Source organism: Belliella alkalica (assembly GCF_022549785.1).
Classification (GTDB): Bacteria; Bacteroidota; Bacteroidia; order Cytophagales; family Cyclobacteriaceae; genus Belliella; species Belliella alkalica.
The window spans coordinates 1-230686 of the sequence record NZ_JAKZGO010000007.1; the positions used below are offsets into that span (position 1 = coordinate 1).

The 230686-nt window shown below is 36.5% G+C and carries 188 protein-coding genes and 1 riboswitch (1 of these 189 cut by a window edge); of the genes, 100 read left to right on the plus strand and 88 right to left on the minus strand.

The window, feature by feature from the left end:
* Positions 1 to 270 precede the first annotated feature (270 nt).
* The 3 genes from MM213_RS09775 to MM213_RS09785 are packed head-to-tail and all read left to right on the plus strand — an operon-like array spanning position 271 to position 2208.
* The gene (locus tag MM213_RS09775) at positions 271 to 1308 is read left to right on the plus strand and encodes a hypothetical protein (RefSeq protein ID WP_241411806.1); all 1038 of its coding nucleotides are present in this window, start codon (positions 271 to 273) and stop codon (positions 1306 to 1308) included.
* A complete protein-coding gene (locus tag MM213_RS09780) occupies positions 1298 to 1630 on the plus strand; it encodes a hypothetical protein (protein WP_241411808.1) in 333 nt (110 codons plus the stop codon). Before MM213_RS09775 ends, MM213_RS09780 begins: the two co-directional genes overlap by 11 nt.
* Positions 1627 to 2208: a hypothetical protein gene (locus MM213_RS09785; protein ID WP_241411810.1), complete on the plus strand. Its 582-nt coding sequence runs from the start codon at positions 1627 to 1629 to the stop codon at positions 2206 to 2208. The genes MM213_RS09780 and MM213_RS09785 overlap by 4 nt, the downstream gene beginning before the upstream one ends.
* 121 nt (positions 2209 to 2329) lie before the next feature.
* Here MM213_RS09785 and MM213_RS09790 read toward each other — a convergent pair whose 3' ends face one another.
* The 3 genes from MM213_RS09790 to MM213_RS09800 form a co-directional block, all read right to left on the minus strand.
* Positions 2330 to 2635 carry a group II intron maturase-specific domain-containing protein gene (locus MM213_RS09790; RefSeq protein ID WP_241411812.1) on the minus strand — a complete coding sequence of 102 codons (306 nt, stop codon included), beginning with the start codon at positions 2633 to 2635 and terminating at the stop codon, positions 2330 to 2332.
* Between the two features lie 11 nt (positions 2636 to 2646).
* Positions 2647 to 2958 carry a reverse transcriptase domain-containing protein gene (locus MM213_RS09795; protein ID WP_241411814.1) on the minus strand — a complete coding sequence of 104 codons (312 nt, stop codon included), beginning with the start codon at positions 2956 to 2958 and terminating at the stop codon, positions 2647 to 2649.
* A gap of 669 nt (positions 2959 to 3627) precedes the next feature.
* Positions 3628 to 3816 (minus strand): hypothetical protein, encoded by a 189-nt coding sequence (locus tag MM213_RS09800; RefSeq protein ID WP_241411816.1) that lies wholly within the window; start codon positions 3814 to 3816, stop codon positions 3628 to 3630.
* 717 nt (positions 3817 to 4533) lie between these two features.
* Here MM213_RS09800 and MM213_RS09805 point away from each other — a divergent pair.
* From MM213_RS09805 to MM213_RS09815, 3 genes are all read left to right on the plus strand, one after another.
* Complete coding sequence (locus tag MM213_RS09805) at positions 4534 to 5502, plus strand: AAA family ATPase (RefSeq protein ID WP_241411818.1); 969 nt, start codon at positions 4534 to 4536, stop codon at positions 5500 to 5502.
* Positions 5503 to 5511: 9 nt separating this feature from the next.
* On the plus strand, positions 5512 to 7968 hold the full coding sequence (locus MM213_RS09810; RefSeq protein ID WP_241411820.1) for a S8 family peptidase: 2457 nt from the start codon (positions 5512 to 5514) through the stop codon (positions 7966 to 7968).
* 309 nt (positions 7969 to 8277) lie between these two features.
* Positions 8278 to 8862, plus strand: a complete 585-nt coding sequence (locus MM213_RS09815) for a hypothetical protein (RefSeq protein WP_241411821.1) — start codon at positions 8278 to 8280, stop codon at positions 8860 to 8862.
* Here MM213_RS09815 and MM213_RS09820 read toward each other — a convergent pair.
* The 6 genes from MM213_RS09820 to hsdR are packed head-to-tail and all read right to left on the minus strand — an operon-like array spanning position 8845 to position 18110.
* The gene (locus tag MM213_RS09820) at positions 8845 to 9741 is read right to left on the minus strand and encodes an HNH endonuclease (RefSeq protein WP_241411822.1); all 897 of its coding nucleotides are present in this window, start codon (positions 9739 to 9741) and stop codon (positions 8845 to 8847) included. The genes MM213_RS09815 and MM213_RS09820 overlap by 18 nt on opposite strands.
* A 10-nt stretch (positions 9742 to 9751) precedes the next feature.
* Entirely contained in the window at positions 9752 to 10540 is a 789-nt protein-coding gene (locus MM213_RS09825; RefSeq protein ID WP_241411824.1) for an HNH endonuclease family protein, read from the minus strand.
* A complete protein-coding gene (locus tag MM213_RS09830) occupies positions 10537 to 12147 on the minus strand; it encodes an AAA family ATPase (RefSeq protein WP_241411826.1) in 1611 nt (536 codons plus the stop codon). The genes MM213_RS09825 and MM213_RS09830 overlap by 4 nt, the downstream gene beginning before the upstream one ends.
* Positions 12148 to 12162: 15 nt before the next feature.
* On the minus strand, positions 12163 to 13407 hold the full coding sequence (locus MM213_RS09835; RefSeq protein WP_241411828.1) for a restriction endonuclease subunit S: 1245 nt from the start codon (positions 13405 to 13407) through the stop codon (positions 12163 to 12165).
* Positions 13404 to 14867: a class I SAM-dependent DNA methyltransferase gene (locus MM213_RS09840; protein ID WP_241411829.1), complete on the minus strand. Its 1464-nt coding sequence runs from the start codon at positions 14865 to 14867 to the stop codon at positions 13404 to 13406. Before MM213_RS09840 ends, MM213_RS09835 begins: the two co-directional genes overlap by 4 nt.
* Before the next feature lie 9 nt (positions 14868 to 14876).
* Positions 14877 to 18110, minus strand: a complete 3234-nt coding sequence (gene hsdR / locus MM213_RS09845; protein WP_241411831.1) for a type I restriction-modification system endonuclease — start codon at positions 18108 to 18110, stop codon at positions 14877 to 14879.
* A gap of 339 nt (positions 18111 to 18449) precedes the next feature.
* Between hsdR and MM213_RS09850 the strand changes: the two genes are divergently transcribed.
* From MM213_RS09850 to MM213_RS09885, 8 genes are all read left to right on the plus strand, one after another.
* The gene (locus tag MM213_RS09850; protein WP_241411833.1) at positions 18450 to 19172 is read left to right on the plus strand and encodes a DUF6088 family protein; all 723 of its coding nucleotides are present in this window, start codon (positions 18450 to 18452) and stop codon (positions 19170 to 19172) included.
* Positions 19169 to 19384: a hypothetical protein gene (locus tag MM213_RS09855; RefSeq protein ID WP_241411835.1), complete on the plus strand. Its 216-nt coding sequence runs from the start codon at positions 19169 to 19171 to the stop codon at positions 19382 to 19384. Before MM213_RS09850 ends, MM213_RS09855 begins: the two co-directional genes overlap by 4 nt.
* Positions 19385 to 19787: 403 nt before the next feature.
* Positions 19788 to 19976, plus strand: coding sequence for a hypothetical protein (locus tag MM213_RS09860; protein ID WP_241411837.1), 189 nt, complete (start codon positions 19788 to 19790; stop codon positions 19974 to 19976).
* A 190-nt stretch (positions 19977 to 20166) separates the two neighbouring features.
* Positions 20167 to 20319: a RhuM family protein gene (rhuM, locus tag MM213_RS09865; RefSeq protein ID WP_369413897.1), complete on the plus strand. Its 153-nt coding sequence runs from the start codon at positions 20167 to 20169 to the stop codon at positions 20317 to 20319.
* Between the two features lie 45 nt (positions 20320 to 20364).
* On the plus strand, positions 20365 to 20937 hold the full coding sequence (locus tag MM213_RS09870; RefSeq protein ID WP_241411839.1) for a type II toxin-antitoxin system death-on-curing family toxin: 573 nt from the start codon (positions 20365 to 20367) through the stop codon (positions 20935 to 20937).
* Between the two features lie 462 nt (positions 20938 to 21399).
* On the plus strand, positions 21400 to 21966 hold the full coding sequence (locus tag MM213_RS09875) for a Crp/Fnr family transcriptional regulator (protein ID WP_241411841.1): 567 nt from the start codon (positions 21400 to 21402) through the stop codon (positions 21964 to 21966).
* 77 nt (positions 21967 to 22043) lie between these two features.
* Complete coding sequence (locus MM213_RS09880; RefSeq protein ID WP_241411843.1) at positions 22044 to 22904, plus strand: alpha/beta fold hydrolase; 861 nt, start codon at positions 22044 to 22046, stop codon at positions 22902 to 22904.
* 69 nt (positions 22905 to 22973) lie between these two features.
* Complete coding sequence (locus MM213_RS09885; protein WP_241411845.1) at positions 22974 to 23378, plus strand: response regulator transcription factor; 405 nt, start codon at positions 22974 to 22976, stop codon at positions 23376 to 23378.
* A gap of 364 nt (positions 23379 to 23742) precedes the next feature.
* Here the strand turns inward: MM213_RS09885 and MM213_RS09890 are convergent, their stop codons facing one another.
* Entirely contained in the window at positions 23743 to 24303 is a 561-nt protein-coding gene (locus MM213_RS09890; protein WP_241411847.1) for a type 1 glutamine amidotransferase domain-containing protein, read from the minus strand.
* A gap of 134 nt (positions 24304 to 24437) precedes the next feature.
* On the minus strand, positions 24438 to 25016 hold the full coding sequence (locus MM213_RS09895; protein ID WP_241411849.1) for a nitroreductase family protein: 579 nt from the start codon (positions 25014 to 25016) through the stop codon (positions 24438 to 24440).
* A 332-nt stretch (positions 25017 to 25348) separates the two neighbouring features.
* On the opposite strand from MM213_RS09895, the gene MM213_RS09900 reads away from it, so the two are divergent.
* On the plus strand, positions 25349 to 25579 hold the full coding sequence (locus tag MM213_RS09900; RefSeq protein ID WP_241411851.1) for a hypothetical protein: 231 nt from the start codon (positions 25349 to 25351) through the stop codon (positions 25577 to 25579).
* A 352-nt stretch (positions 25580 to 25931) separates the two neighbouring features.
* Here MM213_RS09900 and egtD read toward each other — a convergent pair whose 3' ends face one another.
* Together egtD and egtB are read right to left on the minus strand one after the other, a co-directional pair.
* Positions 25932 to 26858 carry an L-histidine N(alpha)-methyltransferase gene (egtD, locus tag MM213_RS09905; RefSeq protein ID WP_241411853.1) on the minus strand — a complete coding sequence of 309 codons (927 nt, stop codon included), beginning with the start codon at positions 26856 to 26858 and terminating at the stop codon, positions 25932 to 25934.
* Between the two features lie 4 nt (positions 26859 to 26862).
* On the minus strand, positions 26863 to 28017 hold the full coding sequence (gene egtB / locus MM213_RS09910; RefSeq protein ID WP_241411855.1) for an ergothioneine biosynthesis protein EgtB: 1155 nt from the start codon (positions 28015 to 28017) through the stop codon (positions 26863 to 26865).
* A 686-nt stretch (positions 28018 to 28703) separates the two neighbouring features.
* Between egtB and MM213_RS09915 the strand changes: the two genes are divergently transcribed.
* Together MM213_RS09915 and MM213_RS09920 are read left to right on the plus strand one after the other, a co-directional pair.
* Entirely contained in the window at positions 28704 to 28940 is a 237-nt protein-coding gene (locus MM213_RS09915) for a hypothetical protein (protein WP_241411857.1), read from the plus strand.
* 98 nt (positions 28941 to 29038) lie between these two features.
* Positions 29039 to 29467 carry a hypothetical protein gene (locus MM213_RS09920; protein ID WP_241411859.1) on the plus strand — a complete coding sequence of 143 codons (429 nt, stop codon included), beginning with the start codon at positions 29039 to 29041 and terminating at the stop codon, positions 29465 to 29467.
* A gap of 271 nt (positions 29468 to 29738) precedes the next feature.
* Here MM213_RS09920 and MM213_RS09925 read toward each other — a convergent pair whose 3' ends face one another.
* From MM213_RS09925 to MM213_RS09955, 8 genes are read right to left on the minus strand one after another with little or no spacing between them, the layout of a single operon-like run.
* On the minus strand, positions 29739 to 31550 hold the full coding sequence (locus MM213_RS09925) for an ATP-binding protein (protein ID WP_241411861.1): 1812 nt from the start codon (positions 31548 to 31550) through the stop codon (positions 29739 to 29741).
* Between the two features lie 12 nt (positions 31551 to 31562).
* Positions 31563 to 32756 (minus strand): sensor protein KdpD, encoded by a 1194-nt coding sequence (locus tag MM213_RS09930; RefSeq protein WP_241411863.1) that lies wholly within the window; start codon positions 32754 to 32756, stop codon positions 31563 to 31565.
* Positions 32757 to 32812: 56 nt separating this feature from the next.
* Entirely contained in the window at positions 32813 to 33907 is a 1095-nt protein-coding gene (locus tag MM213_RS09935) for a porin (protein WP_241411865.1), read from the minus strand.
* A gap of 13 nt (positions 33908 to 33920) precedes the next feature.
* Entirely contained in the window at positions 33921 to 34496 is a 576-nt protein-coding gene (gene kdpC / locus MM213_RS09940; RefSeq protein WP_241411867.1) for a potassium-transporting ATPase subunit KdpC, read from the minus strand.
* A 13-nt stretch (positions 34497 to 34509) separates the two neighbouring features.
* On the minus strand, positions 34510 to 36531 hold the full coding sequence (kdpB, locus tag MM213_RS09945) for a potassium-transporting ATPase subunit KdpB (RefSeq protein WP_241411869.1): 2022 nt from the start codon (positions 36529 to 36531) through the stop codon (positions 34510 to 34512).
* 11 nt (positions 36532 to 36542) lie between these two features.
* A complete protein-coding gene (gene kdpA, locus MM213_RS09950) occupies positions 36543 to 38240 on the minus strand; it encodes a potassium-transporting ATPase subunit KdpA (RefSeq protein WP_241411871.1) in 1698 nt (565 codons plus the stop codon).
* Positions 38241 to 38243: 3 nt separating this feature from the next.
* Positions 38244 to 38321, minus strand: a complete 78-nt coding sequence (locus tag MM213_RS20970) for a potassium-transporting ATPase subunit F (RefSeq protein WP_369413898.1) — start codon at positions 38319 to 38321, stop codon at positions 38244 to 38246.
* Positions 38318 to 38686: a DUF7674 family protein gene (locus MM213_RS09955; RefSeq protein WP_241411873.1), complete on the minus strand. Its 369-nt coding sequence runs from the start codon at positions 38684 to 38686 to the stop codon at positions 38318 to 38320. The genes MM213_RS20970 and MM213_RS09955 overlap by 4 nt, the downstream gene beginning before the upstream one ends.
* Before the next feature lie 24 nt (positions 38687 to 38710).
* On the opposite strand from MM213_RS09955, the gene MM213_RS09960 reads away from it, so the two are divergent.
* Positions 38711 to 38848 (plus strand): hypothetical protein, encoded by a 138-nt coding sequence (locus MM213_RS09960; RefSeq protein WP_241411875.1) that lies wholly within the window; start codon positions 38711 to 38713, stop codon positions 38846 to 38848.
* 138 nt (positions 38849 to 38986) lie between these two features.
* On the opposite strand, the gene MM213_RS09965 is transcribed toward MM213_RS09960, so the two are convergent.
* From MM213_RS09965 to MM213_RS09980, 4 genes are all read right to left on the minus strand, one after another.
* Positions 38987 to 40318, minus strand: coding sequence for a sigma-54-dependent transcriptional regulator (locus tag MM213_RS09965; RefSeq protein WP_241411877.1), 1332 nt, complete (start codon positions 40316 to 40318; stop codon positions 38987 to 38989).
* An 11-nt stretch (positions 40319 to 40329) separates the two neighbouring features.
* Entirely contained in the window at positions 40330 to 41019 is a 690-nt protein-coding gene (locus tag MM213_RS09970; protein ID WP_241411879.1) for a potassium channel family protein, read from the minus strand.
* 284 nt (positions 41020 to 41303) lie between these two features.
* Positions 41304 to 43109 (minus strand): TrkH family potassium uptake protein, encoded by a 1806-nt coding sequence (locus tag MM213_RS09975; RefSeq protein ID WP_241411881.1) that lies wholly within the window; start codon positions 43107 to 43109, stop codon positions 41304 to 41306.
* A 199-nt stretch (positions 43110 to 43308) separates the two neighbouring features.
* Positions 43309 to 44124 carry a hypothetical protein gene (locus MM213_RS09980; protein ID WP_241411883.1) on the minus strand — a complete coding sequence of 272 codons (816 nt, stop codon included), beginning with the start codon at positions 44122 to 44124 and terminating at the stop codon, positions 43309 to 43311.
* A 181-nt stretch (positions 44125 to 44305) separates the two neighbouring features.
* Between MM213_RS09980 and MM213_RS09985 the strand changes: the two genes are divergently transcribed.
* From MM213_RS09985 to MM213_RS10020, 8 genes are all read left to right on the plus strand, one after another.
* Positions 44306 to 45559: a hypothetical protein gene (locus MM213_RS09985; RefSeq protein ID WP_241411885.1), complete on the plus strand. Its 1254-nt coding sequence runs from the start codon at positions 44306 to 44308 to the stop codon at positions 45557 to 45559.
* A 268-nt stretch (positions 45560 to 45827) separates the two neighbouring features.
* Positions 45828 to 46478 (plus strand): inorganic diphosphatase, encoded by a 651-nt coding sequence (locus MM213_RS09990; protein WP_241411887.1) that lies wholly within the window; start codon positions 45828 to 45830, stop codon positions 46476 to 46478.
* Between the two features lie 68 nt (positions 46479 to 46546).
* Positions 46547 to 46897, plus strand: a complete 351-nt coding sequence (locus MM213_RS09995) for a hypothetical protein (protein ID WP_241411888.1) — start codon at positions 46547 to 46549, stop codon at positions 46895 to 46897.
* Positions 46898 to 46984: 87 nt separating this feature from the next.
* The gene (locus tag MM213_RS10000) at positions 46985 to 48667 is read left to right on the plus strand and encodes a sodium-dependent transporter (protein WP_241411889.1); all 1683 of its coding nucleotides are present in this window, start codon (positions 46985 to 46987) and stop codon (positions 48665 to 48667) included.
* A 166-nt stretch (positions 48668 to 48833) separates the two neighbouring features.
* Positions 48834 to 49196 (plus strand): hypothetical protein, encoded by a 363-nt coding sequence (locus tag MM213_RS10005; protein ID WP_241411891.1) that lies wholly within the window; start codon positions 48834 to 48836, stop codon positions 49194 to 49196.
* Positions 49197 to 49319: 123 nt separating this feature from the next.
* Entirely contained in the window at positions 49320 to 49838 is a 519-nt protein-coding gene (locus MM213_RS10010; RefSeq protein WP_241411893.1) for a hypothetical protein, read from the plus strand.
* Entirely contained in the window at positions 49835 to 50116 is a 282-nt protein-coding gene (locus tag MM213_RS10015; RefSeq protein WP_241411895.1) for a hypothetical protein, read from the plus strand. The genes MM213_RS10010 and MM213_RS10015 overlap by 4 nt, the downstream gene beginning before the upstream one ends.
* 73 nt (positions 50117 to 50189) lie before the next feature.
* Positions 50190 to 50936: a TerC family protein gene (locus MM213_RS10020; protein ID WP_241411897.1), complete on the plus strand. Its 747-nt coding sequence runs from the start codon at positions 50190 to 50192 to the stop codon at positions 50934 to 50936.
* Between the two features lie 79 nt (positions 50937 to 51015).
* Here MM213_RS10020 and MM213_RS10025 read toward each other — a convergent pair whose 3' ends face one another.
* Together MM213_RS10025 and MM213_RS10030 are read right to left on the minus strand one after the other, a co-directional pair.
* The gene (locus MM213_RS10025; RefSeq protein WP_241411899.1) at positions 51016 to 51420 is read right to left on the minus strand and encodes a GNAT family N-acetyltransferase; all 405 of its coding nucleotides are present in this window, start codon (positions 51418 to 51420) and stop codon (positions 51016 to 51018) included.
* Positions 51421 to 51472: 52 nt separating this feature from the next.
* Positions 51473 to 52927 (minus strand): protein adenylyltransferase SelO, encoded by a 1455-nt coding sequence (locus tag MM213_RS10030; RefSeq protein ID WP_241411901.1) that lies wholly within the window; start codon positions 52925 to 52927, stop codon positions 51473 to 51475.
* Between the two features lie 373 nt (positions 52928 to 53300).
* Here MM213_RS10030 and MM213_RS10035 point away from each other — a divergent pair, with 373 nt between their 5' ends.
* The 7 genes from MM213_RS10035 (at position 53301) to MM213_RS10065 (ending at position 64780) form a co-directional block, all read left to right on the plus strand.
* A complete protein-coding gene (locus tag MM213_RS10035; RefSeq protein WP_241411903.1) occupies positions 53301 to 53828 on the plus strand; it encodes an RNA polymerase sigma-70 factor in 528 nt (175 codons plus the stop codon).
* Positions 53829 to 53933: 105 nt separating this feature from the next.
* A complete protein-coding gene (locus tag MM213_RS10040) occupies positions 53934 to 54899 on the plus strand; it encodes a FecR family protein (protein WP_241411905.1) in 966 nt (321 codons plus the stop codon).
* A 124-nt stretch (positions 54900 to 55023) separates the two neighbouring features.
* A complete protein-coding gene (locus MM213_RS10045) occupies positions 55024 to 58476 on the plus strand; it encodes a SusC/RagA family TonB-linked outer membrane protein (protein ID WP_241411907.1) in 3453 nt (1150 codons plus the stop codon).
* Positions 58477 to 58489: 13 nt separating this feature from the next.
* Complete coding sequence (locus tag MM213_RS10050) at positions 58490 to 59953, plus strand: SusD/RagB family nutrient-binding outer membrane lipoprotein (RefSeq protein WP_241411909.1); 1464 nt, start codon at positions 58490 to 58492, stop codon at positions 59951 to 59953.
* Between the two features lie 269 nt (positions 59954 to 60222).
* Entirely contained in the window at positions 60223 to 61494 is a 1272-nt protein-coding gene (locus tag MM213_RS10055; RefSeq protein WP_241411911.1) for a DUF5689 domain-containing protein, read from the plus strand.
* Between the two features lie 15 nt (positions 61495 to 61509).
* Positions 61510 to 63075 carry a calcineurin-like phosphoesterase C-terminal domain-containing protein gene (locus MM213_RS10060; protein WP_241411913.1) on the plus strand — a complete coding sequence of 522 codons (1566 nt, stop codon included), beginning with the start codon at positions 61510 to 61512 and terminating at the stop codon, positions 63073 to 63075.
* A 1054-nt stretch (positions 63076 to 64129) separates the two neighbouring features.
* Positions 64130 to 64780 carry an ROK family protein gene (locus MM213_RS10065; RefSeq protein WP_241411915.1) on the plus strand — a complete coding sequence of 217 codons (651 nt, stop codon included), beginning with the start codon at positions 64130 to 64132 and terminating at the stop codon, positions 64778 to 64780.
* A 368-nt stretch (positions 64781 to 65148) separates the two neighbouring features.
* Here the strand turns inward: MM213_RS10065 and MM213_RS10070 are convergent, their stop codons facing one another.
* The 7 genes from MM213_RS10070 to arfB form a co-directional block, all read right to left on the minus strand.
* Complete coding sequence (locus MM213_RS10070; RefSeq protein WP_241411917.1) at positions 65149 to 66273, minus strand: cytochrome-c peroxidase; 1125 nt, start codon at positions 66271 to 66273, stop codon at positions 65149 to 65151.
* 29 nt (positions 66274 to 66302) lie between these two features.
* Complete coding sequence (locus MM213_RS10075) at positions 66303 to 67826, minus strand: DUF6850 family outer membrane beta-barrel protein (RefSeq protein ID WP_241411919.1); 1524 nt, start codon at positions 67824 to 67826, stop codon at positions 66303 to 66305.
* 79 nt (positions 67827 to 67905) lie between these two features.
* The gene (locus MM213_RS10080) at positions 67906 to 69216 is read right to left on the minus strand and encodes a DUF4876 domain-containing protein (RefSeq protein WP_241411921.1); all 1311 of its coding nucleotides are present in this window, start codon (positions 69214 to 69216) and stop codon (positions 67906 to 67908) included.
* A 14-nt stretch (positions 69217 to 69230) separates the two neighbouring features.
* Positions 69231 to 71975: a TonB-dependent receptor gene (locus MM213_RS10085; protein ID WP_241411923.1), complete on the minus strand. Its 2745-nt coding sequence runs from the start codon at positions 71973 to 71975 to the stop codon at positions 69231 to 69233.
* A gap of 136 nt (positions 71976 to 72111) precedes the next feature.
* On the minus strand, positions 72112 to 73407 hold the full coding sequence (locus MM213_RS10090; RefSeq protein WP_241411925.1) for a sensor histidine kinase: 1296 nt from the start codon (positions 73405 to 73407) through the stop codon (positions 72112 to 72114).
* 13 nt (positions 73408 to 73420) lie between these two features.
* The gene (locus MM213_RS10095) at positions 73421 to 74098 is read right to left on the minus strand and encodes a response regulator transcription factor (protein WP_241411927.1); all 678 of its coding nucleotides are present in this window, start codon (positions 74096 to 74098) and stop codon (positions 73421 to 73423) included.
* 90 nt (positions 74099 to 74188) lie between these two features.
* Complete coding sequence (gene arfB / locus MM213_RS10100; protein WP_241411929.1) at positions 74189 to 74608, minus strand: alternative ribosome rescue aminoacyl-tRNA hydrolase ArfB; 420 nt, start codon at positions 74606 to 74608, stop codon at positions 74189 to 74191.
* A 157-nt stretch (positions 74609 to 74765) separates the two neighbouring features.
* Here arfB and MM213_RS10105 point away from each other — a divergent pair, with 157 nt between their 5' ends.
* Both MM213_RS10105 and MM213_RS10110 read left to right on the plus strand, forming a co-directional pair.
* Positions 74766 to 75266, plus strand: coding sequence for a GNAT family N-acetyltransferase (locus MM213_RS10105; protein ID WP_241411930.1), 501 nt, complete (start codon positions 74766 to 74768; stop codon positions 75264 to 75266).
* Positions 75267 to 75547: 281 nt separating this feature from the next.
* On the plus strand, positions 75548 to 75982 hold the full coding sequence (locus MM213_RS10110; protein WP_241411932.1) for a DUF6526 family protein: 435 nt from the start codon (positions 75548 to 75550) through the stop codon (positions 75980 to 75982).
* Positions 75983 to 76047: 65 nt separating this feature from the next.
* Here the strand turns inward: MM213_RS10110 and MM213_RS10115 are convergent, their stop codons facing one another.
* Positions 76048 to 76893 carry an SDR family oxidoreductase gene (locus MM213_RS10115; RefSeq protein WP_241411934.1) on the minus strand — a complete coding sequence of 282 codons (846 nt, stop codon included), beginning with the start codon at positions 76891 to 76893 and terminating at the stop codon, positions 76048 to 76050.
* A gap of 223 nt (positions 76894 to 77116) precedes the next feature.
* On the opposite strand from MM213_RS10115, the gene MM213_RS10120 reads away from it, so the two are divergent.
* A complete protein-coding gene (locus MM213_RS10120) occupies positions 77117 to 78505 on the plus strand; it encodes a 3-keto-disaccharide hydrolase (RefSeq protein ID WP_241411936.1) in 1389 nt (462 codons plus the stop codon).
* Positions 78506 to 78516: 11 nt separating this feature from the next.
* The gene (locus MM213_RS10125) at positions 78517 to 79866 is read left to right on the plus strand and encodes a Gfo/Idh/MocA family protein (protein ID WP_241411938.1); all 1350 of its coding nucleotides are present in this window, start codon (positions 78517 to 78519) and stop codon (positions 79864 to 79866) included.
* 162 nt (positions 79867 to 80028) lie between these two features.
* Here MM213_RS10125 and MM213_RS10130 read toward each other — a convergent pair whose 3' ends face one another.
* Positions 80029 to 81042 (minus strand): LacI family DNA-binding transcriptional regulator, encoded by a 1014-nt coding sequence (locus tag MM213_RS10130; RefSeq protein ID WP_241411940.1) that lies wholly within the window; start codon positions 81040 to 81042, stop codon positions 80029 to 80031.
* Positions 81043 to 81192: 150 nt separating this feature from the next.
* On the opposite strand from MM213_RS10130, the gene uxuA reads away from it, so the two are divergent.
* Positions 81193 to 82374 (plus strand): mannonate dehydratase, encoded by a 1182-nt coding sequence (gene uxuA / locus MM213_RS10135; RefSeq protein ID WP_241411942.1) that lies wholly within the window; start codon positions 81193 to 81195, stop codon positions 82372 to 82374.
* Positions 82375 to 82461: 87 nt separating this feature from the next.
* Positions 82462 to 83646, plus strand: coding sequence for a Gfo/Idh/MocA family protein (locus tag MM213_RS10140; protein WP_241411944.1), 1185 nt, complete (start codon positions 82462 to 82464; stop codon positions 83644 to 83646).
* Between the two features lie 66 nt (positions 83647 to 83712).
* On the opposite strand, the gene MM213_RS10145 is transcribed toward MM213_RS10140, so the two are convergent.
* The 7 genes from MM213_RS10145 to MM213_RS10175 form a co-directional block, all read right to left on the minus strand.
* On the minus strand, positions 83713 to 85089 hold the full coding sequence (locus tag MM213_RS10145; protein WP_241411946.1) for a RagB/SusD family nutrient uptake outer membrane protein: 1377 nt from the start codon (positions 85087 to 85089) through the stop codon (positions 83713 to 83715).
* 18 nt (positions 85090 to 85107) lie between these two features.
* The gene (locus MM213_RS10150; RefSeq protein WP_241411948.1) at positions 85108 to 88077 is read right to left on the minus strand and encodes a SusC/RagA family TonB-linked outer membrane protein; all 2970 of its coding nucleotides are present in this window, start codon (positions 88075 to 88077) and stop codon (positions 85108 to 85110) included.
* 726 nt (positions 88078 to 88803) lie between these two features.
* Positions 88804 to 90819 carry an alpha amylase C-terminal domain-containing protein gene (locus MM213_RS10155; RefSeq protein ID WP_241411950.1) on the minus strand — a complete coding sequence of 672 codons (2016 nt, stop codon included), beginning with the start codon at positions 90817 to 90819 and terminating at the stop codon, positions 88804 to 88806.
* A 226-nt stretch (positions 90820 to 91045) separates the two neighbouring features.
* Positions 91046 to 91258 (minus strand): hypothetical protein, encoded by a 213-nt coding sequence (locus MM213_RS10160; protein WP_241275703.1) that lies wholly within the window; start codon positions 91256 to 91258, stop codon positions 91046 to 91048.
* Positions 91259 to 91654: 396 nt separating this feature from the next.
* Positions 91655 to 92185, minus strand: a complete 531-nt coding sequence (locus tag MM213_RS10165) for a PDDEXK nuclease domain-containing protein (protein WP_241411951.1) — start codon at positions 92183 to 92185, stop codon at positions 91655 to 91657.
* Between the two features lie 114 nt (positions 92186 to 92299).
* Entirely contained in the window at positions 92300 to 92749 is a 450-nt protein-coding gene (locus MM213_RS10170) for a DUF1016 N-terminal domain-containing protein (RefSeq protein ID WP_241411953.1), read from the minus strand.
* 119 nt (positions 92750 to 92868) lie between these two features.
* Positions 92869 to 93900 carry a LacI family DNA-binding transcriptional regulator gene (locus MM213_RS10175; RefSeq protein WP_241411955.1) on the minus strand — a complete coding sequence of 344 codons (1032 nt, stop codon included), beginning with the start codon at positions 93898 to 93900 and terminating at the stop codon, positions 92869 to 92871.
* A gap of 602 nt (positions 93901 to 94502) precedes the next feature.
* Here MM213_RS10175 and MM213_RS10180 point away from each other — a divergent pair.
* The 7 genes from MM213_RS10180 (at position 94503) to MM213_RS10210 (ending at position 102250) form a co-directional block, all read left to right on the plus strand.
* A complete protein-coding gene (locus MM213_RS10180; RefSeq protein ID WP_241411957.1) occupies positions 94503 to 96092 on the plus strand; it encodes a sodium:solute symporter in 1590 nt (529 codons plus the stop codon).
* Positions 96077 to 97249, plus strand: a complete 1173-nt coding sequence (locus MM213_RS10185; protein ID WP_241411959.1) for an amylo-alpha-1,6-glucosidase — start codon at positions 96077 to 96079, stop codon at positions 97247 to 97249. The genes MM213_RS10180 and MM213_RS10185 overlap by 16 nt, the downstream gene beginning before the upstream one ends.
* 2 nt (positions 97250 to 97251) lie before the next feature.
* A complete protein-coding gene (locus MM213_RS10190; protein WP_241411961.1) occupies positions 97252 to 98169 on the plus strand; it encodes a carbohydrate kinase family protein in 918 nt (305 codons plus the stop codon).
* Positions 98170 to 98204: 35 nt separating this feature from the next.
* Positions 98205 to 98933 (plus strand): 5-oxoprolinase subunit PxpA, encoded by a 729-nt coding sequence (gene pxpA / locus MM213_RS10195; RefSeq protein WP_241411962.1) that lies wholly within the window; start codon positions 98205 to 98207, stop codon positions 98931 to 98933.
* Positions 98934 to 98937: 4 nt separating this feature from the next.
* Positions 98938 to 99648: a 5-oxoprolinase subunit PxpB gene (pxpB, locus tag MM213_RS10200; protein WP_241411964.1), complete on the plus strand. Its 711-nt coding sequence runs from the start codon at positions 98938 to 98940 to the stop codon at positions 99646 to 99648.
* Entirely contained in the window at positions 99641 to 100504 is an 864-nt protein-coding gene (locus MM213_RS10205) for a 5-oxoprolinase subunit C family protein (protein ID WP_241411966.1), read from the plus strand. Before pxpB ends, MM213_RS10205 begins: the two co-directional genes overlap by 8 nt.
* A gap of 234 nt (positions 100505 to 100738) precedes the next feature.
* Positions 100739 to 102250 carry a DUF4301 family protein gene (locus MM213_RS10210; protein WP_241411968.1) on the plus strand — a complete coding sequence of 504 codons (1512 nt, stop codon included), beginning with the start codon at positions 100739 to 100741 and terminating at the stop codon, positions 102248 to 102250.
* Positions 102251 to 102411: 161 nt separating this feature from the next.
* Here the strand turns inward: MM213_RS10210 and MM213_RS10215 are convergent, their stop codons facing one another.
* Positions 102412 to 103548: a hypothetical protein gene (locus tag MM213_RS10215; RefSeq protein ID WP_241411970.1), complete on the minus strand. Its 1137-nt coding sequence runs from the start codon at positions 103546 to 103548 to the stop codon at positions 102412 to 102414.
* A gap of 763 nt (positions 103549 to 104311) precedes the next feature.
* Between MM213_RS10215 and MM213_RS10220 the strand changes: the two genes are divergently transcribed.
* From MM213_RS10220 to MM213_RS10300, 17 genes are all read left to right on the plus strand, one after another.
* Positions 104312 to 105607, plus strand: coding sequence for an ATP-binding protein (locus MM213_RS10220; protein ID WP_241411972.1), 1296 nt, complete (start codon positions 104312 to 104314; stop codon positions 105605 to 105607).
* A gap of 12 nt (positions 105608 to 105619) precedes the next feature.
* A complete protein-coding gene (locus tag MM213_RS10225; protein ID WP_241411974.1) occupies positions 105620 to 106192 on the plus strand; it encodes a Pvc16 family protein in 573 nt (190 codons plus the stop codon).
* Between the two features lie 12 nt (positions 106193 to 106204).
* The gene (locus MM213_RS10230) at positions 106205 to 107020 is read left to right on the plus strand and encodes a hypothetical protein (protein ID WP_241411976.1); all 816 of its coding nucleotides are present in this window, start codon (positions 106205 to 106207) and stop codon (positions 107018 to 107020) included.
* A gap of 15 nt (positions 107021 to 107035) precedes the next feature.
* Positions 107036 to 109021, plus strand: a complete 1986-nt coding sequence (locus MM213_RS10235) for a phage tail sheath family protein (protein ID WP_241411978.1) — start codon at positions 107036 to 107038, stop codon at positions 109019 to 109021.
* Between the two features lie 28 nt (positions 109022 to 109049).
* Positions 109050 to 109478: a phage tail protein gene (locus MM213_RS10240; RefSeq protein ID WP_241275690.1), complete on the plus strand. Its 429-nt coding sequence runs from the start codon at positions 109050 to 109052 to the stop codon at positions 109476 to 109478.
* Positions 109479 to 109480: 2 nt separating this feature from the next.
* A complete protein-coding gene (locus MM213_RS10245; protein WP_241411980.1) occupies positions 109481 to 109921 on the plus strand; it encodes a phage tail protein in 441 nt (146 codons plus the stop codon).
* Positions 109922 to 109924: 3 nt separating this feature from the next.
* Positions 109925 to 110077, plus strand: a complete 153-nt coding sequence (locus MM213_RS10250; protein ID WP_241275688.1) for a DUF5908 family protein — start codon at positions 109925 to 109927, stop codon at positions 110075 to 110077.
* 26 nt (positions 110078 to 110103) lie between these two features.
* Positions 110104 to 110769 (plus strand): CIS tube protein, encoded by a 666-nt coding sequence (locus MM213_RS10255; RefSeq protein ID WP_241411982.1) that lies wholly within the window; start codon positions 110104 to 110106, stop codon positions 110767 to 110769.
* On the plus strand, positions 110766 to 112508 hold the full coding sequence (vgrG, locus tag MM213_RS10260; protein WP_241411984.1) for a type VI secretion system tip protein VgrG: 1743 nt from the start codon (positions 110766 to 110768) through the stop codon (positions 112506 to 112508). Before MM213_RS10255 ends, vgrG begins: the two co-directional genes overlap by 4 nt.
* Before the next feature lie 11 nt (positions 112509 to 112519).
* A complete protein-coding gene (locus MM213_RS10265) occupies positions 112520 to 112810 on the plus strand; it encodes a PAAR domain-containing protein (RefSeq protein ID WP_241411986.1) in 291 nt (96 codons plus the stop codon).
* 2 nt (positions 112811 to 112812) lie between these two features.
* A complete protein-coding gene (locus tag MM213_RS10270) occupies positions 112813 to 113223 on the plus strand; it encodes a GPW/gp25 family protein (RefSeq protein WP_241411988.1) in 411 nt (136 codons plus the stop codon).
* A 7-nt stretch (positions 113224 to 113230) separates the two neighbouring features.
* Positions 113231 to 116386: a baseplate J/gp47 family protein gene (locus MM213_RS10275; RefSeq protein ID WP_241411990.1), complete on the plus strand. Its 3156-nt coding sequence runs from the start codon at positions 113231 to 113233 to the stop codon at positions 116384 to 116386.
* A gap of 4 nt (positions 116387 to 116390) precedes the next feature.
* The gene (locus MM213_RS10280; protein WP_241411992.1) at positions 116391 to 119036 is read left to right on the plus strand and encodes a baseplate wedge protein; all 2646 of its coding nucleotides are present in this window, start codon (positions 116391 to 116393) and stop codon (positions 119034 to 119036) included.
* Between the two features lie 18 nt (positions 119037 to 119054).
* Positions 119055 to 123041, plus strand: a complete 3987-nt coding sequence (locus MM213_RS10285) for a hypothetical protein (RefSeq protein ID WP_241411994.1) — start codon at positions 119055 to 119057, stop codon at positions 123039 to 123041.
* Positions 123038 to 124501, plus strand: a complete 1464-nt coding sequence (locus MM213_RS10290; RefSeq protein WP_241411996.1) for a contractile injection system tape measure protein — start codon at positions 123038 to 123040, stop codon at positions 124499 to 124501. The genes MM213_RS10285 and MM213_RS10290 overlap by 4 nt, the downstream gene beginning before the upstream one ends.
* Positions 124502 to 124508: 7 nt before the next feature.
* On the plus strand, positions 124509 to 128423 hold the full coding sequence (locus MM213_RS10295; RefSeq protein ID WP_241411997.1) for a phage tail protein: 3915 nt from the start codon (positions 124509 to 124511) through the stop codon (positions 128421 to 128423).
* Between the two features lie 314 nt (positions 128424 to 128737).
* The gene (locus tag MM213_RS10300; RefSeq protein WP_241411999.1) at positions 128738 to 129115 is read left to right on the plus strand and encodes a GxxExxY protein; all 378 of its coding nucleotides are present in this window, start codon (positions 128738 to 128740) and stop codon (positions 129113 to 129115) included.
* Positions 129116 to 129936: 821 nt separating this feature from the next.
* Here MM213_RS10300 and MM213_RS10305 read toward each other — a convergent pair.
* The 5 genes from MM213_RS10305 to MM213_RS10325 form a co-directional block, all read right to left on the minus strand.
* Entirely contained in the window at positions 129937 to 130854 is a 918-nt protein-coding gene (locus MM213_RS10305; RefSeq protein WP_241412001.1) for a helix-turn-helix transcriptional regulator, read from the minus strand.
* 301 nt (positions 130855 to 131155) lie between these two features.
* Positions 131156 to 132019: a DUF5777 family beta-barrel protein gene (locus MM213_RS10310; protein ID WP_241412003.1), complete on the minus strand. Its 864-nt coding sequence runs from the start codon at positions 132017 to 132019 to the stop codon at positions 131156 to 131158.
* A 3-nt stretch (positions 132020 to 132022) separates the two neighbouring features.
* Positions 132023 to 132571: a YceI family protein gene (locus MM213_RS10315; RefSeq protein ID WP_241412005.1), complete on the minus strand. Its 549-nt coding sequence runs from the start codon at positions 132569 to 132571 to the stop codon at positions 132023 to 132025.
* Complete coding sequence (locus MM213_RS10320) at positions 132571 to 133071, minus strand: QcrA and Rieske domain-containing protein (protein ID WP_241412007.1); 501 nt, start codon at positions 133069 to 133071, stop codon at positions 132571 to 132573. Before MM213_RS10320 ends, MM213_RS10315 begins: the two co-directional genes overlap by 1 nt.
* Before the next feature lie 95 nt (positions 133072 to 133166).
* Positions 133167 to 133724, minus strand: a complete 558-nt coding sequence (locus MM213_RS10325) for a hypothetical protein (RefSeq protein WP_241412009.1) — start codon at positions 133722 to 133724, stop codon at positions 133167 to 133169.
* Between the two features lie 70 nt (positions 133725 to 133794).
* Here MM213_RS10325 and smc point away from each other — a divergent pair, with 70 nt between their 5' ends.
* From smc to MM213_RS10350, 5 genes are all read left to right on the plus strand, one after another.
* Positions 133795 to 137334 (plus strand): chromosome segregation protein SMC, encoded by a 3540-nt coding sequence (gene smc, locus MM213_RS10330; RefSeq protein ID WP_241412011.1) that lies wholly within the window; start codon positions 133795 to 133797, stop codon positions 137332 to 137334.
* Positions 137335 to 137588: 254 nt separating this feature from the next.
* On the plus strand, positions 137589 to 138998 hold the full coding sequence (locus tag MM213_RS10335; protein WP_241412013.1) for a TlpA family protein disulfide reductase: 1410 nt from the start codon (positions 137589 to 137591) through the stop codon (positions 138996 to 138998).
* 127 nt (positions 138999 to 139125) lie between these two features.
* Positions 139126 to 139743, plus strand: coding sequence for a hypothetical protein (locus tag MM213_RS10340; RefSeq protein WP_241412014.1), 618 nt, complete (start codon positions 139126 to 139128; stop codon positions 139741 to 139743).
* A 62-nt stretch (positions 139744 to 139805) separates the two neighbouring features.
* On the plus strand, positions 139806 to 140702 hold the full coding sequence (locus tag MM213_RS10345) for a bile acid:sodium symporter family protein (RefSeq protein ID WP_241412176.1): 897 nt from the start codon (positions 139806 to 139808) through the stop codon (positions 140700 to 140702).
* Positions 140703 to 140731: 29 nt separating this feature from the next.
* Complete coding sequence (locus tag MM213_RS10350; RefSeq protein WP_241412016.1) at positions 140732 to 141742, plus strand: 1-acyl-sn-glycerol-3-phosphate acyltransferase; 1011 nt, start codon at positions 140732 to 140734, stop codon at positions 141740 to 141742.
* Positions 141743 to 141751: 9 nt separating this feature from the next.
* Here the strand turns inward: MM213_RS10350 and MM213_RS10355 are convergent, their stop codons facing one another.
* On the minus strand, positions 141752 to 142714 hold the full coding sequence (locus MM213_RS10355; protein WP_241412018.1) for a YheT family hydrolase: 963 nt from the start codon (positions 142712 to 142714) through the stop codon (positions 141752 to 141754).
* 233 nt (positions 142715 to 142947) lie between these two features.
* Between MM213_RS10355 and MM213_RS10360 the strand changes: the two genes are divergently transcribed.
* Both MM213_RS10360 and MM213_RS10365 read left to right on the plus strand, forming a co-directional pair.
* A complete protein-coding gene (locus tag MM213_RS10360) occupies positions 142948 to 144294 on the plus strand; it encodes an amidohydrolase (protein WP_241412020.1) in 1347 nt (448 codons plus the stop codon).
* A 323-nt stretch (positions 144295 to 144617) separates the two neighbouring features.
* Positions 144618 to 144968 carry a hypothetical protein gene (locus MM213_RS10365; protein ID WP_241412022.1) on the plus strand — a complete coding sequence of 117 codons (351 nt, stop codon included), beginning with the start codon at positions 144618 to 144620 and terminating at the stop codon, positions 144966 to 144968.
* 43 nt (positions 144969 to 145011) lie between these two features.
* Here the strand turns inward: MM213_RS10365 and MM213_RS10370 are convergent, their stop codons facing one another.
* From MM213_RS10370 to MM213_RS10430, 13 genes are all read right to left on the minus strand, one after another.
* On the minus strand, positions 145012 to 146388 hold the full coding sequence (locus MM213_RS10370; protein WP_241412024.1) for a pectate lyase family protein: 1377 nt from the start codon (positions 146386 to 146388) through the stop codon (positions 145012 to 145014).
* Positions 146389 to 146427: 39 nt separating this feature from the next.
* On the minus strand, positions 146428 to 146817 hold the full coding sequence (locus MM213_RS10375) for a VOC family protein (protein WP_241412026.1): 390 nt from the start codon (positions 146815 to 146817) through the stop codon (positions 146428 to 146430).
* A gap of 14 nt (positions 146818 to 146831) precedes the next feature.
* Positions 146832 to 148298, minus strand: coding sequence for a pectate lyase (locus tag MM213_RS10380; RefSeq protein WP_241412027.1), 1467 nt, complete (start codon positions 148296 to 148298; stop codon positions 146832 to 146834).
* A 692-nt stretch (positions 148299 to 148990) separates the two neighbouring features.
* The gene (locus MM213_RS10385) at positions 148991 to 150679 is read right to left on the minus strand and encodes a DUF4957 domain-containing protein (RefSeq protein ID WP_241412028.1); all 1689 of its coding nucleotides are present in this window, start codon (positions 150677 to 150679) and stop codon (positions 148991 to 148993) included.
* Complete coding sequence (locus MM213_RS10390; RefSeq protein WP_241412029.1) at positions 150669 to 152426, minus strand: RagB/SusD family nutrient uptake outer membrane protein; 1758 nt, start codon at positions 152424 to 152426, stop codon at positions 150669 to 150671. The genes MM213_RS10385 and MM213_RS10390 overlap by 11 nt, the downstream gene beginning before the upstream one ends.
* 19 nt (positions 152427 to 152445) lie before the next feature.
* Entirely contained in the window at positions 152446 to 155664 is a 3219-nt protein-coding gene (locus MM213_RS10395; protein ID WP_241412031.1) for a SusC/RagA family TonB-linked outer membrane protein, read from the minus strand.
* A 414-nt stretch (positions 155665 to 156078) separates the two neighbouring features.
* Positions 156079 to 157989 carry a pectinesterase family protein gene (locus MM213_RS10400; protein ID WP_241412033.1) on the minus strand — a complete coding sequence of 637 codons (1911 nt, stop codon included), beginning with the start codon at positions 157987 to 157989 and terminating at the stop codon, positions 156079 to 156081.
* A gap of 135 nt (positions 157990 to 158124) precedes the next feature.
* On the minus strand, positions 158125 to 158883 hold the full coding sequence (locus MM213_RS10405; RefSeq protein ID WP_241412035.1) for a rhamnogalacturonan acetylesterase: 759 nt from the start codon (positions 158881 to 158883) through the stop codon (positions 158125 to 158127).
* 6 nt (positions 158884 to 158889) lie between these two features.
* Positions 158890 to 160602, minus strand: a complete 1713-nt coding sequence (locus MM213_RS10410) for a glycoside hydrolase family 28 protein (protein ID WP_241412037.1) — start codon at positions 160600 to 160602, stop codon at positions 158890 to 158892.
* A 350-nt stretch (positions 160603 to 160952) separates the two neighbouring features.
* Positions 160953 to 162584, minus strand: a complete 1632-nt coding sequence (locus MM213_RS10415; protein ID WP_241412178.1) for a glycoside hydrolase family 43 protein — start codon at positions 162582 to 162584, stop codon at positions 160953 to 160955.
* A gap of 9 nt (positions 162585 to 162593) precedes the next feature.
* Positions 162594 to 163607 carry a pectinesterase family protein gene (locus tag MM213_RS10420; protein ID WP_241412039.1) on the minus strand — a complete coding sequence of 338 codons (1014 nt, stop codon included), beginning with the start codon at positions 163605 to 163607 and terminating at the stop codon, positions 162594 to 162596.
* Positions 163604 to 164809, minus strand: a complete 1206-nt coding sequence (locus tag MM213_RS10425) for a glycoside hydrolase family 88/105 protein (RefSeq protein WP_241412041.1) — start codon at positions 164807 to 164809, stop codon at positions 163604 to 163606. Before MM213_RS10425 ends, MM213_RS10420 begins: the two co-directional genes overlap by 4 nt.
* 102 nt (positions 164810 to 164911) lie before the next feature.
* Positions 164912 to 166165 carry a DUF4861 domain-containing protein gene (locus MM213_RS10430; protein ID WP_241412043.1) on the minus strand — a complete coding sequence of 418 codons (1254 nt, stop codon included), beginning with the start codon at positions 166163 to 166165 and terminating at the stop codon, positions 164912 to 164914.
* A gap of 305 nt (positions 166166 to 166470) precedes the next feature.
* Between MM213_RS10430 and kduI the strand changes: the two genes are divergently transcribed.
* The 6 genes from kduI (at position 166471) to MM213_RS10460 (ending at position 172664) form a co-directional block, all read left to right on the plus strand.
* Positions 166471 to 167310: a 5-dehydro-4-deoxy-D-glucuronate isomerase gene (gene kduI / locus MM213_RS10435; protein ID WP_241412045.1), complete on the plus strand. Its 840-nt coding sequence runs from the start codon at positions 166471 to 166473 to the stop codon at positions 167308 to 167310.
* Positions 167307 to 168089, plus strand: coding sequence for a gluconate 5-dehydrogenase (locus tag MM213_RS10440; RefSeq protein ID WP_241412047.1), 783 nt, complete (start codon positions 167307 to 167309; stop codon positions 168087 to 168089). Before kduI ends, MM213_RS10440 begins: the two co-directional genes overlap by 4 nt.
* 3 nt (positions 168090 to 168092) lie before the next feature.
* Positions 168093 to 169118 (plus strand): LacI family DNA-binding transcriptional regulator, encoded by a 1026-nt coding sequence (locus tag MM213_RS10445; protein ID WP_241412050.1) that lies wholly within the window; start codon positions 168093 to 168095, stop codon positions 169116 to 169118.
* A gap of 25 nt (positions 169119 to 169143) precedes the next feature.
* Complete coding sequence (uxaC, locus tag MM213_RS10450) at positions 169144 to 170565, plus strand: glucuronate isomerase (RefSeq protein WP_241412052.1); 1422 nt, start codon at positions 169144 to 169146, stop codon at positions 170563 to 170565.
* A gap of 15 nt (positions 170566 to 170580) precedes the next feature.
* Positions 170581 to 171987, plus strand: a complete 1407-nt coding sequence (locus tag MM213_RS10455) for a tagaturonate reductase (RefSeq protein ID WP_241412054.1) — start codon at positions 170581 to 170583, stop codon at positions 171985 to 171987.
* Between the two features lie 215 nt (positions 171988 to 172202).
* Positions 172203 to 172664: a hypothetical protein gene (locus MM213_RS10460; protein ID WP_241412056.1), complete on the plus strand. Its 462-nt coding sequence runs from the start codon at positions 172203 to 172205 to the stop codon at positions 172662 to 172664.
* Between the two features lie 144 nt (positions 172665 to 172808).
* Here the strand turns inward: MM213_RS10460 and MM213_RS10465 are convergent, their stop codons facing one another.
* From MM213_RS10465 to dnaB, 3 genes are all read right to left on the minus strand, one after another.
* Entirely contained in the window at positions 172809 to 173492 is a 684-nt protein-coding gene (locus MM213_RS10465; protein WP_241412058.1) for a DUF2490 domain-containing protein, read from the minus strand.
* 107 nt (positions 173493 to 173599) lie between these two features.
* Entirely contained in the window at positions 173600 to 174214 is a 615-nt protein-coding gene (gene pncA / locus MM213_RS10470; RefSeq protein ID WP_241412060.1) for a bifunctional nicotinamidase/pyrazinamidase, read from the minus strand.
* A gap of 109 nt (positions 174215 to 174323) precedes the next feature.
* A complete protein-coding gene (gene dnaB / locus MM213_RS10475) occupies positions 174324 to 175910 on the minus strand; it encodes a replicative DNA helicase (protein ID WP_241412062.1) in 1587 nt (528 codons plus the stop codon).
* A 190-nt stretch (positions 175911 to 176100) separates the two neighbouring features.
* Here dnaB and MM213_RS10480 point away from each other — a divergent pair, with 190 nt between their 5' ends.
* The 4 genes from MM213_RS10480 (at position 176101) to MM213_RS10495 (ending at position 180831) form a co-directional block, all read left to right on the plus strand.
* The gene (locus tag MM213_RS10480) at positions 176101 to 177402 is read left to right on the plus strand and encodes a cytochrome ubiquinol oxidase subunit I (protein WP_241412064.1); all 1302 of its coding nucleotides are present in this window, start codon (positions 176101 to 176103) and stop codon (positions 177400 to 177402) included.
* 2 nt (positions 177403 to 177404) lie between these two features.
* Complete coding sequence (locus MM213_RS10485; protein ID WP_241412066.1) at positions 177405 to 178427, plus strand: cytochrome d ubiquinol oxidase subunit II; 1023 nt, start codon at positions 177405 to 177407, stop codon at positions 178425 to 178427.
* A 225-nt stretch (positions 178428 to 178652) separates the two neighbouring features.
* Positions 178653 to 180023, plus strand: a complete 1371-nt coding sequence (locus MM213_RS10490) for a UDP-N-acetylmuramate--L-alanine ligase (RefSeq protein WP_241412068.1) — start codon at positions 178653 to 178655, stop codon at positions 180021 to 180023.
* 1 nt (position 180024) lies between these two features.
* Positions 180025 to 180831 carry a 3'-5' exonuclease gene (locus tag MM213_RS10495; protein WP_241412070.1) on the plus strand — a complete coding sequence of 269 codons (807 nt, stop codon included), beginning with the start codon at positions 180025 to 180027 and terminating at the stop codon, positions 180829 to 180831.
* A gap of 72 nt (positions 180832 to 180903) precedes the next feature.
* On the opposite strand, the gene MM213_RS10500 is transcribed toward MM213_RS10495, so the two are convergent.
* Positions 180904 to 181113 carry a hypothetical protein gene (locus MM213_RS10500; RefSeq protein WP_241412072.1) on the minus strand — a complete coding sequence of 70 codons (210 nt, stop codon included), beginning with the start codon at positions 181111 to 181113 and terminating at the stop codon, positions 180904 to 180906.
* Positions 181114 to 181375: 262 nt separating this feature from the next.
* On the opposite strand from MM213_RS10500, the gene MM213_RS10505 reads away from it, so the two are divergent.
* The gene (locus tag MM213_RS10505) at positions 181376 to 182302 is read left to right on the plus strand and encodes an IS256 family transposase, variant Zn-binding type (protein WP_439647566.1); all 927 of its coding nucleotides are present in this window, start codon (positions 181376 to 181378) and stop codon (positions 182300 to 182302) included.
* 305 nt (positions 182303 to 182607) lie between these two features.
* On the opposite strand, the gene MM213_RS10510 is transcribed toward MM213_RS10505, so the two are convergent.
* Positions 182608 to 183414: a M48 family metallopeptidase gene (locus MM213_RS10510; RefSeq protein WP_241412076.1), complete on the minus strand. Its 807-nt coding sequence runs from the start codon at positions 183412 to 183414 to the stop codon at positions 182608 to 182610.
* Between the two features lie 106 nt (positions 183415 to 183520).
* Here MM213_RS10510 and MM213_RS10515 point away from each other — a divergent pair, with 106 nt between their 5' ends.
* Positions 183521 to 183997 carry a DUF4442 domain-containing protein gene (locus tag MM213_RS10515; RefSeq protein ID WP_241412078.1) on the plus strand — a complete coding sequence of 159 codons (477 nt, stop codon included), beginning with the start codon at positions 183521 to 183523 and terminating at the stop codon, positions 183995 to 183997.
* Between the two features lie 8 nt (positions 183998 to 184005).
* Here the strand turns inward: MM213_RS10515 and MM213_RS10520 are convergent, their stop codons facing one another.
* A complete protein-coding gene (locus MM213_RS10520) occupies positions 184006 to 184749 on the minus strand; it encodes a hypothetical protein (protein ID WP_241412080.1) in 744 nt (247 codons plus the stop codon).
* 101 nt (positions 184750 to 184850) lie between these two features.
* Between MM213_RS10520 and MM213_RS10525 the strand changes: the two genes are divergently transcribed.
* A complete protein-coding gene (locus MM213_RS10525) occupies positions 184851 to 185711 on the plus strand; it encodes a glutamate--tRNA ligase family protein (RefSeq protein WP_241412081.1) in 861 nt (286 codons plus the stop codon).
* A 113-nt stretch (positions 185712 to 185824) separates the two neighbouring features.
* Here MM213_RS10525 and MM213_RS10530 read toward each other — a convergent pair whose 3' ends face one another.
* Both MM213_RS10530 and MM213_RS10535 read right to left on the minus strand, forming a co-directional pair.
* The gene (locus tag MM213_RS10530; RefSeq protein WP_241412180.1) at positions 185825 to 187306 is read right to left on the minus strand and encodes a S10 family peptidase; all 1482 of its coding nucleotides are present in this window, start codon (positions 187304 to 187306) and stop codon (positions 185825 to 185827) included.
* Positions 187307 to 187759: 453 nt separating this feature from the next.
* Positions 187760 to 188434 carry a potassium channel family protein gene (locus MM213_RS10535; RefSeq protein WP_241412083.1) on the minus strand — a complete coding sequence of 225 codons (675 nt, stop codon included), beginning with the start codon at positions 188432 to 188434 and terminating at the stop codon, positions 187760 to 187762.
* A 432-nt stretch (positions 188435 to 188866) separates the two neighbouring features.
* Here MM213_RS10535 and MM213_RS10540 point away from each other — a divergent pair, with 432 nt between their 5' ends.
* The gene (locus MM213_RS10540) at positions 188867 to 190348 is read left to right on the plus strand and encodes a potassium/proton antiporter (RefSeq protein WP_241412085.1); all 1482 of its coding nucleotides are present in this window, start codon (positions 188867 to 188869) and stop codon (positions 190346 to 190348) included.
* Positions 190349 to 190393: 45 nt separating this feature from the next.
* Here the strand turns inward: MM213_RS10540 and MM213_RS10545 are convergent, their stop codons facing one another.
* Positions 190394 to 192949: a phosphoenolpyruvate carboxylase gene (locus MM213_RS10545; protein ID WP_241412087.1), complete on the minus strand. Its 2556-nt coding sequence runs from the start codon at positions 192947 to 192949 to the stop codon at positions 190394 to 190396.
* Between the two features lie 245 nt (positions 192950 to 193194).
* On the opposite strand from MM213_RS10545, the gene MM213_RS10550 reads away from it, so the two are divergent.
* From MM213_RS10550 to MM213_RS10595, 10 genes are all read left to right on the plus strand, one after another.
* The gene (locus MM213_RS10550) at positions 193195 to 195501 is read left to right on the plus strand and encodes a putative monovalent cation/H+ antiporter subunit A (protein ID WP_241412089.1); all 2307 of its coding nucleotides are present in this window, start codon (positions 193195 to 193197) and stop codon (positions 195499 to 195501) included.
* A 1-nt stretch (position 195502) separates the two neighbouring features.
* The gene (locus MM213_RS10555; protein ID WP_241412091.1) at positions 195503 to 195913 is read left to right on the plus strand and encodes a Na+/H+ antiporter subunit B; all 411 of its coding nucleotides are present in this window, start codon (positions 195503 to 195505) and stop codon (positions 195911 to 195913) included.
* A gap of 2 nt (positions 195914 to 195915) precedes the next feature.
* On the plus strand, positions 195916 to 196272 hold the full coding sequence (locus tag MM213_RS10560) for a Na+/H+ antiporter subunit C (protein ID WP_241273535.1): 357 nt from the start codon (positions 195916 to 195918) through the stop codon (positions 196270 to 196272).
* On the plus strand, positions 196265 to 197788 hold the full coding sequence (locus tag MM213_RS10565; RefSeq protein WP_241412093.1) for a proton-conducting transporter transmembrane domain-containing protein: 1524 nt from the start codon (positions 196265 to 196267) through the stop codon (positions 197786 to 197788). Before MM213_RS10560 ends, MM213_RS10565 begins: the two co-directional genes overlap by 8 nt.
* The gene (locus MM213_RS10570; RefSeq protein WP_241273537.1) at positions 197785 to 198264 is read left to right on the plus strand and encodes a Na+/H+ antiporter subunit E; all 480 of its coding nucleotides are present in this window, start codon (positions 197785 to 197787) and stop codon (positions 198262 to 198264) included. The genes MM213_RS10565 and MM213_RS10570 overlap by 4 nt, the downstream gene beginning before the upstream one ends.
* Complete coding sequence (locus MM213_RS10575) at positions 198261 to 198536, plus strand: cation:proton antiporter (protein WP_241412094.1); 276 nt, start codon at positions 198261 to 198263, stop codon at positions 198534 to 198536. The genes MM213_RS10570 and MM213_RS10575 overlap by 4 nt, the downstream gene beginning before the upstream one ends.
* Positions 198529 to 198936 (plus strand): monovalent cation/H(+) antiporter subunit G, encoded by a 408-nt coding sequence (gene mnhG / locus MM213_RS10580; protein ID WP_241412095.1) that lies wholly within the window; start codon positions 198529 to 198531, stop codon positions 198934 to 198936. The genes MM213_RS10575 and mnhG overlap by 8 nt, the downstream gene beginning before the upstream one ends.
* Positions 198936 to 200087 carry a lactonase family protein gene (locus tag MM213_RS10585; RefSeq protein ID WP_241412097.1) on the plus strand — a complete coding sequence of 384 codons (1152 nt, stop codon included), beginning with the start codon at positions 198936 to 198938 and terminating at the stop codon, positions 200085 to 200087. Before mnhG ends, MM213_RS10585 begins: the two co-directional genes overlap by 1 nt.
* Positions 200088 to 200195: 108 nt before the next feature.
* Positions 200196 to 201230 (plus strand): aspartate--ammonia ligase, encoded by a 1035-nt coding sequence (gene asnA, locus MM213_RS10590; RefSeq protein ID WP_241412099.1) that lies wholly within the window; start codon positions 200196 to 200198, stop codon positions 201228 to 201230.
* A 108-nt stretch (positions 201231 to 201338) separates the two neighbouring features.
* A complete protein-coding gene (locus tag MM213_RS10595) occupies positions 201339 to 201530 on the plus strand; it encodes a cold-shock protein (RefSeq protein ID WP_014773567.1) in 192 nt (63 codons plus the stop codon).
* Positions 201531 to 201693: 163 nt separating this feature from the next.
* Here the strand turns inward: MM213_RS10595 and MM213_RS10600 are convergent, their stop codons facing one another.
* Positions 201694 to 202530, minus strand: a complete 837-nt coding sequence (locus tag MM213_RS10600) for a mechanosensitive ion channel family protein (protein ID WP_241412101.1) — start codon at positions 202528 to 202530, stop codon at positions 201694 to 201696.
* A 36-nt stretch (positions 202531 to 202566) separates the two neighbouring features.
* Positions 202567 to 203652 (minus strand): o-succinylbenzoate synthase, encoded by a 1086-nt coding sequence (locus MM213_RS10605; RefSeq protein WP_241412103.1) that lies wholly within the window; start codon positions 203650 to 203652, stop codon positions 202567 to 202569.
* Positions 203653 to 203766: 114 nt separating this feature from the next.
* Here MM213_RS10605 and MM213_RS10610 point away from each other — a divergent pair, with 114 nt between their 5' ends.
* Positions 203767 to 204990: an S-adenosylmethionine:tRNA ribosyltransferase-isomerase gene (locus MM213_RS10610; protein ID WP_241412105.1), complete on the plus strand. Its 1224-nt coding sequence runs from the start codon at positions 203767 to 203769 to the stop codon at positions 204988 to 204990.
* 3 nt (positions 204991 to 204993) lie between these two features.
* On the opposite strand, the gene MM213_RS10615 is transcribed toward MM213_RS10610, so the two are convergent.
* From MM213_RS10615 to MM213_RS10625, 3 genes are all read right to left on the minus strand, one after another.
* On the minus strand, positions 204994 to 205410 hold the full coding sequence (locus tag MM213_RS10615) for a LytR/AlgR family response regulator transcription factor (protein ID WP_241412107.1): 417 nt from the start codon (positions 205408 to 205410) through the stop codon (positions 204994 to 204996).
* Between the two features lie 180 nt (positions 205411 to 205590).
* Complete coding sequence (locus tag MM213_RS10620; RefSeq protein WP_241412109.1) at positions 205591 to 205926, minus strand: zinc ribbon domain-containing protein YjdM; 336 nt, start codon at positions 205924 to 205926, stop codon at positions 205591 to 205593.
* A 59-nt stretch (positions 205927 to 205985) separates the two neighbouring features.
* Positions 205986 to 207314, minus strand: a complete 1329-nt coding sequence (locus tag MM213_RS10625) for a Gfo/Idh/MocA family protein (RefSeq protein ID WP_241412111.1) — start codon at positions 207312 to 207314, stop codon at positions 205986 to 205988.
* A gap of 236 nt (positions 207315 to 207550) precedes the next feature.
* Between MM213_RS10625 and MM213_RS10630 the strand changes: the two genes are divergently transcribed.
* Positions 207551 to 208714: a hypothetical protein gene (locus MM213_RS10630; RefSeq protein WP_241412113.1), complete on the plus strand. Its 1164-nt coding sequence runs from the start codon at positions 207551 to 207553 to the stop codon at positions 208712 to 208714.
* Between the two features lie 31 nt (positions 208715 to 208745).
* Here the strand turns inward: MM213_RS10630 and tenA are convergent, their stop codons facing one another.
* From tenA to thiM, 4 genes are read right to left on the minus strand one after another with little or no spacing between them, the layout of a single operon-like run.
* Positions 208746 to 209402 carry a thiaminase II gene (gene tenA / locus MM213_RS10635; RefSeq protein ID WP_241412115.1) on the minus strand — a complete coding sequence of 219 codons (657 nt, stop codon included), beginning with the start codon at positions 209400 to 209402 and terminating at the stop codon, positions 208746 to 208748.
* Entirely contained in the window at positions 209389 to 210216 is an 828-nt protein-coding gene (thiD, locus tag MM213_RS10640) for a bifunctional hydroxymethylpyrimidine kinase/phosphomethylpyrimidine kinase (RefSeq protein ID WP_241412117.1), read from the minus strand. The genes tenA and thiD overlap by 14 nt, the downstream gene beginning before the upstream one ends.
* A gap of 2 nt (positions 210217 to 210218) precedes the next feature.
* Positions 210219 to 210863: a thiamine phosphate synthase gene (gene thiE / locus MM213_RS10645; RefSeq protein WP_241412119.1), complete on the minus strand. Its 645-nt coding sequence runs from the start codon at positions 210861 to 210863 to the stop codon at positions 210219 to 210221.
* Positions 210863 to 211654: a hydroxyethylthiazole kinase gene (thiM, locus tag MM213_RS10650; RefSeq protein ID WP_241412121.1), complete on the minus strand. Its 792-nt coding sequence runs from the start codon at positions 211652 to 211654 to the stop codon at positions 210863 to 210865. Before thiM ends, thiE begins: the two co-directional genes overlap by 1 nt.
* Positions 211655 to 211733: 79 nt before the next feature.
* Positions 211734 to 211826, minus strand: a riboswitch (TPP riboswitch).
* Positions 211827 to 211998: 172 nt separating this feature from the next.
* On the opposite strand from thiM, the gene MM213_RS10655 reads away from it, so the two are divergent.
* Entirely contained in the window at positions 211999 to 216744 is a 4746-nt protein-coding gene (locus MM213_RS10655) for a chitobiase/beta-hexosaminidase C-terminal domain-containing protein (RefSeq protein ID WP_241412123.1), read from the plus strand.
* Positions 216745 to 216921: 177 nt separating this feature from the next.
* A complete protein-coding gene (locus tag MM213_RS10660) occupies positions 216922 to 218046 on the plus strand; it encodes a 1-acyl-sn-glycerol-3-phosphate acyltransferase (RefSeq protein ID WP_241412125.1) in 1125 nt (374 codons plus the stop codon).
* 43 nt (positions 218047 to 218089) lie between these two features.
* Here the strand turns inward: MM213_RS10660 and MM213_RS10665 are convergent, their stop codons facing one another.
* From MM213_RS10665 to MM213_RS10685, 5 genes are all read right to left on the minus strand, one after another.
* Positions 218090 to 219307: a sensor histidine kinase gene (locus MM213_RS10665; protein ID WP_241412127.1), complete on the minus strand. Its 1218-nt coding sequence runs from the start codon at positions 219305 to 219307 to the stop codon at positions 218090 to 218092.
* Between the two features lie 385 nt (positions 219308 to 219692).
* Positions 219693 to 220838, minus strand: coding sequence for a geranylgeranyl reductase family protein (locus tag MM213_RS10670; protein ID WP_241412129.1), 1146 nt, complete (start codon positions 220836 to 220838; stop codon positions 219693 to 219695).
* 227 nt (positions 220839 to 221065) lie between these two features.
* A complete protein-coding gene (locus MM213_RS10675) occupies positions 221066 to 222484 on the minus strand; it encodes a SusD/RagB family nutrient-binding outer membrane lipoprotein (RefSeq protein ID WP_241412131.1) in 1419 nt (472 codons plus the stop codon).
* Between the two features lie 2 nt (positions 222485 to 222486).
* Positions 222487 to 225636, minus strand: coding sequence for a SusC/RagA family TonB-linked outer membrane protein (locus MM213_RS10680; RefSeq protein ID WP_241412133.1), 3150 nt, complete (start codon positions 225634 to 225636; stop codon positions 222487 to 222489).
* A 549-nt stretch (positions 225637 to 226185) separates the two neighbouring features.
* A complete protein-coding gene (locus MM213_RS10685; protein ID WP_241412135.1) occupies positions 226186 to 228411 on the minus strand; it encodes a sodium-translocating pyrophosphatase in 2226 nt (741 codons plus the stop codon).
* Positions 228412 to 228723: 312 nt separating this feature from the next.
* Between MM213_RS10685 and MM213_RS10690 the strand changes: the two genes are divergently transcribed.
* Positions 228724 to 229302 (plus strand): Crp/Fnr family transcriptional regulator, encoded by a 579-nt coding sequence (locus MM213_RS10690; protein WP_241412137.1) that lies wholly within the window; start codon positions 228724 to 228726, stop codon positions 229300 to 229302.
* 61 nt (positions 229303 to 229363) lie between these two features.
* On the plus strand, positions 229364 to 229720 hold the full coding sequence (locus tag MM213_RS10695) for a DUF4260 domain-containing protein (protein ID WP_241412139.1): 357 nt from the start codon (positions 229364 to 229366) through the stop codon (positions 229718 to 229720).
* 167 nt (positions 229721 to 229887) lie between these two features.
* Here MM213_RS10695 and MM213_RS10700 read toward each other — a convergent pair whose 3' ends face one another.
* Together MM213_RS10700 and greA are read right to left on the minus strand one after the other, a co-directional pair.
* Positions 229888 to 230280 (minus strand): HIT family protein, encoded by a 393-nt coding sequence (locus MM213_RS10700; RefSeq protein WP_241412141.1) that lies wholly within the window; start codon positions 230278 to 230280, stop codon positions 229888 to 229890.
* A 48-nt stretch (positions 230281 to 230328) separates the two neighbouring features.
* A protein-coding gene (gene greA, locus MM213_RS10705) for a transcription elongation factor GreA (protein ID WP_241412143.1) crosses the window boundary here: on the minus strand, positions 230329 to 230686 show its 3' portion. 116 nt of this gene lie beyond the right edge of the window; the window shows 358 of its 474 coding nt (coding positions 117-474); the start codon falls outside the window, past its right edge; its stop codon occupies positions 230329 to 230331.

The window sequence follows — 230686 nt, forward strand, 5'->3', positions numbered from 1 at the left end:
TTAAACAGGGATTCTGTCAAAGGGATTGGTATGTCTTGTTGAAAAAGAAAAATGTTATAAATGATGAATATCAGAGCCAATTTATTGATTAAGTACGACCTAAAAATCAGAATCCTCGAAAACAAAGATTTTAAATACCCATAGGGATAGCCCAGCTTAGTCCAACTATGTTTTAAACGCAATCTTGATATATCTATTTATTATAGTTATTTTTTTGGGTAGATTGCGTCTAAAACACTTTACGTTAGTCCTAATGCTAAAAAAAACACTATGAAGAAACTGTACACGACTAGTAAGTTCAAAAAACTTAATTCTCAACGTTCAAAAAAACGACTGAGAAATCGTGTCCGGAGAAAGAACAAAAAATATAACCCGACTATACGTAAAACCGAGAATGAAAGTGTTAGACCCGTTGAAAGAAAACCGACACAAAATATTGAAGCACCAAAAAAATTCAGTTTGATTGAAAATACTGAAGAAGTTTTAGCCTATTTCAAGACAGCAAGAACATATTTAAGTGAAGGTTATCCAATAAGATTTGACATTTCTGAAATAGACGCACTAACTACTGATGCAATAGCACTTCAAATAGCAAGGATAAAAGACGCAAACTTTCATAAAAACAAAGGAATATTAGGTAATGCTCCAAATAATCCAAAACTCAAAGAGCTTTTTTTACAATCAGGTTTTTACAATTATGTTCAAACACAAGGTCCTAAACCACAAATTAAAGACACAACTTTAATTCATAAAATAACAGACAACAAAGTTGAACCTCTTATTGCAAAAGAAGCTTGTTTAAGTGGTTTAAGACACACTTTCAATAGTGAAGAAATTTTTGACCCATTGTATGACATAATTATTGAAATTATGCAGAATACAAATAACCACGCAGGTGAAGAACGCGGGAAGTACGATTGGTGGATACACATATACAATGACCCTATCTCTAAAACTTCCAAGTATACATTTTTAGACCTTGGAGTAGGAATATTTGAAAGTCTACCAGCAAGAACTTTTAAAGAAAAAACGTTAGCTGAAAAATTGGGCTTTTCTCATAATGTAGATTTAATCGAGCCACTATTCAATGGGGAAATAAAATCTAGGACAGGTAGACCAGAAAGGGGAAATGGTATTCCACAAGTTTATGACTCAAGTAAGGATAAAGCTTTTTCAAAATTTGTCCTTATAACGAATGACGTATTTGTGAACTTAAAGACTTTAGAAACAAAAAAATTAAAAAATAATTTCAGTGGAACTTTGTTCTATTGGGAACTTAAACAAGATAATGATGGAAATGGAAATTAAAGACACATTGATTATCGCAAAGGAATTTGGCGATACAGCAGGTGCAAGAGACTATGATGATGGAGACTTCTCAGGAAAAGAATTTTACGACAACTTTTTACTTCAAAGGTTCAATAAAGCCGTTGAAGGAAATTACTTATTGTTAATTGACATTGATGGCTTTTGGGGTTGGCCTTCGTCTTTTGTGTCAGGTTCATTTGGCCTTCTTTCAATGGAACTAGGCTCGGAATTAGTTTTGAAGCACTTACGATTTAAATCTGATAAGAATCCATTAAAGATTGATAAAGCTATTCACGTTATTAAAAATCCAACTAAGAAATGAAAATACTTAAGTTTTTTTTGTTGCCCTTAGTTACGCTTGTAGGTGGCATTATTCTAGGAATTGTAATTCGTGATTTTCCGCTTTTTACTTTGAACTATAATTTAAAAGTGACAGAAGTTTTAAGTGTACTTCTAACTTTTGGTATAGGAATTTTTATACCTCTAATAGTAAAAAAGTTAATTGATGATAAAAGGTCATTCAAAAACACACTGATTGAAGAAGCCGGCTCGTTTGTTAAAACTGCAAGTCGGATTAATGAACGTATAACGACTATTTATGAATCGACTAAAATAACTCAAAGGGACAAAGACGATTTGAATTTGCTGTTTGAGATTGCAGACGAAGAATTTAATTCGTTATTTTCATTTATAGAGACTTATTGTCAAGACGGTACCAAAAAAGAATTAGCCAATTTGAAAGCAAAATGGATTGACTATTGGAAAATTTTAACAGGTACAGAAGTTACAAAAAGCGAAGTAAAAAGACTTGACGAGACTACATATAAAAAAGCGGTAAAGACGTTTAATGAACTTAAAGGCATTGTGAGAAATATAAAAACTCAACTGAATGAATTATAAAAGCACTAGGGCTAGTCGAGTAGGCAAAGGGGAATTCCACCCCTAAGCCTCTCACAGAACCGTACGTGAACCTCTCGATTCATACGTCTCTTATCATGCAGTCGGTTAATTGCCCGTTATGTCAGACTAATTTGTAGCCCAGTTCCCAATGATAGAACAGGTTTGGATAAGAGACTGTAACTTGCCTAAGCCATTTTACTGCTTTGACCTTGCTTCCTTTGAATCGCTTGTACTTGTTCAGAATCCACCTGATCAGTCGGTGATGTAGGTAATAAAACACAGGTTTTAAACTTCTACGGCTTATTTTCCCATAGTATTGAATCCATCCTCGTATCTTTGGATTTAGCAATATTGCTAGATCCTGAATACCTCTTTGGGTTTTGTTATGGAAATTGAGTTTTCGAAGTTCTTCGTTGATACGCACCATAGATTTTCGGCTCATCTTACAATCAAACTGCAGATAACTTCCCCACTCCTTAATTTGTTTCTAATAGGCTGAAAACTGAAGCCCAGAAAATCAAACTGAACAGGATAGCCTTCCAGGTTTCTGCCATCTTTCTTGCAATACACAATTTTGGTCTTTTCAGGATGGACTTTTAAACCACAATTTTCAAGACGTCTTTTCAGATCTGCAAGGGTTTCTACAGCTTTCTGATAGCTACTGCAATGGATAATTAGGTCATCAGCGTACCGAATCATAATGACTGATGGATGTAATTTCTCCAACCACTTATCAACACAGTAATGCATATAGAGGTTGGCGAGGATCGGGATGATTACTCCTCCTTGAGCGGTTTACTGGATTGTAGGTTGCGCCCGCCCGGATGGCCCAGTCGGACGGGATTTGATGTAGTAGGAAAGCATAGATTCATACCTTTTTCCTCTCAATCGTGACAGAGTTATAGTAGTAATAAGTATAGGACTTTGATCCGCCTCGGCGGACCAATCCCCTCTCCTACCTCCCCTAAGGTTTGGCTCCTCCGCTAAAAATGTCCTTTGGGACAATTTTCTTGACGCTCGGCCCTTCAATGCATGGGCATGTTCTTGATCCACCCCTAGTCTGAGCAGGTTTTTACGTTTCTGCTCAAATTTCTTCTCCGTTGCCTTGTACAATTGGTTGACTTTGTCCCACTTGAAGCGCTTGAACTTGTTCAAAACTAACATGATTGGTTATTTTGGTCTGACTATGATCAACATTTTCCAAATTAAAAGTACTCCTAGCCACAGCCCAGCCTAGTCCAACTATGTTTTAAACGCAATCTTTAAATATCTTTTATTGAAGTTATTTATTTTTGGTACTTACCTCCTGATTGAAAGTTTAACTATAAGAAAAAAAATAACCCTCGCGATTTTGCGAGGGTTTACATTATCTATTTTTCTGCCGACTTAAGTCAATTATCTATTTAAATTTTAGGGAATTTACTTTGCATTTACAAGATACCATTCCTTCTTTTCTGTATTTTGTTGAAATAGTAAACTGTAATCATTTCCTTCATAGGTGATTTCTATTTTAACAACTCCCTTTTTTAAATCTGTTCCCCATGCGTATGGTACGATATGTAGTCCATGGGATTCTAATTTTTTTAAAAGTAATTTATCTTTTACCATAAAAATTGGTCTCGCATTTTTTAGCTAAATGCCTGCAGAACAACACGTACTGCTATTAGCATCTCATCTTGTGCGAGATTTATTTATTACATTAATATCTCAATTTTAGTTCCATACACTCAATCTTATTACAAAAGAATCTTCAACACTTTTAAAATCAACAGAATGAACAAAAAATTTCTTTTTTAAGCTACGTGAATGGTGAAGAGTTGAAATTCCAAATATCCGAAATATACTAATTTAGCATAATAAGAAAATTGTTAAAAGGCCTGTAAATAACTTGTTTACTCCTGGAAGGAAAAGTACTAAAAGACGTAGATTTTAGTCATAAAAATTCAATGGAAATAAATAAATCTGATACATTAGATTGAGACCTAATCCCATACTGTATCTTTTACGATTTAGCTCTGTAAAACCAAGCTTTAAGATCATGTTGTTTTGTAACTGGAGTATTTACCTACTATAATTGAAGATAAAACGTAAACTATTAATCAAGCAAACGGATTTGATACGGAAATCTATGGGTTTTATTGGTTTTGAAAGGATTGATTAGGAGCAAAAACAATTGCTTTGGTTGACAAATTATGTTTTTTATCGAAATCTGTCAATCAGCGTTCTAGATTAAAAAAAGAAACTAAGATATTTCATGGGATATTGAGGCATATTGTATTATTTTACGTTTATATCTTAAAGAGTAGATTTTTGGTAATTCCAACCATGGCAGCTGCAGAACAAATAAAAACGTTAATCAAATCATTTGGAGAAGGGGATGAATCCCGCTTCTATGCTACTGCTATGCAAATTGCTGCATCTGAAGCTAGAAAAGGGCATCTTGCACTGGCTGAGGAATTGAAAAAATTGATTGATAAGAGTAAATCTTCCAAAGCTGTTGTCAAAAGATTACCTGTAAATGCTGCCCAAAAAGAACTGAATGACCTCTTGGAACTGGTCAGTCCCAGCATAAGATTGAAAGACATGGTGCTTTCCAAGGATATTCAGGAGACCTTGGCTAAAGTCATCCACGAACAAAGGCATTTGGATAAGTTATTAAGCCATAATCTTCAACCTAGAAGGAAACTCCTTCTTGTTGGTCCTCCGGGATCAGGAAAGACCATGACTGCCCATGCGTTAGCTGGAGAATTAGGGCTTCCCTTATTTGTCATTCGTTTGGATGGTCTTATCAGTAGATACCTTGGTGAATCCATAGCGAAGCTTAGATTGATTTTTGATGCCATGATGGACTTTAGAGCTGTTTATTTGTTTGATGAATTTGACAGCATTGGTAGCACTAGAACCCAGACTCAAGATGTGGGTGAAATCAAAAGAGTATTGAATAGTTTTTTGTTACAGATTGAAAAAGATAAGTCCAATAGTTTGATAGTTGCTGCTACCAATTTGCCAGAAAGTTTGGATACTGCCCTTTTCCGAAGGTTTGACGATATCATCAATTATACTAACCCTTCAGAAGTACAGATCAAACAAATTTTTGCTTCAAGATTAGAGGAAATAGGAATTCAAAAAAACCTGGACTTAGATCACCTATCTAAGAGCTCAATGGGTTTGAGCTATGCGGAAGTGCATAAAATATGTGAAGATACCTGGAAAGATTATTTGCTGTATGGAGAAAATCGTGTAACCGAAGAAAAAATAATTCAGTATATAATGGCAAGAAAGAGAACATACTAATCAAAACACATGGATGGATTTTTTAAGCATATATTTTTAGAGAACAAAGCGAGTTCTATAAGCTTTACTCCCCTAGGAACTGGTAGGTTTAAAACAAACAAAAACATCGATCAAACCAAACAAGGGAGTAAACTCAAGAATGAATTTGATGCTGCTTTCCAAGGTTTTTGGCAAGGAGAACCTGGTGATTTCGTGTATGTGGAATTTGAAACATTTCCTGGTTTTGAACTTGATATCAACAAATTTGAAGTGAAATCGGGTGATATAAGAATTGCTTCTTTAAGACAAGTAATAGAGGAAGATGGTTCTGAAAAGACCACGAGTTCGATCTATCTTTCTAAGAAAGGAGTTAAAGTTTTTCTCGAAAAAATATCCGCCTATTCTCAACCAGAAAGAAATACAGAAATAGGAAACCCTAAAAACGCAAGCCTATTATCCAACCTTGAATCCATACATCAAGCTACTCTAAAGTCCTTTTGGCAAGAACCTGAAATCCCCTTCCCTGATAATGAACAGGAAGTATGGTGGGAGGTTTGGTTAGATATAACGACCACGTCAGCGGAGGCTGTCCGTACGGAGATCACTGACCGATTACAAGCATTCGGTGTACAGATATCCTCTCGATTTTTGGTTTTTCCAGAACATCTTGTGATTCTGGTAAAGGGAGGTGCTAAACAACTGGCTGAACCACTGTTATATTCTCAATACCTGGATGAATTAAGAAAACCAGTGGAGTTGTCTGATGCTTTTACTTCCATGGATATTCCTGAACAAAAAGACTGGATAGCCAACTTGGCGGAGCAATTAGAAATTCAGGAAAATTCAAACTTGTCAATATGCCTTTTGGATTCTGGGATCAATGAAAGCCATCCCTTATTGGCACATTTGTCATCAATTATCCATGTGGATACGGTTGACCCTTCATGGGGGACTAATGATTCTTGGCGTTTCCCTGGTCACGGAACAGCTATGTCAGGAATCATCTTTTTTGGGGATTTATCGGAAGCCTTAGTATCTAGGGAAAGCATTAGGATTTTCCACCAATTGGAAAGCATAAAGTTGATCCAGCAATCAAAGCCAATAGATCCAGATCAATATGGTGCGGTTACAGAAGAAGCCATTGCTAGAGCAGAGACAAATCCTATTGAACAAAGAGTATTCTGCATGGCCATAACTGCTGATGGAGATACCAACTTTGGTAGACCTAGCGCTTGGTCTGCGGCAGTAGACAAATCAGCCTTTGGAGAAGAAGATTGGAAACGGTTAGTATTGGTTTCCGCAGGAAATATTCCCAATCATAGATGGCTGGAATATCCTTTATCCAATAAGGATTACAGCATACATGACCCTGCCCAAGCTTTCAATGCCCTGACAGTTGGAGCATATACCTTGAAAGATAGAATTGATTTATCCAAATATCCAGGAGCAACTCTTTTGGCTCAAAGAGGGCAGTTAGCTCCTTCAAGCAGTACAAGCATAACTTGGGGAAAAGAATGGACAATTAAACCAGAAGTTGTTTTTGAGGGAGGAAATGCTGCAGAATGGAATCGCGGACTTTGTGATCCTGATTCCTTGATGCCATTAAGTATTTCCAAAGGAGGAATGGCAAGCTCTCTATTCTCCACTTTTGGAGAAACCTCCTCAGCAACGGCATTTGCTAGTAAGTTTGCCGCAAGTATTTTAGAAAATTATCCAAAAATTTGGCCAGAAACAGTAAGGGCACTTATGATCCATGCTGCCCAATGGACAGATCAAATGTTGGGTGACAGGAAAATTGAAGATCTTTCCACAGTTGAAAAAATGCAATTATTAAGGACAGTAGGTTATGGAGTGCCTTTTTTGCCTGCTGCCTTATACACTTTACAAAATTCCGTTTCCTTAGTTGTTCAAGAAACCATTACACCTTATAAATTTGAAAGTAGTCGGGTTCAGGCCAATGAATGCCATGTATTCACCCTTCCTTGGCCACAGCAACAATTGTTGGAAATGGGAAATACACAGGTCAGGTTGAATGTAACGCTCTCGTATTTCATTGAACCCAACCCAGGCAATAAGAGGTATGCCAAGGCTAACAATTATGCTTCATTTGGTCTTCGGTTTAAATTAAAGGATACCAATGAAACTTCCACTACTTTTTTGGCAAGGATCAATAAAGAGGCTAGAAATGCATTAGAGGAGGACTATCAACAAGAAGGTAGTGAAAATTGGGTAATCGGTCAAAAAATACGAGACAAAGGATCCATCCATAGAGATATCTGGATAGGCAATTCAGCTGATTTGGCTACCAAGAACGAACTGGCCATCATTCCAACTGGGGGTTGGTGGAAGACAAGACCCATCCATAAACGCTACAAACAATCCGTCCGATACAGCCTGATCATCAGCATAGAAACAGATACGGAGGATTTACTGACTCCGATTTTGAATGAATTGAAGTTAGGTGTTGAAGTCTTAAATATTCCCTAATGATATGCTAAACTGGCGAGACATAAATTCCGAAAAACCTGAAATTGGACAAGTTGTAATCCTATTGGATGAAAAGATCACAGATTTTAGAAGTGGACTTTAGGCCAGTTTTTAGAAAATGAAAATAACACTGACCATGGATACTTAATTCAATCAAATAAAATAATTAAGCCTGATAGCTATGCTTTTTGGACACCATTTTTAATAAAAGATCAAAGGATTCCGGGAGACTATAAAGAAAAAGAGTTGCCACAGTTTCTATGTGCCTTCAAAGAAATTTTAAAAAGCTATGAAAATAGAATACTACTTATGGCTAAAACAAGTCAGTTATCCAGTGGAAAAACCTTCCATTTGGATTTCTATTTGAATGGTACCTATTCCAGAGCACTATCATTAATTGAGGGTTTTAGAGTTCTGTTAGATTCGAAAAATTACATGGCTGCATCTCATATTATAAGACCTTATCTGGACAATTTCCTTCGCTTATTTGCATCTCATTTGGTCAAGAATCCAAATGGATTTGGCAACGAAGTGATGAAAGGAAAAAAAATGGAGGAGTTCTTTGATAAAGAAAATCCAAAAAAAACGCTTAAGGATTGGTATTTAAGGGAAAAAGCCTCTGAATCACACCCTTGGATCAACGAAGTCTATAAAAAAACCTCAGGATATATCCATTTTAGCTCCAAACATATTTTCAATCCAATTAGCAAAGTAAATAAAGAAGATGGAACTATTGGACCTTATCTAACTAATTACGACTCTGAAACAGTTACTGACCTCAACCGAATTGAAGCAGTCCTAGTAATAATTGAAATTTCAAACTGTATTTTGGAATATGCTTATGGTTGGACTAGAACGAAAAATCAGGACTACTTATCATTTTGTAAAGTGTAATCTATCGAATTCTATTCCATTTTTCAGGTTATGTTCACCTTCAATATAAGTGACAATTTCCCCGTTTTTTTCTTTGTTTACAATCTTCACTCCATATCTTTCAAGAAACGGACTTATATTTCCGTGCTGCTGAAGCCACTCTTCATAGCCTTTAATTGATGGCCCTCCAGTGTTAATTACGAACTCTACACCATGATAAACAAAAACAAAAAAAGTCTCCTTTCTGCTAGTAATTAGTAAATCATTTCCTATTCCAGCTGTCACCCAATCTCCACTTTGAGGATCACGCATTAAGGCATCCATGGGATAGATTGTTCGCTGTGAGAATGGCCAAACACTTACTCCTTTGTTATACCGAGCATAATTCCGAATCGAGTCATAATGCGGTTCTTCTGCCAATATCTTACACCAATCTGAATCGTATAAGTTTTGATAAACCAAAAACTCCAAAGCCATCTTCGCTAGTAATCGAGACATTAGGTCTTTTGGTGGATTGATACTAATTGGAAATAAAAAATGATTGGCTTCAAGACTGATATTTTTATGAACATTAAATTTTGTGGAATTTTCTAAACTTATTGTAAGATTACCCTTCTCATTAAGTTTCAAGTTAATCTTTGTTTCCGTTCCAGCTATTTCACCTAGAACAGAAGGATGATTCCCTTTTTTATTGGGTACTTGATACCAACCCCTCATATTTCTAAATGAAGGATGCTCAAGTATCGGCTTTTCCACCTTTCTAGCAAAATAGTTATTGCAAGAATCACAGACTATACCTTTCGGAAGTACCAGTTTGTAGCTACCAAGAGACTCTGGAACAACATGTTCTCTACTTGTAGATTCTGATGTATCCTTTTTACAAAATAGGCACTGTTTCATAATTAAAATCTTATAAAAATATTAAGTATTGACTAAAATTACTTTTAAACATATTTGAATATTCACCACCTTCAGAAACATAGTTTCTTAATCTATCAAAAAAAATTTCTTTACATTTTTGCTCATTTGGGTGTCCTATGGAGGTGATATAGCAATCCTCTAAAGCACTAAGGTCATCGAGCCTCTCTTCTCTAAAATTGTCTAGAAAACTTCTATCTAGCCCTAGTTGGGTAATAGTTACTTGTCCTCTAGTTGTTTTGGCTTTTATATATTGATCGATAAATTCAATATGATCTTCAGGATCATCGTTTTCAGGATGAATAAAAGTTGGCAACTCACTATTTACGTCTGAATGATGATTTAATGCCCTTACAGAATTACTTTCAATTGGAAATACATCTTGCTTTTCTCGCTGATTGCATTTTTGACACGCTAAAAACAAATTATCCCAATCATAGGATTTCCAATAATATCCCGGATAAACAATTGGTGTCCCATTCGCCTGCTTCCATCGACCCTTTGGTCTAAAATGTTCAATATCACCGTCCGAAACATGCCTCATTTTTGATTCGCAAAAACAGCATTTGCCATTTTGAATATCTGTTAATGCCTCCTTCACCTCATCGCCTCCATATATTTCTTTTTTAAAATTGAACTGAGAAACTGGTTTATTTGGGGATAATGCAAGATATCCACTTGGATTTGAATCAAAATCAGTTTGAAATTTCGATTTTTCAAGTAATCCATCTGAGGCCAATATAGATGGTACAGATACTCCAGATTTATCAATTCTTATCATTTTTGCTGACTTTTTATTCTTATTGCTTCGTTTCTTAAAATTATCTTATCTTCAACTTCTTCAATTGTTTCTCCAGTTGGTAAATACCCTAGTTTGTTTTTGTATAATTCCAAAAGCCTTTTATCTTCTTCGCTCAAATTACCTTTTGAAATTATTTGCTTTCTCTTTTCTGCAAAGTCATCTGTTGATAAGGTTCTAGAACTATTTAAATTAAAATATTTACTCAATAAAACATGATCAATTCTCCAGTTTGGTAATTCAAATACTTTATAATCAACCTCTATCGTATTTTCTATTCCTTCTTTAAATAAAAAAATATCGCATCCTTTTGCTTCCTGAACAATTAAAGGACTATGCGTTGCTACTATAATATGACTGTTATCATCATTCAAATTGAAATAATGTAGCAATTCCACAAATCTTCTTTGCCAAGCTGGGTTTAAATGTGTGTCTGGTTCATCTAGTAGAAACAGGCAATCTTGCCTCCCAGAAATAAGTATCAATCCCAAAACGGTTATCAGTTGTTGTTCTCCTTCACTAAGAGAATGAAATTGAAACATTGTATCTCTTAATTCGGACCTGACACTTAATTGAATTTCATAAATCGAATCAATTACATAAAGAGCATCGAGGGCATCTAAAAAATCTGCTGGGTGTAAAAATTCTTTGTTAACTTTAGTTGCAACTTTATTTTTATCTAGTTTAATAATTAAATGTTCTAGCCCATCCTCGTCGTCAAAATACGATGTGGGAATATCAGGACTGTTTAAGTATAAAAATGAAATTAGCTTATGTGCTTTTCCTTTTGTCCCCCAAAAAGGATATTCAATTTCTTCTTCTTCTGTTTTTTTTGGTAAAAGGTTTTCTACAATAAATTCTATACTAACTGGATTCAAAGATTTTTCAGAACCACGTTTATACCAGTTTGGCTGTTTCAAATGTATAGTAAATTCTTCTAGATTGGAAAATGAAGTGAACTCTTTTATTAAGTAATCTAGTCTTTCTTTGAATTTAGCAGAAGGTGGATCAAATCGAAATAGCAATATAGTCAATAGTACTAGTTGCGAATGGTGATTTTCTGCAAAAAACATATCCCGAAACCCCTGATCTAAAACGTTGTTTTTCTTAAGATCTTCCCATACTGTTTCTTCATATGGCCGAATTATTTCTCTTATCCTTTTGTTTTCCCCTGAATAATAACCAATTATATAATCTGGCAAATATTCTTGTTTTCGCTTACTTTTAAATTCAGAAAATTTTAATGTATGGAATTCTAGATCAGATGTGCCTTTTTGTTTGCGCTTAATATAAAAAACATTTTCTCCATCATTATTAAAGCATTCAATAATCAACTCTGAATTCTTACACTCATATCGAATTTTGTATTCAAAAAAATTATACGGCCATTCTAAAAACGCTTTCCTAGTCCGCAGTAAACCTAGGTCTCTAAAGATTAAACCCAATATCTCTATTAAATTAGACTTGCCAAGTCCATTCCTACCTACTAATAGTGAAATTAGATCAGAATTAAATTCTAGATGCAAATTTTTGAAATTTTTATATTTGGAAATCCAAAGAGACTTTATCTTCATATTATTTTTTTTCATGAAGTAGTTTAAAACTTAATCGACATTAACCAACTCCCCCCGAAATGCCTTCGCCAATATCGCCTGAGGCAATTGGTCAATCTTGGCTTTTAAGGAGTCATATTGGGATTCGATTTTGTCTGCCATAGAGAATAGAGCATCGACCTGAGATACGATTTCTTTTTGTTCTTCTAAAGGCGGCATAGAAATATCCCAGTTTTTGACTTTACTTAGATTCAAATTAGGCTGATTTCCTCCTTCTGCTTTTGCTCTAATGTCATTGTATTGGCTTAAGCAGTAATAGAATACATAGGTTCTAGTAATCGTAGGCATTGTTTCATTTACTAATGCTGCAATTGCTTGATTGGTTGTAGCCTCTATTTTTAGCCATCCAACTTGACCTCTAGTTTTACCTTCACCATACATGGCAACCAAAAGTGTATCTACTGGGAAAATTTTAACATTTGAGTCCCTGATAGCTATTTCTGTTATAAGTTCATCAGCTTCAAATATTAACTCATTTTTGACCAGTCCAGATTTTACCCAAGGGATGGTTCCCCCTTCATAATATTCTTTCACACCTCTTCTCGGGGTACCACCGGTTTTGACCTCAAATAAACTTCCAATTGTAGTCTCCTCCCACTCCTCCAATCCTTTCCCCTCTCTCCATTCCCTCGTCAACTCCCCAGTAACCGCCTGGGTCAAAACCTGCTGACGGAAGTTTTTTAGCAAGGTAGGTATCCCGTCCAACTTCTCCCTTAAACTATCCAAATGTCCAAACAATGCATCCAATTTGGCTACTATGCGCTGTTGCTCGAGAAGGGGAGGGAGTAAAAACTCTAATTCCTCAATCATTTTTGCAGAAATATTTGGTTGGGCTGCTCCGTAAGCCACGTCCTCAATTTCTTTCTTTAAGTTTCCAAGCAGGTAGAAAATGAATTTCTTGGATACTTTATCTGTGTTTGGTTTTAAGTTACCGACACGCTGATTTTGGAGTGCAATTTCACTTTCGTTGTAAATCCCATATTTTCCTGTTGTTGCGCCAGACATAGCAACCAAGATATCCCCCCTTTCAACAACAAAATTTTTCTTGAAAAGCTCTTCAGGAACCATTGCTGAATTTTGAATAAGTACTTGTCCATCTTGGATATTAGATATCCTGATAACTGGAATTCCGTAATCTTTAAAATCCTGTGATTTAAATGCATATCCGTTTTTCACAGATAAAACTTCTTTTAGCTTGGTTTGAGTCCACCCCATTGGTAATTTCTCCTCCATCATCCCAACAAAGCAATTATCTGGTCCAACTCTTTTTTAATGGCATCCAATTCAGATGCTGCCTGCTTGGCGATATCCAAGGGCTGACCCAGGTCGGCATTTTTGCTGATGTTCTCATTCTCAATCAGACCGATATCCAAGGAATCGTTTTTGGCGGCGATCTGCTCACGGGTAAAGACCTGCCATCTTGGGTCCTGAATGGCTTGACGTTTGGCATCATCCACCGTCCCATCATAGCTGTCCTTCACTTCCTCCAAGCCCAAGCCTCCTGTATAAGCTTTTACAAAATCCGCAAAGGCTTCCCGGGTAAAGGGAGTTCGCTTACCATAGCTAGGGGCATTGGTTCGCATATCGTAAAACCATACCCGTTTGGTATTGCCTGTTTCTTTTTTGCCCCGAGTAAAAAACAGCACATTGGTCTTCACACCTGCAGCATAGAAAATTCCCGTTGGCAAGCGAAGCACTGTATGTAGGTCGCATTTATCCATTAAGTCACGACGGATTTTTTGTCCATCATTATCTTCGAAAAGCACATTATCGGGAAGCACCACTGCAGCCCTTGCTGTACCCGTATCCCTTCTTAGGGAACGGTAGATGTGCATCAGGAAATTCAGCTGCTTATTTGAGGTTTGGATGGTAAAATCATCCCGAGTAGGCCTTTCTCCTCCCTGCTTGGTTCCGAAAGGTGGATTGGCAAGCACGCCGTCATAGTTTTTGAAACTTTTACCTTGTTCTGTCAAGGTGTCTCCCATAAAGATTGGGCTTTCCAGGCCATGCAGCTTGGCATTCATCAGAGCGAGTCTATGGGCATCCTGTACCAGTTCACAACCTGAAAAAGCCTCGTTGACTTGAAAAGCTCTTTCTTTGCTGTCTAAGGCATAGTAGTCCATTGTCTTTCGCTTCAGATACTCATCCGCCGCAATCATAAAGCCAAAAGTTCCTGCTGCTGGGTCATTCCAGCGCTCACCAATTTTGGGAGCGAGCAACTCCACCATCACATTTATCAGTGGTCTAGGTGTAAAGTACTGCCCTGCCCCACTCTTTTTCTCTCCCGCATTCTTTTCCAGTAGTTCTTCATAAATACTGGCAATCTTATCCTGCTCCTCGTCCTCATACCAATCGATTTGATCAATATTGGTAATCAACGTGCGGAGGTTGACAGGCTTGCGCAGGGTACTAGAGGCATTTGTATAGATTTCCGTGATTGCAGCATTGGTGGACATCGTACCCAAGTTAGCCAGCAAGTCACGGTAAGTATCAAAGAGTTCTTTGTTGTCTTTGATCCCTTTGAGTTTAGACCAGCGATATTGTTCGGGAATGTCTTGGTCGAATTTCTTCACCTCGGACAATCTTAAAAAAAGTATATATGTAAGTTCGTTCAAATACTGATGATATGTAACTCCGTCATCACGAAGTACGTTACAAAGTTCCCACAGTTTCTTTGCAATCTGTTCTGCACTCATGTTTTTCGTTTAGGCGTATAAATTTTGATTGATCTGAGTGATCATTTCTTCCAGTTGCTCCTCAAAAATCCTGTTTAGCCGCTCAAATCCTCCGGCTTCATCGAAAGGATCTTCATCCAGATCTTCTTTTCTCAGAACTGTTTCTTTGAGCAGTTGTTTTTCAAAGCGGTCTATCCATTTTAGTTGGGTTTTGTTCCAAACTTTCATCTCCCGAATGCTGTTGACTGCTTTTTTGACACGTTCTTCGTGACTGATAAGCGAACTGCCCAAGGATAGTGTACGGATATATGAAATGATATCTGCTGCAATATCTTCATTTTTTGTTGCTTTCCATGCAGCATGCAATGAAGTGGTATTATAACCTTCTTGGTCAAGGGCTAGCATCAGATCCTTCAAAGACTTGCGGTCCAGTTCGGTAGGGCGACTACAGACGATTTTTAGGGCTTCGATTTTGTTTTGATTATCTTGAATAAATCTAGCAAAGTTATCTAGATAGTCTTCAGGCTTTTTGGCTTTGCCATATCCCCGTTCTATTCCAAGAAACATATCATCATGTTCTGATACTAAAGTTGGATTTATCTCAGGTCGTAATTTGTCCAGAAAAACCCATAAGCCCGTTAGCTCAACAATTTTCTTTAAAGCTTCAGATGTATCTAAACCTTTTAATTGCTCCAAAAACTCCTCTGGATCTGATCCATTGGCATTATAAGCAAATTGATTAGCATGATCTCCTTTAAGGTATCTCTTCTTGCGCTGAATTTTAGCCACCAATTGTTCCACCTGCTTTTTGGCCTTTTCTCCTTGGTCAATTTCTTTCAGCTCTTCTACCAAGAGTTGGAAGCTGACTTTGGGGTTGGCTACAACTGGTTTCATTTGAGTGAAATCTTCTAATGTTTCGTAAATTTTCACTGCATCGTAAATTTTAAAAACTTCCTTGCCGATTTCATCACAACGACGGGTAGCTCTCCCTAACATTTGTTCATAGAGAATTCTTGATTTAATTCGACGCATAAAGACCAAGTTACAAATAGCTGGCACATCAATGCCAGTGGTCAAAAGATCTACCGTCACCGCAATATTTGGGTATTTTTCATTTTTGAAGCGACGAAATTGCTCTTTTGGGTTATAAGATTTTCCAGTGATTTTCTGAATGGCATCATCTTCTACTTCAACACCAATCGTTGCAAACTCTTCTTTCAGGTAAGACACCACCATATCAGCATGTTCATCAGTTGCTGCAAAAACCAAGGTCTTTTCCTCCCCATCAGGATCAAGTTCCTTAACCAATTGTTGGATGACCGTTCGGTTAAAACTCGGAGTAATTACTTTTCTATTGAACCCAGAAATATCGATTTTCAACTCATCATCGAGTTTTTCAAGTTCGATGATCGTATTATTTTCCCTATCCAAAGCCTTTGGTTGAGCGCCTTTCTCCCAAATAATACCCTCTTCTCCTAATTGGGTTTTGATGATGTAAGGAGGTTCATGGTCTATCAAGAACCCGTCAATCACTGCCTCTCTGTAGGAATAAGTATATACAGCTGGGCCGAAAATTTCAGTAGTATGTAAGGCAGGGGTGGCTGTGAGACCTATCGCAAAAGCATCAAAATAATCAAGTACCATTCTGTACTTGCTAACATAATCCCGCTGATCTTTGAAATTGAGCTCGTCTTCATCCATCTCACGATCCATCAAGTAGCCTCTATGGGCTTCATCGATGATGATACAATCGTATTGATCTACCGGAGGGCTATCTTGATCTTCACTATAAAAAAGACGCTTGACCATACCTTGTACCGTAGCAAAATGAAGCCGTGTGTCCAATTCGGGCACTTTGTCTTGAAGTTCCTTTATTCCATATATTTCGGAAAAGGTATTGAGTCCGATGATTTTATTGTCTTTGAAAGAATTGATAGCTTGGGTGGCCAATAGAGTTCTATCTACTAAAAATAGAATTCTTTTGAAGCGGTTAGACTGAATCAATCGGTAGCAGAGACCAATGATAGTTCGGGTCTTTCCTGTTCCAGTAGCCATCGTAATCAAAGCCCTTGATCTAAAAGGATCTTCAAGCAATACTTTCTCCAATTCTTTAATTGCTTGAATTTGATACTTCCTCAAACCAAGCCCTGACTGACTTTCTAAAAAATCTACAGTCTCGGTTTTTAGTTTATCCTCTGATGCCTGTAGGTCTTTTTCCATTAACTTGACTAAACCTTCCGGACTGTACCACCCTTTTAGCGCTTTGGATCTTTTGTGTTTTTGTCTTACATCGAGAAACCAAACCCCGCTCTTGGTTTTAATTTGCTCCAAGTAAGCCCTTCCATTTGTAGAAAAGAGGAAAGGAACCTTATGTCCCTGCCAATCTCCCAATAAGCTACCTTCAAACTTGGTTTCTACTAGCTCAGCATAAATTTTGGATTGGTTTAAGTCTGTCGAAATATCCGAAGCATATTTTTTTGCTTCCACAATTGCGTATAATTGTGTTCCTATGAAAAGTGCATAGTCTGCCCATTTACCTCCACACGGCCATTCTGCTATTGCTAGATTTTTACCTCTTTGAGGTTGTGTCTTATTCTTTTTGAAATTGAGTACTTGTGTATCAACTTCCCAGCCTGCAGCCCGTAATTGCTCGTCTATCAAAAGACGGGTTTCTGCTTCTGACATTTCTATCTTTCGAGCAGCTTTCTGAGAGCGAGTTTGGATTTCTTGTTGTTTTTCTTCTGGAAGTTGAATAGTGCTCCTTTCTTGGAGCAGTTCCTCAAATTTTACTTGCAGCTCCGCATATTCCTGTTCTAAAATATGAAGCGCATGGCGTGTATCCTTATTTTCTGGTAAGTGAAATTTTACTGTGCTGAGGTCATCATTTTCTTCTGAATATGTTTGATAAAACCATTTGGATATTTTGAATGTGGAAAAGAGTAATTCTTTAGCATCGTTCAAAGATCCTTTGTTATCATGTACTGCTTTGTTTCCCTTGTTTTTGATAGTGTGAAGGAGGTCTTTTACTTGAGAAGGCAAGACATTTTCAAACTCCAAAGTTTTCAATCGGCTATGAAAGGTATTATCATAAGGGAAGTCCAGATGATGCAATTCAAAAAGTAACTCACTGACCCTTTCCCCAAACTGTCGCAGTTTCCATAGACTAGTTACTGGATCCTGATACAAATTAAACTCGGCTGACTGCCCGATATTAAAAAGGATTGGAAATTCAGATTCTAGAAAAGAAAAATTGGATTTGGGCATATATTACTATTAAGTGTGGTTTTTAGCTTCTGCTAAAATAAGGATCTTAAACTAAAATCACTATATATGATATAAAATAAACTTGTTTTGAAAAAGAAGAAAATGGTTTAAGTAAATCGATTCGCATCAAGTGGGAAATTGCAGGGATTTTAACCCTCTAGTTTTCGTTAAATGCCATAATTGATTAAAAAACCTTATAAAAGATCAAGTGGGAAAGATATCAAGGAAATGGGGGGATAGGTGACTTTTTCTTCTAAAGACAAATAAGCCTGATACTAAATGTCAAGTTTTACACATCAAAAACTTGACATATTAAATCAAACGAACTACCCTTGCATTATGAAAGTAGCAGAACAAATACGAAAAACAATCGCAAAACTACCCGAGGATAAAACCTTTGGATATGCCGACTTGCGTATTGGTAAAGAAGACAATCAAACTGCTGCCAAAGCCTTAGAAAGAATGCAAGCTAAGGGATTAATCAAAAAAATGTCGAAGGGCATATTTTATAAACCCATAAAAACAGTATTTGGAGAATTGCTTCCTGATGAAAGTGAACAGTTAAAACGCTATTTATTTAAAAATGGGAAGCGCATAGCCTACATCACAGGCGAATCGCTTTATAATCAAATGAACCTCACTACCCAAATGGCATTTAGAATAAAAATAGCCAGTAACAAAAGAATAAATATTGACAAAGGCGCAATCAAGGCAAAATCTGTAAAAAGCTATGCTGAAGTATCCGAAGAAAATTATGGATTGTTGGGATTTTTAGATGCTTTAAAAGATATAAAAACAATACCCGATTGCCCTGTATCCAAAGCAGTCATGATTTTAAGCAAAAAACTAGAATTGTTTCAAGATAGACAAATAGAGGATTTGATAAAATACGCTCTTTTATATCCGCCAAGAGTTAGGGCATTATTGGGTGCTATACTCGAAAACAGCAGCACTCAATATAATATTTCAAAATTAAAAGAAAGCCTAAACCCATTAACAAAAATCAAATTAGGTTTAAAAGAAACAGATTTATCATCCATTAGGAATTGGTATATCACATGAAATTACATCAAAATAAAGAACTTTTTATAAACTCCATGAGAGTTACAGGACAGCAAATGAAAATCCCAGCCATTTATGTTGAGAAAGACTATTGGTTGACTTATTTCAAAAAATTAGTCTACGGAGAATTTCCTAAAGAAAATGAAGTTTTCGAAACATTGAATATGATTCAAAAAAGACTCCAACACATCACCTGGAATATCGCTGAATAGTTACGATTTATTGGTACTCGTCGCTCTTCAAATCATATAGCACTATATTTTCAAATATTTTCCTTAATTTAAATCTTTAGTTTAATTGATCCGTGTTTAAAGAAGCCAAGTTAGAGTCAATTATCATAGATTTGCTACATAAGAAGGGCATTAAGCACCTCAATGGTAAGGATATTTAAAGATACCTTTCTGAGGTTTTGCTAAAAGATGGTCTGAGGGGTTTTTTGTTAGCACGCTATGTTCATGTTGGCATCACTGCCAGTGAAATAGACCAAGTCATCCGCAACTGGGAGCAACTCCCCTCTTCTGACCTCTATGCCAGCAACAAGACAATGGCTTTATACTCAAACGAGAGCATGCAACAGATAAGGATATTTATATTCAACTGCTAGACTATGGCATTGTGCATCGCTCCCATCAAGCTAACGATGTAGTCTGGGAATCACTCAGCATCGCAACAGAAGATCCATTTCTTTACTACAGCACTGACAGCAACATCTACCGTATTGTCAATCAGTTGAAGACTCACTATCAGGAAAAGAGAATTCCAGACAGCATATTAGATAAATGGCCTACCCTTTTTGGTGTTTGAGTTCAAAAATGCCATCAGAGAAAAACCTACTTTTTTTGATGCATAAAAGCAAATTTCCACGCGATACCACAGGGACATCCCCGAGTTTCACATTAACAATTGCTATTAAATAGAAGAATTAGATAAAGCAGCAACTGTAAAAGAACCCTTGACAGTTCAGCAAGAAGGTCTACGAAAAGTTACCCGGTAAATAAACTTCTACAATTTAGATGTAATCATTTCAGTAGGTTATCGAGTCAAATCAAAACAAAGAACCCAATTCCGTATTTGGGCCACAAAACGCTTTAAAGATTACTTGATCCAAGGCTACGCCATTAACGAAAATAGACTTTCACAGAAATAGCAGGAGGTCCAAACTCTCAAGGATGGCATTCGGATTTTAAGCAGAGTGATAAATCCGAATGCTGAAGACCAAAATTTGGATTGGATTCATCAATTTTCAAAAGGATTAGAGTTGCTTGATGATTATGATCATGAAAATTTAGATAAAAAAGGACTAACCAAAAAACAAACAAAGTACCCAGAACTTGAAGATTATAAAAAGGTCATATTCGCCATGAAGTCAGATTTTGAATCAAGTGTATTTGGGAAAGAAAAATATGGGAGTTTTGAAAGTTCTATTTCGCAAATCAGTAAAGGTTTTGATGAAGTGGACTTCTACCCTAGCCTTGAGGAAAAGGCGGCTACTCCCCTATACCTGATTGTGAAGAATCATGGATTCGTAGATGGAAACAAAAGAATTGCAACAGCATGCTTTCTCCTTTTTTTGCAAAGCAACGGCCTCCTTTACGACCGTGTGAAAAACGCTATCATTAGCAATGATGCATTGGCTAGTTTAACCTTATTTATAACATCAAACAAGTCTTATGAAATGGATACGGCTAAGAAATTAATCATTAGTGTACTAAATAGAAACCGCAATATCAATTCGAAGAAATCAGGTGGGATATGCTATAACTAATTCTCAGAAATTAGGTCAGTTTGACCAAAATGATCCATATAAAGCAATTTGTGAAATGTACCTATTGTTTCAAGCTGACGAACTTAAAAAGCACTAAAAAAATTAGATTGAATCACTAAAATCAAAAAAACAAGTGTGAGCTTCATACAGCTTGACCAGCATTCGAATTTTTATATAACTTGTAATAAATAATCAATCACGACGAAATATAAAAGAACCAAATCAGCTGGGATTGTTAGAGAAAAATAGTCATAAAAGTGAACATTAATCTAAAAATTGAGTACTTAAAATAAAAAAATAAAGGGAAATTTGGTTAATAAATTTAAAGGTGTTTTATTTGTAAGTAATATTTTGGGTATAGTACGACTTAAGTACAACTTTTTAACACTTAAACATCTGATTATCAAACACTTATAACTTCCTGTATCGGGAAGTAAATTCAATCCTGCCTAATTGAAATTTATGGAAAGACTTGATTTCTTCAAACTATTTCACGAGATCGGCAGTGCTGATTATGAATTGCTGTGTAAAAGTCTGAAAACTAAAACTTTTGAAAAAGGCGACTTTATTACTGTGGCAGGACAAATTCAGCGAGGTCTTTTTTTTGTAAAAAGTGGTGTCCAAATGTCTTATTTTGAGGCAGAAAACAAAACGCATGTGATTGCATTTACTTATTCGCCTAATCTTTGTGCCGTTCCTGAATCCTTTTTCCAACAAATCCCCTCAAAATGCTTTTTGACTTGCCTTACGGACTCAGAAATGGATTACATTTCTTTTGACCAACTCCAAAATCTATTTGACAAGTCTCAGCAGATAGAACGACTCTTTAGACGTATGACAGAAGATGTGTTGGCGGGTGTCATTAACCGGCACATAGAATTACACAGTATGACTATCGAGGAGCGCTACAAAACATTCTGCAAGCGCAGCCCTCAACTACTTCAGCTTGTACCTCACAAATACATCGCTTCTTATTTGGGAATCAATCCGACAAATTTCAGCAAACTTTATAACAGTGTTAAGTTCTAATGTTGGTATAGACCAACTTTTTTGATCCTATCAATTCCTTACTTTGCCTTAGGTTATCAACAACAATCAATTTAACTATGGCAAATCTTTGGCTTGACAGATCCGAATATCCTTTTGTATCACATCATTTTGACATTAATGGTCAGAAGCTTCATTTTATTGATGAAGGAAAAGGTGAAACGATTTTGTTTGTTCACGGAACTCCTTCTTGGAGTTTCGACTTCCGAAATGTGATAAAAGAATTAAAAGAAAATTTCAGATGCATTGCAGTTGACCATATTGGTTTTGGACTTTCGGACAAGCCAGAGCATTATGATTATTCGACACAAAACCATAGTAAAACACTCGAAAAATTTATCCTTGAAAAGCAGCTTGACAATGTCACACTTGTTGTTCATGATTTCGGGGGACCTATTGGGCTGAACATCGCTATAAAGTATCCCGAAAAAATCAAGAATATAGTCGTGCTAAATTCATGGTTGTGGAGTAGCAAAGATGATCCCGATTACATCAAGCTTCAAAAAATCTTAAAAAGCCCGCTTCTCCCCTTTCTTTATCGCTATTTGAATTTTTCACCAAGATTCATTTTACCAAAATCATTTGGTGAGCATAAACTTACAAAATTATTGTTAAAACAATACACCAAGCCTTTTGCAAACAAAACACAACGAAATGGGCCGCTCGCATTTGCCAAGTCGTTGCTAAATGACCAAAACTGGTTTGAAGAGCTTTGGAACAAGAAAAAACCTATTTCTGAAAAGCCCACTTTGTTTATTTGGGGAATGAAAGATCCCGTCATCAAACCTCATAATCTTGTTAAGTTTCAGGCTGGTTTTGTAAATTCTAGGACGATTAAATTAGAAACTTCTGGACACTTTCCACAAGAAGAACAACCTGATAAAGTCACAAAAGCAATTTTTGACTTTTTAAACGAATAGTAAAAACAATACCATTGCTTTTCTTTAAATCTGCTTTCATACAATTAAACGCGAAAAAAATATGGAGTAATGCTACCCATCATTGCTATATTGTTTTTTGCTTCCAACTACATGATATTCACTGAAATTGTTCCTTTACTACATTGGAATATGTCCTGTGTTTTATTGTATTTGCTGATGCTTTTTGGCTTTATTGTATCCTGGATTTATGCTGGAGCGATCAACAAAAACTATTTAGTAGCAAAGGCTGAACTTGAAGATGAAGATACAGAAATCCTTGCCTTACAGGAAAAGCTCAAAACCCTATCTAGAAAAGAGAAGGAAGTACTGAACCTAATTCTTCAGAATAAGAGCAACCAACAAATTTGTGATGAACTTTTTATCTCTCTTAGCACCCTAAAATCCCACATCAATCATATTTACCATAAAATGGAAGTTAGCAAAAGACAAGAAATAATCGCTCTCTTTGGTTAATTGAAATGGTCTTTGTTTAAAATCAACCTTTTTTGGAACTTGAAAAAACACTTTTTTCCAATTTTATAATTGATATTTCTAGAGGTTTTTGCCAAATACAAAGATTTTGTTGAAAAAGGGTCTCAAGCTAAAGTAAGCGGGGTACTACTAGATTACTATGCTTCAGAGGGTTAATTGGGGAAAGTTGAGATAGTGATTAATGTTGATACAGCAACAAATCAGGAACTATTGTTTACAAGACCATAAAAAAGACTTGAAATAACTCTGTATTGCTCTTGATTTTTGATTCGGTTGTCGGTCTTTTTTGCCATGATGAAATCGTGATAAGAATCCAAGATAGTTTTCTGGTTACGAAAATGCTATATTATTGATGAAAGGCTTCATTATCAGAACCACCCAAAACCTCTATTAATCTTTTGTTGAAAGCGGGTAGATCTTCGGGAGTTCTTGAAGTGATTAGACCTTGATCTTCCACTACTTCTTGGTCAACCCATTTTGCACCTGCATTGGTCAAATCCATTTTGATGGAATGAAAGGATGTTAACTTTCTGTTCTCAACAACCTCTGCATTGATCAACAACTGTGGGCCATGACAGATAGCTGCTACAGTTTTTTTCTCGTCGAAAAATGCTTTTATAAAATTAATGGCTTTTTCATTAGCCCTCAATTTATCGGGGTTTAGCGTGCCTCCAGGTAGTACCAAAGCATCATAATCCATAGCAGATACATCATCTAGAGACTTATCAACTTCAAAGCTATCAGCCCAATCTCCGTCTATCCATCCTTTGATTTTTCCTAGTTTAGGAGCTACAATGTCAACTTTCACCCCTAATTCCTTAAGTTTTTCCAAAGGACTTGTAAGTTCAGATTGCTCAAATCCATCTGTTGCTAATATTGCGACTTTTTTATTTTTCAAATTTTCCATTTCTCTTTGTTTTTTTTTATAAAAACGATTATATCTTTCTATTCACGACCGGCATTGACAGGCGCCAGTCAAATATTGGTTTCAAAATAATTACAGGATCAATTGACTCTATCCTGGATACAATTTTCTGACAATCATCTCAAAGCAATTGCTTTTTCAATAATCATGGGACGGATGTTTTTTAACATTTTCCTAGAAGGATAGAATACCTCTGACCGATTAAGTTTTTCTTCAATTTCGAAATTACTCCCTACCCTACCCAAGGCGAAAATGTTAATTGGATTGTAGTTTTTTTGGTCGACAAACTCTTCTTCAAACATACTTTCAGAAAAGCCTGCCATCTGATGGATGAAAACTCCCATATCTGTTGCTACTTCTGAGGCTTTAGCCATAAAAGCACCTGTATCATAAAAATTTTGATTTCTCTCACTTAGAATACATTCAGGACTTTTTTTATAAAGTGCGATTCCAAGGTATGGTGCCTTATTAGCCCACTTGCGATTGAATCCGTCCAAACAGTGGAGCAGCTTTTGATACTTTTCTCCACCTTTTTTTACCAAGAAAAATGTCCAAGGGTTCTTACCAAATCTATTTGAAATTTGTCTACCTGCCCTAAAAATAATATCTATTTCCTTATTGGTGATTTCCTGAGAATTGTGGTTTCTTAGAATCCACTGATCCATCATCAAGTCATTTGCAGTTTTAATATCCATGATATTTGTATTTAAAGTTTGATTAAAAAATTTGCTTGTTTCTTACTATTTCAAAGGTATTTAAAAATATAGGCAATGGCATTACACTATTTTAAAGTAATTTTATATAATTTCAGGTAATTCGATGATTATTTATTACAAAATGTAGATGATAGATATCATTGGAGATTGAGGAAAGTTGAGCATAATGACAATAATTCCCCGTAATCCTATGGATAAATTATGCCAATCCAAATACTGTAAATATGAAAACTGATTTTTGAAAGTTGTTGATTACAAATTTTAGGTCTGATAATTGGACAATATTCGTTTTAACAAAAACCAATAAGATCATGATCAAAAAATCCTCAATTTCAGAAAATGAACAGGCTGTAGATGTACAAACTGAAACCAATAGAGAGTTTTCTATTTTTTCTAAAATTTTCAAGTTTGTAATAAGGCTGTATATCAAAATCCTAAAGTATACCATAGTAGCCTTTATAGAAATTTTCAAAGAAATACTAAGGATTCCTTTTGGAAAAAAATCAAAGAAACATAGAAAAAACAGCCATACTAAACTATAGCCTTGATTTTAAATTGAAATAGATTAATACTCAATCTATAAATCCTAGTTTTATATAAGCTGAAAATTTACTGATTCTTTAATCTATCTGTAGATTTTAGCAGTTTTCATAGTGCTTAACTAAAACCAATTTCAAATAGAATCTAGATCCAAATTCTAGCTTAGCAGTCGTAATTTATATTTACTTGTAGCTTGTCTTATAAAAAAATTTGTGGAAAAAATTACCCATTTAATACTATATTTCCACCTCCCTTGGCTAAGTACCAATTACATGAAAATAATTTTGCGACAATTTTAATTAATATATTCACCACTGTATAAAAGGTTAGAATTTTAACTTTTTGAGTCAAAGATTACTTTCTAAAAAGGCTGAGTGAAAAATACTCCTTACTATCCAAAAAGTGTTTGTCCCATTCAAATCCTGTTTCTTTACCAATTGAATCTAGTTCCTTTAAGCTATACTTTCTGGAGATTTCTGTACGGATAGTTTCATATTTTTCGAATTTAAATACGTGATTCCCGATTGTTACTTGCTGATTATTTTCACTGAACAAGAAACTTAGTGCTTCACCATTGATGGGATTGTAGGTTCCATAATGACCAAAAGAATCAATATCAAAATCACCTTTCAATTCCCTATTTATCCTTTCAAGCAAATTGAGATTGAAGCGCTTTGTCACTCCTTTGCTATCATTGTAGGCTTTACGAATGATATGAGGATTCTTTTTAAGATCCACGCCCATCAAAAAATAATCCCCCACCTTCATCATGTCATTGACAAAACGCATAAACTCCTTGGCTTTTTCTCCAGAATAATTTCCAATATTACTTCCCATAAATAATATGAGTCTTGGATTTTCTCTTTCTACCAATTGACCTGTAGTCAAAGTATAATCTCCTGAAATCGTAATTATTTTGATATCAGGTATTTGTCTAAGGATGGTTGATTTGTTTACTTCCAAAATCTCTGGAGAAATATCCATTGGAATGTAAGTTACTGACTCGATTTTTTTGTGGAAAAGTTCTAGAAATGAAATCATTTTTGAACCATCACCAGCTCCCAGTTCTATAATATCAATTGAATCAAATGGAATTTGTTCTAAAATTGATTCAGCACTGTTATTTAGAATTTCAACTTCACAGGCTGGTAAGTAGTACTCTTCCAAACCCATAATTTCCTGAAAAATTTTTGAACCACTTTCATCATAAAAATACATAGAAGGAATGGTTTTTTGCTCTGAACTGAGACCATCAATCACGTCTCGAAGAAATCTATCCATATAGTTATTTACTTAATCTAATACCTGAATACAACCATCTACTGGATGCATGAAAAAAGTTTCTGTATGTTTTGCGGCTGTGTCCTGTTGGGGTTGCTACTGAGCTTCCTCTTAGGACATTTTGATTTGACATAAATTTCCCATTATACTCTCCAAGGGCACTGGGTGCTTTTTGATAATTAGGGTATGGCAAATAGGCGCTGTTAGTCCATTCCCATAGTTGACCCCAATTCAACTTGTCTGCAGCACACTCCCATTCAAATTCAGTGGGGAGCCTCATTCCTTTCCAAGATGCATATGCCTGAGCCTCGTAAAAGCTCACATGTTGGACAGGGCTTTCTAGTACTACTTTTTCAAATCCGTTGAGTGTATAATTATACCATTCACCGTTAATTAAACTCCAGTATAATGGCGCCACAATTTTTTCCTTTTGGATAAAATCCCATCCTTCCGAAAGCCATAAATTAAAATCTTTATATCCACCTGCATTCATAAACTCGAGGTACTCGCCATTCGATACCAAGCTTTTTGATATTTGGAAATCCTGAAGATAGACCTGATGACTTCCATGTTCGTTGTCGTAGGTAAACCCCAAGTCTTTTGCTCCGATTTCATATAGCCCTGCTTTGAAACTGAAAAAGCCAGCTTCATTTTCTTTTTGTGTAGCAAATTGCTTTCCATAGACAGGAAGTAAAGGCTGTGTGCCCAAGATATATTTAATGTCATAAACCAAAAGTTCTTGATGCTGCTGTTCGTGGTTGATTCCTACTTCAAAAATGTCAAGAACTTCATCAGAGGGTGAGGACTCCAAGAGTTCCACGCATTTTTGGGTCACATAATGACGATACTTAACTACCTCTCTCACAGGTGGCCTGCTCAAAAAACCCCTGTTTGGTCTTTCTACCCGATCTCCCACGTTATTATAGTAACTATTGAAAATAAAAGAGAAGTCTTTGTGAAACACTTTGTAATCCTTTACATATTTTTTGAGCAAAAACTCCTCATAAAACCAAGTAGAATGTCCAATATGCCATTTTGGTGGGGAGACATTTGCCATCGGTTGGACGATATAGTCTTCTATTTCCAATGGTTCGCAAATCCTTTCTGTCTGTTCTCTCACCAATTCGAACCGGATTTTCAACTCTATGTTCTTTTTCATGTGTTTATAATTTGTATTTAAGAGGTCATCCCGATTAGTCGGGACAGGCTATGGAATCTCGCATGGTTGATAATCATCCCAGTTTGTGACGTTCTTCGTCATGCCTGTCTGCCCCAGGCAGGCTTGATTTCATATTCTCAAATTTCACTTTAATTTCATCCAAACTATAAGCCAGCTTTAAAATTGAACTGAAAAACTAGATTACCTTCCAAAATCAAATGCTAATTCAGCAATTTTCGTTGTATCAAAAATCCCAATTTCTGGATTTTATACTTACTTTTTGTCAGTTTCTATTTTGATCAATCTCTATTAATTCTATCTGTAAATTCTTTACGAAGATCTTGACTCTACTTATAATCAATATGTTTTAAAAGATGATTTTCATTTTCCAATTTACATTTGTTGCGATTTTTTTTAATTCAAAATCATTTTTTCAAAACGACTTAAATTTGATAATTTATTCTTTGAATCTTCACATTTATATTCCCACAATTGGTCAAAAGACACTCAAATTGGGAAAAAAATTGACAAATTGGACATACTTTAAATTGCATTAAACTTTTCAAATCACTCCAAATGTTCAATATATGTAATATAGAGGTATTTTTTGATTTTCGGAATAGCTTTTGGACGATTAGGCATATCAACTATATAACAAAAAATATTTAAAACATTAATAAAACATTATGGAAGAGCACCGTAAAGAAGGCCAAGTGGCTAAAACAATCGAAAAAAGAACAGCGCAAATCCCTTCAGATGTATTTCTCTGGACTTCGTTGTCCACCATGGCAGTATCACTGACTTTAAAGATTATGGGAAGAGGAAAAGATGCTTTGTTTGTAGGACAGTGGGCAGCTCCATTCCTTTTGATGGGAGTTTACAATAAAATAGTAAAAACTGAAGGTTCCGATAAGGAGGAGTAGATTTAAATATCTTCAATGAAAATCTGAGGGGATGGTTGGATCGAATTCATCCCTCCCCTCTTTTTTCTTAAAATCAATTTATAACTAAATAAAATTTTATGAAAACGATACAAAGACATTTTAGAACTATGATAGGATTGGCAATGTGTGTAATGATGGCAAGTGTATTCATTTCTTGTGACAACAGAACCACACAAGCTGAATATGCTGAGGATGAAAGTATTTATGGTGACAGAAGCGACGAAGCGCTAAGAATAGAAAATGAAGGTATTCCAGATACGACAGATATGCAGGATACAACAGGTTTGAAAGCCAAACACGATGAGGTTGCTCGTACCCTACCATCCAATATCTATAACATCATCAAAAGTGATTCTACAATGAAAAATCAAATGATTTTAGAATCCAGAGAGTATGAAAAAGACAATGTTACTTATTATGAAGTACTTTTCCGTCATGATAATAAAATCACTCCCGTGACTTTCGACAAAGATGGAAATCGTCAAGAAGATTATGATGTTAATTGATTTAAAAAAATGAGCGAATGAAACTTTCGGGCTGAGGTATTCTCTGGGATTATTGGAACTTTCGCAATGACAGTCATTATGTATTTGTATGCGAAAGTATTTCGAACAAATACCAAAGTAGTGCATGTATTAGGCATTATGACGACTGGAGGAATGGATTCTCCAATAAACAATAAAAAAATCTTTTTTGCTGGAGGAACCTCACATACAGCAGCTGGAGTATTGTTTTCATTCGCTTATTTCTTGCTTTGGAATTGGGGGCTTTTTAGAATCAATTTTGTAGAATCATTTTTTTTAAGGTAAACCAAAAAACAGACCCTATGCCTTCTTCACTTTTCACACCTATTTGGCCATCCATTGCAGTTATGAACTCTTTGCTAATGGCTAATCCAAGTCCAGATCCGTTGTTTTTATTGCCAGGAACTCTATAGTATTTTTCAAAAAGCTTTTCTTTGAATTCGGACGGGATACCTTTTCCCTGATCTATTACCTCAAATTTTAAATTGTCGCCAAAATATTCTTTACAAACCAATTGGATCTCTGAATTTTCTTTGGAATATCTAATCGCATTTGATAGTAGGTTTACCAGCACCCAAGTCACTTTATTGGAATCTCCTAAGACTGGATTATTGCTTTCTATGCTTGTCAAAATCTTGATTGATTTGTCTTTAGCCTGCAAAAGAAGTGCATTTACAGCATCAGAAATGACTTCGGAGGGATCAAATGCTTCTTTTTCTAGAATTATATTTCCAGTTTCGGCTTGAGTTATATCCAAAAGTTCACTTGTTATCGACAACAATCTGTTTTTGTCATCCTTCAATCCATCAAGTAATTTTTTCTGTTCATCATTTAGTTCTCCGGTTCTATTGTCAGAAAGTAGTTTTATTCCTAGACCGATAGAAGATATCGGTGTCTTCAATTCATGGGAAATAGTGGCTATAAACTGAGTTTTTGCCTTGTCTTTATCACTGAAATCTGTGATATCAGAGATTACTACTACATATCCTATATTTATTGGTTGTTGGTTTTCATATTTAGGGGCATTTATAGGAATGATTTCTCTTGAAAAAGTAAGCTCTTTCCCATTATGGATTATCTTCACGATTTTAGGCTTCAAGCTTTCATCTCCTCCTAATGCAAAGTCTACTGCAAATGAGGCGAAAAAATCAATTTTCTGAGCTATAGTCTGAATATGCTCTCCTTTTTTGATATCTCCTCCCAAATTAAACAGTGATTTGGCGTAGTCATTTACAAACAGCAGTCTTTGATTTTCATCTATCCCAATAATCCCTTCATGCATTTGGTTGATGATCGCATCAATTCGTTTTTTTTCTGAAAACAGCATTACATAATTAGAAGCCTCGTACTCCTTAAGCTTGACTGCCATAGAGTTGAAAGATTTTGCAATTTCACCTAATTCATTTCCTTCATTGTCTGGAAGTTGATGATCGTATTTCTTCGCCGCAATAGCCTTGATTCCAGTATTTAGCTTTTGGAGTGGATCAAAAATTACTTCAGGAAAGCCAATGATAAAAATCAGGCTTAATATAGAACCTGTCACTCCTGTTATTGACATATATAGAATTACTCTTTCTGCAGTTTCATTCGCAGTATCATTTTTCTTTAGCAGAGTCTGAATATTCAATTCATAAATTTTACTAGCCAGGTCTTGGAGGTTACTTGCTTGGGAAATTATTCCACTCGGGTCAGAATTTTCATTATTGATACTTTCTTCAAGGAGTTTTTGTAAAAGCAAAAAGCCTCTTTCAAATTCTTTACTGAGTTTATCTTCACCAGGTTCGGTTACATTTTTCATTTGTTGTGAAAGACTTTCCCGAATAGTTTCCATAGAGGTATCCACTTTGTTTTTGCCAATGATATCTTGGTTATCAGAATTGGCAATTAATACATCCAAAGAGGATTTGATCTGTTGCATATAATCCAAGGTCCTATAATTATCTTGAATGATGGACTTCGAATCATCTGCAAGTTGTCTGACGAAAATCGACCCCAATCCTGAAAGCAGAACTATAAGAAGAAAAAGAAAGCCGAATGCAAAGTATAATCTGGTCTTAAGTTTCATGTCATTTTACTTTTACGTCACTACTATCAGGTCAATATCTGTTGGAGTGATCAATTTCACCAATTCTCGAAAGTGGTTTTTACTTGTGAAAGTTCTCCAAAAACTCTGATTTGGCCTTCCGATCACAATATTGGTTGCTAGATTTTCAATTGAAGCCTCAAATAGTATCTCAGCAACATCTTTTTTGATGGTAGAAACTGTAGTTGCTCCTTCTTGAATCAGCTGCAATTCATCAGAGATTGATTCTTCGGAATTTTTCTCACCTGCAGCATAAATAAATACTTTTGCACCCAAAGTATTAGCAAGCTTAAAATTAGCAAGTAATTTGGTTTGCTTTCTACTATCAATTTTTTCAAGAGACTCACTTGGCATTTTTACATATACCACATACCATTCAGCATTGTAATTATTTGCCAAACGGGCAGTTTTTCTGATGACTTTCCGTGCGATGACATCATTGGTACTGATGCATGCCATAAAGCGCTCTACTACACTGGCTTTCTTCTGTTGGACAAAACTAATTTTCTGCTCCAGGTTTTTGGCGACCTGAAGCAATGCCAACTCTCTAAGTTGAAGTATTTTTTCTGATTGGAAAAAGTTATCCAATGCTTGTTGAATTTTAGGGCCTTTATAAATTTTACCATCTTTTAGTCTTTTGATCAAATCTTCTGCCGGTAAGTCTATGCTTACCACTTCATCAGCTTTCTTCAAAAAAACGTCTGGAATTCGTTCTGACACCTCTATTCCGCTAAGCTGAAAGACCTTATCATTCAAACTTTCCAAATGCTGTACATTGAATGCTGTAATGACATGGATGCCGGCATCGATCAAATCCTGTACATCTTCCCATCTTTTCTGATTGGTGCTTCCTGGGATATTGGTATGGGCCAGTTCATCTACGATCACTATAGAAGGTCTTTTCTCCAGTATGGACTCAAGATCCATTTCCTTTAGGTTTTTACCTTTATAAAAGACCTCTTTCAATGGAATCTGTGGTAATCCATGAACCAAAGCTTCTGTTTCAGATCTCCCATGTGTTTCTATAAATCCTATTTGTACATCAACTCCAGCCTTTATTAATTCATGGGCTTCCTGAAGCATTCTGTAAGATTTTCCAACCCCAGCGATCATGCCTACATAGACTTTCAATCTGCCTTTCTTAGACTTCTTGATCAGTTGAAGAAAATAGTCTGGATTACTTCCCATGTAATTGTAATGATTTGTAATGCCCATCCCGATTAAGGGATGGGACTTGATGAGTTTTATGGAATTGTAATGGCTAAAGAACCAATTAAAAGGGTATTCCCTTTGACTAGTTGATTATCTTTCTCGAAATTAGGACTCGCATTTTGTAGATGTCTTCCTTCAATTCTGAATAGGATATTATCTGTTATTTTTCTATCTATATTGATCGAAAAACCTGTAGTCTTAAATCCTTCGGGAGAAAACGCAGATATGATCACGCCATCTTCATCTTGGTAATATTCACCTCTCAAAGCCATTCCCCAATTTTCATTGAAGTCAACTCTTAAAATACCTACTGGAGAAAACCATTGTTCGAACTCCCTGTCATCTCCTACAGCTACTATTAAAGATGATTCTTCTTGGATTCCATAATCAAAACCCAATATCAACCCAACTTTTTGAGACACTTGAAGCTGTGCATACAGGTTATTGAAATAACGCATTCTTTTGTCTTCCTGAGGAAAATCATTGCCAATAAATGTACTCCAGTTAAACGTGAGTTTATCATTTGGTGTATGGGTTATTCTGGTACCAAAAGCTGGTGAAGTAATCCCCGGCAATCTTTGAATTCGCTGCCAGCCATTGAAGATGCCTCCTTCAAATTCCCATCTTTCATTAGGAGTAAATGTCAGTTTGGCCCCGGAAAGGAAATATGGTGAGTTTTCGGCGAGCAAGCTTCTTGTCAAGGTATAGTTCTGGGCTGAAATTGCAGATTCAAACCCAATATGGGATGCAAATATACCAGCATCTATCCATAGTTTTCTTTCTTTATCCAAGGCCAAACCAATGTTTGCCTCAAATACATTTTTCAACAAATCCTGCTCCGCAGCAAGATTGTACTGAGCGTATGTTCCTACCATGAGACCTAGATTTCCACGATAAAAACCACCATCAATTTCCATGTTTACCAGTCCCAAATTCAAATTCACTTCATTGTGTCGGGTGTGATTGAAGAGAAAATCGGGTCGCTCATTTGAAAACGGTTGATTAAAATCAAAACCATAATAAACATCCACAAAACCGCTGAACTTAATATCTGGTTTTTTGGGATCTTGCGCCATTGCTTGGACGGTTCCCATCAATGCGACAGCAAATAGAATAATTTTTTTCATTTCTACAGTTGGTTTAATTATTTGTCAAGGATGGGCTGATATTGTCCAATGCCATATTCAATTTCAATACATTCACAAGATCTTTTGGACCAAAAAGCCCTAATAATGCTGCTTCTTTATGATCAAGGATTAATTGCTTAAGTTGGTCATTGTCCAAACTTCTAGCACTGGAAATTCTTTCTGACTGAAAAAGAGCAGATTCAAGTGAGATAAAAGGATCTAATCCGCTTCCCGAGGCTGTGACCATATCGATTGGTATTTCAGCTTTTGTTTTTCCAGGATGGCTTTGAAGAATGGATTCTATTCGATCAGAAACCTCTTGCAAGAATACTTCATTGGAAGGTCCATAATTGGATCCCCCTGTGCTAGAGGCATCATATTCTACTGCAGAAGGTCTGCTCCAGAAGTAATTTTCGCTACTGAATTCTTGTGCGATATTTTCAAATCCTCTGAGCTGACCATTGATGATAATTGGTTTGCCATTTGAGGCATTTGGCATCAATTTTCCAATTCCCCAAATAGTCATGGGATACAATACCCCGAAAATCACAAGAGAAATTATAATGAATGTTATACTTTGACGTATCATAGAAATTTTGCTATTAGATAAATAATGAAACTACTAGGTCAATGGCCTTAATACCTATAAATGGAAGAATGACACCACCCAATCCATAGATCAATAAGTTTCTGCTCAGCAAAGCCGAAGCACCTATCGGTCTGTATTTTGATCCTTTGAGCGCCAATGGAATCAATGCAGGTATAATCAATGCATTGAAAATCACTGCTGAAAGGATGGCCGATTCTGGACTGGAAAGCCCCATCAAATCCAGTGCTGCCAATCCAGGTATGGAAGCTGCAAAAAGTGCAGGTACAATTGCGAAGTATTTTGCTACATCATTTGCAATGGAGAATGTGGTGATGTTTCCTCGCGTAATCAAAAGTTGTTTGCCAATTTCAACTACTTCCAGAAGTTTTGTAGGATCTGAATCCAAATCTACCATGTTTGCCGCTTCCTTTGCAGCTTGTGTGCCTGAATTCATCGCCACACCGACATCTGCCTGAGCCAATGCAGGTGCATCATTTGTACCATCGCCCATCATTGCCACCAATTTGCCTTCCTTTTGCTCATTTTTGATATAATTCATTTTGTCTTCCGGCTTAGCTTCGGCGATGAAATCATCTACTCCAGCCAATTCTGCAATGAATTTTGCGGTTAGCGGGTTATCACCTGTTACCATCACTGTTTTGACACCCATTTTGCGAAGCCTCGCAAATCGCTGCTGGATTCCAGGCTTTATTATATCTTCCAATTGAATGACTCCAATGGCAAGTTCATTTACAGATACTGCTAATGGTGTTCCTCCTTTACCAGCTATTTTGGTCACTTCTTCTTCCAGAAAATCCAAATCTGAGGTACTTGATTTTACAGACCATTTTTTAATGGTATCCCATGCGCCTTTTCGGATACTGGTACCATCTGGAAGATCAATCCCACTCATGCGGGTTTCTGCAGAAAAGTCTATGAACCTGGATGATCTAGGTGCTTCATAAGTAGCATTCTCCTTCTTGCGAGCCAATTCTACCACCGACTTTCCTTCTGGTGTAGTATCGGCAAGGGAACCTAGTACCGACGCTTTAACCAAGTCTTCCATTGGTACCCCTGGAGCATTGATGAAGGCAGTTGCTTTTCTGTTTCCAATGGTAATTGTACCTGTTTTATCAAGAAGCAAGACATCAATATCTCCAGCAGTTTCCACAGCTTTTCCTGATTTGGCAATAATATTTGCTTTCAATGCCCTGTCCATTCCAGCTATTCCTATCGCAGAAAGCAACCCACCAATAGTGGTAGGGATCAAACAGACGAATAGAGAAACCAAAGCAGCAAGTGACAAGCTCACATTGAGAAAATCTGCAAAAGGCTTCAAAGTAACGGTCACTATCAAAAAGACCAGTGTAAATGCAGCCAAAAGAATCGTCAAAGCGATTTCGTTTGGTGTTTTTTGTCTATTTGCTCCTTCTACCAAGGCAATCATTTTATCCAAAAAGCTCTCCCCAGGGTTTGAGCTGACACTGATCACAATCCTATCACTCAATACTCTGGTGCCACCAATGACCGTATTTTGGTCAGATCCAGCTTCCCTGATGACGGGGGCAGACTCTCCTGTGATGGCTGATTCATCGATAGATGCAAGTCCTTCGACGATTTCACCATCAGCAGGAATGATATCATTTGCTTCACAGACAAACAAATCGCCTTTTTTCAGGGATGCCGAACTTACCACCTCTTCTTTTCCATTTGTCAAAAGTCTGGCTGGAGTATCCTGTCTTGTTTTTCGCAGAGTGTCGGCTTGTGCTTTTCCCCTTGCCTCAGCTATAGCTTCAGCAAAATTCCCCAGCAAGACAGTCAAAAACAAAAGCAAGGTGATCGTAAGATTATACCCAAAGTTTCCCAAGAAATCATTTTGTGAAACCATAGAGACTATGGTGACTACAAGCATGATCAAAGTTCCAAGTTCTACGGTAAACATTACCGGGTTTTTGATCATGTAACTCGGATTGAGTTTTATAAAAGCTTCCTTAAAAGCTTGTGAAGTATTGACTTGATTATTTTTATTGTTCATATCGTGAATAGTTAAAAGGAGAAGAACTCAGCAATTGGTCCCAATGCCATCACAGGGAAAAAAGCAAGAGCTGCCACAATCAGGATTACAGAGATCAATACTGCTGCAAATGCTGGTGTTTCCAGTTGAAGGCTACCCGCAGATTCAGGTACACGTTTCTTAATTGCCAGGGACCCAATAATCGCCAAAGGCCCGATGATTGGTAAAAACCTTCCTAATAGCATTACAATCCCGTTCATGATGTTCCAAAATGGTGTATCATCTCCCAATCCTTCGAATCCAGAACCGTTATTTGCTGATGAAGAAGTAAATTCATAAAGCATTTCTGAAAGGCCATGATAGCCCGGGTTATGAATCCATTCACTAGCAAGGGACTGGTCGGTGGCTGCTAGATAACTGGAAATAGCAGTACCTGTGAGAATTAAAAATGGATGTAAAATGATGATTAAAGCAGCTATTTTCACCTCTCTTGCCTCGATCTTTTTGCCCATAAATTCAGGTGTACGACCGATCATCAATCCAGCTATGAAAACGGCTACGATTACGAATACAAAGAAATTGATAAAACCTACACCAACACCTCCATATATGGCATTGATAAACATGTCCAAAAGGAAGATTCCGCCTGATAATGGTGTGTGGCTATCATGCATGGAGTTAACCGAGCCGTTGGAAGTAGCTGTTGTAGATACACCCCAGAGGGATGATGCCGCTGCGCCAAATCGAAGTTCTTTCCCTTCAAGGTTTGTAGGATCTGATAATCCAAGTTTTGTGAATTCAGGGTTGCCATTCATTTCTTGGCTGATACTGACAGCAACGAATGCTACAAACAATACCGACATAACACCGATAAACAGCAAGGCAAGTTTTTTTCTTCCTGTATAAAAACCAAATGCGAATACCAATGCCATTGGTATCAATAGAATTGCAACGTTCTCAGCTATATTGGTCAGGTAGTTGGGATTTTCAAAAGGATGTGTGGAATTTGGTCCAAAGAACCCACCTCCATTGGTACCGAGTTGTTTGATGGCTACCATTGGGGCAGCTGGACCGGCAGCTACCAATTGGGTACCTCCCTCCAGAGTTTCTACCTCCTGTAATCCTTCAAAATTTGTAGGTGTGCCGTTTACCATCAAAATAATAGCTAAGATGATTGATAATGGCAATAAGATCCGCGTGCAGCTTTTGACAAGGAGGTTGAAGAAATTCCCCAAACCTTCGCTTGCCTTATTTTTAAGTCCTTGGAAAAGCAATGCACAGGCGGCTATGCCTGTTCCGGCGCTTACAAACTGCAACCAGCAAAAAACCAATAATTGCGTATAATAAGAAGCTCCAGATTCGCCGCTATAGTGTTGAAGGTTGGTATTTGTGGTAAAACTAACAGCTGTGTTGAATGCCAAAGTAGGTTCCCAATTTCCAAATCCATTTGGATTCCAGAATGGATGCAAAGATTGTAATGCAAGAAAGAGAAAAGCCAAAATGAAGAAGCCTATATTGATAACAATCAAAGCTTTCATATTTTCTTTCCAATTAAGACTCTGATCTGGATTTGCACCTGCTATTTTGAAAATCAATTTTTCAAGCGGGCCCATAAAATCAGTCCAGACCCTTTCTCCCTTAAATACTTTTACCATATATTTCCCCAATGGCCAAGCCAGTAGTAGGGATAGGAGGAAAATGAAAATTACGCCTAATATTTCTGTGTTCATGATTTAAAACTTTTCGGGTTTCATAATGGCGTACGTGAGGTATCCAGCAGCCAAAAGGGATGTGATTAGAATAAGTATCATTTTTCGATTCGATTGTGTTCGTACAATAAATAGTATGATTGGAGTAAGCAAAATGGAAGCATTGATTTAGCTTCTTTGTACATTCTGTGGTTTTGATGAAGATGAAGATGGGGTAAGAAAATATGTTCAAGACCTATTTTGATCATATCATCACCTTCTTTGTAAAGCCTTTCTGCCAATTCAAAAGATTTTTTTACTGTAGTCATATTGCCAGAAAGAATGGCTCTTTCTGTAAATTCTGCAAAAAGGGAGATATGTGAAAGGATCAGCAATCTCTCTTTTTCCTTTTGTCTGCAATTGACTTCATTGGAAAATTCAGGTAATTGCTTTTCGATTTCAAGACACATCGATTTGAAGTTATTCATGTTCATAAGTCATCAAATAATTTAATGGATTTGAAAATTGCGGTGAGGATGGCTATTCCAAGAAGCAGCATCCCAATGATTAATATTCCGTTCATGGTGTTTTCAGATGATTTGGAATCCATTTGGCAAGAGGTGAACCTGATACCAAAAAATTTTGAATAAAAATTTTAAAATATTGAAAATCAGATTTTTAAAATTTGTTAAGTTAGATTATAAAAAATACTAAATAAAAGAACCCTTCGGATTCCGAAGGGTTCTTTTCCAAAATGGAAGGGTATTATGAATTAGTGTTGGTGATAATTATTCTATTCCGAAATCATGCAATTTCTTATAAAGCGTAGTCAAGCCTATTTCCAACAGCTTTGCAGCCTGGGTTTTGTTCCCATTGACTACATCGAGTACCCTTAAAATTTGTGCTTTTTCAGCTGCTGCCATAGTAAGGTCCATTGAAGATTCGGTATTTTTGACTTTTCTAAAAGGCAAAAGATCTGGGGTTAAATATTTACCGTCACTTAGAATTACTGCTCTCTCTATGATGTTTCTCAATTCCCTGATATTTCCTTTGAATGGCAGCTTTTGTATTTCTTTTAAAAATTCGGGGGTTATTTCTAAAACTTTTTGATTGGTTTTTGCTGCAAAAATACCTGCAAAATGTATAACAAGCTCTGGGATATCTTCTCTCCTATCAGCAAGGGAAGGAAGTTCAATTTGGATAACGGAAAGGCGATAAAGCAAATCTTCCCTAAACTGATTGTTTTCAACTTCCTTTTCCAAGCTGCGATTTGTGGCTGCGATTATCCTTACATCAACTTTTACCTCCTTGGTATCTCCTACAGGAATAAAAGTTCCAGATTCCAAAACCCTCAAAAATTTAGCCTGAAGGTCTATTGGCATTTCTCCAATTTCATCCAAAAACATAGTACCTTTGTGTGCTTCTTCAAAAAGCCCTCTTTTATCTTTCTGAGCACCTGTAAAAGCTCCAGCTTTATGTCCAAACAATTCGCTTTCCAAAATATCTCCACTGATAGCGCTACAATTGATTGCTACAAAAGGTTTGGAAGACCTAGAGCTTTCGTAATGTATCGCTTGCGCAAAAACCTCCTTACCTGTGCCAGTAGCTCCTGTCAACAGCACTGTTGTCCCTGAGTTTGCTACTTTTCTCGCCAAACTAATAGCACTTTGGATCACTTTGCTTTTCCCCAAAATACTTTCAAAACTGTACTTCTTGCTGATCTTTGTTTTTAAAACACTCAGTTCTTTTTGGAGTTTGGCCTTGGTTATAGCTTTTTCCACTAAAGGTAAAAGCTTATCGTTGTCATCACCTTTTACCAGATAATCAAAAATACCGTTTTTGACTGCAAGCACTCCATCTTGTATCCTTCCATAAGCAGTGAGAAGTATAAACTCTATGTCAGGGAATTCATTTTTTGACTTAATACAAAAGTCAACACCATTTCCATCGGGTAATTTGACATCACAAATCACCAAATCTGGAGCTTCTAGATTGATCTTTGATTTTGCTTTATGAATATTTTCAGCTTCAATGACCTCATATCCTTCATAGCCTAGGTATTTGGCTGTAAGTTCCCTAAGCTTTGTTTCGTCATCGATCAATAAGATTCTACCTTCCATTATTTGCTAGATTATTCCTCCATATTCAAGATCGTATTGATATCCTTGATATGGCCAAACAATAAAAGAATATCCCCTTCCTCTACAACGGTATCAGGTGTTACCACTCCTGTTACTTTCTTGGACTTTGATTTGACACCAAAAATATTCGGTTTTTCTTCCATCTTAATTAGGGTCAAAACATTGATATTGTAATCTTGGCGGATTTTTGTCTCCGAAATAGTCAATCCCACATATCTTTTTGGTGTTTTGACTTCAATGATATTGTAATCATCAGAGACATCAAGGGAATCAATCACTCCTTTCATCTGCAAGCTTTTAGCCATTCTTTCGGCAGAATCTTCCTCTGGATGAAGGATTTCGTCTACCCCGATGGCTTTGATCACTGTTTCATGAACTTTGTTGATCGATCTACTTATAAGTCTTCTGATATTCAATTGTTTGAAGATTGCTGTAACCATAATTGACGCACCAAAATCTTCTCCTATGGCGATGATTACTGCATCAGCCTCTTTACAAGGTAGGTTTTTGACAGCTTGAATGTCCGTTGCATCCATTACCACAGCATGTGTGATCTTTTCCTTGACAGCATCTACTTTATCTTCACTGCTATCCACTCCTATAACTTCGTGTCCATACGATGTCAACCTTGCAGCCAAATGGCCACCAAAATTCCCCAATCCTACAATGATGTATTTCATGTGCTTATAATTTGTTTATATAGTTCAACCCTATTACCTGGGGCATGCTATGGAATATGGTTTGACAAATAATCTTCCCAGTGTGTGAGGTACTCATAATGCCCAATTCCATAATCGCTTTTTATGATTATACGCTTCTTTGCCAGTAGCTTTAATTCCAAGGTTGATTGCTTACTTATGTTCAATATCTATGAGTATCTAATATCAATTAATATCGGATCTAAGCTAAATCAAGCTTTTTTTTAGTTAGTGGCAAAGTTCCGTATATCCGTATCGCTTTTTTCTTATGTGATAAATACTCCCTCTTCTGGATACTTGTACCTTAAAGTCCTAGCTTTTTGAATCATGGCTACCAAAACTGTCAATGTGCCAACCCTTCCCAAAAACATGATGATTGACACAACAATCTTACTGCCTGTGGATAGGTCTCCCGTGATACCAAGACTCAGCCCCACTGTGGAGAATGCTGAGAATATTTCAAATGCCACACTTATCAAAGGCAATTCTGGATCAAAAAGCAATACAAGAAAGACTCCCAAACCGATGACCAAGAATGAAAGCAAGATAACCGCAAATGCTTTTCTCAATGTTTCATTGCTGATCTGCCTTTTGAATATTTCTACCCGATTTTTTCCCTTCGCAATACTCACAGCGTTCAATACCGCTACTGCAATCGTACTTGTTTTCAAACCACCACCCGTAGAACCAGGTGAAGCACCAATCCACATCAAAATCAGGTAAATCAAAACCGTGGGCATTGCCAAAGCCGACATATCGACAGTATTGAAGCCAGCTGTTCTTGGAGTTACAGATCCAAAGAAGGCTGTGACAAATTTTCCATATCCAGACAATCCTTTTAGCGTATTATCTGCTTCATAAATCCAATAGGTAACAAATCCCAGCACCAATAGAATTCCCGTGGTATATACTATCAATCTGATATTCACATTGGCTACCCTTGGGGCATGCTTGTATTCTTCCTCTCCAGTAATCATTCTTTTGGTTCCAATAACCACATGTTTGAAATAATTATAATATCCCAAAACAACCGGAAATCCTATACCCCCCAAAATAATCGCAAAAGCAATAATCAAGTGTACAGTGTATTCTTCCCTGAACCCAACTTCATATAGTCCATCCCCCAAAGTAGAAAAACCAGCATTGCAAAAACCTGAAATTGCATGAAATACAGAGAAAAACAACTGATCTCCACTACTATCAAATAAATTGCTGTCTATTACCGAAGAAATTAATAAAGCAGCAACGCCTTCTGTAAGTAATGTAAAAAGTATTATTTTGAGCAAGGTGGAATTTATCGCACCTATGTTTTCTTCATTGATGTAATCTTTCAGAAAAAGCTGATTTTGTAGAGAATACGATCCTTTGAAAAAGAATCCGAAGAAGGAAGTAAATGTCATCATTCCCAATCCTCCAACCTGAAAAAGGATCATTATGATAAACTGTCCTAGAAAAGTAAAGTCAGAAGATGTATCCAATACAATAAGTCCTGTCACACAGACAGCCGAAGTTGAGGTAAATAAAGCATCAATCAAGCTGATTCCATTTACTGTAGCATTTGGCAATGATAACAAGCCAGTCCCAAGCATAATCACCAACAAGAAACTGAGTATAAATACCATTGCAGGATGGATTTTTAACTGATTGGCGATCAAGCTAAGTTTGCTTAATTCTATAAGGAAAAGAATGAATACAAGTAAGTTGACAAAAAATGCTTTGATCTGAAGATTGCCTACAGTCAATGTACTTTCCAGTTCTAGGACTTTGAAATTGACCAAGGAAGCGAAAACCAAAATCAGGATGATGCCAATCTCGACAATGTATCTAGACATTTTGAATTTCTCGGATTTAGAGAATAACCTGACAGTATATCCCAAAGACAAGAGCAGCAAAAGCGTAAAATATATTTTGCCAATTACTCCTGAATGCACCTCATCCCTAAAACCAAGGTCAAACACCAAGATCCCAAAAGCTAATACGCTAATGATTTGAATAATTCTGTTATTCAGTTCAAACAATTTCCGGATCTTTAAGATCCTTTCATCTGGACTTTTGAAAAATCTACTTTCCATATTCATTTAAGAATTCGAAAGGTATTAAATAGAACAGATAGACAAAAGATTTTTTCAAAGAAATCCTTTTTTGGCTAAGTATATTTTCAAGAAGATCAATTCTGACAAGTAGCACTGAATTCTGTTTACCTTTTACCTAGATTTAAGCAAGGATAAAAAGTATGGATTCAGTGCTACTCCTTTTATATTTGGTATTTCCTCATTCTTCCACCTGTTCTCCAATCACAATTCCCAAACCAATTATTCCAACTAAAACCAATAAAATACCAGTTCCATGCCCTTTTGAAATGCTGTAACTACCCAGATCTTCACGAGTGAGCAAATTTTGATTTAGCTCTTTTTGTCCCATATTTCTTACTTTAAAAAAACCTGACAAATAGAAATTTTGGTTTACAGTCTTTGTGATAATTGGATTGTTATTGGAATCGATTAAGGAGTAATTGATAAAGCTATTGAGCTTCATTGGAGATTTTGAGTCTTCATAGAAAACAAGGTTTGTATTGATCGGATAATTGAACAAAGCGTAGTAAGTCTGATTTCCAACAAATCTATTTCCTACTATTTTTCTTACTTCTGGTTGGATATTAGCAAAAGAACCTTCCACATATGATAGTGGTGGTACAAACAAAGTATTAGGTTTTCCTACAATTTCTCCACCAAAAGATCCAAATTGACCTCCATTTGCCGATCCAAAAGTATCTAGCCAACCACGGATGGTTGATTTTCCATCTACATAGCCGAAAGTTTTCCCATTTATCGTAAGTGCTGTCTTGGTCAAATTGATTAGCATGGGCGTTTGTGAATAATTTTCAATACGAACCAGAACATTTCCACTAAGACTGTTGAAGGCGTGGGAAACACCTATTGTATCATTTTTTATCATCACATTTCCATCATCTGCCACTGTACTTTCTTCATCATAATTTTGCCATTGCGAAATGTAATGCGTAGTACAACTAAAAAGAAAAGGGAGTAAAAAAATCAAGGGCAAGTACTTCTTAAGGTAGTTTGTCATAGTTCTCGGCTTTTAAAATCTTAATTTACATAACGGAAAATAAAAATTAAGTTTTCAAATAATGAAGGAAATTTTAGTAGCCTATTGTTTCAACTAGTGAGAACTCATTTAACTTTTAAGTATTTTTATGAAGGAAACTAATAATTTATTTTTTTAATTTGGCAAAACATACTTTCTAACCATGAATAAGTCAAATTATCAACTTTCTGTTGCAATAAAGACCTTTTTGGGTCTATACATCCTGATTTATTGCTTCCCCTTTCCGGCAGACAATATTCCATATATGTATGTTTATTTTAGCAAGTATGTATATGCATTAAAATCTGAGTTTACACTTTTCATAGGCAGGAAACTACTTGGTTTTGGCGATTTGGTTTATGTCTCTATGAATGGAAGTGGAGACACGACTGTGGATTATTTATCTCTTGTCAGTTATTCTATTCTCGCCATTTTGATGTCTATTCCAATGCTGTTCTTTTTGAAAAGTAAGCAAAGAACTAACAGCTTTTATGCTATCATGCTGATATATGCACGCTATTTTGTAGGACTTTCCTTGATTTCTTATGGTGTGATAAAATTCATGAATGGGCAATTTCCCAGCCCAACTCTAATGGCCTTGGAGTCCACTTATGGAGATTCGTCCCCAATGGCTCTTGCTTGGAGGTTTTTTGGATATTCAGATTTGTATAAAGCTTTTATGGGATTTTCTGAACTCTTGGCAGGTTTTTTATTGCTGTTCCGGAGAACCGCTGTTCTTGGGGCATTGATTTCTATTGCTGTTTGTACCAATATCTTCTTTGTAAATCTATCTTTTGATGTGCCAGTAAAATTATATTCTGGCCACCTCCTATTTTTCTCTATATTAATCTCTTGGGGAAGCTTCAAATCTCTCTTTTCCTTTTTTCTTTTACACAAAGAAGTAAGTTTGCCAAAGATTCAATATGATTTTTCCAAAAAATGGAAAAGAGGAACATACCTTACCTTAAAAGTGATTTTCGCAGGATTGGTACCACTAAGCTTGATCACAGGCCACGTACTTAGCCAACAATATCGTACATTTCTAAACGAATGGGAAGGAGTCTATGTCGTAAGTTCAATGGAGGCTGAAGGGGATTTTGATAATCAGAAAAACTATGATTGGGAAAAGATCATCATACAAGGAAAAACCATCATGACTTTGGATCCTGAGAAAAACAAGAAATACTACACAATAGAGAATATTTGGAATGAAGGTGAAATCAATTTCATAGAAAACCAAACACAAGAAGACCCTTATCAAATTTTGCTTTCGGCATCCGAAGATGGAAGTTACAAATTGAAAATAGAATTGGATAGTGCAAAGTATTTGGTGACTGCTTCTCGAAAAGTAAAAAGTGATTACTTATTGATAAACAGAGGGTTCAATTGGATCAATGAAACTCCATATAATAGGTAATATAAGTATCCGCAATGTTAAATATTGGGTAATAAGAGGCTTTACTTGTTGCGGATAATCGTCAACAGTCCACAGTCATCCGACCAAAGCAGTTTGAAATGAACTTCATACTATATTATTAATCGCTAGTATTAAGAAAGCGGATACATAATTAAAAAAAGAATCAAAACCTGACACTAGACACTAATTTGTAAACCAAATTCAGGAAAGATCAATCTGTCGACAGTCGACCGCCGATCGCCAACATACATATATAATGATAAGAACAATGAAAATTCGCTACAGCATCGTCTTTTTTTTCTTGCTTCTGTCTCGTGGAGTTGCTGAAAAGAATGAACATTCAGGTCCTGATCCTATAAATTTGCTTCATGGCATATCCCCTTTTACAATTGATTCACTCGTAAATGTGGTAATCGAAATCCCAGCTGGAACCAATCAGAAATGGGAAGTAAACAAAAATTCTGGTCATCTCGAATGGCAAAAAATCACAGCCGACTCTTCAAGAGTGGTAGATTATCTATCTTACCCTGCCAACTATGGATTTGTGCCGCAGACATTGCTTTCCCAAGCTACTGGTGGTGACGGGGATCCTGTGGATGTTTTTGTCATTGGTGAATACATACAGCGAGGACAAATTGTCACTTGCAGAATCATAGGAATGATCGATATGATGGACAGTGGTGAGTCTGATGGAAAGTTGATTGCTGTGCCGATTCCCAGCCATTTTGAAAAGCTGAATACGATCGAAGATCTAGAAAATTATTACCCTGGTGTATTGGATATCCTAAAAATTTGGCTTTCAAATTATAAAGGATCAGGTAAAGTTGAAGTTCTTTCTGTTGAAAATAATCTTGAAGCCAATATCTATTTAAAAGAGGCAACAGTGGGTTATATTCAAAAGAATGAAGTAAAAAAATAAATAAAATAGGGATTTGAAAAATATGTGAAAAATTCATTTACATTTGATCCGTTATTTATCATTCAACTGTGAAAAATTCAATCCTAGCCTTACTTGTGCTTTTTGTTCTCCTCGGAGTTGAAGGCCTGTATGCTGGTACTTTTGAAGATAACTTTCAGGTTTCTGCTGAAATAAATAATGCTTCTATTGCTGCAAGTGAACAAGGAGAAATTTCGTTACATTATTCGGATGGGATTTGTCCTACTTCAAGCACTTTTTCTCTAGGAAAAGACAAATCTAACGAATCCAAGTATGCAGTAGTGCAATTGATTCTAAACCTGAATTTTACTCAGTCATTTATTGAGGAATTTGGCTTTTTACTTCAGTTATGTTGCCAAGGAATATTAGATTTTCTTTACCCATATTTTTTCTTTTTTTAAATCCAAACTATAGCCTTTCTATTCACTATTAGGCATTATTCTTTGATATTACATTCACAAAGTTTGGTTCAGAAACATTGATCCTTTATGGAAAATAAGTTAGCCTCTAAGGAAGCTTGGGGCTCTAGATTGGGGCTTATCTTGGCGATGGCTGGAAATGCCGTTGGATTGGGAAATTTCTTAAGATTCCCCGTTCAAGCTGTCCAAAATGGCGGGGGTGCATTCATTATACCTTATTTGATTTGTTTCCTTTTGATGGGGATTCCTTTGCTTTTGATCGAATGGTCCTCTGGAAGGTTTGGTGGCAAATTCAACAATCATAGCACGCCATACATCATGGATGGTATGGGAAAAGCCAAGGTATGGAAATATGTAGGGGTATTTGGGATATTTACCAATATAGCAGTAGTAGCCTATTACACCTACATAGAATCTTGGAGTTTAGTGTATGTGTTGCATTCCATATTTGGGACTTTCGAATCGATGTCCCAGTCAGAGGTTGCATTGTTTTTCACAGAATATGTCAATGTTTTAACCACAAGTACAGGAATTCCTTTTGAGGCTGTTTTCTTTTATGTTTTGGTTTTGGCTTTGAATATTATCATCCTGTCCAAAGGTCTTGGAGGAATAGAAAAAGCAGCAAAAATCGGAATGCCATTATTGATTCTGTTTGGGATAATTTTAGCTGTTCGAGGTTTGACACTTGGAGAATCAGGGAAATCCGATCTATTCCCAGATGCAAATGCTTTGGATGGATTGAATTTTCTTTGGACACCTCAGTTTGACTCCTTAGCCAATCCAAAAGTATGGTTAGCTGCCGCAGGTCAGATTTTCTTCACGCTTTCTGTAGGTATGGGGACGATTCAATGCTACGCTGCCTACATCAAAGAGAAAGAAGATATTGCCTTGAATGCAGTCTCAGCTGGCTTTTTAAATGAATTTGTAGAAGTTGTGCTTGGGAGTAGCATTGTCATTCCAATAGCTGCAGGCTATTTAGGGTTAGATTGGGTATTGGAAAATGCAGGCTTTGGGATGGCTTTTCAGACTATGCCATTTCTATTTCAGCAATGGGGCGAAATCACAGCTGCATTTGCTGGGGTATTTTGGTTTGGGCTTCTATTTTTTGCAGGGATTACATCATCCTTAGCTATGGGAACCCCTTGGATGGGATTTATGAAAGATGAATTCGGTTGGGGAAAAACAAAAGGAGCTTGGTCATTTGGGGCTTTGGCTCTGATTATGGGGCTGCCTACTGTCCTACTCTATCAATATGGAGTTTTCGATGAATATGACTATTGGGCCGGTACTGTAAGTTTGGTGGTTTTTGCTTTGCTTGAAGCAATCCTCTTTTCATGGGTTTTTGGCATAGACAAAGGATGGAAGGAAATAAATGAAGGCTCTGAAATCAAAATCCCTCAAGTCTATAAATTCATCATCAAATACATTACTCCATTGCTTTTGCTTTTGGTATTTTTGAGTGCATTGATTACACCGTTTCAGAATGAATGGTCAGAAAATATTTCAAGCATTTTGAATGGTGGAAACTGGGTTTTGGATAACAGCTCTTTGATAAAAAATATTTCAAATTATGGTTTAAAAGAACAGATTCAAATAGCTATAAATGAAAGTGATAAATCATATCTTGAGAATAAACTATTTTATATAAACATGGCTAGAATATTCTTGATTTCATTGTTTTTGTTTATCAGTTTTCTAGTCTATTTGTCATATCAAAAAAGAAAAAAAGAGGGAAAAACAAACCATGAATAAAATTGCATTAATCATGCTTCTAGCAACTCAGGGATTGGTAATCTCTGCAACTTTGTACTTTCTCTATAAAGTCCTAAATTCTCCAAAAAAATAGTTGAAACATAGACCGGAAATTTAAAATCATGGTACATATTTTGACAATATAAATTAATACATTCGCACCGAAATGAATAACCTTCTAAAACAAACTATTGGAATTTCACTCACAATCATCATGATTTTTCATGGGATGGTGTTGCCTTATTTCAGTGTTTCGGAAGAACATGTTTTAGAGGATTCTTTAGCTTATTTTACAAGCAATAGTTTGGCAGAATATGCATCTGATCTTCCTTTGGTTTCAGATGCTGACCAATTGGTTATTGTTACCTGCAAAGGACAATTTGTCGGTGATAGTTACATTGGAAGTTTTAATGCGATCAATTCTTTTCATTTTGAAAATTTTGTCAGGACACTTTTTAAACTCAGCCAGAAAACTGATGTGGTTTTTGGCATAAAAGAACTCAAGTTTCCAACACATTATTTTTGGTAATAATTGATTTTTAGTAACCCATACATTGTATGAGGTCATTTGCCGTGCATTAGAATGCATGGTTGCTAGCATAATTCCAAAAAATGCCGGACTGAAATGTCCTGCCCAAAAATCAAAAAAATCATGTTTGACATAGATATTATCACCATTTCCATAGCAATTGTCTCTATGGTGGCATTTGCCATTCCTTTTTATTTAAATAATGTAAAAGTAAAAAAGGAAAAACTAAATAATGACAAGCTTCTACAAACCTTCTTAAATAGCCATAATCTAAATTTGAATATTCAAGACAATTGGAGAAAGCAGTATTTCATTGGCATTGATACTTCCCAAAATAAATTGGTCTATGTTGATGATCTAGCTGATATCAAGCCAATTATTCTGGACATAAGAGATGTAAAGCAAGTAAAAATCAATGAAGTATCGAGAGTTGTAGGTGCAAAAAGCAATAGCAGAAAAATAATCGATAGCCTTCACTTACAACTTACAAACCACCAAGGGAAAGTAATCGGCTTGTTGGAGTTTTATGATGGGGAGAAATTCTCAGATCTTGTAGGAGAACCCATATTGATCAAAAAATGGGAGGCTACTATTAGTGCTGAAGCAAAAAGTACTGGAAAAAAAGAAAGCTTGGTATTATGATAGAACCTGTGATAATCAAGAAAGAGGATATCAAGAATTTCCGCTTTCCGAAAGAGGATGTTCTTCCAAACGAAAGTGACATCAAAAGTAGGGAAAAAGCATTGGCTAATGCACTTTCTCTTGGAAACTTGGAACATGGAAAAGTTAAGTTGATTTTCTTGGATTTGGGAATGAATCCTTATCAAATCGAGACTACTATTTGGGCTTTGACTGACGAAAGTATATGTCTTAAAGGTGATTTGCTCTTACCAAAACGCGCTGTTTTGGATATAGTCTAATTGAACCTAAGGGAATTTGATAAAAATTCCCTTAGGCTTCTTTATCTTTAAATTCAATCAAATCTATTCTTATATGGAAATTTTCCTATTAACGGAAACATGGATTGCACTTGCCACTTTGACATTCTTGGAGATTGTATTAGGAGTGGATAATATTATTTTCATTTCTATTATTTCCAACAAACTTCCGGAGCATCAGCAAGAGAAAGCCAGGGTTCTTGGGCTTGCTTTTGCTATGATTTTCAGGATTGGGCTTCTGCTTGGTATTTCTTACATCATCAAATTCAACGATCCCTTGATTTCTGTTTTTGATTTTAACTTGAGCGGTAAGGATTTGATTTTAGCTTTTGGAGGACTTTTTCTACTGTTCAAATCAACAGTTGAGATCCATCACAAAATGGAAGGAAAACCAGAAGAAGTAAAACCAAATTCTGCTAAAGGAATATCGCAAGTCATCTTTCAGATCATTTTGTTGGATGTAATATTCTCATTTGACAGTATTCTGACAGCAATTGGATTGGTAGATGAGGTGATTTTAATGATCATCGCCGTTATTATTGCAATGGCTGTGATGATGATTTTCGCAGGTAAAATCAGCAAATTCATCAACAAAAACCCAACGCTGCAAGTGTTGGCTTTATCCTTTCTGATTTTGATTGGCTTTATGCTTTTGGTAGAAGGCTTCCATGTAGAAGTTCCAAAAGGGTACATATATTTCGCGGTGTTCTTCTCACTCAGTGTAGAACTGATCAATATGCGGATGAGAAAAAAATCTGAAGGAACCAAAGTGGAGCTAAATCCAAGGATTACGCAGAAATAAAGAGTTATAAATGCATAATAGTCAATGAATATAAATATGATTTAAAATCAAAATTAGACAATTTATTTAGTCATATTTATTACAAATGTTTCTCCATTACCACATACTCCAATCCTGATTTTTCAAAGGTTTTGTCAGTTATTGTCAACCCAAATCCATTATAAAAATCAATTTTGGACATCCTAGCATTGCACCAAATTTTCTGAATTTGCTTCTTTTGGACAAATCCAATCATGTAAACAAGTAGCTTACTTCCATAGCCCTTTCCTTGGTAATCTGGTAAGGTTGCAAACTTTCGAAATTGTGCACCATTTTCTTTTTCAAAAACTGAAACAACTGAAATTAATTTTCGATTTACAAAAAGACCTAGATGCATCGCTTTGTCATCTCCCGAAACTCTCACAAAATCAAGATCTTTTTCGGGCCACATTGCTTTGTGGCGGATGGGTAGAGCTTCATCTATAGAAATTTCCTTGATCAACATGGCGGGTGGTTTTGGTTATTTTTGGATTAAAATGCTAAAATAGTATAATTTATCAAGTTCCACAGAAGGTTTGATAGCCATTATCACCTTCTAGAGCTGGAAATTGATAAGCGGTAAAATTTTCGTTGAACTGGTATGGCGTTTTCATCACCTTTAGCATTTCATGAAATATACTATAATCATTATTTTCAGTTGCTTGAAACAAGGCTTCTTCAACTTTATGATTCCTAGGAATATATATTGGATTATGAAGTGCCATTGTCTTTTGGGCAGCTTCCAAAGTCTGTCCATTTTTAGTAGCTCTTTGAATCCAATTCAAGTACCAATCCTGAAATCTGTCATTTTCGAATAATTCATTTTCCGAAAATTCACCTGAGGTTAGACTTGCAAATGTATTGGTGTAATCCGCTTTCATTTGATTCATGATATTCAACAAATCCTCTACCAAAGCTTTGTCTTGTGGCTCTTCTCCGATCAAGCCAAGCTTATTTCTCATTAATTGTAGATACTTACTTTCGTAAATGTCAGGAAATTGATTGAGGGTTTCTTGTGCTGTTTTTACAGCTTTGTCTTGATCCTCATCTATCTGAGGCAATAAAGCAATCGCGAGTCTAGATAGATTCCAATGTGTGATTTTTGGCTGATTACCAAAAGCATAGCGACCTGCTGTATCTATGGAGCTAAAAACTGTACCTGGATCATAAACATTCATAAATGCACAAGGTCCATAATCTATCGTTTCACCTGCTATGCTTACATTGTCTGTATTCATCACCCCATGAATAAAACCTACTCGCATCCAATCAGAAATCAATTCGGCTTGCTTTTCCATTACTTTCTTCAATAATTCCAACGCGGGATTTTTTGAACCTTCAAGCTCTGGATAATGCCTCTTGATGACATATACAGTCAGTTCTTTTTGTTCCTCCAGTGATAAGTATTGGTAGGCAAACTCAAATGTCCCTACTCGAATGTGACTTTTGGCTACTCGGGTTAGTATAGCACCATCATTTTCCCATTCTCTTTGAACAGTCTCCCCTGATGCTACTACAGCCAAAGATCTACTGCTCGAAATACCCAAATGATACATGGCTTCACTAATCAAATATTCCCTGAGCATTGACTTCAAAGTAGCTCTACCATCTCCACCTCTTGAGTATGGAGTCCTCCCCGACCCTTTCAATTGGATATCAAATAGTTTTTGACTATTGGTCAATTGCTCTCCGATCAAAATTGCTCTTCCATCTCCTAAGATGGTGAAATTCCCAAATTGATGACCTGCATAAGCTTGAGCTAATGGTTTGGAGTTTTCTGGCAGAACGTTTCCACCCAAAACCTGACTTAGTTTATCTAATTCATTATCAGAAACTTCAAGATCGATTGATTGAGCAAGCTCGTGATTGAACAATACGAGCTTTGGTGATTTTACCGGAATAGGTGATTGGAAACTAAAAAGCTTATTTGGTAAACTGCTATAACTATGTTGAAGATTCCATTTCATATTCATTGGGAATAGATTCAGTGGGTTTGATTGAAAGTAAAAAATTAACATGCTTCCAAGGAATTTAATTCCAAGTGTAACTAATGATCATTAAAATTCCTTTAATCCCATGATTAATTTAGGTTGGTTAAAATTGATAATATGTGTATCCGTTTTCTTGCACGTAGCCAAGCAATAGATTTTTGGAGGATCGATTTGTGTGTGTTTCTATTGACTATGAACTGTTGTCGAATGACGAGTATTCGCAACTTACAAAACTACTTCTTACCCTACGTGCAATATTGCAGATACTCATAATTAATAATATCATAACGCAAGATTAAAAACCTTTTGGAAATACAGATATATCTTTATCCTTAAATTTTAGCACCGATTACCCATGTTGCTTACAAATAGTCCAAAAAAATTCGAAGAAATATTCAATGAGTACTGGGAAGTGCTTTATAGTGCTGCTTTTGTTCGAACAAAAGATCAGGCTGTCACAGAAGATATTGTTCAGGAAATTTTTATTGATTTTTGGCAAAGAAGAAATGAAATAAAAATCAAAACGAGCTTGAAGGCTTATCTTTTGACTGCCGTAAAATATAAAGTTATCAAGCATTTTGCACATTCTGATCTGTATCTTCAAAATACCAAAGATCATGAAGAAATCGCCATGTATGATGATGACAACTTGGAATTTGAGGATCTTTATGACGCGTTGGAAATAGCGATAGATAAGCTTAGCCCAAAGTGTCAAATGATATTCAAAATGAGTAGAATCGAAGGATATTCGGCAGATGAAATAGCAAGTCAATTAAAAATATCTACACAAACTGTTCACAATCAACTAAGTAAATCTTTAGGTATTGTACGCAAAGAACTAAAGCATTTGTCACCTTTGGTAATTTTGCTCATTAGGCTCTAAGCTTAAGTTAATGTTAAGCGTAGATTTTTTTGATAACTTTTTGATAATCGTTTTGCATAGTAGTCCTTCATTGATTTTTGGACTTGATAGTATAGCACTATCGCAATGGATAAAAATACACTTCAAAAAACACTTCAAAGGTTATTTAAAGGAAAGGCCTCTAGTGAAGACAGGAATGTCATAAATGATTGGTATCATTCTTTTGATTCGGACGAGGACATTATTATCGAAGATCATAAAAACCGAAGCAGACAAGAAATTAGAGATGAGATTTTTTCTAAAATTCAAGCCCAATCTGGTATAAAAAGACAACATGACAATAGAAGAATCTATTTTCTGACCTTTGCTATTGCTGCATGTATTTGCATTGGACTTTTCAATTTAGCTTACAAATTTTCAAACCCTTCTTTACAAATTCAGCCTGAAGAAACATTCATCAGCTTCGAGAATGAAGTTGGAATGATCAAAAAAGTAAAGCTACCTGATGGTTCCTATGTACAGCTTCATCACAACTCTTCGATTGATGTCAATAAAGAATTTTCTCAAAACAGGAAAGTTCTTCTCAAAGGAAAAGCGTTTTTTGATGTGGTACCAAACAAAGACCTGCCATTTACTATCGAAACGGAGTCATTCAAAACAACCGTATTGGGAACTTCTTTTTCTATAGAAAGTCGTCCAGGTTCATTTGACAAAGTCGCTGTAAAATCTGGGAATGTGAGTGTCCAATCCCAAGAATTTGGAGAAGTGTTGTTGGGAAAAGATGAAACGGTAAAGCTGGAAAGCAATCAGTTGGTGCAAGGGTCTATTACCAATTCGGAATTGGAATTTGGCTGGACTGAGAGAACCCTTGTTTTTATAAATACAGATATCTCCACAATGATAAAAGAAATAGAGAATTGGTATGGTGTGGAGCTATACAGCAATTGTGAAAACTTACCAAACAGAAAAATTTCTGGTGCATATCACGATATGAATTTAGAAGAGCTCTTAATAACTATTCAATTTTCTATTCCACTAGAATTTGAAATCAACAAAAAATCTGTCCACCTAACTTTCAAAGAATGTAAATAAAGTGGAGCCGCGGCAACGGCCCCACCTATTCTGTTCTACAATCAAATAATCCCGCAAAGAATCATTTATCAGAACACCTAAAATTATGAAAAAAAAGTTACCCAACTCATTTAATCGGATTACAATGAGATTATTTCTAACCTGCTTGCTCCTGTGCATTCTTCAAGGTCTTGTCTTTGCAGAAAACAGTGATGCTCAACAAATGCATGAGATTCAAATCAAAGTCTCCAGCAATCGCCAAAATGTTTCTCAGTTTTTTGGTGATGTAGAAAGTCAGACCGATTTCAAATTCTCGTTTGCAAATGGATTGAACCTTAGTCAAGAGGTTCAGGTTCGATCAAGAAATTTGAATCTGGAAGAACTTCTTATTGAAATATCAAGAAATAGTGACCTGAAATTCAAGCAGGTAAACAAAACACTTGCTGTAAGTACTAAACCAATACTTTCCCAAATTTCTTCCAAATCTATGGATGAAATTTCAGTCAAAGGTAAAGTGATAGACGAAGAAACGGGTGAAGGATTGCCCGGTGTAAGCGTGGTTATTTTGGGGAGAAATAAAGGTACAATTACTGACATGGAAGGAAACTATAACATTACCCTTGAAGAAGGTGAAATATTGGTTTTCTCATATGTAGGCTTCAAGAAAGAAGAAGTTCTAATCGGTAATGAAAGCATTGTAAATGTGGCTTTGAAGTTAGATGATACATTAGAGGAAGTAGTCGTGACTGCCCTAGGTATCAAAAGAGAAGAAAAAGCACTCGGTTATTCTTCCAGAACTGTAGGAGGCGAAGAGATTACAGATGCATTGCCAAACAACTGGAGTGATGCCCTTACTGGCAAAGTTGCTGGACTAAACCTGATCAAATCAGGAGGTGGACCGGCAGGTTCTACACAGATCATTCTTCGTGGTGAAACTTCTTTGACAGGTGACAACTCAGCTTTGATCGTAGTGGATGGAGTCGTGATATCAAGCAGCAGTGGGCAATTGACTGGACAAGGAAGCGGGTCTTACTTGAGCGCAGATTCTCCTGTAGATTTTGGATCCAGCCTTTCGGATATTAACCCAGATGATATTGCCAGCATCACAGTTTTGAAAGGTCCTGCTGCAGCGGCACTTTACGGTTCCCGTGGTGCCAATGGAGCCATCATGGTCACTACAAAGAGCGGTAGCAATTTGAACAACAAAGGTTTGGGAATTACATTTTCTTCCAATACATCATTTGACTTTATCAACAGATGGCCAGATTATCAAAATGAATATGGTCAGGGAAATGTAGGTGGAGACCTCTATTACAGCTATGGAGCCACGGAAGATGGACCTAGTACTTTCTCTACTAGTTCTGCTTGGGGACCAAAGTTTGATGGGCAATTCTTTTACCAATATGACCCAAATTTCCATAGAGTAGCTCCTCCTGAGAGAACATTGTGGAGAGCTTATCCAAATAACCGAAGAGACTTCTTTGAGACTGGGAAGACTTTTACCAACAACCTTTCGATCCAAGGAGGAAATGAAAAAACTAGAACTAGGCTTTCATTTACCAACATGAAAAATGAATGGATTGTACCAAATACTGGATATAACAGGACCACAATCGCATTCAGTGTAAACCATGAAATAACACCAAAACTTAACATCAGCACCAAGATCAACTACAACAACCGACAGTCTGACAACCTCCCTACTACAGGATACAACAATCAGACAATCATGTATTTCATCAGGGGGATGGTGCCAAACGCTGACATTAACTGGTTTAAGCCAGCATGGGTTCCTGGTCAGGAAGGAGTTTTGCAAAACAGGCCATTCTCTAACCTTTTGGACAATCCATATTTACAGGCATTTGAAATGCTCAATGCATCAGAGAGAAATGGCTATGTAGGAACTGCCCAGGCAAACTACAAATTCACAGACGAGCTCAACTTGATGGTGAGGACTACAGTAGATATGATGTACGAATCCCGCAGTCAGCAAAGACCAATGGGTACCCAAAAATACAATGAAGGCATGTATCGGGAGCAGGACATCTACGCACACGAGATCAATTCCGACTTTTTGCTTTCTTATAACAATAAAAGAGCAAGGGATTTTGATTTTAGCATTTCAGTAGGTGGTAGTTTGATGAACAATACTTACCGAAGAGATGAATATCGTGCAGAAAGATTGCTGTTTCCAGGCATCTACAATTTCGCAAATAGTAAAGACTTATTGATTCCATTGCCTTTCAGAAGAAATTATGCTGTAAACAGTCTTTATGCGCTAAGTACTTTCAGCTATAAAAATGTCTTGTTTTTGGATGTGACAGGTAGACAAGATTGGGCCAGTACCTTGGCTTCACCTATCAGCGGAAATGTATCCCCTTTCTTCTACCCTTCTGCCAATTTGAGTGCGATAATTTCAGATGTGGTTTCTTTGCCAAGTCAGTTTGACTATCTCAAATTGAGAAGCTCATTCGCTTCAGTAGGTGGTGGAGGTACTACAGCATATTTAACAGATTATGCTTATAGCCCATTGGCTACCTTCCCAGGAGGTCTTACCAATCCAAGTTCAATCCCTGATCCAAATCTTAATTTCGAAAGAACTAGAAGCTTTGAGCTGGGAATGGATTTAAAAATGTTCAAAAACAGGTTTGGATTGGATTTGACAGTATATAGAAGTAATTCATTTGACCAGATCTTGAGCACACCGATAGATCCTGCCAGTGGTTACACTTCCAAGATCGTAAATGCTGGAAATGTACAGAACCAAGGGATAGAAATAGAATCATATATCATCCCTATTCAGAACAAAAATGGCCTCAACTGGAGAATATTTGGAAATTTCACACACAATGACAGCAAAGTGATTTCTCTTGCTGATGGAATGGAGAACATGGTACTGGGGACAGTTTTCGGAAGTAGAGGAACTGTAGAGGCTAGACCAGGAGGAAGATATGGTGATATCTATGGCTTGGGATACGAAAGAACTTCAAACGGTGATATTTTGTACGAAGGCGGCTATCCTGTTTTGGGAGATTCTATTCTTTACTTGGGAAATGCCACAGCACTTTACAGATTCGGATTGGGACATGAATTCAAATACAAAAATTTCAGGTTCAGCTTTTTGTTTGATGGACAGTTTGGAGGACGTGCATATTCTCTGACGCACTCTGTGCTGATGGAAGAAGGAAAACTCAAAAAATCAATTCCAGGGAGATACAACGGGATCATTGGAAATGGTTCGATCGATAATGGAGACGGAACTTACAGGCCAAACGATGTAGTAGCTACATCAATCAGGGATTATTATTTCAGACATTTTAATAGAGACAATCTCGAATCCAATATTTTCAGCACCGACTACATCAAGTTGAGGGAAATGAGGTTTGACTATAAAATCCCGGCCAAATATTTACAAAGAATTCTTTTACAGAATGCCACCATTGGAGTATATGGAAGGGATCTGTTTGTCTTTAGTCAATGGCCATCATTCGATCCTGAGTTCGGTACATTGGGAAATGGAAATATCTCTAAAAGTGCAGAAGTCGCACAATTCCCATCTACTCGTACGATTGGATTCAACATTTCATTAGGAATATAAAACTAGCACAGCAATGAAAACCAAAAATATATTTATAGCATCATTTGCATTGTTATTGGGATTGATGACATTTTCCTGCACTGAGGATTTTGTTGATATGAATACCAATCCAAATGCCTCAACGGCAGCAAATCCAGAATCACTGCTCGCTCCTACCCTTCATGATTTGGTTTGGAGAAATCAAAATAGAGCCATGAGACTCAATAATGAAATCATGCAAGTACACGTCACTACTGTCGATTCAAGGGAATTCCACAGGTACTTTATCAGACCTACAGAATCAGATTATATGTGGAGAAACTGGTATGTACAATTGACCGATATCAAAGATATGTATGCCAAAGCCGAAGAAAGTAAACTTGCAGGTTTTGAGACATTCAAAGGAATCTCTTTGGTTTTGGAGGCATGGACATTTTCTATGCTTACTGATATGTTTGGTGACATACCATATTCTGAGGCCAACCAAGGGAAAAATGGAAATGTTACTCCAAAATTTGATCCACAGAGAGATGTTTACCTTGGATTATTTGAAAAACTCGAAGAAGCAAATACACTTTTGACTTCAAGTGGTGATTTGCCAGGAGCATTGATAGAATATGATCCTTTGTATGCAGGCAATGCATTGCTTTGGAGAAAATTTGGGAATTCGCTTTACTTAAGATTGCTTTTGAGAGCTTCTGGAAAATCTGAATCAAATGCCATCAGTAAAATCCAACAAATAACAGAATCTACCCCTGCAGCCTATCCAGTGTTTTCAAACGCTCTGGAGTCAGCCATTTTGCCAGTTGGCAATACACAGCCACTTACCAGTGCATTTTTCAATTTCCGTGATTTTGATTTCAATGGTGACAAAGGATATTCCGAATTTTTTATCAACAATCTTAATTCATGGCAAGACCCAAGGCTTCCTATTTGGGCTACAATATCTTCCGGAATTTATGCAGGTATTCCAAGTGGTTGGTCCTCCGGTCAGATTCCAGAAAGACAAAGTACACTTCAGGTTGGTTTGAAAACTGACCCAAGGTTAGGCAATATCATGAATCACGCTGAACTGCAATTTATCCTTGCTGAAGCGAGTCTTAAAGGATTTATTGGTGGTGATCCCAAAGCATTTTATGAAAGAGGAATTGAATCAGCACTAGCACATTGGGATTTGGAGATGCCTGAAGATTTGTTGGAAAGACCATTTATTTCATGGGATGAGAATTGGGATTTTGATCAAAAAATGGAAGCCATTCACATGCAAAAATATTTTGCGCTTTTCTTCACAGACTTTCAGCAATGGCATGAATATAAGAGAACAGGCCATCCAAGTTTGATCCCAGGAGAAGGAACACTCAATGGAGGAAGGATGCCTTCAAGATTTGGATATCCTATCAATGTTCAGGCATTGAATGCCAAAAACTACAACGAGGCTATCCAAAGAATGGGGCCTGACAATATAAACACAAAAGTCTGGTGGAATATAGAGGATTAAGGTAATTAAATAGTTACTAGTGAATAGTTATTAGTTAGCTGTGAATACTTAAGCCAATACTTGCTTTTTGTGACAATGCTGATATTAGAATAATTCATATGGATATCCGCTTTCTAATCTGTAGCCAAACAAATCGATATAATTTAAGTCAATTAATGCACTAATAACTAATTGACTAATAACCTAATAACGATTATCCGCAAGGTTTTATTGGGAAATTCTACTACCAGTGTCACAGCGGGTAATCATAAAAAATTAACAAAAAGATCATGAAAACAAGAATAGTTATACCATTTCTAATATTAATATTTGGATTCACATCTTCTTGTATGAAAGAAGATATCAATCCAGCAGAAGGAATTCCAAATCCTATAGCAGCACTACCGGTTGTGCATCAAGCCTTCAAAGGTGATCCGATGCCATTGAATGCAGAAGTTCTTTCTGGGGCAAGGTTTACTCAAGGTTATGTGATTTCTGACCAAGAGTCAGGAAATATACCTTCCAACCAAATTGTGGTTGAATTCAACTGGAGGGGTTTAAACAGAGGTCTTGTGTTGTTCTTGGACGACAACTTGGCATCTTTATATACTACAGGCGACTTTCTTCAACTGGATTTGACAAATACTGTAATCGAAAGAGTAAACGGCTCTTTGGGCATTACAGGGTTGACCCAAGACAAAATCCAGAAGTTAGAGGAATCAAATAATTTAGAAGCAGCCTCTGTAGATATCGCAAGACTGAAAGCGAATTTTCAAAGTTTTGAAAACACTTTGGTGATGGTTACCGCAGACTTGTTGGATTTCCCTACTGGTGGAGTGACATTATCCGGTAGAAATTACATCATCGATGGAAGTGGTGATAGCATAGCCATCTATACAGACCCAAATGCTGATTTTAGTAATCTTCGATTGGCACCAAGTGCTGGGTTTAGAGGAATTGCTTATCAAACTGAGGATGGAATAGAAATCAGGATGAGAAATGCCAATGATTTGATTGATCCAAGTGGCCCTATCTATGCCAATTATCCTGAAGATTTTGAATTTCCCGAGGCGAGTGTTAAGCCAAGTTACAATATGGTGGCTACCAATAATTTGGTAGAATTGAAGACTGGCGAATGGAGGTTGTTTTACTCAATACTAGGTGATATTGCCAATAGAGATCGATATGTAAGCGGAAGTCAAGCGGTCAGAATGCAGCAGAATCTCAATTTTCCAATTTTCTTGGAAATGAATTATGACTTACCAAATGGCGCATCAAAAGTGACATTCTGGTACGGTTCCTACTTCAACGATCAAAGCTGTACGTTCCAATTGGAATTTTCCACCGACCAAGGCGAAACATGGGAGATCATCGGTGAACCGATTTCTGATGCACACACATTTGCTTCCAGTCCTATAGCAAAACAAGCATCATTCCTTGTTGATATTCAAGAACCTGTCAGGTTTAGAATCAACAAACTGGGACTTGGGCCAAGCAATGGTTCAACAGTTAGAAATGGCAGGTTGGGTATTGATGATTTTGCAGTATATCAAAGTTACTAATCAAACTATAAATAGATGAAAAAAATCATCAGTAGTATTATTATAACCCTGTTTGTTGGCAATATTTCCGCCCAACAAATGGCAAAGGGAATCATTTATGAAGACCTGAATGGCAATGGCAAAAAAGACCGAAATGAAAAAGGAATCTCAGGTGTGGGTGTTTCAAATGGTACAGATGTAGTTGCTACAAATGAAAAGGGTGAATACAGCTTAGAAGTAAATGACGGAGAGTTGATTTTTGTAATCAAGCCATCAGGTTATTCTTTGCCATTGAATGAATATAATTTCCCAAAACACTATTACATCCATAAACCTACAGGTTCTCCGGAGCTCAAATACAAAGGTTCAGCGCCAACTGAACCTTTACCAAAATCCATAGATTTTGGTCTTCAAAAAGCTACAGAAAATAAAAAATTTACCAGTTTGGTTTTCGGTGACCCACAGCCATACAATCTGGAGGAAGTTGGTTATTTCGAAAAAGCTGTGGTAGAGCATGTCAAAGGAATAGAAGATGTTGAGTTTGGGATTTCTTTGGGAGATTTGGTCGGCGATGACTTAAGCTTGTTTCCCGCATATTCCGAAGTAATGGCAAAAATTGGTATTCCATGGTACAATATCATGGGAAATCATGATCAAAACTATGATGTGGATAGTGATAAATTGACTGACGAGACATTTGAAGCACATTTTGGTCCAGCTACATCTTCTTTCAATTATGCTGACGTTCATGTGATTTTGCTGGAAAATATACTTTATCCTGATCCTAGAGATGGAGTTGGTTATTGGGGTGGATTCCGAGAAGATCAACTCACATTTATTGAGAATGACCTGAAACTGGTTCCAAAAGACAAATTGATCATTTTGGCTATGCATATTCCTTTGTTTGAAGAAGGTGATTCTTTTAGGGATGCCGATAGGGAAAAACTATTCGAATTGCTAGCTGATTATCCAAATACATTGTCCTTTTCAGCCCATACCCATTACCAAAGACAGGATTTCTTTGGAAAAGATGATGGCTGGAAACAAGAAAAACCACATCACCACTACAATGTAGGAACGCCTTCTGGAGATTGGTACAAAGGTATTTTGGATGAAAAAGGGTATCCAGTTTCCACCATGAGAGATGGTACACCAAAGGGATACGTTTTCTTGGATATTGATGGAAATCAATACAAAACAAGATACCAAGTAGCAGGTAAATCATCTGAATATCAAATTGAAGTATTCACCCCAAAAGTAATTGAGCAAGGAAAAAGAACAACCTCTGGCATTTACGCCAATTTCTTCATGGGGACGGAAGGCAATGAAGTAAATTACCGAATCAACGATGGGAAGTGGACCAAAATGAATTACCTGGAAGATTACGACCCAAAGTATCTCGTTGATTTGTTACAATGGGATATTTCTGAGGAACTCCTTGATGGAAGAAGACCTTCACTACCACAGAAAAGTATGCATCTTTGGAGAGCCAATATTCCAAATAACCTGCCAGTAGGAAAGCATACTGTAGAAGTGGAAGCAATAGATATGTATGGACAAAAACATGTTTCCAAAACTGAGATGGAAGTAAGAAAAAAATAATTAACTAGGGCATCTTTTTTGAAAAGGTCACTTCATTTTGGGGTGACTTTTTTTTCTGAAATTTTTATAGTTGATAAACAAAATCACAGATTGCATATAAAACACCTTAGTTTTCTCTTTTAAAAAGACAGGGAATTATCGAAAATATCTACGCCACCTTCATAGAGAAAATTTAAATCAAAAATCTACTATGGGACATAGCCCTAAAATCTTCGTAGAAATTATAAAATGCACATATTCCCTTGAGGGGCGTTGCCCTGATTTCTTAAATACGACAAATAAAGAATGCAGGGCTACGCCCCTTGCCTGTGGTCTTATTCATTCATTTGCTACGAAGAGCAGTGGGCTCTGCCCCCATATATTGATTTACAATTTTTCATTCAGATTATGGCTTACACTTTATCACAGATTCCAAATAAAACACCTTGGTTTTCTCTTTTAAAAAGACAGGAAGTTATTGAACTTATATCTGCCATTTTCATAGAACAAATTTAAATCACAAATCTACTATGGGGCATAGCCCTAAAATCTTCGTAGAAACTATAAAATGCACATATTCCCTTGAGGGGCGTAGCCCTGATTTCTTAAATACAACTAATAAAGAATGCAGGGCTACGCCCCTTTCCTCTGGTCTAATTCATTCATTTGCTACGAAGAGCAGTTGGCTCTGCCCCCATAAATTGATTTACAATTTTTCATTCAGAATTTGACTTACACTTTATCACAGATTGCATATAAAACGCCTTGGTTTTCTCTTTTTAAAAGACAGGAAATTATCGAATATATCTACGCCACTTTCATAGAGCAAATTTAAATCACAAATATCCAATGGGGGATAGCCCTAAAATCTTCGTAGAAATTATAAAATACACATATTGCCTTGAGGGGCGTAGCCCTGATTTCTTAAATACGACAAATAAAGAATGCAGGCCTACGCCCCTTGCCTCTGGCTTTATTGTAATTTTCCCAAAAATTTGAATCCCAAACCAAACTATCCTTTGTTCATCATAAAATATGCTTTAAATTGGAGTTTTTAAAACTAAAAGAAAAGGGTTTGAAAATACTTGTTATTGATATAGGTGGAACTAACATTAAGGTTAGAGTTAATAATGGTGAAGAAAGACGTAAAATTCCATCCGGCAGTTTTATGACACCTCAAAACATGGTCAATGAAGTATTGAAAAATACAGAAGATTGGGATTATGATGTGATATCTATAGGTTTTCCAGGTGTTATCAAAGAAGGCAAAATCACCTCAGAGCCAAAAAACCTAGGTCATGGATGGGTTGGTTTTGACTACGAGTCAGCTTTGGGGAAACCAATCAAAATCATGAATGATGCTGCCATGCAAGCCTTAGGTTCTTATGAATCTGGAGTGATGCTTTTTCTTGGATTGGGAACTGGTTTGGGATCTGCCATCGTAAGCCATGGACATGTAGTCCCAATGGAATTGGCGCATTTGTCATATAAAAAGGGGGTTTTTGAAGATTATCTTGGCAAAAAAGGCTTTAAAGGTCTTGGAGTCGGAAAATGGACAAAGCATGTGAATGCAGTAGTAAGAAGATTCACGATTGCTTTTATTCCCGACGACATAGTCCTTGGTGGAGGAAACTCCAAACACCTCACCAAATTACCACCTAAATGCAGATTGGGAAACAATCATATGGCTTTTGACGGTGGATTAAAAATGTGGGAGAACCAATAAATTCAATATTCATTATTGACAGCTTCAATTTTAAACATTGTCCGAAACGCTAAAAGGATTGTTCGGAATTGAGACAGTTATAAATGCAAAAAGGCTCTATCAGTTAAAATAGAGCCTTTTTTTATGCTGGTACTTTTTTTGAACCAAAGAATTTAAAATAATATTATGATCAGTTTCCTACTTTGGTGCATCCTGTTTCTTTTATGTTGGCCAATCGCAATACTGGCTTTGTTTTTATACCCAATAGTTTGGCTAATCCTACTCCCATTTAGATTATTGGGATTTGCGGTGGATTTATCTTTCTCAATAGTAAAGAACATTTTTATGCTACCTTTTACTATTCTAGGTGTAAGGAGATAAATTCAATTTTACTTAGGCAATTCTGGCCTTGTCATCCTAAAGTTAGGTGCGGAGATCGAATGAAGAAATGCGATAATTTGTTCTTTCTCCTCAATTGTAAGCTCTAATTTAATTAACAATTCGGAAGTTTCAGGGAAATTAGGGTCGTCTTCCATACCAGGTCTTGGTTTGGGTCTAGCCATGCCATTGTCATACATCTGCAAGATTCCCATGATATCATTGAAAAAGCCATTGTGCATCCAAGGTCCTGTGTACATTACATCCCTCAAAGAAGGCGTCTTGAATTTGCCAATATCTTCTGGATCTTGTGTAAAATCAAACCTTCCCAAATCTTCAAATCTACCTCCGTAAAAATGAAGTCCTAGATTATGAAATTTGTTGTCGGTGAAAAAAGGTCCGTTGTGGCAATTGATACATCTTGCTTTTGTTCTAAACAAATGCATTCCTTGAAGTGCTTCATCTGACATGGCATCTTCCCTTCCTCTCAAGAAATTATCAAAATCGCTGTTTCTGCTTACTAATGAGCGTTGAAAATAAGCAATTGCTGAGGACAAGCGCTCACTTGTAATAGTCTCGTCACCAAAAGCTTCTTCAAAATACTTTTTATATCCTTCTATTTTTGAAAGTTTGGTAGGTAAGAAATTTATCTTTTGATGCATTTCAAAAGGATCTTCAACGGGCATCAAGGCTTGTTCTTCCAGATTGGCAGCTCTTCCATCCCAAAAAAGAGGTTCAGTTTGCCAAATATTATTCAATCCAGGAGAATTCCTTTTCCCAAGCTGATGATCATGTCCTACTGATTGCGACCGACCATTGCTCCAGCCCAATTCAGGATCGTGACACGATGCACAGCTTATCTGATTGGAGGAAGAAAGTCTAGGGTCAAAAAACAAGACTTTCCCCAATTCGATTATTGGTTTAAGAGAATCTACGTTTTTGTATGGATTTTCAGGCATCAACCCTATTTCCTTCCATTCCACACCTTCCGAAACATTTGGCTTAGGCCATTGATCTGAAGGCTGTGAGTAGATTTTTCTTAATTCATCCGAAGTATAATGATGCTGAACTTGAATCCAAGCAACACTAACTAACAGAATCAAACTGGAAAATATTATGGAGATACGCTTATTCATTATTACAAAAGCTTTTTTGGGTTATATTCTTAATGGATAAAGTTGATACTAAATCCAAGTGTGTTTCTTTGACTTCCGCGGGATTCAAAATAGGCAGAATTGAATTCTCCCGCAGCAGTGAAATTATTGAAATCAGCAAATACCACTGGGTTGAGATCAAATTTTTTGAACTTAATCCTTGCTCCAAATTCCGCATTCACATTAAAATAATCAGCGCTTAGAAAATCTATATTGGGGATTAGAACGCTAGTGCTGACTAAATTTATTTGGCTACTAAGGATATTTATACTTTGATCAAGATTCAGTCTTTGAGCGATACTAAGCTGAGGATATAAAGTAAGTTTATCTGAAATTTTTGTTGGTTTTTGCAAGCCTAGACTATAACTGACATTTGTAATTTCAAATGCATGGCTAGCATTGAAATCTCTTTGAGAATGTTGGAAATATCCCACTTCTCCAAAAATGCTAAGATTGTTAAGATTTTTAAATGAGTAAAGTAAGTTCAGTCTAGCTTTCAAATCATCTTGTTGGTAATTGTTTCCAGCAAGTAGATAATTAAAATCTGTTCCTTGGCTTATACTTACATCTGCAAATGCTTGAATTAATTTTCTTGAGTCTTGATGTTCTACGAAAATTTTATTTTTGATAATTTCTGTATCAAAATCACCAATATTTTCAAAGATTCTGTCCGATCCTTCTATTCCTCTTCGATAAAACTTTTTATTGTTTATTGAATAATCAAATTCATTGCTGACTAGTAACTTCTCACCGATGTAATAATATCCTCCACTGAAACCATATCCACCATCAATAGACTCGTAACCATTTCTTCTAATTAGGTTAAATGATGCTCCTCCCATATAAGTATATATGTTATACTCAGTTCGGCCAAAACTATCATTACTTTGATTAAAGTTAGATACATTTCCTCTTTCTATCGCTTTTAGATAATTTCCTCCTATTGCTACTTGGTGATTGTCAGTCAATTTATACGCAAATTGTAATTTTGGATTTATTTGGTAAAAATTGATAAGTGGCCTAGGGTCATTGCCTCTGCTATGAGTTTCTAATCTGTAATCTACTCCTATACCTACTCCGAGTTTTTCTTCAAGGAAATATTTACTAGCATTGACAAAAGAGCTAAAGCGTTCATTCCTCCAATTACCTTTTCTTATATTTGCATAGTAAAAAGGTGACTCATTTACATCTCTAGTTTGTTTCCACCCAACGCTATCTTGTTTTTGATTTTGATATCGAAACTGACCTTCTATTAACCAGCCTTTGACTTTTCTGTTTCCATAGCTAAAAAAGCCATAGTTTCTTTCGAACTCGGGTATTTGTACTGTATGAAATTCACCTTCTTTGGTTTCAAAGTACAAACCACTAAAACCAAACTCTTCTTCAATAATGGTTGATCTAATTGGTTGTGTTACAAAGTTATTCAAGTAATTCTGAGTACTTTTCAGCATAAACTTTTCATTCCACTCAATTTTTTGTGAAAAAGAAGTATGGATAAAGATGAAGGTGATAAGTATGAATAATGCTTTTTTCATTCTAAGGAACTTACTCAGTGGTATAGATTTTCAAATATTGGAGGGGGCTTTTCAACCCACCTCCAAGTCAAACCAATATTTAATCTGCGTAGCCGCGAGGATTTGCTTTTTTTCCAATCAAATCATTTTCTGAATTATTGGAATCCTTTAATACTTTTCTATCTCCAAATGTATTGGCTGTCATTCTAATTCCTGCTTCAGAGGACCAAGCACCACCTGGTACATAAAAGAAACCAGCATCAATATCAGTAGGCAACATTTTTGGAACTTGGTTGGTTGGTGATTCTTGACCTTCCACACCATCTATAATAAGAGATTTAGGGATTTGATATCTCATTACAGTATTGTTGGTAATGTTTTGAGAATTAGGCGTCGCATATCTTGGGAATGTAGAGATATCATCTTCTGTTGCAAAAAGCACAATGGCTTCTCTACCTCTATTATCCATAATTAAATCTGTTCCTTGCCAGAAGTGATTGATCATATTAGGTACAGATGTATTGTCAACATCTGAAGGCAATGGCCTATCCACATCATTTCCAAGATAAACTTCAAAATCAGCATTGCTTAGATCAACTGTAAGCTCTGGATTATTAACAGAAACGGTATTGCCATCATTACCCTCAAATGGTGTTTTGTGGTTGATAGCAGTTGATGCCAAAATAATACTCTTTCCAGGCTCTACAGGATATTGATTTCCTGATCCTGGAAATTGGTAGAGCCATTTAGAATAGACGTAATCATTATTTGGATCGCCTGTTGCATTCATTCCTACAGATTTGGTCCAATCCCATTGGCCGTCCGCTTGGGTGAATTCCGTTATTGAATTATTCAATTTTGAAACTACACCCATTATGTACAATCCATCCATATACTGAACTTCCGTAGAGTTATTATGGATTTCAATAAACTGATCTCTGAATTGTGCTCCATCAACCCTATCGGATCCAGCAATATATATTTGCTTAAACACAAGATTTCCCAATCTTCCAGATACCAGCTCCAAAGTAAAAGATGAAGCACCTGAATTAATTGGTACACCTGTCTGATTTGCATTAAATACTACTTCATCTCCCTCAGATAAATACCCTGCAAAAGCAAAAAACTCATCTGAATCCATAGTTATACTTGCTGTAATATCATATATACCACTAGGTACAGCCTCGAACAAAATAGATCCATCAGATGATGTTTGTCCTTCAAATGTCTGCTGAGAAGTTGTATTTCTTATTACCACATTGGTTCCAGAAGCCGATTTCTGGTCAAAATCATCATTGTAAGTCACTTGAATTGTGACATCAGTAGGTTCTACTCTTGGTGTATCATCACGCTCAGAGCATGAAAATGCGACCATCCCTACAAAAAGCACTTTAAGTATTGTATTTTTCATAATCATTAATTTGGTTAATATGTAAATTTTAATTCCAACCCAAAATATGGGTCTTGATTCAGTAGACTAAGGAATGTTCCAGAATTTTCATCTAAGAGTTCTGGCCTGATATTGAGAAAGTTATTGGCAAAGAATGAAAATCTGATTCCTTTGCCTAGGTTTTTACTTAAGTTAAAATGTGCATTGAAGTATACAAAATCAGGTCTTTGGAAATATCGTCCTGCTTGCGCTGACCTATCTAATACATCATAAATAGGATCATTCCTTTCATTCTCAGGAATTTCAAAATAATTCATTTGGCTATCATAATAACCAACAGCTCTATCGGTTTGAGCAAAGCTTCTTTGGTAATTATAGATAAACACTTGACCTCTCAGTGCCATCACCAAACCCAATTGTGATATATGATGATTAATTGTAAATAGCCCATTGGAATTTCCTGATTGTGATTTAGCTCCTTGATAAGTGGCAAACCAGAATTGATCCCCAGGCTGAAGATTGCCTCTTCTAAGTGGAATCAAATTATTGTCGAAAAAATAACTATCATAATAAGACAAATTCAAACTGAAAGAGGTGTTTATTGCCTCGATTTTTTTAGTTGAAGCAGTAAATTCAAAACCATAACTCCTATCAAAATTACCGTTTCCAACCCTTCTTTCTGTTACAGGAACTATTCTAGTTTCACCAGTAGGTTGGTATATAGGTCGTTGATTTTCCCTAACTTCAATTATTTCATACTCAGGAATCTCTAAACCAACTCTATTGTTATTTACTGTAAACCCATTCCTATTTTGCTTTAAAAATGCAGTGAAGCTAAAATTGAAGATTCCACTTTGGTAATAAGTTCCAATCTCTTGCTGGGACACTTTCATCGGTTTTACTTGTGAGGCGTCATTTGGTCTTTGATAAGTGTACATTAAATTCAAAGATTCAATTTCTTGCCCATTGAAAAAATTGATAAGGGAAATATCTTGGAATTGTGGACCTGGAAACAAATGGATTAGTCCAGGAGCCTTAAAAGACAGCCCATAAGCTCCAGTTATGGTAAGTTTATCATTGAGTTTGTATCGTGTATTGATTCTGGGTGAAAAACTCCAATTATTAATCTGATTATCTACCCTTAAACCTAAATTCAAGTTGTAGTTCTTTTTAAAAAGTTCTCCTTTTATTTGATCCTGAACATAAATTCCAAATTGCTCTAAAAATGGATTAGTTTCCCTAAAACTGAGAGGTCTTTCATTTGAAAATTCTGAAACGACATCAGTAGTCCTGATAGGTCTCAAAGGATCAAAAACTCTACCATTACCAAAATTCCCATTAAAACTGTATGTCAATCCATAATCTATACTATGTTCAATATTTCCCGACATCAAATTTTTTGAAAAATCCAATCTTGCAGAAATATTTACTGGTTTACCCTCTATTTCCCTAGTGGCTCTATATGTTGATGGATGAAATGTACCTTCGTTTAATCCTTCACCTAAAAATCCTGTAACAGGAAGAACCCCAGGGTTGACAGCTTGTTCGACAAAAGCATAATCGAATCCGCCATTATAAGAAAAAACAGACTTAAAGCTGTCGAAGACTGGTGTTTTCAGATTGAAATAAGTTCTATTTGAAACCACTTGAGCCTTTCTTTCATACAATACTATTCGTTCACTTCCAAAATCCGGATCTATTCTGAAATCATCTAGCGTTGTATTATATTTTAAATCTAAAGTATTTTTTATCAATTTTCCTGATCCAATAAATGCACTCCACATAACACCTCCTCCAATTCTCCTAAAAGATTTTACCGCATCTCTCATGTCGGGACGACTGTTCAAAAAATTCATATCCACGAAAATTGAGTGTCTTTCAGAAAGTTGAAACCCTTTGGATAAATCAAAAGTCTGATCAGCTCTTGCTTGTCTTAAAGAAAAATTAAGTGGAGCTTGACCAGCGGAAGTTTCAATAATGATAGCACCATTTGACATATCTCCATACTTCGCAGAAGCTACCCCCTGAATGACCTCTACAGTTTCAATGTTACCTACTGATATTTGTCTCAAGTCAAACCCACCTGCTGGGTTTTCTCCTTGACCAAAGTTTGAACTTCGAAATCCAGAACCTCCACCCAATGGGCCAAAACCAGAACCTTGTGTAGGATTTCTGGCTTGCATGTTTGCATTGTTATTCATCTGATTGTCATTCATGACGATTGCTATACCAAATGAATTATTCAAAGAGGATTGTCCAGTATTTGCAGATCTAAAATTGATAGCCTGTGAACTCTGCAAATCTGGATTTCTAATTTCTTGACCTGGGATCAACTGTAGAAGCTCAGCCAAACTGTTTGCTTGTGATTGATCTATTACGTCTTTGCCAATTTTGAACGCTGATACTGATACATTGTCTTCATCTCTTTCAGCCGAGACCACTACTTCCGAGAGGTAGTTATCATTGTCTTGAAGTACAAAATCTCTGGTAATCAAGTTTTGGTTGGGATTAAGATCTAATTCTACTTTTTCTGTTCTTTTACCTACCAGTCTGATGGTCAAGACAATATTTCTTGCAGCTGTATTATTGATTTTCAATTCATAGTTTCCATCCTCATCTGCCAAAGTATAGACATTCTGACCTGCCATAATGGTGACATATGGAAGACTTTCTTTGGTTTTGGAATCGGTAACCTTTCCTTTTATAGTATATTGTTGTGCACATACATTCTGAATGGCTACGAAGCAGAGAAATGAAATTAGGAGTAGATTTTTTACCATAGGGTGAATTCTATTTCACTTGATTGATGGCTAAAGATCGGAATCAAATTAGAATAAATTTAGAATGTGCTTCTCTAGCTAAAAAATGACTGATTTTATTCTGAATAAAATAATTATTTCAAAAGTAAGTTTACCTTTAACTGATTTTGACAATATTGGATATTCTAAATGAGTGTAGCTGATCAAAATACCTATAAGTGATTTTCATTTGATGCATGTTGCAAATTTCCTCACAGATAGCCAATCCCAAGCCGCTCCCATCTGTATTTTTTGCACCCTTGTTGAATCTTTTGAAAATCTTATCTTCACCCAAATCATTGGAAATTCCTGTGTTTTTGATGATCAAGTTTTTTTCATTCAATAAAATAATCACCGAGCCTCCATCAATATTATGGGAAATAGAATTTGTCAATAAGCTATTAATAAGGGTTTCAATAAGTGCTCGATTTCCTTGTATCGTTATATTTGGTGTTACTTGATCTACCACTTCAAGATTTCTTTCCTTGAAGCTTACCATATACAAATCAATAGTTTCCTTAATGGTATCTGACAAATTGATTCTTTCGTTTGGTATAAATTGCTTATTCTCTATCTTGGTCAGTAGTAGAAGATTTTTATTCAATCTATTCATTCTGCCAATTGTAAGGTTGATTTGGTCTAGAAGTGCATATTGTGCTTCTGACAAGTCCGATTGCATCAGAAGGTCTGATTTTGCCTGCAATACAGCAAGTGGAGTTTGCAGTTCATGGGAAGCATTTTCGGTAAATTCCTTTTGTTGATTGTAAGCAGATTGACTTCTATTGGTGAAAAAAAGCAAGTTTTCATTCATTTGTTGAAATTCTTCTATATCTGTATCTACAGGAACAAGTGCATCCCCTTTATGAATTTGTAATCTTGATAACCTATCTAGTGTTTTGTAAAATGGCTGCCAAACCCTACCAGCTATAAATCTATTTATGAAATAGTATCCTACCAAAATGAAAAAGAAGAACAATCCCGCAACTGCGGTAGTATATGGAATCACATCAAAATATTCTTCCATATCAACTTCTGCTTTCAATAGATATTCATTGTCAAAAATATCAATAACTGTTTCCAAATACCTGTATGGCCTTATACTGTTTGAATATTGGTCAAATCTCTCTGCTGTATAAAAACGATCTCCTCTTTCAGCAGGAAAAGTATCCATTGAAATAATCTTATAACCAATGTCCAACTCATTCAGGAGTCTAATTCGAAGAACTGCCGTTTTTGATTGTGGATAAAGATGGTTTAGCTGATCCTCAATCCGTAATTTGTTATTTTTTAGAGATTGATCTGCATCGACTGTGTAAATATATACAACTACAAAATAAAACAGAGGAATGCTTATCAAAACCAGAATGATAGTCATGAAAGCAAATGGTTTGAAAGACTTGTCTAAAAGTTTCATCTTTTAATATCCTTTATTCCAAACTGAATTTATAACCAATACCATATATTGTTTTTACATAATCTGGGCAGTTGACTTGCTGCAATTTCTTCTTAAGATTTTTGATATGTGCATAGACAAGCTTGTCACTGTCCACAAAATCAACTTGATCTCCAAGTAAATGATCAGCAATGGCAGTTTTTGAAAGTACTTTTGATTGCGATGAAAGAAAAAATCTAAGTAGTCGAAACTCTCTTGGAGTTAACTCTACAAATTCTTCTTGGTACTTCACTGTGTTGTGTACCAGATTCAGTTCTATCCCCCCTGCTTCGACTACATTTTTGCCATCAAATAACTTCCTTCTCGTCACTGCCATCATTCTCATCGCAAGTTCAGCCATATGAAAAGGCTTAGTCAGGTAATCATCAGCCCCAATCTCTAATCCCTTAAGCTTGTCATCCAAAGAGTTTTTCGCAGAAATAATAATGACACTATCTGTTTTTTTGAGTGTTTTTAATTCATGGAGAATTTCAAAACCAGAACCATCAGGCAATCCCAAATCCAATAAAATACAATCATAATTGTATAAGGATATTCTTTCTGAAGCATCCCTTATATTACTCGCAATCTCACAGACTATCAGAGAGTCTGCAAAATAGCTCTGAATGTCAGTTGCTAAATTAGTCTCGTCTTCAATAATCAATACTTTCATTGGGCTTTTTTCTGAATGAATTCTAATATGAGGTATGAAAAATAGTATAGATTTATCTAGAAACAAAAAAAATGAATTTAGTAGAGTAGGTTAATTCCAATCTCCACTCCTATTTTTCTTCTTTTCAGAATTTACTTTCTTTGCTTTCAGCCTACTTTCTACTGCTCCTTTACTCGGTTTGGTGGCTTTACGAACTTTCTTTTTTTCAAATGCCTTATGCAATGAATCATAAAATTTCCTAATGGCAATTTCCTTATTCTGGATTTGAGAGCGTTTCTCCTGACTTTGGAACATTATTTTCCCTGTTGCATCTAACTTAGATGACCATTTTGCAAAAAGTATTTCTTTTTCCTCCTCTGACAACACCTGTGAAGCATTGACATCAAAAAACATTTGAATTTTGGAATTCACTTTGTTCACATTCTGCCCTCCAGGTCCACTACTCCGAGATGCCTGAAACTCAAACTCAGAATTGAACAGCTGTAATTTTATCTTTTTATTTATATGCATTTTTTCATTTTTTGGAAAATACTCAATTATCCACGAGATTTCATAAGCGCAATCTTACTACTTCTATCTATGAAGATAATCACATATTGAAAATTAAATTTAGATATTTAAATTCGATCAATTTTAAAATGTATTTCTTTTGAGCTAAAATTGAACTATGATAGAAATCCACCCTGCCTCAGAAAATCAATTGGTTGAGGTTCAAAAAATAGCCTACGCTACCTGGCCCAACACTTTCAGTAATATATTGACTCCAGTTCAAATCGAATATATGTTGGATCAAATGTATGATTTACAAGAGTTAAAATCTCAAATGAAAATCAGAAAACATAATTTCTTACTTGCCAGAGAGGGTGAAGAAACGTTGGGATTTTGCAGTTATGAGTTGAATTGTGAAGGTAGCAATAGCGTAAAAATCCATAAAATTTACATCCTTCCCAATACTCAAGGAAAAGGAATTGGAAAAAAACTATTAAACGAAGTCAAAAAAATCGCAGACCAAAACGGCTTTAAATCAATCTACCTCAATGTAAACCGATTCAACAAGCAGGCCATTGAATTCTATCTATATATCGGATTCAAGGAGATCAAAAAAGAAGTGATAGATATTGGAAATGGATTTGTAATGGATGACCTTGTTCTGGAGTTAACATTTTGAAATCTCAAAAGCTAAAGTATTCAGCACGAGATTTTAATTAATATGTATATCCGTTTTCATACCAGTAGAATCTAAATAATTGAATTAACCTGTGATTTCGAACCAATATCAATAAATATCCAATATCTATTAGTATCAGTTTGCCAAAAAACAATCGTTTAATTGATTAGTGGCATGATTGCGGATAATCATATTAATTAAATTCTAATGAATAAAACATTTACATTCACAAACAGGTTTTATCATGAATCTATACTTTTACTTTTGAATTCACCAAACAAATGCAAAATTTCAAAAATCATACACGCTTTTATCCTTTACATCATTTCATAATCACACCGCTGACCCTTACATTATTTATTTGGTCAATTGTAAGGTTAATTCAATCATTTAATTCGGACTTTTTTGGGATAGCCTTGTTTCATTTTCTTGTAGCATTGATACTCCTTATCTTACCGTTATTAGCAAGAATTTATGCTTTAAAAAACCAAGATAGAATTATCAGAATGGAGATGCGTCAAAGATATTTCGAATTAACAGGTAAATCCCTTCGCATTTTAGAGGATAAATTAAGATTATCCCAAATTATAGCACTGAGATTTGCCTCAGATGAAGAATTGGTTCCATTGATAAACAATACGCTTGAAAAAGATCTAAGGGCAAAGGAAATCAAAAAGCTTATAAAAAATTGGCAATCAGATCATAGACGAGTATAAAAAAAATAGCTCCTTCTAAATTAGTAGGAGCTGTCTGAAAATATAAACCCTAAATTATTTCAATTTTATACGCCACTATAGGCACTAAACCCACCGTCGATAGGAACTACTATTCCTGTCACAAACGATGAACCTTCTCCCACTAGCCAAAGCAGTGTGGTATTTAAGTCTTCAGGTTTGCCAAATCTTCCCAATGGTGTATGGTCTATGACTTGATTTCCCCTAGCAGTCAAAGTCCCATCTTCATTGGTTAACAACGTTCGATTTTGCTCTGTCAGGAAAAAACCAGGCGCCAAAGCATTTACCCTGATCCCCATTTTTGAAAAATGAACCGCTAGCCATTGTGTAAAATTGGAAATCGCTGCTTTTGCTCCACTATATGCTGGGATCTTGGTCAAAGGCGTAAATGCATTCATAGAGGATACATTGATGACTGAGCAACCCGGTTTGCCAACCATATCCCTTGCAAAAACCTGAGTAGGCAAGAGTGATCCAATAAAATTCAGATCAAAAACGAACTTGATCCCTTCAGGATCCAAATCAAAAAAGGTCTTCAGATCTTCTTGATCCAAATCTCCTTCTTCCAAAAAAGGTTTGGCAGTGGTTCCCATTGGATGGTTCCCTCCTGCTCCATTGATCAATATATCACATGTCCCTAATTTTTCATTCACTTCTGAATGCGCTGCCAAAAGACTTTCTTTTTGGAGAACATTGGCTTTTACACCAATAGCATTTGCTCCTTCATTTCTTAATGATTCTGCGACCTCTTCTGCTTTTTCTAAGTTCAAATCCAAAATAGCAATCATCGCCCCTTCGCTAGCCAAAGCTTTTGCTAATACACCACAAAGTACCCCACCACCACCTGTAACTACTGCAACTTTTCCCTTGAGGGATTGAGTCGGTTTATTCATAATTCGCTTTTTGTTTATATATAATGGTAGCAATTTGAAGATTATACCAAAAAGAGACAAATCAACCGAACAAAAAGTACGCAAACGATTTCATTGCGATTTTAAAAAGTACTTTTACACTACATTTCTCGCAAACGATTTCGTAAATTAAAGCTTTTCAAGTCTGTTTTTACAGCATATTTCTCAATATTTAACCTTGAAAAAAATCAGAACTCAAAATAAAATGAAAAAATTGAAAACAGTAGCGCTTTTATTTACACTGGCTTTGGGATTAATTTCCTGCAAATCTGAAAATACAGAACAAACAGATGGGAAATGGAAAAACCTTTTTGATGGTGAGACTTTGGACGGATGGAAAACAGTAATGGGAGCAGCTCCATTTGAAGTAAATGATGGAGTAATCATCGGGACAGCTGTATATAATACCCCGAATACATTTCTTATTACAGAAGAGACTTTTGGTGACTATATCATGGAAGTTGATATTAAGATCAATCATCCATCTTCCAACTCAGGTGTAATGGTACGTGGTCAGTTCAATCAGTCTGCAAGAGAAGGTGAAGGTATGGTATATGGTTATCAAATAGAATCTGACCCTACCGACAGGGCTTGGTCAGGAGGACTATATGACGAAGCAAGAAGAGGCTGGTTGTATCCTTTGGACCTTAATCCAAACGCAAAATCTGCTTTCAAAATGGGTGAATGGAATACCTATAGAATTGAGGCAATCGGAAATGAAATCAAATCTTGGATCAATGGCCAAGAGGTAGCCTATGTGGTGGATGATATGGATCAAAGTGGTTTTGTTGGATTGCAGGTTCATGCAATCTATGATGAAGCGCATGTGGGAGAAAAGACATATTTCAGAAATGTAAGGATCCAAACTGAAGACTTGGAGCCAACGCCGTTTGAAGGTGATGTTTTTGTGGTCAACACTGGGTATAATAAATTGACAGATTTAGAAAAAAAGAATGGCTGGAAATTGCTGTTTGATGGTGAAAGTTCAGAAGGATGGGTTGGTGCCTACAAAGAAACTTTTCCGGAAGAAGGTTGGCATATCAATGATGGCGTTCTGACAATACAAGGAGCAGACGGATCTGAGTCAACAAATTTTGGGGATATTGTAACCAAAGAAATGTTCAGTGCATTTGATCTCGCATTTGATTTTAAAATCTCAGAAGGTGCAAATAGTGGGGTCAAATATTTTGTTACGCTATCTGAAGGGAACAAAGGATCTGCTATTGGATTGGAATATCAGATTTTGGATGATGAAAGACATCCTGATGCAAATAATGGACGTGATGGAAATAGAACACTTGCATCCTTATATGACCTCAAAACAGCTGAAAAACAAGCTAGATTTGTTCGCAAGCCAGGTGAATGGAATCAGGGAAGAGTAGTCGTACATCCTGACAACAAAGTTCAGCATTTTATAAATGGAGTCAAGGTATTAGAATATGTAAGAGGATCTGAGGAGTTTAGAGAATTGGTGCAAAAAAGCAAGTACAATATTTGGGAGAATTTTGGTGAGGCAGCTGAAGGAAGAATCTTATTACAAGATCATGGTGACGAAGTTAGTTTCAAAAATATCAAAATCAAAACCCTAAAATAAACCCTTGAACTATGAATAATAAATCATCATCTCGAAGAGATTTCATCAAGAAGACAACCCTCCTTTCGGCCGGATTATCATCTCTTGGTTCTTTAGGTTTCTCAGCCAAAAGCTATGGAAATATACTTGGAGCAAATGATCGGATAAATGTTGCTGTAATTGGATTGGGAAGAAGATTGGAAGCGTTTATTCCTCCATTGACAGATGGAAAAAACAACGTGACCGTAGGATATTTATGCGATGTGATGAAATCACAAAGAGAAAATGCTGCTGCCATATTTACAAAGAAACTGGACTATTCACCCAAGTTAGAAAACAGTTTTTTTAAAGTAATTGAGGATAAAAGTGTAGATGCTGTCATCAATGCAACTCCTGACCATTGGCATGCGCCTGGCACTTGGTTGGCTTTGGAAGCAGGAAAAAATGTCTATGTAGAAAAACCATGTAGCCACAATCCAAGAGAAGGTGAATTGCTCGTAGAATATCAGAAAAAATATGGAAAGGTGGTTCAAATGGGCAACCAACAGCGATCGTCTGACCATACTATTGAGATCATCAAAGCTATTCATGACGGCACGATAGGGACTCCATATATGGCTACTGCTTTTTATAATAATGGTAGAGGAAAAGTTCCAAACCCAAGTCCTGCAAGTCCACCGGAAGGTTTGGATTGGGATTTGTATCAAGGCCCTTCACCAAGAAAAGAGTACATGCATAATACTTGGGATTATAACTGGCATTGGTATGGTTGGGATTTTGGTACAGCCGAGACAGGTAATAACGCCACTCACGAACTTGATGTAGCTAGATGGGCATTGAAAGTTGATTTCCCAAATCATGTGGCTGTTGATTCTGGTAAATATCATTTTCCAGAAGATGGCTGGGAAATGTATGATACCATGCTGGCCACTTTCAAGTTTGACGAAAACAAAACCATTGTCTGGGATGGAAAAAGCAGAAATAACTACAACATGTATGGTGGCGGCCGAGGTACAGTAATCTTTGGTACCAACGGTTCTGTATTTGTTGACAGAGAGCTTTACCGTCTTTTTGATGTAAGTGGAAAGTTGATCAAAGAAGTGAAATCATCTGGAACAGAAGGAAGCACAGGTCTAGGTGGTGGCGGAGATATGAGCACACACCATGTGGTCAATTTCTTCGATGCCATCAGAGGTAAAGGAAATCAACGATCACCCATTGACGAAGGAGCCAAAAGCAGTTTGTTATGCCATTTGGCAAATATTTCTTCTAGAATTGGTGAGAACTTCGATTGCAACCCAGCAAATGGCCATATCTATAATAGAAAAGGAATGGAACTCTGGTCACGCGAATACGAAAAAGGTTGGGAACCAAAGATATAATTTTAAACTAACTATCATTCAAAAGACCTTGAAAATCAAATTATTCGATTTTCAAGGTCTTTTTTTTTAAAAATTAATATATATAAATCACATTTTCAATTGTTTATACACAAATATTTAGATTACTACTTTAAATATATATTGCTAGGCTTCAATAAAGATTTACTTTGAACTCTCCCTTTCTGTAAAAACTGACGGAATAGTGACAATCTTGTCTTCAAGATCTGGTTGATCTTTTTTTGTCAGCTTCTTCATCAATAGATTCGCACATTCTACCCCTATTTCTATCGCTGGCTGTGATATAGTAGATAGTGGCGGACAAAGCAAATCCGCAATTTTCATATTCGAAAAACTTACCATTTTCACTTGCTCTGGCATTTTGATATTAGTTTTTGCTAGTGCTCTATATGTGGCCAAAGCAAGTTTCTCTACAGACGCCAAAACTCCATCTGGACGGTCTATTTTGTAAAAAACTTTTTCCAAATGGGCAATATTTTCAATTTCCGAGTGTCCACATGCAACGATCCAACTTTCATTAAACGGCAAGTTATGGCTTTTCAAAGCATCCAAATATCCTCGCATCCTTTCTTTTCCAATCGATACCTCTTTAGACAAAACCAAGAAAATGATCTTTTTACAACCTTTGTTGATTAAGTGGACCGTTCCTTCATATCCAGCTTGATAATCATTTGTAATAAGTTTTGTAGTTGGGAAATCGTAAGGGATTCTGTCAAAAAATACAATTGGTATGGCCCTGTTTTTCAAAACCTTCAAATGCTCTCCTTTCTGGTTTTGACCTGAAATTGACATTACAATGGCATCTACCCTTCCTCCAACCAAAAGGGAAAGAATAGTCTTTTCTTGTTCAATATCTTCATTGGAATTATAGACCAACAAGTGGTACCCGTGTGCTTTTGTCACAGCTTCCATCCCATCTATCACTTGGCTAAAAAAATTATTGATTCTTTCTGGAATAATCACCCCTATAGTTTTGCTTTTTTGCTCTCTCAAACTCCTTGCATAAGGATTAGGTTGAAAGTTTAGCTCCTTAGCCAAAGCCATCACCTTTTCTTTTGTACCAGAGCTAATTTCATGACTATCATTCAATGCGCGTGATACGGTAGAAGGTGCTAGATTGAGTTTTTCTGCCAAATATTTAATGGTAATTTCAGCCATGGCTAAATTTTAGGGTTTATAATGGTTCAAGGAGTTTCAAATATGATTAAATTTTCGGAAACGATTGCACATAAAAAACCTAAACACGACTCCTAATCTATCAATATTTTGTAAAATTAAACTTTGAACTGACAGTTTTAATAAGAATACATGAATCAATCAATATTTAAAATGGAACAAACCATGCGGTGGTATGGTCCAAAAGATCCAGTAAGTCTGCAAGATATACGTCAAGCTGGTGCTACTGGTATCGTGACAGCACTTCATCATATTCCAAATGGCAAAGTTTGGACCAGAGAAGAAATTAGCAAAAGGAAAAAAGAGGTTGAAGCAGCAGGTTTGGTTTGGTCGGTGGTAGAATCAATCCCTGTTCATGAACAAATCAAAACACGCTCGGGTGATTATAAAACATATATAGAAAATTACAAGAAAAGTATAGAGAATTTAGCTGCTGAAGGAGTTTCCATAGTGTGCTATAACTTTATGCCCATATTGGATTGGACAAGAACTAACCTAGCTTACGAACTTCCAAACAAAGCAAAAGCATTGAGGTTTGAAAAGGATGCTATGGTGGCATTTGATGTTTTTATTTTGAAAAGACCAAATGCAGAGAAGGATTATTCTGAGGGAGAAATTAAGCTTGCAGCTGCATACTTGGAAGGGTTGAATGAAAATGAAAAAGAACTCATCATTACCAATGTCATCAAAGGACTTCCTGGTTCTGAGGAAGGTTATACCTTAGAGCAATTTCAGGCAGCATTAGACACCTACAATGGTATTGGGCGTAAAGAATTGGAAGAAAATTTGAGGTTGTTTTTATCGGAGATTGTACCAATAGCCGAACAAAACAAAGTTTATCTTGCGATCCATCCTGATGATCCACCTTTCAATATTTTTGGATTGCCAAGGGTAATGAGTACATCCAAAGATGTCAGAAGATTGATTTCTGAAAATCCAAGTCCATACAATGGAATTACATTTTGTACTGGCTCTTATGGTGTTATTGCTGAAAATAATCTTCCAGAAATGGTCAAGGAGTTTGGCGAGAGAATACATTTCATACACCTTAGAAGCACAAAACGGGATGAAAATGGAAATTTCCATGAAGACAATCATTTGGAAGGTGATGTGCCGATGGTACGCGTGATTGCAGAATTGATAGAAGTACAGCAAAAACTACAAAAATCTATTCCAATGCGTCCTGACCATGGACATCAAATGTTAGATGATCTCAGAAAGACGACCAATCCAGGATATTCTGCTATTGGAAGATTAAAGGGGCTTGCGGAAATTAGAGGTGTAGAAGAAGGAATCCTTTTTTGCAAATACTAAATTAAAAATATACCGTTCACAAATAGGATTTTGGAAAAAGAGGATATACGTTTTATCTTGATCTACTTAAACCTAAAAGGATAACCATTGAAAAGAAGAGATTTTATTAAAGCAGGCGCTGTTGTGGGAATTGGTGCATCAATACCTGCTTTTTCTATACATCATCATTTGGATCGTCAATACAATGTAGGTATTTTGGGCTATGGAGATCGTGGTTCAGGAATACATAGTGTATTAGAGCAAATGCCCGATAAATTTAAATTGACTGCAATTTGCGAAACTCTGGATTTTAGGATCCAAAATGCCCGAAAAACTAGATTAAGTCCGGATGTCAAAGTTTTCAAGGACCATAAGCAAATGGCAGCTTCAAAGCTTGTTGATATTATAATCATAGCAACACCACTATCTATGCACTTTGAACATGCCAAGACAGCCTTGGAAGCTGGTAAGCATATTTATTTGGAAAAGGCAATGACTCATACAGCGGATGAAGCTAGAGCTTTGATGGAATTACATAGGCAATTCCCAAAGCAAACTATCCAAGTCGGCCATCAATACCGCTATTCTCCGCTTTATTTCAAAGTCAAAGATTACATTCAATCAGGATATCTCGGTAAAGTTACTCAAGTTGAAGCAAGATGGGATAGAAATCACAATTGGAGAAGACATGTTCCTAGTCCGGAATTGGAAAGGCAAGTGAATTGGAGAATGTATGATGAATTTTCAGGAGGTCTTGTTGCCGAACTTCTCTCCCATCAAATGGATTTTATTCATTGGGCTTTCGATACAGTTCCAAGTACAATCTATGGTACTGGAGGTATAGATAACTTCAAAGATGGCAGAGAGACATTTGACAATGTACAAGTAGTAGCGAGATATGACAATGAAGGCATCATAGGTAACTATGGTGCAACATGTAGCAACCAATATGAAGGGTATATTTTCAAAATAAAGGGAAGTAAAGGAACAATATCATTGCTGACCAATGATGGTTATTTTTATCCAGAACCAGATCATATGAAAGAACTTCAAGAAGTAGATGGTGTATCGGGTGCGACAAAACTTGAATGGTCTGATAATAAATCAGGGATCAAATTGGTAACAGAACATTTGAAAGATGGTACTTTCTATGCTTTGGAAGATTTCTATAAGTCTATCGAGAAGTCTATTGAACCATATTCAAACGTGATAAATGGTGGGAATACAGCAATCGCAGTGGCAATGGCTAATGAATCCCTGAAAAGTGGCATTTTGCAAAAGTGGGAAGGTTAATATCTGTATAAATTGATAAAAGAGAAAAATTAAGAGGGAGCATTTGCTCCCTCTTTCATTGTCAAATCAATTTCCAACATATTGATCCCAGCTCAATTCAGCTTGAGGATGAGGGAATTGAGTAAATATTGTCCCACTATCAAAAGATGTTGGGATCTCGCTTAATTTATCATATCTTCTTGCATCAATCCAACGATGTCCCCAAGGTTCTGCCCATAAAGAATACCTTCTTTGGTACAAAATTTCATCTATCAAAGCAGTTCTAGTAGAAGCGCCTGAATATACTCCTATACCTGCGGCTTGTCTAATAATATTAATTGCAGCCACTGCATCAGCAAATTGATCCAAATTCGCATGTGCCTCTGCTTTCAATAGAATAAGTTCTTCATTTTTAATGAAAGGAATTGGTGTAGTATTATTTGCCCACCTTGCATCTTGATGTGTTCCCGTCAATGTTCCAGCATCTGTAGAAACAGTCACAGGATTATTTCTTTGGAAGAATTTTGCTAATCGACTATCATTAGGCGTAGCATCTTCCAATACTGACGGGTGTACAACAACAATTGTGTTTGTAGCAGCATTTGGAATGTAAAACAAAGGGTTGAAAGCATCAGGAGGACCTAGGTATGGGTGAGCCGGACCAGCATTTAAACCTCCATTCAGATCCATAAATGATTCATTAAGTGCTGTCAATACTCCTTGCCAATCCTTTCTATAAGCATTCGCTCTAGCTAAAATAGCCTTATTGACTTGTCTTAATCTTGGAATAGTATTGAATTGGGCAAAACCTGGTGTCAAGCTAAATGGGAAGTTACCGTTTCCAGCTGCCATCAGATCACTCTCCGCAGCATCTAACAAACTTTTCACATGATCCATTGCTTGATCATATGGTACAAAAGGTCCTGGGTTTAAAGGATCCGCCACATCAATTCTAATTCCATTGTTATAAACAAAGTTAGCAGGAATCATAAATTGGTATCCTTGTATCATTTTGGCAAAACCTATAACTGATCTTCTCTCCGCATCACTCAAAACACTTGCATTTGTTGCAGCAGAAATAAGAACATTAGCCTGATTAATGGCTTGATATGGCGCCGCAAAAGAACCACCACCAGTATTTCCAAAGCCAAAGTAAGACCTATCAGGAACTCTACCATTTTGACCTAGCCAATCTGTCTGAAATCTTGGATCAGAACCATTTAAATACCAAATTTCTCTACCAAAGGTATTCCATGCTTGAGATACATTGGTAACGTAGCCTCTATGCCTTGACTCTAATCCTGTCAAAACAAACTGTATTTGAGGTTTTGTTGCATTATTTGAAACACTCGATACTGATGGATTATTTGGATCATCAATCTCATCTAGTTTCAAAGGATTACATCCCAAAATACTTAAGCCTATAAGTATTGCGAGGGTTTTATATAAATCTAATTTTTTCATATTTCTTCAATTTTATGATTAAAAATCAAGAGTCACATGGAAGAAAATTCTTCTAGGTGTAGGATAAGGTGCAATATCTACATTGTTTGCAACTGACTGAGCTCCAAACGTAGATGTCTCAGGATCGTATCCCTCGTAATTGGTAAATAAGAATACGTTATTAGCTGATACTCCTAATCTTATATTCTCAACGGATCCACCAAAAGTATTGGCTACAGATGCTTTTGGTAATGTATAGTAAACACCTATTTCTCTAACTTTTACAAATGAAGCATCTTGAATCCACCTTGCAGCATTATTAAATGGTGCTGGTGGCCTCTGTCTTCCATTTGGTATACCATCTCCATTATCGTCATTAAACCATCCATTTGTTGTCCCTCCTCCATCTGAAAGAAAAGATGTCAAATTGATATTATCCCCACCTTTTCTCCAGTCCACAAGAAATGAAACTTCTAGATTTTTTCGGATACTAAATGTGTTATAAAAAGACATATTGAACTTTGGTTGGGCATCGCCCCATAAAGTAAATCCTCCTGGAACACTAGGATCAGCAGGAGTCCCTACGATAGTAGTAGGAGAATAACCTTCAGCGTATAGAAAAGTACCCAAACCAGAACCAAAAGCTCCTGCAGTATATGTAGGAATACCTAACCTAGTTAATAAAACTCTATTTTGCCAATATAGAACTCTTGAAAACCATCTAAATGAAGTATTGTCAACCACTGTACCAGAAATTCCAAGTTCAAAACCTTTGTTCTGTAATTCAGCCTCGTTACTTGGTGTTGTATTTACACCTGCAGAAGGTGATAAATTTAGATTTTGGATATTATTTTGTGTGTTTTTGTTGTAATATGTAGCCTCAATTGCTAACCTATTATTAAAAAAACTAGCATCAACCCCAAACTCAAGTTCTGTGGCTGTCTCAGGAAAAATCCCTTCATTTCCAAATTGCGTAGAAACAACAGAACCAAGAAGTCCTCCTATATTTGCTCCTGTCAAAGGTGTGTAAATACTCCCAAATGCTACTGGACCAGCAGTCTCTCCATAAGCAATTCTTGGTTTCAATTGACTGATTACACTTGAATTGAAGAAATCAAAATTGGCTACATTTACTGCTAATGATGCTCGCGGGAATGCATAAAATTTATTTGCATCTCCATTAAGAGTAGATTTATCCCATCTAATCCCTACTGTTCCGATTATTTTGTCATCCCAGTTTGCTTCCTGTTGTAAGAAAACACCAGCTTCTTGGATTTCACTGACAAAATGTTCATTAATTTCTTGAACATTAGCTTGTCTGAGGTTTCTCTGGCCAGGTACTAAACCTCTTCCTCTATTAAATAAAGCACTATTGTTGAAATCTAGTCTCACTAATCCCCCCTGAGAATTCATGTTCACACTCCCCAAATTCCAATTATAAATTAGAGCAGCCTGAAAGTTAGTGTTGAAACTTTCTTGCTTCCCTAGCAATAAATCGCCAGGATTAGCAGATGCTGCCTGTGATTGTAAAAATTCAGGTAAATAGACCATTGTAGAATTTTGAAGGAAGTCAAGCCCTCCAGCTACATTTGCCTTCAAAAAGCTTTTGCTTGTTTTTAGTAAATCAATATCTAAATTAAACGCTTGAACAAATCGATTCACTTCTGAAGTATTTACTGCATTATCAGTCAATGCAACCGGATTTTCAGCGAAATAGGGGTTGTTAGGATAAATACCATTAACAGGACGTAAATCAAAGTAGTTTGGCACATATGCTATACTATAACCAATACTAGCACCAGAATTATTCTGATTTCCTGTAAAACCTCTATCTGTTTGCGATTTTATATAGTTGGAAGATACACCTAACCTTATGCTATTGGTTATTTTGTGATCTATATTTGCTCTGATTGAATACCTATCAAAACCTGTATTTTTGACTGTACCATCCTCTGATGTTATATTTCCTGACACAAAGAATTTTGTTTTATCACTTCCTCCAGTGACAGTTAGTCTTGTATTACTGAGTAAAGCAGTATTGTTGTAAAAATAGTCTTCATAATCAATTTTGTCTCCTTGCCTAAATCTTTCCAGTTCTATAGCTCTTCTATTATTGGTTTCAGGCCAAAAGAAATTGATTTTCTCTTCGCTCCAATCATCTACACCTAATAGTCTTAGAGGCTTCGCAAACCCAATGTCTTGGGATAATGAAACTTTAGTTTTTCCTTCAGAACCTCTTTTTGTTGTGATTATAATTACCCCTGCATTTGCCCTAGTTCCATAAATGGCTGCTGCTGATGGTCCCTTCAATACTTCTATACTTTCTATATCAGCCGGATTAAGATCAGCAAGTCTATTGGATCCATCATCCTGATTGGCACCACCTGCACCGGTGACTGCCGCTCGGCCAGTTCTTTGGAATGAGTTATTGATATATACCCCATCTAGAATGATCAACGGTTGAGACGCTCCTGTCAAACTGGAAATACCTCTCAACTGGATAGAAAGCCCTCCTCCCGGAGCACCACCATTAGATCTTATAGTCGCACCTGCAATCTTACCATACAATGCACCATCTGTGGTTTGATTGGTTGTCGTACCGGTTAGCTCTTTTGAAGATACAGATGACACTGCATTTGCTAGATTGGATCTTTTTACTGAAGATGCTAAACCTGTAATTACTACTTCCTCCAAATTAGTGGCATCTTCTTTCAATGGAACTTGAAGGTTAGTGTAGGAAGGACTTACTGTAATGTTCTGACTTAGATAACCCAATGAAGAAATTACCAGTACTGCTTCATTATTGCTGCTGATGTTCAAAGTAAATTTGCCATCAAGGTCAGCTACAGACCCTGTAGTGGTATTCTTAACCAAAATGTTTGCCCCAATCAAGGGTTCTCCTGTCCGACTGTCAATTACGGTACCCGTAACTGTGTATTGAGCAAATGTCCATCCCACAGAGAGGAAGAACAGGGCCAATACAGCCGAGAATTTGTAAGTTTTTCTCATATGTATGTATTTAATGAAAATTTGATATAAGTAAATATATTAAAAAACATTATTCTAAAAAGACAAAATAATAATTAATTACAATTGCAATATTTACAATAATTATACAAGCAAATAGATCAAACTAAAAAATTATAATATTTCTTGATGTTTTTTGTAGTTTTCAAAGTCTTATTCATTTTCATTAGTGAAAATGCAATTGTACTCGCCAATAATTTAAAATGAAATATTTATATCCCCTTTTTAAATAGCAGCAAACCAAATTGATATATTTTAAATCTATTGATGAATTAGAAACTAATCAACCAACAGCTAGCAGCGATTGTCCGTATAATTTTATTGGAAAACTCACCTGCTTTGTCATTCAGGATGTTTATAAAATGAAACTATAAAACAATTTAATTCACTTTATTCAAAAATGTAGCTAAACATTACTGTAATTCAAGAGCTTATTGTTTGACTATATGAAAATTGAATCAAATACCGAACTTAATACAAAAGAGACTGTACTTAATTACAATACAGTCTCTATTAATTATTCATAATATGATTATCCGCAATTACACCATAAGGTAAATAAAACAATTGGATCAAGCGGATAATCGTCGACGGATGACAGTCGACAGTCGACAGCAGCTGAATTCAAAGTTTGTACCTAATTAAATATGGGTACTGGTTTGAAAGCGGATATTCATAATTCATAATATATTTAAATATAAACTCACTTTAACCATTCACTTTCTTCAACACCAGCGCTGTCCTATTTGGTAGGTAAATCTGAATCTTATTATCATCATCTGTCCAATAAGATATTGAAGTATCGATTCTTTTGAATCCTCCAAAGTCACTGTCATCTGAATTAAGGACAATAGAATATTCGCCAGATTCTGGAACGGAGATTTCATATCCAAAATATGACTCACTGATATTGAAACTAAATACAAAAATCAATTCAGCACGCTCATACACCAAAATTTTCTTTTCTGCATCAAGAAACAATTGCTTTGCATGAGCTGCTTTCAAGGCTTTGTTACTATCAATTAGCTTGATCATTTGCTTATCCCACAGATTCAAAAATTTATATTTTAAATCTTTATTGTCTGCCAAGGACCATTGTCGTCTTGCATATTGATAACTCCAGTTATTCCCTTCTCGTGGGAAATCGACCCATTCTGGATGGCCAAATTCATTCCCGATAAAATTCAGGTAACCTTCGCCTCCAAGGCTTATAGTGATTAGTCTGATAAGTTTATGCAATGCGATGCCTCTATCAACGACCAAATTTGTTTGTCCAACTGCCATACTGAAGTACATCTCTTTATCCATTAGCCAAAAAGCTATAGACTTATCTCCTACCAATGCTTGGTCATGGGATTCTGCATAGGCGATTGTTTTTTCCTTTTTCGGTCTATTGGTCAGCTCATGCCACATCTCAAACATATCCCAATGTTCATCTGGTTTGTGCTTCAAAGTTTTGATCCAAAAATCCGGTATTCCCATAGCCAATCTAAAGTCAAAACCTATTCCTCCATCTTCTGGTGGGCGACTTAGGCCTGGCATTCCACTAACTTCCTCAGCTATAGAAATCTGATTTTCAGAATATTCATGAATCAAAGTATTAGCCAACTGCATATACAAGACAGCATCCTCATCCACTCCTTCATCGAAGTATTTCTCGACTTTATCAAAATCAGTGTGACCATGGTGATGGTATAGAATGGAGGTGACTCCATCAAATCTAAATCCGTCAAAATGAAATTCTTCCATCCAATACAGTATGTTGGAAAGTAGAAACTGCTTTACTTCAAATTTTCCGTAATCAAACAACTTTGAATCCCAACCTTCATGGTAGCCTTTTGGACCAGGATGAAAGTACTGATGGTTAGAACCATCAAATTCATTGAGGCCTTCATTGATATTTTTGACTGCGTGGGAATGGACAATGTCCATAATAATTGCTATACCCATTTCATGGGCTTTATTGATTAGGTATTTCAATTCCTCAGGTGTTCCAAACCTAGAAGTCGGCGAGAAAAAGTTAGAAACGTGATATCCAAAAGAACCGTAATATGGATGCTCCATAATAGCCATCATCTGAATGGTATTGTATCCTCCTTCTTTGATTCTTGGAAGGATATTTTCAGCAAACTCAAGATATGTTCCAACACCTTCCTTTTCCTGGGCCATTCCGATATGGCACTCATATATTATTGGGTGTGCTTTGTTACTTTTAGCAGAAAACTTTTTGTCTGTCCACTTGAAGTTTTCTTCTGGAAACCACAACTGACCTGCAAAATCATGATTTTCAGAGTCTTGCTCTACTCTTCTGATGTAAGCAGGAATTCGATCATAAGCACCGTTGTCAGCCTCTACATGAACTTTTACTTTTCCTTTATGCCTTATTTTATCTTTGTATTCGTCATAAGGCAAGAATATCTCCCAATCACCCCGATAATTTCGCTTCATTGGATGGCTATACCTATTCCAATAATTGAAATCACCCATGAAAAACAGATTGTGAGCCATCGGAGCCCATTCTCGATAAATCCATCCATTTCTAAGCTTTTCAAAATGAATTCCATAATATTCATGGGATCTTGAAAACTCCAAAATGCTACCACTGAAAGAGACAATTTCTTTTATGGCTGATTGATATCTTTGATAACGCTTATAAATGTCCTGCGAATGTCCTTCTAGCCAAGATTCATCTTGTACTAAAGGAAGAATAATAGGGTCTTTCACAAAAATGTTGGTTTATTTAATTCTAATTTAGAAAAAATTGAATTTCTATCCACGAATTATTTTGTATTCCTTCAATAAAAAAATAAAGACCTGCTGAAGGTTTGGTTTTTGATCCACTTAGGTATCATTTCAGATTCATCATTGTTTTTTTTTCGAAATTGAAAAATGAAAGCGAACCGCACCTTTCTCTGTGTCACGAATCAGTATAATAATGGAAAAGAATTCATTATATAAAAAAGTAAAGCATGGCCGAAGCGCAGATATAACCTACCAAAAAACAAAGAAATATTGAACCTCCAAGTGCAAATTTTTTATATTCAGGCAAATGCTTATGATGATAAGATGGACTTAACTTTTTGATATACCTTTCTGGCATAATTGACAGAAATGCAAGTCCATAAATTGCTGTCAGCAAAACAAGTGAAAATAGTGTTTCCATAAGTAATTTCTAGGGCTGAACAAAGTTAATATTTAAAAGGGATGGAAAAAGAAAATAATATTTAAATTTCTAAAAATGTCTTTCACTAATCAATCAATTGCCCAATTCTATTCACGACTTTATACTCGAGGCTTTCAAATTAGTCGAAATGAGCTTTTCCACATTTGATTTTATGAGTATCCGCAATGTTGCACGTAGGGTAAGAAGTAGCTTTGTAAGTTGCGGATGCTCGTCAACAGACAACAGTTCACAAATCGTTCATCCAATATTCTATTGCTTGGCTACGTGCAAGAAAGCGGATACACATATTTGATTTTCACCTGTTCCGTCCAAAGTCAATTTTAATATATCAACCACCGGTTTTCCAATATCTTTTGTTTCAGCTATTGAATAAACTTACCCTCCATGGTCCAGTTTTTTAAACTCTTCTTCAATTTCTTCAACAGTAGGTAAACTACTTTTTAGATTTTCGGGCAAATGTTCTATCATTTTCAATTCACTTATTCCCATTGGCTTATTTATGTCTCTTAATGCAAATTCTGCCTCAATATTATTTTTGTCTTTACAAAGTAGGATTCCGATGGTTGGATTGTCTTCATCATCTTTCATTAAGCTATCCACAGCTGACAGATAAAAATTTAGCTTACCTGCAAATTCAGGAATAAACTTGCTATTTTTTAATTCAATTACCACATAACATTTTAGCTTAGTATGATAAAATAATAAATCAATGTAATAATCACTTTCACCAACTTGCATATGATATTGTTGCCCAATAAATGCAAAGCCCTTTCCTAACTCCAATAAAAATTTGGTAATATGTTGTATCAATTGCTTTTCAAGATCCTTTTCTTTGAAAGTTTCGCTCAAAGATAAAAAGTCAAAAACATAAGGGTCTTTAAGTGTTTGTTTTGCTAAATCAGACAAAGGTTCAGGTAAAGTGTTTTTAAAATTATTGACAGATTTACCTTGTCTATGGAATAAATCAGATTTTATTTGAAGATCTAAAATATCTCTACTCCAGTTATTTTCTATTGTTTTTTAGATATAAAAAATAGCTTCGTTGACATCTTTTGATTTCGTAAAAACATAAATATTATGCCCCCAAGGAATTTTTGAAACAAGCTGTTGTACTAATACAAACTGTTCATTTTGTGAATTTTCTGATTGGTTTTTAGCTTCTTGCTCATTTAGTGCAACAGGTTGTTGCACTAATTGGGAGCTGTAAAACTTATAAAATTGTTTGCAGTTAAACAGGTTTCTTCTAGACAATCCTTTCATTTCTGGAAATTCACTTTGCAAATCTTTGGCAACTTGCTCTATCAATTTGCTGCCCCATACGTTCTCTTTTTCAGAAATCATTTTTCCTAAGTGCCAATAAAACTCGATTAATGCATTATTAACTGCTATGACGGATTTAATTTGTGAAGAACGGATCCTGCTCTTGAGTTCTACCAGGCATTTCTTATATTCTGAGTTTAATTCACTCATAATCATATCGTTTTAAATTCAATCCCCACATCGCGCATTTGTAGCAATAGGTTTGATCTTTTGACCTAATTTACTGAATTGATCAGAATCAAATCTCAAAAATTATTCGTTCTCTATTCTCACAATTGAGACAACTGTGAAGACTCTCTTACAATCAATTCAGTTTTTAATTCTACTGTTTGGTTACTTTCTACATCATGGTTTTTGATCATCTCCAAGAGTAATTTTGTTGACTCTACTCCCATTTGGAACCCATGTTGCTCGACAGAGCTTAAACGTGGAGAGATTACCTTTGAAAGCATCCAATTACTAAAGCCTATAATTCCAATATCTTTCGGAATGTTATAATTATTTTCTTTGAGGTATCTCATAGAACCTAAAGCAACCAAATCTGTGATGCAAAAAATTGCGTTTGGAGGGTTCTCCCCTTCCATCAGTTCTTTGGTGAAATCATAACCTTCTTGTTCTGAAATTTTCACACAGACCTTAACCCAATAACCTTGCTGTTCTAACCCTGCATCTTCTAATGCTTTTTTATATCCCTCACATCTTTCAGAAGCATTTTTCACATCTCGTCTTCCTCTTATATGCGCTATCTTGGTAAAGCCTTCTGTTATCAAATGATTGACAGCTCCATAAGCTCCATTAAAATCATCGACAATTACTTTTGGTGTAGGCAGTTCATCTGTGATTTTATCAAATTGAACCACTGGCTTTCCCTCTTCCAAAAATTCCATAATATGCTTTCCTTCATGGGTTTCATTTGAAATAGAAATCAATAAACCATCTACGCTGCTATTGAGCATCGCTCGACTTGCCAAAACCTCATCTTTAAGAATATCATTAGATTGTGATACCATCAGATTGTAGCCTTGCTTATTTGCCTCTGAGATTGCTCCACTGATGACTGTTGAAAAAAAATGATGCACCAATTCTGGAACTATCAAACCTATATTGAATGTCCTATTTTTGCGGAAATTTACCGCAAGTAAATTTGGCACATAGTTATGTGATTCAGCGTATTCTTTTACAAGTTTGATGGTTTCTTGGGCAATATCAGGATGCTCTTTGAGTGCTCTTGAAACTGTAGAAACTGATATCCCCAATTCTTTCCCAATATCTTTTAATGTTAATTTCTTTTTTTCATTCATGGTACTAGTAAATATGGATTTTTTGCATTTACCCCTCTTCTTTTCTCAAACAAACAAATACGACAAAAACCAATTAAAAATCTGTTTAAATCTAAAATTATTTTTCAAAAAAAATCTCTGTCTGTTAGAATAAGAAAGATTCATAGTAGAAACTGATGATATATTTTGACACATAGATCTTGCCTGAATTTGGTTTACACATTAGTGTCAGGATCATTGAGGATAATCATATTTAATAATATGTATATCAGTTTTCATCCCAGTAGAATCTAAGTAATAAAATTAACCTGTGATTTCGAACCAATATCAATAAATATCTAATATGTATCAGTATCAGTTTGCCAAAAAACAATCGTTCAATTTCTTAGTGGCATGATGGCGGATAATCATATTGAAATATCTCATGCCAGGCAATAATCATGATGTTATTAAGACAGATTATAAATAAAATTTTCGCAAACGGTTGCACAACCCTTTGCGAAAATTTTGGCCTTGCGATATAATTATTTTTTCTTTTACTTTTCATCAAATATTATTTGCTAAGGGAAAGTTCACAAAATGAACTGTTGGCGATATATCAATTTACCCAAAATGTACATCAGATGAATAAAGAGCTTATCAATAACCTCGATCTTTTGATCATGGTTGTTTATTTGATTGGAATGATTTTTTACGGGCTTTACCATTCAAAACGGCAAAACTCTGAGGATTATTTTCTTGCAGGCAGGAGCATGACGTGGCCAATTGTCGGTATATCACTATTTGCAGCCAATATTTCTAGTACTACTTTAATCGGGCTTGCTGGTGATGCTTACAGTACTGGTATTTCTGTTTATAATTATGAATGGATGGCAGCAGTCATTTTAGTATTCTTCAGCATCTTTTTTCTTCCATTTTACTTGAGGTCAGGGGTCTTTACCATGCCTGAATTTTTGGAAAGAAGATATGACAGAAGGAGCAGATATTACTTTTCATTTATCACATTGGTAGGAAACATTTTGATAGAAACAGCCGCAGGGCTTTACGCGGGAAGTTTGATATTGAAATTGGTTTTTCCAGATATCAGCATGACTGTGATTATTTTGATTTTGGCATTTGCAGCGGCAGCATATACAATCCCTGGAGGACTTTCATCTGTAGTGCACACTGAAGTGGTACAAGCTATTCTATTGTTTGCAGGTTCATTGATTTTGACCTATGTCACCTATCAGGCTGTGGGAGGCTGGGAAAATGTCATGGCAGTGACTCCTTCAGAAATGGTAAGTTTGATTCGACCTATGGATGATCCTTCTGTTCCATGGACTGGATTATTGTTTGGAGTGCCTTTATTGGGATTCTATTTCTGGGCAAACAATCAATTTATGGTTCAAAGGGTTTTGACTGCAAAAGATCTGAATCACGGAAGATGGGGAGCGCTTTTTGCAGGATTGTTGAAATTGCCAGTTTTGTTTTTCATGGTATTCCCCGGCACCATGGCACGGGTTCTTTACCCAAATTTGGAAAATCCTGACACCGTGTTCCCTACTTTGGTTTTTGATTTGTTGCCAGCAGGGCTAGTTGGTTTGCTGATGGCTGGCTTGTTGGCAGCGATGTCATCAAGCATCAGTGCAACATTAAATTCAGCATCTACACTCATAACAATGGATTTTGTTAAAAACCTAAAACCTGGTTTAAACAGCAAGCAATTGGTCAGAGTAGGTCAGTTTGCTACAGTAATCTTGGTATTACTGGCAGCGGCATGGACACCTCAGATTGAGAAATTTGACTCACTTTTCAAATACCTTCAAATGGTCGTAGGTTTGATAGCTCCACCTGTGGTTGTTGTATTTATTTGGGGAATGTTTTGGAAAAAGGGAAATGCAGATGGATCGTTTTTTAGTTTGATATCTGGTTTTTTGGTTGCTGTTGTGTTGATTATTTTAAAAGTATTTATGCCTGAAATTGGAATCAGTCAGTGGCATTTCTTACATACGGCACCTTTACTGTTTGTATTCTGCTCAGTGGTATATGTGATTGCAAGTATCTACGGAGCACCTCCTAGCGCAGAGGCTGTAGCAGATTATACCTGGAACAATAAGATTTACACCGACGAAACAGCCTCTCTGCAAGGTTTGCCATGGTACAAAAATTATAGAATCCTATCAATCTTTTTATTGATCATCACATTTATCATCGTATGGATATACAGATAGCAAATGAAAAAGCACTGGAAGTAGTTAGAAAATCTTCACATAAAAAGGGCTTCCTCGCTTCGGCATTGAAGAAAGATAACTATCAGAGAGTATGGGCAAGAGACGGTGTGATTACTGGTATCGCTGCTTTGGCTTCTCGTGAAGAAGATTTGATTGCTACTTTCAGAGACACTTTGATCACCCTAGGTGATGCTATCAGTCCTCAAGGTCATATTCCCTCTAATGTTGAGTTGACTACAGATGAAGTGAGTTTTGGTGGACTTGCAGGAAGAGCGGATACAGGGAGTTGGTGGATAATTGGACTTTGTCTATACTCCAAATATACTGGGGATAAAATGCTCCTAAATCGATATAAGAAGAACATAGACAGAATCCACCAACTTTATCAAGCGTGGGAATATAACAATAAAGACCTTATTTATGTACCTCTAGCTGGCGATTGGGCAGATGAATACATCTTAAGTGGATATGTTCTTTATGACCAAGTTTTACGCTACGCGGCTTTGAAACTATCAGGAGACTTACTTCAAAATCAACAATGGTCAGATAAAGCTGAATTTGTAAAGTTGGCCATTCATCAAAATTTTGACATTTCTGATAAATGGAAACATGCAGGAATACACCCTACAGCAAAGAATAACCTGCTGAGAAACTTTTCCAAAAAATCCTATCTACCTGCTTCTTTCAATCCAGCTGGATATCAAGATTACTTTGATGGTTTGGGAAATGCTTTGGCTATGATTTTCAAAATCCATCCCAATCCTCAAGCTTGTCTTTCTTGGGCAACGGATAGGAATACACCATTGATTCCAGCATTTTATCCAACCATCGACTCGGATAATCCTGATTTCAATCTATTGAAACAAAATTATCGATTTGAATTTAGGAATATACCCCATGAGTTTCATAATGGAGGTGTGTGGCCGATGGTTAATGGTTTTTGGGGTGTGGCAAACTATATTTCAGCAGGAAAAAAACCTGCTGAGGAGATTTTGAACGCTATCATTGCACTAAACAGCAAAGATAACTGGGGCTTCAATGAATGCTTTCATGGGCAAACATTGTCGCCATGTGGTGTTCATGCTTGCACTTGGAGCGCTGCAGGACAACTTATACTTAGTAATACAATTAGCAAAGGGTTTTACCTACTAGATTAAAAATGAATAAAGAAATCGACATCATCGTTGTTGGGGAACTTCTGGTGGACCTTATAGGGCATGAAATCAGAGATGAAATTTTCAGAACCCATTCATTTAGAAGATTTCAAGGAGGAAGTCCAGCTAACCTTGGCGCAAATCTCAAAAGGCTAGGTAAAAATGTCCATCTGATCGCGAGTGTTGGCAAAGATGGCATGGGTGAATACTTGATCCATGAATTAAACAAACTTGGACTTTCCACCTCCGGTGTTAAAGAGCGGAAAGAATTTCCCACAAGCATGGTTTTACTCTCCAGATCTCATGGTACACCTGATTTTATTGCATATAGGGAAGCTGATCATTTTATTTTTCCAGATGATATTCCAGATGACTACCTCCTCAAAACAAGGCTTTACCATACTACTTGTTTTGCCTTGAGCAAACAGCCCGCCCAACATTCAATTATTGAAGGAGCAAAAAGAGCATATAAATTTGATGTTCAGTTGAGTATAGATTTAAATTATGCACCAACAATTTGGCCTGACCACGAAGAGGCGATTAGAGTAATCAAAGAATATTGCTCTTTGTCTCCATTTGTAAAGGTCAGTCAGGACGATTGCAATCGTATTTTTCAAAAGGAAATAGAAGAAACAGAAGCGATTGATATTTTCAAAAATTGGGGAGCAAAAATCATCTGTTTTACAAAAGGAAAAGAAGGAAGTCATCTTAGATTGGAAAACAATGAAAGTATTATCGTTCCTGCTGATGAGGTAAAAGTAGTCGGTGATGCCACGGGGGCGGGAGACGCATACTGGGCCGGATTTTTATCCGCATGGTTGGATGGAGATGATTGGATTCAATGCGTGAAATCAGCCTCAAAAATGGCAGCCTACAAACTTTCGATAGATGGCCCACTTCCCCAAAAAGTTACTTTGAAATAGCTTTGGTTTTGCTCAAAAAAGCTAACTTTGAGCAGATGAGCAAGATCAAAACGGCAATCGACATTAACTGTGATTTGGGTGAAGGTATGCCCAATGACTCTCTGTTGATGCCTTTTCTTGGAAGTTGCAATATTGCATGTGGTGGACATTATGGAGATACTTCAAGCATTAAGAGTTCCCTTCGGCTAGCAATGAAACATCATGTGAAAATAGGTGCCCACCCCTCCTATCCTGATATCAAAAACTTTGGTCGAGTGAAAATGGACCTGAAAGATACAGAGCTAATTAACTCGTTGACTTCCCAACTTGAAAATTTCAAAAATGCTTGCAACTCTCTAGATTTGACTATCAATCACATCAAACCACATGGAGCTCTTTATAATGAATTGGCAAGAGATGAAAAGCTCGCTATCCTGTTTTTGAAATTGATGCAAGCAAATTTCCCTGATCAATTACTCTATTGCCCTCCCAAATCCATCATTTCACTTCTTGCACCAAAATTTGGAGTAAAAGTTGCCTTTGAGATCTTTGCAGACAGAAGTTATGAAGATGATTTGTCATTGGTTTCAAGAAATCACCCGAAGGCACTTTTGACTAATGTCGATGATGTTTATGAACATGTGAAATCTATGATCCTTGATCAATCGATCAAAACAATCTCTGGGAAGCAAGTCAAAATAAAGGCTGACACATTGTGTATCCATGGAGACAATCCTAACGCGTTGAAAATCTTAAAAATGATCAACTCCCAATTTTCTGCTTAAAACTATGGAAAAGCGTTTTTTTCAGATACAACCCAATCTTTTAGAAATCAACTGGCCACAGGAAATTTCAGATGAAATCTTACAGGATCAGCTGATGTATAAAAATCACTTGGAGCAACATTATGGTGATTGTGTACTTGAAATTAGAATTGGTTTTAATTCACTTTCCGTATTGTTTGATCAAGACATAAAGAAAGAACAATGGTCGATCATTTGGAATGAATTAGAAAATTTGAAAACTGATGTACAACACTTTGAACCAAAGATTTTCAAAATCCCGGTTTGTTATCAAGGTGAATATGGTATTGATTTGGAAAATTTGGCTAAATCCAAAAAGCTATCTGCCTCAGAATTAATAGAGTTACATTCTTCAAAGAAGTATAGACTGTTTTTTTATGGTTTTTTACCTGGATTTATGTACTTGGGTGGCTTGGATCCAAAGTTGCACAGCCCAAGAAAATCAACTCCTGACTTGATGATTCCCAAGGGCTCTGTAGCCATAGGAGGTCGCCAAACGGGGATTTACCCTATGGACAGTCCAGGTGGTTGGCATGTGGTTGGAAGAACTCCTTTGACACTATTTGATCCTCAAAAACCAATTCCAACCATCGCACAACAAGGAGATTTTATTCAATTCCACCAAATTGATCAAGATGAGTTTAAGTCTATTTCCAACCAGCTTCTTACGGGCAAATATGAATTGGAGTATGCTTAAGACAACTGCTTACATACATTTTCTAAAATCCGGTGGTTTATGTACTATTCAAGATCAGGGAAGATTTGGTTTTGCGGAATATGGTGTGCCCTATTCAGGTGCTATGGATCAATTTTCCTTAATGCAAGGAAATGTCCTCTTAAGAAATCAAAAGAAAGCAGCTGCATTGGAAATTGGAATCTCTGGTCCTAAAATGGTTTTTGAGATGCCGACGAGAATCGTGTTTACAGGTGCTTTGGCAGAAATATTTCACAACGGTAAACCTATTCAACTTGGACAAATAGTAAATATAGCTTGTGATGATGAAATCAAAATTGGTAAATTCTTTCGAGGACAATGGCTTTACATGGCTTTGGAAGGAGGTTTGGAAACACCAATTTTCATGGATAGCAGAAGCTGGTACTCTGGTATTAGCTCGCAATCACGGTTGAAAAAAGGAGATTCTATTTGTTACCTTTCAGAAGAAAAGTACCATTCGGATCATTTTTCCCATCCAAAACTAGATGGCTCTTGGTTTAAAGATAAGGAAATCGAGGTCTATAAAGGACCTGAATGGAAAGACTTGACTTTGGAACAACAAAGTTTCATTTTGAATTCTGAATTTAAGATTTCTCCCATCTCAAATCGCATGGGAATTCAGTTGGAAGGGAATGTTTCCAATCAGCTTAAGGAGATTTTGACTTCACCAGTTTATCCAGGCACGGTACAACTCACTCCTTCAGGAAAACTGATTGTGTTGATGCGAGATGCACAAGTCACAGGTGGCTACCCCAGAGTTTTTCAACTTTCTGATCAAGCAATCAATATTATTTCACAGAAAAATTTTGGTGAAAAAGTAAAGTTTAGTATCATTTGATCCACAAATCCTTCCATGGTATATTTTCCCCATCGTCTTCCTGCCTCAACTGATTGGGGGATTTCTCATAGGTATTGTTAGACTTTGATTTGGTTTCTTTTATGGACTGCTATTTCATTCTGTGTTTAATGGTATAATCTCCATTTTAGAATATTATACTGAATCCTGATTAATTTTTCCAATAGCAAAAATATATTTCTATATTAAAGCTTTCATAAACCTAAAAACCGGAGCATGGATCCACAAATCAAAAATCAAATTTTAGAACAAGGCATGTCCTTGGAAGATGCACAAGTACAAATCAGTAATTTTCAAAGCGGATTCCCTTTTTTGCCTATTGTTTCAGCAGCAAAAATCGGAGATGGCATCAAACTATTGACACCTGAAGAAATTTCTTCTTTTGAAGCTACTTATCCTTCAAAAGCCTCAAAAATTAAGATAGTTAAATTTGTACCAGCAAGTGGTGCGGCATCTAGAATGTTCAAAGATCTCTTTGCTTTCCTTGATGGAGATGGAGATTTGGAAAAAAGTCCATTCACGAAAAAGTTCATCGATCAACTCAACAAATTTGCATTTTACGGAGACCTTCAGGAAGTCTTGAATAAAAAAGGCTCAAGTATTGAAAATGTGCTTGAATCAAAAAACTACAAGGAAATTGTTGCAGCTCTATTAGATGAAGATGGCTTAGGATATGGCGTATTGCCAAAAGGTCTATTGAAATTCCATCAATATGAGGATCACAACAGAACCCCTACCTATGAGCATTTCATAGAAGGAATCATGTATGCTGTGGGGAAAGACAATACCGTAAGACTGCATTTCACTGTATCTCCAGAACATGAAGCAAAGTTCAAGGAAGAGGTTTCAAGAATTCAAAATCCTTTGGAAGAACAGTTTAAGGTAAAGTTTGAAATCAGCTATTCCCAACAAAAAAAGTCTACTGATACTATCGCTGTGGATATGGACAACAATCCATTTGTGGAAGATGATGGAACGGTTCTTTTTAGACCTGCTGGCCATGGAGCCCTTTTGGAAAACCTGAACGAAATAAATGGTGATCTGATTTTCATCAAAAACATAGACAATGTAGTCCCAGATAGACTCAAAGGAGAAACAAAAAACTACAAAATCGCAATTGGCGGTTTGCTATTGGAGGTTCAAGAGAAAGTCTTCGATGCTCTGGAAAAATTGGAAAATGATTATTCAGATGAAAATATCGCTCTGAGCGAGACTGTGATTATTGATGATTTGGGAGGAAAACTTCCTGAAGATTATTCCAATTTTGACTCTAAAGAGAAAGGAAGATTTTTGTACCAAAAGCTCAATAGACCTATTCGGGTTTGTGGGATGGTGAAGAATACAGGCGAACCAGGTGGTGGCCCATTTTGGGTACAGGATGAAAATGGCTCTTTATCATTGCAGATTGCAGAGACTGCACAGATTGACTTAGATGATTCCCTTCAAAAAGAAATCATGCAATCATCCACACACTTCAATCCTGTGGACTTAGTCTGCGCTACCAAGGATTACAAAGGAAAGAAATTCAATCTACTTGAATTCAGGGATATGAAAACGGGATTTGTTACAGAAAAATCAAAAAGTGGCAGAACACTCAAAGCACAAGAGCTTCCAGGTCTTTGGAATGGAGCAATGGCAGGTTGGAATACAATTTTCGTGGAAGTACCCCTGATTACATTCAATCCAGTGAAAACGGTAAATGATCTATTAAGAGACGAGCATCAGTAAAAAGTTGATAAAGTCATTAACAGCAAGTCATTATTTCTAAAATAATAGACTTGCTGTTAATAGTTATAAGTCGATCAGTTATTGGTCAATCAAATAATATAAAAAGTAAATTATTGTTTTATTAAGTGAAGAAGATAAACCGACATTTGGTATTAAATTCATTAGTTTGAAGCGAGATCTAGTTTATAAAAAGTCACAAAGTCCTCTTCAACTTCAAAATAATCTTGATTTTTTAACGCAAGGATTTCACCTTTATTATTGACTACCGATGACCATATTAATCCTTTTGGTAAAAGAATATCTTTTTGAACCAACTGATGGTCATTGTCAAATACAGCTGCGTAGCGAGGAATACTATATATAAAATCCATCCATTCAGTTCTATTTTCTGGATTATAGTTTCTTGAAATTTCTTCATCTACTCCTTTGGTATAAATGACAATTACATCATTTTCTCTTCTATAGAGTTTTTCAATTTTACCAAAAATGATATTCCCTTTTTGCTCATACCATTCTTGATAATCTTTCATTGGAACTCCGGGCATTGGAATCGCACCTTCAATATTTAGGTTTACCTCCTTTACAAACTCTATTTCTCCTTCATTTTCCTTGTAAACAAAATATTTCATCTCTGCTAGTAAAAAAACACTCCATTCCTTCCCAAACTTGATAATACTAGGAGGTATGGCATTATAAAATTGGCCTGTACTGTATACCGTGTTCTCGGGGAATTCCATGGTGTTTCTAATCGTACCGGATATAGGATCAAAAACTTCTATCAGTGGACTTTTGTAGTTACTTACCAATAAATCAGCAAGATCATCCCACGGAATCCCTTCAGAGCCAATACTTTCTCTTTCTGGTCGACTATAGGCATAATTTTCTCCAATTTTCTGTGCTGAAAAACTAAGTCCATTCAAATAAAAATAATTATCTGGAATAGGAATTTTATTTACAATTTCACCCTCCTTAGAAAATTGAATCAATCCACTATGTTGATCCATGATGGTAAACTTCCCTTCTAGAAAACCAACTCCTATTGCCCATTTGATGGCATTTGGACCTTCAGAAGGTAATTTAAATTTTTGGTGAAAATTCCCAAAATCATCAAAAAGCACATATTCATCATTGGAATTCCACCTTCCCAAATACATTCCATCATCAGAATTGTAACCATATATAAATAGATTACCTAGGTAATCAACTTGAATGGAATCTACAATTGCTAATTGCAGTTGTGCATCCTCAATGCCTTTTTCGTTTTTGGATTCACAGGCAAAAACAAATAACAGTAGCAAGAAAAGTAAGTATTGATTTTTCATATGGGAAAAGTACTCCATACAGCTAAATATAAAAACATAAAAATTCTAAAATATGTATATCCGTTTTCATACCAGTAGAATCTAAATAATTGAATTAACCTGTGATTTCGAACCTATATCAATAAATATCCAATATCTATTAGTATCAGTTTGCCAAAAAACAATCGTTTAATTGATTAGTGGCATGATTGCGGATAATCATATTCTAAAATATACTTATCGACTTGTTAAGCAATAGACAAGACAAAAGATTCTATCTACGATGTTGACGATTTGAACAATGACAGATTTCAAGTGTTAACTTTACGTTAATTAAGGAAAAAAAGCATAAATTATTGTATATCATTTTTTTTATAAAAAATTTCCTGTGTATATTTAAGTCACAGAAATTAATTTTGTCATCCAGTGAACCACAAGATATCCTAGTTGTAATTATAGGAAAGTCAAATTTTATTGAATTAATGAATTGAAATTGTTAGTTAAATATTTGGAACTAGCAAAATCTTTCATTTTTAGATTTTTGTGATTTAGCAATGAATAACATAATCCTTCTAATGGATTAGATTTGAAATATATTATTTCAATCAGTGTTTAAAACCCACTGTATGCTTTCGGTCCTCTACCTAAAAGAAAGAGGTTCTACCTGTTGAAAGTAATTTCAAAACTTTCGGGAGATTCATTTAAACTTTGTTTTTTGAGCTTTGCTCAAATATTTCTTAGAATTTTAAAACATCATTTTATGGATGTTAAATATGTAAATCAATTTTTGAAGGACGTATTCAATTTTAGGCTTGAAAATCCAAAATTGAAAATCAGTTCTAAGTTTAAGAAATCAGGAAGTCAGGATTTAGATGACTTTATTTCTGAAAACAAGCTATCTGTTGAGGAAGTAGTTTTTCTTCTTTTGACTATGATTCCATATATCAACCCCAATTTTTTGATTACAGTATTCAAGGAATCTTATTCTCAAAATTCAGATAACCCATTCATGGGCGGTGTAAAAGGAAAAAACCATCGAGGAATTCTTCCCAATGCAGAACTGCTTTTATTTTTGCTTGCCGGTGAAGATTTCCAGGCGAGAATGGAATACTTTAAGTTATTGGATGAAAACCATTTATTTTTTAAGAAAAATATCATTTCTAATTCAAATTCATCAGCTGAAGAGCCATATACTAGTGATGTCATAATGATGACAAAAGAGTATTTGGAGCTATTCATTTTAGGCAAAAAATATAAGCCTGTCTTAAGCAGTAAATTTCCTGCTCAATTATTAGAGACTCAGCTTGAATGGTCGGATCTGGTGCTCAGCAATACCACATCCAATCAAATCAAGGAAATACAGATTTGGCTAACTTACAATAATAAATTACTGAATGACAACTCCTTTGGAAAAAAAATCAAGCAAGGATATGTAGCTCTATTTTTCGGACCATCCGGAACAGGCAAAACCCTTACCGCTACCCTACTAGGTAGACATACAGGTAAAGATGTATATAGAATTGATTTGTCTCAAGTAATCTCAAAGTATATAGGTGAAACGGAGAAAAACCTTTCTCTGCTATTTGATGCAGCAAAGGAGCGGGATTGGATTTTATTTTTTGACGAAGCAGATGCTCTTTTTGGTAAAAGAACTAACGTAAAGGATGCGCATGACAAATATGCAAACCAAGAAGTCTCCTATCTATTACAAAAAATAGAAAGTCATGGTGGTTTGGTTATCCTAGCCTCAAATTATAAAGGAAATATCGATACCGCATTTACAAGAAGATTCAATTCCATCATTGAATTCGAAATGCCTAAAGTTCCAGAAAGGTTAAAGATATGGCAAAAGTCCATGCCTGAGCAGCTGCCTTTTGAAAATGAGGAGATTTTGGAGGAAGTGGCAAAAAAATATGAACTCAATGGTGCAAATATCATCAATATCGTGCATTACGCTGGATTACAATCTTTGTCTCAAAAAGAAAAAGAAATCAAAACGAATACTCTGATAAGAGGTATCAAAAGGGAATATAAAAAAGAAGGGAAAATCATCTAGTTAACCAAAACCATGCTCTACGAAACAATCCATATTCTCTCCTCTGACTTAGACAATGCTTTTAGTGAAATGACTGAGCAATCAGGAATAGTAGATATAAATCATATCAGTCAACTCGATGACGAAAGCAATGCTGACAAAGTAGTTGTCTCTCTTCTGCACATGATGCAAGAATCTACTTTGAAGAATATCCCAAATGTGGTTCCTGTGGGTACGAGGATGCAACAGATGAATAAAAAAGTTCCTTTAAACCTATTTGTAATGTTCTGTAGCAATTTTATTGGCTATGACAATGCACTAAAGAATCTATCCTTCATTATAGAATTCTTCCAAGCAAAGCGGGTTTTTACAGATAAAAACACACATTTCAATAGAGACAGCGAAGAGTTAAGAAACCTTGGAGATTTCAAATTTACAGTAGAACTGTATAGCCCATCATTTGATGAATTGAATCAAATATGGGGTACAATCGGTGGAAAGCAGATTCTTTCTGCGATCTATAAAGTGAGTGTATTGCAGCTTGAGATGAGAAAGCCTCAATCTCAATCTGGAATTGTCAGAGATATAATATTGAAAACAAAATAAATCATAAGCAATATGTTTACATATCGAACGATTTTTGACTTTCATATTTTCCATGATTACTTTTTGAACAAAGGTCAATCAAGCTACAATGATGCAACAGATGATGAGAAATCCAAAAGGTTGCAACAGTATGATTTCAATTCTTTTCTGACTTTAAAGCCTACTTCTCAGACAGCAAAACTAATTATCAATCACAGATTGATTACCAAGCAGTCAATGTCAAATTATTCAATAATTGGAAAAGTTGATGAAGATCAGAATTCACTTATTGAGATTGCACCAACTGAATTTTTCCAATTTTATCTAATCCTAAATGATGTTGATTTTTTAAACTACACCTCACTGTCTTTGGATAATCAGAATTATTTGATGCTCACAAATCATCCTCTTTTAGAATATTTACCAGAATTAGCAACTCTAGATGACAATCCTATCAGTGACCTTCACTTAGTAAGTAAAGAAATACTAATCAACAATTTAAAAGAAGAAGAAATACTTCCCAATAAATGTATTGGAGTTATCTCAATAGCAAGTAGATCTATTTATGATCAACAGAGTCTCTTAGAAGATGATGGCAAACTCAGGCCAAGCCAAAATTTCACAATACATTTTCAAAATAGAGCTACTTTCTGGAAATATATCCTAAAGTCCGGAGCTGAATTGACCACAATTCAAGCATTACCACTCACGAAAAATGGCTTCATACCAATCACAGAAGAGCATTTGGCAGACTTTGATGATTATGAAGTGGAGTTTCCAAACCCTAACAATTCAAAAATAACCTTAGAAGGTAACCAAGCATATTCAGAAATATTTATCAACATTTAAAAAAACCAATAGTCTATGGCAAGTACGTATAAAACCCCAGGTGTCTATGTGCGGGAAATTTCAAAATTTCCTCCATCCGTGGCACAAGTAGAAACGGCTATTCCTGCATTTATAGGATATACCGAAAAGGCAAAAAAAGTCAATAATGATGATTTATTGAACAAACCAACCCGCATCACTTCTGTGCTCGACTATGTGACATATTTCGGCGGAGCTCCTGAAGTAAAAGTAAATTCAATTGATCTCAACCCAACATATGATGTTGTATCTGTTGACATTGAGGAGAACTACTATATGTATGAAGCCATAAGGTTATTTTATGCTAATGGTGGAGGTCCCTGCTACATTGTCTCAGTAGGGAGATATGGGGCTACAGTCGCTAATGGTGATGGAATCAGCCCGGGACTTTTACGTGGTTTGGCAGCAGTCAAAAAACAAGATGAACCTACAATTCTTCTTGCTCCAGATGCTGCTATGATGAGTCAAGGAGATATGAATGTACTACATACTGCAATGCTAAGACAGTGCAATGATCTGCAAGACAGGGTATGTATTTTTGATTTGAAAGAAAATTCAGGAGAAGATTATGCTACTATCGTAGAAAATTTTAGAAATGGTATTGGGATGAACTTCCTGAAATATGGGGCTGCTTATACCCCATGGCTTAAAGCTAAGCTTCCAAGGGAAATTTCTTACAAAAATATAAAAGACAAAATCACATCTGGAGGTAATGTCATAACTCTGGATAGATTGGCTACAGATGCTTCAACGGAGGCGGTTGCTACTAGACTAGATGATTTGATCGATGATTTGTCAGCAATAGAGACGGCCTTGGATACAATAAAAACTGGTAATTTCTCTTCTCTGGATGCAAGAGCAGAGCGCTTGGCTACAACTCTCAGAGAATCACCTATTCCTGCCAATTTACAAAACCTATTGAATTACTATATTCAGATTATTGACATGATTCGAGATGTCATAGATGTTGGAGATCTAGATAATATCACAATAGGAAATAATTCTGGAGAAGGGAATTTATTCGAGGCATTGGTTTCCGATCTGGGTCCATCTGATGCTAATGGTGCAATCCACAATATTGTCGACCAAATCAGAAAAATGATAGAAGACAGTGCAGCAGCGAACAATACTTTAAGCCAGCAAGTAACTGAAAATTCGAACTCAGGTTTGGACTTTGATGTAGCAAGTAATTCCTCTATTGCATATTTTGGAAATGGTGAAGATGATGAAGAAAGAATTGCCCCACATGTTCAGAGTATTATAGGGTTTTGGCCTGTTTTAAGATCTTCAGTAGATTTAATCATAAGCACTGCCAAAAACATGATTAACTCGACGCAGGACACCGCTTTGGACAGTATTCCTGCTTTGAAAAATATTTTCACAACTGTATCCAAAGAGTATCTCACACTACCTCCAAGCGCTGCCATTGCAGGAGTCTATGCAACAGTAGATAGCGATAGAGGTGTTTGGAAAGCACCTGCAAATGTTTCTCTAAACACTGTAGCTGACGTAACTACATTAATAGACAGACAAATTCAGGATGGATTGAATATCGATACAGTAGCTGGAAAATCAATCAATGCCATTCGCCCATTTACCGGAAAAGGAATTATGGTCTGGGGTGCGCGTACACTTGCGGGCAATGACAATGAGTGGCGATATGTGCCTGTAAGGAGGTTTTTCAATATGGCTGAAGAATCCATCAAAAAAGCAACTGAGCAATTCGTATTCGAACCAAATGATGCAAACACTTGGGTGAAAGTCCGAGCAATGATCGAAAATTTCCTTATTCTTCAATGGAGGGCTGGAGCACTTGCGGGTGCTACGCCTGACGATGCATTTTATGTCAAAATCGGTCTTGGCCAAACTATGACTTCCATGGATATCCTCAATGGATACATGATCGTCGAAATTGGAATGGCTGTAGTTAGACCAGCTGAATTCATCGTTTTGAATTTCTCCCACAAAATGCAGGAATCATAATCATTAAATTCATTTAAACATAATTCAAATGAGCTATCCTTTATCCAAGTTTCATTTCTCCGTTGAGTGGGGTGGAACAAAAATAGGCTTTACAGAAGTCTCAGGTCTAGATTTAGAAACAGAAGTCATTGAGTACAGACATGGCGCCAGCAAGGAATATGGCAAAATAAAAATGCCAGGTTTGAAAAAAGAAGCCAACATCACCTTGAAAAGAGGAACTTTTGCTTCTGACAATGAATATTTTGCTTGGTACAAAACCATCTCCATGAACAAAGTAGAAAGACGTGATATCACGATTTCTCTACTCAATGAAGAACATGAACCTGTAGTGGTTTGGCAAGTGAAAAATGCCTGGCCTACAAAAATCCAATCCACCGATTTGAAAGCAGATGGCAACGAAGTCGCTATCGAATCTATGGAATTGGTACATGAAGGACTTACCATCAACAACGAATAAATATGACCTACTACCCTCCTGTCAGCTTTCATTTCAATGTAGAATTTTCGGGTATTACTGCCCAAGAGTTTGACATGCAATTTCAGTCAGTTTCTGGACTGACAGCAGAACTTGATGTAGAGGAACTAGCTGAGGGAGGTGAAAATAGGTTCAAGCATACTTTACCTGTCAAAAGCAAATATTCAAATCTCGTCTTAAAGCGAGGGATTGTCATTGATTCAAAACTTATAGATTGGTGTAAAAAAGCAATTGAAGATTTTGAATTCAAACCTATTGATTTGACAATCAAACTTCTCAATGAAAAGCATGAGCCACTTCTAAGTTGGTCTGTAGCCAATGCAATCCCTGTCAAATGGGAAGTTGATGAATTCAATGCGATGGAAAGTAAAGTAATGATGGAGTCCTTGGAACTCAAGTATAACTATTTCAAAGTGATCAAGTAGCGTATGCCTATAGAAATCAGAGAACTACACATCAAAATCAATGTGTCTCCTGAAAAAGAAAAGCCAAAATCAAAAGGAGCCAACTCCAATGGAGAAATGGTTCAGGAAGTTGTAGAGGCTGTTTTGGAAACTTTAGAACGTAAAAAAGAAAGGTGATGGAAAATTCTGGTTCATTAAAAAAAATGTTCATCAAAGCTTTTAGCGATGAGGAATTCAAAAATGAAGTTCCAGAAGGAACCTATACAGCGCTTGTCAACCCTGAAAGTTACTCTTTTAATTATACAACGGTACAAAATGAAGATCAAGCTCCAGGAACCAGCAGCACACCTCCGAAGTTTAACAAAATACTTCCCCAAGAGCTGACATTTGAGTTTCTTTTCGACAGAACTGGCGCCATCAAAGACAGTCCAGCTGACCCCAATGGAATAATCGATGACATTGAACATTTCAAGAAAGTCACATTCGATTATCAAGGCGATCAGCATCGGCCAAACTATCTTAAGATTGCTTGGGGTTCTTTACTTTTCAAAGGTGTATTAAGTAGTCTGGATATCAATTTCAAGCTATTCAGGGCAGATGGAACACCGCTAAGAGCCACAGCTAGTCTTGCAGTAACTGGTTTTGTGGAGGACAATTTGAGAGTGGCTTTGGAAAATAATCAGTCTCCTGACTTGACCCATTTCAGAGAGGTCAAGCACGGAGATACACTGCCCTTGATGACCAATCGGATCTATGGAGACTCCAAGTACTATTTGGAAGTCGCCAAAGCGAATAGGATCTATGATTTTAGAGGTCTGAAAGTTGGAACACAAATCTATTTTCCACCAATTGAAAAGTTAAGTAAATGAGTAATTCCGAAACCATCAATACAAGCAGAAGTGCAGATTTGGTTACAGTCACTGTTTCTATCGATGGAACAGAACTGTCGAGCGTATTTCAGCTGCTGAATGTAACTGTCCACAAAGAGGTCAATAGAATTCCGATGGCGAAGCTTGTCTTTTCTGATGGTGATCCCGCTACGAGGGATTTTGAATTGAGCAATATGCAGGAAATGATGCCAGGAAAACAGATTGAAATTTCGGCTGGATACCACAGTGATGAAGCTGTAATATTCAAAGGCCTCATCATCAAGCATCAGATCAAAGTCAAGGGAACATCCTCGTTATTGATTGTAGAATGCAAAGACCAAGCAGTCAAATTGACTGTGGGCAAAAAGTCCAAAACCTTTCATGACATGAGTGATAGTGATGCTATGGAAGCTATACTATCCAATTATCCTTTGACTTCTGAAGTTGCCTCAACAAATTTTACGCATAAAAAATTGGTGCAATACGACAGTACGGATTGGGATTTTCTAGTATCAAGAGCTCAAGCTTGTGGAAAATTGTGTTTTGTGTCCGATGGAATGATCAAAGTATCTGCTCCTGATGTGGATACAGATGTAATTCAAAAGGTAACCTATGGAGCCAATATTCTTGATTTTGATGCAGAAATGGATGCGAGAAATCAATTTAAAAAAATCACTGCACAAACTTGGGATGGTCCTAGACAAGAAATTATTGAAGTAGAAAAAGAGCTTGAAAACCTTTCCCTTCATGGAAATTACAGCAATTCAGACTTGGCGAATGTCATAGGTTTGGAAAAACTCGAATTAAAAAATGGTGGAAATATTCCTGACGAGCTTTTACAAGATTGGACTGAAGCCACCATGCTTTATCAATCCCTTTCAAAAGTAAGGGGAAGAGTGAAATTCCAAGGAATTCCAGAACTACTTCCTAATACCTGCATAGAACTCGAAGGTTTGGGAGAAAGACTCTCTGGAAAAGCTTGGGTTTCAGGTGTTTTTCATCAAATCAATGATGGCAACTGGACTGTTGATGTTCAGTTTGGATTGAATCCAGAATGGTTTTCAGAGACCTATCCAATCCATTCATCACCAGCTTCTGCCCTACTTCCGGCCGTCAAAGGCTTACAAATTGGGGTAGTAAGCCAGTTGGAAGATCCCGATGGAGAAGATAAAATTTTAGTCAAAATCCCCATTATCAACTCTGAAGATGAAGGTGTTTGGTGTAGAGTTTCTTCCCTAGATGCTGGTGAAAGCAGAGGTGTATTCTTCAGACCTGAAATTGGTGACGAGGTGGTTGTTGGCTTTTTGAATGAAGATCCAAACCAACCAATTGTATTAGGAGGATTGCATAGCAGTGCCAAACCGGCTCCTATAACTGGAAATGATGATAATCACGAGAAAGGAATTATAACTCGGAGTGAGTTGAAAATTACATTCAATGATGAAACCAAGACTATTACGATAGAAAGTCCAGGAGGAAAAAAAATTGCACTAGATGAAAATGCCCAAAATATATCTATTGAAGATGAAAACAACAACCAAATCATCTTAGACGCTGATGGAATTCAGATCATATCAGGTAAAGACCTTCAATTCAAAGCATCAGGAGACGTAAATATCGAAGGGATGAATGTAACAGGTAAAGCAAGTGCACAACTCACAGTCGAAGGTAGTGGCGGTGCCGAAATCAGTAGCAGTGCCTCAACAGTAGTCAAAGGAAGTATTGTTCAAATCAATTAAACAAGATTCAAATGGGAATGCCAGCAGCTAGAATAAACGATATGCATGTTTGTCCAATGGTAACAGGAAATGTCCCGCATGTGGGAGGCCCAATTCTTCCTCCTGGAGAGCCAACAGTCTTGATTGGTGGCATGCCTGCAGCGAGAGTTGGCGACATGGCTACTTGTACTGGGCCACCTGATAGCATAGTAGCGGGTTCGGCCACAGTCATGATCGGAGGAATGCCAGCTGCTAGATTGGGAGATAGTACAGCACATGGTGGCTCTATCGTATTGGGTGAATTTACAGTATTAATTGGATAATCATGGATAATAACAAGCCGTTTTTGGGACGCGGATGGTCTTTCCCACCTACATTCAATAACAGATCTGGCTCGCTTAAAATGCTTAGTGGTGAGGAAGATATAGACAGTAGTTTAGAAATCTTACTTTCTACCAAACAAGGAGAGCGAATAATGCATCCCAATTTTGGGTGCAATTTGGAGGAGTTGTTATTCAACCCACTTGACAGGACTTTGATTACTTATGTGTCTGATTTGATCAAAACGGCAATTCTGTACTACGAACCAAGAATAGATGTGCAAAAAATCGATATCTACGAGGATGACATCATCAATGGGAAGATCATTATTGATGTAGAGTATCTCGTCAGAGCTACAAATTCAAGAAAAAATAAGGTTTTCCCTTATTATAAAGATGAAGGAATAGAAATCTAAGGCAAATATGAGCAGTAGCGATAGCAATATATTGAGCATTTTGAAACGAAACGGAAGTAGTCAGTCTAGCCGTTACAGAAAAGATCTTGATCCTGATCAACTTGAGCTTATGGGCTTTGGTGTAGAGGATTGGATTTTATTTGCCTACAATTTTGCCCAAAAACTAAACTTCTATGATAACAACAATGAAATTGAAGGAAATTGGGATAAGTTTTTTCAGGAATTAAGTTTAAACCCTTCAAAGCTAATTTATGAAAGCAATTTTGATTTAGAGGAAATCAAAACTCAACTCAAATCAATTCTTAGTCAGTACCAAGTCAACGGAGAACTCTCTCCACATTTGACTTTATTTATTTCATTTTTGAAAGTGCTTGAAACTAGTCGAAGCAAATTCAATCAATTGACTAAAAAACACTTGGACTTCTACTACACTGAAGTACTAAAAATGGAAAAATTACCTCCATCATCTGATAGTGTATATGTGATCTTGGAATTGACAAAAAAGGCCCTAAACCAAAGAATTGAAGCGCAAACTCTTTTCAATGCAGGAAAGAACAAAGAAGGTAAACCACTTATTTATGTAAATCCTGAAGAAAGTAGTATCAACTCAATAGAAGTAAAATCCATCAAAAATATCTTTCATGATAAAAAAAGGAAAAGAATTAAAGAATCAGTTTTGTTGGACATAGAAGATGGAGAAAGTGATACTTTGCAAAACAAACAGAGTTGGTGGCCATTTGGACACACTGATAGCAATGATGTGCTTTTGCAGAATCCAACAATTGGCTTTTTGGTTTCATCTAGTATTTTGCTTTTGAATGAAGGTCAAAGAACCATAAAGATAACTTTTACTTTTGGAGCTTCTCTGAATTTCAATTTTGAACAATTCATTTCAATTTTTGAAGTTTATATAACCACTGAAAAAGAATGGATTCAAATCGAAAATGAACAAATCAATAAAATAAATGGATCCAATACACAATTAGCATTAGAAATTGAATTGGCAAATAATTTTCCTTCTGTAACCCCTTTTGTTTCTGAAGATTTATTTTTAAATAAAGTCAATTCTCTTCCAGCTTTAAAATTTATTTTAGATACCTCCTCTCCTATTGGCTATAGTATTTTCCAGGAGTTGACGACTAAGAAATTGCAAAATTTAAAAATCCAAGTAATTGTTGAAGGAGTCAAAAACATACTTTTAGAAAATGACCAAACAACATTAAACCCACAAAAGCCATTTTATCCATTTACCACACGCCCATTCAAAGGATCAAGTTTTAGCTTCTCTTATCCAGAAGCATTTTCGAAAAACTGTAAAAATTTGAACCTGAAGTTTGATTGGAAAAACACACCTGAGGGATTTGCAAAGCACTATGAAACTTATGTTTTGGAAGCAAAGAACAATGTAGCTTCAACAACTTTTATGGGTATCTTAAACTTATCTATCCTAAATATATCACCAATAGCACAAAAGTTAGAAAAACTTGAGATTGAAGATTCTAGGGACTTAAAAGGTCTTGAAATACTAAAAAAAGAAAATATTGGAGATGATGTACAAAGAATGCAGCTAAGGCAAAGTGCAACTTCTTCGTCCAGCACACCTATAGTAAATAATGACAGTTATTTTAAATACAAGTCAGAATTACTCGTCAACGGAATTGTATTAAAAGGCCTAAATAGTATAGATGAGACTATATTTATAGAAGATAATGGAGATTACAATTTCAAATACAAAATTAATAATCAAATAAGTAAATTACCAAATGCGAAAATTCGAGTAAATCTTCAACAATCTTTTCTGCATGAAATTTATCCGAAAATTTATGCAATGGTATTGACATCCGAATCGGATAGCAAAATACTCCCAAATGAACCTTATACCCCTTTAGCTTCCGATTTGTCTTTTGGTTACGAAGCAGAAGTTGTTTTTGAACAAAATTCAATTGAGAACAAAATCATTCAAATCCATCCTTTTGGATTCAGTGAGTGGGAAGATAAACTTCTTATAAGCTCACAATATAATCAAGCTGGCTATTTATATATTGGCTTGGAAAATGCCAAGCCTCGTGATATCCTTTCACTTCTTTTTCAATTGGATGAAGGTACAGAAAATCCACTTTCTGTGGATATGGAACCAATTCGATGGGCGACATTAAGTAATAATACGTGGCAAAATTTACCTAAGGAATCCATTCTCTTGAATGAAACATTAAATTTTCTGAGATCTGGAATAGTCAAAATTGAGCTACCTTCTGTAATTGATACAAACAATACATTGTTTGCTCCTGGCTTATTTTGGATTAGAGCTCAGCTTTTGGGAGCGCATGATGCCGTTTGCCGTTGTATAAATATCCATTCACAAGCAGTCAGGCTTCAAGCTTTAGATTCACTTCAAGCTACACACCTTCCTGGGAAATTAGAAAATGGAGTGATTTCAAAATTTGAAAAAAGAGTTTCTCATTTTAAAAATGTAAGTCAACCCTATGCTAGTTTCGGAGGAAGAGGACTGGAAACTGATAACAATTTCTACAGAAGAGTCTCAGAAAGACTTCGCCATAAAAATCGAGCTATTACTCAATGGGATTACGAACACTTGATTTTAGAAGCGTTTCCAGATTTGATCCTTGTCAAGTGCCTCAATCATACCAGTCCCACCTGCTTTAATGCTCCGGGTCATGTTACAATCGTAGTTGTTCCAAGCACTAGGCAGTTTGATACAGAAAAGATAATATACCCAAGGGTAAGCAGTGGAAAGCTTGAGGAAATAAAAATGTTTGTTAGCAGATATATCAGTCCCGCCATAGAAATCCATGTAATCAACCCTGATTATGAAAAGCTGAGTATAACGGTAAATATAAAGATTCTTCAAGGATTGGATTTTAATTTTTATCAAAATCAACTCAAAAAAGACATAACGAATTTTCTTTCTCCATGGGCTTTTGAAAACAATATTTTACTCAATTTCAACAAAGAATTTCATAAAAGTCAGATTCTATATTTCATTGAAAATCTGAGTTATATAGACTATATATCAAAGCTTGAATTGAGGATTGACAACAAGCCAATAGAGAACACAGTAAGGGCAACTTCCCCAAGTAATATTATCGTGAGTGATGAATCTCATTTGGTATCTCTGTCCATTGATAATTGTTCAAAAGTATAAAAGTATGGCTATTCCAGATCTCAAAATATCAAAAAATATACAGACGCAAGATGATCTAGACTTTGATTTCCTTAGGAAAAAGGGAATAGAATATATCGAGCAGTTTGGCCGAAAACTTTGGACGGATTACAATACCCATGATCCTGGCATTACTACGCTTGAGATATTGTGCTACGCCATTACTGATTTGGGACTAAGGATTAGCATGCCTATTCAAGATTTGCTGAATTTTGATAAAGGTGGAGATCAATTTTTTGAAGCACATAAGATCATGAGCAATCATGCATTGACTGCACTCGATTACAGAAAACTTTTCTTGGATATTGACCCTCTCAAAATCAATAATTGCTTTTTGAGGCCTTTTTCAAAAAAACTATTTATCAACTGTCGGGATGCAAAAGTCAGTCTCTTGGCAAAAGCTTTTGAAGATGTACCTAGAGAATTACGCAGAGATACTCAGATCAAGGGATTGCATACACTTTGGGTGGATTTTGCCGATGATGTGATCAATCCAAAGCCATTGATTGAACAAATTAGAAAGACTTATCACGCCAATAGAAATCTCTGTGAGGACCTTGTTGAGATCAAAACAGTGGACAAACAAGAAATAAGGGTTTGTGCTGATATTGAAATCAGCCCTCAAGCAGATGAAAATCTTATCAATGCACAAATACTTTTGGCAATTGAAAACTATTTTTCACCAAAGGTAAGATTCAATTCTTTGGCAGAAATGACAGCTAAAGGATATGCAACAGAGGCGATTTTTGAGGGACCTCTTCTGAAACATGGGTTCATTATCGATGAAGAGCTTGAAAAAAATGAATTGAGATCAGAGGTTCGATTGAGTGATTTGATGAATCTCATCCTCAAAGTAGAAGGTGTAATTTTGATCCATGATATGAGCATTAGTTTTTGCAACGAAAAACAAGAGCAAGATGATCTTTGGAACCTTTGCATCAAAGCCAACCACAAGCCGGTTTTGTGTAAAGGCAAAAGTGTTTTTTCCTTCAAAAAGCAAGGTCTTCCAATTAATTTGGATTCTCAAAAAATCCAAAATTACAGGAAGATTTTGATGCAAAGTATAGCCAATAATCTAGAAAAAACTGCAGCTAACAATACCCTTTCTTTTCCCAAAGGGAATAATTTCAAAATTGGGAATTATCAAAGTATCACTCATAATTTCCCTGAAAATTATGGAATCGGCAATCATGGACTTTCGAAGAATCAACCCCGTATCAGGCACGCCCAAGCAAAACAATTGAAGACGTATTTACTTTTTTTCGATCAAATTTTGGCAAGTTATTTCAAACATCTTGAAAATGTAAAAGATCAGCTTTCAATTTCAGGAAGACTATCCAATAGCTATTTTTCCCAAACAGTTTCTGATATCAAAGGAATAGAGGATTTGATTATAGATTTCAAAAAATTTGATCCAAAAGATTTACTCCAAAATTTTGATGATCAAGAAATAAGAAATTCCAAGATCAAGGATCATTTGATTGCTAGATTTTCAGAAAACTTCGGAAACTATGCTTTTCTTATGAAAAGTATATATGGCGATGCATCAGAGGAAATTGTTCATGACAACAAACAGGCATTTTTGGAAAATTACGACCATATAAGCAGTCGCAGAGCATCAGCTTTCAACTATTACAAGCAAACAGATCAGACATTATGGAACAGCTCGAATGTGTCTGGCTTGGAAAATAGAATTGCTGGCCTTTTGGGAATCAAAATGGCTGAAGGGAACTCTTACAAAAGGGAAACCATCACTGAAAAATTTGTAGAAATCTATAAAGTCAATGCCAGTGAATACCGATGGAGAATAAAAAACAGTGAAAACCAGATCATTCTTACTGCCACAGAAAATTACAACACTTATCGGGCAGCTGAAAGAGAAATGTATCAGAGTGTTTACAAAGCCATAAACACAGACAAAATAGCAATCTCAAATATCAAAAACACGAATTTCAAAAGAAAAACAGTCAATGTAATCGAAATTGTAAAATCAGATTCTGGTAAGTATTCTTTCAATATCATCAACCCAAACATTAAATCTTTCAGTGATCCAAAAAGAATAATTGCCCGTCAGTACAGGTTTTTCAATTCTATTGATAAAGTGAGGGATGCAGTGTTGGATACAATAGAATTTTTTGTGAAAGAATTTTCAGATGAAGGAATTCACTTAATCGAACATGTGCTAATGCTTCCTGAGGGTAAAAATCATAAAGATGAAAACTATTATCTTCCTATTTGTGCTGATGATTGCGATCAAGGATGTAATGCCGACCCTTATACATTTAGACTTAGTATTGTTCTTCCAGGTTATACCCAAAGATTTTCAGACATCAATTTTAGGAGATTTGCAGAAGACCTGATTCGCAAAGAAATTCCAGCCCATATTTTGGCAAAAATATGCTGGGTAGGTCATAGAAAAAACACTGTTGAAGATAGCAATAACGATTTGCTTCAGTTTGAAGAAAATCTCAGGAAATACCTGATAGAAAAAACCAATGGCAAACAAGACACCTTGCCTCTACTCATCAAAGCTATAAATAACCTGAATAATTTCTACCTCCCTGGTCAATTGCATGATTGCGATTCTAATGAGATTGAAGGAAAAATTATTCTTGGTAGAACCAATATTTAAAATTTTAACCATCAAGTCATGAAACTTCAAAACATCACTTCAGACTATAAATCTTTTGCAGATAATCAGCTTCTGACAGCAGCACAGCTCAATCTGCTCGTACAATATCTGGACAATCAAGACAGGTTATCTAGACTTGCCCTTACGGGTGCTGGTATTGTCTGTGGTATGGAAGTTTCCCTTTCAGACGATGTTTTGACCATAAGTCAAGGAACTGCTTTGACTACAGATGGGGATCTGATCAAGCTTAGAAATAAAAATTCAAATTCAAAAAAATCACCTATAGCTATTCAGGGAATTGATTTTGTAGCCTATTTACCTTTCAGTAATCACAAGGTTCAGTATGAACCATTTTTGGAATCAAAGGAATCATACATCCCAATTTTGGAATTGCTCACAGAAGAAGAAGCCAAGAGTTTTCCATCTTCAAAAAACATTTCAGATATCAAAATCAATGATTATGTAGTGGTTCTGTACCTGGAAAATTATACAAAACCTTATGATGTCTGCAACGAATCTGATTGCGATAGTCAAGGAATTCCTGAGATTTCCAGACTTCGCTATTTTTTGATTGACAAAGAAAATGTAGGAAAAGTAGTCTTAAAAAATGACACAATTTTCAATCAATTTGGAAAAATCAAAGACCTCACAGGAAAAAATGTAAAGATAGAAAGAGTGATTGCCTCTACTCTTATTCAAAAAGAGTCCATTTACTTGGAGAAATATAATGATGTAGCAAAAGAAGCAACCATTAGATTCAATCAAGCTTGTAAAGATTTATTCGAAATTTTGGGTAAAAGCTTCGGTTTTGAATTGCCTTTATCATTGAAAGCCAGAAATATTTTTGTTCCAAAACCATTCCCAAATGCTCAATACAACTATGATTTTTTACTTGACTTAATGGCTACTTATGATGAAATCAAAGACTTGACACTTAAAATAGATTCTATATGCAACCATGAAATTAACTCGTTTCCAAAACATATTCTTTTGGGAACCATTGAGGATGATTCAATCAGACATGGTTTTTACAAATCTTCGGCTTTGGCAAATGATCAAAATGTGAAAGGAAAAATCAACATGCTTCTTAATCGATTAGATGCCATGGTGACGAATTTTAATGGTGGTAGAAATATCGAAATCCAAATCAGACCTTCTAAACTATGCGCTAATCTTAGTGAAAAAGCCATACCAAGATATTATCTCGAAAATTCACCATTGAGAAAAAACTGGAAATTTGGATCAACTGAAAGAGATCAGCAAGAAATCAACAGTGAAAAAGACTTGGGCTTTGACCTTTCCTGCAAAGATTTCTTTAGAATTGAAGGAGCTTTCGATTTAAACTGGGCTACAGCATTGGATGCTATCCTTAAGAAAAAGGTAGAATATGGATTGAATTTCGATGTGGTCTGCCTCAATTCTGAAATGGAAATGAAGGATTTGGATTTAAATGATTTCCCGGTTTTGTTTAAAGATCTTCAGACGAATCTATCTGCATGGCGAGCACAACAGATTTGCTTACTTCAAACAGCGACTACATTTTTGACAGGCTTCAGTACAAAAGCGGATGGTGGCCACAATCATGTAAAGGACTATTTTATAAGAGAAACTTTTGTGAGTGCTGTGTACGAAAATCCAGTTGGTTCATTTAGGGATATTTATGGGATGACTTCCAGTACTGAAAAGGCAAAAACAACTGAGGTTAAATCTGAATTACCGAAAGAAGAGTCAAGAAAAAAGAGTACATCAAACGCTGATTTATACAATGTAGTCAACATTGCAGGTACTAGAAAACTTGATGTAGTCGAAGAAGCTCACTATTACAAACAACCTACTTCTTATTTCCCAATTACAAAAGGTGCAGAAGATATTGGAAAGGGTTTCGAGTCTTTCAATGAGGTAAAAGGAAATTATTCATTCCATGATTTAGTCGCCATTTATGAAGGTCAACTAGTAAGTGTAATACCAGATTTGAAAAATTGGGCTGAGGTAGATAAGGAAATGAGAGTCACCTTCCCTACCAAGCTAATGGCAGCTATTCAAACGTTGAATAAGGAATTTCCAACAAACATAAATTTCATCAACGAAGCAAAACTTGGGTCTTTTGAAGCTGCTTTGGATAACCTATGCAAACTGACTAATGAAGCATTTAATTTCATTTCAGAAACTATCAATGACGCAGGAAATGATTATGTCAAAAAGGATTTTGAAGACCATTACTTGGCTATATTGAATAGGTTGAAAGAAAATTGCTGCGCTGGTGATTTTTTGAAAGTGATATTCCAAGAAACAATTGATAGAAAAAAGAGGATTTTAGAAGATACCAGATTTTCAAATTTTGTAGCAAAGCATCCAGGTTTGGAACACATGGCCGGTGTGCCGAATGCAGGTACTTTTGTTTTGCTTTACAATGCCAAAACCAATAGGGTTATTGCAGACTTTGCCCTCCCCTATATTTGCTGCTCCAAAAATGCTCCTATTGCATTTATGGTCACGCCACCTATCGAAGATAAAGAAGATGTTCAGTTTGATATAGAACCTACGATCTGTAAGCGAGATAAGGAAACAGTCAAGGTTCCATTTGAAATCATTCCGCAAGATGCTGAAATTAACCTAGCGACCCCTTTCAAAGGACTTTCCATCAAAAATAACATACTTTCCATTGATCAGAATTTCAAAGATTTTGAAATTCCAATACAGTTTGTTTCAGCTGGTAAATTACTCGAAAAATCAATCAAAGTAATTCAAAAAGGCTTACTTGAACTCAGCTATGAGTTTGACAAAGAAAGAGAAGCTTTTATTGTCAAATCGAATTTACCCTATGCCAATTATCAATGGTACATAAATGAAAAGGAATTTAAAGGAGAGAGTTCTGAATATTTGATAATCGACAAAGAATTCAAGAAGGAAATCAAAGTCTCTTTAATGGTCGAGACACCTTGCGGAAAAGAAGAGTCACAAATATCTATCAATCCGCCAATTGAAGATGAGGAAGCAATTAGCTTTAGTATAGAACCTCAGCATTGTAAAGACCCAAAAAATCAAGACTCGATACCATTTTCGCTAGTTCCAAATAGGACTAAAATTTCATTGGAATCAGATTATTCTGGTCTCAGTATAAATGGCAATAATCTAATTATCACAGCAGAATTTGATGCTTACGATAAGCCCATTTATTTCATCCTCAATGGTCAAAAATCAAAGCAAAGCATCACCATAATTGAGCAGAAAGAATTAGTCTTAAGTCACCAATACATAGCTGAAAGTAATCTTCATGTAATTACTTCAAATATCTCAGTGGAGGAATTTCACTGGACTTTTAACAAAAAGAAAATCACTTCAGAGACATCAGAAAAAATAGAATTGACTGATTTCAATGCAGGAAAAAATTCTGTAAGCTTATCTATCCAAACGGAATGTGGCTTGCTGACTACTGATATTGAATTTGATCACAAAGGTAAAGAAGAAAGTGATTGCTCTTCGAAAGCTTTGGAGCGACTTTCAACTTTAAAAGTAAATCTTGCAAGACTTATTGGTAGATCTGAACTAAGAGTTTCAATTGAAAAAGATCTTAGCGCACTAAGTGAGTTTGTTCAAGACTTTGAAAAAAATACCAAGAGCTATATTTCTGGAAACAACTTAGGGAATTTTAGTGGTATTCATAATTCATTTGAAAACCTCAATAGCAAGGTATTCGATGAGCGATTCTTTAATCACCGAGAAGTAATCATAGAAGTTTATAAAATCAGTCTGGAAATGGTTTATGCCATGATGACGTGCATTGATGGGAAAGTTTTGGAAGAGATGTCGGGAGCCTTTAATATGCTTTTCAATACCATTGAAAACCATCTCAAAAACCCTGAATACACTAAGATGTTGCTTGCATTGCGAAATCTTATTGAAGAGTTAATTGAATTCAGAATAAAAAATGGAGCAAATGACAATGAAGATATTTTGATCATTCATTTAAGTAGGCTACTTTCAATTCTAAAAGAACTGGGATGAAAGAAGAGCTGATCATTGTAGAAAAATTGGCAATTGACGTACAGATACAGTCCAAACTAACTTCAAAACAAATCATGAAGGATACTGAACTGTTTGTATATAAACATGTCCTACCCCTTCTAGAAAAAATCCTACTCAATTATAAGTTTAAGGGTAATCTAAGGATAAATGCAGCTGAACTTGAGATTGATCTCAAAAGTCTAATCACAAATAAATCTATTTTTGGGTTTAATGAAGCACAGCTAGAAACAGAAATGAAGAGAAAGTTAGATCAACTAATTCTTTCTAAAATTGATTCAAAAAGACCAATAGCTGAAACTTCAAAAGGCATTATTGAAATATTGATATACTTTCTGTCAAATGGCTCCCTACCATGGTTTGCGCCAAGAAATTATAATTTGGATACGGAATTAAGGCAGTTTTTGAAAACTAAGAATCTAAAAACCTCCCAAAAGAAGTTGATTTCCCAATTAAAAATCACCTTCCAAAAGAATCCTAAAACCTTTCTAAGATTCATCAAACAGATTGAAAATGAATTGATATTTCAAATTTTGACTTTTGGTCAAAAAACAACATTTTCTCCATTAGAAAGCAAAACAATCATAAAGCAAGCTCAATCAAAAAATAGAGTTTTGGTTTGGGCATTGGTATTTTATAAATCATGGTTTTTTCCTTCCAAATCAACAGCAATCTTAAACGAGATCATTCCAGATTTAAGAAGACTTGAGTACAAGGAATTCATAAAATTGACTAGGTCACTATCTTTTGTAGGCAATAATACATCAGACAACTCTGTCAATCCAATTTCATCTTTACTAAAGTTAACTGACTTTGTAATTTTTCAGCAGCTTTTCAACCCGAGGTTACGAGAAAAAGAGTTTTTTGAATTTCTAAAAAGTGAAAACAAAAGTATGGTCAAAGAAAAACCAAAAGAAAAAGTTGAGGAGAAAAAAGCAGCTGAAAAACAAGCAACAATTTATATTGATAATGCAGGATTGATTATCATCCATCCTTTTCTCCTTAATTTCTATAAAAAAATCGGTGTTTTAGATAAAAAAAATAGCATTCCAAAAGAAAGTTATGACCTCGCAATTCATTCGTTGCATTATCTCTCAACTGGAAAATCCTATGCATATGAGCATAGTTTGGTATTTGAAAAATTCCTATGTGGAGTACCTATAGAATTTTCGGTTGATAGGTTCTTTGAATTAGAAACAAATATAAAGGAAGAAGCAAATAGTCTTTTGATGGCTGCAATAGGTCATTGGGGGAAATTAAAAAACACATCACCTGAGGGTTTGAGAGAGTTATTTTTCACAAGAGAAGGAAAACTTGAATTAGAAAGTAAAAGATTAACAATCAAGAGAATGTCTCAGGATATTCTTCTTGAATCATTGCCATGGAATCTTTCAATCGTAAAGTTTCCTTGGTTGAAGAATAGCCTATTTGTTCATTGGTAAATAAAAAATGTCAGTTGTAGCAAGCCATATAGAAAAACCAAAAACTAAAAATCGGTCAACTAATTCTCCAAATAAGGAAAGTCAGTCATTGATCGATTCAAAACCTATATGGTCTGAAAACTCACTTAATTTGGATCAAGATATGCTCTTGGATGATACTTCCAATTCATTTTTGCTCCAAGATTCCCTTTTTCCTGCTACTGAATCTAGTGCATCAAGTGGTAATACAAATTCCTCTCTTACTTCAGAAGCAGCAAGTTCTTCCTCAGAAAATACAGACCAACCAACTGTAGAAATTCCAGAAATGGAAATTTTGCAAGGCGAATCAAATGCTGAAGGTCAAGCTGTTGAAACTTCAAATGAGGAAGCAATTTCCTATCCAAGTTCTCCTTATGAAGATCCAGCTTTCAATGCGCTAGTCAATGCCAGTGAGCAAGTTGCAGCACAGACTTCCCAACATGAAAATCCTGAAGTAGAATCTCAAAGAGCCCAAAGAGCTGCTCCTATCGCAGCAAACGAAAGTATGGGTGCTGCCCAAACAAGTCAGGTTGAAGCGATGGCTGCCCAAGAGCCTAATGAATTTGATGCAGCTGGTTTCAAAGCAGCCTTGATGGCTCAGATTGCGCAGATGCAACTACCTGCAAATGCCGAAGAAGCTACAGAATTTGATCAACACAACAACCTCTCAGAAATTCAGGAAAACGCTACTTCACAAGTAAACCAAGAGCAAGAACAATCAGCTGGCCCAATAGCAGCATCAAGTGAAGCTGAACCCGATGTGGATGCAGTTGTAGCGCGGGAAATCGAAGAAATACCTGCTCCAAATATCGGTGAAACTCCTGCGAGTATCTCGGCAAATCGATCAATGCCAAGCCCAAGACCAGAGAGTCAGGTAAGCACTCCACTTCAAGACAATGTTCAGGAAGTTGAGCAACAGATGGAGAGCAATAATATCAGTGAGCAGCAACTTGCAAATGCAAATGAACCTAGTTTTTCCAAAGCTTTAAGCTCTAAGGAATCTGCAAAAGAACATGCAAATTCAGCTCCTGAACAATTTAGAGCAGGAGAGCAATCTACCTTAGGAGCTACGGCAGCTTCTGCCGAAAATATCAGTCAAGGCCAGCTTCAAGAGATGCATGGAGACAGGCAAGCTTCTTTCGAAGGATTGGCACAGACACAAGAGCAAACAGGTGCAAATGATTCCGCTGAAAGGACAAGAATAGCTGCTGACATCAATGCGATTTATGTAAAGACAAAAACCAAAGTAGAAGGCATTCTCAATACTTTGGAAGAAAAAGTCACGCAGATGTTCACCGAAGCCGCTACCAAAGCGAAGCAATTATTTGAGCAATATGTGGATAGAAAAATGCGCGCTTACAAAGCTGAGCGCTATAGTGGTTTAGATGGCGCAGCAAGATGGGCATATGATAAACTTGCTGGTATGCCTGATGAAGTCAATGATTTTTTCACTGAAGGAAGACAAGTTTACATAGATTACATAGACAAGGCTCTCGATCCTATAGCGGAAAAAGTAGCCAATGAACTCAATCTAGCTAAGAACACCATTCAGGAAGGACGAAATGAAGTTGCGAAATATGTAGCAGAATTGCCTGAAAACTTACAAAGCATCGGTACAGAAGCTGCCGAAACTATCCAAAGTCAATTTGATAGCCTAGATGACAGTGTCAATGAAAAACAAACTGCATTGGTAGATAGTCTAGCTGCGCAATACATGGAAAGTTTGCAGGAAGTAGATGCCCGTATTGAAGAAATGCAAGCTGAGAATCGAGGTTTGATAGACATGGCCATGGATGCCATTGGTGAAGTAATTGGAGTAATCATTGCACTGAAGGATATGTTCCTGAACCTTCTAAGTGCTATTGCCGATGTAGTCAACACCATCATTGAAGATCCAATTGGCTTCTTGAAAAACTTATTCAGTGGAATTGCTTTGGGATTGGAAAACTTCGGGAAGAACATTCTCACTCACCTTCAGGCAGGATTGATTGGTTGGCTCACAGGAGCCCTAGGAAATGTTGGAATCCAAATGCCAGAGGACATATTCTCCCTGAAAGGAATCTTCTCTTTGGCAAGTCAAATCCTTGGATTCACATGGGACAGAGTCAGGGCTATTGGAGTCAAGGTAATCGGTGAGCCAGTGATGAAGGCATTAGAAACTGGCTTTGAAATCATCATGATTTTGAAGAATGAAGGTCTGACTGGACTTTGGGAATACATCAAAGAGCAGTTCAATGACCTCAAAGAACTGGTGATCGAAGGAATCAAGACCATGATCCGAGATACTATCATTGGCGCAGGTATCAAATGGCTGCTTGGTTTGCTATCTCCTGTAGGTGCGTTTATCAAAGCTGCAATGGCAATCATAGATGTGGTCACATTCTTTGTTCAAAAAGCGGCACAGATTATAGAATTGGTCAGTGCATTTGTGGAAAGCGTAAGAGCCGTAGCATCAGGAAGCATCACAGCAGTAGCCAACGCCATAGAAGGTGCACTTGCCAGAGCCATTCCTTTGGTTATTGGGTTCTTGGCAAACCTGCTCGGAATCGGTGGACTCGCTACCAAAGTAGTCGCCATCATCACCAAAATCCAAGAAAGAGTCGCCAAAGCAATTACTAAACTTTGGATGAAGATTAAGGAGTTGGGCAAGAGCTTCTTGAAGAGATTAGGGTTTGGAGGAGATAAAGATTCAAAGAATGATCCGGAGAAAGACAAAAAAATAGCTGATGGGGAAAAATTCCTAATAGAAGAAGATAAGCGACAAGATAGAGATGGTGATGGTAAGTTGACAATTGATCAAGTACAAGAAGTAGCCAGAAAAACAAAAGCCCAGCATCCAGTATTTAAGTCGATTACACCGAGGCTAGATGGTGAAGAATGGAAGTACGACTGGAAAGGGAGTGATGGAACAACCGCACCAGGTTCAAAAACAGATGGAGATAGCACCAGTAATCCAAATGGCCTACCATTATTGGATACGTATCTTAATACCGTGATATTTGATGAAAATAACGGTGGCCTTTCCCAAAGTTTTTCGAATGCACTGAATGGTGAAGGAAATCTGGTTGAAGGGAAAAAAGTCTATTTTACGCAGGAAAGAGTTGTGGGAGGAATCCCATGTATCTTGATCATGAGAGGAGCAAACATGGCAGATAAAGGCTATGAAAAATTAGCAATTGTAGATAATAAGCTGGTTGTGGCTGAAGAAGGATACCACAGAAATTATATTCCAGAGACAATTTCAGTTTCAAAAGAAGGAAAGGTTTTTAAAGCCCAATATAAAACTAAAACTTCAAGAGGAGAAGAAGGGCCTTGTTTTGAAGTGAAAGTCAGGTTTGATGAAATTTCAAAAGAAGTACCCACTCAAATTCAAAATAGAATTGTCGACGGTAAGGATTTGAAGTTTAAGGAAAATGGAATTCCTCGTGGAGCTACAGATTCAGCTGGAGGAGGTTTTGATAATGCGCATTTGGTTGGAGACAGATTTGGTGGCTCAGGAAAAAATGCAGCATTGAATATTTATCCATCTTCTCCTAAATACAATAGGCAGATAATGTTGAATAAAGAGAATTTGATGGCATTAAGACTACCTAGAAATATGCCATACAACTTAAAAATATCTGCATATATTGAAGAAAGGAACTTTATAAGAGCTTCAAATCTTCAAAAGCTCCTGACCGAAAAATTTGATAGCCAAAATCCAGATCCTCAAAATCCTAATATTGAATTAGATTTGAAAAATGAAATGCAAACTAACATAAATAAAGATCTAAAAGATCTACCTGGTCAATTTGTAAGAGTCGATTACCACTCTCCAAATTATGGAATAAATGAAAAAATAGGTAAAGATGAAGATTATGAAAAATCGGTTGAGGAATTTATTAGTAAAAACAGAGGGGTGTAACATCCTTAAGTAAATCTCATTGACCAAAAAAAATCACATCTAATAATACCTTTACAATGATTTCAAAATAATGATTTTTTGATTTAACAGCTTTGTTTTTCTAAATTATGCAGAGAAAAACTTTAATTAAGGAATACTTACAACAGATTCACAGAGTTCCCCAAGAAACACCTCTGTGTCCTCTGCGCCTCCGCGGTAAATTATGATTGTAAATTAATTTCTCTGATTCAAAAAAAATACAACCGCACAGACACAGTGTTCGAAAAGAAATCCCTCTGCGTCCTTTGCGCCTCTGCGGTTCAAAGAAATAAATTATGACCGAAAATGAAATTTCACAAAAAATAGTTGGTGCTGCAATAGAAGTACATAAACAGTTAGGCCCTGGTTTATTGGAAAGCAGTTATGAAGTATGTTTGGCCTATGAACTAAGGCAATTAGGATTAAATATTCAAACTCAAGTCACTCTTCCTGTAATTTATAAAGAGGTGCAATTAAATGCTGGTTATAGAATAGACATACTAGTAGAAAATAAAGTCATTATAGAAATCAAAGCTGTTGATGCTCTTGCCGATATTCACACGGCACAGATTTTAACTTATTTGAGATTAAAGGACTTGAAGCTTGGGGTACTGATAAACTTTAACAGCGTAAGGGTAATTGATGGTTTAAAAAGGATAGTTAATAATTTATAACCAGTAACTTATAAAGTAATTTCTTACTGCTTTTTGAAAAGATAAACCGCAAAGGCGCAAAGGACGCAAAGTTAACTCTCCGCGTCCTCTGCGCCTCTGCTGTTCAAATTTAGATAGTTTAAAAAGGAAATTAATAATTTATAACCAGTGACTTATAAAGTAATTTCTTACTGCTTTTTGAAAAGATAAACCGCAAAGGCGCAAAGGACGCAAAGTTAACTCTCCGCGTCCTCTGCGCCTCTGCGGTTCAAATTTAGATAGTTTAAAAAGGATATTAATAATTTAAAACCAGTGACTTATAAAGTAATTTCTTGCTGCTTTTTAATAAACTAACCGAAAAGGTGCAAAGGACGCAAAGTTAACCCTCCGCGTCCTCTGCGCCTCTGCTGTTCAAATTTAGATAGTTTAAAAAGGATATTAATAATTTACAACCAGTGACTTATAAAGTAATTTCTTGCTGCTTTTTGAAAAGATAAACCGCAAAGGCGCTAAGGACGCAAAGTCAACTCTCCGCGTCCTCTGCGCCTCTGCGGTTCAAATTTAGATAGTTTAAAAAGGATATTAATAATTTACAACCACTGATTTATAAAGTAATTTCTTGCCGCTTTTTGAAAAGATAAACCGTAAAGGCGCAAAGGCGCAAAGTTAACTCTCCGCGTCCTCTGCGCCTCTGCGGTTCAAATTTTAGATAGTTTAAAAAGGATATTGATAATTTAAAACCAGTGACTTATAAAATAATTTCTTGCCGCTTTTTGAAAAGATAAACCGCAATGGCGCAAAGTTAACCCTCTGCGTCCTCTGCGCCTCTGCGGTTCAAAAACTCACAGCCAAAACTTCATCTTTCCAATCTGCACTTCCAAATATTCTTTAAGCTCCTCTCCTTCTATCACTGCGATTTCCCCTGGCAATCCTAGAATAAATCTTGCGATTCCAGGAAGTTGTGGGATGTCACCTTCGAAGAAATACTGATTGCGGTTTTTGGTGTACACAAAAGGCTTGGCATCGGGATATTCTTCCATCATCAATTGATACGCCCGCTTGCTTAATCTCAAATGAATATGGAAATTGTTTTTTCCTGAAAACCCAAACAACCCTTGCTCTAAGGGTTCATGCAGTGCCTCATATTCAAAATTGGTACTGGTCAGCTGAACTTCACCTATTCGCTCTATTTTGAAAACTTTCATCATTTTACTTTCTATCTCAAAAGCATGGATGGCATCAAAATTTTTGTTGAATGAAACTGGTTCTACTAATCTATCCATGATCGAATCACTGCTGGGTGCGTAGTAATCCTTCAGTATCACTTGATTCTTTCCCTTGATGGCATTTACAAGCAAATCTACAAACCTACCTAGATTTGCATTAAACAATTGATTTACACTTTTTTGAAAGTCAGATCTTAAAGTGATTTTTTGAAGAATAGAATCTTTAAGAAGATTTTTCTTCGGTTGTTTTTTTATCAAATTTCCAACAAAATTTATCTCCTCCTCCGAAAAAGTCCCAAAATTATAATCATCAGGATTTTCAACTCTATCAATTATTCTAAATTTCGAATGCTTTTTTTCAATCTGAAAACCCAGTGCTTCCAACAATTTGAAATATCTATAGATTGTGCGTGTATCAGTACCCAAAGTCTCTGCAAGCTTGTGAACAGGCTTCCCGATATTGCTTCTAAGCAAATTGATTAACTTAAATATTCTAAGGATCTTCTGTTGTTCTACTTGGGATGATTGTGCCATAGGTAATTTTTAAAGCCAAAAGATACTTTTAAAAAATCTAAATTCCCATAGATCTCAATTCCTAATTGAATTCGTGCTACTAGAAAAATAATCAATGCTTCTAAAGCAATGTACCAAGTACTATGTACCAAGATGTACTACATGAAACAATTACCCAATCAACTAATAATTCAATAACCTAATTACCCAATTACCCAACCAACCATTAACTCAAGAACCTAGTCACCCAATCAACAAATAACTCAATAACCTAATCAACCCATAACTCAATTCACCAATAACTCAATCAACTAAAATCTAATTACTTTCTCTTCCTTCCCGTGGCAAAAACTCGATTCACATTGAATCCAATTCTAAATTCTTCACCAATTCTTCCATTTCCTGCCGCAAGAAGATATTGTTCATTGAGTGCTTGGGAGGTTACGAAGTACATTTGAAATACGTGTCCACCAGCTTCTACATCGATGCCTACTCCCACATTGTTCCTCAAATCATTATTTAGATTTGGGATGTATTGAAAAGTTAAGGAAGATCTTCCTGTAATCTTATATTTCCCACTTAAACCTACTGCCAGATATAAATTTTGATCGCCTTCGATAAAAAATATTGGATTTGGGTCTGTAAAGTATGCCATCATAGGTGATACCTGCACGCTCAATTTATCACTGAATTTTCTTGCTAGCATCAGCTGAGCTGCGAAACTTGTTCTTTCACTAAAGCTTGGGTTTTCGTTTTGTAAAAAAGTATAATCAGATGTATTTACACCGGCTCCCCCCATCATTGAAAGGGAAATGGGCATTGCATCGTCTTGTGTTTGCTTCAATAGATGATATCTTCCATAAAGATTGTAAAACTTATCTCTACTAGATCTGGAAGCCCCCAATGAAAAATCTTCACCCAATGCATATTCAAAACTAAATTGAATATTCGCACCGTTGTCCAAACCAAATAGGTTTTGAACTCCTCCATTCAAAGGACCAAAAGTGTGCATGATTGCAAAGTGCAAGGTTTTCTTATCCAGTGGTTCTACTGTAAGCAAATTAATGTGTCTAGGCGCATGAAAAATCAAATCTACCTCTTGTGTTTCGTTGTCTAATTTCCTTTCCAATTGTGCCATTATTGGCTGTGAAAGAAAAAACATTATTAGAATAAATCTTACTTTCATAGCTTATTTTTTAAGTATTGCTGAAATGCTCACTGTTTGTTCTTCTGCCAGTTCATAGAATACAACTTTTGGGATCTCTATTTTATAATCCGATAGCAAGATTTTAAAACTTGCCTCAAGCTTAATTTCGTTGTTTGAGGTCGCCGTAATTCTTCCAGGAACACTAATTTCCTTTTCTATACCATGTATTTTGAATTTGCCAACTGCTGTTACATCTTTGCTTTCACCAGGTTTGATAGTTACTTTTTCTTTTATCTTTCCAACAAATTCAGCAAAGGGATATTTTTTTGTTTCGAGGTAATTTTCTCTCATATGGCGATCCCTAAGTCCAATCCCTGTCTTCAATGTATTCAAATCAATAAAAAAATCGAGATCATTTTTTTCAAGATCAATTAATCCATTAAGTTTTTCAGATTTACCTGTAAACTCATTCAAGGGAGCTTTTGACAAGAACTCCACATTTCCACCTTCAGTCTTATACACCTGAGCAAAAGCTTCCCTTGAAATTGTAAGAACAAAAAGGAACAAGAAAAAAACGATTAGATTTTTCATTATCCTCTATTTATAGTGAGTATATCTCCTGATCTGCTATTGGAAAAAGCTGCTAAAGGTCTTGAAGCAGGACCTTGGACTACAGCCCCAGCAGTTGTGAATCTAGATCCATGACAAGAACATACAAATTGATCATTGTTCAATGACCAGTTTCTATCACAACCAGTATGGGTACACACTGACGTCAGGGAACTAAAACCACCTCCTGTGTTGACCACTAGCATTCTTGCAGAAGTAATCAATATCCATCCTCCTGCATTATTTAGATTTGATACTTTAGTCAAATCAATAGCCACAGTATCATTGGTGACAGTGATGCCTTCTGAGGGTGATGGTTGATTTGGATTGTTTCCAGATGGATTTGTATCATCATCACTTGCACAAGAAGTGAAAAATCCAACTCCGAACATTGACATTACTGCCAAAGAGCCTGTTTTTCTAAGGAAATCTCTTCTTTGTACCGAAAGATTGCCTGTTTTGTTTGTATTGATTTCTTCCATGTCCACAAATACGAGTTTAAAGTTTGTATTGGATTACAATCTTTAACAAAAAATATTGTGGAATGTTTAATTAAAAAGGTTAAACAAAAAAAATACTAAAAATGCTTTCTATTCAGGATCTCGCTTAAGATTACTGCATCCCTTACTGATTTTGGGTTGGAGAGCATTTTTTGATATCGATTATTCTTGGTAGACTTTCTTTTGGAAGTTCTTGATTCACTTACTTTCAATCCTGTCAGTGAAGAATTTATACTTACTTGCTCGTCAAGTGTTTTCAACTTTGGGACTTCACTGCTAGAGATAGAACCTGAATAATCACCGTATTTGTCATTTTCAGGTTGATTTTTCCTCAGTTTATCCGAACTTGTTACATATTTTTCTTGCTCTGGCTCTGGAGAAATTACAGGTTTTGACCATTTCCTATCTTCTATGACTGTCCCTTGCCCAGAATGCTCCAAATCTCTCTCTCTTTCTTTTTGACCTCCTCTAATTTCTTTTAGTAGATCTTCAAAAGAAACTGGCCTTTGACCCGGGTCTATATTAGGATCTTGATCCGGCAAATTGACATCTTCATTCTTTTTCCCCTTCTTTACAGCGGTGTAAATAAAGTAAATGATTACTGCTACTATATAAATTATATTACCTGCGTCCACGATTTTTCTTTTTGATGATTCTAATATAGTTATAAATTTGTTTCTTGTTCACAATTAATCCGAATAAAGCATGCTATTAAGTAAGCTAGAGATAAAAGGCTTCAAAAGTTTCGGTGATCGTATGGTCATTCACTTCGACAAAGGCATCACTGGTGTGGTAGGTCCTAACGGGTGTGGAAAATCCAATGTCGTAGATGCCATTCGATGGGTTTTGGGTGAACAAAAATCAAGGATGCTCCGGTCTGATAAGATGGAGAATGTTATTTTTAATGGAACAAAAAACAGGAAACCAACCAATTTGGCTGAAGTTTCATTGACTTTTGAAAACACAAAAAACCTTCTTCCTACAGAATATACCCATGTGACCATTACAAGAAGATATTACAGAAGTGGTGAAAGTGAATATTTGCTGAATGGTATCGCCTGTAGGCTTAAAGATATCACCAACCTCTTCATGGATACAGGGATCAATTCCAATAGTTATGCGATTATTGAATTGAAAATGATAGAGGAGTTATTGAATGACAAAAATAATTCAAGAAGGGATCTATTTGAGGAAGCCGCCGGAATCTCAAAATTTAAAGCTAGAAAAAAAGAAACACTAAGGAAACTAGAAGATACCGATGGCGATCTTGATCGTGTTGAAGATGTACTTTTTGAAATAGAGAAAAATCTCAAAAGCCTCGAAAAACAAGCCAAGCAAACTGCCAAATACTTTGAAATCAAGCAGGAATACAAAGAAGCAAGTATCAACTTAGCAAAAAAATCTGTAGCAAAACACAGCGATACTTTAATAGAACTAAGTAAAAAAATTGAATCAGAGAGTGACAACAAAGTCATGATCAATGCCAAAGTATCTGAAAAAGAAGCTTTTTTGGAATTTAGCAAGGCAGATTTGCTCCAAAAGGAAAAGTTGCTTTCCTCTAGACAAAAAACACTCAATGATCATGTGAACAAAATCCGTCAATTTGAATCTGACAAAAAGATAAAGAATGAAAGGTTGAGGTTTCTTGAAGATCGTGCCCAAAAACTGAGAGAACAAATCGATACTGACCGAAAGTCAAATGATCGTGCAGGGTTCAGTATCAGATCATTGGAACAAGAGCTGGAAAGCGCCAATAAGCTACTTGCTGAAAAAGAAGTAACTGTGGAACAATTGCGGGAAGCATTTGAAAACCAAAAGAACTCACAAACCTCCATTCAGGAAAAACAAAAAGAGATAAGCAAAGATTTTTCGATCAAAAAGGATGCTGTCTATCAACTATCCAAAGATCAGGAAATCAAGCAAATACAACTATCTACACTGAAGCAAGAATTAGAAAAAACTGCTTCAGATGATAATAGCCAAGAAGCAAATTTGGCGGATTTTGAAGATAAATTACATTTGCTAAAAGAAGATTTGGACAATAAATCATCAGAATTAGCCCAAATCAAAGCCAAGGAAGAAGATCAAAACCAGAAAATCGAAGACCATAACAAAGTCATCGAAATGATCCGTGAGGAAGTCACACAAACTTCGCGTAAACTCGATGCAAAACAAAATGAATTTAACCTAACCAAATCACTTGTAGAGAATTTAGAAGGATTTCCAGAAGCGATCAAATTCTTAAAGAAAAACTCAAATTGGGGTAAAGACACTCCCCTACTTTCAGACATTTTGACTACTGATGAAAGGTATAGAGTGACGATAGAAAACTATCTAGAAGGCTACATGAACTATTATGTAGTCGACACCCAAGACCAAGCCATTATGGCTGTCAACCTTCTAAGTGATGCGGCAAGAGGAAAAGCTAATTTCTTTGTCCTGGAGCATTTTGATAGGTTTCAAGCTTCCCAAAACAAGCTTTTTTCAAATGCTATAGCAGCAACTGAAATCATTGAGTTTGATGAAAAATACGCCAAACTTATCAGTTTCATCCTTGATGATGTCTATATCGTCAAAGGTGAATACCATGACTTTCCAGAAGATCACAATGCAATATTTATTACTGAAAGCGGCAAATTCACCAAAAGGAAATTCAGTATTTCAGGTGGATCAGTGGGATTATTTGAAGGTAAAAGGATCGGTAGAGCCAAGAACTTGGAGAAACTGGAAAAAGAAATAAAGGAACTCAATAAAAAAGTGAGCTCCACAAGATCAAATCTTGATAAGAAAATAAGCGATCTTCTAAAGTTGAAGGAGGTTTCCTATAAATCAAAAATAGAAGCATTACAACTGGAAATCAATGAAGTAAATCAGGAGTATGTTTCAATTAGGACCAAGAAAGAGCAGCTCAGCGAAATGCTTTCTTCCAATGCCAATAAAAAAGAGGATATTCTTGATAGAATAGAAGAATTGCAGGAAAGTCTTTCCCAGATCATTCCCCAACTGGAAAATGAAAAGGCGAAATTTGAATATTTGGAAATAGAATTAGAAACCTTGACCGAGCAGCTTCAAGGTGAGTCCGAAAGCCTCTCCCAAAAATCAGCCGCATTCAACCAGGAAAATATTCTCTATCATCAGCACCTCAATCGAGCCACAAGTCTTGAGCAGGAAATCGAGTTCAAAAGAAGTGCTTTCGAAGGAAGTAAAGAAAGAATTGAAAAATCTCAAGTTGAACACAGTTCAATAGATCAGGAAATCAGGTCATTGCTTGATAATAATGAGATCAAGGATGATGAATTGATTGAGCTTTATACAGAAAAAGAGAGTATAGAAAAGGGTGTCAATGAAGCAGAAAAAGAGTACTATGCTTCAAGGGGAGAAATAGATACTGCTGATAAGCAGATCAGGGAACTTCAGAAGAGTAAGGAAAGTATGGATACCATTATCCAAGAACTACATAATGCACTCAATGAAGTCAAGCTGAAGCTAAATAGTATGAAAGAACGCTTGAGCGTCGAGTTTGAAATAGACTTAGACAGCTTAATGGAAGAAAATCCTGAAGTGGACGAAACGTACTTGACTTTGGATGATTCCGAAATCCGTCAGATTGTGCAGAAATGTAAAGAAAGACTTGATAAGATTGGCCCTATCAATCCTATGGCTATGGAAGCGTATGATGAAATCAAAGGAAGGCATACTTTTATTACTGCTCAAAAAGAAGATTTGGTGAAGGCCAAAAATTCATTGATGGAAACAATCAAAGAAATCGATCAGGTAGCAAAAGAGACGTTTTTGGATGCTTTTGGGAAAATCAAGGAGAATTTCGTCAAAGTATTCAGGTCTTTGTTTACTGAGGAAGATGATTGCGACTTGAAACTAGTAGATCCAGATAATCCACTTGAAAGTCCCATTGAGATTATGGCAAAGCCAAAAGGAAAAAGACCTTTGACTATTAACCAACTTTCGGGTGGTGAAAAAACTTTGACAGCTACATCACTCCTTTTCTCAATTTATCTCTTGAAGCCTGCGCCATTTTGTATTTTTGACGAAGTCGATGCACCATTGGATGACGCAAACATTGATAAGTTCAACAATATCATACAGACTTTCTCTAAAGAATCACAATTTATTATTGTCACACATAATAAACGTACCATGGCTAGCACAGACATTATTTATGGAATCACAATGATTGAAGCGGGCGTTTCCAGAGTAGTACCTGTTGATTTGAGAGAATTGGTTTAAGTCGGCAGTTTTAAGGGTTCACCAAAACAAAACATTATAATTAGAAGGAAATCCATCCAATCTATTGCCGGCACAAAATCGGTGAATTTCCGCATGAGTTTGAATTTTGACTTTTCACCTAGTATCATAGCAATTAACCATATGACTTTTTACCATCCATTCCAAAATTTGTTAAAAAACAATAATAATTATGATTTTTAACATTTACTGGTTAAATTTTAAATCATAATTAACTCATCTTAATACCTAACACTATGAAAAAGCATTCAATATTAATGATGGCCTTGGCATTTTTGATTTTTAGTTGCGGAAAAGAAGAAGTTTTCAATCCAAAAGTCATTATTGCTGGTAAATTATTAAATACAGAAGCAAAAGAAATTAACATTTATCAAGATCAAGAGATTGCCAAGACCTCCGTATCTGAAGATGGAAGTTTTCAACTTGAATTTGATGCAGAATCATCCGATAACTATTCAGTAAGAGCCGGTCGCGAAGGTTTTAGTCTATTCTTAAGCCCTGGAGACAGTATATTTGTCGAAGTTAACTCCGAAGATTTCAAAAATTCATTTAAACTTCACGGAGATCATGTTGCCGAAAACACTTTTATTTTCGAGAGGGACAAACTCTACAGGGATAGTGGAATGGGCAATATGATGGAATTGATGATGCTGGATAAAGATGCTTATTTTGCAAAAAAGAATGAATTCTTTGCTACACTTACTTCACAATTAGAAGATCTTAACCAAAAAGAAGGAATTGATGAAGAGTTTGTAAAATTAGAAAAAGCTTACATTGAATATCAGCCTTTACTTTTGGACAGTCAATATCCAATGTACCATGCTTATGTCAACAAAATAAGTCAAGATTCTGTTGATTTCCCGAAAGAGGATGTTAAAGCAAAAATTGCTGCATTGGATCTAAACAGATCAGATTTGCTGAAGTCAGGATCCTACAAAGCATTGATAGACCGTCGAGTAGGTGAAACGGTAAGCGAAATAATGAAACAAGATACCACACTTCGGAACAGTGTAGATGGATATGAAAAAGCGAGATTTATGGCGATGGATAGCTTGCTGCAAAACCAAGAAGTCAAAGATCAGTTTTTGTATGATTATATCAAATCTAACTTAGAATACAGAGGTCCTGTTCATGTCAAATCATCCTATGACAAGTTTATAGCTGAAAACCAAAGCCCAAAACTTCAATCAAAACTAGAAGCTATCAAACAAAAATGGGATCCAATCATGCCTGGAAAGGAAGTGCCTGATTTCAATTTTGTAAATATAGAAGGCGAAGAAGTCAAATTGAGCGATTTGAAAGGTAAATTGGTATATGTCGATATTTGGGCAACTTGGTGCGGTCCTTGCATCGCTGAGCACCCACATTGGGACAAGATGAAAGAGGAATACAAAGATAAGGACATTTCATTTTTGACTGTATCAATTGATGATAGTAAGGAACCTTGGGAAAAAATGGTTAAAGCAAAAAATATGGAAGGGCTACAATGGTTTACTGAAAATGCGTGGAAATCTGAAATAGCGCAGCATTTTATGGTGAATGGAATTCCAAGGTTTTTACTTTTGGACAAAGAAGGAAAAGTCATTGATCCATCTGCAGATAGACCTTCCGGGAAAATCAGGGAAACAGTTGATAAATTTTTATAAAAAATTGTCTATAGATTTTTAAAGAGTGAATCATTTTTGGTTCACTCTTTTATTTTTGATATTAAGCAGCTAATGTTGTATTCTTATTCAGTAATCATAAAGCACATTCACAAAAACAAAAATTATAATGAAGAAATGTTTACTTCTTTTATTTATTCTGATAATTAGTTTTCAATCCTATAGTCAAGAAGCTATCACATTAAAAAAAGGATACATCGGAATAAGTTTAGGCCCATCATTTTTTAATGGTTCGAGCTTGGAAAATACCTTTCAAAACCAAGGTGCTCTTATCTCACCCACTGACCCAACAATTACGCAAGGTCAAGTCGGCTTCAATATCAGTATGATTGATGCTGGATATTCTTTTACTGAAAATTGGGGAGCAGTCTTCAAGTTGCAGGGTGGAAATTATGTGGGCAAATCTGATGGGAAAGTTTTGAAATTCACATATGGAACGGTTTTGATTGGTCCCATGTATTCAATTCAGGTTCTTGATAATATGGTTTTGGACATGAAAATCAAAGGAGGCAGATTTTTCAACGTTTTATCCTTCAATGATGATTTAGATAATTCATTTGCTAAAAGCGATTTCAATTTTGGAATGGAAGCTGGTGTAACACTACGTTATCATTTGTCACCTCAATTTTCTTGGATCAATAATTTGGAAAGTCAACAACAGTTTTCTGCGAAAGATGAAAAACTAAATTTATTCAATGTTTCTACAGGAATAGCATTTAGATTCTAATAATTGAACGGTAGTCAAATTTGAAATTGGCAAAATCTTACCATTCCAACCTGTACGATAACATGCTTGATGCCCTTGATAGTAGTACATTAAATTTTAATCAGGATTCACTTTTGCTTTTGAATATTTCATTAGCGATTATCATGTTTGGTGTTGCATTAGATCTCAAGATATCTGATTTCACTGCTATTTGGAAAGAGCCAAAATCATTTCTTGCAGGCATTCTCAGTCAATTTATTTTCCTTCCATTTTTGACATGGATATTCATATTGATTATCCAACCTCCCCCATCTGTAGCTTTAGGGATGTTTTTGGTAGCAGCTTGCCCAGGTGGGAATGTCTCCAACTTTATTAGCCACCTAGCAAAAGGTAATGCGGCACTCTCAGTGAGCTTGACGGCCTTTTCTACCCTATTCTCAATATTTCTAACCCCAATCAATTTTAAATTTTGGGCTAGTTTATATAGTCCATCTAACAACATTCTTAGGGAAATAAATTTGGAATATTTAGATATTTTCCAAACCGTGGCACTTATCCTTGGAGTTCCATTGATTCTAGGTGTTCTGATAAATAATAAATACCCCAATTGGAGTAAAAGTTCAACCAAAATCCTTAAACCAGTAAGCATTTTAATTTTTGCAGGTTTTGTTGGAATAGCATTTTTTGGAAATTATCAGTTATTCATTCGTTTTATTGGATTGATTTTCCTTTGGGTACTAGGACATAATATGATGGCTCTATTTTCTGGATTTTCTTTGGCAAAAATTTTCAAGCTCAACTTGCCTGATACCAAGACATTAACTATAGAGACAGGAATACAAAATTCAGGATTGGGATTAGTTTTAATATTTACCTATTTTGATGGATTAGGAGGAATGGCTATTATTGCTGCATGGTGGGGAATTTGGCACATCATATCAGGAATGAGCATAGCGTTTCTATGGAAGAATTCAATATAAATCTATCTACAGTCCACCATCTTTAAAAAATGAAATATATTGTCAACGAAACTCTGAGGATAATTGTCAAAATTGCACTAAACATATATTATAAAAACATATATGTAGAAGGAAAGAATAACATCCCCAAAGGAAAAGCTATTTTGATGGTCAGTAATCATCAAAATGCACTTATAGATCCTTTACTTTTGGCCACGCACGCTGGATTAAAACCATACTTTTTGACAAGAGCTTCTGTTTTTGGAAGTCCATTTGTTGCAAAACTTTTAGATTATATACAAATGTTTCCAATTTACAGAGTAAGGGATGGTGTCAAAAACATGGAGAAAAACCAGATAACTTTTGATAAAAGTGTGAATGTCCTATTAAAAAAGGGAACAATGTTGATTTTTGGAGAAGGTAGCCACAGCACGCTGAGAAATTTGAGGTCACTGAAAAAAGGATTTTCAAGAATCGCATTTCAAGCACTTGAAAAAGATGACGCCTTGGATTTGGTCATACTTCCAGTCGCAATTAATTATAGCAATCACAATCATTCTGGAAGCAATGTCAGAATCAGTTTTGGAGAAGTAATTGACCCAAAAGAGTATTTCCCCAATCATGACGCATTGATAAAAGCTACATCTGCCTCACTTGCACCAATGATTGTCGATATACCAGAACAGAGCTATCAAGAGGATTTACAATCTTTAATCGACCATAAAATTGACCTCACTTCACCAAAAGCTGTTTCAGATTTTTTGAATCATAAATCAAGTTCTAAAAGACTACCTAAGAATGTAAAAAAACCATACCTACGAAACAAACTTATGAAGCTTTTCCATCTTCCGATTTATTGGGTTTGGCTATGGATGTCCCCAAAAGTAAAGGACATTGCGTTTATAGCTACTTTCAAGTTTGTGATAGGCTTGGTAGGTCTTCCATTATGGTATATGCTGCTATACACTTCGTTCTCTACCTTAGGTCACAAAGATTGGGCATTTTCATTTCTTTTTTTGGCAGTAATATTCTTGTTTGCAAATAAAAATGGGCAGAAATAAGCTTCAAAATCAATCTTTCAAAAACTCCAAAAATCTCATTTCAGCCCAAGTAAATACCTGACCTTTCAACAAAAAACCGGTATGTCCTCCCCTGCTAGGTATTTCCAGATAAATGTGCTTCGATTTTTTTGCCAATTCTACAGGATAACAGCGGTCATACAACAAAGGATCGTTGAGGGCATTGATGATTAAAGTAGGAACTTGAATATCATGCATCCAATTATCCGCACTCACTGATTGGTAAAAATCAACTGAGTCTTTGAAGCCATGAATTTTTGCTGTAAAGTAAGTATCAAAAGTGTTGAAATCCTTTACTCTTGACAACAATTCTAAATCTACTAATTCTGGAAACTGTTGGCCTTTTAATCTCATTTTGAACTTAAGCTTTTTGAGAAATCTTTTATTGTAAAATGAATTTCCCTTAAAAGACAAAGTCGCAGCTGAATCTGTCAAATTGCATGGAGTCGAATATACAGCGGCTTTTTTTACATTTGAACTTAAGTCAACACCTTTTTCTCCAAGATATTTCAAAGTCTGAGCACCCCCCATACTGATTCCTACCAAGCTTAACTCTTTATATGTACCAAGAGATTCTGCATGTTTCACCACTGTATCCAAGTCATATGAAGCTCCATGATGATACATGATGGGCTTGAGATTCATCTCACCACTGCAAGTCCTGTTGTTCCAAGCCAAGGCATCAAAGCCATTTTGATTAAAAAGCTTCACCAATGCTTTTACATAGTGCCTTTCTGAGCTCCCTTCAAGTCCGTGAGAAATAACAAGTAACTTTTCACTTCCCACTTTTGACCAATCCAAATCAAGAAAATCTCCATCTGGAGTATCAATTCTTTCTCTCGAATAAATGACTCCTTCTATTTTTCTAAAAATACTGGGAATAATGGTCTCTAGATGACCATTAAACAGATGTCTAGGAGGATTTTTGTAAGTAGAATTATCAATAATTGGCATAAAAAGAAAATTTAACGATGTGAAATTAAGAACATATCCTATAATTCGTGGATTATTTTGTTAATTGAGTCAATAAAATTGAATTTTGGAAATCCTAAAACTGAGAAGGTTTGTTGTATTAAATTCAATTCATGAAATGCAAGATCATTCGGTGCAAATCAGTTTTATTTACAGCAATAAATCAATTTACTGAAAGATTAACAGCAGAATTAACCTAGTATAAATTTACACTTATGAAATTAGAGAAAAAGCTAATTATTATTACTCTTCTTGCCTTCAACTTTTCAATCACAGTGAAATCACAGGATCTCAAGCAGTCAATTGAAAAAGTATATCCCGAATTGGAAAAACTCTATAAAGAGCTCCATCAGAATCCTGAACTTTCATTACAAGAAAAGGAAACTTCTGCAAGGATGGCCATAGAGCTCAAAAAATTAGGATATAAAGTCACAGAAAGTATTGGTGGTTATGGAGTAGTCGGGATTTTTGAAAACGGCCCTGGCCCTGTCCTTCTAATACGAACTGATATGGATGCACTTCCTATGGAAGAAAAAACAGGACTTCCATATGCTTCAACCAAAAAAGGGATATCCAACGATGGAAAGGAAACATACATTGCCCATTCTTGTGGTCATGATATTCATATGTCTGTTTTTATAGGAACTGCACAGATGATGATGGAATACAAGAATTCGTGGAGGGGAACATTACTTCTAGTAGCACAGCCTGCAGAAGAAAATGGACTTGGTGCATGGAATATGATGAATGATGGGTTGTATGAAAAATTTCCCCATCCTGATTTTGCTATTGCTTTACATGATTATCCCTTTTTACCTGCAGGGACATTAGGCTACAAATCAGGTGCTTTGATGGCAGGAGTGGATATGATGAATGTGACAGTATTTGGTGAAGGAGGTCACGGTGCTGCACCACATACCACAATAGATCCAATAGTACTTTCTTCTCAAATGATTCAAGCTTACCAAACGATAGTCAGCAGAACTTTGTCCCCAACAGAACCTGCTGTTGTGACAGTTGGATCTATACATGGAGGATCTGTTCACAATATAATCCCCGATGAAGTGACTATGCAGCTGACCATGCGCTCATACTCGTTAGAAGTAAGGGAAAAAATTATAAAGAGAATCAAAGAAATCTCTGATAACTACGCAATAGCAGCAGGACTATCTATTGAAAAAATGCCAAAATATTGGATTAGAGAACCATTCACCAAGCCTTTAATCAATGATGATAATTTGACAAAAAAGATGCTCAATGTTTTTGAGAATTGTTTTGGAGCTGATAAAATCATTGAGGTAGAATCCATGATGATAGGTGAAGATTTTAGTGCTTATGGTAATCAGGAAAGGGAAATTCCTATTAGCATGTTTTTTCTTGGTGCCAATGATCCGGAGTTTTTGAAAAAGGCAGAAAAAGAAGGTTTAGATATCCCTGGACTACACAGTCCTTATTTTGCACCAATACCAGAACCTACTATCAAAACTGGAGTTGAAGCAATGAGCAGTTTTGCTATGGAAATTTTAAAAAATCAGGAAGTAATGATGGATGGCAAAAAGTGATTTGATAATAGTTCATTAATCTAAATTTAACCAATATAAAGCATCAATGATATACTTTTGTGTCAGTAAAACTTTCTTCATAAGGTCACATAACATTATAAAAGCGGATTGGTAAAGCAATCCGCCTTTTTTAATTTTTCTTCTCCTAGATTTTTACAGAACGTTTGGTCAAAGACACACAGTGAATTATTTGTAGTTTTTACAATTCATTTATTTACAACCAATTTGCTAATTTGCATAAAAACCTACAAGTAAGTAGAAAGTAAAAACTATAAATACCACAGCTACATATAAAGTTATCTCACTTCAAACTAATCTCTCAGATGCAGGAAACATGGAAATTGAAATTGCTATCGACCGGAAAATCCAAATCTATTGACATACAAAAGACATTAGAATTAGAGCACAAAGAGCTTGGAATTTTTCTTTCTTACTATTTCAAAAAGGAAGGTGCTTTAACCGAAAATGTGAAATTGAAAGGAGAAGTAAATTTTAGATCTGAACTTTCGGGTGATTTCACTTTAGATTTTGATTTAGTTCATTTCAATGCTTGTCTCAATATACATGATACTGCAAAAGATGAAATGAAAATCAACTTTGAATTAAACAATGGTCAAAACGAACTCAATTTGATCGGACCATATTTTCCGGAAAGGGGAATGGATGAAATTTAGAAATATCATGGTTTATGAAATAACATAAAACTCTTCCACAATTCTACAAAGCTCCTTTAGGATACAAATGATTGACTAAGCTGTTCAAGTACATTTCTAAATTTGTATAATGTGAATGAAGATCATTAGCATTGGCATCTGAAGGGTCTCTAGGATCAAGACCATTTTCAACTTCCCAAAGATCTGGCATACCGTCTTGATCTGCATCTACCATTACCTCCCCTTTTTTTAAGATTGGCCATGAACCAACATCATTTTGCGAATCTATGATTCCATCAGAATTTTTCCCATGTATATTTTCTCCCGTTTTTACTTCTGTCACCAATCTCACATCTACAGCATCCCTCCTAAAGCTCGCCCCTACAAAATTCAATACAGATTCAAAAGCTGACTCTGCCGACTCTTCAAAACTCAATTGATATTCGTACGGTTCCAATACAGCCACGGTCTCCGGAGCGACCCCGTCTATCCCTTTAAGGTTATCATTTGTAATTTCTTCTGAGCCAAAAACAAAATTCCCTTCAATGAAAAACGTCCCATAAGGTTTATATGGCTCTATAATTCGATATTTATTAGACTTTGTAGCAGGACCAAATTTGTAATAATTCGAGACAATATTATGTTTCCCTTCCTCTCCTGCATATGCACTATTGCTTTTCCAGTTGTAAAGGACATTATTCCTAAAATCTACAATTTCCAATTCAGGTTCTTTGTGGTATCTAGCTCCATTGAACCTTGGTAACCTGCTGTTGTGGTTAGACAATAAATTATGATGAAAAGTCGCTTTTTTCCCTCCCCAAATTCCACCATATCCATGGTCTCCTTTGGCATGTACCGATTCATTCAAGCTTTCAGAAATGATTGACCATTGAAGTGTGAAATTTTCATTGTCATAAAATGATCCACACTCATCTGTTGCCCAACTTAACGAGCAGTGATCAATGATTATATCCTTATTACGAATCGCACTCATGGCATCATCTTGGACATCATACAAATCCCCTAACCTACTTCTTATAAATCGAATAATAATATTATCCGCTTTTACCTTAATTGGATAATTCTGTATTGTGATACCATCTCCAGGCGCACTCTGTCCTGCGATAGTTAAGTCTCCATTATTGATGTCCAAAGGTGATTTCAATGCTATGTTTCCCGCTACAGCAAATAAAATTGTTCTTGGGCCTTTCTTTTTTATCGCTTCCCGAAGACTTCCCGGCCCATCATCAGCAAGCGAGGTTACAATGTAAATATCACCTCCCCTTCCACCTGTGGTATATTTCCCAAACCCATCTGCCCCGGGAAATGCAAGAGCTTCATTATCTGGGGTGATTTCACTCACTTTACGCTGTTCCACTATCTGGGTTTTGCAAGCAAATGTAAAAACCAATAGAATGGGAATTAGAAGAATATTTTTCATTGTTTAAGTTTTAATTTTTTTAGCTTTTTATTTTGTCTTTTAGACTTTTAGCATTGGTATAGCTCGCTTGCAGAATTGAATCGAAAAACCCCAAGGATCTCTCAGCATCACCAAATGAGAACCATCTTCCAAAACATCATCGGAAATGGCGCTGGCTCCATGCTCCAGTAATCTTTTTTTATCTTCTGTCGGATTTTCTGAAATAAATGCAAGATGTACAACTAATGGATGTTGATTTTCAAAATCCAAAATAGCCCCCTTGGCATTGTTATAAATTTCCAACATAATGGTACCGCTATCGTCAGCCAGAAAAGTCATGAAAGGTGATTCAGTCATTTGTTTGACTATTTTCAAACCCAAATTATCGACATACCATTTTGCCATTTCTACTGGCTGTTTTACGTTTATAGCAAAGTGTTCAAATTTCATTTTTACTTGTTTAACTAATCCTTATATTGATTTTTAGTAATTTCCTTGACTAAGCTATTGATATAAACTTCAATGTTGTCATAAGCTGTGCTGAGATTTCTTTCTTTAGCATCATTTTTATTTGGATCCAATCCATTTGCCTTTTCCCAATCGTCAGGCATGCCATCGTTATCAGAATCAAGAGGAGCAGGCAATGTGCTAATCATAGGCCAGCCACCTACATCTTCCTGTGAATCAATCAAACCATTGGTACTTCCTCTTGAGCCTTCGGCTGTGAAAGTTCCATCTTTGACGTCAGCCAAGATTCTAATATCCACCAAGTCCCTTTTGAAACTTGCTCCTCCAAATTCAAGAATTTTGGTAAATGCTTCATTAGCAGTATGACTAAAACTATATCCTCCGAACTCCAAAGGGGTATTCAATTTCATATTATTCTTGTCTGCAATAGATCCCTGCTTTGCTACTACACCTATCCAATTCTCAGCACTGATGTCTGTCCTTCCTTCCAATACATTTCCTTCAATATAAAATTTTCCATATCCATAAATTGGAGCATTGTTTGATGATTGCTTGTAGGCATTGAGGAACATGTTTTTATTTTTAGTTGCTGGTCCTGGCTTGAAATAGTTGTTCACCAAATTGAAGGTTCCCGCCTCACCGCCATAAGCAGCATCTGTGCCCCAATTGTACACAACATTATTTCTAAAATCAACTACTCCCCTAAGGTCTTCGGCTCTATTGTTGGAATTGTACACACCCGGATGATCAAACCTCGGATTTCTATTGTCATGATGTGCAAGCAAATTATGGTGAAATGAAGCATTTTTGCCTCCCCAAATACCGCCGTAACCATGTTTTCCTTTTTCATGAACAGAGAGTGTCAAGCTCTCCGATAGAATACACCATTGCATCGTGAAATTTTCATTCCCATAAAATGAAGCTGTTTCATCAGTGGACCAGGACATAGAGCAATGATCGATGATAATGTTTTTCCTATACCTTCCTTCAATAGAATCTGCTTCAGCTGCACCTTTATCCCCCATTCTGAATCTCATATATCTAATGATCACATTGTCTGCATTCACAATAAGGGAATGGTTTTTTAATGTAATTCCATCTCCTGGAGCTGTTTGGCCTGCTATTGTTACATTCCCATGACCTATAACAATGTTACTCCCCAATTCAATATTTCCAGAGATCTCAAACACAATTATCCTTGCACCCGGAGTAATGATTGCTTGCCTGAAACTTCCAGGTCCTGAATCGTTCAAATTTGTAACCTTGATTACATTGCCTCCACGGCCACCTGAAGTCAATTTACCGAAACCTTCCGCCCCGGGAAATGCAAATGCTTCCTCCTCTACTGGATTAAAGACAGACGGTGGATCTTCATCATCAATAATGGGATCTAGCTCACTTTTTTCCGAACAAGCAAAAAGTAAGAATATAAGGAAAAGAGAAAATAAATTTAGGGTTTTCATTTTGATTATAAGGTTGGAAGGTTGTTAAGGTTTAGAGCAAAGTTTCAAAATTAGAAGAGCTTGAAGTGGCTGATTGCCTGATGGGTGATTGAAGCCGATCCTATACTAATCTTTTAAGTTTGTCATTTTAGTTTCAGGATGGGATTTTAGTTTTTGTCACTTCATTGACACATACTGAAAATAGTTGACCTTTTTGTTTCAATCAGAGGAGTTCAACCTCCCATGCCGATAATCGCTCCGATAGTTAACGGAGGAGAAACAGACTCTTCGGGGTTGTTGTCTCTCGCTTGCTTGACACATCCTTGTTTTACTCTATACTTTAGAGTGAAGACCTTCGAGGTTTTTTTAAAACCTCAAAGGTCTGTCTCGTCCAGAAAATAGTTGACACTTTTTCTATTGATTTCTCTATATTTTAAATAGCCATTCAATTGCCCTTTCAGGGCAAACAATCACCTGCCTCCCTTTTTAACATCGGGTCATAGACCCGATGCTTAAATCAAGTGCCCTTTCAGGGCATAACTCTTTGTGTATCTATCTTAAAGCTCACGTCTTAAGTCTCATATCTCATTTCTCACCTCTTGGATCTCAAGTTTCATGTCTCAAATCTCTCAATGAAACAAAAAAGCTACGGAACAACAGGCTAGCTGTCATCCCATAGCCTAGGGTTTATGATTCACAACTCAAGAGTATTTTTAGAATGCCCATCTAGGATCGCCTATTGGACCACCTGTAGTACTTGCAGTTCTCAAAGGCGTAGCTGCTGGCAAAGTCAAATTTGTTGTTCTGGAATTCCATCCAAGATCAACATTTAGGATGTTTGAAGTTTGAACATAGGTTTGGAGTGTCAACGCTTCAGGTTCTGCTCCACCAGTAGTAAGGTTGAACATATTGGTATGACTTAATACAATCTGAGAATCAGGGTTCGCCCTAATTAACCTCACCCCTACAGTCTGTCCTTCAAAAGGCATGCTATTCAGAATGGAGTTTCTCATTGTGAATTCAACCAAGTTATTGTTACAATCAAGTAAAACGTCATTTCTATTTCTAGAACCAAGTCCGTTGATAGAGACATTGTTTACTGTTATTTTTGGTGTAACCGGCATGGTAATATTCGTAGTCCAACCAATGAAACCTCTACTTCCCAAGGAAGAGAATGTAGAATTGGTTATTTCAATCTCCCTAAACTCCAACTTGTCTACATGGAAAACATGGTAATTTTCTACATTGTGATTTCTCAATATTGAGCTTGAAACTTGGATCAACCCCATTTTGTGCTCGTTATTGCCAGCTCTATTGGCACGCATAAATGAAACCCCTACATTTTCTACAATACAATTATCGACTATGATGTCAGTAAACTGTGCAGCTCCTCCAGCAAAATTCAAGAAATATGCACCAATACCTGGTCCGCCATCGAATGTGATTCCTCTAACTGTAATCCCTGCACCAGACTCGGTGAATGTAAGTTCCCTGAAGTTTACTTTTGTATCTGAAGGGTCACCTGAAACAGATTGCAAAGTTATTGTCTTACCTACAATCCTCAAGTTTGCAAATGCACCTTCTGAATCTATGACATCATAAGTTCCAGCCTGTAATCCAATGATCGCACCATCTTCAGCATCTTCAATAATCGCTCTGAAATTATCTCCCGGACCTATCACTATATCAAAAATGCTTTGCTCTTTCATCACAAATGAGGTAGTACCTTTGATACGTGTACCCTCAAAGATCTCAGCTGTGTATGACATTAATGGAGTCAATCCTTCCAAAATCACTTGTGCAGCTTGCCTGTCAGCATCTGTCAATGTGTAAGTTATTGAGTTATCAGCTACATCTGATACGACAATACTCGTTGGATTTGAAGTCGGTCTCCATCTTAAAAGTACTGTGGATGATCCTATTTCATTGTCAAATGTCGGCAAGAAAATCTGCTCACCTGTAATCCTAAATGGCTCCATTGTCCTTTGCCATTCTGAATCTTGGGCTGAAGAAACTCCAAGTGCTCTTACCCTTGCGAAGTAATCAACTTGAATTTCCAACACTTCATCAGACACCTCAATGGTTGTCGCAGCTGTTTCTTTTTCAAATTCAATCGTTGAAAACAAACTATCTTGAGAAATCTGTACTTGATAATTTACTTCCCCTGGATCTGTAAACAAAGCTTGTGGCCAGGTCAAAGTCGCAGCTATTTCTCCGTTAGCACCTGTAATTCTTACAGGCCTAAATCGTTTCATATCGTCAGGCACTTCATAGTTATTGTCCATGTCGGTACAGGCAGTGAAAGCCAAACCCAAGACCATCAGAAATGCTATATATCTGAATATTTTATTATTTAAGAATTTCATGTTTTTAAGGTTTTTGGGATCATTTCTAGTAGCCATATTCTTGTTTCAACCTTGGGTTTGCATCCAAAATTGACGTGTGTAACGGTAGCAACTCACTTTTGCCAGGAGTGAATCCTATGGCATAGAAAGTAAGTATGGTTGTATTGATTCCTGTACCAACCCAAGAAACACTAGCAGAACCCGCAGGTGCTGTGGTTGGTTGTGGTTGGTAAAAAGAGTTCAACCAATTCAATTCCGTTGCACCAGCTTCGTAGTACATTGTAGTAGGCAAATTAGCATACTCACCTGTCCTTGCTGCCATAGCCGCAAGGTTAGCTTTGGTTTCGTTCAGTTTGGTCTCCAAAAGATTCCATCTAATCAAATCATACTTTCTGATTCCTTCACCAGCAAATTCAAATGCTCTTTCTTGAACGATCGCATCGAAGAAATCTTGGTAGCCAGTTGGTGCAGTTCCTATTAAAGCTGCATCACCTCCAAAAGCCCTTAATCTTACTTGATTATAAGCCTCAATTGCAGCTGGAGTTGGACCGTTATTGATTTCGTTCTCTGCTTCTGCAAACATCAAAAGCACATCTGCATACCTGATCACAGGCCAATTCAAACCAAAATATTGGGCTGTAGAATTTACAGAAACTGGGTTTGTGATCCAATCTCTTCTGAATTTCCCATCCACCATTGTCTGCAAGTTTCTAGCAACAATTGTAAAGTTTTGGTTGATATTGTAAGGTGCCGCAGTGACATCCCTCCTTTGGTCGTTTTCATTAAATGAATAGAAAAATGTTGGCAAAATAGTCAAGGCTGAATTTCCTAGATTATTCCATCTTGGCCCATTGTAATAACCTAGCTTACTATCTCCGAAAGCACTTCCACCACCGGTCATTGCAATATCCCACATGATTTCACCATTCGGTTCTCTTCTTCTAGCGAGTATAGATCCTCTGAAAAGATCTTCAAATGAAGGATTCAGGTTATGTGAACCACTTGCAATGATAGCGGCTGTTTCATCTCTTGCTATTTGATAATAAGTCATATGATTGGAACCTCTTCTCATGGTCCTGTCTAATCTCAAGGAGTACCCACCTCTATAAAGCGCTATTCTTGCTCTCATTCCTCTCGCTACTCCTTGCGTAATTCTTTCACTTGACGAACTAGCTGTAGCCCAAGGTAGCAATTCAGCAGCTTCTGCCAAATCAGCAAGAAGCTGATCATAAATCACGTCTCTGTCAGTTCTTTCCAAGAAAAGGTCTGGCTGTGCACTTGAAGGTGCAAATTGCGCAGGAATATCACCCCAGTTTCTTACCAGTTCCAAATAGAACTTTGCTCTCAAAGTCAGTGCTTCACCATGAAGTCTTCTCAATTCCCTTTTTTCGAATTCTGTACCATTTTGATACATCGCCATTCTAGGAATCTCTACGATACAGATATTTGCTCTTTCTATTCCAGTATAAAGCTGGTTGAAAGGCACTCTGATCTGTGTATTTGATGGTTGTACATTGTAGTGGGCAATATCCCTTCTTTCGTTATCAGGAAAAGGGTTTCCACCTTGTCCCATCATGATATCGTCATCAAGTGGATAATACATACTCAATCTGATCCCATATCCATTATCTCCGCCTAATGCGGCATATACACCTGCTACTGCTTTGGTAGCGTTTGTTACATTGCTAAATACGTAGTCTGGCCCGAAGGAAGAAACGGGAGTTACTTCCAGGTAATCTTCACAAGAGGTGAATACACCCAAAGAGAAAATTAAAGCCAAGGTTATTTTATATATTCTGTTCATGATTTTTTTCTTTTGGCTATTAGAAAGTAATGTTTACACCTGCGATAAATGTCCTTGCTCTTGGATATGCTGAATAATCAACCCCTGGAGTCATCGGTGTTCTTCTTCTAGTATTTACCTCTGGATCGTACCCTGTGTACTTAGTGAAAATACCAAGATTATTTCCTGTAGCATATACTCTCAATCTTTGGATTTTGAATGCCCGAAGCATGCTAGGTGGCAAAGTATATCCCAAAGTAATGTTGTTGATTCTCAAGAAAGAACCATCTTCTATCGCCCAAGAATGCATGTAGAATGAACTTGCAGAAACCAAAGGAGTCCAAATGGTCGCGTTTTCATTCAATGCTGCCAATTCAGTAGGATCAGTCACTACTTGACCAGCCCCGTTTACATTTGTGAATCTATCATTCATGATTGCCAATAAATTTGAGTTAGGCGTATATCCCGAAGAGAATTCCAACTTATTGGCATTCAAGATATCATTCCCCAATACAAAGTTCATGAAAATACTTGCGTCGAAATTTTTCCAGCTAAACTGCTGATTCAAACCACCAAAGAATTTTGGAGTAGCATTTCCGATGGCAGTTCTGTCATTATCATCTACCACACCATCACCATTCAAATCTTTAAACTTCAATGCTCCTGGTCTTGGAACTACTGATGTGATCCCTTGATTATTTGGAACACCATCTCTTAAAGTGTAAATACCATTATTGAAATCAAAATCGCTGATTTGATAGAAACCATCTGTCACCAATCCCCACATAGTCCCAACCGGCTGTCCAACTTGAATGGCATAATCAAAAGGAACATTTCCTCCTGCCCAACCTGAAGGAACTAGGAATTGAGATTGCTCTCCAAGGCTTTCTACTCTATTTACATTATGCGAAATATTGAAACTAGCTGTCCAATTGAAATCTCTTTTGTTGATGATTGCTCCTGACAATTGGACTTCTATACCTCTGTTTGATGTCTCACCCACATTTTGCAGCTGAACTGTATAGCCCGAAGTCGATGGAACAGGTACCTCTACCAAAAGATCTCTGGTGGTATTTATATAAGCATCCACTGAAAACTGAACTCTTCCACCCCAAAAACCTGCATCCAAACCAATGTTTTTCGCTATTGTCGTTTCCCAGATCAAATTTTCATTTGCTAGTGCCACAGGAGAGAAACCAACTTCCAAAGCATTGTTGAAACCGTAGAATGCATTAGGACCGAATTGGGTCAAGTAAAGGAAATTATCAATTCTATTATTACCAGACTCACCATAAGAAGCTCTTAATTTCAAGTCGGAAACAGTATTTCTGATCCCATCCATAAATCCTTCATCCGAGATCCTCCAAGCTCCGGATACAGAAGGGAAATATCCCCATTTGTTACCTCGCGCAAACTTGGATGATCCATCCGCACGCATCGTCGCTGCAAATAAGAATTTATCCCCATAAGCATAATTAACCCTACCGAAAAAGGATAATAATCTAGATTCTTGGAAATTGGAAGTTGGTATTTGAGGTTGACCTAGAGAAAGGTTTCCTAAAGCTCTTTCAGCTGTGATTCCGATCGGAAAGAACCTCGTTTCGTTATAATCAATTCTAAACTGCTCCTCAAAAATCTCGTGACCTAGTAAAACATCGATTTTGTTTTTCTCGGTAAATGGGGTCTTCATTTTCGCAGTACTGAATGTGAATACATTTGAATTGTTCAAAATCCTTCTATCGTTTGTCCTAATAGAAGCGATTGGCTGACCAGCACCGACTTGTCTAGCAGGACCTGTAATGGTGTCATTGAATGCATAATCAGTTACATCGTTGAAGTCAACACCGATAGTAGTTCTAAAGGATAAATGATCATTGAATTTATAATTCAAGCTACCATTAAAGTTGGTTACGCTTTGTTTTCTTTGTCTGTATTCTGCGTCAGTCAGCAAGATTGGGTTGATCAATGCCAAGGAATTCGCATTTGTTTCGTCTGCATAATCTGGGTCAAAAGCAGTAACATCTGTTCCATCCATCAAAAGTGGTCTGTATTTCACAGCATGTCTCAATCTATTGGTGGAAGAAGATCCTTCAGAAGCTGTACCAGCACCATTAACAGTTGTACTGTTGTGACGAACATTGAAGCCTACTGATAACCTTTCGTTTACCTTATGGTCAAACTTGAAGTTCAGAAGCTTTCTGTCAAAATCAGAAGCAAGCATGACACCCTCTTCTGTATTGGAAGTTACACTTATATTGAATTTTGTGGCTGCGGTACCTCCAGAAATAGCCACATTATGCGTTTGCATGATTGCATTTCTTCCAAAAATCTCCTCTTGCCAATCTACGAAAGGCACCTGTCTGTAATTTTGGATATCACCATAATTACCATAAGTATTTAAAAACCTATTTCTCTCTTGCTCAGAACCTCTAGATCTCTCGTATTGGTAATTGACAAAATCGTAAGGATTCATGACATCCAACTTATTCGCCAATTGCTTCACACCTCCCAATCCATTGTAGCTTACAGTTGTTTTCATTTCAGTTCCACCTTTGGTAGTAATGATCACAACCCCATTTGCACCTCTAGCACCATATATTGCGGTTGCAGAAGCATCTTTTAGTACATCTATAGATTCGATGTCTTGTGGAGAAAGAATGGAAAGAGCATTTTCAACTTGTACTCCATCCACGACATAAAGAGGAGAGTTATCTTGAGTAATCGAACCACCACCCCTAACTCTGATTTGTACTTCTGCGTTGGGTGAACCTTCACTACCTGTGACTTGCACACCTGCAAGACGACCTGCCAAAGCTTCCGCAGCAGAGTTGATAGGAATATCCGCAAGTTGCTTAGCATTCACAGAGGAAACCGAACTTGTTAAATCTCTTCTTTCTATTGTTGCGTAACCAACTACTACATATTCGTCAAGCGTCGAGATATCTTCGCTCAATGTAACATTGATTACACTTTGGTTACCTACTACAATTTCTTTTGTAACCATGCCGATAAAAGAGACTATCAAAGTCGCATTAGAAGGAACCTCCAAAGTGTAGTTTCCATCAATATCAGCGGCGATTCCTACTCCTGTACCTTTGATTAATACAGAAGCGCCTGGGATTGGTTCTCCGTTTTCCGAAGTAACCGTTCCCCTCACTACAGATCCTTGAGCGAATACAGCACCTATCGCAAACAACGAAAGGAAAGTAGCTAAGAACAATGACCGGATCAAACCCGGTGTTTTACGAGTAATGTTCATTTCAATATGATATAGGGTTAATTGTTATATAAATTTTTTCTGACAGTAATTAATAGAATTTCTCTGCCAAAAATCAATGCAGGAAAGTGGCCTATCCACTGAGAATGGAATAAGGGTAGTAAAAGGAGAAATTCATTGGTATTTAGGGTTATATTGTTTGACTTTTGATTGCTAAAAATGATCAATATTACTAGTCATTTGCGCAATCGATTGCATATTAAGAATTATTTATTTTATCAACAAGAAATTTTAAATAAAAAATTTTAAAATAAGTTTATTTTGATGTAAATCAGTATTTTAAATATAGATATTCTGCATTTTGAGAAGCAAATAAGAAAACTTTCAACACTAAACTTCAATCATTTTGCGCAATCGTTTACACTTTCTATAATTTTTTAAAAAAGTCATTTATCTCTATTTTGAAACATTTGCAATAAACACCTCAACACTTTCAATAACACGATCAAACCATGGCTCAAAAAGCCAAAAAGTATGTGGTGCATCTTCAAATTCAATGACTTTCGAAAAAACTTGATAACTATCCAATATTTCCCTCAAATCATCTCTCCCTGCGTGAAACCTCAATTGGTTTCCATTGATAAACAATATTGGAGGACTGTCTTTGCCTGCATGTGTAAGCGCTGATGCATTTTTCCAGTTAGATTGGTTGTCAGTCAAACTTCCACCCAACCATTTTGCTGCTAAAGTTCCCTCCCCTGATTCCGGGTGGTCAAATGCAACAATACCATCAATGTTGATAATCCCACTAACTTGGCTATTTTCTATTCTATCTTTTTTAGGGAAAAAATCTTCACTTCCACTTGTAACCCCAGCCAAAGTTGCCAACTGTCCCCCTGCCGAACAACCCAATACATAGATTTGGTCAGGCTTTATATTGTACAATGCAGCATTAGCACGAAGCCATGCGATGGCTTCTTTGATATCTAAAATAGCTGCTGGAAAAATAGCTTCTCGAGAAAGCCGATACTCTAACGGCATGGCGACAAATCCTCTATTTGCAAGTTCTAGCGCCATAGGTACCAGAAGGTCCAATGATCCTGATTGCCAACCTCCACCATGAACCAATATTAACCCAACACCTTTAGAATTAGGCTTGTTACTTTCGAATACCCTAGCTTCCAAATCTCTATAGGACAATGATTTATAACTCACTTTCGATTCGTCAACATCAATTAAAGTGTCTTTCAAAACTGGCTTAGCAAGTGGAAACATCTTTTTCATTTTGACTGTCGCACTATTCAAGGTGTATGAACTGTCTTTTACTACTCCATACCAGGGTTTTCCTAACAAATCTTGCTGAAAATGCGCTCCCTTAAACACTTCATCAGGAAAGTATATTGAAGCTTGATTTGAATCTAAGAGTTTTGACCAAGATACTCTACTAGTTCTTTCTGCTCCAAGTCCAAAATTATTGTATTCAGCATAAAACACTGTTTGCTCTACTTCTTCCCTACCCCAATTGTGCCATCCTTTGGGATGAATATGGTTGCCTAAATCACAATTGATAAATACGGTCTTAGCATGGTCTCGCCAAGGCCTTCCAAGATAAACCTCTGTCACATCTTGATCAGCTGTCAATTTACAATTGTTGAACACATAGCCATGCTTCACCCAATCAGGTGTAGAAGCTGCTGTGATGTAAGAATTGGACTTTGAGTGAATCTGACATGACTCGAAATATGCTGTAGCTGAACCAAAAATAAAATCGGTTGTTCCTTCGATGTAGCAATTTTTATAATAATGTCTGGCATTTTCTCCAGAAGCAAACATGGTGTCTTGATTACCTTTGAAATGACAATTCTCAAAAACCAATCTGTCACCTTCCGCATGCAGCGCTACTGCCTGACCAACTTTCCCTGCAGTATTTTGAATTGTCATATTCTTGAAAGAAAGACTGCTCCCCAACACCATCAGCGTATAGGTGTCAAAAGTCTGCATTTTGTTTTTACCAGTATGGTCATCAAATGTAATGATGGTCTTGTCAGGCCCATCCCCCATAAATGTCACATTGGTAATTGTTCCCGGGATCAACAATTTCTCCTTATAGATACCTTCTTTGATGTAAACTGTGATTGGCTTGGGAAGGTAAACTCTGATCGCATCTATGGCATCCTGAATAAAAAGAAAATCTCCACTCCCATCTTTTGCGACTACAATATCCTCTTGGACTTTCCCTTTCAAATCCTTGATTTTTCCATCTTTGGGATATGCATTGACATTTTGAGCTTTTAGATTTGCAGAACATGTCAATAACAATAAACCAACAGCCATGGCAAAAAAGGAATGTCTTGATTTATTTCCCATAGATGTTGGTTCTTTGAAATTATTAATACTTGACTCTTTGATACACGGACTATTAACCACAGAAAACAAGAAGTTCAAAAAGAGTTATTCTCAATTAAGGACTTTCTTGTGTAGTATGTGTTTAATTCGCTCAATTTAATCTTTTAGAAATGCCGCCAACTCAGGTAACTTTTCTTTGATCTCTTCCACCACCAAATCACAGATTTTGAATGCTCCAGTCGGGGAAAGATGGGTATCATCCGCTACCCCTTCTGGAAATTTCGCATAATCACCTGGACGGTAATGCAAAAAGAGTTCTTTGGATTTCTCTACCCCAAATTGTTCCAACATAGCAACTGACTTTTGATGCAAGTCAAATAGTGGGACATCAAGGGCTTCAGAAACTTCCCGAACTACCTCAGAATATCTCCCATGTGTATCTGTAAGATTCCCTGATTCATCAAAACTTCTCCTGGAAATAGGTGTCGCGAGTATCGGAATCCCTCCTTTTTCTATAGTTTCTATGACATAGCGAATCAGATTATTTCTATAATCAGAATCAGCAGCAGCGTATCTATCTGGGGATTTGCTCTTTTGGTCATTGTGTCCAAACTCAATCAAAACATAATCCCCTTCTTTGATTTTGTCATAGACTACATCCCATCTTCCTTCATCACGGAAACTCTTCGTACTCCTACCATTCATCGCATGGTTTTCTACCCTAATCCCTTCTTTCAAATATAGCGGAAAAACCTGTCCCCAGCCTTTTTCGGGATTGCTTCCTGAATAAGGTTTATCAGCTGCAGTAGAATCCCCAATCAAAAAGAAGGTAATCTCTTTATTTTCAGAATCTACATTAATGTTGATTAAAAACAATCCAAAAGCTAGGATGATCAATGATTTAACAGACCACATAGAATACTAGTTTAATTCAACCGAATTCGATTTCAAATCTTTTCCTTTTTCAATAGATTTATCAGCATTAGAATAATCCTTATTGCTAAGTTTGATGTTTTCAGAAAGAGAACCCATCACTCTTACAGGTTTTTCACCATTTTCTCCAAAGGAAAATCCTGTGACAGCTACATTTTTACTGTTGTACAAAGTAAGTGCTGCTCCAGAAGTTGGGATTACTTTTACATTTTTCAAAACAAGCCCATCAGTGTCCACAGCAATAATTCCGTTTTTGGCTTCTAAGAATGAGTCTTCCAAACTGACATTTTGAAGGTTCATTTCAGGTAATCCTTGGAAATTAGCCGCAGTTCCGCTATTGGTAGCTTTGATATTTTTCATGAAAATATTCTTGAAAGAAGGTGTCGTTTCAGAAACTGGCACAGCTGCTTCATCCCTCGCTTCATCATCGGCACTTTGATCAGCTTCTAAAACAGGAGAGTTTCCACCGTAGAAAAGGTTGAAATTGATTACATCTGTTGGGATATTGATCATATCAATGTTTGAGATATAGATATTTTCCACTACACCACCTCTCCCACGTGTACTTTTGAACCTTAAACCAACGTCAGTCCCCATAAATGTACAATTTGAGATATGGATATTTTTCACTCCGCCTGACATTTCACTCCCAATCACAAAACCTCCATGACCATGATAAACAATATTATTTTTCACTACTACATTTTCCGTTGCCATTCCCCTATCTCTGCCGTCTTGGTCTTTTCCTGATTTGAAGCAGATAGCATCATCTCCTACGTCAAAAACATTGTTGTAAATCAAAACATTCTTGCACGACTCAAGGTCCAAACCATCTCCATTTTGCGAATACCAAGGGTTGCGTACACTCAGGTTTCTGATGATCAAATCTTCACTCATAAGAGGATGAATGTTCCATGCAGGAGAATTCTGAAAAGTTGGACCATCCAATAAAATTCTCTTGCTATTTTTGATACTCACCATCACAGGTCTCAAAAAGTCTTTAACAGTCTCCAACTCACTTGGGTCAATCATGTCTGGAACATTGAAATTGCTACTTGCCTGATATCCTTTGATAGATGATTCGGAAGGAAACCACATATCTCCTTTTTCATTTAACAAACCACCTGTAGCCAATAGACTTTTCCATTGTGCAGCTGTCATTTTACTTTTCTTCACAGGTCTCCATGCATCACCATTTCCATCTAATGTTCCTGAGCCAGTAATTGCAATGTTTTCAACGCCATCTGCATAGATTGGTGATATACATCTCACTGTATTCAAACCCTCAAAACTGGTTTCTACCAATGGATAATCATCAAAATCCTTGCTGAACAAAATCAATGCTCCAGCTTCTAGATGAAGGTTGATGTTACTTTTGAATTGAATAGGACCTGTCAACCAGATACCTCTTGGCACCAAGACTTTTCCTCCTCCTTTTTCAGCTACCACCTCAATGGTTTTTGCAAAAGCCTCGGTGTTTTTCGTAACACCATCTCCTACAGCACCATGGTCTAGGATGCTAACTGTCAGGTCTGGAAATGAAGTAGTTTTGACCTTTGGCATATCAAATTCAACACCATCGTATATGGAGCTCTCGTCAATCTGATTTGAAGAAATCTCTTTGGCGTTACTCTGTGCTGTACTACTACATCCGAAATAAGTAAATGCAGCGATTACGATAAGTAGGGTTAGTTTATTCATGGGTTTTTTATTGGAAGATTTGAAGATTAAAATATTGGAAGATTGGGGTTGGAAGGTTTTAAGGTTTTAAGGTTATAAGGTTGGGGGTAGATTGGAAGATTGGGGTTGGAAAGTTGGAAGGTTTTAAGGTTAAAAGGTTGGGGTTAATTTAAAGATTGAATTTTGGATGTTGCACTTGGTTTTTGATTCATTTAAACATGCATAACTTAGGGTACAAGAAACTGATAACTTAATTAACAAATAACTTAATAACTTCTCTCTACCCTTCCAGTGTCGCTTGATTTAATGATTTCAGATTTATGATTTTAGATTTTAGATTGAGCTTATTGATAGCTTAATTAACCAATTAACTATTCAACTTTTTCTGCAAACCTGAACCAATCCACATCTACAAAACCTGAGTCATTGATCTGGGTATTTCTTGTAGCGAAGAGACCGACTTTTGCACCGATCCATTTTCCGGGTGTGGCTTCAAAGGTTTCTTTGATATTGGTGAATTTCTTTCCGTCCTCGCTGTAACTAAATTCACACTTTGCTCCTTTTGTTACAGAAACTCTCAATTCAATTTTATTTCCATCTATTTTTTTGATTATTGTCTTTTTCTCTGGTTTGCCATTTTCAGCATCTATGCAAGAAACATAATGTAGGTAAATCCCATCTTCTTGACTTTCTAGTCCGAGGTATGCGTAGCTCATTCCCATTACGATCAGCCCCACTTTTTCACCTTTGAGTTTTTCGTTAGGGTGAAAAGTTAAGGAGGTTGTAGTCTCGAACTCTTCTGCTGGGAATTTCTGTAAAAGCAAATTTGGAACTCCCCAAAGATTCTTGGCATCTTCCGGAATCAAATCTGTGAACAATCTCAATTGACCTTTTGCTGGATTGGCAAATGCCCAAGTAGCTTTTGGATTTGCATGCCATTGCCATTGCAAGCCAATATCATTGCCGTCAAATTCATCGGAATGTATTGGCGTAACTATAGGATAAGTTTTTCCAACATTTGGCTTTTTGTGTCGCATCACTGGCTGGCCAGTTCCTTTGCCATCGACATCTTCTCCGATTGTAGGCCAATCTCCATTCCAGACCATTGGTTGGAGATGGACAATCCTACCATAAGCATCTTTGTCTTGAAAATGCACAAACCAATCATCACCATTTTCCAACTTCACCCAAGCACCTTGATGCGGGCCATTGATTTCTGTATTTCCCTGTGCCAAAGCAATATGTTCTTCATATGGTCCATAAGGATTTTTTGATTTCAAAATCAGCTGCCACCCTGTAGAAACTCCTCCAGCTGGGGCAAAAATGTAATACAGCCCATTTCTCTTGTAAAACTTGGTACCTTCTACAGTCGGATGTGCTTCATGGCCATCAAAGACCAATTTGCCACTCCCAAGTGTCTTTGTTCCTTCCCAGTTCATCGGTTTCACCACCAAGACACTCTTGATTCCTGCCCTACTTCCTGCATACGCATGGGAAAGATATGCTTTGCCATCCTCGTCCCAAAGTGGACATGGATCAATCAATCCTTTGCCAGCTTCGACCAAAATCGGCTCGTTCCATGACCCTGCTGGGTCTTTTGTTTTCACGACAAAGATCCCAAAATCAGGATCTCCCCAATAAATATAAAATTCACCTTCATGATATCTAATAGCTGGTGCCCATACACCATTACCATGTTGGGGTTTTGAGAAATGATCATTCGGTTCCAAACTTTGCAGTGCATAACCTATCAATTCCCAATTGACCAAATCCTTGGAATGTAAAATCGGTAAGCCTGGAACTGCATTGAAGCTGGAGGCCGTCATGTAAAAATCATCTCCAACACGAACTACATCGGGATCAGAATAATCTGCATGTAAAATAGGATTGATATAGGTCCCATCACCTTGGTCAGCTTGCCATACCTTGGAAACTTGACTAGCTCCAATGTTGGGTAGCAGAATAATGAAGAAAAACGAGAACACTAATTTTATAAAATTCATCATATTCTATCAGTTTTCATTAGTTACCTGAAGCTTCGCTTGCCAAAGATTCTTTTTTAGATTTTTCCCAGGAACCCAATCATCAGCTCCTGCAAGAATACTTTCTTTTGAAAAATCCTGAATAGATTCTTTGCTGATTTGCTTAGACCAAGATGCCCTGTCTTCCACAGAAGAACCTTCTCCAAAAGATCCATACTCTGCATAAAAAGCAGTCTTTTCAGCTTCTTCTTTGTTCCAATTGTGCCAACCTTTTGGATGGATGTGACTTCCCATTTCTGTATTGATAAAAACCGTTTTGGCAAAAATCCTCCATGGCCTACCCAAATACACAGATTCTTCTGGAGCATCTCCTGTCAGTTTGCAATTAATGAAAACGTATCCAAACGGGACAGTTTGTATCGTAGATGCCGCAGTAATATACTGTCCACCAGTCTTCGAATAGATCTCGCAGTTTTCGAACACAGCAGTGGAAGCGCCGAAAATAAAATCAGTTGTTCCTTCAATGTAGCAGTCTTTATAGAATTGTCTGCTTTTTTCTCCCTGTGCATAAAGAGTATCTTGATAACCCAAAAACTTACAATTTTCAAAAAACGCTCTGTCTCCTGTCACCCTCATTGCTACAGCTTGTCCAACTGGACCGGAGGAATTCTCAAATGTGAGATTTTTCGCTGCAAAGTCATCCCCAAAAACAAAAAAACTGCTCGATCCAGTGGTACCCATTTCTTCTCCAAAACGGTTATGTTTTGAAGAGAAATCATCGTATGTGAGTATCGTTTCATCAACATTTTCTCCAACCAGAACAACGAATCTCTTGGAAACAGGAAGCACGATTTTTTCTTTATATTTCCCTGATTTGATCAAAATATAAGTAGGAACATTTCTAAAGTCAGGTACTGCCATTATCGCATCCTGAACCTTTTCGAAATCCCCAGATCCATCTTGTGCCACGATGAAATCAAAATCTTGAGCAAATGAAATTTGAGTACTTATTGTAAGTATGAATATGAAAATCAGTTTTTTCATTTTTCCATATTTTCATAGACCAAAGAAGCCAAAATAAATGGACCTACGCCTTTTGGATCATTGTCTCTGATGATTTCATTCACATAATATTCATAAGAACCATCTCTGTATGGATTGCCTCCAAGCCCTGCTACTCCACAAACCTGCGTGATTGAAATCCCGCCATCTTCGTCTTCACGAATAAATTCATTCAAAATCCCCTCGTATGCCTTTATTCCGGCAGCTTTATATTCTTGACTTAAATATCCTCTTTCTGAACCTTTGAGAAGAAAGTAAGCAAACATACTTGTAGCTGAGGCTTCCAAATAGTTACCTTCTCGGTCTCCTTGGTCAACAACTTGATACCAAGTGCCAGATTCATGTTGATACTTGACAATTCCTTTGGCTAATTTTTGGGCAATAGAAATAATTTCTGCCCTTTCAGGATGATTTTGTGGCAAATATTCCAAAACATCTATCAAAGCCATGGCAAACCAACCGATACTCCTCCCCCAATAATTGGTAGAAAGGCCAGTTTCAGGATCGGCCCATTTTTCTGATTTGCTTTCATCATAGGCATGATGAAAAAGGCCAGTTTCTTTGCTGTAGCCATATTTGTCCATTACAAGAATTTGGTTTGCCACATCATCAAAAAGCTCTGGCTCGTCAAAAAATGCTGCATATTGAGCCAAAAATGGAGATCCCATATAGATTCCATCCAACCACATTTGGTGTGGATATACTTTTTTATGCCAAAATCCGTTCTCAGAATTTCTTGGATGCTCTCGCATTTGATCACGCAGTTCATCCAAAGCTAGCTTGAATTTCTCCTCTCCTGTAGCTTCATAGAGATCAATCAAAAACTTCCCTCCATTGACTCTGTCAATATTATAATCGCTCTTTTTATAGGTTTTAATGACTCCATTTTCATCAATCATAAAATCTACAAAATTCCTGATGTAGTCATAATACTTGTCATCGCCAGTTTCCTTCCAAACGCGATGCATGGACATCATGACCAAGCCATGGGTATATTCCCATTTTGGTTTTTGGTTGAAATCCAATGTCCATCCTTCAGGGTTTCTTTTGATCTCAGAATCAGCCATCCAAGCTGAATAGCGCTTGTTTTCCGTGGGTTCTGCTGTAGATTCTGCTGTTTTTTGACCGCAGGAAAGCGAAATCAAAAAAGCGGCAAGGAGAAATAATTTGCAAATGATTTTCATTTTGGGTTTTCTTGTTGTGGTATTTTTTTGGGAAAAATTTCTACTTTCTTCTTGTCCAAAACTACCTATGAGCACTAATTTTTCTAATCAATATTCATGAGATTACTTGACCGAACCTTGTAATGGATTTGAAAGCTCCAAAACTGTTTTATCCAAATAAGCCTTAAATCCACTCAGGTCTGTAATTCCTTCAGGTTCTAGTTCCCAAGCAGCTGCGAAATAATATGTGATAGAATTGTCGTTTGGCTTCAAAACTACGACATGGGAAAATGGATCTTCTGTGATTTCTATTTTTTGGTCATTTTTGAAAAAGACTACTATTCCCAAGTTGTCATCATTCAAACTCTGCTTCCCATAGGTAGCCAAATAGCCATATTTCTGATCTTCACCTCCAGTTATCAATTCTGCCTTTTTATCCTTTATCAATCCAGTAGCAAAATTATCAATTGGCGCTGAGCTGTTAAGAACTTGCTTTGTCAATCTCGTGCCAGCATGGATACTGATCTTGGAAGTCAGGTCGGTTTTTCCACTTTCTATATCCCAGCCAAAGTATTTGGTCAAAATAGAAGAATAAATCACACCATTGTTTGTGATTTCGGCATATAGACTATCAGTCACATCGACCCGTCTAGCCAATTCATTTTCGAAAGTGGCTATAGAACCTACTCCCAAAGATTTGGCAACCTTCAGAACATCCATTCCCCAATCGCTCATCTCGTGATAGGAATCAAAACCATCCTGCCCTACATTTTGGAGTACATTTTCGGTTACTTTTTTTCCAAAAACATCCACTCCATTTCTCCAATCCAAATAAAATCTGTAGCCTACTTTATCAGATTCCCATCCTGGCCCTTCGTATCTGATAAACCATGAATGATCTGTATGCTCAGCAGGCACATGTAGTTTATCGACATTTCTGAACTCACCCCCCACATACTTTCTATCTTCAAATTTCCCGTCAAACTTATGTGACAGTTCAGCTTGTGTTCTTTTGGGATAATCTCTTACAATTCCTCCGTCACTATTATAAGAAACAGTTAGATTCAAAGTTTCATTTGCAGCGATAAATGGAATTACAATGGCGAGACCCTTTTCTTCTTTGCTGAAATTATATTGAGAAGGAATTTCTACATCTTTGTTATACACTACAAAACCTTCGGGATTAAAATCCGGGTATTTATCTAGAAGTTCTATTTCTGAAAATAGTATATAAGCATCTATCCTTTCAGTGTCCAATGGATTGGAAATTTCCAAGTTAAAGCTAGGCAAAGTCTTTTCAGACTTATTTTCATTGCAAGAAAAAACAGCAAATACGAATGATACAATCAAAAGAGATAAGAAGGGTCTGTTATTCATGATTTGTCAATTTAATTTTTGTGGAACAAAAGCCTAGACCAAATTTGTTGCACAATAGTTGCGCACATACAATGCAACAGTCTACTATTTGAGCAATCGATTGCATATTTATAAAGGTTTCTTCAAAATAAAAAAAATTATACAAGTTATTTTTTCAAATACATCTTTAACGATGTGTTTTAGAGTATTAGTAAAATAATATTTGGAAATAGCTTAAAGTTAAATCACATAAACTTTTGTGCAAAAAATTTGATATTTTGAAATTTTATATAGTATATTGCGCAAACGATTACACTAACCATACTATGCACACTTTTATAGAAACAAGATACTCAAATCACCCAGGCGATGTCAAGCAATATGACACTTCAAGACTAAGAGAACATTTCCTGATGGAAAATCTTTTCGTCAAAGATCAAATCAATGGGGTTTACACCTTGAATGATAGATTGATAGTAGGTGGCATTCATCCGTCATCAAAATCTATTAACCTGGAGACGGTTGATCAGTTGAAAGCAGAATATTTCTTGGAAAGAAGAGAAATTGGAATCATCAACGTAGGACCTACTACTTCAATAGATGTGGACGGAACTACCTATGAACTCGCAAACAAAGAAGCTTTATACATAGGTCAAGGAGCTAAAGACGTTGTCTTTCATCCTTCAGATTCTGGAGAAACATTCCTTTATTTCAATTCTGCACCTGCACATCATGCATACCCAACCAAAAAAGTTGGCAAGGACGATGCTGAAGTTGTCACACTTGGATCTTTGGAAAACTCGAATCACAGAACGATCTACAAATTATTGGTAAACTCTGTAGTGCCTACTTGTCAGCTACAAATGGGAATGACAGAATTGAAACCAGGATCTGTATGGAATACCATGCCAGCGCATACACATGACAGGAGAATGGAAGCCTATTTCTATTTTGACTTAGAAGCAGACCAAGCTGTATGTCACTACATGGGACAGCCCGAAGAGACAAGACATATCTGGATGAAAAACCATCAGGCGATCATCTCTCCACCATGGTCTATCCACAGTGGAGCAGGCACTTCAAATTACACATTTATTTGGGGAATGGCCGGTGAGAACTTGGATTATGGTGATATGGATATTGTAGCACCAACGAACTTAAAATGAAAAACCTATTCAACCTAGAGGGAAAAGTTGCTTTAATCACCGGGGCAACCCATGGTTTGGGAATGGCTATGGCCAAGGCACTGGCACAACATGGTGCCACCTTGGTCATAAATGGCCACACCCCTTCGAAAATGGAACTGGCAATCGAAGAGTATAAAAAAGAGGGAATTACTGCCCATGGATTTCTTTTTGATGTTACCAATGCCGCAAAAGTTACAGAGAACATTGAAAAAATCGAAGCTGAAGTTGGTCCGATAGATATATTGATCAATAATGCCGGAATGATCATGCGAGTACCTGCCTTAGATATGGATCCTGCTGATTTCAGAAAAGTCATAGATGTGGATTTGGTATCACCGTTTATCCTTTCCCAAGCGGTAGGAAGGTCTATGGTCAAAAGAGGTGGTGGAAAAATCATCAACATCTGCTCGATGATGAGTGAATTGGGAAGAGATACGGTAAGTGCTTATGCTGCCGCAAAAGGTGGACTGAAAATGCTCACTAAAAATCTCGCCACAGAATGGGCAAAATACAATATCCAAGTGAATGGGATAGGCCCAGGATACTTTGCTACGGAACAAACAGCTCCTATTCGTGTAGATGGTAATCCATTCAACGATTGGATAGTAAGTAGGACACCTGCAGGAAAATGGGGGGATCCTGATGATTTGGCTGGAGCAGTAGTTTTCCTATCAAGCAAAGCAAGTGACTTTGTAAATGGCCAAATCCTCTATGTAGATGGAGGGATCCTTGCTACTATAGGCAAGCCAAGAGAGTAATATATGAAAAAAGGCAAGGCAACTATTCATGATATCGCTGAAAAGCTGAATATCACAGCTTCGACAGTATCAAGAGCGCTAAATGACAATCCCAGAATATCGGAAAATACGAAAAAGCTGGTTTTGAAAATGGCAAAACAGCTGAATTATCAGCCAAATCACATCGCTTCTGCCTTGAGGAGTGGGAAAAGTAAGTTGATAGGCGTATTGGTACCTACTGCAAACAGAAACTTTTTCTCCTCAGTAGTACGGGGAATAGAGGATATTGCAAATGAGCTTGATTACAAGGTGATCATCTCGCAATCTTATGAAGACTCTGAAAAAGAAATCCAAAATATCGAAGCGCTCCTGAATGCACGAGTTGATGGAATTATCGCTTCCATTGGAAAAAACACCGAGAATTTTGATCACTTCCAAAAAGTATTGGACAAGGGAATACCATTGGTACTTTTCGATAGGATCACCAATCAACTTGATGTAAGCCAAGTAGTAATCGATGACTACCAAGGAGCATATGACACCACCAAACACTTGATTGAAGTGGGCTGTAAAAGAATTGCACATTTTACTTCACCAAAGAAAATAAATATTTACAAAGAGCGACTTCGAGGCTATGAAGACGCATTAAAGGATTTTGACATTCCATTCGATCCTGAATTAATCGAAGAAAGTAATATGCAGCTAGAGGATGGTAGAATCTCTATGGAAAATATCATTAACAAAGGGATTGAATTCGATGCTGTTTTTTCTTCCTCAGACTATGCTGTTATGGGTGCAATGCAAGTACTTAGGGAACATAAAATCTCAGTACCTGAACAAGTAAAACTTGCAGGCTTTGGAAATGAACCATTTACGTCATTTACCGCCCCTCCTATCACCACTGTTGACCAGAAAAGTATTCCGATGGGAAGAGTGACCGCCGAGACTTTCTTTGAATTGCTGAAGTTGGATGGCAAGAAAGGAAACAATCAAAAAACAGTGCTCAAACCTGAATTGATCATTAGAGAATCCACCCAGAAAAGTAATTAAAACCTATACGTAACCTACAATCAAAATGATTTCAGCAACTGCAAACCAAAGCAAGTTTCTTTCAGAAGACTTTCTTCTAAAAAGTGATTTTGCCAAAATGCTTTACCATGATTTTGCTGCTAAGCTTCCTATAATCGATTACCATTGTCATTTATCTCCACATGATATAGCGACTAATCGAAAATTCAATACAATCTCAGAAGTTTGGCTCGCTGGTGATCACTACAAGTGGAGAGCAATGAGAACCCTTGGGATAAATGAAAAATTCATTACAGGAAAAGCCTCTGATGAAGAAAAATTCCAAAAATGGGCTGAAACAGTTCCATACACCCTAAGAAATCCGCTTTATCATTGGACTCATTTGGAGCTTCAGCGATACTTTGGAATCAATGATTTATTATCAGCAGATTCTGGAAAAGTAATCTATCAAGAAACTACCTCTTTGCTTCAAAGTCCAGACTTTCACACCCAAGGTTTGCTCAAAAAAATGAATGTAGAACTTGTATGCTCTACAGATGATCCGATTGATTCTTTAGAATTTCACAAAATCGCAGCAACTAGCAGTCCTGACACAAAACTTTTGCCTACATTCAGACCAGACAAAGTCTATGCAGTAGAAAGTAGCACACAATACAAAGCTTATATCGAAGAGCTTTCTTCGGCATCAAGTATAGAAATCAAAAATTATGACGACTTGCTTTCTGCCCTGAAAAACAGAATCAGTTACTTTACAGAAAACGGTGGTAAACTTTCAGATCATGGTCTTGAGCAATTGTATTTCTTTGAGCTTGGAGCTTTGGATATTCATGCTATTTATCTGAAAGTGATTGATGGAAAAGAGCTTTCCCAAGAAGAAATCCAGTATTTCAAGTTCCATACTTTATATGAATTGTGCAAAATGTACCATGCAAAAGGTTGGACACAGCAGTTCCATTTGGGAGCATTGAGAAATACAAATAAAAGAATGCTTGCAACACTTGGTCCAGACACGGGATTTGATTCAATTGGGGATTTTTCGCAAGCAAGGGCTTTGGCGAGCTTCCTTAACCTGCTCGACAGTACAGACCAATTATCCAAAACCATTCTTTATAACCTAAATCCATCTGACAATGAAGTATTGGCAACAATGGTTGGCAACTTCAATGATGGATCTGTAAAAGGAAAAGTACAATTTGGATCAGCTTGGTGGTTTTTGGATCAAAAAGATGGAATGGAAAAACAAATCAATGCATTGTCCAACATGGGATTATTGAGCTGTTTTGTGGGAATGCTGACAGACTCCAGAAGTTTCCTTTCGTTTCCTAGACACGAATATTTCAGAAGGATTCTTTGTAACCTGATCGGTCAAGATGTGGAAAATGGCGAACTGCCGGCAGATGAGGCTTGGTTAGGGAAAATAGTCTCTGACATATCGTACCACAATGCAAAGGAATATTTCAACTTTTAATGAAAATTCATCACGATGAAACCACTAAATAGATCAAATATAAGTGTAGAAAAAAGGCCAATCAAAGTTCTTCAATTTGGTGAAGGTAATTTCCTGAGGGGATTTGTGGATTGGATGATTGAGGAAATGAATGACAAAGCAGGTTTCGATGGAGATGTGCAAATCATTCAGCCACTCGCACAAGGTTTGGGTAAAATGCTCAATGACCAAGACGGGCTTTTTCACGTAAAATTGCAAGGATTACAAAATGGAGCTACTGTAGATCAAACTAAGTTGATCACTTGTGTTCAGGGTGTCACTAATCCTTTTGAGGATTATGGCGCTTACTTGGAATTGGGCAAAAATCCTGATTTGAAATTTGTGATTTCAAATACCACAGAGGCGGGAATTGCATTTGACGAGAATGACAATGAAATAGACCAACTTTCCAATACTTTTCCGGGTAAATTGGCAGCACTTCTATACACGAGATTCAAGCATTTCGAAGGCAGTGCTGACAAAGGACTTGTCCTCATCCCTTGTGAACTGATAGATAAAAATGGTGAGCAACTGAAAGATGCATTGTTGAAGTATGCAAAGCTTTGGAAATTGTCTTCTGAGTTTGTGGGATGGTTGGAAAAAAACTGCACATTTTGCAACACATTGGTTGATAGGATTGTACCAGGGTTCCCGAAAGACACCATCAAAGAGATTCAACAAGAATTGGATTTTGAGGATAACCTCGTTGTGATGGCAGAGCCATTTCACCTTTGGGTAATCGAAGATCCTGAGGATTTGGAGCAGATTTTTCCTGGACCAAAAGCGGGACTTCAAGTAAAATTCGTCAAAGATCAGTCCCCATACAGAACTAGAAAAGTCAGAATCCTCAACGGTGCACATACAGCTTTGGTACCTGTTGCATATTTGGCCGGCTTGAGAACTGTAAGAGAGTCTGTCGAAGACAAAGTAATCGGAGAATATATCCGAGAGACCATATACAATGAAATCATCCCAACTTTAGACCTTTCTGAAGATGAGTTGAGCCAATTTGCATCTGATGTTTTAGATAGATTTAGAAATCCATTTATCAAGCATGAATTAAGCTCAATTGCATTGAATTCCATTTCAAAATTCAAAGTAAGGGTTTTACCAAGTGTTCTTGAATACAATTCAAGGAATGGTAATTGGCCAAAAAACCTTATCAGATCCTTTGGTGCACTGATCCAATTCTACAAAGGAGAGTCCCATGGAGAAGAGATTCCCGTTCAAGATGATCCAGCCATCATGGCCTTCTTTACAGATCAATGGAACAATTCCGACCTTGGTACGATCGTCACGAACACGCTGGAAAAAGTGGAATTTTGGGGAGAGAATTTGAACAATTATAAAGGATTAGCTGAAGCTATTCTAATCGCTATTGATACTACAGTATACGAAGGTTAAAAAATTTAAAATTTATTTGGGTTATTTACATGAAACAGAAGGTTCTTTGAATCTTCTGTTTTTTTTGTCAAAAATATTCTTTTTTGATCTCGATAATTGGGCATCTTCTCATATCCTTTCAATAATAAAATGATCAATTTTTAATACAAAATTAGGGTAAAAGAGTATTTTCCAAACATTGGTAAAGGAACAAGAAATTTAACTACTTTTGCGCCATGATAAATTCAACTGATCAAATAAAACCAGCTCTTCTTGCGCGCTCTCAGGAAATCTTGAGGGATCAGATCGCAGATATTCAAGAGCAATTAAAAAATTTGCAACAGTCTTCTGAGATAGAAGAGAAAAGCTCGGCTGGAGACAAGTATGAAACACATCAAGAGATGTTGAATCAAAATAGAGACATCCTACAAAAAAGACTTTCATCAACAAAAGTGATGCTCAACCAAATCAATGCAGTGCCTGTTAAAAATATAAGTACTGTGGAAGAGGGTGCTTTAATAGAAGTTCCAATGGGAAATGTATGGGTATCTGTTGCTATGGGAAAGGTAAATCTTGATGGTAAAGATTATCTTTTAGTTTCCAAGGAATCCCCATTAATATCCGCACTATGGGGATTAAAAAAAGGTGATCTCGCTGAATTTAGAGGTAACAATATTAAAATTTCAAAAATTTCTTAATAGCTATAAATCGGTGAGTTATTATTTTTATTAAAACTATTTCAATACCCATGCTGCTCCAGTTTGGGTATTTTCATTATCAGGTTATCCACTTCTGCACCAGCGACAAAATGACGTATAACCTGACCTTTTTTTATAAATAAATTAAAGATTGAAATAGGTATTTATAGTCAATCCACTATTATGTTGAAAATATTTTGAGTCATTTACCATTCTACCAAATTTCCCCATTTGATAAAAATAGCCTCCATCTAATCTTAATAAGTCGCTGATTTTATACCCTATCAATACTCCAAATCTATTTTGATCAAAAAGGTCATCTCCAATATTTTTTCCAAAACCCAACAAAATTTCATTATAAATTGCAAAATAAATAGACTTATCAATGTCCAATAGCAAAATCGGTCGTTGAAATCTCAGCATATACCGAATTCTGTTAGTGTATTCAAAATCATCAATGCTTTGCGAATTGGGGTTATCAAATTCACCAACCCAGCGTTGATCAAGCATGAGTCTATGGGTAAGGTCAAAGGAAGAGAAATCATTTTCTAATTCTAACATTTGATAAGTCCTATATTCTGGAAATTTCTTCCCAAATTCTTGAACTGGTTCTTTACCATAATTATCTGTTTCAGAATATACAAAACCAAGCCTAAAAGTTAGATTTCTCTTTATTTTGTAATTAGCTCCGACATTTCCCACATATTGTTTTGGTCGAATCAATACATCATCTCTCCTCCATTGATATTCACCATTTAGGCTCCATTTTGGTGATAATTTGATATCCAAATATGTTGCATACCAACCAACAAAATTATGCTCGTGCATACTACTAGATTGGGCATTTGAAAATTTCACATTAACTAAAAAAATTAATGCTATCATGAAATAAAATATCTTCAAACCTTTACACCATCAAATTAGAATTTCTATTGTCATTCAATATCACTTGAATGTACAATATCCGCTCCAGCATTCTCCATCTCAATCATTGCTTTGGCAAAATCACCCTCCTTGAGATTGACTGCCCTGGTTGCATCTAAAATCAAATGAGTCTTAAATCCTTCAGAAATCCCATCCAAAACTGTGAATTTCACACAATAATCCTCTGCCAATCCACAAACAAACACTTCATCTACTCCACTGTCTTTCAGAAACTTACCCAAACCTGTATCTCCTTGCCTATTATTATCAAAGAAACCTGAATAAGAGTCAACTTTAGGATTCATTCCTTTCTGAAAAATAGCTTTCCATTTGTCTCTCTTCAAATCTGAATGAAACTCAGCTCCAAAAGATCCTTGTACACAATGTATTGGCCACAAAATCTGACTTACCCCATTTAGTTCAATAAATTCCCCAATATTTTTCCCCTTATGGTTATCAGCAAAGCTTCCATGGTCAGCTGGATGCCAATCTTGAGTGGCTACTATAAAATCAAATTTCTCTTGAAGTTGATTGATAATAGGTATAATTTGGTCTCCCTCCTTAACTGCCAATTCACCACCTGGTAAAAAATCATTTTGAACGTCTACAATTATCAATGCTTTCATACTTTTAATTCTATTTAAACCACATATAGCTGCCAATCTGAAAGGGAGACATTCTATAAGCTATAAAATATCCAAGATCTTACTGCTGCCTTATTTGGCAACATTATTATTAAAATGGTGCAGGCTCGTCACTACCAAATCCTCCCGGGAATGGAGCTTCATTGTCCCCACCGTTTGCTTTTGACTGAAGACGAATGGTATTTCCTGAATCGAAATCTTGTCCTCCTGCACTGCTTGGGAATTTGCTTCCATATAGTGCATCTTGCGGCTTGTAAGGCACATTCATTTCCAAATCTGTAAACCTTGTATACTTACCAATAAACCTTAATTTGACAGTTTCTAGAGAACCATTTCTGTGCTTTGCAATAATCACCTCACCTACCCCCATAGTTGAATTACCATCTTCGTCTTCATTGATCCCGTAATATTCGGGTCTATAAAGGAACATTACCATATCTGCATCTTGCTCGATCGCTCCTGATTCCCTTAGATCCGAAAGTTGTGGTCTTTTATCCCCTCCTCTTGTTTCCACCGCTCTAGAAAGTTGTGATAGTGCAATAACTGGAACTTCAAGTTCCTTGGCAATCATTTTTAACGACCTGGAAATACTTGCAATTTCTTGTTCCCTATTACCTCCTCCACTTGATTTTGAGTCTCCGGACATCAGCTGCAAGTAATCGATTACGATCATTTGAATATCATGTTGAGCTTTTAGTTTTCTACATTTAGCCCTCAATTCCAATATAGATAAAGCCGGCGTATCATCAACAAAAAGAGGTGATTTTGAAAGTTTAGCTGTTTTATGAACCAGCTGTTCCCATTCATAATCTGCAAGATTTCCCTTTTTGATCTTTTCAGAATCCAACTCAGCTTCTGAAGAAATTAATCTGTTCACCAACTGAACGGATGACATTTCCAAAGAAAATATTGCCACAGGTCTTTCATGATCTACTGCTGCATTTCTCAATACTGAAAGCACGAATGCTGTTTTACCCATAGCAGGTCTAGCAGCTATAATTACCAAATCAGATTTTTGCCATCCTGATGTCACCCTGTCCAAAGCTGTAAATCCACTAGGAACACCAGTCAATCCATCTTTCTGACCTTTCCTTGCCTCTAACTCCATAATTGCAGCTTTCATAATGGAGCGCAAGTCGGAGTAATTCTTCCTGATATTTTTCTCCGAAATCTCAAAAAGTGATTGTTCCATTTTATCCAACAATTCAAAAACGTCAGTTGTATCTTCAAAAGCTTCCTTTTGAATCTCAGACGCTATTCGGATCATATCACGCTTCATCGCCTGCTCGGTGATAATTCTTGAGTGAAATTCAAGATTGGCTGCAGAAGAAACTTTTGACGTTAACTCTGTAATAAAAAATGCACCTCCTGCCATTTCCAGCTTCCCTTTCTTCCTAAGTTGATTGGTAACTGTCAACAAGTCAATAGGCTGACTTTCAGTAAAAAGATCTATGATTGCATTATAAATTTCCTTGTGTGCTTCTTTGTAAAAACTCTCAGGCCTCAAAATATCAACTACTTGAGTCAAAGCATCCTTCTCAAGCATCAATGCTCCCAAAACAGCCTCTTCTATCTCTACTGCCTGAGGTGGTAATTTCCCAACACCTGTAATTCCACCCAAATCAGGTTTTCTCCTACCTGTCAACCTATCTTTACCTTGTACTTTATTATCTGCCATATACACAAATGTACTGTGTTTATCCAAAAGGTTTTGAACAATTTATGCACGAGTTATCAACACTCCTCTTAAATAACGGAGGATCAATCCTATAATATGTATCCACTTGACTTAAAAAATTGTGAGTTATTTCTGGGTATCTGCTCTCTTTTTTTTTTAAAGCTTTATATTTGAATGACAAACCATAGTTATGGAAAATCTCGATTTCGCTCGTTTACAAATGGCCTTCACCCTAGGCTTTCACATAATTTTTGCTTGTATTGGAATGGTAATGCCATTTTTTATGGTGGTTTCTCATTACAAATACCTAAAAACCAGAAAGCCTGTTTACAAAAAACTTACAAAGTCATGGCTAAAAGGGGTTGCGATTTTTTTTGTGACTGGGGCTGTTTCTGGCACTGCACTGTCTTTTGAATTGGGAATGCTTTGGCCGGAATTTATGAAACATGCGGGGCCAATCATCGGAATGCCATTTTCTTTGGAAGGAGCAGCCTTTTTTGTAGAAGCTATTGCATTGGGTTTTTATCTTTATGGATGGGACAAATTACCTGAGAAGTTTCATTGGTTTACTGGAATAATCATAGGGGTCTCTGGTGTTGCTTCTGGTATTCTAGTAGTATCAGCCAATGGCTGGATGAATGCCCCTTCAGGTTTTGATTACGTCAACGGGGAATTTACAAATATTGATCCTGTCAAAGCTTTTCTAAACCCGGCATGGTTCACGCAGGCACTTCACATGACCTTGGCCGCTTTTGTGGCTACAAGTTTTGGAGTTGCTGGTATTCATGCTTATCAGATTTACAAGAATAGGAATGTTGACTTACACAAAAAAGCATTTAAAATCACAATCATCATAGGCACTGTAGCGGCATTTTTGCAACCAATCAGTGGTGATATCTCTGCCAAAGATGTAGCTGAAAGGCAACCTGTCAAACTTGCGGCTCTAGAGGCTCATTTTGAGACGCAAAAAGGAGCACCGCTGTATATAGGAGGTATAGTGGATGTAGAAAACCAAAAGGTGACGCATAAAATTGCTATCCCAAAAGCCCTTTCATTTTTGGCTTTTGGTGATTTCGATGCTGAAGTAAAAGGACTCAATGATTTCCCTAAAGAAGAACACCCCCCTGTAGCCATTGTACATTATGCCTTCCAAATAATGGTAGGCTTAGGTGTTGCATTGATGCTGGCAGGTCTTATTTATCTAATCAGTCTCAAAAAGAAAAACTGGGAGAAAAGTAAATACTATTGGTTGCTTTTTGTGATAATGGCTCCACTTGGATTTGTAGCGATAGAAGCAGGATGGGTGGTCACTGAAGTGGGAAGGCAACCATGGATAATCCATCAAATCATGCTTACCAAAGATGCTGTAACCCCTATGCCAGGAATGAAGTATAGTTTCTATTTCTACTTATGTATGTATTCGCTTCTGGCTGTCACAGTGACTTGGTTGATGAACCGTCAAATCAAAGCCCTTAACCAAAATCCAAACTGATCATGCTATATGTAGTTTTGTTTTTCCTTCTTTTTTCATTGCTCTTGTATGTCATGCTCGGGGGTGCTGATTTTGGGGCTGGAATTGTAGAATTGTTTGCTTCACGCAAAAATAGACCACATACTAGAGATATTATCTACAGGGTCATCGGACCAGTATGGGAAGCCAATCATATTTGGCTTATCATCATGTTGGTGATTCTTTGGGTTGCATTTCCTGTTTACTTCAACATTATGGTCGTCTATCTCCATATACCTCTCACATTGGTATTACTTGGGATTACGATTAGAGGAGTGGCTTTTGTTTTCAGACATTATGATGCAGTCATTGATCAATCACAATTTTGGTATAATTGGCTCTTTAGAATAGGGAGTTTTATAACGCCAGTGTTTCTGGGTTTGTCTTTTGCTGCATTGATTAGTGGTAAAATCATCACTTTGGAAGCGTATCCAGACTCAAATTTCTATGATTTCTTTATCAATCCATGGCTGAATCTTTTTGGACTATTGGTAGGCTTATTTTATGCAGCACTTTGTGCCTTTCTTGCAGCTACACTTTTGATTGGAGAATCTGAAGGAGTTGCAAGAAAACATTTTAGTAAAAGCTCTGCCATTTTCACCATTACGCTTGTCGTTTTGGGGTTTATCCTGTTAGTTTATGGCTATTTAAATGACATCAAATTCGTTCGTGATTTTATAGAAAACCCTATTGCAATCATTTCTGTTGTAATTTCTGGGATTTTGCTTTTCCCATTATGGAAATTCATCAGAGCGCAAAGACGGATAGCCAGTCGCTACATGGCAGGTATTCAAGTTGTGCTTATTCTCTTCGCTGCTATTGTTACGCATTTTCCATATTTTATCATTACTGCTGATAAGGAAATTAGTTTACTCGAGAACATTGCACCTCAAGCCACAATCACAAATTTGGGTGGGATGTTGATTATCGGTGGGGCTGTTATCTTACCGGGATTGTTTCATTTGATGAAATCTTTCAAGATGATAAAGGTTTTGGAAAAATCTTAATCTGTGTTTTACAATTAGTTGACTTAGTTATTGGTTGACTTGGCAAATAGTTTATTGGTTAATGGTAGCCATGTAGGTTTAAATTACGGATGTTTGTTAGGCTAAAGACAAGAATACATCATTGTATTCAAAAACAATACTAATCTTTCAATGCAATCTGATCATTTCGTTGAGATTGAAGGGTAAAAAGAAATTTATAATTATTGATAATAAGTAGTTAAAGACATGTCTAAAAAGTATCATTTCATAGCAATTGGTGGCGCTGTAATGCATAATCTTGCCCTATCCATGGTAAAAAAAGGTTACAATGTTACAGGGTCGGATGATGAAATCTACGAGCCATCCAGAACAAGGCTGGAACAAGCAGGTATTTTACCAAAAGAAAAGGGATGGTTTCCAGAAAAAATCTCAGAAGATCTTGACGGAATCATCTTGGGGATGCATGCTCGTCAAGAAAATCCAGAATTGATCCGAGCACAAGAACTTGGGATCCCGGTATATTCGTTTCCAGAATTTATCTACAATCAGAGCAAGGAAAAAAAGCGAATAGTTATCTCAGGAAGCCATGGCAAAACGAGTATAACCGCCATCATCTTGCATGTCCTGAAAAGTGAGGGTATTGATTTTGATTATTTGATAGGAGCGCAAATTGAAGGCTTTGATCTGATGGTGAAATTGTCAGATGCACCAATTATCATCATCGAAGGAGATGAATACCTAACCTCTCCATTGGATAGAAAACCGAAATTTTTCCATTACAAACATGATATTCTTTTGATGTCTGGAATTGCTTGGGATCATTTCAATGTTTTTCCAACCTTTGAAAATTATGTGGAGCAATTTGAAAAACTTGTAGAAATGACTCCTCCTACCGGTACATTTATCTTTTGCGAAAAAGATCCAATCGTAAAAAGAATTGGGGAGGATTGCCAGATTGAAGGTGTAAAGCTTCAGCCATACAATTCCCATCCCAGCAAAATAGAAGCAGGAAAAACCATTCTTCAAACTGAAAATGGGAAAATCCCGATCCACATTTTTGGAGATCATAACCTTCAAAACCTTCAAGGTGCTTTGTATATCTGCAATAGCATCGGAGTAAATTCCGAAACATTCTATACGCATATACAGAGTTTCAAAGGCGCTGCCAAAAGACAGGAAATTTTAGCAAGTTCCGATTCCAGTATTTTGTACAGGGATTTTGCTCATGCACCCTCCAAACTCAAAGCAACTGTAGAGGCTGTAAAAAACCAATTCCCAGAAAGAAAGCTGATTGCTGTTCAGGAGCTGCATACTTACAGTTCTCTGAACAAAGAATTTATAGACAATTACGCACACACCATCGATATGGCAGACGAGGCAATTATCTATTTAAACCCAAAAGCTGTATCTTTGAAAAAGCTGGAATTGATGGATGAAGAAACATTAAGAACTGGTTTCAGAAGAAAAGATTTGAAGCTTTTTACTGATATCTCCCTTTTGAAAGCTTACCTTGAAGAGCAAACATATCTCAACACCAACCTGCTTTTGATGAGTTCAGGGAATTATGATGATATGGATCTTACTATTTTAAAAAACAAAATCAATCAAAAACGATAAAATGAATTTAAATCTAAAATCTCCAATTGCCTTTTTTGACTTGGAGGCCACAGGCATAAATATTTCTACAGATAGAATTGTAGAAATCTCCATCGTAAAAGTTCATCCTGGAGGGAAAGAAGAAATCAAAACCATGAAGATCAACCCGACGATCCCAATTCCTCTGGAATCGTCTTTGATTCATGGTATTTATGACAAAGACATCAAGGATGCCCCTACATTCAAAGAAGCGTCGCAGGAACTTCACCAATTTTTTGTAGGCGCTGATTTGGCTGGATTTAATGTATTGAAATATGATATCCCATTGTTGGTAGAGGAGTTTTTGCGTGCAGGGATTGATTTTGACATTGAAAAAAGGAATTTACTTGATGCCCAGAAAATCTTCCACCTGATGGAAAAAAGAAACCTGAGCTCTGCATATAAATTCTATTGTGGAAAAACTTTGGAAAATGCTCACAGTGCCGAGGCTGACACCATCGCTACATATGAAGTGTTCAAAGCTCAGATTGAAAGATACAATGGAGAAGAAGCTGGTGACTTGTTGGGCAACAAACTGGGGGTTTTTGAAAATGACATGAAAAAAATCCACACCTTGCTCAACGAAAAAATGGTTGATCTAGCTGGAAGGTTCATTTTCAATGGTGAAGGAGAAGAATGCTTTAACTTCGGCAAACATAAAGGAAAAACAATTGCCCAAGTTCTAAAAGAAGAACCTTCCTACTACGACTGGATGATGAAAGGTGATTTCCCTTTAGACACCAAAAGAAAATTCACACAAGTGAAGTTGAGGAGCTTTAATAGAGGTTAGATTGAGGATTGGAAGATTGGAAGATTACAAAATTGGCTGACGCACTAAAATATCCATTTGATATCTGTTGGTTTAGAAGTTGGAAGGTTGGAAAGTTGCAAAGTTGAAAGGTTGGCTGACGCACAAAAATATCCATTTGATAGCTCTTGGTTCAGAGGTTGGAAGGTTGTAAAGTTGGAAGGTTGTAAAGTTGGCTGACTCACTAGAAGATCTATTTGATAGCTCTTGGTTCAGAAGTTGGAAGGTTGTAAAGTTGGAAAGTTTTAAGAGCTTGTACGCCATTGTGGATTGGCTGACTCACTAGAAGATCTATTTGATAGCTCTTGGTACTTTGTACTTCATACTTGGTTCAGCAGATGGGTGATTGGAAGATTGGAAGATTAAAAATTGTGATCTAATGGTCAAAAATAGTTGGCAAAATCCCTATAACGTATTGATTTAAAATTATTTACAAAAACCTTATTGAAATCAGTTTCAATAAGGTTTTTTTGTTTCATGAAAACTTCAAAAAAAACGATGTTGGGCTTGTGGCTTTCTTGCCTCAATCAAGTGGGGAAAACAAGCAGGCAAGCAGCGATATAAGTGCAAAAATTGTGGCATTCTTTTCACTGGCTCCAACCCTTCAGTAACTAAAGCGAATCAGTTTGTTTGGTTTGAAAAATGGGTAGTTGGCAGACGTACATTTGAGCAATTAGTAACAGAGACTGGTCTGAGTAAGAGTACCATTCAGCGACTGTTCAAAAGGTATTTAAATGAACCTCCAACCCTAAGTGTTTACCCGTCTGAGCGAGTAAATCTTCTTATTGACGGCACATATTTTACCAGGGATTTATGCTTGATTTTATATCGGGACAACACTATTAAATTCACTCAACTCTATCGTTTCAGTGACGGAGAACGCTATGAAGAACTCAAAGAAGACCTAGAAAATCTTCTAATTCTTGGAGTTCAAATTGAATCAATTACTTGCGATGGAAATCGGGCCTTAATCAAGGCAATCCGAAAAGTATGTCCACAAGTCACTCTTCAGAGATGCGTGATTCATGTGCAGCGAATGTGTAGAATATGGCTTTCTAACAATCCTAAGAGCATTCCCGGACAGGAACTTCGAAAAATTGTTTCCACACTACATCTGATCCAATCCAAACAAGAACTCAGTTTTTGGCTACTCGAACTAGCCAATTGGGATGATCGACACCACCAGTTTGTTAATGAAAAAACAGTCAATCCCATAACAGGAAAGTATTGGTATAAACACAAACTATTGAGACGTTCTTTTTCTGTTTTAAAAAGCGCATTGCCTAACCTTTTTGAGTACCTAGAAAATCAAAGGATTCCAAAATCAACCAATGGTTTAGAGTCATTTTTTGGACATTTAAAAATTAATTTAAATGTCCACAGAGGTCTATCAACTCAAAATAGAAAAAGCTTTTTGAGGTGGTACTTATACTTTAAGAATAGTAGGAAGTAAGGTTTTTCTTAGCCATAGAACAAGAAGAATGAAGTATAAAAAAGGGCTCCGATAAGCGAAGCCCTCTCATTCCACTTGACAGATTTTATTGCTGGTAAGTTGCTCCTCAGCAGAGCTTACGTCCTCTTCAAATCTGCATGGCATGTTAAGAAATTTTTCAACAAAAGTCACCAACTATTTTTGACCACATTACCAAAATTGTTTGACGCAATAGAAGATCTATTTGCTATCTCTTCTTATTTTGTACTTTGTTCAAAAAGCTTTGTTCAAAAAAAAGCCAGACCGTGTAGATCTGGCTTTTTTTATCATTGCTTGTTACTTTTTTCATAGTATGCCATAGACTCTGGCATTTGTTTATTCAATTCCTGAATCCTTCTGTCTGGTCCAGGGTGAGTAGACAAGAAATCAGGTGGTCTATTACCATCTCCACCAGCATTCATTCTTTCCCAAAATGATGGAGCGACTCTTGGGTCATAACCCGCCAATGCCATAAAATTAAGTCCAAGTTGATCTGCTTCTAGTTCATGTCTTCTTGAGAATTTCAACATTCCCAATTGACCTCCATAACCTATTGCTTGTAAAAATATGCCTTGTGTTAAGGTTGGATTTTGTCCCATTGCTACTTGTACACCTCCAAGTAAACCATTCAAAACCAAGCCATTTGACATTCTTTCACGGGCATGACTTGCAACAGCATGGGCAACCTCATGCCCCATGACAACTGCCACACCGGCCTCATCTTTACATATTGGCATAATCCCAGTGTAGAAAGCTACTTTCCCTCCTGGCATACACCAAGCATTAACTTGCTCACTTTCAATAAGGTTAAATTCCCATTGGAAGCCCTCCAATTCTTTCTCATAACCTTTTTCACGCATATATTTTTCTACTGCAGCAGCAATCCTTTTACCAACTCTTACCACCATTTGGCCTTCAGCTGTATTGGTCACAAGTTTACTTGATTTTAAGACTTCGTCATATTGATCATATGACATAGGTAGGATCTCTCCATTGCTGACAAGGTTCAGTTGATTACGCCCACTAAAAGGAACTTTTGCACAGGAATATGTAATGATTCCTATCAACAACAAAATCGAAATTTTCTTTAACATAACAGTATGAATATTTTTGCGAAAATGCCCAAAAAAGATGCCATTTCAAAAGACAGTATACAATTTTTGATTAATTTGAAGATTATTATTCATAAACCCTATCAAAATGACTTCAGAAGCACGTAGCTATTCAAATAAAATGACAAACCCATTTATTTTTTGGTGGGCAATGCTTTTCAAACTTCCTTCAGCTATTTTTTGGAGATTGAAAATCAAGAAGCTTGATAGTGATTCCTGTGAAGTAACAATCCCCTATTTTTGGAGAAGCCAAAACCCATTCAAATCAATTTATTTTGCAGCATTAGCGGGTGCAGCAGAACTCAGTACCGGCGCTTTATGCCAGCTTTCTATGGCTGGAAAAGGTCGATACAGCATGTTGGTAGTGGACTTCAAGGCTGAATTTCACAAAAAAGCGAATCAGAAAATCACATTTGAATGTGACCAAGGAAAGGAATTAGAAGTGATTATCGATAAACTTCAACCTGGTGATAGTGACAAACTGACGATGGTTTCAACTGGTTACAACCCTCAAAGAGAGGTTGTAGCAAGGTTTTTTGTAACATGGTCATTCAAAAGAAAATAAGGCAATATCTACCTTTTTCGTCCTGTCCTTCTGTCAAAAAAATCAATTAATCGCTGCTCAACCATTTTCCAGTTCATATCCAAGAATTGATGATCTCTGTTTTGAAGATTGAATTCAATAATTAAGTCATCTAAATCTTGGTTGCTGAGGTTATATTCAGCTTTCAAAGCTGTCATGACAGAATCTGATTGTATCAATTCTAGATAATCTTGCTGCCTTGCCAAAAAGGCTAATTTTCTTGCATATTGTCGCTTTTGTCTCTCGCTTTTCATAAAATAGGAAATTGGTCCATCGATAGTAATCGCTGGAGCGAGCCCGGGATTATCGGACATACCAAGGTAAACTTTTCCCGGCCCAGCTTTTCTATCTGACAATCCAACCATCCCTGTTGGACTGGCACTTCCTCCCATAGACAAGGACATTCTGTATTTTTCTCCATAGACATCAAACCTAGGCAAAAGTCTAGCATTCAAATGGATTTCCACTACCAAATGTGTTTCTATCCCTACTTTCAAACCGTGTGGAATATAATGATCTTTCACTACAGAAAGTGAATCACCTGGCTGGCCTTTTACCCGAAAATAACCACGTGTATTGGTGATGCTTTGATCTCCGTTGGCAAGATTGATTACCACAACATCCTCTAAATAGCCTTTATCAAAACCATCAATCACATTTCCAGTGATAGTCTGTGCGAATAAACACTTGCAAAAAGCAAAGCAAAAGAGACAAATGAAGAATATAGATTTCACATTACGAATGTATCCTTCAAAATTGACCTTAAAAAATTTATGGTGTTAAAAATCTTTAAGCACCTCAAATGTATTCCTTGTATTAATTTTTAAATTTGAATATGGAGAACTTTAAGCTTACACGGATAGCACCAACTCCCAGTGGTTTTTTGCATTTAGGAAATCTCTATTCCTTCTTAATTACATATGCTCTATCCAGAAAATTTAATTCAAAAATCCTTCTCCGAATTGATGATTTAGATTTAGAAAGAGTGAAGAAAAAGTACATCCAAGATATTTTTGACACCTTGGACTTTCTTGAAATAGGCTATGACATGGGTCCCAAAAATGTAAAGGATTTTAAGCAAAATTTTTCGGTTTATCATAGGATGGATTTGTACCAAAACATTCTAGAAGAGTTGATTGAAAAGAACTTGTTGTTTGCCTGTGATTGTAGTAGAAACAAAATCGCAAAAATGCATCCCAGAGGTTTCTATACAGGATACTGTCAAACTCGGAACCTTCCATTTGAATATCAAGAAACGAATTTAAGGATAAAAACACCTGTTCAGAATGAACTAACAATCAAAACCCTAACGGGATGTTTAAGTCATAAAATCCCTGGGATTTTACGTGATTTTGTCGCTAGGAAAAAAGATGGTTCTCCCTCTTTCCAACTTCAATCTGTCATCGATGACCTTCATTATGGAGTGGATCTTATAGTTCGGGGAAGAGATCTTTTTGGGTCTTCATTGGCACAAACATTTTTAGCTTCACAACTAGGAGAAAACAATTTTTCTCACATAACTTTTCATCATCATGATTTGATAATGAGTAAGAAGAACAAGAAATTATCAAAATCAGCTGGTGATACCTCCATACAGTTTCTTAGAAAAAATGGTAAGAAGAAAGAGGACATTTTCCTACTCCTTGGCAAAATACTCGGACTCAAAGAAGAAATAAAAAGCATTGATGATTTTTAAATAGCTTATTTCAAAAACACAACAAAAAAGCTGGAAGTCATTTGACTTCCAGCTTTTTTTTCATTTCTCAAAAGTTTTGACAAATCTTACTTTAGTATGACCAAGGTAAAAAATCAATATTTTGCAGGAACATCTTTGCCTGGCAAAGTATTTTTTATGAATTCCCTGATATCATCATTTGAAGTTTTTAGATCTTCTGCCCTCAAGTACATCATATGTCCACTTCTATAGGCTTTGAAAGATAGTCTATCTTTTAAAGAGCCATTTTGATCCATTTGCCACATATTGAATTTAGCATTGAAATAATCAGTCCCCCCATCATAATAACCAGACTGAGTCATTACATGCAGATAAGGATTCTGACGCATAGCATTTGCCAATTGCTCAGCAGTATTTTCATTGCTTCTATCCCAAGGGTTCACTGGACCAAATAGATTATAAGTCAAGTCTGTCTTGTAGTTTAATACATTTCTTGCATATAAATTGAAAGCTGGAGCAAAAGCATGGTTCCAAGCAGTAAGTGCTGGATCAAAATCAGGACGTGCACCAGTACCAGCTTTATCTATCCCTTTGTATCTACTATCTAATCTACCTATCGTCAAACCTTGATCTCTGAGTAATTCTTTCCAAAAAAAGTTCGTAGGAACAGCTAAGTTATGTTCAAGTATCACTTTCTCACTCAAGCCAGAGTAATAAGCCATTTTTTTGGCTATTTCAATTCTTTTAGCTGGATCTATAGACCCACCTTTTGCCATAGCTGGCAGTACAATATCAATCGTGTAAGCTTCTACTTCTGGAAGAATATCATCCAAATCCCTTGCTTGCAAATCTGCTGGAAGCACTTTATGATACCAAGCAGTCGCAGCGTAATATGGTAAGTAGTTTGCACCTCCAAGTGGGCCACTTCTATCAAGTCCCATAGGCGTAGGAGAAACCAAAATCACACCATTGAAATACATCCAATGTGAGTTTTGTAGCTGGGAAACCATGCCCGCAACTCTAGTTGTACCATAACTTTCTCCAATCAAATACTTTGGCGAAGCCCATCTATTTTGTCTGGTCACAAAAGTATTTACCCAATCGGATAAATATCTGATATCAGAATTGATTCCAAAAAAGGTAGATCTAGGTGTGTCTTTGTTCACTATCCTAGAATAACCAGTATTGACAGGATCTACAAATACAATGTCTGCTACATCAAGAATGGAATGTGGATTTTCGCTATATCCATACGGCTGCAAAGGATAGCCTTCATCATCAATATTCAATTTGTATGGACCTGTATAAGCTAGGTGCATCCATAATGATGCGGACCCTGGACCACCGTTAAATGAAATTACCAAAGGCCTATTTGCCTTGTCAGATATATCTGTCCTTTCGTAATATGTGTAAAAAAGTGAAGCAATAGGCTTGCCTTCATCATCCCATACTGGCATTGTACCAGCAGTAGCTTTGTAAGGGACTCTTTTGCCATTGATCGTAATCTCATGGCGAGTTTCTTTTGCTGACTCTATTTCGATTTGTCTAGTTTCTTGTGCTTCTGCTATTGTCAAACAAAAAACCAACAAGAATACTCCCAGTAAATTTTTTTTCATCATCATTATTTGGATTTAATTGTCACTAAATTAATTGAATATTTAAAACAGAATTTGGATTTTACACAAACCTTTGGAGATTTAGGTTGAACGGAGATATAATCAACTGCTTCATTAATACAATTTGGATTGATATTGGATATTTAGAAGATATTGGATATTGGTGGATATTAGTTGATATTAGATATTGAGAGATATTAGATATTAATGGATATTGGATATTGATGGATAATGGATATTAGTGGATATTGGATATTGGTGGATATTGGATCCGCCACTGGGGACAAGTTATTGGTTGATATTAGGTCTGACCTGGTGGATATGCTGTAAATTGATATTGGTTGAATGGGGTTTGTGTGGATTGCGGGTGGTGGTATTGGTGTTTGTAGCATTTTTTTCAAGTCCATTAACCCGAGATTTGAGGTTAATTAAATAAAACGAAAAAGCACTCCACTAATTCTCTTTTGCAGCATATGAAACCAATTTGGCTATCACCACAGCGGGATATAGAATTCCTGAAGCCGAAAGAAAGACTGAAAGCATTTTTGTTGGAAGATTTGCGGGAAATACATCACCAAAACCCAAGGTACTGATACATGACAAACTGTAATAAATATATTCTCCATAATCGGCGTCAAGCCCACCCAAAGACTTATTACCTTCAAGGGATTCACCAGTGATCAAATGAATCACTTCAAAACCAAAAGCTCCGATCATCGCCAATAAGAGGTAAACATTTACTGAACCGATTATCCTATGGATATTCACTTCATTATTTCTAAATAACAAACTGAAATTGATAATGACCAAAGCGGTCAAATTTAATATTGCTACTACTCTTTCAAACAAATAAAACTCATATGGATTGTCTCCAAACCTAATCAATCTCAAGGAGATATGTAACAAAAAGAGTACTGAAGATAAAATCAAATAAGGTTTTTCATGGGAAGAAAAAATCCCAACAAAAAACAATAGGATCAACATGATGTTTAAAAAAAGAGTCGCATCTTTTTGATACTCAATAAAAACTGGGAGTACAAAAACTGTAAAAAAAAGCATTGTCAAAAGTGCAGGAAAACTTACATCAGATACCCAAAAACTATTAATTCTTTTGATAAAATTTCCCATTTTTCAACTTTTTAATTCAACATTTAAAGATGCCTATTTTTTTTGATCTAGTAATTAAAAAATGCAAAATGTACATCCCCTTTCTTACTAATAGCTAACCAAAATGATATATTTTATATGAGTATCCGCAATGTTGCACGTTGGGTAAGAAGTAGCTTTGTAAGTTGCGGATACTCATAATACTTTATGTCTATTGATTTACTAGTACCTAATCTACTAATAACCGAAAACGATTCTCCGCATGATTACATTGGAAAATTCAACTTCAGTTGCCATTGCGGATAGTCTTAAAATGCAATTTTAAAATCACTTCCCTACATTATTAACAAAACTCAAAACTGATTTTTTTGCAAGCTGATTTGATTTACCACACAGGTACACTTGCAAATTTTGCCTATTTTTGAATTAGTTCGAATCAATCCACAATCATTCATGTTCCTAACTATCGAAAACATCCTTTTTATAGGATCTATTTTGCTATTTCTAAGCATACTAGCCGGAAAGACTTCATACAAATTTGGTGTTCCAACATTGGTTTTGTTTCTTTTGATCGGAATGATTGCAGGTTCAGATGGCTTGGGAATTCAGTTTCATAATCCAGAAATAGCACAATTCATCGGAATCGTATCCCTCAATTTCATTCTTTTTTCAGGTGGTTTGGACACCAACTGGAAGTCAATCAAACCAGTTTTGGGACAAGGAATTGCATTATCCACTATTGGTGTATTGCTGACAGCTACTTCTCTTGGTGTTTTTGTATGGGCTATTTCAGATTTCACGATTTATGAAGGACTTTTATTGGGTGCGATTGTATCATCCACGGATGCGGCGGCGGTTTTTTCGATTTTACGGTCAAAAAGCCTTGCCTTGAAATACAGATTAAGGTCAACACTTGAGTTGGAGAGTGGTAGTAATGACCCGATGGCTTATGTAATGACCATTGCATTTTTAGGATTGGTTCTCAATCCAAATATGGGATTTAGATCACTTGTTATCCTATTTTTCCAGCAAATGCTGCTTGGTGCTGCTCTAGGTTTAGGCTTTGGTTGGCTGAGCAAACAAGCCGTCAATAGAATCAACCTTGGCTTTGAAGGACTTTACCCTGTCCTTGTGATTTCTCTGATGTTTATTACTTTTTCCTTCACAGATTTGGTCGGAGGAAATGGTTTCTTGGCAGTGTATCTTTGCGCTGTGTATTTGGGAAATCAGGAGTTGATACACAAAAACACCATTTTGAAAATGTTTGATGGAATCGCTTGGTTGATGCAGATTGTGCTCTTTTTGACCTTGGGACTTTTAGTGAATCCTACAGATATCATTCCTTTGCTTGGCTTAGGTTTGGCCGCATCTGGATTTTTGATATTTGTATCTAGACCTTTCGGTGTATTTTTGACTCTACTTCCTTTCAAGATGAAAAACCGAAGACGATGGTATATTTCATGGGTTGGCTTGAGAGGTGCTGTACCAATTGTATTTGCTACCTATCCTCTAATCGCTGGAATAGATAAAGCATCCACTATCTTCAACATTGTGTTTTTCATTTCCCTGACTTCTGTATTGGTGCAGGGTACGACTTTATCGGTGGTGGCAAACTGGCTAAAAGTGGCGTTACCAGAAAAGCTTAAACCAAAATCACCAGTCGATTACATCACAAATGAAGCTCCAAAAACAGCAATGGCAGAAATTGATATTCCAAAAGGACATCAAATTGTTGGAAAGAAAATACTTGATTTGGGATTTCCAAAAAATGCAATCATTGCAATGCTGCGAAGAGAAGGTGAATTCATAACTCCAAAAGGCACTACGGAAATCCTTGCAGATGATCAGCTTTTGGTACTTGCAGAAAATGAACTGAGTCTATCCGACGTTTACAATACATTGCAAATTGCCAAACCTGAGATTGAGGAAGAATAAGAATACAAAAATCCCAGCCTTTCGACTGGGATTTTATTATTTTAATTAAGCTGCATTTCTAGCTGCATTGATGATTCCAAACATTGTCCGTAGGATCAACTTCTGAAGTACAGGATCATCCTCTCCAGTTTTTAGCATCGTTTGGATTGCATATTGCTGAATTGTAATCAGCGGCAATACAATTTTTTCTCTGATAGCAATTGACTCTTTCGAGGTAGGGTTGTCTTGAAGTAAATGCTCCATACCCGAAACCTCCAAAATATACTGAAGTGTTCTTTGGTATTCAGTGAACATCAAATTCCATAAGTCCGCATATTTCGGATCATCTTTCAAATAAGCCGTAGACTTATAGAATGATTTGGCCAAAGACTGCATGGAGTTACCCAAAAGAGATCTAAAGAAAAGTGAGTCATTGTACAAAGCTTTTGCCTGATCAAATTTACCTTCATTTTTCAAGGCTTCCAAAGCTGCTCCCACTCCAAAGAAACCTGGGATATTTTGCTTCATCTGCGCCCAAGAGCCAACAAAAGGAATTGCTCTCAAATCATCAAACTTCAAACCCGAATCTTTTCCTCTTTTCAATGGTCTAGAACCAATATTGACTTGCCCGAAATACTTCAATGGAGTCACATGTTCCAAATATGGTAAGAATTGGGGATGGCTTTTGAAATCTTTGTAGAATTGGTAAGACACATCAGCCATTTTATTGATCAGCGCTCTTTGATCATTTGTCAGTGATTTTTCTGAAGATGGATAAAGCTCGTTTTCCACACCTGCACAGAGTAGTTGTTCAAGATTGTAGGTACAAGAAACCGGCTTTCCGTAGTTAGAAGAAATCGTCTGACCTTGGATAGTAATCTGAATCTCTTCATTCTCAACTTGTGGTCCTAGAGATGCATAGAAGTTATGCATATTTCCACCACCCCTTGCAGGAGGTCCACCTCTCCCATCGAAGAAAACGACACTTACATCATAAAGTCTTGACACTTTAGTAAGTTCTTCTTTGGCTTGAAGAATAGACCAATTGGCTCTTATATAGCCACCATCCTTGGTTCCATCGGAGAAACCAAGCATGATGGTTTGCTTTTGCTTTCTAAATTTCATGTGTGCAGCATAATCTTTGTTCTTGTACAACTGCTCCATTATTTTGGGAGCTTGTGCAAGATCATCGATCGTTTCAAAAAGCGGCACAATATCAAGTGGTAATTCTCCTTCTTTGTGATCTATACTCAGTTTTGCCAATTTGAAAACTTCCAAAATATGTAATGCTGATTGGCAATTGGAGATGATGTAGCGGTGCAGTCCATCTTCACCATTTTCTTTTTGTACAGTTTGGATTGCATCAAAGCTTTTCAGCATTTCCTTATGGAAATCATCTTTGAGTTTTGATTCATTTGGAAGTTTTTTGATGTCAAACAAAAACTTGATTTTATCATCATCACTTAGCTTATGATAAGCTTCAAGCTCTTTTTCTCCAAACTCCATTTCAATGACCTCATCCCAAAGACCATCATGTTTTCTACTATCCTGACGTACGTCCATATTGGCAAAATGGAAACCGAATATTTTTACCTTGAGGATAAATTCGTCCAACTGCTCTAAGAAAAGTCCTTCATGATATTCTACAAGACATCTTCTTGCTTCCATCAGATCATTCAACAAATCGTCTTTGGCATTATAGTAGCTTTTTTCTTCAAAAAGTGAATTGAAAAGACCATTTTCCACTTTCAACATTATTGGTTCTACATGCTTGAAAGTCAACCTTCTTCTAATAATTCTTATATCCCTGTAGTAGCATCTGAGGATCCATTTCTGAAGCCTCTCTGCAACTTTCACGGTAATATCATGTGTTACGAATGGATTGCCATCTCTATCTCCTCCAGGCCAAAAACCCACTTTTAGCAATCCAGGATTGTCCCATTCGTGAAGCGGAATTTCGAGACTATTGAGCAACCTCGTAAGGATATCGGGAATACTTTTATAAAATACATTTGTCAAAAACCAGATCAAACTTACTGCTTCATCTAATGGAGAAGGTTTTTCTTTATTGATAAATCCAGTTTTCCCTAGCTGTTGCAATAAAAGGTTGATATTCCCCAAATCATTGTTTTTGATCGCAGTTTCCAAATCGGTGATGATTCCAAGAACATTACCAGGGTAAAATTGCGTAGGGTGTGCCGTCAAGGTAAGTCTTACAGAAAAGTTTTTGAGCTTTTCTATCAAGGCTTCTCTCTTTCTATCATTATCTACTCTGGTAATAAGAGCGTTTACTGTCCCCTTACCTTTGGCATCATGGATTTTGTCAAATGCTGCATCTTCAATAGAATCAAAAAGCACAACTTGACGCTCTACATATTGCACCATTTTAAACAGTAAGTTATGGCGCTCGTCTTCTGAGTTTTTCGCCATCAATTCATCGAAAAAACCCCTTATAATTTCGCTTGGTGTTTTATCTTTTTTATAGCCTTCTTCACATTTCGTTGCCAAGATCGGCAACAAAGTTCCAGTTCTATTGATATCACTAAATGGTAAGTCTAGAAAAAGACTATTGTAAATGGTGAATCTTTTGGCTACTTCGGTTTGATAATTATTCTTTGACATTTCTAGGTTTAATGGTTTGAGAATTGTGAAATTACATAAAATTTATATTTTTTTCAAAAATTGAATCCTATTTATAAATTATTATCATAAAAAGGAATATTTTCTTACTGATTCAATCATAAAAAACTAATATCATTGATGATCATTGAAAAAGAAATTACCCGATATTAAAATGAAAGTTGAAAATAGCTTCATCTTTTTTCGTAATTTAGGGTTTTTAACCCTAAAAGAAATTTCCATATTACATGATTGTAGCTATACTATCAGGTTTCATAGTCGCTTCTATGATTCCTATTTTGAGTAAATTAATCAAAGGCAAAGGATCGATACTTTTACCGTTTCTACCGTTAGCATTATTTGCTTATTTTATCAGTTTTCTTCCCCAAATAAGTAATGGGATTCCTATAGATAGATTCTATTCTTGGGTTCCTAGTTTTGGTATAGACTTATCCTTTCGCTTGGATGGCTTGTCCATGCTATTCGCCTTGTTAATAACGGGAATAGGAACCTTAGTGTTTTTCTATACTTTCAGTTATTTAAAAGGCCATCCATATTTAGATAGATTTTATGGCTATCTAAGCATGTTCATGGCTTCGATGTTGGGATTAGTACTTTCTGACAATATAATTACGCTATTTATATTTTGGGAATTGACTAGTATCAGTTCATTTTTCTTGATTGGATTCAACAATGATGATCCAAATTCAAGAAAGTCCGCATTGCTTGCTTTGAGTATTACTGGATTGGGTGGATTATTTTTGTTGGCAGGCGTCCTGTTATTGGGCGCTACTGGTGGAACTTATTCTATCCAAGAGCTTCTTTCTCAATCAGAAGCTTTAAAGAGTTCTTCAAATTATAACTGGATCATATTCTTGCTGTTTATTGCAGCATTTACAAAGTCAGCACAATTTCCATTTCACTTCTGGCTACCTGGAGCTATGAAAGCCCCAACACCTGTAAGTACTTATTTGCACTCTGCGACTATGGTAAAAGCAGGGATCTATTTATTGGCAAGGTTTACGCCAGTTTTGGGCGGGACTGTGGAATGGAATACCACTTTGATCGTGGTGGGTGCTGTGACGATGACTTATGCTGCTATACATGCATTGTTCAGATTGGACATGAAGGGCATTTTGGCTTATTCTACTATATCAGCTTTGGGGATTTTGGTTTTTCTCATAGGCTTGGGAACGGAGCAAGCGTTGTTAGCAGCTGGTGTTTTCATTTTGGTTCATGCGTTGTATAAGGCGACTCTCTTCTTAGTGACAGGAATTGTAGATCATGAGACAGGTACTCGTGATGTGAGTGTGTTGTCAGGTTTGAGAAAAGTAATGATGCCTGTGGCCATTGCGGCATTTTTGGCAGCACTTTCCAATGCTGGAGCGCCACCATTTTTCGGATTTATTGGAAAAGATTTGATATATGAAGCCACTCTTCATTTGGGAGATTGGGCTTATGTGCTGACAGGGGCAGCTATTGTTACCAATGTTTGTTTGCTTTTCGCAGGGCTTCTTGCTGGTTACAAGCCATTTGTAGGAGCATTACCTGCTCAATTTGAAAAAGTGCATCTTCCCCACCCTACCATGTGGGTACCTCCATTGATTTTGGCTGGTTTGGGATTGATATTTGGTCTATTCCCTTCACTTATAGAAAAAAGCATCATACAGCCGGTATTTTCAAGTTTAGTAAACAATGATACTTTGATTCATATCAAGCTTTGGCATGGATTCAATATTGTATTGGGATTGAGTTTATTGACCCTGACGCTCGGTGCAATGTTATATTGGAAACTCAAACCATCGGAGAGTCTATTGAGTAAAACTTTAAGATTTGAAGTCATTTCCCCGAAGTCTTTGGCAGAAAAATTCAGGGCATTTTTCATTGTCTTAGCCCAATTTTGGACAGGTTTTTTCCAAAATGGTTATTTGAGAAATTATGTCATTACCATATTAGGGTTTCTCACATTGCTTTTGGGGTATAGGTTGTATCAAGGAGTAAATCTATACATAGATTTCGCTTCATTGACTGATTTGACAATTTATGAAGTTATTGTGGTCATCATCATGGCTGTATCTATCATATTTACAGTTTTCTCAAAATCCAGATTGGTAGCAGTCGCTTCTTTGGGGGTAATTGGGTATGCAATCTGTTTGATTTTCCTGTTTTATTCCGCCCCTGATTTGGCAATGACACAGTTTTCAATTGATACACTGACAGTCATCCTATTTGTATTGGTCATATATAACTTACCCAAATACAAAACATTTTCATCTATTGGAGTAAGGATTAGAGATGGGGTTTTGTCCATTTTCTTTGGAACATTGATAGCCATCTTGACTCTAGAAGTACTTTCAGAGCCGTTGAATAGAGAGACATCCATTTTCTACGCAGAAAGTGCCTATTTATTGGCAAAAGGAAAAAATGTGGTAAACGTCATCCTTGTGGACTTTAGAGGATTTGATACCATAGTTGAGATTACTGTTTTGGTGATTGCTGCTATTGGTGTTTTTAGTTTGTTGAAATTGAGATTGAAAAGTATAGAAAAAGAATAATATGAAAACAATAATTTTTAAAACAGCATCAACATATTTGCTTCCCTTGTTGGTTTTGTTTTCAATATTTATCTTGCTTAGAGGGCATTATTTGCCTGGAGGTGGATTCGTAGGTGGTCTGATAGCGTCCATTGCTTTTGTAATCCATTCATTTGCAAATGGTATTGATCAAACAAAATCAATCATCAAATTCCATCCTGGATTTTTGATGCCGATAGGTTTGGCTATAGCATTGCTTAGTGGGGCTGCCCCTTTATTGATTGGAGAAAGCTTCATGACAGGACTTTGGTTCGAAGAACCAGTTTCAGTAATTGGAATGGTGGGTTCTGCTTTGTTTTTTGACACAGGAGTGTATCTAGTTGTCATTGGGGTAACATTAACAATCATTTTCACAATCTCTGAAACACTTTAACCATGGAACTTTTATTAGTAATGCTTATCGGTCTTCTCTATGCTTCGGGCATCTATATGATGCTAAGAAGAAGTATGGTGAAACTGATTATAGGTCTAATTTTGCTTGGAAACGGTGCCAATATGCTAATTTTCTTATTGGGAAGAATCGTGAAAGGTAAGCCTCCTATCATCGACTCTGCATCAAAAATGCTGACTGAAATATATGCAGATCCAGTTCCTCAAGCTCTGATTTTGACAGCTATCGTGATCAGCTTTGGTTTACAATCTTTTGCTATCATTCTTGTCAAAAGAGCTTACAAAATCACTGCTACTGACGATTTGGATGAATTGAATACTACTGACGAAATTTATGAATAATCCATATATAGTTTTACCTGTTATTTTCCAACTTTTCACAGCAGTCTTGCTGATGTTTTTTTGGTTTAGGGTCAATGCACAACGCCTGATTACCATTATTTGTAGCCTTATCTCCGTTGGTATTGCCATTTGGCTTTTCAATGAAGTCTATAATAGAGGCATACTCACCATGCAAGCAGGAGAATGGCAAGCACCTTTTGGTATTACATTCGTGGCAGATATATTCAGTGCTACAATGGTGCTTTTGACTGCAATTTCAGGAATGGCCGTTGCTGTATTTTCTACCGGAAGTATTAGAAATGCAAGGCTGAAATTTGGCTTTTTCCCAATCCTCAACTTTTTGTTGATGGGACTCCAAGGAGCCTTTTTGACTGGAGACATTTTCAATCTTTATGTTTGGTTTGAAATCATCATCATTGCCTCATTTGTCTTGATAACCATTGGCGGAGAAAAAGCACAGATTGAAGGTGCTATGAAGTATGTCACCATGAACTTGCTTGCTTCGGCGATTTTTCTAACTGCCATTGCGATACTTTATGGTATGGCAGGAAGTCTAAACATGGCCGATCTATCAGGTCAAGTAGCGCAAATAGAGAATAGAGGTTTGGTCAATGTTGTGGCCATTTTGTTCTTGGTTGGGTTTGGAATCAAGTCAGCCGTCTTCCCTTTGTACTTTTGGCTTCCAGCCTCCTATCATACTCCACCACCTGCGATTTCTGCGATTTTTGGAGGCTTATTGACAAAGGTTGGTGTGTATGCATTGATTAGAATATTTACATTGATATTTATCCCAGATGAATTTCTAAGCAATCTATTGATTATTATGGCAGCTTTAACCATTCTTTCGGGAGGTTTGGGTGCGATCTTACAGGTGAATATGAGGAAGATTTTCTCATACCTTATCGTCTGCCATATAGGTTTTATGATCGCCGGTTTGGGGATTTATACTGAATTGGCAATTCTTGGTGCTATATTTTACCTGATTCATGATATCATTGTCAAAACAAACTTGTTCCTTATATCAGGATTGATTTTTAAATTGAAAGGAACATTGAACATAGAGAAACTTGGAGGTATTTATAAAAAATACCCAAAATACTCCCTTTTGATTGCTATACCATTATTCTCATTGGTTGGAATTCCGCCACTTTCTGGATTTTGGTCTAAGTTGTTTTTGATAGAAGGAGGATATTTGGAAGGGCAATATACTTTGGTAGGATTTATCTTATTGGGTAGTTTCCTCACACTTTGGGTAATTGCGAAGTTATGGTCGGAAGTATTCTGGAAAGAATCTGTTGATTTACCGAAAAAAATCAATGTGAAATATTTCTATGAATTAAAACCCTTCAAACAATGGGCGATGATCATTCCAATTGTGATTTTGACAGTAATTTCTCTGTATATAGGGCTTGCAGCAGAACACATTATCGTACTCAGCAAACAGATTTCTAGCGAACTGATGAATCCTTCCGCGTACATTGAAGCAGTTTTAGGAACGAAAACAGATATGCCATGATAAAGACGAGATTTTTAAGTAACTTATTACTTTCCTTGATTTGGGTAGCTATCACTGGCAACTTTACGGCTGAGAATTTCTTCTTTGGATTTATTCTTAGTTTTTTTCTCCTGTGGATTATTTCTACAGATAGAAGAGAAAACAAATATTTCAATAGAGGACCAAAATTGATTGGCTTTATATTCTTCTTTTTATACGAACTCGTAAAAGCCAATATTGAAGTAGCATATGATGTAATCACACCTAGGCATTACATGGAGCCAGGGATTGTAAAGATTCCTCTGGATGCTAAGTCTGATATGGAAATTACCTTGTTGGCAAATTTGATTTCCCTTACTCCTGGAACATTGAGTCTTGATGTTTCTGATGACAGGAAAGTTCTTTATGTACATGCGATGTATGTAAAGGACAAAAAAGAGTTTATTGCCAGTATTAAAAATGGATTTGAAAAAAGATTACTAGACATACTAAGATGAGTGTTTACGACTATTTATATTACATCATTTTACCGGTTTTGAGCATCTCGATCCTGATCATATTTATACGGTTTTTGATGGGGCCTAGACTCTCAGACCGTGTGGTGTCATTAGACCTCTTGCTAACTACTGGTATTGGGATCATTGCTATTTACAGTATTCATACCAATCAGCCTGCATTTTTGGATATTGCTATGATATTGGCTTTGATAGCCTTTTTGGGCACAGTTGCATTTGCTTATTATTTAGAAAAAAGAGAGAAAAATGACTGACATCATAATCATAACATTAAGTACTTTAGGTACACTGTTTATCCTTTTGGCTGCTATAGGGGTAGTAAAAATGCCTGACTTGTACTTGAGGATTTCAGTAACCACCAAAGCGGCGACACTTGGTATTGGGTTGATTTTGTTGGCTTCAGCATTTTACTTCAATGATTCTGCAATAACAGCAAGGGTATTGGCAATTATTGTGTTTATGCTCCTAACTGCTCCTGTCGGTGCACACATGATAGGTAGAGCTTCCTATTTCACAGGAGTGAAAATGTGGAAAAAATCCAAAATCGATGAATTGGAAGGTCAGTATGACTACAAAACCCACAAACTCCACAGTGAAGATCAAAGATCTCGAGAAAATGAGAAAATTGAGGGTAAAACCCAAAAAGAATCGTAATGACAAACCAAATTAAAAAAGTTTTTCTAGTTACTGTATTTTTCATAATGATCTTTGCATGTAAGCAAGAAAAATCTGAGCATATTTTGGAGGAAAATAATAGCTATAAATTTTTAATTGGATCCTATACAGATAAAGAAACTGATGGGATAGCTTTATTAGAGTTTGACTCTGTAAAGAATGCGATATCTATAGAAATCATTGGAAAAGGAGTGAAAAACCCTTCATTTTTAATTACGAATGAAGATCAAAGTATCCTTTTTGCAGTAGAAGAAACTGCCGGAGATAAAGGGGGAAAAGTGAAATCATTTGCTTTGGATAAAGAAGGAAAAACTTTGAGTTTGTTGAGCACTTTGGAAACCTATGGTGATCATCCATGTCATCTAAGCTTGGATCCAAGTGAGAAATTTCTAGTAGTAAGCAATTATTCGGGAGGGAGTTTCTCGGTTTTCAAAAATGACTCTGGTGTATTATCCTATTTACAAACTGTTGAACACAAAGGGAAAAGTATCTCAAAATCCCGTCAGTCAAAACCGCATGTTCACAGTACTATTTTTCATCCGAATGGCAAACAATTGCTAGTTGCAGATTTGGGGACTGACAAAATATATCTTTATAATTTTGATCCGGACAAACCAAAACCTATTCAAAAATCAGATGAACCATATTTTCAAGTCAGTGCTGGTTCCGGCCCTAGACACTTTATCTTCAACAAAGAGGGAGACATGCTTTATCTTGTGCATGAGCTGACTGCTGAATTAGGGGTTTATTCATTTGAAAATGGGAAAATCCATAACCTTGAAACAAAACCACTTACCCACCCTATTTTTGATGGAAAAATCGGAGCAGCGGAAGTAAGACTTTCTAAGGATAGGAAATATATTTACGTTTCCAATCGTGGCGATGCAAATGAAATTTCAGTCTATGAAAAAGACCTCAGTAATCATTTGGTCCTTATTCAAAGAGTATCCACACAGGGAATTACACCTAGGAATTTCGATTTTAGTATTGATGGAAAATATTTGTTGGTTGGCAATCAAGACTCCAATGAAATTATAGTTTTTGAAGTTGATTCTAATACAGGTTTGATAAAAGAAAAAATACAGAAAGCTGAATTTAATAAACCTACCTATATCCTTCCTGTTAGATAGGTTTTTAATAAGTTTTGTGCATTTTTTTCAATTTTTCACTAAAATAATTCGATATCATTATCATTTTTATAGTTTTGTGATCTATTCATTTGAAATCACACAAACACTATGACAACAATTACCAAAACAACCTATCAAACCATTTTATCTAGAAGAGAGACAGAATTCGCTATTGATTTTATCAAAACCGAGTTTCCAAAAGTGCTTTCCCAAAAAATAAACCTATTCAAAATAAGCTGTCCGATAGCCATCATGGACGGTACAGGTATCAATGATGACTTGAACGGAGTAGAAAGGCCTGTAAGCTTCCCTATAAAGAATCAAAATGATAAATCAGCAGTAGTAGTCCATTCTTTAGCAAAGTGGAAGAGATGGACCTTAAGTGAATTAAATTTCCCTATCGGGGAAGGAATCATCACGGACATGCGTGCACTTAGACCTGATGAAGACTATTCGCCAATACATTCTTTATATGTAGATCAGTGGGATTGGGAAAAATCAATAGCTACAAAGGATCGAAATTTAAATTATTTGAAGAATACAGTCCGCGAAATTTACTCAGCAATCAAAACCATAGAGCAAGAGCTGTTTAAAATTTTCCCAAGTATAACTCCTACCCTTCCTGAATCTATTCACTTCATGCATGCTGAGGACTTGTTGCAAATATACCCAGAAATGACTCCAAAAGAGAGAGAGTTTCAAGCAGCCAAAACTTATGGTGCTGTGTTTTTGATGGGGATCGGTGGCAAACTTTCCAATGGAGAGCCACACGATGGAAGAGCTCCTGACTATGATGATTGGAGCAGTGCTAATGAAGATGGATACTTTGGTCTCAATGGTGATATATTGGTATGGAATCCTGAGTTGGAAAACTCATTTGAGATCAGCTCAATGGGAGTTCGTGTAGATTCCAAAAGCCTTGAAAATCAACTAAAAATAGCTCAAGCGGAAGACAGGAAAAAATTGTTATTCCACAAAACTTTATTGGAAGGGAAATTAACAGAAAGTATTGGCGGAGGTATTGGGCAGTCAAGATTATGCATGTTCTTACTGAAGAAAGTACATATTGGTGAAGTACAATCAGGTATTTGGTCAAAAGATGTTATTGAAAATTGTAAGAAAAACGGTGTAGATTTGATATAAATTAATGCTTAACATTAAAATAACCGAAAAATATTTTCCATAATAGTTTTTATTGTGAAAAGTATGCTTACCTTTGAATCATTAAATAATCAATACAATTACAATATCATGAACACAGGAAAAGTTAAATTTTTTAATGAGTCCAAAGGATTCGGTTTTATCGTAGACGATGAATCTTCTAAAGAGTATTTTGTACACATCTCAGGATTAGTTGACGAAATTAGAGAAGACGACGAAGTAACTTTCGACCTTAAAGAAGGAAGAAAAGGTCTTAACGCTGTGAATGTAAAGTTAGCTTAACATATAACATTGACAACCTCAAAAGTGGTTCAAACGAAAGTTTGAACCACTTTTTTTTGTGCCCTATCCAAAAAATCTACTCAAAATCTGATGAAATCTGCCCAATCAGTGTCATCTGCGTTCAATTTAAAATTATGTGACATTGATCCTCTTCAAAAGAACATTAGTCTTTGGTTAAGTTCACGTCCATAACATGGTTTGGCATTTCTATATTGTTTTCTTTAAGCTGTTCTATGACTTTGAGCATTACATCATTTTTAAGCTTTGAATTTCTAGCTTGGGAACCCAAGAGAGAATACCAATAGGTGATCACCAACTGAACATGCCCATTATCGAAGTTCTTAATCGATACTGAAGGCTTTTTATTCTTTAGGAGGTTGGGTACTGCATTGAGGCTTAAAGTTAGCATTTTCATTACTTGCTTGATGTCATTATTATTGTTGATGGTAATTTCAAAACTCTCCCTCAACTGATCATCGATCGTATAATTGATAAAATGCTTCTTGATGATATCCGAATTTGGAATATAGACATCCTTTCCATCTACTGTTTTTAAGGTAGTCTCCCTTATCGAAATCCTTATAACTCTACCCACTTGCCCATCTATTTCGACCAAATCACCCATTTCAAAAGGCCTATCGAAAATCATCACAATCCCAGCAAGGAAATTTTCTCCAATATCCTTAAGTGCAAAACCAATAATAAAAGTCGTCAAGCCAGCAGCTCCAATGATAGTTTGTGTCAATGCACTCAATCCCAGAGTTCTAAACACAATAAATATCAAAATAATGTAAAATATAAAAACCACTATATCAGCTACAAACCTAGCTCCTACTGGATCCTTTGCTTTTGTTAGTATTCTTCTAATTATGATCCTTTTTACACTTTTGATAAATACCAAGCCAATAATAAAAACCAACAAGGACATTAGTATAAAAGGAGTGACATCTACCAAGTCTGTGTAAAGCTCTCGAAAGCTATTCATAAAAGATTCTTGCATCTGAAGGAGTGTTTAAAATAAATAAGGTAAAATAAATCAAATTGCCCATTTTGTGTTTTGATCGTAAACCAAAGTTCCCGACTCAATTAACAACGGTGATTCAAAATTATTCGAATAGAGTTGTCCTGTCCCAAGACCTTGAGGCATTTCAGAATCAAAAGTAGCAGTATATTGAGCTATCGCATTCAGTCCAATATTACTTTCCAAAGCTGATGTAATCCACCAACCAATACCCAAACTCTCAGCCAAATTAATCCATTCGTCACAAGATTTAAACCCTCCTACTAATGTTGGCTTCAAAATGATGTATTGAGGTCGAATAGTATTCAACAAACTTTCTTTGGATACTAAAGAATGGATTCCAATCAACTCTTCATCCAATGCGATTGGTATGGGGGAATCAGCGCACAGTGCGGCCATCTCTTCAAACTGTCCTTGCCTGATAGGCTGCTCAATACTATGTAAATCATACTGAGAGAGTCTTTTTAACTTTTCTAATGCTACACTAGGAGCAAAAGCTCCATTTGCATCTACCCTTAGCGTGATTGTGTTTTGATCATAGTTACTTCTAATATAGCCCAACAACTCACATTCTTGATCAAAATCGATTGCTCCAATTTTCATTTTGATACAATCGTAACCTTCTTCCAACTTCTTATCTATCTGCTCCAACATAAACCCCCTATCTCCCATCCAAATCAAGCCATTGATCGGAATTGGTTTCCTCTGTCTAACAAACTCAGTATCGAAAACCATTCTTTCTCCACCATGCAATAAATCAAGTAATGCAGTCTCAACTGCAAACCTTAAACTTGGTAAATTTTCAGGAATATGACTTTGGACAATTTCAAAGATCTTCTCTTTTGATAGAGAAATATTCTTTTGAGTCAATTCTTTACAAACAACCTTCAGTTTTTCTTCAAAATCTGAAATATCATCCAAACTGAGCTTTGGCAGGGGGCCAGCTTCCCCATATCCTACAATTTGAGGAAAAAGTTTTGAATAGGCTTTGACCAAATAGGTTTCTTTTTTCTTTAAAATTCCACGCGAAGTACCTGCATCGAATTTAAAATCCAACACATATTTTTCATATTCAAAAATGATATTTTCTAATTGTTTCATAAGATTGATTGAGACCAAAAGCCTAACATGATTAATATTCAAGAGTTCAAATTTCCTTTGACATAATAAGGTTTATATTTGCATTCTGAATCAAACAAAAGCCAATAGGATTTTATGAATCTTTCGATACCAACAGCTGAACTCAAATTATCAGATTACGAATATACCTTACCTGAGGAGAAAATAGCAAAATTCCCACTTCAAAATAGAGAAGACTCAAAACTTTTACATTTTAAAAATGGAACAATAGAACATTTGAATTTCAGTAAAATTTCTGAGCTGATCCCTTCTGGTAGTTTGATGATTTTCAACAATACCAAGGTGATTCCTGCGAGATTACTTTTTCAGCGTAAAAGTGGTGCCAAAATCGAGATTTTTCTGTTAAAGCCTATTGAACCTACTTCTGTAATCAATGAAGTTATGATCAATACTGAGTCAGTTTCTTGGGAATGCATGATTGGAAATCTGAAGAAATGGAAAGCTGATGAAGTTCTCAGTGGAGAAGTAATCTATCAGGGTCAAAGCATCGAATTAAAGGCAGCTTTGATTGACAAAGAAAAAAGAATAGTAAGGTTTACATGGGAAGAAAATATCCCATTTGTTTCTATTGTAGAAGCTTCAGGAGAAGTCCCACTGCCTCCTTATCTAAACAGAAAACCTACAGCAGAAGATAAACCAAGGTATCAAACTGTCTATTCCAAAAAAGAAGGCGCAGTAGCAGCTCCTACAGCTGGGCTCCATTTTACTGACAGAATATTAGAAGAATTAAAGCAAAACGGTGTAGACGAAGATTTTTTGACACTTCATGTCAGTGCAGGTACATTTCAACCAATAAAATCAGAAAATGTAACTGAACACAATATGCACAGTGAGCAGGTAGTCGTAAATAAATCCGTAATCAAAAGAATAGCTTCCCAAACTGACAAAATCATTGCAGTAGGAACCACTTCGATGAGATCTTTAGAAAGTTTGTATTGGTTTGGTGTCCAGTTAATAACAGAGAATGTAAAGTTATTTCTCATTCCAAAGCTTTATGCTTACCAGGAATTTGATTCATTACCTTCAAGACAAGAAAGTTTCATGAAGATTTTGGAATTCATGGATAAAAACGATCTTGAGGAAATAACTGGAAGTACAGAAATATTTATAATGCCTGGGTATAAGTTTCAGGTTTGTGATGGGTTGATCACAAATTTTCACCAACCAGGTTCTACACTTATTCTATTAGTCGCTGCGTTTACAAAAGGAAGATGGGAAAATATCTATCGAGAAGCCTTGGAAAAGGATTACCGTTTTTTGAGTTATGGTGATAGCAGCTTACTTTGGGGTGACTCCTAGCAATTAATCAGAACTACCTGAACCTAGCCTGATTATACCTTTAGTAAGGTTTTGATAGTATGTTCTCCCTACGGGTACAAGGTCTTTGCCTACCATCAATTCCCTTGGATTGATAGAGACAATCTCCTCTAGCCTCACAATATAACTTTTATGAATTCTCATAAAATCTGCCTCTGGAAGCACACTCTCAAAATCTTTTAAAATATTTCGTAGTGAATAGACACTCGTTCTAGTAACAAGGGTAGTGTAATTTCCATCCCCTTTCATCCAAAGAATATCTTCAAATTTTACCTTTACAAGGTTACCTTTGCTTCTTACAAAAATGGCATCTTTGATCAGCAAATCGGACTCCAATTCACTGAAATTTTCAAGAGAATTCCCATTGTTATCACTATTATAATTTTTTATTAACTCTTTCATTTGACCAAATTAACGATTGTTAGTTATTAGACCGTCATGAGCACTTTACAAGTACGAAATCTAATATATCAATAACAAGAAGTTTGGTTATTAGTTTTGAAAAGTTTAAAGAAAACTTAAACCTAGTTTTCTTTAAACATAAAAATTTTCAAAAACTTTAGTGAGAGCTACAAAATAAAATTACGCTTTCTTAACAAACTCAGATTTCAGAGCCATTGACCCAAACCCATCGATTTTGCAATCTATGTTATGGTCACCTTCTACCAATCTTATGCTTTTCACTTTAGTCCCAGCTTTGATCGGTTTTGGGGCACCTTTCACTGGCAAATCCTTGATAATAATAACAGCATCGCCATCGACCAAAATAGCCCCATTAGAATCTTTGACAACCAAACCTTCTTCGATTTCCATTTCTTCGATTTTCCATTCAAAACCGCACTCTGGGCAAGTAAGTCCATTTTCTGTTTCGTATCCATAAGGTGAGTTACACGCAGGACAAGGTGGTATATTTTCCATGTCACGAAGGTAAATATTCTCAGGGTAAAAATAGCGTTAATATCAGAAATAGAAGTTTGTTATACTTTTGGTAATTTCCAGCCATTATGGTATTCTGCTTTTATCAATTGATTTGCTTCTTTACTTGTAAATAAACCTTTGTCTGCATCCCAAAATATCTTTTCGCCTGTTTTGTACGCAATATTTCCCATATGGGCATTGATCGCTGCAACGCTTCCTGTCTCTACACCACAATTTAATTTTGAAGAATCATTATTTGTGATGGCATCAACGAAATTAACCATATGCAGGTCCAAAGCATTTCCTTGTGGCTTTACCCGTGATATAGCTTCTAACTTTGGCTTGTCACCTTCTTTTTCAGAGATTACTTCCCAACCACCTCTGTTCACCACCAAAGTAGCATTGTTTCCTATAAATGCAATTCCTTCTGTATAGCCATAGTTTCCTCCGTCAATACCAGTAGCATGTTCCCACAGCATGTTGAAACCATCATATTCATAGATGGTCTGCAAAGTGTCTGGTGTTTCTGATGCATCATCTGGGTAAGCCAATTTCCCACCTGAAGCCATTACTGATTTAGGTGCAGATACTCCCATGGCAAAAAGTGCTATATCAATTTCATGTACTCCCCAATCAGTCATCAAACCTCCAGCATAATCCCAAAACCATCTAAAGTTAAAGTGAAACCTATTTTCATTGAAAGGCTTTTTTGGTGCTGGACCTAACCACATATCATAGTCAACACCCGATGGTACTGCACTATCGCTTTTGACAGGGACTGGATTCATCCATCCTTGATATGCCCAACATTTGACCAATCTGATATTTCCCAATTGGCCAGATTTGACAAAATCTATTGCTTCACTGTATTGAGAACCACTTCTCTGCCATTGACCCACTTGAACAAGCTTACCATATTTCTTTGTAGCCTCCACCATCAAATTGCACTCTTCTATTGAATTGGCAAGTGGTTTTTCTACATACACATGCTTGCCAGCGGAAAGACTATCTATTAAATTCAAACAATGCCAATGATCTGGAGTACCGATTACCACCACATCTATATCTTTGTTTTCAAGCATTTTTCTGTAATCCTTGTATAGCGTCGGTTTTTTGCCTCGAGCTTTGACAACATCAGCTGATCGCTGATTCAAAACACTTTCATCGATATCTGCCAATGCAATACAGTTCACTTGGGGAATCTTTAACAATGAATTAACATTTGACCACCCCATTCCTTTACATCCGATCAATCCTACATTGATCTGGTCATTGGGTCCGATTTTTTTTAAATCACTAAAAAATTGATCCGCTGTCACTACATTCGTAAAAGTGAGACCAGCTGTAGCTAAAAGGCTTTTGTGTAAAAATTTTCTTCTTGAATTCATAGGAATTTTGGTTTGAGATTATTGGGCTATTATTTACTTCAATCAATCAAATCATTTCGATTTACATTCAAGTGTTAATTAAACACTTTATAATGACTTTTCAAAAAAAAATATTTGTATCAATTATACTGACAGTTTCATTCTACAACAAATAAAATTTTAAAACTAAAATTTAAATAATAATTTTGTTATCTTAAATTTATAATTCAAATTTTCTAACCAATTCAATAAAATTTATGAAATATAAATATTTACTCTTTACCTTTTTTACAATTTTCTCTTGCGGAAAAAAGGAGGCAAATAATGTTTCAACAGACGGACTTTCTTATGAATTAGTCAAAATAGATTCATTTGCTGTAGATAATTTTACTAGAGTACAGATCACCGATTATAGTGATTCAGAGAATATTTTTCTAGGATTTAGTGAAGTTCAAAACGATGTTTTAGAAATCTCCCCTTCTGGTGAAATCCAAAAAAGAGTTAATTTGAGTGGAGATGGCCCCGGAAAACTTGGGAGATGGAACCCTCTAGGTTTAAGCTTTGGCCCTGAAGGAAAGAGAGTATTTCAATTGCCCTTTCAATTACTTACTTATGACAAGGATTACAATCAAATTGAAAATATTAGATTCATATCTCCTCTGCCTGTCCGAGCAAATTTACCATTAGGAAAAACAGCATATTTTATAGAGAATGGTAAGCCACAGTATTTAGTAGGACCTAGTACCTTTCTTTCAGCACATCTACTTATTTATAACGAACAAGGTCGAGACACCTTACAGAATTTTATGCTGCTTTCCCCTGAAACTGGAAGTATAAGATCTATTGTGCCATACGAACCAAATTCATATTACAAAAAAACTGAAAACATTTATATGAATTTAATGCATAAATCATTTTTTGTAGATGGAAAAAAGCTCGTTGTATTGCAAAATTTAGCGGAAAGTATTCAGATTTACAATACTGTTGACTTTTCATTGGAAAAGGAGATTCCTATTGAACACAGTGAATTCATAAAATTCGACCCACTACCAATTGGTACTGCAATGGACGACCCTAGAACCAAAGAGCTGTCTTCTATGGCTGGAAGAAATCAATCTATTTACAACTTAAGTGAAGACATTTGGTTGGTAAACTACTATCAAGGTGTCACAAGATCTGAGTATGAATCTCGAAATACCGAGGAAAAACCATTTTCAATTAGAGACTCGGCTAATGATAAGATCAAAATGCTGGTCATCAAAAAAGGAGTTCAGTTGAGTGGTGAAATCAGTCCACCTGAAGGGAAAATTTCTTTTTCTTTGGGAAAAAACAGAATATTAGTCCAAGAAAATTCAGATGAAGATGTTGAGGAGGAGTTTACACGTTATAGCATTTATGAATTAAAGGAATCAAAACAATAACTAATTGTATTGATTCCTTTAATTCAAGCATTTAAATCTCCCATTTCTCCAATCTGTAAGCAGAATCCCAAAACATCCATTCCAACTTGGTAGCCATCTCAAAAGCTTCCAACATTTCCTCTTGTAGTGCTTCGCTTGAGTTAGTGGCCAATTGATTGGTTATTTCTATAGCTTGCGCTACAGATTTCGCAAAATCTTCTCCTGCATAAGTGTCTATCCAATTTTTGTAAGGATTATCTACGATTCCAGTTTGCAGAGAATAAATATGATCTCCAACTAACTTGTAAATCCAAAAACAAGGCAAAACAGCTGCTACTGCTACTTCTACACTTGAATATGCAGATTTTGTCAAGAGAAAATTTGTATAAAGAAGACATGTTGGTGAAGGCTCTATTTGATCGGGAATCCCCAATATTTTGAAATATCCTTCATGTAGGGCACGCTCAACCACTATGGCTCCAGAAGCAAATTGGGAAAAAGCCAGGACTTGATCCAAATCTCTCAACCTACCCGATATCGTACTCAAAGCCTTCCCAAATTCTCCCAAATAATACGCATCTTGAGCCATGTAAAACTTGAAGCTCTCTTTTGATAAACTACCATGAAGAAGCTCTTGGTTGAAAGGCAAGTCGATTATTTTTTCAAAATGTGGAGCTATTCGAGCCCATGCTTTATCAGTCCATTTCATTGATAATTTGTTTTTGGGGATTGAAGAAATGATTTAGTGGCCCATTTCCATTGCCAGTTTTTACATCTTTACCATAAAAAATAGCCTTGTTTACATAGTCTCTGCCAAAACAGACAGCATTCTCCATGTCTTTTCCCAAGGCTAATCCAACTGCTATTGCAGCAGAAAGAGAGCATCCTGTCCCATGCACATTTTGAGAGGTGATTTTTTCACTTTTGAAAATTTTCAGCCCATTTGATTTAGAATACAAAAGATCATGGATGACTGACTCTTTCAAATGCCCACCTTTGATTAAAATTGCTTCTGGAAGCTCTTGGAGCAAAGAAGCTCCTGCTGCTTTCATTGATTCTATATCATTGACTTCCTTTCCGAACAAAATCGAAGTTTCGTCCATATTGGGTGTAAGTAAGGAAACTAAAGGAAAAAGCTTTTCTCTAATGGCTTTTATCGTTTCATCCTGTATCAACTTAAAGCCTGAAGTAGAAACCATAACAGGATCAAATACTATTGGGATATCCGGAAAATCTATCAATATGCCAACCAACACGTCCACTACCTCAGGTCTATCAAGCATTCCGATTTTTATTGCTTTTGGTTTGATGTCATCCATGATGGCCAAAAGTTGTTCCTTTATATGAGCTGGAGGAATGCTATGGATAGCTGTCACTCCTTTGGTATTCTGGGCAGTCGTAGCGGTGATTACTGTCATGCCATAGCATCCCAAAGCAGCAAAAGTCTTCAAATCTGCCTGAATACCTGCACCTCCACTGCTATCAGAACCTGCTATACTCAATACTGGAATATACTCTTTCATAATTATCTAAACCTTAAACCATTTTCAATTTCCAACCTAAATTTTTCAGCAGATTTAGCAGGACTTGGAGCACTGCAAATCCCAGAAATCACAGCAAGACAATCTGCTCCAAATTTTATGATTTCTGTAGCATTTTGAGTTTTTACATTACCTATTGCCACCAACTTCTTTTCAGTCATTGATTTCAATTGCGCAAGTCCTTTCAATCCCCATTCGGAAATCGTATCTTCCTTTGTAGGGGTTGAAAAGACCGGGCTTACACCCAAATACCATGCTTTTGCAATATTTGGTTTTTTTAAATCTCCAAAAGTCTCTACTGACAATCCTACTGGATAACTGTCTCCCAATACTTCTCTAGCCTCATCCATAGGCATATCTGACTGCCCAATATGAATACCGTAAGACCCTACATGCTTAGCAACTTCAATATTGTCGTTGATAATCAATGGTACTTTATATCTGTCACATATTTCCTTCAGCTTTTCTGCCTTTTTGATAAATTGATCTAAAGAGAGCTTTTTTTCTCTCAGCTGAACAATATCTACCCCACCTTTCAAAGCTTCTTCTACTACCCAAAAAAAGTCTCTCCCCAAACAGGCTTTTTCGTCTGTAACCAAATAGAGTTTATATGGAAAATCTACCTCCATTAGCTTTCAACTTTGATTCTTTCCATCAATTCTTCACCATCCAAGTTGTACAAGGCATCATATAAATGCAATTGCAAAGTTCCAGGCCCTTTGGATTTTTCTGCTGCTATTTCCCCTGCAACCCCTAAAACTGCCATAGCTGAAGTTGTTGCCAAAAACAGATCATTTTCTACTCCAGCAAAAGCCCCAACGATCGCAGAAGCTGTGCAACCCATACCAGTTACTTTTGCCATCATTGCATTTCCATTGGCCAAAGAGGACAACTTATCACCCTCCACTATATAATCTTTCTCACCCGATATACATACTACACATCCAATTTCTTTTGATAGGCTAAATGCTGCCTGAATAGCCTCTTCAGAACCATGACTACTATCCACTCCCCTGCTCTGTATATTTACATCTGCCAAAGAAAGGATTTCTGATGCATTCCCTCTGATGATGCTTGGTTTATGTTTTAGCAATTCACTAATAGTCTCATTCCGATAACGAGTCGCACCAGCACCGACTGGATCCAAGACCCAAGGTTTGCCTAATTGATTGGCTTTCTCCACTGCCATCAACATACTTTCAACCCAATATTCGTCTAAAGTTCCTATATTGATGACTAAGGCATTCACAATAGAAACCATATCCATGACTTCAGACTTGGCATGCGCCATAATTGGGGATGCTCCTAAAGAAAGAAGTGCGTTTGCGGTATTGTTCATGACTACATAGTTTGTAATACTTTGAACTAAGGGAGATTTTTCTCTTAAAGTTTTAAAAGATTGATTTATTGACTCTTTCATTTCGTAGTGTTTTAAGTTCGAAAACTTCAGAGTCCAACAATCAAAGTTGGTAAAGGAAAAGCTCAATCAATGCTGACACAAAGTTGAAATAACTTTTTCTTCCGCTGGTATCATCCAGGATCAAGTTCAAAGGGTATGATCTCAGCCTGAACAGGCACCCCTAAAGTTTCATTTGCTAAATTATTGCTATTCTTGCTCAAAAAAAATTAATAAGGACATAAGTTTTGAGTTTTAATTATTTCATAACAGTAATAATAAGAACAATTTAAGTTCTATATGTTACATTTATAAGCCTATTTAAATATAACACCCTTAAAAATTACTATTTATCTAATCCAATTTACATGAAACAATCTTTACAAAAGACATTATTGTTCGCTTGGCTATTTATGGGAATTTTTGCGCTAAATGCACAAACAGTCTCCATTGCAGGGTGGACATTTGGGACCGTAGCAGGAGAAGAATCTACACTTGCGGACCAAGGTAACTCCAACAACCTCGGAGTACAACAAATCTCACTTGTAGGAGCTAATCCCTCAGGATACATCGCAGGCTCTCCTGGAAGAGCTATCACATCAAATTCATGGGCAAGTACTGCTCCTGAAAATTATTGGCAATTCACATTAAATACTATTGGATTTGAAAACCTTGCTATCTCTCTGAAGCAAAGAAGTTCAAACACTGGTCCAAGAGATTTCCAACTTCAATACAGCTTGGATGGCAATACTTGGATCAATGTAAATTCGGGTACAATCACAGTTGGAAATAACTTCACTTCTGGAGTTTTGAACAACTTGTCTTTACCATCAGCACTGAATAATTCTCCACTGATATACATCAGATCTTTATTGGTCTCTGATGTATCTGTAAATGGAGGCACCATTGCAAACACTGGAACTAGTGCTATTGATGAAATTTTCATCACTGGAACTGCATCTTCTTCCGAGCCACTTCCTCTTGCAGCGACACCACAAATCAATCCTGCTGGTGGAACATTCGTAGAAGCACAGTCAGTAACTCTAACTACCGCAACTGAAGATGCAACAATATACTTCACTTTGGATGGAAGTATTCCAAATCTTGGAAGTCAGCAATATAATGCCCCACTTTTGATCGAAGAAAGCACAGTAATTTCAGCAATCGCGTTCAAAGAAGGATTTGACGTAAGCGAGATTGCATCGGCCACTTTTACGATTTCACTTCCACAAATACCAGCTAGTAGCATTCCATATAGTCAAGATTTTACACAATTTGTAAGTCTATCTAACCCAGTAACTAGCTTTGGAGCAGATGATGAATGGTCATTCGAGGGTGGTGCTTTGAACTACAATGGAGTTTTTGGGGCTGGAACAGCTGGTGGATTTAGAGGTGTTGATGTGCTAGGTTATCAACATACTGGATCTTCTGGAACTCTTGAAGCTAGACTGTCATTAAAAAATACAACTGGATCTGTAATCACCGAATTGGAAATCTCTTACGACGGAAAAGCAGGTAGAATAGACCAAACCAGATTCCCTGAGTGGACAGTTTCTATTGATGGTGTTGAGTTCGCTGAATTGTCTTACAGTACTGCAGATGGAATCGATAAGTCTGTTTCAGCACTTATCAGTGGGTTAAACATACTTCCTGAAGAGATATTCAATTTGACATGGTCATCTGATAGAGGTTTTAATGCGGGCGGTGGAAGTCGTCAGATTGGTTTGACTAATTTGGAAATCTCTGTACCGGTTAGCCTTGACCCAATTGAGTTTGTCAATTGGGACTTCACAGGTCAACCTGGAAACCAAGTATTTACAGAAGGAAACACCCTAGCTCCAGGAGTGCTTGCAGGCAATTTTGGAAGAGGCACTGGAATCAACCCTACTTCCGCCGGAAACTCTATCAGTTCCAATGGCTGGAATACTGGAGAAAATAGGTATTTCAGTTTTGGATTTACGGTAGCACCTGACAAATTGGTTGATCTTTCAGCATTGCAATTGGGTTCAACATCTTCAAATACAGGACCAAGAGACTTAGCCTTGGTTTATAGCGGAGATGGTTACACTTCTAGATTAGCAGAATGGACGCATACCGGCTCTTTTGTCAACCAAATCATTGATCTTTCAGGGTTGCAAAACCTTTCAGGTGAAGTCGAGTTCAGGATTATTTCTACAAGTGACGTATCAGCCAATGGCGGCACAGTGGCTGCTGGAGGGACACTGAGGGTTACGAACTATTTTTCCTCAGAAGGATCCCTTCCAGTTGCATTTTCTGGTGTTATCAAAGACGCTGCTGGTGTAATTATACCTACATTGACAGTAGATCCAAATTCAATTGATTTTGGAATCGTGAGTTTGGCTGACGAATCTCCAGTATTGAGCTATGAGTTATCAGGAAGTAACTTAGAAGGTGATGTTACTATAAGCAGTTCTTCTCCATTCAGTATTTCAAAAGATGGGGTGGCTTTCGCTAGTTCTTTAATTTTTACGTCTGAAGAATTGGCTTCATCACAAACTATATTCGTGAAAGTTGACAATTCCGTAGAAGGAGTTTTCAATAGCTCCATAACACAACAAACCACTGGAACTTTGCCTGTTTCATTGACTGTATCTGCCAGTATTTTTGATCCATTCAATATTACTGAAGACTTCAATGCATCTTGTCCAAGCCTTCCATCAGGATGGTCAGCAATCAGTGTTTTGGGTGATCAAGTATGGGCTTGCACTACTTTCGGACGAGCTGGAACCACGCCTACAGCATCTGCACCTTCAGGACTTCAGATTAACGGATTCGCAGGAGGAGCAGTTCTCAATGAGGATTGGATCATTACCCCAAGCTATGATTTGACAGGCTTCAATATCCCATTGATGTCATTCTGGAGTAGAGTTGCATTCCAAGGACCAAGATTGAAATTATTGATTTCTACAGATTATGAAAATGGAAATCCAAATACCGCAACTTGGACTGAACTGAGTGATAGATTTGCCAATTCGGATCAGTGGACTTACTCTGGTGAAATCGATCTTTCAGCTTATTTGGGTCAGAATATCAGAATTGCATTTGTTTACAATTCCTCTCCAGAGACTGGTGCTGCAAGATGGACTTTGGATGATTTTGAACTATTCAGCTCAGACATTCCAGCTTCTCCTTTCTTCACTAATAGCATTGGTAATGTGGATTACTATCATTTTGGCATCACAGCAGTGAGCACAGCTTCTGTAATTACTAGAACATTCAATTTCAGTTTGTCAAATGCTGTAGATAATTTGACAATCTCTGCGAATGAGGCCTTTGAATTTTCTAAGAATGGAAATGATTTCTCAAATAGTTTGACATATACTCCTGAAGAATCGGCAAACCTGAACACTGTGACGATCAGATTCAGACCAACACAAGAAGGAGCATTTGCAAGTCCTATCAATTTTGTAAGTGAAAGTGGTGATATCAATGAATCCAGAGGGTACTTGACAGGAGCAACAATAGAAAAAGACAAGACATTTGATGTAGTCAATTGGAATGTGGAATGGTTCGGATCATCCAATTCTGGACAAGGGCCTACAAATGTGGACCTTCAACTTCAAAATGTCAAAACAATCATCGAAGACCTAGATGCAGATGTGTACGCTTTTCAAGAGATTACCAATCTTGACAAATTCTATGAATTAGCAGATGCACTTCCAGGTTATAGAGGCTTCAATTCACCGGCTGTTTCTCAAGCTGGAGACTTTAGCCAAGCTCAAAAGCTCACATATCTATACAAAACAGCCACAGTCGATTCTGTAACTACAAGAGTTCTTCTTCAAGATGTGAATCCTGCAGATTTGGTTGGATACCCTTCTGGTGCAGACAGATTCTGGGCTAGCGGAAGACTCCCATATCTATTTGAGATACGTACAAACATCAATGGCGTCCAGAAAAACATCAATTTGATCAATGTACATACAAGATCAAATGGTGGCGGAGAGAGTGCTGCCAACCCTAGGTATGCCATGAGAAAGTATGATGTCAATGTATTGAAAGATTCACTTGATGTGTATTACAAAGATGTTCCTTTGATAATTTTGGGTGATTTCAATGATGATTTGGATGAAACTGTAGCTGATCAGAATGCGCCAACTGTAAATACTTCTGAGACTTCTTTTATCAACTACATCAATGATTCAGAAAATTACATCCCGATCACAATCAGCCTAAGCAATGCAGGACTTCGTACATTCCCTTCATTTGAAAATGTGATTGATCATCAAATCATCTCCAATGAATTGCTTGTTAATTGGATCGTAAATTCCGAAAGAATTGTAGCTCCGTATGACTTGATCCCGAACTTTGACAATACAACTTCTGACCATTTACCTATCAAAACAAGGTTTACGTTCAAATGTGATCTTGTTTCTGCATCAATAATCGCTTCTGCATCAGAAGTATGTCCAGGTAATAACAGCGTCAGCTTTGAATTGTCTGGTGGTATATATGATAGTGTAGTGGGTTGGGAAATATCTACTGATGAAGGTGCCACATGGAATTTGATTTCTGGTACAGCGGAATTACTTAGTATAACGCTAGAGGATATTGAAGAAAACTCCTTAGTCAGAGCTATATTGGATTCCAATATTTGTGAGCCTATAGCTACGGAATCTGTTGCTGTAGATATCACAAGCTTAGCAACTCCTTTGATTGCTTTTGAAAGTAGCAGGCTATTCACTTTCTCGGGTGGAGTTTCCTACGTTTGGTTCAAAAACGGAAAACAAGTAGCAGTCACGACCACCAATGAAACTAGAATCCAGGGCGCTGGCACATACACTGTGATTATCACTGATGCAAATGGCTGTAGTGTAGAATCTGAGCCATTTTCCTTCCCAGTAAAAGGCAATCAAAATAAGATTAAAGTATTCCCTAATCCGACAAATAGTTTTGTAAATATAGAGTTGAAACGTGCAGAAGGTTTACAGAATGTTGAATTAAGAAGTGCTAATGGAGTTTTGCTCCAATCAATGCTAACAAATGGAGGAACTGTTCAATTTGATGTAAGCAGAGCCGCCAAAGGGGTGTATCTGATCGTCATTACTGACAGATTCGGAAACTCAACAATTGAGCGTCTGATAGTTAGGTAAATCATTTTATTGTATTTTAATAGGCCAATTCTTATAGAATTGGCCTATTTTTTTCTATAGTACATAAATTCACCTACCCAAAATTCGAAAATCTAATTCATTCTATGCCTACATTCTTAATTTAACACATCCTTTCACCAATTTTTTGTTTATTTGCACTGCACAAATAAGAAAAGCATGTCACCTTTTGAAGAAATTAGACCTTTTTACGATACAGAAGTAAATGATGCCATCAAGGAGATCATTGACCATCCTATGCTGAAAGCGATGATGAACTTTACTTTTCCTGACGCTCCTGATGATTATTGGAAAGACTTAATGCTTCATTGTCATTCGATTAGAGATTTCCAAATCAATTTTATTTATCCTGCAGTTCAGAAGGTATTGGAGAAAAGCTCAGAAGGATTAACTACATCCGGGTTTGGAAAATTAGAAAAGAATCAATCATATTTGTTTATTTCAAATCACCGAGATATCATTCTAGACACATCACTTTTTAATGCTTGTCTGTATGAAAACGGACTGTCTATGACTACAACAGCCATTGGAGACAATTTGGTCAAAAAACCTTTTTTAAACTCACTTTCTAGGATGACGAGAAACTTTACTATAAAGCGAGGGCTTCCAGCGAGGGAATTGTTAGAAAGCTCAAAAGTAACTTCAGCTTATATCAAAAATTCTTTACTTAGAGAAAACAGATCTGTTTGGATAGCGCAAAGAGAAGGCAGGACTAAAGATGGTAATGACGAAACACATAAAGGTGTCTTGAAGATGGTTTCTATGGCCTCTGATGAAGAAAGTATTATCAAGTATTTCAAGAAAATAAACATTGTACCTATTTCAATCTCCTACGAATATGACCCTACGGATGTATTAAAAATGCCTGAACTATTGGCAAAAGCAAAATCTGAAACCTATATCAAAGGAGAAAACGAAGATTTCTTAACCCTTCTAAATGGAATTATGGGCCAGAAGAAAAGGATCCACATCCACGTTGGAAATATCCTGAATGATGAAATTGAAAAGATTGGAGTTGAGGAAACTAATTCAAATAAGCAGTTTCAAGCCATCGCTGACTTGATTGATCAGAATATCTTGTCAGGGTACAAACTTTGGCCCACAAACTATATAGCCCATGATTTGCTCTATGGTGACAATGAATACCAAAACATGTACACAGACCATGAGAAAGAAGTTTTCGAAAAGCGTTTCCGAAAGGGAGTAGATCTCAATGATCCAATGGCTGTAAAAAGTTTTCTGGCAATGTATGCTAATCCAGTAAATAATCAAAAAAAGTATTGAAGGAGATCAATGAATGATCTCCTTTTTCAAAAACATATTAATCTTAAACAGGTAATTTCACAATAAATTTTGTTCCTTGGTTTTCTGAAGAGTCTATAGCTATTTCACCATTGATTTTGTCTATGAGATGTTTTACCAAAGTCAAACCAAAGCCAAAGCCTTTTTCTCCACCTGTGCCTAAGGTTGAATTTGCAGTTCCTTCTAAGATTTCATTTATCTTTTCAACCGAAATCCCAACTCCAGAATCTTCTACGATGATTACCAAACTTTTGGAATTTTCCGATTCATTCAAATCTAGTTTTACATCTACTGAACCATAATCAGGTGTGAATTTAATGGCATTGGAAACCAAATTACCAACAATCTGCAATAATTTGTTTTTAGGAAAGGGCACATGGTGTTTGCCATCTTTATTGGATACAGAGAACTTTACATTTTTTTGGACAGCCTGTACACTGTACATGTCCACCAGCTTTTCTTTTAATGTCTCTAGACTAAACTCCACAGAATGGTTGATTGATGTCTTCTCAGATTCTGGTTTTGCATAGTCTTGGGAAAGTATCTCATCTGCAAGTTCCAGTACTGAAGAACCACTTTTCTGAATCAGGTTAATAAATTCAAGTACTTCTTCCAATTGGTTCTGATTTCCTTGATCTTGGATCACTTTGGCCAATCCTATGATTCCGCCTATTGGTCCTCGTATATCATGCGCGACCTTTTTCTGGTTTTCTTTAATCTCAAGCATGCGGCCTTTGAGGTCATGCACTGCTTTTAAAATCTTTAGACGGTTTACTATTTCATCGGCAATGATTTTCATCAATTCAATTTTTTCTTGGGATAGACTTTTGATTTCTGTATCCAAGACACATAGTGCACCGAGATTGTTCCCTTCTGCCGTAGTCAAAGGAACACCAAAATAATATCTCAAATTTGGATCATCCTTCACAAAAAACTTATCCAAGAATCTTTCATCCCCTGACAAATCATTGATTTCCAAATGATCATTACTCATTATTGTATATTGACAAACAGAGTCTTCTCTTGGAATCTGGGTAGTAGGAAAACCATAAGCAGAAACAGACCATTGAGTAAATGAATCAATAATATTTACCAAAGAAATGTCCGTTCCGGCTACGCGAGCTGCCAACTTGGTCAAATCTTTGAATTGATGATCTAAATCGGTATAATCTAGATCGTATTCACTTAATTGCAAAAGTCTCTCGAACTCTTTTTCGGGTATTGGGGTGGTGTAAACTTTCATTGTTATTGACAATATTTAATACAAATAGAAAATAAAATATATGAATTATCTCACTATAATCTATTTATTTTTTATAATAATAATAAAACACAAAATAATAAGTATAAAATACATTTAAATGCTAACAGAGATTTTATAAAAATAAAAGACTAGTTAATATTGAAAAAATAATAAAGAATATGGGTATTTTCCTTCTTAACAAAAGCTAAATAAATTGATATATTATAGTCAATTGATACACTAATTGCTAATCAACCAATAACACTTGTACAGCGTGTCGTAAATAACGACTATCCGCATGATATTTATCGTAAAATTCAGCTTTTTAATTTCATTTACTGTTTGTCATGTATAAGGAACAGTTCACATCAAAAAAAACACTATTTCAACTCTTTATCAAAAACCCTAAACCCAAATTCTGAATAATCCTATCTTTAATTTCTTTGTTTAATTCCAAATGACCTGTGTAGATATCAGTGATTTTTTCACAATATCTTTGACCATTTGATTTCATCAAATAGTTTCTAATTGTCTTTTGATTGTAAAATAAATGCGCCAAGTAACCAGCAAATTTCAATTCTGGTAAAAGCCTTTCATTCAAACTTTCAATGTACTCAGTTGCAGCTCGATCTTCGTTGGCAAAATTATTTGCTATTGCTTTACCAGCTAGCCCTCCCGAATAAAGTGAATTGGTAATTCCCTCAGCTGTCAATGGATCAGCAAATCCCGCAGAGTCTCCAGTGAGAAAAACATTTTTCTTCACAAACCCATCTGTCCTTGGCGAAATCGGCACTTGAAATCCATGGGCTTCTTCTGATACAATTTTATCTATTCCCAATACTTTTAGATAACTTTGATAGTGTTCCCTCAGATTGATCTTGCGTTTTTTGAAGGTCCCTACCCCTATTGAAAGGTGGTTTTTCTTTGGAAAACACCAACCATATCCCTTGGGAATAACGTCTATGTCAAATCGCGCCTCTTTGGCAAGACGGCTATAAGTATCCTCATCTACCTCTACTTCATACTCCAATGCCGGAATCAACTGCCTTGTTTCAGACCAGCCAGCCAATTTGGCTGTTGGCCCCAAAACTCCATCTGCGGCAATTACATACTTAGCTGAAAGTTCACCTTGAGAAGTGATAAGTATAATATTTTCGGAAAATTCAATTTTTTTGAGTTGATGATTTTCAAGTAGCACCGCACCTTCATTCTTTGCTTCTTCAACGATCATTTTATCAAATTTATCACGCATCACCATTGTGACTATCGGATAATCCCTCTTTGCAAACAGAGGTTCATTCAGGTAATCGAAGTAAATAAACAAATCATCATATTCCTTTTCGATTACAGCCGAAAGATCAAAAGGAAGCATTTCCCTTCCTCTGAATACAAGACCACCTCCACAGGTTTTATATCTTGGTAAGGTTTCTTTTTCCAGAATTGCGACTTTCAGTCCTGCCTTTGAAGCTTCATAAGCTGCCATACCACCAGCGGGGCCAGATCCTACCACTACCACGTCGAAATGTTTCATGTCGAAAGATATGAAAGTATTGGATTGGGAAAAAGATGAATTTTTCAAAAAATACATTACAAAAAAATGAGCTAACCACGAGGTTAGCTCATTTTGATTTTTAACTGTTTGTTTTTCTAGGATTTGAAAGCATCAAACCTAAAATCGTCTTTTTTCATTTTTTTTAAAAAGTATTTAAGATATAGAACATCAAAACACTTTTTCTCAATATAAAAACAATAAGTAACTTAATTATCCCACCAAAGCGGTGTAAATAAAGGCACTTCGTCAGGCACGTTTGATCCGTTCTTCGATAATTCACCTACTGGATACGCAACCCTTCTGATAAATTGATCGAATTCAGCATTCAATGGCAACCTAAAATCCTTGTATTGATAGTTGTGTCTTCTTGCATCATTCCATGCTTCTGCATTCAAGTATGTAGTCACATACTTTTCTTTGAAGATAAGATCAATAGTCAAATTCGATTCGCCAACGCTCACTATCGGATCATTTATGTATGCTTGGGCTTTAGCTGGATCAACGAGCAATTTTTGCATGTTTGCGTTAATTCCTGCCAAGTAAGCTGCATAAGCACGAGGTCTATTATTAGCCCTCAATGCTGCTTCAGCTTCAATAAATTTCAGTTCCGCATAGGTTACAATCCAAAGTTTTGATTCTCTATTTGTCCATGGTGAGTTGACACTAATGTAACATTCATCTTTGATTGTATTAGCACCTGGACCTCTATTTCCTTCTCCATTTCGAGTTCCAACATAAACGCCATTTACAGTCAAATCAGTTATTTGTTCTATTCTTGGATCAAACAATCCATATGTTTCACCATTTAAATGATTAACAAAATTTTCTGAAAGCCAACCCCCTAACAATGCATTTGCGTTACTAATAGCTACTTGCGCCCAAGGGTTTACTGCTATAAATGTACCCATTCCTGCATCATCATTATTTGATGTATAGGAATTATCCAAAGCAGCCAAAACCGACTGAGGGTTATAGTTAGGCTTCTTTGAAATCTTATTGAGTAATCTTGCTTGAAACGCATAAGCTGTTTTCAACCATGCTTCACGGCTGCCACCATGAATTAGATCTTCATTTGCACCTAACCTAACAGCCGAGTCAGTTTTACGAAGTTCTACAATTGCTTCAGATAATAAAGAAAGGGCTTCATTGTAAACTGATTCCTCTGAATCATAAATTGGGTTTAATACTCCTCCAAAAGCCTCGGAATATGGTACGCTACCAAAAACATCCGCTACCAAACCCAAATTATATGCTAATAAAACATTTGCAACTCCAAGATGTTCCGATGAATTTACATTGATAGCATTCATTTTGAAATCATAAATGTCTGCCATTGCGAGATATATCTGATCCCAAACACCCGTAGCGTCTGTAATCTGATATGTATCCAATGGAGAGCTAGCTACAGGACTTGCTAAGTATTGTGTATAGTTACTTACAGTATTGGCCATACTCCTACTAGTCAATCCTGATTTATGCGTAGCTGTTGACAACAATGCATTGATTGGTGGTGCTTGAACTAAATTAGGATTATCATTGAGGTCAAAATAATCATCACATCCCTGTAAGTAAACCAACGCAAACGTGAGAATGCAAAGCCTGAATAATTTATTGAAATTTTTCATAATTAAAATCCTAAATTAAGTGTAAACAAAAAGCTTCTTACGCCAGGATAAGTAAAACCAGCGAAACCATCAATATTTGAACCAGCTGCAAATGAAGAGCTTTCAGGATCAAAACCAGAGTACTTGGTTAGTAATATTAAGTTATTTCCTGTAACACTGATATTGGCATTTTTAACAAACTTACCACCAAAAACTGCTGCTGGAAGATTATAACTTACAGAAAGAGATCTTAACCTTACCCATGATGCATCTTCTACAAAGTTTTCTGATACTCCTCTATAGTGCAACCTGTAATAGCCATCTCCATAATTTCTACCTGAAATAGGGTCCACACCTTGACCTAACCAAACTTCTTGAGTATTTGGTGTACCATCTGCTAAGACTCCATCAAATACTACATAATCATTTCTGTTTTCTGTAATTTTTGAAATACCAAAAGCAGAATAGAAATTAGCCAATTGATTATATCTATATTGACCAACTCTAGCATCGATGAGAGTAGTCAAAGAGAAGTCACCATACGTGAAAGTATTAGACCAACCTCCAATCCATCGAGGCTGAGCATTTCCTAGGATCTTTTGAACAGAAACTGGCTGTCTAACTGGAAAACCGTTTGCACCTATGATTATTGGTCTTGACTTATCTACTCTAATCGGATCTGGAGTGTCATCTCCATAAAACCTATCGAAAACAGTTCCATATAACGCTCCAAAAGGCTCTCCTGGTATCAATTTCATTGTGACTGTAGCACCCACATAGCCAGATTGTGATGCCAGCACTATTTCACTCAAATCATCTCTTATCTCCAACACTTTGTTTCTGTTCGCTGCATAATTCACTTGAGTAGACCAAGAAAATTTCCCTCTTTGTATGGGAGTTCCTGACAAGGTAACTTCTATACCTCTATTTCTCATTGAACCGGCATTTACAGCTGCATTAATATATCCTGTAGCTGTCGAAACGGGAACTCTAATAATTTGATCTTTACTTACAGCATTATAGTATGTCACATCTACATTTAATCTGTTTTTAAAGAATCCTAATTCCATCCCTGTCTCAACAGTCTCTGTAAATTCAGGGCGCAAGTTAGGATCTCCCAACAATGCTGGTCTTGTAAATCCTGTAATTCCTGTAGGCAATCCTGTGTATGCCGCAAAGCCTCCGCTAGTGGAATATTCTGCAGCATCTTTACCCATTTCTGCATAAGAAAACTTGAACCTACCCTTACTAATAAAACTTGGCAACTCAATATTTTCAGAAAATACATAACTCATACTTGCAGATGGATAGAAAAAGGAATTATTTGGAGCCATAAGTGATGACGTAATATCATTTCTTCCTGTAAATGTCAAATAGATGATATCTTTATAATCTAAAGTTAGTTCACCAAATGTACCCATTAATCTATACTCACTATTATTCTGTACAGCTTGAAGGATGTTTGAGTTTCCAATGTTGAACCAATCAGGAACAGTTAAATCAGCACCCTCGACTCCTACATTTGAAATCCTTCTGTCATAAAGCTCTTGACCTAATCTAAAAGTACCTGTTATTCCATTTTTAAACGAATGGTTAAAGCTTGCTATAAAGGTTGAATTAATAGTCCTAAATCTCGAATTGTAATCAAAAACAAAGCCTCTCCCTACTGCTCCAAAAGCCCCATTCTCTGACACCAATCGCTCCCCATCCAATCCTCTGAATCCAGGTGCAGTTCTAATTCTATTTTCAGCATAAGTATCTACACCAGTCCTAAAACTTAGATCCAACCATTCGGTTGGTTTGTAATTCAAATTAAATGCACCAATAAACCTATTTACATTGTCATTCAACAAGTTAGTATTTGCTACATAAATAGGATTATTAGTACCACCATATGATCTCATCGTACCGTTATCTTCTAAATAATCTCGGATGTTATGTCTTGGTGACCAGTAAGTCAATTGCTCATTGTATCTATTAGCATTATATCTTTGACCACCTGAATTTGTAAAACTCATGTTTAATCCTCCCGAAAGTTTATCACTAAACTTCATATTGGTATTTAGCCTAGCTGAATAATTTTTAAAATCAGTTCCAGGCAACATCCCTTTTTGATCCAACTGTGAAAGAGAAGCCATGAAGGTGATTGCTTCAGAACCACCTGAAAATGAAACGTTATTTCTGATCTGTGCTCCTGTACCAAATGCATCTTCAACATGTCTATACAATCTTTCTGGATGTGTGGGGTCCAAAATACGAGCTTCAGCAACTGTCGGTCCCCATGAAGGCCAAAAACTCTCTGGGTCATATTCATTTCTCCATCCTTGTGTATAAGTGTCTTGGATATCTGGAAACTTATTCACATTCTCAAATCCATAAGTACTAGTGAAATTTACTCTAACTGCTCCAGCCTTACCCCTCTTTGTAGTAATTACAACTACTCCATTGGCACCTCTTAATCCGTAAAGTGCGGTTGCTGCTCCTCCTTTCAAAACATTTATTGATTCAATATCATCCGGATTGATATCTGCTGCCCTATTACTCATCCCTCTCAAACCTGCTCCAGATCCAAAATTAGAAGTACTATTATCCATCAATACGCCGTCAATTACGAATAATGGTTGGTTGTCTCTAGAGGGATCTATTGAATTGACACCCCTAATTTGGATGTTTGAACCTTGCCCAGGCGCACCACCTGTACTGTTGATGGACACACCTGCAATTTTACCCTGAAGTGCGTTTACGACATTTACCTCTCGATTGACATTCAAAAGGGCATTATCTACTTTTTGGGTAGAGTAGCCTAGTGATTGCTCGCTTTTCTCAATCCCCATGGCAGTAACCACGACTTCAGAAAGCTGTGAATCACTCATAGACATCACTACGTCAATCTGATTCCTGTTTCTAACAGAAATAGTCTGTTTTTCAAAACCTATGTATGAAAACTCAAGTGTCCCATTTCCAGTAGAAAGCTGAATTGTATAAAATCCATCCAAGTCCGTAACAGCCCCTATAGTCGTCCCTGGAACTAAAATACTAACTCCTGGAAGTGAGAGACCATCTTCCTTTGAAGTCACCTTGCCTTTTACTATAAACTGTTGGGCTTGTAAGTTCCCAACCCCAAGAAATAGTAAAAGAAAGAATACGCCTTTAATTGTACATTTTTTTATCATGTAAGTTTAATTTATGGTTTAATAATAAGGTTAATAAAAAAACCAAAAACATATTGATTTTGGACCGACAGCAAATGGTATTCAAATATGATTACTAAATAAAATAGCCTTTATTTAAATAAATTTTTACTAAAACCTCAATGATTCTAAAAGTTTGAATTCAATTTCTGATAAAAAACAGGCTTGTATACAGAAGAAAACACTCACTTATGAACCATTACTTTATTTATTAATTCTAATTAAGTTCAAAATATAACCAATATCAAATTAATAAACGAAATATTTTTCTATTCCATTTAAAAAAAAAGCAGTAACAAAAAAAATTATGAATATGAGTTAAAAAGGTGCTTTAGAGAAGGCTAATCATTTTTTATAAAAAAATCTATAGACAAGCTACATTAATGTAAAAGTCAAAGGGAAAAGACAAAACCTTAGTTTTTTATCTTTTCCCTATGCATGTTCAAATGCCAAGCTACTTTTGAAAATCAGAAAATTGTGATTTAAATTCAAGAAGTAAACTTTGGATAAATACTCTTTTGGTCTTAGAAATTAATCCCCAAAATCATTCACAGCTACTATTTCTATTTTTAATGGGTCAATGATAGCTATTTCCTTATTTACTCCTTCATGATCTAAAGAAGTGACAATACCGTGAGGAGTCTCAGAAATATGTGGAGCAATTACCAACGCTACTATGGAAGTCAACTTGATCAAGATATTCATAGAAGGACCAGATGTATCTTTGAATGGATCACCGACAGTATCACCTGTTACTGAAGCTTTGTGCGCATCAGAACCTTTGTACTGCATCACCCCATCGATCATTACTCCTTTTTCAAACGACTTTTTAGCATTGTCCCATGCACCTCCTGCATTGTTTTGAAATATACCCATCAACACACCCGACACTGTAATTCCTGCAAGCAAACCACCCAATACTTCTGGTCCAAAAAGAAAACCTACGATGATAGGTGACAAGATCGCAATAGCACCTGGTGCTACCATCTCTCTAATGGATGCTTTGGTCGAAATCTCTACACACTTCTCATACTCTGGCTTGGCTTTGTATTCCATGATTCCAGGGATTTCCCTGAATTGCCTTCTCACTTCATTAACCATATCCATTGCAGCTCTACCAACAGCTGCGATAGCCAAAGAAGAGAAAATAAATGGTATCATGGCACCAACAAACAATCCAGAAAGCACATCTGCTTTGTAGATATCAATGGAACTAATCCCTGCCAATCCTACATATGCAGCAAATAAAGCCAAGGCTGTCAAAGCTGCTGAAGCAATCGCAAAACCTTTTCCTGCCGCAGCAGTCGTATTCCCTACAGCATCCAAAATATCAGTTCGCTCTCGAACTTCCTTAGGCAATCCAGACATTTCAGCAATACCACCCGCATTATCTGCAATTGGTCCAAAAGCGTCTATTGCCAACTGCATCGCTGTGGTTGCCATCATCCCTGCTGCAGCTATTGCCACACCATAAAGTCCCGCAGCCATAAACGAACCATAAATACCTCCTGCCAAAACCAATATTGGCAAAACGGTAGATTCCATCCCAACAGAAAGTCCGCCAATGATATTGGTAGCATGGCCTGTAGATGATTGTTTGATTATGGAATTAACTGGACGCTTACCCATAGATGTATAATATTCTGTAATAACACTCATCAGAAAACCAACAATCAAACCTATAACTACAGCTCCGAAAACACCCATTTTAGTAAAGGAAATTGACCCTCCTCTCGACAGCACTAGTTCACCGTCAGGCAGCATATAATCTATTAAGAAAAACGATGCTCCTACAGTCAACAAGATCGAAATCCAGTTTCCTTTATTCAAGGCTGCCTGAACACTATCCGTATCTTTTGAAATCTTCACAAAAAACGTCCCAGCAATAGAGAACATTAACCCCATCCCAGCGATTACCAAGGGTAATAAAATAGGTGCAATACCTCCAAAATTATCATTGGATACGATTTCTCTACCCAACACCATAGATGCCAATATCGTAGCTACATAAGACCCAAATAAGTCTGCCCCCATACCTGCTACATCACCTACGTTGTCCCCAACATTATCAGCAATAGTAGCTGGGTTTCTAACATCATCTTCAGGAATACCTGCTTCTACTTTTCCAACCAAATCAGCTCCCACATCAGCAGCTTTTGTATAGATCCCTCCACCTACTCTTGCAAAAAGCGCAATTGATTCTGCGCCAAGTGAAAAGCCTGCCAAAACCTCCAATGCAGTTGCCATGGCATCTCCATTAACATCTCCACTAGTGGAAACTACAAACATATTATAAAATACTATAAATAATGATCCCATTCCTAGTACTGCCAAACCAGCTACTCCAATACCCATGACCGATCCGCCTGTAAATGAAACACTCAGGGCTTTCTTTAAACTCGTCTTGGCTGCTTGGGTAGTTCTCACATTTGCTTTTGTAGCGATGTTCATTCCCAAATACCCTGCAAATGCAGATAAAAATGCTCCAATCACAAATGAGATTGCGATGATCCAGCTTGAGTTGGCAACCAAGGTTCCTGACCATCCTAAAATAATTCCTGCAATTACTACAAAATAGAAAAGTACCTTCCATTCTGCTTTTAGAAATGCCATGGCACCTTTGGCTATATGACCGGCCAACTCTACCATATTTGCATCTCCTGTTTCCTGCTTGGTTACCCATGCAGATTTGATAGCCATCACAATCAGGCCAACGATCCCCAAGACGGGGACTAAGTAAATTAATACTTGTTCCATAAGCTTATTTTGGTTTATTGTTTTTAAATCTATCTAACAAATATATTATTATTCACTTAGCAAGCAATATTCGGCAAATATTCTTTGGATGTATACTATTCAAAATTGGAGAGGATAAATTTGATATAACTCGTTTGCCTTGGCGGATTTGAAATTTAAAAGTTATAAGAAAATACAGATGATCAAGTTATATTTGAAGTATAGCTGTTTTAAGTTATAAATTGTTGATGTTTATACCCCACCTAGCTCTGCTAAAAAAAATTGTGACCTTCATACATGTAAAATATTATTCTATTAAACTTTACGACTCAAATGAAAGATTTGGCGAATTTGATACAGGAACATTTTGGTGTATTCAGCCCGCAAGAATTGAAAATAATCCAAACTTACTTTGAGGAAGTAAAGCTCAAAAAGAATGATTTTTTCACGAAAACCGGAAAAACTTGTGACAAACTGGGTTTTGTTAAATCTGGAATACTGAGAGTTTATACTCTCTCAGAAGGTAAAGAAATAACACAATGGATCTCAACTGAAAACTATCTGATCACTGAAGTCATGGGCTTTTTTTTCAACCAACCAAATCGTTGGACAATTCAAGCGCTTACTGAAACTGATTTGCTTCTTATCTCAAAGGAAAACTATTCAAAACTCTGCGCAGAATTACCGAAGTGGGTTGATGTAGAGAAAGGATTCATCATGAAATGCTTTGCGATGCTGGAAGACAGGGTATTTACACATTTGTCAATGACAGCAGATGAAAGGTTTGAGCTGTATTTTTCACAAAATCCTAAGCTGTTCAATCAAGTTCCCTTACACTATATCGCTTCTTTACTTGGAATGAGTGCCGAAACTTTTAGTAGAGTAAGGAAAAGGCTAACCGAAAAATCTTGATTTATGTCAAGAGTATTGAAATCAAAATACCCAATCTTTGTGTGGTGAAAAAATCAAACACATGAAGAACCTTCTCAAACTAGAAGAATTGGGGCAATTTATATTATCAATACTACTTTTTGTACAACTTGATTATGTATGGTGGCTCTTTCCTGCATGTCTCCTACTCCCAGATCTTTCAATGATTGGATATTTACTCAATCCAAAAATCGGAGCTAGACTTTATAATTTATTTCATCATAAATTGGTAGCAATAATTATTTTGGTCATAGGATTTTTCCTTGAAAATCAACTTATGGAATTGTCTGGAATCATATTATTTGGACATGCGGCCATGGATAGAATATTTGGATATGGACTCAAGTTTGACGATAATTTTAAAAACACACATCAGGGATGGATTCAAAATAATCATTGACAAAAGTTTTCAAAACAAGTATCTCTAGATTTACATCAATTGGAGACTTAATGTAATAAAAGTAAATAAGTACGCTTCATAATGTGTTAAACCTAAAAATGTTGAATGAAGGATAGGCTAATATTTGGCTATCCTTCATAATTCAGAGAATTCTAACTCAAACTAAATCAAAAACCTGCTCTAATCTTATCCGCTATCTCCTTCAACTCTTCAGAAGTCAATTTAAGTTTCGCTCTGGTAAAATTAATATCATCCATCGTTCTCAAAGGAACCAAATGAACATGAACATGGGGAACTTCCAAACCAATCACTGCTACACCTACCCTGGTGCATTTGATGGTTTTATCAATTGCCTGTGCTACTTTTTTTGCAAAAACATGTAATCCAGCCAATACATCATCCTCTAGGTTAAAAATGTAATCTACTTCTTTTTTGGGAACGACAAGTACATGCCCTTTTACCAAAGGCATAATGTCAAGAAATGCAATAAAATTTTCATCCTCGGCAATTATTTCTGCAGGGATTTCTCGGTTGATGATTTTTGTGAAGATTGTAGCCATAGTCCAAAAATAAAAAATCCCGAGGCAAAACCATCGGGATAAATATAATTAATAAGAAATATCTAAGATTTCGAATTCCAATACGCCTGCTGGAGCATTGATCTGGGCAATATCACCTACTGCTTTTCCATTCAATCCCTTACCAAAAGGTGAAGCCAATGAAATTTTTCCAGCTTTCAAATCAGCTTCTTCTTCAGACACAAGTGTATAAGTTACTGTCATGCCATTCTTGACATTCTTGATTTTGACAGTGCTAAGAATACCTACTTTGGAAGCATCCATTTTAGAACTATCCATTACGCGCGCATTTCCTACAACGCCCTCTAGTTTGGCGATTTTAAGTTCCAGTAAACCTTGAGCATCTTTGGCTGCATCATACTCTGCATTTTCGCTCAAATCACCTTTA

Excerpts from the sequence above, each read along its gene's own strand:
- MM213_RS09775 (WP_241411806.1), top strand. The coding sequence starts at position 271 with ATGAAGAAACTGTACACGACTAGTAAGTTCAAAAAACTTAATTCTCAA.
- MM213_RS09780 (WP_241411808.1), top strand. The coding sequence starts at position 1,298 with ATGGAAATTAAAGACACATTGATTATCGCAAAGGAATTTGGCGATACA.
- MM213_RS09785 (WP_241411810.1), top strand. The coding sequence starts at position 1,627 with ATGAAAATACTTAAGTTTTTTTTGTTGCCCTTAGTTACGCTTGTAGGT.
- MM213_RS09790 (WP_241411812.1), bottom strand. The coding sequence starts at position 2,635 with ATGGTGCGTATCAACGAAGAACTTCGAAAACTCAATTTCCATAACAAA.
- MM213_RS09795 (WP_241411814.1), bottom strand. The coding sequence starts at position 2,958 with ATGCATTACTGTGTTGATAAGTGGTTGGAGAAATTACATCCATCAGTC.
- MM213_RS09800 (WP_241411816.1), bottom strand. The coding sequence starts at position 3,816 with ATGGTAAAAGATAAATTACTTTTAAAAAAATTAGAATCCCATGGACTA.
- MM213_RS09805 (WP_241411818.1), top strand. The coding sequence starts at position 4,534 with ATGGCAGCTGCAGAACAAATAAAAACGTTAATCAAATCATTTGGAGAA.
- MM213_RS09810 (WP_241411820.1), top strand. The coding sequence starts at position 5,512 with ATGGATGGATTTTTTAAGCATATATTTTTAGAGAACAAAGCGAGTTCT.
- MM213_RS09815 (WP_241411821.1), top strand. The coding sequence starts at position 8,278 with ATGGCTAAAACAAGTCAGTTATCCAGTGGAAAAACCTTCCATTTGGAT.
- MM213_RS09820 (WP_241411822.1), bottom strand. The coding sequence starts at position 9,741 with ATGAAACAGTGCCTATTTTGTAAAAAGGATACATCAGAATCTACAAGT.
- MM213_RS09825 (WP_241411824.1), bottom strand. The coding sequence starts at position 10,540 with ATGATAAGAATTGATAAATCTGGAGTATCTGTACCATCTATATTGGCC.
- MM213_RS09830 (WP_241411826.1), bottom strand. The coding sequence starts at position 12,147 with ATGAAAAAAAATAATATGAAGATAAAGTCTCTTTGGATTTCCAAATAT.
- MM213_RS09835 (WP_241411828.1), bottom strand. The coding sequence starts at position 13,407 with ATGATGGAGGAGAAATTACCAATGGGGTGGACTCAAACCAAGCTAAAA.
- MM213_RS09840 (WP_241411829.1), bottom strand. The coding sequence starts at position 14,867 with ATGAGTGCAGAACAGATTGCAAAGAAACTGTGGGAACTTTGTAACGTA.
- hsdR (WP_241411831.1), bottom strand. The coding sequence starts at position 18,110 with ATGCCCAAATCCAATTTTTCTTTTCTAGAATCTGAATTTCCAATCCTT.
- MM213_RS09850 (WP_241411833.1), top strand. The coding sequence starts at position 18,450 with ATGAAAGTAGCAGAACAAATACGAAAAACAATCGCAAAACTACCCGAG.
- MM213_RS09855 (WP_241411835.1), top strand. The coding sequence starts at position 19,169 with ATGAAATTACATCAAAATAAAGAACTTTTTATAAACTCCATGAGAGTT.
- MM213_RS09875 (WP_241411841.1), top strand. The coding sequence starts at position 21,400 with ATGGAAAGACTTGATTTCTTCAAACTATTTCACGAGATCGGCAGTGCT.
- MM213_RS09880 (WP_241411843.1), top strand. The coding sequence starts at position 22,044 with ATGGCAAATCTTTGGCTTGACAGATCCGAATATCCTTTTGTATCACAT.
- MM213_RS09885 (WP_241411845.1), top strand. The coding sequence starts at position 22,974 with ATGCTACCCATCATTGCTATATTGTTTTTTGCTTCCAACTACATGATA.
- MM213_RS09890 (WP_241411847.1), bottom strand. The coding sequence starts at position 24,303 with ATGGAAAATTTGAAAAATAAAAAAGTCGCAATATTAGCAACAGATGGA.
- MM213_RS09895 (WP_241411849.1), bottom strand. The coding sequence starts at position 25,016 with ATGGATATTAAAACTGCAAATGACTTGATGATGGATCAGTGGATTCTA.
- MM213_RS09900 (WP_241411851.1), top strand. The coding sequence starts at position 25,349 with ATGATCAAAAAATCCTCAATTTCAGAAAATGAACAGGCTGTAGATGTA.
- egtD (WP_241411853.1), bottom strand. The coding sequence starts at position 26,858 with ATGGATAGATTTCTTCGAGACGTGATTGATGGTCTCAGTTCAGAGCAA.
- egtB (WP_241411855.1), bottom strand. The coding sequence starts at position 28,017 with ATGAAAAAGAACATAGAGTTGAAAATCCGGTTCGAATTGGTGAGAGAA.
- MM213_RS09915 (WP_241411857.1), top strand. The coding sequence starts at position 28,704 with ATGGAAGAGCACCGTAAAGAAGGCCAAGTGGCTAAAACAATCGAAAAA.
- MM213_RS09920 (WP_241411859.1), top strand. The coding sequence starts at position 29,039 with ATGAAAACGATACAAAGACATTTTAGAACTATGATAGGATTGGCAATG.
- MM213_RS09925 (WP_241411861.1), bottom strand. The coding sequence starts at position 31,550 with ATGAAACTTAAGACCAGATTATACTTTGCATTCGGCTTTCTTTTTCTT.
- MM213_RS09930 (WP_241411863.1), bottom strand. The coding sequence starts at position 32,756 with ATGGGAAGTAATCCAGACTATTTTCTTCAACTGATCAAGAAGTCTAAG.
- MM213_RS09935 (WP_241411865.1), bottom strand. The coding sequence starts at position 33,907 with ATGAAAAAAATTATTCTATTTGCTGTCGCATTGATGGGAACCGTCCAA.
- kdpC (WP_241411867.1), bottom strand. The coding sequence starts at position 34,496 with ATGATACGTCAAAGTATAACATTCATTATAATTTCTCTTGTGATTTTC.
- kdpB (WP_241411869.1), bottom strand. The coding sequence starts at position 36,531 with ATGAACAATAAAAATAATCAAGTCAATACTTCACAAGCTTTTAAGGAA.
- kdpA (WP_241411871.1), bottom strand. The coding sequence starts at position 38,240 with ATGAACACAGAAATATTAGGCGTAATTTTCATTTTCCTCCTATCCCTA.
- MM213_RS20970 (WP_369413898.1), bottom strand. The coding sequence starts at position 38,321 with ATGATACTTATTCTAATCACATCCCTTTTGGCTGCTGGATACCTCACG.
- MM213_RS09955 (WP_241411873.1), bottom strand. The coding sequence starts at position 38,686 with ATGAATAACTTCAAATCGATGTGTCTTGAAATCGAAAAGCAATTACCT.
- MM213_RS09960 (WP_241411875.1), top strand. The coding sequence starts at position 38,711 with ATGGATTTGAAAATTGCGGTGAGGATGGCTATTCCAAGAAGCAGCATC.
- MM213_RS09965 (WP_241411877.1), bottom strand. The coding sequence starts at position 40,318 with ATGGAAGGTAGAATCTTATTGATCGATGACGAAACAAAGCTTAGGGAA.
- MM213_RS09970 (WP_241411879.1), bottom strand. The coding sequence starts at position 41,019 with ATGAAATACATCATTGTAGGATTGGGGAATTTTGGTGGCCATTTGGCT.
- MM213_RS09975 (WP_241411881.1), bottom strand. The coding sequence starts at position 43,109 with ATGGAAAGTAGATTTTTCAAAAGTCCAGATGAAAGGATCTTAAAGATC.
- MM213_RS09980 (WP_241411883.1), bottom strand. The coding sequence starts at position 44,124 with ATGACAAACTACCTTAAGAAGTACTTGCCCTTGATTTTTTTACTCCCT.
- MM213_RS09985 (WP_241411885.1), top strand. The coding sequence starts at position 44,306 with ATGAATAAGTCAAATTATCAACTTTCTGTTGCAATAAAGACCTTTTTG.
- MM213_RS09990 (WP_241411887.1), top strand. The coding sequence starts at position 45,828 with ATGAAAATTCGCTACAGCATCGTCTTTTTTTTCTTGCTTCTGTCTCGT.
- MM213_RS10000 (WP_241411889.1), top strand. The coding sequence starts at position 46,985 with ATGGAAAATAAGTTAGCCTCTAAGGAAGCTTGGGGCTCTAGATTGGGG.
- MM213_RS10005 (WP_241411891.1), top strand. The coding sequence starts at position 48,834 with ATGAATAACCTTCTAAAACAAACTATTGGAATTTCACTCACAATCATC.
- MM213_RS10010 (WP_241411893.1), top strand. The coding sequence starts at position 49,320 with ATGTTTGACATAGATATTATCACCATTTCCATAGCAATTGTCTCTATG.
- MM213_RS10015 (WP_241411895.1), top strand. The coding sequence starts at position 49,835 with ATGATAGAACCTGTGATAATCAAGAAAGAGGATATCAAGAATTTCCGC.
- MM213_RS10020 (WP_241411897.1), top strand. The coding sequence starts at position 50,190 with ATGGAAATTTTCCTATTAACGGAAACATGGATTGCACTTGCCACTTTG.
- MM213_RS10025 (WP_241411899.1), bottom strand. The coding sequence starts at position 51,420 with ATGTTGATCAAGGAAATTTCTATAGATGAAGCTCTACCCATCCGCCAC.
- MM213_RS10030 (WP_241411901.1), bottom strand. The coding sequence starts at position 52,927 with ATGAATATGAAATGGAATCTTCAACATAGTTATAGCAGTTTACCAAAT.
- MM213_RS10035 (WP_241411903.1), top strand. The coding sequence starts at position 53,301 with ATGTTGCTTACAAATAGTCCAAAAAAATTCGAAGAAATATTCAATGAG.
- MM213_RS10040 (WP_241411905.1), top strand. The coding sequence starts at position 53,934 with ATGGATAAAAATACACTTCAAAAAACACTTCAAAGGTTATTTAAAGGA.
- MM213_RS10045 (WP_241411907.1), top strand. The coding sequence starts at position 55,024 with ATGAGATTATTTCTAACCTGCTTGCTCCTGTGCATTCTTCAAGGTCTT.
- MM213_RS10050 (WP_241411909.1), top strand. The coding sequence starts at position 58,490 with ATGAAAACCAAAAATATATTTATAGCATCATTTGCATTGTTATTGGGA.
- MM213_RS10055 (WP_241411911.1), top strand. The coding sequence starts at position 60,223 with ATGAAAACAAGAATAGTTATACCATTTCTAATATTAATATTTGGATTC.
- MM213_RS10060 (WP_241411913.1), top strand. The coding sequence starts at position 61,510 with ATGAAAAAAATCATCAGTAGTATTATTATAACCCTGTTTGTTGGCAAT.
- MM213_RS10070 (WP_241411917.1), bottom strand. The coding sequence starts at position 66,273 with ATGAATAAGCGTATCTCCATAATATTTTCCAGTTTGATTCTGTTAGTT.
- MM213_RS10075 (WP_241411919.1), bottom strand. The coding sequence starts at position 67,826 with ATGAAAAAAGCATTATTCATACTTATCACCTTCATCTTTATCCATACT.
- MM213_RS10080 (WP_241411921.1), bottom strand. The coding sequence starts at position 69,216 with ATGAAAAATACAATACTTAAAGTGCTTTTTGTAGGGATGGTCGCATTT.
- MM213_RS10085 (WP_241411923.1), bottom strand. The coding sequence starts at position 71,975 with ATGGTAAAAAATCTACTCCTAATTTCATTTCTCTGCTTCGTAGCCATT.
- MM213_RS10090 (WP_241411925.1), bottom strand. The coding sequence starts at position 73,407 with ATGAAACTTTTAGACAAGTCTTTCAAACCATTTGCTTTCATGACTATC.
- MM213_RS10095 (WP_241411927.1), bottom strand. The coding sequence starts at position 74,098 with ATGAAAGTATTGATTATTGAAGACGAGACTAATTTAGCAACTGACATT.
- arfB (WP_241411929.1), bottom strand. The coding sequence starts at position 74,608 with ATGCATATAAATAAAAAGATAAAATTACAGCTGTTCAATTCTGAGTTT.
- MM213_RS10105 (WP_241411930.1), top strand. The coding sequence starts at position 74,766 with ATGATAGAAATCCACCCTGCCTCAGAAAATCAATTGGTTGAGGTTCAA.
- MM213_RS10110 (WP_241411932.1), top strand. The coding sequence starts at position 75,548 with ATGCAAAATTTCAAAAATCATACACGCTTTTATCCTTTACATCATTTC.
- MM213_RS10115 (WP_241411934.1), bottom strand. The coding sequence starts at position 76,893 with ATGAATAAACCGACTCAATCCCTCAAGGGAAAAGTTGCAGTAGTTACA.
- MM213_RS10120 (WP_241411936.1), top strand. The coding sequence starts at position 77,117 with ATGAAAAAATTGAAAACAGTAGCGCTTTTATTTACACTGGCTTTGGGA.
- MM213_RS10125 (WP_241411938.1), top strand. The coding sequence starts at position 78,517 with ATGAATAATAAATCATCATCTCGAAGAGATTTCATCAAGAAGACAACC.
- MM213_RS10130 (WP_241411940.1), bottom strand. The coding sequence starts at position 81,042 with ATGGCTGAAATTACCATTAAATATTTGGCAGAAAAACTCAATCTAGCA.
- uxuA (WP_241411942.1), top strand. The coding sequence starts at position 81,193 with ATGAATCAATCAATATTTAAAATGGAACAAACCATGCGGTGGTATGGT.
- MM213_RS10145 (WP_241411946.1), bottom strand. The coding sequence starts at position 85,089 with ATGAAAAAATTAGATTTATATAAAACCCTCGCAATACTTATAGGCTTA.
- MM213_RS10150 (WP_241411948.1), bottom strand. The coding sequence starts at position 88,077 with ATGAGAAAAACTTACAAATTCTCGGCTGTATTGGCCCTGTTCTTCCTC.
- MM213_RS10160 (WP_241275703.1), bottom strand. The coding sequence starts at position 91,258 with ATGGAAACACTATTTTCACTTGTTTTGCTGACAGCAATTTATGGACTT.
- MM213_RS10170 (WP_241411953.1), bottom strand. The coding sequence starts at position 92,749 with ATGAGTGAATTAAACTCAGAATATAAGAAATGCCTGGTAGAACTCAAG.
- MM213_RS10175 (WP_241411955.1), bottom strand. The coding sequence starts at position 93,900 with ATGAATGAAAAAAAGAAATTAACATTAAAAGATATTGGGAAAGAATTG.
- MM213_RS10180 (WP_241411957.1), top strand. The coding sequence starts at position 94,503 with ATGAATAAAGAGCTTATCAATAACCTCGATCTTTTGATCATGGTTGTT.
- MM213_RS10185 (WP_241411959.1), top strand. The coding sequence starts at position 96,077 with ATGGATATACAGATAGCAAATGAAAAAGCACTGGAAGTAGTTAGAAAA.
- MM213_RS10190 (WP_241411961.1), top strand. The coding sequence starts at position 97,252 with ATGAATAAAGAAATCGACATCATCGTTGTTGGGGAACTTCTGGTGGAC.
- pxpA (WP_241411962.1), top strand. The coding sequence starts at position 98,205 with ATGAGCAAGATCAAAACGGCAATCGACATTAACTGTGATTTGGGTGAA.
- pxpB (WP_241411964.1), top strand. The coding sequence starts at position 98,938 with ATGGAAAAGCGTTTTTTTCAGATACAACCCAATCTTTTAGAAATCAAC.
- MM213_RS10205 (WP_241411966.1), top strand. The coding sequence starts at position 99,641 with ATGCTTAAGACAACTGCTTACATACATTTTCTAAAATCCGGTGGTTTA.
- MM213_RS10210 (WP_241411968.1), top strand. The coding sequence starts at position 100,739 with ATGGATCCACAAATCAAAAATCAAATTTTAGAACAAGGCATGTCCTTG.
- MM213_RS10220 (WP_241411972.1), top strand. The coding sequence starts at position 104,312 with ATGGATGTTAAATATGTAAATCAATTTTTGAAGGACGTATTCAATTTT.
- MM213_RS10225 (WP_241411974.1), top strand. The coding sequence starts at position 105,620 with ATGCTCTACGAAACAATCCATATTCTCTCCTCTGACTTAGACAATGCT.
- MM213_RS10230 (WP_241411976.1), top strand. The coding sequence starts at position 106,205 with ATGTTTACATATCGAACGATTTTTGACTTTCATATTTTCCATGATTAC.
- MM213_RS10235 (WP_241411978.1), top strand. The coding sequence starts at position 107,036 with ATGGCAAGTACGTATAAAACCCCAGGTGTCTATGTGCGGGAAATTTCA.
- MM213_RS10240 (WP_241275690.1), top strand. The coding sequence starts at position 109,050 with ATGAGCTATCCTTTATCCAAGTTTCATTTCTCCGTTGAGTGGGGTGGA.
- MM213_RS10245 (WP_241411980.1), top strand. The coding sequence starts at position 109,481 with ATGACCTACTACCCTCCTGTCAGCTTTCATTTCAATGTAGAATTTTCG.
- MM213_RS10250 (WP_241275688.1), top strand. The coding sequence starts at position 109,925 with ATGCCTATAGAAATCAGAGAACTACACATCAAAATCAATGTGTCTCCT.
- MM213_RS10255 (WP_241411982.1), top strand. The coding sequence starts at position 110,104 with ATGTTCATCAAAGCTTTTAGCGATGAGGAATTCAAAAATGAAGTTCCA.
- vgrG (WP_241411984.1), top strand. The coding sequence starts at position 110,766 with ATGAGTAATTCCGAAACCATCAATACAAGCAGAAGTGCAGATTTGGTT.
- MM213_RS10265 (WP_241411986.1), top strand. The coding sequence starts at position 112,520 with ATGGGAATGCCAGCAGCTAGAATAAACGATATGCATGTTTGTCCAATG.
- MM213_RS10270 (WP_241411988.1), top strand. The coding sequence starts at position 112,813 with ATGGATAATAACAAGCCGTTTTTGGGACGCGGATGGTCTTTCCCACCT.
- MM213_RS10275 (WP_241411990.1), top strand. The coding sequence starts at position 113,231 with ATGAGCAGTAGCGATAGCAATATATTGAGCATTTTGAAACGAAACGGA.
- MM213_RS10280 (WP_241411992.1), top strand. The coding sequence starts at position 116,391 with ATGGCTATTCCAGATCTCAAAATATCAAAAAATATACAGACGCAAGAT.
- MM213_RS10285 (WP_241411994.1), top strand. The coding sequence starts at position 119,055 with ATGAAACTTCAAAACATCACTTCAGACTATAAATCTTTTGCAGATAAT.
- MM213_RS10290 (WP_241411996.1), top strand. The coding sequence starts at position 123,038 with ATGAAAGAAGAGCTGATCATTGTAGAAAAATTGGCAATTGACGTACAG.
- MM213_RS10295 (WP_241411997.1), top strand. The coding sequence starts at position 124,509 with ATGTCAGTTGTAGCAAGCCATATAGAAAAACCAAAAACTAAAAATCGG.
- MM213_RS10300 (WP_241411999.1), top strand. The coding sequence starts at position 128,738 with ATGACCGAAAATGAAATTTCACAAAAAATAGTTGGTGCTGCAATAGAA.
- MM213_RS10305 (WP_241412001.1), bottom strand. The coding sequence starts at position 130,854 with ATGGCACAATCATCCCAAGTAGAACAACAGAAGATCCTTAGAATATTT.
- MM213_RS10310 (WP_241412003.1), bottom strand. The coding sequence starts at position 132,019 with ATGAAAGTAAGATTTATTCTAATAATGTTTTTTCTTTCACAGCCAATA.
- MM213_RS10315 (WP_241412005.1), bottom strand. The coding sequence starts at position 132,571 with ATGAAAAATCTAATCGTTTTTTTCTTGTTCCTTTTTGTTCTTACAATT.
- MM213_RS10320 (WP_241412007.1), bottom strand. The coding sequence starts at position 133,071 with ATGGAAGAAATCAATACAAACAAAACAGGCAATCTTTCGGTACAAAGA.
- smc (WP_241412011.1), top strand. The coding sequence starts at position 133,795 with ATGCTATTAAGTAAGCTAGAGATAAAAGGCTTCAAAAGTTTCGGTGAT.
- MM213_RS10335 (WP_241412013.1), top strand. The coding sequence starts at position 137,589 with ATGAAAAAGCATTCAATATTAATGATGGCCTTGGCATTTTTGATTTTT.
- MM213_RS10340 (WP_241412014.1), top strand. The coding sequence starts at position 139,126 with ATGAAGAAATGTTTACTTCTTTTATTTATTCTGATAATTAGTTTTCAA.
- MM213_RS10345 (WP_241412176.1), top strand. The coding sequence starts at position 139,806 with ATGCTTGATGCCCTTGATAGTAGTACATTAAATTTTAATCAGGATTCA.
- MM213_RS10350 (WP_241412016.1), top strand. The coding sequence starts at position 140,732 with ATGAAATATATTGTCAACGAAACTCTGAGGATAATTGTCAAAATTGCA.
- MM213_RS10355 (WP_241412018.1), bottom strand. The coding sequence starts at position 142,714 with ATGCCAATTATTGATAATTCTACTTACAAAAATCCTCCTAGACATCTG.
- MM213_RS10360 (WP_241412020.1), top strand. The coding sequence starts at position 142,948 with ATGAAATTAGAGAAAAAGCTAATTATTATTACTCTTCTTGCCTTCAAC.
- MM213_RS10365 (WP_241412022.1), top strand. The coding sequence starts at position 144,618 with ATGCAGGAAACATGGAAATTGAAATTGCTATCGACCGGAAAATCCAAA.
- MM213_RS10370 (WP_241412024.1), bottom strand. The coding sequence starts at position 146,388 with ATGAAAAATATTCTTCTAATTCCCATTCTATTGGTTTTTACATTTGCT.
- MM213_RS10375 (WP_241412026.1), bottom strand. The coding sequence starts at position 146,817 with ATGAAATTTGAACACTTTGCTATAAACGTAAAACAGCCAGTAGAAATG.
- MM213_RS10380 (WP_241412027.1), bottom strand. The coding sequence starts at position 148,298 with ATGAAAACCCTAAATTTATTTTCTCTTTTCCTTATATTCTTACTTTTT.
- MM213_RS10385 (WP_241412028.1), bottom strand. The coding sequence starts at position 150,679 with ATGGCTACTAGAAATGATCCCAAAAACCTTAAAAACATGAAATTCTTA.
- MM213_RS10390 (WP_241412029.1), bottom strand. The coding sequence starts at position 152,426 with ATGAACAGAATATATAAAATAACCTTGGCTTTAATTTTCTCTTTGGGT.
- MM213_RS10395 (WP_241412031.1), bottom strand. The coding sequence starts at position 155,664 with ATGAACATTACTCGTAAAACACCGGGTTTGATCCGGTCATTGTTCTTA.
- MM213_RS10400 (WP_241412033.1), bottom strand. The coding sequence starts at position 157,989 with ATGGGAAATAAATCAAGACATTCCTTTTTTGCCATGGCTGTTGGTTTA.
- MM213_RS10405 (WP_241412035.1), bottom strand. The coding sequence starts at position 158,883 with ATGTGGTCTGTTAAATCATTGATCATCCTAGCTTTTGGATTGTTTTTA.
- MM213_RS10410 (WP_241412037.1), bottom strand. The coding sequence starts at position 160,602 with ATGAATAAACTAACCCTACTTATCGTAATCGCTGCATTTACTTATTTC.
- MM213_RS10415 (WP_241412178.1), bottom strand. The coding sequence starts at position 162,584 with ATGAATTTTATAAAATTAGTGTTCTCGTTTTTCTTCATTATTCTGCTA.
- MM213_RS10420 (WP_241412039.1), bottom strand. The coding sequence starts at position 163,607 with ATGAAAAAACTGATTTTCATATTCATACTTACAATAAGTACTCAAATT.
- MM213_RS10425 (WP_241412041.1), bottom strand. The coding sequence starts at position 164,809 with ATGAAAATCATTTGCAAATTATTTCTCCTTGCCGCTTTTTTGATTTCG.
- MM213_RS10430 (WP_241412043.1), bottom strand. The coding sequence starts at position 166,165 with ATGAATAACAGACCCTTCTTATCTCTTTTGATTGTATCATTCGTATTT.
- kduI (WP_241412045.1), top strand. The coding sequence starts at position 166,471 with ATGCACACTTTTATAGAAACAAGATACTCAAATCACCCAGGCGATGTC.
- MM213_RS10440 (WP_241412047.1), top strand. The coding sequence starts at position 167,307 with ATGAAAAACCTATTCAACCTAGAGGGAAAAGTTGCTTTAATCACCGGG.
- MM213_RS10445 (WP_241412050.1), top strand. The coding sequence starts at position 168,093 with ATGAAAAAAGGCAAGGCAACTATTCATGATATCGCTGAAAAGCTGAAT.
- uxaC (WP_241412052.1), top strand. The coding sequence starts at position 169,144 with ATGATTTCAGCAACTGCAAACCAAAGCAAGTTTCTTTCAGAAGACTTT.
- MM213_RS10455 (WP_241412054.1), top strand. The coding sequence starts at position 170,581 with ATGAAACCACTAAATAGATCAAATATAAGTGTAGAAAAAAGGCCAATC.
- MM213_RS10460 (WP_241412056.1), top strand. The coding sequence starts at position 172,203 with ATGATAAATTCAACTGATCAAATAAAACCAGCTCTTCTTGCGCGCTCT.
- MM213_RS10465 (WP_241412058.1), bottom strand. The coding sequence starts at position 173,492 with ATGCACGAGCATAATTTTGTTGGTTGGTATGCAACATATTTGGATATC.
- pncA (WP_241412060.1), bottom strand. The coding sequence starts at position 174,214 with ATGAAAGCATTGATAATTGTAGACGTTCAAAATGATTTTTTACCAGGT.
- dnaB (WP_241412062.1), bottom strand. The coding sequence starts at position 175,910 with ATGGCAGATAATAAAGTACAAGGTAAAGATAGGTTGACAGGTAGGAGA.
- MM213_RS10480 (WP_241412064.1), top strand. The coding sequence starts at position 176,101 with ATGGAAAATCTCGATTTCGCTCGTTTACAAATGGCCTTCACCCTAGGC.
- MM213_RS10485 (WP_241412066.1), top strand. The coding sequence starts at position 177,405 with ATGCTATATGTAGTTTTGTTTTTCCTTCTTTTTTCATTGCTCTTGTAT.
- MM213_RS10490 (WP_241412068.1), top strand. The coding sequence starts at position 178,653 with ATGTCTAAAAAGTATCATTTCATAGCAATTGGTGGCGCTGTAATGCAT.
- MM213_RS10495 (WP_241412070.1), top strand. The coding sequence starts at position 180,025 with ATGAATTTAAATCTAAAATCTCCAATTGCCTTTTTTGACTTGGAGGCC.
- MM213_RS10500 (WP_241412072.1), bottom strand. The coding sequence starts at position 181,113 with ATGGCGTACAAGCTCTTAAAACTTTCCAACTTTACAACCTTCCAACTT.
- MM213_RS10510 (WP_241412076.1), bottom strand. The coding sequence starts at position 183,414 with ATGTTAAAGAAAATTTCGATTTTGTTGTTGATAGGAATCATTACATAT.
- MM213_RS10515 (WP_241412078.1), top strand. The coding sequence starts at position 183,521 with ATGACTTCAGAAGCACGTAGCTATTCAAATAAAATGACAAACCCATTT.
- MM213_RS10525 (WP_241412081.1), top strand. The coding sequence starts at position 184,851 with ATGGAGAACTTTAAGCTTACACGGATAGCACCAACTCCCAGTGGTTTT.
- MM213_RS10530 (WP_241412180.1), bottom strand. The coding sequence starts at position 187,306 with ATGAAAAAAAATTTACTGGGAGTATTCTTGTTGGTTTTTTGTTTGACA.
- MM213_RS10535 (WP_241412083.1), bottom strand. The coding sequence starts at position 188,434 with ATGGGAAATTTTATCAAAAGAATTAATAGTTTTTGGGTATCTGATGTA.
- MM213_RS10540 (WP_241412085.1), top strand. The coding sequence starts at position 188,867 with ATGTTCCTAACTATCGAAAACATCCTTTTTATAGGATCTATTTTGCTA.
- MM213_RS10545 (WP_241412087.1), bottom strand. The coding sequence starts at position 192,949 with ATGTCAAAGAATAATTATCAAACCGAAGTAGCCAAAAGATTCACCATT.
- MM213_RS10550 (WP_241412089.1), top strand. The coding sequence starts at position 193,195 with ATGATTGTAGCTATACTATCAGGTTTCATAGTCGCTTCTATGATTCCT.
- MM213_RS10555 (WP_241412091.1), top strand. The coding sequence starts at position 195,503 with ATGAAAACAATAATTTTTAAAACAGCATCAACATATTTGCTTCCCTTG.
- MM213_RS10560 (WP_241273535.1), top strand. The coding sequence starts at position 195,916 with ATGGAACTTTTATTAGTAATGCTTATCGGTCTTCTCTATGCTTCGGGC.
- MM213_RS10565 (WP_241412093.1), top strand. The coding sequence starts at position 196,265 with ATGAATAATCCATATATAGTTTTACCTGTTATTTTCCAACTTTTCACA.
- MM213_RS10570 (WP_241273537.1), top strand. The coding sequence starts at position 197,785 with ATGATAAAGACGAGATTTTTAAGTAACTTATTACTTTCCTTGATTTGG.
- MM213_RS10575 (WP_241412094.1), top strand. The coding sequence starts at position 198,261 with ATGAGTGTTTACGACTATTTATATTACATCATTTTACCGGTTTTGAGC.
- mnhG (WP_241412095.1), top strand. The coding sequence starts at position 198,529 with ATGACTGACATCATAATCATAACATTAAGTACTTTAGGTACACTGTTT.
- MM213_RS10585 (WP_241412097.1), top strand. The coding sequence starts at position 198,936 with ATGACAAACCAAATTAAAAAAGTTTTTCTAGTTACTGTATTTTTCATA.
- asnA (WP_241412099.1), top strand. The coding sequence starts at position 200,196 with ATGACAACAATTACCAAAACAACCTATCAAACCATTTTATCTAGAAGA.
- MM213_RS10595 (WP_014773567.1), top strand. The coding sequence starts at position 201,339 with ATGAACACAGGAAAAGTTAAATTTTTTAATGAGTCCAAAGGATTCGGT.
- MM213_RS10600 (WP_241412101.1), bottom strand. The coding sequence starts at position 202,530 with ATGCAAGAATCTTTTATGAATAGCTTTCGAGAGCTTTACACAGACTTG.
- MM213_RS10605 (WP_241412103.1), bottom strand. The coding sequence starts at position 203,652 with ATGAAACAATTAGAAAATATCATTTTTGAATATGAAAAATATGTGTTG.
- MM213_RS10610 (WP_241412105.1), top strand. The coding sequence starts at position 203,767 with ATGAATCTTTCGATACCAACAGCTGAACTCAAATTATCAGATTACGAA.
- MM213_RS10615 (WP_241412107.1), bottom strand. The coding sequence starts at position 205,410 with ATGAAAGAGTTAATAAAAAATTATAATAGTGATAACAATGGGAATTCT.
- MM213_RS10620 (WP_241412109.1), bottom strand. The coding sequence starts at position 205,926 with ATGGAAAATATACCACCTTGTCCTGCGTGTAACTCACCTTATGGATAC.
- MM213_RS10625 (WP_241412111.1), bottom strand. The coding sequence starts at position 207,314 with ATGAATTCAAGAAGAAAATTTTTACACAAAAGCCTTTTAGCTACAGCT.
- MM213_RS10630 (WP_241412113.1), top strand. The coding sequence starts at position 207,551 with ATGAAATATAAATATTTACTCTTTACCTTTTTTACAATTTTCTCTTGC.
- tenA (WP_241412115.1), bottom strand. The coding sequence starts at position 209,402 with ATGAAATGGACTGATAAAGCATGGGCTCGAATAGCTCCACATTTTGAA.
- thiD (WP_241412117.1), bottom strand. The coding sequence starts at position 210,216 with ATGAAAGAGTATATTCCAGTATTGAGTATAGCAGGTTCTGATAGCAGT.
- thiE (WP_241412119.1), bottom strand. The coding sequence starts at position 210,863 with ATGGAGGTAGATTTTCCATATAAACTCTATTTGGTTACAGACGAAAAA.
- thiM (WP_241412121.1), bottom strand. The coding sequence starts at position 211,654 with ATGAAAGAGTCAATAAATCAATCTTTTAAAACTTTAAGAGAAAAATCT.
- MM213_RS10655 (WP_241412123.1), top strand. The coding sequence starts at position 211,999 with ATGAAACAATCTTTACAAAAGACATTATTGTTCGCTTGGCTATTTATG.
- MM213_RS10660 (WP_241412125.1), top strand. The coding sequence starts at position 216,922 with ATGTCACCTTTTGAAGAAATTAGACCTTTTTACGATACAGAAGTAAAT.
- MM213_RS10665 (WP_241412127.1), bottom strand. The coding sequence starts at position 219,307 with ATGAAAGTTTACACCACCCCAATACCCGAAAAAGAGTTCGAGAGACTT.
- MM213_RS10670 (WP_241412129.1), bottom strand. The coding sequence starts at position 220,838 with ATGAAACATTTCGACGTGGTAGTGGTAGGATCTGGCCCCGCTGGTGGT.
- MM213_RS10675 (WP_241412131.1), bottom strand. The coding sequence starts at position 222,484 with ATGAAAAATTTCAATAAATTATTCAGGCTTTGCATTCTCACGTTTGCG.
- MM213_RS10680 (WP_241412133.1), bottom strand. The coding sequence starts at position 225,636 with ATGATAAAAAAATGTACAATTAAAGGCGTATTCTTTCTTTTACTATTT.
- MM213_RS10685 (WP_241412135.1), bottom strand. The coding sequence starts at position 228,411 with ATGGAACAAGTATTAATTTACTTAGTCCCCGTCTTGGGGATCGTTGGC.
- MM213_RS10690 (WP_241412137.1), top strand. The coding sequence starts at position 228,724 with ATGAAAGATTTGGCGAATTTGATACAGGAACATTTTGGTGTATTCAGC.
- MM213_RS10695 (WP_241412139.1), top strand. The coding sequence starts at position 229,364 with ATGAAGAACCTTCTCAAACTAGAAGAATTGGGGCAATTTATATTATCA.
- MM213_RS10700 (WP_241412141.1), bottom strand. The coding sequence starts at position 230,280 with ATGGCTACAATCTTCACAAAAATCATCAACCGAGAAATCCCTGCAGAA.